Consider the following 230,686-nt stretch of genomic DNA (forward strand, 5'->3'; position numbering starts at 1 on the left):
CCTCGCAATGACGATATTTCAGTACAATGACAGCTCGCACAATGACGGGCTCTTACCATGGCAGTGAAAAAGTCTTCACATACGTAAAGCATTTCATCGCTTCGATCACTCCTTCCTTGATGCCTAAACCCGAATCCTTTACACCGCCGAAAGGAGAGCTTTCTATGCGGTAGCCCGGCACTTCATTGATGTTCACCGTGCCCATGCGCAGCTCTTTCACTGCTTTGACCGCTTTTTGCATATCGTTTGTAACTATGCCGGAAGAAAGCCCGAAAGCAGTGCTGTTGGCCAGTTGTATGGCATCGTCAAGATCACGCACTTTCATCACGGGCGCCAGCGGGCCGAACGATTCCTGCACCACCATTTGCGCATCGCGGGGAACATCCACGATCACGGTGGGCTCCATTTGCGCGCCGTTCCTTTTGCCGCCGGCGAGCACCTTTGCACCCTGCGTCACGGATTTTTTCACAACTTCTTCGAGGTAAATAGCGGCGGGCTCGTCAATTACAGTACCTACGCGGGTTTCAGGCAGCTGAGGGTCACCGGTGATGTATTCTTTGGTTTTTTCTACCAGCCGTTTCACAAATTCATCATGAATGGATTCCTGTACCAGTATGCGTTTTACCGCCGTACAGCGCTGGCCGGAATTACGGTAGGCGCCTTCCGCCGCAAGTGTAACGGCCAGTTCCAGATCTGCGTCTTCCAGCACGATCAGCGGATCGTTGCCACCCAGCTCCAGGATCACTTTTTTATATCCCGCATGCCTGGCGATGTGTTTGCCTACGGCTACGCTGCCGGTGAACGATACGAGCTCTACCCTTGGATCTGCCACCAATACTTCCGCCACTTCTGCCGTGGGGCCCAGCAGCACGCTGAGCATGTAATGCGGCAGTCCTGCTTCATACAGCAACTCAGTCAGCCTGATGGCGGTGAGCGGTGTTTTTTCGGAAGGTTTTAATATCACCGGCGTGCCCGTCGCAATGGCCGGCGCAATCTTATGCGCTACCTGGTTCAAAGGATGGTTGAACGGGGTGATGGCCACGGCAAGGTTCAGCGGTTCGCGGGTTGTGAAGATCTTCCTGGCTTTGCCCTGCGGGGAAATGTCGCAGGAAAAAATCTGCCCGTCATCTTTCAGCGCTTCCAGCGCCGCAAAGTGCAGCACATCCCGCGCGCGGCCCACTTCGTAGCGCGTTTCACGGATGCACAGGCCAGACTCGGAAGTGATCAGGCGGGCAAATTCTTCCTTCCTTTCTTCCAGCAGCTGCCTGGTTTTATCCAGGATGGCGAAACGTTCGTAGCGGCTGAGTTTTACGCCTCCCTTCAGCCCGGCTTCTATGGCCGCTTCGGTATCTTTCCTGCCTGCAAGGGTCACGGTACCGGCTATACGCCCATCATAGGGACTGCGCACTTCCAGCACCTGTGCTGAAACAATGGGCTGGCCGGCAATATAACCGGTGAGGGCGGCCACTTTCCCGGTAACGAATGTGTCTAACATGATGCGGTTAATTATGGGATGTACCGTTCACGGTAAAATCAAAAACGTCAAAATTACGGGGGTCGCCGGCGGCTTTGCTTTTGTAGGCGGCCGTCAGCGGGTGGGAGATCAGCAGCGGCACCATTTCCTCGTAACGGCCGCCGTGTGAGCGGAGACCTGAATCCAAAGCGCTGAGGTCGTGATGCGCGGGCGTTCTGCCCACCACCACATCGCGGGCACTAAGCACCACCAGGTCTGCAATGCGGTCTTCCGGCTGCTCCAGCAAACGCACAGCCATGGCTTTGTTATGCACTTCCGTGATGCCGGGCTGCTGTTGCAGCCAATTGCTGACCGAGGTTTCATCCACACTTTCCGGCAGGTGTACTGCTACGTAGGAGCCCAGCGCGCCGTGATGCTTCACGTAAGGATCCGTTATCGGGCATATCACCCTGAAACCGGTGCCGAACTGCTCAGTGAGCATGGTTTCTATATACAGCACATTCGGGCTGCCGTCTGCCTTTTGTTTTGCGTTCATGCCATGATCTGCCGTAGCGCCGATAACCGCGCCGAGCGCCAGCAGGCGGCCCAGTTCATGGTCTATTGCTTCGTAGAAGGCCAGTGACGGCTCATCTTCGGGGGCGTAAGTATGCTGCATGTAATCTGTCAAGGAAAGATAGAGGAAGTCGCCCAGCCCTTTTTCGATGAGCGCCACGCCCGCCCGCAATACGAACAGGCTTGCGTCTGCACTGTAAATTGCCGGCGTAGGCAAACCCAAAACAGCTTCCGCATTCCCGATGCCGTGCGTCGCTTCCTGCGCCTGGTTGGCCTTTTCCGCGGAAAACGCGATGCCGGTCATTTTATGGCTAAGGATGTCGCGCAGTTTTTCCTTGGCTGTAACTACCGCCACCTTGCGGCCGGCATTGGCCGCGGCGGCTAAAATGGTTTCAGCGCGCAGGTATTCCGCACTGTTCATCATCACTTCCTCTTTCCGGTGGGTATCATAAAAAAAATTCCCGCAAATGCCGTGCATTGCGGGCGTTACACCGGTTACGATAGAGGAATTATTGACATTGGTAAACGATGGCAGCGCGCCTCTTACCATGCCGCGATAGCCCGCCAGCACCATTTTTTTGAGGTTCGGCATCCTGTCATGGGCCATGGTAGCGTCCAGGTATTCGTCAGCGGAGCCGTCCAGGCAGATCACCACCACCGGGCGGGCCGGCGGCGTGTAGGTTTTGCCGTTTACCGTGAAGGATCGGGTAGATATTGACATTGGAGTGTGTTTATAAATGCTAATAAATTGAGTAGTAAAATTAAACATTTTTACACAAGTCCGTTGTTAATTTTTTATGAAAAGGGGTTAAAATCCCGTAGAAATGAATACTGGTCTACTTCTCGCCGTCCTGGAAGAAATAAACCACCAGCAGCAGGGCGTCGTCGCTGCCGATATTGGAGGGTTTGTGGCCGAGGCGGCCGTCGAAGAAGATGGAATCGCCGGTTTCGAGGATATATTTTTCGTTGTTGATGAGGTATTCCACTGTGCCTTTGATGACGTATTTGTATTCATAGGCGTCGGTCTTTACCACCTGGCTGCGTTTGGCCCCGGCTTTCAGCTCCAGCAGCACGATATCTGTGGGCCCGCCTTTGATGTTGCGGGTGAGCACCCTTTTGTAGAGGAAGCCTTTGGCATTTTCTTTTTCAAAGGCCTGGTACTCGTCTTTCTTTTTGATCACGACCCTGGCGGCCTGTTTGTGCTGGTTGATGTCGTTGAAGAATTCATTCATATCCAGGTTCAGCGCGCGGATGATATTCACCAGCACGAGCAGCGAGGGCACGGTGCGGTTGTTCTCTATCTGGGAAATAAGGCCTTTGCTTACATCCGCCCTGTCTGCCAGTTCCTGCACGGTGATCCCCTTAGCCTTGCGCTTTTCCTTGATCTTGTTGCTGATCTGTATGATGATATCTTCTTGCATAGCAGGGTATTTTATGATTACCTGTGAATCCGGGCTTCCGTTGAAATCCCGGCCAAATTAGATATTTTAGCTCATAATCAGGCGAAAAGAATACCCTACTTTTGCAAAAATTCCATCATATGTTCAGCATCGACCAGATCATTACCGTAGGCTTTACTTTGTTTGCAGTGATAGACATCCTGGGGTCCATCCCCATCCTCCTGTCTTTAAAGGAAAAGATCGGGGAGATCAATGCCGTAAAGGCTACGCTGGCATCGGGCGTGCTGATGGTGGTGTTCCTGCTGGTGGGCGAGGCTTTCCTGAAGCTGATGAGCGTAGACCTGCAGAGCTTCGCCGTGGCCGGTTCTATCGTGATATTCATTATCGGGCTGGAGATGATCCTGGGGATAGAGTTCTTCAAAAGCGATAAAGACACCAAAACGGGCAGCCTGGTGCCGATCGCCTTCCCGCTGATAGCCGGGTCCGGCACGCTTACCACGATTATGTCGTTGAAGGCCGATTTCGGGGATTATAACATCCTGGCGGGCATATTGGTGAACCTGATCATCATTTACGTGGTATTGCGGAGCCTGAGCTGGATAGAGCGGATACTGGGAAAAGCGGGCCTGATGGTGGTGCGCAAGTTTTTCGGGGTGATCCTGCTGGCCATTGCGGTGAGGATTTTTAAGAGCAATATCGGTACGTTATAAAATATGATTGTCTGACCCTAACTGCGAATCTCCCGTCATGAAAGGATTTGTTAATGCAATAAATTATATTTGCAAAGACATTTCTCCATTTGGGCAAATGACAAAAAACAGGTATCCAAGCTACGAATAACATGATTACAAGCAGGAAAGACTACCTTTTTTATCTTAAAGAAGATCAGCGGGCTCTTGGCGCTTATACAAAATACCCCATATTCGCCGATAACATCATGATCTTATTGACAGATCCGTGCTGGAAATTCCAAAAACTGATGCGCAAACTGGAATACTGGACCAATTGCAAAAAACACCCGGTGTGGAAGCCTTATATCTGGTACTTGAGAAAAAAATACCAGCGGTTAAGTGTAAACCTCGGATTTAGTATTCCTATCAATGTATTTGAAGAAGGACTTTGTATCGTACATTACGGAAGTATCATCGTTAGCAGGCATGCGAGAATCGGCAAAAACTGTGTCATACATTCCTGCGTAAACATTGGTGGCCATGGAATCGCGGCGACGATCGGCGACAACTGCTACCTTGGTCCGGGCGCAAAAATATTCAACCCGATTACCATTGGAAACAACGTAAAAATTGGTGCAAATTCAGTGGTTAATAAAAGTTTTAATGAAGATAATATTGTCGTTGCAGGCGTTCCTGCCAAAATTGTTAACCGTATTCCTCAGCCTACGGTTTAACTCCGTAACCTGAGCGCATTATAATTTCTTTCAAAAATTCCAAATTTAAGTTAGCTTTGCATTCCTTCGCGGAGCGGCCTCGTAGTACAATGGATAGTATAAGAGTTTCCGAAGCTCCAGATCCTGGTTCGATTCCAGGCGAGGCTACCATACCGGAAAGGCGCTTTCAAAGCTGCTTTTCCGGTTTTTTGCTTCTCTAAGATCCACATTCATGGTGTAATGAATATTCTTTCGCTACCCTTAGGTGGTCCGGAGGATGTCAATGATCTGCAGATATCACCAATAAACCCATACCTGGATGTGTTGGCACAAGTACAACTATAACAAGCCCAATATCAAATATGACGGAACTAGAATTCAGGAACAAATTTTCGGAAATTGTTTTTACATATATTCAAGTTTTCGGCTTTACAATAAAACAGACGAGCAGGGGTAAAGGATCCAGCGGATTCATCATTTTTGAAAAGATGCTCGAGAATGGCACTAAATATGCGCTACAACTTACCTTTACTTCTCATTTTGATGTTGGCCCTTTTTTCAATATAACATATCCGGAGATTGATAACGCGATAAGATCGCTTGATAAAACGTTTGCGAAAAACCAGGGGACCAGTACCCTGAATTGCTATTTCTTTGAGGTGTTAAACCCGGCAAACGCTGATGGTTATCTACACCACAGCGCTGGTTATCCGTATTACAATATAAAAGAACCGCACTCTTCCGAAAATATTATAAAACATGGTTCATCGTTTGCAACCGAACTTATTGTACCCGTTTTAGAAAAAATCCTGCCGATAACAGATAGTTTACAAAAGGCTGATTATATACTGAATGAAAAAAATCCGCTAATTAAACAAAATGAAAGAAATTGACAATACCTGACCACTCAGGGCTCTTCTTTTCTGCTCCTGACATACAGCTGTCACAACCCCATTCCACCTTTACAGCGCCATAAACAAACAATTCAACATGAACAAACTTGACCTGACCAAAAAATACAAGTCGTACTTCACCGCCAAAAGAAAACCTGAACTGGTAGACATCGAACCTGCCCAATTCATATCCATACGCGGCAAAGGCGATCCCTCGGGCCAGCCGTTTGCGGATAAAATTGAAACGCTTTACCCCGTGGCCTATGCTTTAAAATTCATGCACAAAGCAAAGGGCCAGGATTTTGTTGTTTCCAAATTAGAAGGGCTCTGGTGGTTTGACGAAGAAAAATTCAGCGGCAAGACCATAGACACCTCCGTTGAAGTTCCCCGGAGCGAATGGGAATACCGCCTGCTGATCAGGCTGCCGGATTTTGTTTCCAAACAGGAACTTGAAAAAGCCAAAGAAACGGTTATGGCGAAGCGGGAACTGAAACATGCCGGCGACCTTGAATATTTTACAATGCATGAAGGAAAGTCTGTGCAAATGCTGCATGTTGGGCCCTTTTCAACGGAACCTGAATCACTGCGGCACATCCTGGCTTTTACGGAAGCAAACCAATTAAGCAGGAATGGACTTCACCACGAAATTTACCTGTCGGATTTCAGGAAGACCGATCCGCAAAAATTGAAAACCATTTTAAGGGAACCGGTAAAATAAGTGAAACACCTTTACTGCTGTTTCTCCGATTTCCCGGCCGCCGCCCACCGAATCCCCAATTTTATTACATTTATGCCAAATGGGGGATTCCACGATCACTGAAGCAGAATGTTTGGAGCGGCTCCGGAGGGGCGACGCAGACGCTTATATGCAACTGTATGATAAATACGGTACGCACGTCTATGGCTGGGTGCTGCGTTTTGTGAAAGTGCCCGCATACGCCGAAGACATTGTGCAGGATGTATTCCTCAAAATCTGGGAGGTCCGCGAACGGCTCGATCCCGCGCAATCGTTTCCCGCATACCTCTATAAGATCAGCCGCAACAAGACCTTTACTTTCCTCAAAAAGAACGCCTCCGACGAAGCCACCCGGCTCCACATCATGCAGCGCATCGGCGAAATAACGGAGTCGCCCTACCACCAGGCGCTGTGGGCGCAATACCAGCAAATGCTCGCCAACGCCATCACCCAACTACCCTACCAGCGGCAAAGGGTATTTACATTGTGCCGGCAGGAAGGCAAAAGCTACGATGAAGCCGCACGGGAACTGGGCATCTCCCGCAATACGGTGAAAGAGCACATGGTCATGGCCCTCAAAGACATCAAAGCATATTTCTACCGCCACGGCGATCTCTCCCTCGCGATCCTGCTTTTTATGCACCGGTTCTGACACATATAATAAAGAAATTTATTTATCACCCGACCCACCCTCTTTTTCCCGGCGACGGTATATACTAAAAGCAGGTCCCACGTACCGCTTACAAAACTGATACATGCCAGAAGAAAAAGATCATTACCAGCAGCTGCTGCAGCGTTTTCTTGACAATACCTGCACTCCCGGGGAAACCGAGGAGTTGTTCGACTTCCTGCAGCAGGACGCCTCCAACCGCCCGCTGCTCGAAGAAATGAGCGCTTCCTTCAACTCGCCCGCGAAGGATGAGCCGGGACCTTGGCGCGACCGGGTAAGAGAAAAGCTTCTCCTTGCTGCCCGGCCGGTAAAAGTAGTCCCCTTTTATAAAAAATGGTTGCCGAAAGTAGCCGCAGCAGCATTGTTGCTAACCGTCGCCACCATCGGGTGGCAGTATTACCGCAACACGAAAGACATAACACCTCCCGCTACAACCGCCGGCACCCGGCCCGATCCCCTGCCGGGCGGCAGCAAAGCCACGCTCACACTGGCCAATGGCGCTACTGTATTACTTGATAGCGCCGCCAGCGACGCGATCCCCAGCCAGGGCGCTGCGAAGGTCATTAAGATAAACGGGCAATTAAAGTACGAAGCAGACCAGGCCGCAACCACAGCCGTAGTATACAATACCCTCACCACGCCAAGGGGTGGCCAGTACAGGATAGAACTCCCTGACGGCACGCTCGTATGGCTCAACGCAGCATCATCCCTCCGTTTCCCCACTGCCTTCAACGGCACGGAGCGCACTGTGGTGCTCAATGGCGAAGGTTATTTTGAAGTGGCGCACCGGGACAATATGCCGTTTAAAGTACAGCTGGGCAGCGGCGTGGTGGAAGTGCTCGGCACACGCTTCAATGTGATGGCTTACCCGAATGAAACAAGGGTCAGAACCACCCTGCTGCAGGGCGCGGTAAAAGTGACCCACAACAACCATACGGCCCGCCTCGCCCCGGGGCAGCAGGCCAGCTGGGCAGCCGGCGGCAGCAATATCACCGTGGGCCCGGCTGATACGGATGAAGCTATTTCCTGGAAAGACGGTTATTTCCAGTTCAACAGGGCGCCGCTGGCGGATGTAATGCGGCAACTGCAGCGTTGGTATAACGTGGAAGTCCGTTATGAAGGCGGTTCCGGCAAAAGGGAATTCTGGGGCAAGATACCGAGGAATGTGCGGCTGAGCGAGGCGCTTAAAATACTGGAACTCAGCAGTATCCAATATTCCATGAAAGGTGATACAATTATTATTCACCGATAAAAAACAACCAACATCGTCCACTTATGAAATGACAGCAATGGTAATATAACCAAAAACGGAAGTGTCGTTACCACCTCCGTTGTGCCAGGTTATCATTACAATATTCCGTGTATGAAAGATTGATTGACTCACCTAAACAAATCGAATTTATGCAATTATCAGGTCTCTTCAAAAACCTGAGCGAGAAACGTTTTCCTGTTACCAGGCGCTTTCGCCTTTTACCGGGCAGAAAAATCAGGCTCATTATGAAACTGACATACTTTCTTCTGCTGGCATGTTTTTGCCAGGTCCACGCCAGCAGTTACGCGCAGAAGGTCACGCTTCATGAAAAGAACGCATCCCTCGAAAATCTGATCAGGAACATCGAACGGCAATCCGGCTACGTGTTTTTCCTGGACTACGCACTGCTCGACCCTGCTAAAAAGGTCAGCGTCGATATTAAAGAGGGTACGTTGCAGGAAGCGATAGACCTCTGTTTCCGGCCATTTTCGCTGACTTACACTATCGTCGGCAAAACCATCGTTGTAAAGCAAAAAGTGCCGGAGGCGGTCGATCCCGCCATTGAGGTGCGCGGTAAAGTGACCGATGCCGAAGGCAGGGCGCTCCCAGGCGTATCCGTCTCCGTGCAGGGAACAAAGCAGGGCACCATTACGAACGACGTTGGTGATTTCGTAATATCCGTTCAGCCCACGGCCACGCTGCATTTCAGCATGCTCGGCTACAAGCCGGCGGACGTGCCGGTAAACGGGCGAAAGACCTTTACGGTAACCCTTGCATTGCAGAACACAGCGGTGAATGAGCTGATCGTCGTAGGTTATGGCACACAACGCCGCGGCGACGTAACCGGCGCCATCGCTTCGGTAAACACCCAAACGCTGGAAGGCACGCCCATCCGCTCAGTGGACCAGGCATTGCAGGGCAGGGTAGCGGGCGTTACTTTCGTGCAGAACTCAGGCATGCCGGGCGCGGGGTCTTCCATCCGCGTGCGCGGCGGCAACTCCATCAACGGCAGCAACGAACCGTTGTATGTAATAGACGGTGTGCCGGTATTTGCAGACCAGGGAAGCGATGGCACTTCACTCAACCCGCTGAACAGCATCAGCCCTACCGATATCGCTTCCATCGAAATACTGAAAGATGCCTCGGCAACGGCGATCTATGGTTCGCGCGGCGGCAACGGCGTAGTGCTCATCACCACCCACCGCGGGCGCCGGGGCGATTCCCGCATCACTTTTGACTCTTATTACGGCACACAGCAGATCCTCAAAAAATATTCGCTGCTGAACGCGGCGCAGTTCGAGCAACTGGCCAATGAAGCCAGTATCGCTGAAAACGGCCCTGAACTGTATGATCTCAGCAAAACTCCCGCCACTACAGACTGGCAGGACGCGATCTTCAGAACAGCGCCCATACAAAGTTATTCGCTCTCCTTCTCCGGCGGCGATCCCAAGACGCGATTCCTCGTTACCGCCAATTACTTCGACCAGCAGGGCATTGCCCGCGGCTCCGACCTGAAACGGTATTCGCTGCGCGCCAATCTTGACAAGGAGATAAGGGAATACATCAAGCTGGGCAGCAGCCTCACCATCAGCAATGTGCGCACCAACAGGGTGAATAGCGCATCCCTGTTCACAATGGCCACTACCGCACCCAACCTGCCCATCTACCAGCCTGACGGCAGCTATACCGATCTCAACAACCAGGGCGCCCCTTTCGATAACCCGGTCGCAATGATCGAGCACTACAAGAACTTCAATAACATTTATCGCACGCTCGGAAATGTTTACGCCAGCATCGACATCATCAAAGGCCTTACCTTCAAAACCCTCTGGGGCGCTGATGTGGCCTACGCGCGCAATGACATTTATCTTCCGCAGGCCGTGTACACCGGGTCGCAGCTGGGCGGCAATGCCGCAGTGTCTACCAACCAGACCTTTACGTGGCTGAATGAGAATACGCTGACCTACACGATGAACCGCGACGGCCACCAGCTGAACCTCCTCGGCGGTTTTACGCAGCAAAGCTCTTCCTATCAATCGCTCGGCGCCGAAGCCCAGGGTTTCCTGAACGACAACCTTGGCACCAATGCACTGGGCAATGCTGCCGCCGTGCAGCCTTCGTCTTCCAGCATCGCCAGGTGGGCGCTGCTCAGCTTCCTCGGCAGGGCCAACTACAGTTTCAAAAATAAATACCTGGTTACGCTCACCGGCCGGTACGACGGCTCTTCACGCTTCGGGAAAAATAACCGCTTCGGGTTCTTCCCTTCAGTAGCGGTTGGCTGGAAGCTGGACCAGGAACGGTTTATACGGGACCTGCATGTTTTCAGCAACCTGAAATTAAGGGTCAGCCACGGCCTTACCGGCAACCAGGACGGTATCGGCAACTATCCTTCGCTCGACCTGATGGGAAAAGCCAACTATTCCATCGGCGGCGCAAACGTAATAGGGCTGATGCCTTCACAGGTAGGCAATCCCGATCTGCGCTGGGAATCTACCGCGCAAACGGACATCGGCCTCGAGCTCGGATTCTTCGACAACAGGCTGAACTTCATCGCCGATGCGTACTATAAAAAAACGAGCGACCTGCTGCTGTTTGTGAAGATCCCCACCACTTCGGGCTTTTCCACCTCGCTGCAAAACAGGGGACAGGTAGAGAACAAAGGCATAGAGCTCACCATCAACGCCACACCTTTGGATAATGCAGTACGCTGGGAAACCGGTTTTAATATTTCTTTCAACAGGAACAAAGTGCTGGACCTTGCAGGCGCAGACCGCCTCTTCGCGGGCCAGGGCCCTAACAATTCCACCATCGTGCAGGTAGGCCAGCCGCTGGGCTCCTTCTTCGGTTTTGCCAGCGAGGGCATTTTCAACTCAAAAGAAGAAATAGATGCTTCCGCGCAAAAGACTGCCAAACCCGGCGACATCCGGTTCAAAGACATGAACGGCGACAAAAAGATCAACGACGACGACCGCGTGCTGCTGGGCAGCGCCCAGCCGAAGTTCTCCTTCGGGTTCAGCAATACCTTCTCCTACAAAGGGTTTGACCTGATGATATTGCTGCAAGGCGTTTACGGCAACAAGTTGTATAACGTTAATACCAATACACTGGAAAACCTTACAGGCCTGCAAAACCAAAGTACCACTACTCTCAACCGCTGGACGCCTGAGAACACCAACACGATCATTCCCCGCGCCACCACGGTGAAACCAACATCCCGCTCCTGGGACCGGCTGGTGGAAGATGGTTCCTACCTGAGAGGGAAAACGTTGCAGCTGGGATACAACCTTCCACAAGCGGCATTACAGCGCATAAAACTCTCCGCGCTGAAGGTATATGTGAATGTTCAAAACCTGTTCACCATCACGGATTATTCAGGGCTTGACCCGGAAGTAAGCCGCTATGGGTCAGACAATGTGAGCCCCGGCTTCGATTCCGGCGCTTACCCGAACGCACGCACGATTTCTTTTGGTATCAATGCCAGCTTCTAATTAAACACATTCGTCATGAGATCTGCATTTTATTTCATCATCATACTTATTACGCTGGCGGCAGCAGGCTGCGCCAAGCTCGACGGCGTTCCCGAAGGCACTTACACTACGGGGAATTTTTACAAGACCGAGGCGGACGCCATTTCAGCTGTCAACGCCGTGTATTCCGGCATGACCAGTTCTTTTCTCTACAACCAGTTCATGGAAGTGATACAGTCGCAGGGTACAGACGACTGCGAATGGGGATTCGGCCGCAACACCAGCAATACGGATAAGACCGCGCTGGATAAATTCACTTTTGATCCCGGTACCAACCTGTTCTACCAGTTCTGGAGCACCAGCTACCAGGTGATCAACCGCGCCAACGCTGCCGTGGAAAATATCGGCGCAATGACCGCCGTCAAAGACGAAAAAAAGAAACGCCTGCAGGCGGAAGCCCGCTTCGTGCGGGGGCTGATGTATTTTAACCTCGTGCGTCTTTTCGGGGGTGTGCCGCTGCAGCTTAAACCGACTGCTTCGCTCAACGACCTTGCGGTTAAAAGAGCCACGGCGGAAGAAGTATATGCACAGGTAATTGCCGACTTTCAATCCGCCGCGGAAAACCTGCCGCCGGAATACGACGCGGCCAACACCGGAAGGGCCACCAGCGGCGCCGCCATGGCCATGCTCGTAAAAACTTACCTGACGCAGAAGGACTACACAAAGGCGGTGGAAGAAGCAAGAAAAGTGATGGCGCTTGGCCGCTACTCGCTCTGGCCTTCTTACCAGGATGTATTCCTGATCTCCAATGAAAACAAGACCGAATCGATCTTCGAAGTGCAGTTCCTCAGCGGCTCCGGCAACATCCCCAGCAGCTACGCAGGTTTCTACCGTCCTTCGTTCGATAAACGGCCGGGGTTCGGTGGCAATGGCGACAATCCTGTCACCAAGAACCACTACGAAGCCTACCCTGAAGGCGATCTTCGTAAAGATGTGAATGTGATAAAATATCCCTATACCGGTGATCCTAAAGCGCCCACCACGATCAAGAACCCATATTACGTCGCGAAGTTTAAAGACCCTGCGGCGCTGAACGTGAACGATGGCGGCAATAACTACTACATCGTCCGTTATGCGGATGTGCTGCTGATGTTTGCAGAGGCGTTGTATATGTCCAGCCCCGGCAGCACCGAGGCGCTGGAAGCGTTCAACCAGGTAAGAAGGCGCGCGTATGGCCTGCCGCTGCATGCCCCTTCTGCAAGAGATCTTGCGGGAGGGCTCAGCACTGCGGCGTTCCAGGACTCTGTTCTGAAAGAAAGAAGGCTGGAATTCGCTTTCGAAGGGCAGCGCCGTTTTGACCTGCTGCGCACCGGCAAGCTGAAACAGGCCATCAACGCACAGGATCCTTCCATAACCGTCAGGGATTCCGATACCCTCTTCCCCATCCCGTCGCAGGAAATGGATACCAATCCCCTGCTGGAACAGAACCCGGGATACTGATCAGACAACTTTTTCCCGGCTGGCACGAACAGGTGCAAAACCTGTTCGTGCAGCTATACTCATGTTTAAATACTGATAAAAATGAAGACTTCAATTATCCGCAGCCTGGCAGTAATGATCGTTTTGCTGGCTGGCAACCGGCTGTACGCTCAAAAACAATGGGATGTATGTGTGTATGGAGAAACGCCCGCGGGCATCACGGCGGCCATACAGGCAGCGAAAATGAACAAATCGGTACTGCTGATCAGCAATACAGCGCATCTGGGCGGCGTCGCTACTTCGGGCCTCACTGCCACAGACCTGAATAATTTTAGAAGCGCCGGCGGGCTTACGCGCGATTTTTATCAACGCCTGTATGCTTATTACAGCGATAGCAGCGCATGGCGTAGCGAATCGAGGGACGTATTTTTCGAGCGTTCCAAAAAACGCACTTTCTCCGGCAAGAACGATTCCCTGAAAATGCAGTGGGTATACGAATCCCGCGTAGCGGAAGGCATCCTGGAAAAAATGTTGCAGGAAGCGGGCGTGGAAGTGGTGTACAAAGAAAGGCTGCAGCTGAAGAACGGCGTGGAGAAAAAAGACGCGGGCATCGTTGCCGTTCGCATGGAAAATGGCCACCGCTATCATGCAAAAATATTTATAGACGCCACCTATGAAGGAGACCTGATGGCCAAGGCCGGCGTTTCCTACATCGTAGGCAGGGAATCGAACAGCGTATACAACGAATCGCTGAACGGCATCAAGCTCAACGAGATCATCGGTAAAGACGGTGTTTCCATAGATCCTTATGTGAAAAAAGGCGTGCCTTCCTCCGGCGTACTGCCATTCCTGGAGCCGCGCATCCCGGGACCAGACGGGCAGGGCGACCACCGCACGCAATCGTTCTGTTACCGGATGACGCTCACCGACGATCCTGCCAACCGCATTGATATCGTGAAACCGGCAGGCTACCAGCCGCTCTGGTACGAATTCCTGGCGCGGTTCCTGGAATTGAACCCTGGCCACCAGTTGAAAAATATTATTTCCTTCACGCCCATGCCCAATAAAAAGACAGATACCAACCAGGCTGATTTTGTGGGCGCCAACTACGGATGGCCTGAAGGCAATTATGCAGACCGGGCTAAGATCGCGCAAATGCATAAGAACTATGTATTGGGCTTGCTCTGGTTCCTGGGCAACGATCCGCGCGTACCCGATTCCCTGCGCACAGAAATGAAACGCTGGGGCCTGCCGAAGGACGAATTCAAAGACAACGGCAACTTCCCCCACCAGCTGTATGTAAGAGAAGCGCGGAGAATGGTGAGCGATTATGTGATGACAGAAAAGAACTGCAATGGCGAGGAACCCGTACAGGACGCAGTTGCTGTAGCCACCTATCCGCTGGACTGCCACTATGTTTCCCGCGTGGTGGACGAACAGGGACGGGTTCATGCAGAAGGCAGCTATGGCAAACAAAAGAACACTTATTACACCATCAGCTACCGTTCGTTAAGGCCCAAAGCTTCAGAAGCCCACAACCTGCTGGTGCCTGTGTGCCTGTCTGCCTCGCATGTGGCTTACAGTTCTATCCGCATGGAGCCGGTGTTCATGGTACTCGGCCAATCTGCCGGTACTGCCGCGGCGCTCGCGCTGGACCGTAATATCACCGTACAGGAATTGCCTTATGAAGTGCTGCAGCCGGTATTGCTGAAAGACGGGCAGGTACTTTCACTTGACAGGAAATAAGCTACAACAGATGAAAGATATGAAACAGTCAAACAGGAGCGGCGTGCTGGCCGCGGTGATCGTGGCCTCTCTCGGGTATTTTGTGGACATCTACGACCTGCTGCTCTTCAGCATCGTGCGTGTGCCCAGCCTTGAATCCATTGGGCTGCGCGGCCAGGAAGTGACGGACAAAGGCATTCTATTGCTCAATGTGCAGATGATGGGCATGTTGCTGGGCGGCATACTCTGGGGCGTGCTGGGCGACAGGAAAGGAAGGCTCTCCGTGCTTTTCGGGTCCATCTTCCTTTATTCCGCCGCCAACATTGCCAATGGTTTTGCGGACAGCGTATGGACCTATGCGCTGTGGCGTTTTATCGCCGGTCTCGGGCTGGCCGGTGAACTCGGCGCGGGCATTACGCTCGTGGCTGAACTCATGCCGAAAGAAAAAAGAGGCTATGCAACGACCATCGTTGCGGCCGTAGGCATCAGCGGCGCTGTGGCGGCTTATTTCGTCGCGCAGCATTTCAGCTGGAGAACCAGCTTCTTTATCGGCGGCGGCCTGGGCCTTTTGCTGTTGCTGCTGCGCATCGGCGTGGTGGAATCGGGCATGTTCGGCGCGGCGAAGCGGTCGGAGAACAGGGGGAATTTCCTTGCGCTTTTTACCAATGGGAACAGGTTTCTCAAGTACCTGCGCTGCATCCTGATCGGTGTGCCGCTTTGGTTCGTGGTTGGCGTGCTGATCACGCTTTCGCCCGAATTCGGGAAGGTGCTGAACATCCAGGGCGATGTGAATGCCGGCGCGGCGGTGGCTTGGTGTTATGGCGGCCTCGTTGTGGGTGATATTGCCAGCGGCGCGCTCAGCCAGGTGCTGAAAAGCAGGATCAGGGTAGTGTATGTCTACCTGTTCTGCTGCATGGCCGCTGTGAGCATTTATTTCCTGGCCTCCGGCATCAGCCTGCAGCTCTTTTACTGGATATGCGGCCTGCTGGGCTTTTCCGTCGGATACTGGGTGGTGTTCATGACGATCGCTACAGAACAGTTCGGCACCAATATCCGGGCAACGGTTACGACCACTGTGCCCAACTTTGTGCGCGGTGCGGTGGTGCCGCTTACTTTTCTTTTTCAATTCATGCAGCTGCTCTTCAGCGGCTCCCTGGTATATGCCGGCATCAGCGTGGGCGTGATATGCCTGGCGCTTGCCTTCTGGTCGCTTGCGGGCATGCAGGAAACATTTCATAAAGACCTGGATTACCTGGAGGAATGGTGAGGAATGACAGATATACACACCTTTTAAAACCACGTTCCACACATGAAAAAACTGATACTCTTGCTGGCGGTGCTTGCCGTTGCAGGTAGCGCAACCGCACAAGCCGTCAAAACCACGTTAACAGATTCCGCGGGCGTATACACCCTGCGTCGCGGCGGCGCGCCTTATTACATCAAAGGCGCCGCCGCCAATAATTATCATGTGCAGGTGGCAGCCTACGGCGGCAACACCATCCGTACCTACAGCATCAATGATTCCACCGGCCGGTGGCTGGACAGTGCGGATGATCATAACATCACCGTTTGCCTCGGCCTGGGCGTCAAAAAGTTGCAGGAAATGAACTACGCGGATACTGCCGCCGTGCGGCTGCAATTTGAGAACATGCGTAGCCAGGTGCTCGCGTTCAAAGATCACCCCGCGTTGTTGATGTGGGCAATCGGCAATGAAACGGACGCGAACTACAACCCGCTGGACACTGCCTATAACATCGCCTACTGGGATGCGCTGAACGATATCGCGGAGATGATCCATGAAACAGATACCAATCACCTCACCACCTGCGTGCTCGTAAATTCAGACCTGAAGAAGATCCAGCTGCTGAAGGAACGGTTCACCCACCTGGATATACTTTCCATCAACAGCTACGCGCCCAACCTTCCCGGAGTTTTAGGCAACCTGCAAACCGCCGGCTGGACAAAACCTTATATGATCACCGAGTTCGGGCCAAGAGGCACCTGGCAGATGAACCCCGAACCAAAGCGGAAAATGCCCTGGGGAGCTTTGGTTGAACAAACCAGCACCGAAAAGGCCATAGTGTACCGCCAGGCTTACCTCGACTATATCGCGGCCAATGCTGCCAACAACTGTCTCGGCGGCTTTGTGTTCGTATGGGGCTACCAATCTGCCGGCGATGTGGTAACCTGGTATGGCCTGTATAACCGGTTGGGAGAGGCTTTCGGGGCTACCGACGAAATGCAGTATGTATGGACGGGGATGTATCCTTCCAACCGCGCGCCGGTGATCCGCACAAGAGATTCGCTGCTCTTTAACGGTAAACGCGCGGAAGACACCGTGATCGTGGAAGCGAATACCCTCAACACGGGGTGGGTGCGCGCCAGCGATCCTGATAACGATTCATTGCGTTACGAATGGCTGATCATTCCCGAAAACAGCAACATGGCCGGTGGAGAACCTACCGCCAGCCTGCCGGCGCTGCCGGGCCTGGTCGTTTCGCAGGATGCGGACAGCGCGCGTTTTATGACGCCGGCTGCAGCCGGCAATTACCGGTTGTATGTATATGTGCACGATCATCGTGGAAAGGTCGCCAATGCGTGCATCCCGTTCAAAGTAATACCCTCTTCCATAGGAAGACTGATAAGATCAACTTCAACCGGCGGGAGCTGGTCGCTGCCTACTAGCTGGCAGGGGGGCGTAGTGCCCGCGGATGCGGATACGGCGGTGATCATTGCCGGCAGCAGCATTACCATCAATACGCCGGTAAAAGTAACGCGCACAGAAATAGCCGGCACACTGGGTTTCAATGCCACTACTACCCACACCTTCACGACGGGCGACCTGGTAGTGGAGAACACCGGTACATTCAACGCCCGGAACGGCACCATCGGCAGAACAGTTACCGTCAACGGCAGTCTGCAAAACAACGGCGCCGCTGATCTTTCAAAGGCGAATACCATCCTCATCATGGGTCCGGCAGCAGGCAGCACTGTGCTGGGCGGAACAGGAGCCTATGCGAACGGCATTATCCGCAACCTCACGATCAATAACGACTCTGGTGTTGTATTGCAAACGCCGGTCAGCATTCCGCAGGTATTGACACTTGCCGGCGGCGTATTTCATAACGGCAGCAACCTCACGATGGACAATACTAAAGTTGGCGGCAGCGCCAGCTCCGTGAACTGCCAGATCAGGCGTTCACAGCATGCTTCGCTCGCCGGCGATTATACGCTGGGAACTACTGCTGCATTGTACGTCGTTTACAATCATGACGCGAACGCACCGGCTCAGCTCATGACAGAAGGCCACGAGATCCCCGTTTCCAGGTCGATGCACAACATCACCATCAACAACCCCGACGGCGTGATGATCAGCGACAGCCTCACCCTGAAATCAAGCAATGCGGCCATTACGCTTACAGACGGTATTATTTACCTGCCCGCAGGAAAAGCGTTGATCTGCACCAATACTTCGTACAACGGCGCACCCGGCAGCAGCAGCAGTTTCGTAAATGGCGCGGTGGCGCTCACTACAGGCGCAACACCTGTTACCAAAACTTTCCCGGCGGGTTCCGGCGGGCAACACAGGAAAGTGGTATTAACGGGCCTGGCATCCGTTTCCGGCGCAGCAACCGTACAGCTGTCTATTGATACGGCGGCCGGCACGCCGGGCACAGGTATGGGGAGCTTATCCACTGCAAGGCGCTGGCATTGCGCCATACGCAGCGGCAATCTTGCCGGTTTCACGGCTATCAGTATCGGCTACGGGGCAGACGATGGCGCCGCGCAAAACAGGCTCGCATTTTCCACTACTCATGCCGGCACGTACGATGTAATACCCACCGACACCAGCACCGCGGACGCGGTTACAAGTTCAGCAGGCAGCTATGGCGCCGGATGGTATACAACAGGGCTGAACGACAGCAATACGCAGCTGGCTCGTAAACCCGCTGTGGTTATAAGCCGCGAGCGGGAGGCGGCCGCATTCATTTATCCCAACCCGGCTTCGGACGTCATTTACGTGGTATGCCCGCAGGCATTGAAACAAAAAGTACATGCAAGCCTGGTTGATCTGCGTGGAAACGTAGTGTACTACTGGGCATTACCCCAGGGCCAGGTACGGCAAACGCTCCCGCTGCCCGCAACAACCGGCAGTGGCGTGTACCTGCTGGTGCTGGAAGGCGCCGGGTTCCGGCAGTCATTAAAAGTGGTCATATTCTAACTATCCCGGAAACTATGAATAAGCCAAGCGGCGCTTCTTCCTGAAGCGCCGCTTTTTTATGTAACCACGGTAACTGCATTTATGCCAAAGGCCCGGTTTTTGTGCGGGTGGTCATAAACGGATTACCATGGTAGCAACAACATTAAACTTACTGGTAGATAATGTTCCATACATCGTTACGGCTGAACCTTTCGCTTATAATGAAGAGGAGCGTTTCAGGATCACGTATAACGGCGGCCCGGTATATACATTCGCCTGGGATGAGGAACTGCTCAGGTTTGCAGCCCTTGGCGATGAGGCTGCCACTATCCCGGATAGCCTGGAGCAGGCCATTGCACAGCAGCTGAAAGTACCGGAGGATAAAAAACGGTAAAATGGGAAATGCCATGTGGTTCACAATGCTTTCCCCGGCACACCTGCACCCAACAAAAAAGCGCTCTTGCGAACGCTTCTTTGCTTTTTAAGACCATATCACGGTTAACTAATAAAAAGTCATTCACAATGATGCGCCTCTATCCACGCTGCAACGGCATCCGCTGCTGCAAGGGCTTCCGCGGCGTCCGGGGAGCCGTTAAACGATTTGACATTTGCCGGGGTTAATTTAGGCAGTGTAGTCAGCCAGGCATCGATCGCCTGTACATAAGGCCATACTGTAGCCGTTGGGGAAACATTGGTTCCGCTCAGCTTGATGGCAGCCGCCTGGAGGAATACTTTCTTCGCCGTGCCTATGCCGCCTGCATTGGAGCTTTTCCATATGGCAACACCTTCTGCCTGGGTGTAGCTATACCCGCCAATGGTCACATTCCCCGGCCATACCAGGCCCGGTTTTGCAAACCAATAGCCCTGTGAAAAACTGCATCCTTCCACAACCTCATCCGGGCAACCCAGGCCGGGAAAACATTGGGTTCCGCAGCCGGTGGTATTGCCGCTCTTGTAAAATGCTGTAGCGCCCATATCGATGTTCAGGCTTTTATTCAAGACCAGTTTATAATAGCTTTTGGCGGTACCCGACGTGCCAAAATCGAATTTTAATACCGGACCGGTAAGAAGGCTGCATGCGTTCAGCATGGAAGCATCTTCTTCGTAGGTAGGAATAAAAGGGGTCCAGGTCACGCCGTCGCCGCTGTATGCCGCGCCAACGATATCGTCCATGGTAGCGCATTGACCCAACTCAATATCCCAGTGGCTGAGGTTTTGCACCGTGCCATCGGAACCGTTGCCGGGATTGGGGTTGCTGACGCTCCAAACCCATTCATAGTTGGAACCCACCTGGGTAATACTTTCGAGGATGATCACATACGGGGTCGGGCAAACAGTAGTAATTGCATCCGACGGAGGTAACACAACGCTTAGATTTCGGGGAGCCGGCTCATCCTGGCCTTTTTCAACAGATTTTTCGCAGCTGTACATTCCAATTGAAAATGCGACAATCAGACTCCAATGCATCAATTTTTTCATACCATAGGTTTTAATTGTTTACATGAGCGGTCATGCCGTTATAAGCATAACAGCTAAACGTGGGAAAACGGGAAATGATAGAACAGTAGCAGATGAGGTTATTTCTGCCAGGAGATGGTCAAAAAAATGATTGTTGTTGGATTCGTTTCGGTGCCGGTCTTTTATTCGCTCAGATCTTGGATTACCAGGTTCCTAAGTTACTTTTATCCGTGTTCATATTTTGTTATCACATTGTTATGGTGAAAATCAGGCAGATAGCAACCGGCAACGGCTGTTTCTACGAAAATGAAAATACGCACAAAAAAAGCACATGCAATACACATGTGCTTTTTATTACGCGGGAAAGGCGATTTATCCTTTATCCAATATCTTCAACGCCTCATCGTCTTTATACGATTCGATCTGTTTGCGCAACTCTTCCTTCAGCGTTGCTGTGATCTTTTCTGTTCCTTTCGAACCATAGATATTCCTTAGCTGCATCGGGTCTTTCACAAGGTCATACAGCTCCCAGCTGTCTGCCGGGCCATAAAACCTCACCAGTGTATACCGTTCTGTGCGCAACCCGAAGTGCGGGCTCACATGATGCGGTTCGGGGAATTCGTAATAATGATAATAAGCGGCTTTGCGCCAGCCCGATTTGTTGGCCCCGGGCTTCACCAGCGGCATGAAAGACACGCCCTGCATTTCTCCCGGAACCGGCGCCCCGGCTATGTCCAGGATCGTCGGCGCCCAATCCACGTTCGTCATCAGTTCATTCACTTTCGTACCGGGTTTTATCACGCCCGGGTAGCGCACCACAAATGGTGTGCGCAGGGATTCTTCATAAATGAACCGCTTATCGAACCAGCCATGCTCGCCAAGATAAAATCCCTGGTCTGAAGCATATACTACTACAGTGTTTGCAGCCAGCCCGGATTTATCCAGGTAATCCAGCAGGCGGCCGATGTTCCTGTCCAGCGAACGCGCGGTGGAAAGATAATCTTTCAGGTAACGCTGGTATTTCCATTCGGTGAGGGCTTCTCCGCTGAGATTTTTATCATCGAATTCTTTGCTCACTTTGTCGTAGTAGGCTTTGAACTTCGCTTTTTCTTCAGGGGTGAAACGGTTATAGACAAACCGGTTGTAGTCCGCATGCACTTTGAGGTCTTCTTTCAGGCGCATCGTTTTTTCGATGCTCATATCCTGGTTTTGTGCGGCAACACGGTTTTTGTAATCGTCTTTGAAGGATCTGGGAAGGGGGAAATTTACGTTGTCGTATGCGCCCAGGTCCTGGAGGTCAGGCAGCCATTCGCGGTGGGTGGCTTTATGACCAACCACCAGCATAAAGGGTTTGCTGGTATCGCGGTGCTGCAGCCAGTCGATAGACACATCTGTGATCACATTGGTCACATAACCTGGCAGGCGCGCGGTGTCTTTTCCTTTTTCGATGAAATCGGGGTTGTAATAATGGCCCTGGCCGGGAAGGATGCGCCAGTAGTCGAAACCTTCAGGCAGGCTGCCGAGATGCCATTTCCCGATCCAGGCGGTTTGATACCGGTGCTGCTGCAATACGCGCGGAAACAGCAACTGTGTGACATCAAACCGTTTTTCATTGAGCGTATAGCCGTTGCGGTGACTGTATTTACCTGTGAGCAGGGTAGCGCGGCTGGGGCCGCAAATGGAATTGGTGACGAGCGCATTCCGGAAAATAGCCCCTTCGCGCGCAATGCGGTCGATATTCGGCGTTTGCGCCAGCTTGCCGCCATAAGCGCTCACCGCCTGGAAGGCGTGGTCATCGGAGAAGATAAAAATAATGTTCGGCCGCCTGGTCTGCGCCTGGCCAGCAACAGCCAGCAGCAACAGGAAAGCCGGCAGTGTTCTCTTTAGTAGCATCATAAAACGGGTTTTATAAGGTTATCGGGTCAGCTTTTTCAGTTTATTCATCCAGCGTGTTTTCTTTACCAGTAAATAATTCATCATTTTCTGCGCCGGCGTTACGGCAATGCTTTTGCCCATAAACGTACCTTCAAAGAGCGTCTTTGGCTCGTAATGTTTATAATACATTCCCCTTTCCAGTTCCCAGTAGCCGTATTTCAGCAGGTCTTTGGAAGGGATCGGCTGAAGGTCCTGCTGCAGGAGGGCAACTACCTCTTCGTGCGTGGAAGGCGTATAAAAACCTTCCAGCCTGTCGTAGAACGAATTGCCCAAAAGCACCACCGGCTTGCCCCAGAAGGCCGCTTCAACGCCCATGGTAGAACTGAACACCATCACGATATCTGCCGCATCCATCAGCGCATAGGTATCTATCATTTCTTCCGCCCTGATAAGGGTGAGATTGCTGAAACGCCTGCCTATTTCGTCCAGCTCTTTTACCTGCGTATTTTTCTCGCCTTTGAGATTAGGGTGAACCCGGATGTAAAAATGAATGTCCTTCCGGTGCTCAAAGCTCTCCAGCAGCTGCGCGATCCCCTTATTGTCGTCTGCATATATTCTGCCGGAAATGCCGGCTATGCCTTCGTATTCGTCCAGCGAAGAGTTGTACAGCACAATGTTCTTCACGTTCCTGTCAAACCCCGGCGGCAGGCTTCCCAGCTCCTGGTCTGCCGTGAATACGATCCACGACTGCAATATCCTGTTCCTTCTGTCCACGAAAAACTTCTTCCCTGTTTCTTCCCGGTCTGCCGGCGCTTTTTCCCAGCCTTCAACGATCTCCCGCGCAAGACTTTCCAGGTCGTGCGGGGTGCTGTTATCGCAGAGGATGTATTTTTCGATGGTGCCGCCGCGCTCGTGCGTCTGGAAATGAATGCCTCTTTCCTCGCAAAGGCGCATCATCGGCCTGATCTCCAGGTAGCGGCCGTTGAAGACGATCACCAGGTCCGGCTTCAGTTCGTCCAGCATCCTTTTGGCATTTTCATGCACGTACAACGACGTCCATATGCCTTCGCGGATATTTTTTTTGAACTTCTCCATATCCAGCCGGTGGTCGCGGTAGGCGGAAATGAGGGAGGAAGCAACGCCCATACCTATGTCTGAACCTTCGTAGGTAAAGGCTTTCAGTTCGTCTATGGAAGCGAATTTTTCAGGAATGATCTTTTCATCAACCGCAAGGTCTTTGAAGTAAAGTATCTTCTCCGGCGGCAGGCCGAGTATGTTGAATGAATTTTCCTGGCGGCTGCGGCAGTCGCGGCAGATCCACTCCGCACGGGTGAAATTAATGTTGCAGAAATGCAGTTCGCCACGGCATTGCACAAAATATACATCATGGCCTTCTTTCAACAGGTCCGTCGCAATCTCCATTTCTGTTTCGATATGCGGGGTGATGTTGATGCCGTTGAAAAACAAAACTTTCATGCTTCCTTATCTGTTGTTTTAAATTCCCGTGATCGTAAGCGGCGTACCTTTTTTGTAGGCCATCCTGGCCGTCTGGCCAAGCAGTTTTTCGTAATACCGCGGGTGAAGGCCGTCGCCGGGGCGTATCACGCGGATGTTCTCTGCGGTGAATATTTCGCCGGGCTGGATATCTTTTACTACGTAAATAGAACGTTTGAAAAGCAGGCTCTTCTTCTCTGCTTCCTGTACGCCGTACTGGATATGCCCCAGCGACAGGAAGGCGCTGTTCGTATCATCCGCCAGCCTGCGGAATTCTTCAGGTTCCATGGAAAACGCGCTGTCTACACCACCATCCGCCCGCCGCAGGGTGAAATGTTTTTCTATCACGGTGGCGCCCAGCGCGGTGGCGGCTACGGCTACGCCGGTTCCCATGGTATGGTCAGACAAGCCTACCTGGCAGCCGAACAGCTGCTCCATATGCGGGATGGTGAGGATGTTCGTATTCTCGGGCGTAGCGGGATAAGTGCTTGTGCATTTCAGCAGCACGAGGTCTTTGCAGCCATTTTCTCGCAGGATGTTCACCGATTCGCTGATGTCCGCCAGCGAGCTTACGCCGGTAGACATGATCACGGGCTTACCGGTGGCGGCCACTTTTTTCAGCAGCGGCCAGAATGTATTTTCAAAAGACGCGATCTTATAGCAAGGCACGCCCAGAGATTCCAGGAAGTCTACCGCCGTTTCGTCGAAGGGAGAGCTGAATGCCAGGATGCCGCGCTTTTTCGCATGGTCGAAAATGGCCTGGTGCCATTCCCAGGGCGTGTAGGCCATTTTATAGAGGTCGTACAGCTCCTGGTTGTTCCAGAGGGAGTTTTCGTCTTTGATGGTATAAGCCCCTTTGATGGTCATCGTATCCGCAGTGTAGGTTTGCAGCTTGATGGCGTGCGCGCCCGCATCGGCGGCGGCGTCAACAATAGCCAGCGCCCTGTCCAGCGACTGGTTGTGATTGCCGCTCATTTCCGCAATGAGAAAGGGGCGGTGCAGCGGGCCTACGGTATGATTGCCTATCTTGAATTCCATCGGTTTCATGGTTGCGTATTGAATTTTAAAAGATACACATGGCAGGGTTGGCCCTGGATGGTTTCTTCGTGTTTTAGAAAGTTGAGCTGTTCAAACACCTGCCGGGAAGGAGCATTCGTGGTTTTCACCACTGCTTTTATTTCTGTAATGTCCGGGCGGGCTGCGCGAAATGCGGAGATACCGAGCCTCGTCACTGCCGTGCCTAATCCCCTGCCCCGGAAATCCGCATCCACAGAGTATCCTATCGCGGCCTGCGAGCGCATGATATCAATGTCGAACCGGATCTGGCCTACCGGTTTTCCTTCCAGTTCCAGGATATACATGTGCGCATCGGGAGCAATAATTTTCCGGCTGAACCACGCTTCGTGCTCTTCCGCTTTTATCTCCGCCTGGTTCAGCGAATGCTGCCTCACGGCCGGTTCGTTGGCCCATTCGAATATCTTCTCGCTGTCTGCCGCCGTCACCCGGCGGATGCTGAGGCTCCGCTCAAGGTCCAGCTGGCGGAAGATCTTCAGCAGGCGCTGCGGCGATTGCCCGTCAAAAAAACGAACCTGCTGCGCGGCCGATGCAGCCAGCTTTTCAGCATCGTCCACGAAAATATCACGGAGCGGGAAAGCAAGGTTTTCCCGGGTGAAAAAGTTATAAATATCCTGCTGGTTGTCCGCGATCATCTGCAGGTACAGTTCCCCGTGAATAGATAAGTATTCGTAAGATACGGTACTGGGCGGGCAAATGGCCCACCTGCATCTGCGCATCAGCGCGGCCATGGCCTGTTCGTCCAGGTTCTGCAGCAGTTCAATATCCGGTTCGTGCTGGCGGACATATGTTTCCAGCGCTTCACGGTGAAGGTAGGCGCTGCCGGTAACCACGTAACATTTTTTGCGGATGCCTTTCTGCCTGAGCAGTTCCAGCACGGCCATTGTGTCGTTCTTCGGGTCTGCGCCGCCCATAGATACCATGATCGCTTCTTCACGCGCCCCATTTACGTCCTGTTGCAGGAAGGCGGGCCTCAGCAACGCGTAGGCCGTACCAAGGTAAGCGCGGGTAAGTGGCGCCAGCGAATAATCCTGCACGCTGAGGCCGCCGGCATGATTGATCACCGCATCGGCCACGAAATGGTATGCATGGATATCATCGATGCAAACGATCTTATTGCCCCTGGCTTTCAGCTGTTGCTGGTAATACGTGTTGAACGCATAACCGTCCAGCACCAATATCTCATTTCCTTCCAGCTGTTCCGCCCATGCCGCGGCTTCGTTTTCAATGCCGGTGCCGGGAAGCGGTGTAAGTGCAAACCCCGCTTCTTCCACATAGCGGCCCAGCGCGGGCGAAGGGTTCCGGATGAAAAAACGGCATTCAAATTCCTCCCTGAGCATCATCGCCAGGGCACAGCTCCTGATCACATGCCCTAAACCTATCTGCGGGCCGCCATCACAACGGAATAATATCTTCGTTCTTCCCGGCATTATAAATATTTTCTGAAGACGGGTTTGGCTGGTTCGCCCTGCAGGTGCCGCTGGTAGCCGTCTTCCAACGCTTTCGAATACACGCTCAAGGTATGCTCAAACGCGGCGGCGAAATGCGCCACATCTTCTTTGGTATGCGAAAAACAAGGTACGAACACGCCCTGGAACAACACGCCTTCCCGGATCATTTCCTGCATGGCCAGCGTGCGCATGCCGCTGCATATTTCTTTGGCCTTGTTCCTGAAAATGAATACCGGCATCCAGTTGCAGGGGGCAACGGTAATGTGGTCTTCCAGCCCCGCGCGCTGCAATGCGCTATTGCATTGTGCTATCAGTTCGTCACCAATGGCGTGGTTGTGACCTATCACATCGTGCTGTTCAAACACGTCGATGGTGGCGATGGCCGCGCCGATGTTATGCGTTTCGCCGCCGTGCGTGGTGGATACAAGGAATACTTTTTCTTTCCCCGTTTCACGGATGCCGCCCAGCTCCATGATCTCCTTGGTGCCGGTGAGCGCGCAAAAGGAAAAACCGTTGGCAATGCCTTTGCCCCAGGTAGCCATATCCGGCTTCACGTTGTATTTGGTAAGCGAACCGGGGAATGCGGTCTTGTAACCCGTGATCATTTCATCGATGATGTACAGCGCGCCGTGCCGGTGTGCCAGCTCAATGGCTTTGGCGAGATAACCTTCCGGCAGGCCGAAATTCTTTTCCGGTTCGGAAATCACGCAGGCGATCTGCCCGGGATATCGTTCGAATAATTCGCGGAGGGAATCCAGGTCGTCTGACTTATAGGTTACGGACAATGCGGATATTTCTTCCGGGATGCCCTTATTGCAAACTGTTTTCCCGATGAACCAGTCGTCGTAGGAATAGAACGGATGGTCTCCCGGGAATGCGATCAGTTTCCTGCCGGTGTAGGCGCGTGCCAGCTTGGTAGCCGCGGAAGTAACGGTAGAGCCGTTCTTCGCGAACTTGATCATGTCGTGCCCGGGAATATTTTTAAGAAAACGCTCAGCCATTTCCATTTCAATGTAAGCGGGGCGCTGGAAATTGACGCCTTTCTCCAGCTCCAGCTTCACCCTGTCTACTACGGGCTGGTAAGCATGGCCAAGGATCACGGAAGTGAGGCCCATGGAGCAATCCAGGTATTGATTGCCGTCTATGTCCCACACCTGCGAGCCTTTACCATGACTGATGGCCGCGGGAGACAGCACGGGAAACTGGTCGTCTCCCTTCGAATAAGTGTGCGCCCCGCCCGGGATCAGGTCGTGTATCCTGGCCCTGAACTCATCAGACTTCTTGAAATTATTGATCATTATTTAAAGATTTTTGATAGCCTTCATTTCTTTTGATGCCGCTGTTCAATGCCTGTATATCGGGGCTGGTTTGCAGCAGTTCCGCGTAAGCTTCCATGGTAGCGCCTGTACCCAATTTCGCGATCAGCTGCGTGATCACGTCCAGGTCGCGCTGCTCGTCTACCGTCATGCGCAGGCCGCCGAGCTGCACGCCTTCGTTGAAGTTGGCCGCTTTAAAGAGCTTGCCGCCCATGAAACCGGAATGTTTGCGGATAAAGGGCGTCACATGTTCCCTGTCAGACGGAAGTGTGGCTTCTTTCCAGGCTGTTTCCAGCGCTGAGAAACGGAACACTTCTATATCCTGCCCGTCAGGGTAATTTTCTTCCAGCGTATTGCTGCAATAGTCCAGCTCATGCGCCAGCGTGTACTGCAATACTTTGTCGATCAGCCGCGGATCTATCAGCGGGCAGTCTGCCGTGAGGCGGATCACGTAATCCGGGCGGTCGTTTTTCACTGCCTGGTAAAACCGGTCCAGCACATCGCTGGTGCTGCCCTGGAAATATGCCACGCCCAGCTTTTCCATGACGCGGAGCGCCGGTTCTATCCCGGGTTCCAGCGTAGTGGCCACTATCAGCCTGCTGATGGAAGTTGCCGCGGCGATCCGTTGCAGGTGTATTTCCAGCAGGCTCTGACCGTTCACTTCACGGAGTATCTTGCCCGGCAGCCGGGAAGAACCAATTCTTGCCTGTGTTACCGCCACTACCTGCATATCACCAGTTTGCCGGGTTCAATAATGTTATTTCTTCTACGTGTATGTCGTTTACCTGCCCGAATAAATGCCGGTAAGCCGGCGTGGCCGGCCAGATGGCATGCAGGTTCTCCCGCAGCTGCTCAAGAGAATCCACGCCTATCAATACTTTATCGATATAAGGCTGAGCCAGCGCATAATTCAGCGCCAGCTGGTTGAGCGGCGCTTCATGCACTGCGGCCAGGCGCTGCAGCTTTTCGACGTAAGGCGCCAGGGGAGCAAGCTTCCCGGGAAACGACGCAACATCTTTAAAGAAAAGCCCCTGCAGGAAAACGGAACGCACATGTATCTCTTTCCCCGCATCTTTTGCCTTCGCCAGCAAAGCACCGCGCTGGGAGTTGTTGTCCAGCAGGTTGAACGGCAGCTGGACCAGTTCTATGTCTTCATCGCCGGTCACTGCGGCCAGCTCTTCATTGGTGTAGATCGAAATGCCTGTCTTTTCGATGAGCCCTTTTTCTTTCAGATCTTTCAGTTCCTTTACCAGCGCAGCATTGCTTTCATAATCCTTATAGCTGTGAAACATGTAGGAATAAAGCCGCTCCACGCCCAGCAAGGCTGTTTTCTGCCGGGTGAATGTTTCGAGGCCGTCATGCAGGCTGCCGCTGAACTTGGAAATGATGCTGAAACGTTTGTCTGTCTGCCGGTGATACGCGGCAATCACGGCTTCCGCCTCGCCATATGCCCCCGCAGTGTCCAGCATGGAAATGCCGTTGTCTGCGGCAAAATCCAGCATGGCAAACACCTGCTGCATGCCAGGCATACCCTGGCTGTTGTTGATGCCATAAGGTATGCCGAACTGCACGGTGCCCAGTATGATCTTATTTGTAGGCTGCATAAATATCTTTCTTCAACAGGCTCACACTACATTTGTTGTAATAGTCGTCGCTGGAGTCCAGCTCCCTGGTGCTGTGGTCGAACGAGCCTTTGAACACCAGCTGGTACAACTCGGTTTCAGTAAATATCCTGTCATAGTTCTGTTTATAACTGTATGCCTGGAATTGGGTGATATGCTGGTAATTGTTCTTGATGGTCTTCTCTGAGAAAAAATCCACGATGATCAGCAGGCCTTTATCCGCCAGCACCCTGTCTATCTCCGCGATCACTTTCAGCAGCAGCGGGCGGTCTATCACGTAGAACACGAAGCCTACCACCACCAGGTCGAACTGCCCGTCTGCATACATGCCCATCTGGTCTGCCGTGCCGGCAGACAAATGAACGTGCGGGTAAGTGCGGCTGCCGTAATCCACTGCCTGCTGCGATGGGTCGATGCCGAACACATTCGTTTCAGGGTACAGTTTCTTAATACCGTCCAGCCGGTAGCCGGCTGAAGAGCCGATCTCCAGGATATTCTGCGGCCTGATGCGGTAATTCCTGATCGTGCTGATCACGATATCGTCGTCGGCGCGGTAGTTGTCCAGGAAGGATTTATTGCGCTGGAACCATTGATCCGCTTCGTATTCCTGGAATGCTTTCTTCTGGAAATGTTCCGTCTGTTCAGGCATGTTGTAACACGGTTTTAATGACAAAATCCTGTTCTTCCTGCGAAAGCCCGGGATACATGGGCAGGCTGAGGCATTCTTCATAGAATGCTTCGGCCAGCGGATACTGTCCTTTGGCGTAGCCCAGGCCCCGGTAGTAAGGCAGGGTATGCACAGGGATGTAATGCACCTGCGCATAGATATGCTGTTCGCGGAGCTTGTCGTACAGCTGTTTCCGGTTCTTTGTTTTGATCACGTACAGGTGGTAGGCATGGCCTTCGCCATGGTCTGCCACGCTGGTATCCACTTTTGTGCCGGCGAATTTTTCTGAATAATAACGCGCTATTTCGCGGCGGCGCGCCAGGCCTTTGTCTGCCTTCTCAAGCTGGGTAATCCCGAGGGCCGCCTGGAAATCCGTCAGCCGGTAATTGAACCCCAGCTCCTGCATTTCATAATACCAGCCGCCGTGGTTCTCATGCATCTTCTGCGCGTCTTTGGTGATGCCGTGCGTACGCAGCAGCAGCAGGCGCTCGTACAGGGCCGCATCGTTGGTGGTGATCATGCCGCCTTCGCCGCAGGCGATATGCTTTACGGGGTGGAAGGAAAAAATGGCCAGCTCCGCAAACTTCCCGTTGCCGCACAGCTGCTTTTCACCTTTGCTGTCAATAAAATACCCGCCGGGAGCATGACAGGCGTCTTCAATGATCCACAGGCCAAACTCGTCCGCCAGTTGCCTGAATGCTTCAAGGTTCACCGGCAGCCCCGCGTAATCTACAGGAATGATACCGGTGTAAGTGCCTTTGGGTGCGGCTTCCAGCAGCGCCCGCACTTTGGCGGGGTCCAGCGTAGCGGTTGCCGGGTCGATGTCTGCAAACGTCACTTTGCCGCCGCAATAGCGGATGCAGTTAGCGGAAGCGGCAAAAGTGATGGGAGTGGTGATCACGTTCGAATGTTCATCCACGTTCAGCGCCAGCGCCGAAAGATGAAGCGCCGCCGTGCCATTAGAAACAGCTACGGCATAACGGGCGCCGACGTATTGCGCAAATGCTTTTTCGAATTCCGCGATGCGGGGGCCCTGCGTCAGGAAGTCCGACTGGAGCGCATCCACAACTGCGGCAATGTCTTTTGAATCAATTTCCTGTTTACCGTATGGTATGATGCGCATAATATCGTTCATGGTTAAATAGTAAAACTGGTATCCACATGCTCTTTGATCAGGCTCCGGATCTCTTCCACGTTCACCCATTCCGTATTTTCCCCCGAATTGTAGCGGAAGCCCTGCGGAACAGGTGCGGCTTTGAATTTCTCGACAAATTCCTTCAGCTTGAAATCCGTGCTCAATGGTAAAATTACATAGTATTTACCCAGGTCGTAGGTGGAGAAAGAGTCGGAGCTGGTGATCATTTCCTCATGGATCTTTTCACCGGGGCGGATGCCCACGATCTTTTGTTCGCATTCAGGGCCGATGGCTGTTGCCACGTCGGTGATCCTGTAAGAGGGTATCTTAGGCACGAAGATCTCCCCGCCCCAGGCCTGCTCCAGCGCATGCAGCACCATGTCCACCCCTTCTTTGAGGGTGATGTTGAAACGCGTCATGGTCGGATCGGTGATGGGCAGCACGCCTTCTTTGCGTTTTTTCATGAAGAAAGGGATCACGGAACCGTTAGACCCCATCACATTCCCATAACGCACAACGGAAAAACGGATAGGATTGGCGCCCTTGATGTTGTTGGCCGCCACGAACAGCTTGTCTGAGGCCAGCTTGGTAGCGCCGTAGAGGTTGATGGGCGCGGCCGCCTTGTCTGTTGAAAGGGCTACGACCCTTTCCACGCCGGTTTCCATGCAGGCGTTAATGATATTTTCCGCGCCGATGATATTGGTCTTGATACATTCCATGGGGTTGTACTCGGCAATGGGCACGTGTTTCATAGCAGCGGCATGCACGACATAATCGATCCCCTTCAGCGCCTTCACTACCCGCTCATAATCCCGCACATCACCGATAAAGAACCTGATCTGGGGATATTGAGCTTCGGGATAATCCTGCGCCATCTGAAACTGCTTCTGCTCGTCGCGGGAGAAGATGACCAGCCTTTTTACCTTTGGCCACCTTTCAAATACCTCTTGGGTGAATGCTTTGCCAAACGACCCCGTTCCTCCCGTGATGAGGACGCTTTTTCCATTTAAGTCTAACATAGAATGCCTTTGTACTTTTTGTTTTAACCTCGTATTCTGTTCTCCGGCGCAGGAAAGGCTGGCCCTTCCCGGCAGGATGATTCACAAAACTAATGTTTATCACTGGCAAAGAAAACCTAATATTATCGCCTGTGCCAATGAAGGAAGCAGAAACCCGGCGCGATGCCTCCCGGAACACAAACGAAACGGCGGCTGATTGTCATGTTACGCCGCTGAAAATGACAATTGCCGTTGGCTCCCGGGCCTTCCTCCGGTGTTGATCCAAAATATTTTAAATTGCAGCCTATGATCCAATTCACTGCCATCCTTAAGAAATTTGCTGATCAGGGTGAAAAGACCGGCTGGACCTACTTTGAGATCCCCCCGGAGCTCGCTGAAAAGCTGAACCCGGGCGTAAAAAAATCTTACCGGGTGAAAGGTAAGCTGGACGGGTATGCCATTCAACAGGTGGCGCTGGTCCCGATGGGTGAAGGCCATTTTATCATTGCAGTGAATGCCACGATGCGCAAAGGTATCGGCAAGCGGCAGGGCGCATCCGTTAAAGTGCAGCTGGAAATGGACACCGCTGAATGGAAAATGAATGAGGACTTCGTGGCCTGCCTGGAAGACGAGCCCCGCGCAATGAGCTTTTTCAAATCGCTGGCACCAGGCCACCAGCGGTATTTTTCCAACTGGATAGACAGCGCCAAAACAGAAGAGACCCGCGCCAAACGCATTGCCGCCACCCTCAACGCCATGTTGAAAAGCATGAACTACGGCGAAATGATCCGCGCCATGAAAGCTGATAAAAACAAATTCTGACCGCCAGGCATATTAGCCCCTGATCCGCTGCCAGAGCTCTTTCCAGGCTGCGCGGATGAACCCCAGCCGCCGGAGGCTCAGGGTGAGCAATATTTCCTCCCTTATGCTGCTTACGTTGTCGAAGAACCGGAATATCCTGGGTGCGGGGTTGCGGGTGAACATTCCTGAGAACAGCGCCGCGCCCTGCGGGCTTCGTTCACTGAGCATGCGCAGCAGTATGCCGTCATAAAAATGGAAACGCCTCCAGCCGGCGCGCCTGCCAAGGTAAGGGTGGCCGCTGCCCGCCAGCTGATCGGTGAGCCGCCGGGAATGTTGCTGGATGAACCGGAAAGTGTAGCCGGTGGTCGGCTTCGTTTGCCCGCCGGCGGCACCGATAAAAACGATGCGCCCTTCATGCGAAGGAAAGCGGTGATTGGTCATGGGTATGATACCGCCGGTTTCTTCCATTATATTGAACGCCGTGCCGGGGAAATGTTTCGTCATGTGCTCCTTCAGTCCTTTTTCATACGTTTCCTGCGGCCCGGGGCTTTCGGAGCACATTGTGTATTCCACTATTGCTTCGCGGGCAGACAGCGGGAGGGTGTAGATAAATGCGGCGCCCTGGTGCTGCATGGCCCTGAAATCCATCAGGGTGGCGGCATCTGGGTCGAAAACATCTTCATCGGCCTGCACTTTCCAGCTGCGGAAATGCTGCACCAGGTAGTGCCTGCCTTTTTGTTTTTCGGGAGGTGAAATGGAAATGCTGCTGAAAATATAATCCGCCGCAATGGTTTCGTTGCCGGTCTGAACAAAAGCACGGTCTTTATCAGACCATATGTTTTCAATATTCAGCTGCCTGAAGGTGAAATTGGAGCGGCGGCGGATCACGCTCCTGGCGTGGCGGTAAAAGTCCGCTGCCCGGATCATTTTGTAGGTGTAAGGCCGTATGTCCAGCAGGGAAGAGGCGCCGTTCACGCCGTGGAACCATACTTTTTCCCAGCGGCGGTGAACGTTTTTTTCGAAGAGTCCCGGTGCGGTTTCCCAGAAGCACCAGGTGCGGTGCTCTTCTGCTTTTGCATCTTTGTCTATCACCAGCACCTTTTTACCGTGCAGGCGCGCGCAATCCGCCATGTGCACGGCCAGGCTCAGGCCTGCGCAGCCCGCCCCTGCGATGATATAGTGGTAATGCTTCAAAGATGCAAGGCAGATTTAACATCATTTTCCGTTTAGCCGGCCTGTCGGTCATTTTGTATGTTGCTTCCCGAGGTATTCAGCGATTTTTGGAAAAGCCAGGTGAAACCAGTGTGTAAAGGTTTCCGGCTCTTCGCGCAGCAGCGCGCGGATGTGGTCAAGCGGGAGGTAGCGGTGGGCCTGCACTTCAGCCTGGTCGGGCGCAACGGCGCCGTCGTATGTACCTACCAGTACGTGATCGAACTCATATTCCGTGAGCCCGTTATCGAAACGGGTATGGTAGGTAAAGCTGAAGACCTCTTCCAGCGGGCAATCGAAGCCCATTTCTTCTACCAGGCGGCGATGGGAAGCAGCCAGGGTGTCTTCTCCCGGAAGGGGGTGGCTGCAGCAGGTGTTGGTCCAGAGGCCGCCGGAATGATATTTATCCTGCGCGCGCTGCTGGAGCAGCATTTCACCGGCGGAATTTACGACAAACACCGAGAAGGCGCGGTGGAGCAGGCCTTTCTGGTGCGCTTCGAGCTTTTCCATGGTGCCTACAGGTTCATCCTGTTCATTGACGAGTATAACGGGTGGTAGTAACATGTTGCGCTGCTTGGTCTGGCTATAAATTTAAACAGTTTCGGCGATTTTCGGGCGCGGGTAAAAAAATTCCTGGCAGCAGCGTGCCTTCCGGCTGCAGTCATGCAAAAACAGCGCAGTACAGTGGGTTACGCGTGCGGAGGCGCGGGCGAATATTTGCATACGATACCTGGCTCACCGGGGGTTACACGTTGCCGGGAAGGGTAAAGTACTTAAGGGATCTTTGTTTGATGGAGCGTTTTCCGTGAGTACGGATAATTTTAGGTTAATCAGTAAGATCAGTAACGGGCTACCTGGGCTTTCAACATTTTGCGGGCGAAATGGATACGGCTCTTGATGGTTCCTAAGGGTTCTTCCAGGATATCTGCGATCTCGAAATATTTAAATCCGTCCAGGTACAAAATGAACGGTTTTTTGAAGATCACGGGGAGGTTATGAACGGAAGTCTGAATGTCCTTGATCCTCAAACCGCTTTCCGCCTGGTTGCCGATGATGACCTGCTGGGTGTTCAGGAGGAAATCGTTGGTGGAATTATCGAAACAGAGGTGCTGCTTTGATTTCCGGCGGTAATTGTTAATGAAAATGTTCCTCATGATGGTGTAGAGCCAGGCCCGGATATTGGTTCCGGCGAGGTACTTTTCCTGGTTGGAAAGGGCTCTGAACATTGTTTCCTGGTAAAGGTCCTTGGCGGACTCGGCGTCCTTGGTCAACGTAATGGCGAAGGGCTTTAGAAAGTCAGCATTGCTGAGCAATAGGGTGTTAAATTCAGCGGATGACATATTGTTTAATTTTTGTTATACTAATTTAAACAAAATAACACGTTACTCCAAACAATTTCCGCGATTTTTTTTCGTTACCGGCTAAATTGCGATTGAATTAATGATTTCATAATCAGCATTTAGCAAAAGCACAGGGAGTATAATTCACATGTATAACCGATGGTTAACGGGGTTAAATACGTTTAACTATTTATGCATAAAATATTAAACAAATGTGTGGTTACGATTATATAACACGAATAGTCCACGTTTGGAATATATACGTGTGAGCCGGCGCTATGGTTTTTCAATTTTGAAAAAAAGTTGCTCCTTAATATATAATTGATTTTCATAACGCTAACATTTATATGTTATTTTTAATAAATTTGCCGGGCCTTATTGCAAATCCCCTGCAGGAAGCCAGTTGAAGAATATGGCTAAACAAACTGAAAGGGGCCTGCATCGTGTAAAGATTTTTTATTTTTGTGCGAATTTGCTGTGATTCATCCGTATACCTTCGCCACAACGGCAGTTATATGAATGGAAGTTGCTGATTACATAACTCCGAAAACAATATTTTCTAAATCACTTCTAACATCTCACAAAAAAATGACAGCCAACGATCATAAAATTGCCGTGATAGGATTAGGCTACGTAGGATTACCCCTTGCCATTGAATTTTCCAGGAAATATCCTGTGCTTGGTTTTGATATCAATGCAGCACGTGTAAAAGAACTTTCCGCCGGAGAAGACCACACCAACGAAGCAGACATCGAAAGCCTGACCGCCATGCTGGCTGCAGGTAAAACGGACACGACAAAGGGCCTGAAGATATCTTCTCATGAGCCGGACCTTCAAGCCTGCAATATTTACATCGTCACGGTGCCCACCCCTATCGACCAGTTCAAGGCGCCGGACCTGAAGCCATTGCTAAAAGCCTCTGAAATGCTGGGCAGGCACCTGAAGAAAGGGGATATCGTTATTTACGAATCCACTGTATACCCTGGCTGTACGGAAGAAGATTGTGTTCCCGTGCTCGAAAAAACGTCCGGCCTGAAATTTAACGCAGATTTTTATTGCGGTTATTCCCCCGAGAGGATCAACCCGGGAGACAAAGTGAATACCCTCACAAAGATCAAAAAGGTTACCTCCGGTTCCACGCCTGAGATAGCGGATAAGGTAGATGCGCTGTACAGCAGCATTATCACCGCGGGCACCCACAAGGCGCCAAGCATCAAAGTGGCGGAAGCTTCCAAGGCCATCGAGAATGCGCAGCGCGACGTGAATATCAGCTTTGTGAATGAGCTTGCCCTCATATTTGACCGGATTGGCATCGACACTTCCGATGTTATCGAAGCGGCGGGCACCAAATGGAACTTCCTGAAATATAAGCCGGGATTGGTTGGCGGCCATTGCATTGGCGTAGACCCTTATTACCTGGCCCATAAGGCCGAATCGCTGGGATATCACCCGCAGGTGATCCTCTCCGGGCGCAGGGTAAATGATAATATGGGTATGTTCGTGGCCAATAAGGTCGTGAAACTCATGATAAAAAAGGGGCATAAGATCGACGGGGCCCGGGCGCTGATCCTCGGGGTCACGTTCAAGGAAAATTGCCCGGACGTACGTAACTCGAGGGTGGTAGATATTTACAAAGAACTGGTGCAGTTCGGCGTTTCCGTGGACGTGTACGACCCGCATGCCTCTCACGAGATCGTGGAGGAGGAATACGGGATAAAATTATGTGACAAGCTGGGCTCCGGCTACGATGCGATCGTGCTGGCCGTATCCCATAAGGAGTTCCTTGAGCTGGACTTTACCAGGATCACGAATGGAAAGAACGGGGTGATATTTGACACGAAATCATTTTTGGACAGAAACCTGGTAGACAGCAGGCTGTAAACACTCTATCGGGCAGGCGGCGGTTAAAAGCCTTTACCCCGCCTGCCGTTACGGATACAATTTGGCTCATCTCATCTCCTTCTTCAGCCCGCCGGCTTTATACACATTAATTCGTACTTAATGTATAGCAGAACATGGATGAACAGGGATTACCGGGAAACGGTAAAACGGCCCTGTTGATTTTCAATCTGCTAACATTTAAATGTTATTTTTAATAAATTTGCCGATCCTTTTTTGTAAACCCTTTATTGGCAGGGAGTTTGCAGAAAAACGGCAAAATATTCGAGAAGTATTTATCTGGAAACTGCATGAAGAAGCTATTATTGGTTCAAATATTCCTGTTTATAGGAATCTGCGCTTTTGCCCAGGTACCTTCCCCCAACCAGGTACAACAGATGAAAGTCGAAAACCTTTCTGATGAAGAAATACGTCAGTTGGTAGCGGAAATGAAGCAAAATAAAGTTTCGTTTGATCAGATTGACAGCTATGCAAAGCAGAAGAACATCCCTTCTTCCGAGGCAGTAAAACTCAAAGACCGTATACGTTCACTGAATCTTGATAAAGAACTGACAGGTGATAGCAAGGTATTGCCTTCTGAACCTCCTCTGTCAGAAAGAAACATAAACGAGGGAACTGTCATTTCAGCCAGGGATATTCAACCTATGACAGAAGCCGAAAGCAGAAGAGCTAAGATCTTCGGCTCAGAACTTTTCAGGAACAAGAACCTGACTTTTGAACCTAACCTCCGGATGGCCACTCCTCCCAATTATAAACTGGCGCCCGGAGACGAGCTGGTGATTGATGTATATGGATATTCCGAAGTACAGCACAAACCAACGGTTTCTCCGGAAGGGCAAATACGCATTCCTTATCTGGGCCCCGTATATGTAAGCGGCCTTACCATCGAAGAAGCCAGGATCCGGATCACCAAACAGCTTTCCACGATCTACAGTGGTATCAGGTCCGGCAATACATTCGTCCAGGTGTCGCTCGGCAATATCAGGAGCATCCAGATTTTAATGATCGGCGAGGTAGTACGCCCCGGTTCTTATACGCTCCCTTCCCTGGCTTCGGTAGCCAATGCATTATATGTTTCAGGCGGCCCGGATGAAAACGGATCTTTCCGGGATATCCAGGTTATCAGGGCCGGTCAACCCATTGTAACATTTGACCTTTATGATTTCCTGCGGAATGGAGACCTCACCAATAACATTATACTTCAAGACCAGGACATTGTAAAGGTGAACCCCTATAAAACCAGGGTTGAACTGACGGGAGAAGTAAAACGTCCTGCTATCTTTGAGGTGAAGGAAGGGGAAGTTCTCCAGGATGTGATCAATATGGCAGGCGGGTTTACGGATATTTCTTTTAAGGATGTCATCCGGGTATACCGGATCAACAATAAAGAGCGTGAGGTAGTGAATGTTTCTGCCGACCAGGTGGCGGGTTTCAAACCCCGTTCCGGCGACCAGTATTTTGTGGAGGCAATACTGAACCGGTTTACAAATCGTGTAACGATCACCGGCGCAGTATTTCATCCGGGGGTATATGAGCTGGAAAAGAATATGACGGTGGCAGACCTGATAGGGAAAGCTTCGGGCGTTAAAGAAGATGCTTCACAGGGGAGGGCAATTATTTTCCGGCTCAACGATGACCTTACTCCTACCGGGATCAGCTTCAGCCTCCAGGATGCGATGTCGGGCAAGCAAACAGTGAGCCTGCAGCGGGAAGACAGCGTGGTGATCTATTCAAAACTGGACTTGCGGGAGAACTATAAGGTGAAGATCAGCGGCGAGATCAATAATCCCGGTTATTACAATTATGCAGACAGCCTGCAGATCGGTGATGTGATCCTGATGGCGGGAGGCCTGCGGGATGCAGCCTCTCTTAAAAGGGTTGAAGTTGCCCGCCGGGTAAAGGGCAGGGAATATAATGCTACCGACAGTGTGCTTGCCATTGTAGCACAGTATGATCTCACCAATGATCTCAGCACTTTAAACGGCATCACACTGCAGCCGTTTGATGAAATAGTGATCCGCCGGTCTCCCGTATACAACGAACAGGCATCTGTTTCCATAGATGGCGAGGTTGTTTATCCCGGGCCTTACATCATTAACTCCAAAAGGGAGAAAATCTCTGATCTGCTAAGGCGGGCGGGAGGTCTCAAGCCCGAGGCATATCCCGAAGGAGCTGTATTATTGCGTAAAATATTCGTAACCTCTTCTGACAGCTCTTTGCTTGATTCCAAACTCCAGGTGTTTTATAACAAGCTGGCAGACAGCACTTCTATCCGGAAGATGGAAGCCACTCTTGGGATGAAAGAGCAACTGGTAGGCATTAATTTAACCGAGATACTTAAATCCCCCGATTCCAAATACGATCTGTTGCTGGAAGAAGGGGACAGGATCAAAATCCCGAAGAAACTGCAAACCGTACAGTTATTCGGTGAAATATATTTCCCTAAAAAAGTACGGTTTGATAACAAGGTCACTTTCAGAGATTACGTCCGCGGGGCTGGCGGCTTTACCAACAGCGCGCTAAAACGAAGGAGTTACGTGGTATATGCGAACGGAGAAGTGAAAAGCACCAGGAAGATATTATTCTTCAACAGCTACCCCAAGGTAAAACCAGGCGCCGAGATCTATGTGCCTTCCAAAAAAGAAAGCAGGGGATTATCAACCCAGGAAGCGATCGGCATAACTTCCGGGTTTGCATCGCTGGCGCTGATCATTGTAACTATCCTGGACCGGACCAACTAAATACGCTATCGCCGGATATAAACCGCAATATATATCTTCATGGACGCTAAAAAACCAGAAACTACACAGCAAAGTGAAATCTCGTTAAAGGATCTCATCCTGAAAATCCAGGACTGGATAGTATACCTGCGGAAAAAATGGCTGATTATCCTGGTATGCGGGATTATTGGCGCAGGTTCGGGAATAGCCTACTCTATGAGTAAAGAAACGCGCTATGTAGCAGCGCTCACTTTTGTTCTGGAAGACAGCAAACAAAACACATTGGGCGCCTATTCGGGCCTGGCCAGTCAGTTCGGGCTGGACCTGGGCGGCGGCGGGAGTAACGGTATATTCAGCGACGACAATATCATGGAATTCCTGAAATCGCGCCTGATAATTGAAAAAGCTCTTCTTTCCCCTTTTACAAAAGACAACAGGACCCTGAGCCTGGTAGATTACTATTTAGAGATCAACGGTACCAGGAAAGCCTGGGGCGATAATTCCGCCGTCAAAAACCTTCGTTACCCGGTAAACTCCAGGCGTAATACTTTTACTATACAGCAGGATAGCGTGCTAAATCTCGTTTACGAGGAAATAAAAAATAAACGATTAAATATCACAAAATCAGATAAAAAATCCAGTTTCATTATCGTTGAATGTACTACCGAGGATGAAATATTTTCAAAAGTATTTACGGAACGATTGGTAAAGGAAGCCGCTGACTTTTATGTCAGGACTAAGACCATGCGGTCCAAATTAGCCGTTGACAAATTACAGCTCAAAGCAGATTCCCTTGAAACCCTTTTAAACCGCAAAACATATTCGGTAGCCGCTTCGCAAGACATGAACCTGAACCCCGCACGCAGCATGGCAGGTGTAAGTACGGAGCTGGCTTCCAGGGATAAGCTGGTGCTGCAGACCATGTACAGCGAAGTGATAAAAAACCTTGAATTAAGCAGGATGTCTATGGCACAGGAAACTCCCGTCATCCAGGTAGTAGACACTCCTATACTTCCTCTTAAAAAAGAACGGTTTGGTAAATTCAGAGGCCTGATCATTGGTGGTTTTATCGCGGGGTTCTTAGCAGTATTATGGTTCCTTTTAAGGAAGATATACACCGAGATAATGAATTAGGAGTGTTGATCCTGGCTGAAGCTTTTGCTGATCGCGCATTATTGGCAACAGGCGGCAAAATATGAGCATTTATTTCCGCAGATAGTATTTATACACCAGGCCCAACAAGCTTTGCGGAACCAGCCTGAGAATAAATCTGGTAGCCATTACCTTATAATATTGCAATGATGTAATAAACCCGTCCCTTTTGAGTATCCTGAAGAAAAACTGCTCGGCTTTCAGGTACATCATTCCCCTTCTCCTGCTTAACATGTTGTTTCCAATCCTTGCATGAACCAGGATATCCGGGATGTTGTGCATCCTGCAACCGCTCTTTATCATCTGGTACCAAAGATGGTAGTCTTCATATGCTTTCTTCTCCCAATAAGCGCCTGCCTGCAGCACTTTTTCTTTTTTATAGACCACCGTCATATGGTTAAAAGGACAGCGCTGTTTTGCGAACGTCAGTATATCCCCGTGGTTTTCCGGCAGTTTGCGTATACGTTTTGTATCACCGGGCACTTTGTCAAATTCTTCCATCCAGCTGCCGACTATATCTGTCCCGGGATTTTCCGCCAGGTATTCCATCTGCCGGGCAAAACGCCCGGGTAATGCAATATCATCGGAATCCATCCTGGCTATATAATCATATTTGCAGGCTTTTACAGCGGTTGTCATGGCGATGCCCATTCCCATGTTTTGAGGCAGCCTGACTACATTAAACAATCCCGGATAATTGGCCTTGTAATCTTCTATAACCTGGTCCAGCTCAATTGTAAGCGGGCCGTCGGCTATAATGAGAATTTCCGCGGGCATGAGCGTTTGATTAACAACGCTCTTCAAAGATTCATTAAAAAAATCAGGGTTCTCTTTTATATAGACCGGAATCAGAACAGAAAATGCCGGGACTTCCGTAGTATTCATAATATTTGCCAGGTTTTCCGTCAAAAATATAAATTAAATTGATTTAAGCTCCTTTTTCACCCGCTTCCCTTTGATGATAATCAATAACTTAGGATCAACAAAACCGATGATGGCCGCAAGCAGGTACCTGCTCTTGAAGCTCCATAAAAACGCCCTGAGATAAAACTTTGAAAGTTTCCTGTTTAAGTTCAGCAAAAATGTGAATGCGATCAGCGAATTTTTGGCTGCTTCCCGCTCCTTTTTTTTATGAGGAGGCAGGCCTGCAAAATCCCCGGCGTGTTTCTCCTCCAGCTGTTCAAAAGCTCTATAGGCTTTTTTAACATCCTTCGACAATCCTTCTGATTTAGTGATAGCCATACAGTGGCTTAAGGGCTCGTCCAGGTATTTGATGTGTGTACCAGACTTAATAATCCGGATGGCAAGGTCATAATCTTCAAGCGCTACCAGGTTAGTGTCAAAGCCGCCGATTTCCTGATAAAGTGCTTTACGGAAAGTGTAGGAAGGAGTTCCTCCCAGTACGTTCGTAATCAGGATATCATTCAGTGAGATATTCTTCATAGGCCTGGTGTAATACGATACACCTTCGTTCGGATATTCGTAGTGAATAGGATGATAAATAAAGTCGATGTCCGTTTCATTGGCAATTATTCCTGACAATACCTCTATTTTATCATTACGGTAAAAATCATCATCATCCAGGAAAGATATCCAGTTGAAACGGCTTTGCTGCACACCTTTGTTACGTGAGAACCCTACACCCATGTTTACATCATTATTGATGGTCCTGACAGGGTATGTATAAATCGATTCATCCAACACCAGAGGCCGGGAGGGATCATCATTGACAACAATCACTTCGAAATTTTTGGAAGTTTGGTGGTTAAGACTTTCCAATGTTTTTAAAAGAGAATCAACTCTCCTGAATGTGGGTATAATTACAGAAATCATTACTCGCTTGTTGAACTTAAAGTTGTTTGCACGGTTTCGCTGAGAAAAATACTGAGGCCATACGCAAAAAATATTGCCAGAACTATTTGGCGGGAAGCTTTTTCCGGCTTTATTTTCAGGAAAAGTCTCGTATAGATAATCGGTTCTACTATAAAACGCAGCAATCCGATCCTGTTATATGCATAAATATTCGCAATGAACAAAGTTTGTAATAAAAAAACCACGGCTACAAATTGTATCATCCTGTTAAATCTTTCGTCTTCCATTAAATCAGTTCTTTTGAGAAGAAGGTAATAAATGGGAAACTCCAGGTAGGTAGGGTGAACCAGGTACAATAGCCCTCCTGGTTTTGCATAATGTGAAAGCCCGGGAATGAAGTTCAGTAAACCGGATGCTATGATAAAAGCCCCAAGGAAACACCCAAACCATAATATCCAATATATTCTGAATGGCACTAAACGAACCACGAAAAAAAGCGCCATTAGTATACCTGTGTACTGATGTATAAAGAATGTTATGATCAGGTATAGGTATACTTTGCGGTTATTACCATTCATATAATGGTAAAAAGCCAGCAGGAAAAAAGGAATGGCCAACCCCTGCCTGATGGCGTTCCCATATAAATTGATAAAAGATCCGGAAAACAGCACGCCAATAAAGGACAGGTAATAATACCGTTCATCCATTTTACGGTACGCAATGCCGGTTAACAGGATGGAAAGGAAAGCAGTGATGAAGATGAAGGCTGTGTCTGTCATTCCGAGCTTGCTGATCAGCCAGGCGTATCCCCAGAATATAGGCTCAATGCTGACGCCAAAATATTGCTTAATGACCAGCAGGGATTGAAAGATATTAGTGTCTAAAAGGTTATATGCTTCCACATACCCTTTGGTATCATACCCCGCATCCAGCGGACGGGTTCCTACCAACAGGGAAGCAAGCACAACGCTGATAAACGTGATCACTGCATTCAGATGCCTTGAATGCAGATGAACCTTAAATACATTAAGAATATAGCTAATGAAATAAAGGGCGATCATTGCAGCGAAATTAAGTTTTATATTTTCGCTTATACTGGATAAGTTTATCGGGTATGAAATTAGCCAATAAATCCTTTATCCACGCTTTCTTTTCGCTGATCCTGGCCCTCCGGGGACTGATCTGCTGAAGGTTCATCAGCATCCGGTTCTCTTCTTTCTGAAACTTATAGCGGCTCAGGTTGCTGTATCCTTCTCCCTGGATAATGGAAATTACCTCCTTTACCTGGTGGAAGCCACATTTATCAACGAACATCCTGGTGATCATTTCCCTGTCGGCAATGATCTTAAAGTCCAGGTTGAACAAATATTTTTTCAGATGAACGGCTGAAATGAAAACAGACTGGTGGCAGAAAGGCATTGCGTTAAAAATATCCGGTTCCTTTGACACCTCTTTTAAAACCTCGTGTGGGCCATGTTTTATACAGGTATTGCCATAAATCACAGCGGGCTTGTTTGCCCATATAATATCCTTATTGAATATTGAACTGATCACTGCAGGGTTGAAGAACTTATCGCCGGAATTCATAAATATGGCATATTCTCCGGATACTTCCTTTATGCCTTTATTCATGGCGTCGTATATACCCCGGTCTTTCTCGGATACCCAATACCGGATCTTCCCGCTATACCTGCGTATCACATCTACGGTACCGTCGGTTGAACCGCCGTCAATAACAATATATTCGATCCCTGCATAGTCTTGCATAAGGACATTCTGAATGGTGGCTTCAATATTGGATACATCGTTATATACCACCGTGATCACTGAAATAATTCTGTTCATAAGTATTCCAGGAAATTTATTCCTTGTCCAGTTCCTTTTTGGAAGTATTAATATAATCTCTCACTGTCCTGTTGTTCTCATTAACAGGAATATCAAGCAATCCCGTCGTGGAGTACTTTTCCAGATCGGCCATCTTGCTCTTTAAGGCTGATCCTGGCAAAGCCCTGCTCTGGCCCTGGTTCTGGTTTTTCAGGAGATCCATGTCGGTAATATCGAAAGAGAGTTTTATTTGCATCAAATTTAGGTAATACGGTGTTCCCCTGGATGTTTTGCTTAACGCACGGTCTATTTTTTCATGATACGCCCGCATATTATCGGAAGTGAACATATTATGGCCAAAGGCTTTCGGTGCATTGTAGGAGTTAAGGAAAGCTTTATTCCCGTTCGCCGTCAGGTCTTTTACAAGCGATTGTACCTCACCAGAAGCCGGGCCATAAGCATAATCCGAGTATTCCGCTATCAGTTCATTCATATTGGCAGCCGGGTTCCATAATAGCTGGGAGGCAATGTATGCTCTCATATCTCCAAAATCGCCACCCTTCCTGATATTGCCCTGAAGGAATATAGAACGCAGGCCGAGCCGCCGGTAATAGTTCACCGCCTGGGCCATACCTTTAAAATTAGGATAAGGCATTAAGAGGTTTGGAAAGTTCACGATATAATCCCATATGATCACTTTTTTTGTCAGCTTAAGCCAGCTTGTCAGGAACTGCCGCATATCTTTGAAACTCTCGTCGCTGGAAAAGTCGCGCCCCTTATTGCCTTGCGTGATACAATATACGATAATGACATTATCCTCCAGTCTGAATTTATCCGCAGGCGGCGGCTTTAACGAAAAGCCATAGGCAAGTGTGGATATTTCCTTGTCGGGAATGTCCTTTGCCAGCCTGTTAACAAATTCCAGTATAGGGCCTCCATGCGTTTCAAGCCTTTTATCGGTAGCCATGCAAAGATCGCACTGGCAGATATCATTGTTGTCCAGCTGGCTGAAACTCCATATTTTCTTTTCAGGCGAGCGCCGGATCTTTTCCTTCAGGTTCGCCAGTACTATGGCATATACTTCTTTGTTGGAATAGCAGAGCTGGGATGTGATACGCTTATTCTTTACCAAAGCGAAATACTCAGGATTAGATTTAATGTATTTCCGCGCATCTATGAATTCATAGGCGGTATGCACGTAATTGCCCCATTGACTGTTCTTTGATGCCCATATGTGATTCACCTTATTCCAGCGCATGAAGGTATCGTCGAAGGCGCTTTTGTAATACACATCCCGTTCGCTGAATGGCGGGTTATAGGCATATTTTACTGCGGGTATTACTATTTGCCGGGCAGCAGGCACTTTCACACCGGTTGAGTCGAACACCCGTGCCTTCAGGTATCTTTTCAGGAACTCAGTTACGGGATAACTGATATTTGCGGCGGTTTTACTGGCAAGGGAGATTTTACCCGGCTGTACGGATATGGCCACCCCGTCGTTGGAAAGGTTAGCAGCAGCAATAAATTTATCATCACGGAAATCTTTCACTGTACCCAGGACAATACAATTGGCACATGAGCCCGAACCTTGTTTTATAGGCAACTTTACCCCGCCGGCCCGGAAAATGACATCCTGCAATTCGTTGGCGGCCGCTTTATATGAATCCTGCAGAATAACAATAGAAAAAGAACTTTTATTGCCAGATACAAGACGTACCTGGCCTATGGCCGTTGCAACCGATATTATAGCGGCAACCTGCAAGAAGATATACTTAAAATAAAACATAACATATCAAATTAATATACTGTAATGGGGGAGAAGAATATCTATGCCTCTTACGGATAACTAATTTCATGCCTGTTTTCCATACACCACGCCTCCGGGAGGGCGGTTCATATCCTTTCCTTGTTGCCAGTTCCATTAATCAGCTCATTCAACGTTACGCCTTTTTCTTCCAACCTGATCCCACATTTATATCCTGGCGCCATTTCTGCAAAACTGCCGATAAAATTATACCCGATGTGATCCAGATATTGTCCCAAAAGCCCTCCTATTGCAGTATTTTTCAATCCCGGCAGCAGGTGGAACAGAAAAAACGGTTCAATCCCCTTAAAATATAAACTGCGCAGGGAGTTGGAATAAAAAGAAGCTGAATATCCAGGGCGCAGCTCCTCCACCTGGTTTTCTACCGGGCTTCTGAAATCATTGATCAGGGTCACATTCCGGAAAGTATCCGCCATCTTTTTGATCTCTTCCCTGACACCGGTTTCTTCCCGGGGGTGAAATTTGAAATATACAGTCGTAAAGTTGGCAGAAAGGACTGACAATGCCTGCCGCAATATTTCAATATAGTCGCTCAGGCTGATATGCCCCAGCTTGTATAGGTCCTGGTTAATAAATATGATAGCGTTTTCATCGGGCGACGTCAATATCGTTTCACTGGCCTTCAGCTGGTATACGGGAATATTCCTTTTGAACGGGGATTTAATACTCAAGCCGATCGCATCTATATATTTGTCTTCCATGACCGGGAGCGGGGGCATTCCCTTCGCCATGACAAGGTCCAGGGTCTTAAATTGATAAACGGTTCTCAACACGGCCCTATAGAGCCAGTATTTGAATGGCAGCTTTTCCGCCTCCATGTTACCCAGCGCAACAGTAGCCATGCCATCCTCCAGCATAATTACCCTGGAACCGGCATCTTTAAACATTTTGACGATATACTGGTTCAATATTTCGAATTCAGTAAAAAATACCAGTACATCCTTTTTCCCGGGCTTCAGTTCTTCGCTGATAAGGGCCAATGTTTTTTTTATGGTTTTAAATGCCAATAGCGACTTGACACCCTTTATCGGGGATTTGTAGGTAAGAATCTTCGTGAAACTATGCTGGTAGGCTCCTTGCAAATCCAGCGTATGAGGCACTCTTATAAGTACAACTTCCTCCCCGTCTTCCCATCCTTTATATTTCTCAAGGTCAATAATATGATAATTATTATTTACAAGAACATATACCATTACCTGCTTTCTTTTGATTAATAAAACTGGCCCTTCTCCTTGAGCGACAAGAACAGTTCAGTGTCCCTGTATTTGATGATCTTTGCCGGATTACCTCCTATTACAGCGTAATCGGGCACATCTTTAGTAACCACAGCGTTTGCAGCTACTACAACACCTTCGCCGATGGTAACCCCGGGTACGATGGACACGTTTGAACCACACCACACAAAATCTTTTATTACCACAGGTTTTTTGATCACCGTCGTGTCGTATGGAATATGCGTTTCGCTGGTATAGTTATGATTTGACGAAAAAATGGTCAGGCCCCTGCCGGTGTGGAAATACCGGCCGATAGTAACGCCTCCGGAGCAATCTATAAAAGTGTCTGATTTCAGATGACTGGTACTGTGAATGCTAAACCCGGAAAGATCGCCATTGTCGCTGGCAATCTGAATGCCGTTAAATCCCTGCGGGAAATAATTGATCTTACAACCGGTTTTCCGCGAATACCTGATCACTTCGGCATCGGTTAGTATAGACGTAACCTTTTTCACGATCAGATCAATCTTAAAGAATAAAACCGCCTTTAGTATGACGCTGCGTATCATGTTACATTATTTTCATTTAATATTCTGATACCATTAAAATAGGTAATTACCGATAATGTGAAGAAGGACAACAATGTTCCCACGGCCGGCGCATACATCCCTAAGACAGGGATCAGCAACAGGGTAGTGATAATGGAAACGACTGCGCATATCCAGATAATCATTGTCTTCAATTTATTCTGCTTAAAGTAATCAACGACAATCCCCAGGGTCATGTAAATGCCGAAGAACGACTGAGCAAAACAAAGCAGGTAGATGATCGGGAGTGAAGGCTCATAACTGGCTCCCAGGATATATGGCCAGGCATACTTAATAAAAACGGAGCCTATCGTTGAAAGGGAGAGAATGACGATAGCATAGAGCATATTCAGTTTTATGATAAAGCTCCGCCCGGTCCTTTTGCTCAGGTTTCTGTAAACCAGCGGCGACACTACCTTTAGCATCGTCTGGTTAAAGGTGGTGATAACAGAACTGATGCCCGAGGCCGCTGCATATATTCCCACCTCCTTCAGCGAATAAAATTGAAGGAGTATAAACCTGTCTGACTGGTTAATGATCCACCCCGCAACCACAGACATCATCAGGGGCCATCCGTACAATATAAAACCTTTGACCGTACCGGGATTGAATAAGAATTTAAATTCCCTGCCAATATTGCTGAAAACCCAGAAACGCAATATCACAATAATGCTTTCCGACAAGATCATCGCAATAATCCTTCCTTTCCAATCCAGTTTAAATACTGCAATAAAAAGTAAGGATATCAGGAATGCAAGGAATATGCTTAAAAAATTCACGATCCCGAACTGGACGGGTCTTGAATGCTGAATGAGTTCAGTGGAGTGGATGGAAGACATTAGTTGCAGCCATCCATATACAAGGGAAGTGATAATGACAAATCCGTAATCGGGGAGGAGCAGGTAAACGCCTGCACCTATAATCAAATACAAGCCGAGCAGGCAGATAATGAAGCTGATAAATTCGTTCCGGAATGTCTTATACTCGTCTTCTTTAAAATCGACAACATTAATTGCCTGGAGATTATTGGCAGAGAATGATAACAGCGCAGGAACAAAAAACACTATTCCAAGAAAGATCCCAATCATCCCATAGCTCTCCGGGTCCAGGGCTTTTGTCAGGTACGAAATAGTATAAATACTGACTAATGCGCTGAGTATTGTAAAAATGTAATAGCTAATGAAATGCTTTGTTTCGTTTCTTTTGAATATGGATTTTATCTGTTGAAAAATAACGCTACTATTCAATGCTCTGCTTTAATTTATTATTCTGTAATCATTCAATTTCTACCAGCCTTGTCAGGATCCGCTTGCTCCCGTGCGGTGAAACATTATAAAAAAAGTAAGTTTTATTCTCATTCTGGAAAAAGGCGGGGTAGGAATAATCGATACTTGATAACCACTCAATATTATACCCGTTTTTCCAGGTTTTCCCCTTATCAGAGCTGAAAGCTACCGTTAAGGGGAAACGGTTGGTATACCTGTAGGCGAAGTTAAACTTGTTGTTATTCCAGGCAAGCACTAATTTATCCGTGCCTTTTACCTGGCTGATCGTGCTTGGTGATTCAGGACTTTGTAACCCGGTCAGTGTGGGTGTTGTCCATGAATAGCCGAGGTCATAGCTTCTGGAGATGATAATACTTCCTGCGACAGATCTCATCACCATCAGCAGCTCATTCGTTTCACCGATTCTTACCACCCCCGGCTCCATTAGCGGAACTGTAGTGGATATGGTTTTTGACCGCTGCCACGTTGCCCCTTCGTCGTCCGAATAATAGCAAAAACAACCGCTTTTATCACTCCAGTGGTCAACGTCTGTAGTATAACCAACAGGAATAATGATACGGGTTCCGGCTTTTATGACCCGGTCGTTATTCATTGTATTATATCCTTCCATGGTATTGATCTTCCTGGGCTCTCCCCACTGCCTGCCATTATCACCGGAAACTTTGAAATAAACATCACAGCTTGAAGCACTGTTCTTAACTGAAAAAAACAATCCAATGGTTGTATCATTAATCCTCAGCAGGCTTGGAGCAGCTGTTTGGATATTCCCGATATTCTTCTGTATGACCACCTCATCTGTCCATGTCTGGCCATTATCGAAACTTTCTTTCGCTACGATATCCGCAGTGCCCCAATCGGTTAATTTCACATACCTGCTCACCGCCATCAGCAAATGGTCTTTATCCAACACAAGTACCGTAGGAAAACCATATCCGTTAAAATTGTCATTTGCCACAAACGGCGCCCGGTTCACCAACGTCCTGTTTCGGGCTGTGTCTACGAGGCGGATAGTTGTATCAACGGAATATTTCGAATAGGAAAACAGATCTTCCAGTTTTTTCAGCTGCTGCGGGCTATCTTTTTTGCAACTTAACAGAGATAAAAATGTAAAGAAAAAGAAAAAAATTGAAGTAATCGATTTCATAGTTACGTTAAGTTAAGAGTATCCTTATATGAATATGTTCTGTGTGGATTTGTTATGGGTGGTTTAGTGATGGATTTCCACCATTTAATGTATCAATTCTGTCGCAAATCTTCGTGAAAATGAACTGGTGGCCAATGGCGTTGATATGATGATGATCACTCATAATTCCTTCCGCCGGCATTTCACAGGTATCAATCAGCCCGGAAGGTAATAACGTCCGAAGTATATCGTTGTATTTATTTATATTCTCTGCAATGCCGGGCAATTGCTGCTCATATTCATTTCTTGCCGGGATAATACCAACCCAGGCCAATTTTTCGCCTAATGAAAGATAAAAGTTTTTAGCAATACTTTCAAATTCCTGCAGGGGCGTATAGGTCACTCTTCTATATTTCCTCAGGGAATGCGTATGTTTTTTAAATAATGTGCTATATATGCTTTTGGTCAAACGGTTACTGTTGATTAACGCGAGCTCCCATTTTTTCAAGGCCCTGGGAGCGCAATCCACAATACCTGCCTGGATGATTACCAGGTCTGGATTAATAGGCTTCAGATAATTAAAATACTGCTCGCGCATAAGTGAAATAGTCGCACCACCAATTGATAAGGAAATGATAGTTAAATCCTTATACTTTTTCCTTAATTTCTCTATATATGTATCCTCAATATCAACGGCTTCAGGGACCTGCCGGGGCAATCCAAGCGAATCAGTTAATATGACTATTTTCATTTTATGCACCTTGAACTTTTCCAGCTTTCAAAATTTGTGTATAATGCGCGCAATTTACGATATGTTCTGCCAAACTTACCAACCGGGCGCGGTCATTTTGCAGGAAAGCCTGTGTCTGCCGGAATAATCCAGGCTTAAATTGCTTATCCGCTTCATCATCTATCGGCAATTCTTCAATCGCAACGGACCCGATGTTCTGAACCTGCAGCTTTTCCAGCGGACGCAGGTAAAAACGGCGCCTGGCGGTCAGTATTTCAACTCCCCATCTTCCCGGAGCCTTCCAGTTGGCCTGATAGGTAAATAAAGCGCCGCCGGTGGTTACCCCGGCCCCCGCAAAGATGGCTACCGGATGCCAGGAAAGATCCCCGGCGATATAGGATGACATATCCGCCGGTTCCCCCCCCAGATAGAATGCAAGATCTATTACGTGAGTAGAATTGGCAAACAGCCAGTTTTCCTTCACGCCTTCTGCCTTTTGAAGCGGCTCGATAACATGTGCCCATTCTGTGAATTCGAAATTAAAGGAGGTAACCCCGCCATCTTCCGCCGCCATTTCCCTTAGCTGCTGAACAGATGCATAAAACCGGCGGTTATAAGCGATATAAACATTTGAATCGGACGCCGCCAGGGATTGATGCAAGGCGATCACTTCTTCAATATCTTTCCCTCCCGGTTTCTCGACCAGCAGATCTTTACATCCCCAGGCCACGAGTTTCCGGGTAACTTCTCCCAGGCTTTCGGTACCGGTGGCTACGATTGCTTTTTTATAGGAAGCAGGAGACGCTGTTGCAAGGAATCCATCCACACCGCCGGTGAAAGCATGATGCCCTGTCGCCTGCTCATACGCAGTTGCAGACGCCGTTCCCCTGCCTAAAGTATCAAAAGGCACATCCAGCGCTTTTAACACTTTTGCATAATCCCGGGCCATGGGACCGGTTCCTATTAATAACACTTTATCTACGTAATCGGGCATATATCTGAGCTTTCTTTATTAATAAAATTGTATTTGTCCAGAAAAACATTTAGCAATGTCAAATGCAATTGCTTTGAGATAGTAAACGTGACAAGGTCGCAGCTGTTACGGCTTAACAAGTCGTTCACCACAGCCGTACCTGTGACACTCTGGGGCGGAAGGCTCACTTTTGAGGAGGTAACCTCCCAGCCATTTCCAGCCTCCGCGTACTCAAGCTCTCCTTTGCCTTCCTTTACAGTCCAGCTGGATTCCGGCGTATGCACGCTTACGACAACTGGGTGCGACCCTGTTTTAAACGATGTAATGTCCATATGGTGACCCGCTGCACCCAGGCATAAGCTCCCGGTAAATTCCACATATCCCTGCCTTTTGGATGGGATATACTCGTTATCTATCAGCTCACACATTACTGTAAACTCAGTTTCGCCGGTGACGAATGAAAACAGGTCCAGGAAATGGATGCTGTTGCAGCCAAGCCCCCATGCAGAACCTGTTACCACGAACTTGACCGGACCCTTGCCTTTAACACCTGCTGCAATCTGCTTATATACATCAAATGTCCTTCTGGGACAATTTACCCAAACGTTCATAGCTGCATGCCGGTCGAACAATTGCTGTACTTTTTCATAGTCCGCTGCTTTCGTAAACAGGAATTTCTCCAGGATCAGGTGTTTCACCTGGCTATGCGTAAGCAACTTTTCTATTACTACTTTCCTGATTTCAGAATTGGTTGCAATAATCACTATCTCAAGCTGAGCCGGGAATTCTTCCACGGAGGTCAGGTAATGCACCTGATGGCGCGCGCCTTCCGGCACTTCTTCAAACCTGCCTTTAGCTATCTCCAGGGACTGGCTGCTTATATCGGAGATGTAAATGTCCAGTTGGGCATTTACTTTGGCTAGCGCCTGAAGATGCCTGCTGCCTAATTGTCCTGCTCCTATGATGCCTACCTTTTTCATACTGGTTCGTTTCGCAAAGTTGATTAAATGGCAGTCCAGCCGCCGTCCACAATAAGGTTATGGCCGGTGATATATGCCGCGCCGTCGCTGAGCAAAAATCCGGCAGCCGGAGAGATATCATGGGGTGTCCCAAGTCTTTTTAGCGGCACCTTGTGCTCATACTGCTGTATAAATCTTTCGGGTTGATGATTAAAGATCCCTCCGGGGGAAATGCAATTGACACGAACATTATACGGCCCGTAGTATGCCGCAAGGTACCTGGTAAAATTTACCAGGCCGCCCTTAATAGCAGCATACCCGGAGGGATTGACGATAGGTGTGCCCTCATATATTGTAAAATCAGGACCGGCAACACCGTATATAGACGAAATATTGATAAGGCTGCCGCTTTTCTGTTCTTTCATCCTGTTCAGGACGATCTGGCAACATTTCACATATCCTACCAGGTGCCAGTTTATATTCTTTTCAAATGATTCCATTGATTCCTCGCTGAATTCCTTCTTCCCCCAGTCTTCTGTCCGGGGATATGCGTTATTCACCCATCCGTCTATTCGTCCATATTTTTCCAATATCCTGTGCAGGCCTGCTTTTATAGCGTAAACATCTGTAATGTCCATTAAAAGGCTCCCGTTATCCAGGTCATCCTCTCCATTTATATCAATGGAAATAACAGTCGCGCCCTGGTTTCTCAGGTATCCTACGAACTCTTTACCCAGCTGGCCGTTACCTCCGGTAACACCAATTACTTTTTTAGTCAGATCATTCATTATTCAGGCAAATTTTTAGCACCTCAAATGCTTCCCTTATATTGTTCATAGCAGGAAGGTCCCTGTTCTCCATTGCCGACAGGAAATATTTCATTTGGGCAGTGTAAGTGTCATGTATAGAGGCGGAAGAGGAAAAAAGCAGCTCATTACCCGCCATTATTTTCTGACCGATGAGGTCTGCAGTAACCGTCCCGTCATCAAATACTATTTCACAGGTCCTTCTGGCGTCTCTCCTGTAATAGTTCAACGTAATATTTACTGAAAAATCATCATACCCCAGCAGGTAATTGGCGTAGTCTACAACGTCTATCGCCAGCGAAGACCGGTTTCTTAATGTACTTCTTACTTCAGCAGGCATTCCCCATAGCCAGGTTACATAATCCAGCTCGTGGATCAGGTCCAGGTGTACCCCTCCGCCCATAGACCTGTTTGCGCTGTATATTTTCCTGAAATCAGCCCCTGGTCTCCATTCCGGCAAATATGACCCTCCATAAACATTTACTTCATTTACCCGATGTGTACCGGTTGCAAGCATTTCCTTCAGGTAAAGAATACAAGGATGAAATCTCAGGTTACAGGCGACATATGTAAGCGGCGAGTTCCTGCTCAGCTCATCGACCAGCGCCTGCCCGTTCAGCAGGTTATGAAACAGCGGCTTTTCAATGAATAATGGAATACGGCAGGCAGAAAGAGAGCGGAGGGTTTCGTAATGATTAAAGGTAGGATTGGACACAATGGCGAAGTCGAAGCTAACACCTGCGTCCTCCAGGGAAAAGACGTTTGTGATCCCTTCCACATCGCCGTTCCCCTTCCCCGACCGCAATGCATATATTTTAAATCTTGCAGGGGCAATGGCAGTCAAAGCGTCAATATGCTTCTTTGCAATGGAGCCCAAACCAATGATCAGGACATTCATAGCGTAAAATCCAGTTTCCCGTTCTGTATTAAATATTCCATAAACTCAAAATCCACAGGATGATCAAGGTCAAAGCACATGTGCGGCATTACATATACCAGGGAGCGGTCTGTTACGGCCGTATTGTAGCTCATATCAAAGAATTTCTTCTTGTAGATATAAAATGAGGCGTTCATATCGTATACTTTGGGCGCAGACTGCCGGGTCACGAAAGAACCTTTTTTGCTCAATTCAAAATACCCCGCGCTGTTTTCTTCTACCATATTGAAGTAAGGGTTTCTATGGGCGGGGCTTACAGAAAAGATATTCAGGGCTTCTTTGTCTTTCTGCAGCATTTCAAATGCAGCATCCAGGTCCTCACACGTTCTAAACGGCGCTGTAACGTCCAGGTCTATAAGATAATCGAATCCAGTCCCTCTCTTTTTTTCTTCGTATTCCTTCACATCGATGAGAACCGGCATTTTGCCGATGGTATCAGTAGCCAGCGCTTCTGGCCTTTTATACCGGGTTGGCAAACCGAACTCTTCCGCCACGGAAATGATCTCCTGCGAATCGGTAGATAAAGCGATCACGCAGTCTTTGCCTTCGGCAAATTTTTTTGCGGTTCCGATGGTGTAGGCAATAAGCGGTCGGCCGGCCATTTGCCGGATATTTTTACCTGGGATGCCTTTAGATCCGCCTCTTGCACAGATAGTAACTAAAATGCTCATTAGAATTTTATATGCTTTATGTCTTGTTGCGCCCGTTCAAAATCATCATGCTTCCCAATATCCAGCCAATACCCGAGAATAGGATAATGCAGCACTTTCTTCTTATTTGCAATCAGCAGCTCCATGAAATCCGTGGCGTTAAAATAAGATTCGCCGGGAAGAAATTCCAACAGGCTCCGTTTAAAAAGATAGATGCCCCCGTTGGAATAATAGCTGTAGGTCGGCTTTTCATCAAACGACATCACCGCCCCGTTTTCGATCTCCAATACGGCGTAAGGCACCTTCACCTGGTAAGGGATGCTGGCTACCATCAGGTCTGCGCCGGATTCTATAAATGATTTATAAAAATCTGCAAAATCGATGTTCGTAAGCAGATCAGAATTCATCAGCAGGATATTATCTGTACTGAATGAATCTATGAGACTGAGAGAGCCGAATGTTCCAAGCGGTTTGTCTTCTTCCACATACCGGATGTGAATATCTTTTGCTGCGCCGTCGCCGAAATACTCCCTGATCTGGTGGCCGAGGTACCGGATGGATATCGTGATATTACTGATGCCATATTTAGCCAGCCGGTCTATATTATATTCGATGATCGGCTTGTCTCCCACTTTCAGAAGTGGCTTCGGGCATTTTTCTGTCAGCGGCATGAGTCGTTCCCCCCTGCCGCCTGCCATCAGCACACTATCCAACGGAAGCAGGGATGCTTTGATGCGCAGGTTCAAAATGTCTATGATCCGGTAAGATCTGTCAACGATCGGAATGATCTTCAGGTTTCTGGAATTAAATTCTTCCAGCTGGTCGATAGAATAATCATCCCTGAATATATAAACCGGTGCAGGCTGGAGGTAATCCATGATCGGGTTGTCGACCGTAAGGCCTTTTATGAAGCCACGCCTGATATCACCATCAGTCAATGATCCGATCAGTTTGTCGTCATGATCCACTACAAACAAGATCGCGTCGATCGCCAGCTGGTTCAGCTTGTTAAGCGCTTCTTTTACGCTTTCATTCTGAAGGATAAGATGTTTCCGGAATTCCATCAATCTTTGTCAATTAGTTTAATTAATTGGAAGGCTTCAGCATACTTCACACCAACACTTGCTCCCCTGAAATGAGCTAAAGCTTTTATGTTTTCTATGCTGCGCGGAAAAGGATGTTCATCGATCTCTGACGCATACACTTTCATGATCTCCAGTTTATTTTCAATAAACCGGGTGATATCTACAAAATAATTCGGCAGGAACATTTTTTCAGGCAAAGCCGGTGCAAACTCTGTTTCTGAAATACATTCATACATCAGTACCCGTTTGATACCCGGATAGCGGAACGATTTTGTACAGGCTGCCACGGCATCAAATACGATCCTGTGGTCGCTGTGCGCATCCGACCGGTTCATCGTATAAATGTACTCGGGATCCACTTCTTTGAACACTGCCGATATCTTTGGCACCATGTCTATCACTGTGGCAGAATGAAGCTGCATAGTGGGGTAATCAAATCTGAATGTTTTCTCTACGTTGAGCATCTTTGCTACTTTTTCAATCTCTTCATTCCTTGATGCGATCCTTTCTTTGCTAAATCCGTATTCCTCAAACAAACCTGTGATGATCAGCCAGTATATCTTATCGCCTTTCTGCGCATGCTTAAGCAATGTTCCTCCTGCGCCGATCACTTCATCGTCCGGATGCGCGGATACTACAATTATATTCGCCATTTATTGTGTTTTAAAATACTTTATAAGTTATATTCTTATAGATCAGCTTGTCATCAAGCGCTATGGTCTTTAGCACGTCACTGATGCGGGATGCGCTGTCTCCGTTGCCGTATGGGTTTCTGATCGCTTTAACTTCGGCCCTGTATTTTTCATCAAAAACAGATTTTTTGATGGCTGCCGTTATTTCTTCGCGGTCATAACCGGTATAAATAACATTCCCCGCGCTGTACCGGTCCCTTTGCCGGCTGCCGATATTTACCACCGGCAGCCCGATAGAGGGAGCCTCGAGTATTCCCGAGCTGGAATTGCCGATCAGGCAGGAAGCGTATCTCAGTAAATTAATATAATTAACCCGGTCAAGGTTCTTAAACAGGTGAAATACATCAGGATATTTAGTGGCATATGCATTAATATTCTCAATGATCGCAAAGTTCCCGGCATCGGAGTTCGGGTAATTGACGAAGCATTTCAACCCGGAGGCAATGACCGCTTCCAGCGTTTCTTTTATCTGATCTCCCGCGTTTTCCACTTCAGTGATAATGGGGTGCTGGATCAGAACGATATATGGTTCGTCCTGGATGTTAAACTCAATTAATGGCTGAACCGCCTTTTTTTCCATCCGGGGGCAGTGAATAAACTTATCCAGGGCGGGGTTGCCTGTGTTAAAAATACGGTATTCGTCTTCACCCAGCATCTTCAATACCTGCGCATGTTGCTCCAGGAAAGTAAAATGAATATGAGCGAACTTAGTCGCTGCATACCGCACTGAATTGTCGATGTTCCCGTCATTGGCGATGTCTCCTCCTGCCAGGTGCGCCACCGGGATGCTCAGGTAGGCTGCAGTCAGCGAAACCGAAATAGCTTCTTCACGATCTCCTACTACCACTATAATATCCGGTTTTTCACGATTAAATGTATGCGCCAGGGCGGTTACCTGGCTGCCCAGGCCGGCAATCCGGCCCACCTTGTCTTCCGTACTTAAGAGATTATATATCCTATCTGCTATTTTAAATCCGTCCCGCTCAATATTCCTTACGGTCTTACCGAACGTTTCACTAAGGTGCGCGCCGGTGACAACGAGCTGCAGGTCTATTTCGCCGCTGTCTTGCAATTGTTCCAGGACAGGATGCATAATATCATACTCTGATCTGGCGCCGGTGACAAAAAATATTTTCCTTTTTTTCATACGCTAGTTAATAAACATCTGAGTCTCCCAGTTGTATCCACCAGTTCCGGTCAATATCAAGGCCGGGCATTGCAAATGAGCGGATGCCAAAATAAGTGAGCGGCAAGGCATTGTTGAACCCGATCTTTTCAAAGAACAGATGGCGCTCATCTTTAAGGGGCATCCAGATATTGAACTGATTGAATTTTTCCGCAGGGAATTCAGCGGCCAGGTGTTGTAATACGCTTTTGGTAAGCCTTTCATCTTTTGCTACACACCAGTCTATAATATCCAGCTGGGCGCCGCCCGGTACAGAGAATTGTTTCACTACCACAAACCCGTCGGCGCCATCATTTATATCATAAACGATATATTTATTGACCGGATTGAGGAAGTACCTCCATGTAAGGTATTCCTTATCTTTCCGGACCTTTACCGGGCAGTCGGCGAAAATTGCGGCATGCGCCTGTTCGTGCATTTCCGTAAAGGCTGTTATCTTCCGGATGTTGGCGGCTGTCTTTGGCGCAATGCCAGATGTTGTACAGCTTAACATCGGCAGCAAGGCAATATCTTTCCAGTCAAGATTTTTAATAAAACCCCGGTGAGAGTTGACATTGGGGAAGCCCCATACAGCGGCCATGCCTTGTTCTCCCTGCATCTCTTTGTATAAAGCTTCAGACAGCTGCTGGAAAATCCCCAATCCCGCAAATGCAGGATGCGTCATGGTGGTCATGGACAAACCAGTCAGTACCGGTTCATCATTGATATCAAGCATTACGGGCGATACGGCATAATGCCCTACGAGCTGTTCCTCATGCCACATAAGTTTGATACTGGTAATCTTCCTGGGATTATCCAGGAATCTCCATTTCCAATAGGACGGTGCCATGGGTTTTCCAAACGCATGATCAAAAAGCGCTATAATTGCAGCCTCATCGTTGGGTTTGTAATTCTCGATATTCATGTAACCTTATTTTAGAGGATAATGAGATCATCTTCATCAAAATCCTTGACAGCCTGCCTGCCCAGCACCAAATCCCAATCCATCGGGCTTATGCCGGTTCCAGGGCGCTTAACAGTAAGGTTCTGTTCTGAAAAAGATTCGCCTTTATTGATACGCCTGGCAGCCACGATACTCTTACGTGCTACCTGTTTGTTTTTCATTTCTGTTTCGGTAGGTTCCTTAATACCGTTGCCAAGTGCTCTCTCCACGTTCCTGATAGCAGTTACCATGGCCTTCAGCTCAACAGGATCAAGCGAGGCGGCATGGTCGGGTCCTTCCATGGCCTTGTCCAGCGTAAAATGTTTCTCAATCAGCGAAGCTCCCAAAGCTACTGCAGCCACCGGCACCTCTATACCAACCGTATGATCTGAGTATCCCACCGTGATATCAAATTCCCGCTGTAGCTGGAGCATTGCCTTCAGGTTAACATTTTCTATCGGGGAAGGATATTCACTGGTGCAATGCAGTACAATAATGTTTTCCCGGGGCGTACCTTCTTTATACAATACGTTTAGGGCATCGTTTACTTCCTCTATGGTAGACATGCCGGTAGACAGGATCAGCTTTTCGAAGCTTCCTGCCATCTTCCGGAGATAGGGGAGGTTAGTGATCTCACCTGAAGGAATTTTTCCCAATGTCATACCAATCGATTTCAGCAGATCGATGCTGTCAAAATCGAATGGTGTGGACAGGAAGTCGATCCCTTTTTGTTTGCAGTATGCCTGGAGCTGGTAATGGTCATCCGGTGAAAGTTCCAGTTTTTCCAGCATTTTCAGTTGGCCATCATCGTTGCCGGTATCTTTTTTCAGCTGGTAATCTGCCTTACGGGCATGTTTACTGGCGATGTTCTTTGCCTTGAATGTCTGGAACTTAACATAATCCGCCCCGGCTTCGCCTGCGGCATCAATTAATGCTTTTGCAAGTGCTATGCTTCCGTTGTGGTTAACGCCCGCTTCCGCTATTATGATCGTTTTTTGCATCGCCATCAGTCAATTTTTACATATGGTATACCAACATAGGTGCCTGGCACCTTAATATCTTTGTGTATGAGGGTCGCCGACCCCACAACCGTGTTACCGGTTATTTCCACACCCTGGTTAATCACACTCCTGCTGCCGATAAAAACGGCGTCGCCCGTTTTCGCCCGGCCGTTTAAAATAGCCCCGGTGGAAATATGGCAATGGTTACCTACTTTGGCCTCATGCTCAATAACGGCGCCGGTATTAATGATTGCGTTATAACCAATCGCGGCACCGGCATTAACATATGCCCCATGCATTATAATACTTCCTTCCTGCACATCAGCATGCCGCGACAGATAAGCCAGTGGCGAAACAACAGTGGCAATCCGTGCATTCACTGCCTTCAGCTGTTGCCATATATTCATCCGTATGTTTGCCGACCTTATCTGGCCAACCGCAATCAGGAAATAGAACCCCTGAGCCGCTAACTTTGCTATATCGCTATCCTGCCCGATTACGGGGTATTTCAACACATGCTGATGAAGCATTGCGGGCTGATCAATAATCCCTTCGATCGAGAAGACTCCTTCTTTCTCAATTACATCTATGCAGGAAACCGCATGCCCGCCTCCTCCAATCAAAATTAAGGCTTTGCCCATTAACCGTTTTTTCTGTCATTAATGAAGAAAGTATACTAGAACTGCACAATGCCTGCCCCCCAGGAATAGCCAACTCCAAACCCGGCAAGCAGAACTTTCATTCCGGGTTTTATTTTCTGTTGTTCCATGGCATCCTTCAATGCGATTGGAATAGTGGATGATACGGTATTCCCGTAATCTGCCATATGAACAAAGAACTGTTCTTCCGGTATCGCCAGTTTCCGCCTGAGATGATCCAGCATATACTGGTTCGCCTGGTGAAAAATAAACAGGTCGATATCCTGCATACCCAGATTGTTTTTCTCTAACACCTGATCGATCATGGCCGGCACCGAGCGGAGCGTAAAAGCAAATATCTCGGCCCCGTTCATATACAACGCTCCTTCTGCAGGACCGGCGTTGTTGTGTGGAAGATCGGGATAACGCATGCCGCCGCCTTTTACGATCAGGTTTTCCGCGCCATTGCCATCGGTTCCATATACGAAGCTCAAAAGCCGGCCTCCTTTATTCGTATTGTCAATGAATGTTGCGGAAGCAGCATCCCCGAAGATCGTTCTTACACTCCTGTCATCTTTTTGCAGGTGTTTACTGTAGGTCTCCGAAGTGAGCAGCAGGACATTTTCAACCTCTCCGCTTGCAATCAGCCCTTTGGCCAGGCTTAAACCATATACATAACCGGAACAGCCGAGGTTAAAATCCAATGCGCCGGCAGTTACAGGTATACCCAGGGCGTGCTGAACAATGCAGGCGGTAGTAGGCAGAAAGTAATCCGGGCTTTGAGTGCATAACAGAATGAACTTTATTTCTTCCGGACTGATACCGTTTTCCTGAAACAGTTTGTTAGCCGCTTTTATAGCCATTGTAGACGCAAACTCATCTTCTGCTGCTATCTTCCGCTGCCTGATCCCTGTTTTTGAAACGATCTTTTCTGCTGACCAATCGGGGAACATCTCATGAAGGTCTTCATTGGTAAGCACCTCCTCCGGCAGATAATATGATATTGCATTAATTGATGCCATACAGTAATTATTATGCTATTGTTAAACCTCCATCTATCACAAGAGAAGTACCGGTTACCCATTTACTGGCATCAGATAACAGGTATATAGCGCCATATGCCACATCTTCCGGATCACCATACTCTCCCATGGGATACTTCAATTTATCAGCTTTAATATTTTCTTCCGACACGGTCCGCATCATTTCATAATACATCTCCGTTTTGATCATACCTGGTACCAAGGTGTTAAACCTGATGTTTTTGGCTGCATATTCCAGCGCCATTACTTTACAGACGCTGTTAAGGGCCGCCTTCGACCCTGCATATGCCCCAAATCCTTTCACTGCGGTATACGTGCCGTTTACTGATGACAGAAATACTATCGAGGCGCCCGGCTGGATCTTTTTCAGGCTGAAAAGCTCCCTGGTCAAATTGACCGGGGCAATGTAATTGATCTTCGTGATCTCTGTAAGGTCATTTAAATCTAACGCCTTTAACGGGGCTAACTTTAAAAGTCCCGCAGAATGCACTACGCCGTTCAGCGGCGGCAATTCCCCGAGAATTCGGCGTAATGCAGAGGCATCAGTGATGTCTGCCGGGATAACCATATGACCGCTGCCTGCCAGCAGGCTTAACACGGCCTGAAGCCTTTCCGCGTTTCTCGCCAGCAGGATGACTTTTGCGCCCATTAACGAGGCGGAAACAGCTATTTGTTTTCCTATGCCGGAAGAAGCCCCGATAACAAGGATCACTTTGTTTTCTAAACTGAAGGGCGACTTCTCCATAGACGTTACCTGTATTACTTATTTCGGATATTATTATAGAGATCTGCTATCGTGTTGGAATTTAAGATGTCGTCCCCGGAGATCTGCCTTTTCATTTCGTGATCTACCATGGCGATCACCGCCAGGCTGCTCATGGAATCCCATTCACTGAGCTCTCTGAAACGGGTATCGGCAGTCAATGTACCAGGTTCCAGGTCATCCAGCTGTTCTTCAAATTTTTTAACGAATTCTTGTAACTCCATTATTTTTTCAGTTTATTTTTTCTTACACTACTTGGAATATTTACTACCCGCTCCTCCAGCCACAGCGCGTTCGTAAGATCGCCAGTCATACAGTGACTGTACATGGGCAACTTATTCATCAGTCTCCATATCGGGCGCGTCATTACTTTACCGGCATTGCTGGTTTCCAGGAAATCCAGCTGCGCTGCTTTGTCTTTAAAGATCAGCGTGTTCAGCCAGTAATTTGCTTTTGTCCCTTCTTTTTCTTCAAAAAATACTATATCTGATTTTTCGAAGAAAGATTTATAAATATGAGCCAGGTTCCGTTTGTTTTCCAGGAATTCACCCAGTTGCTCCAGTTGAGCACAAGCCAGGGCTGCATTTAAATTTGGCATACGGTAATTAAACGCAACATCGTCATGTACAAATTCCCAGGCGTGAGGCACTTTGGCCGTAGTGGACAAATGTTTTGCCCGTTGAGCGATGGCCTTATTGTTTGTCACGATCGCGCCGCCTCCGCCACAGGTCACGGTCTTATTCCCGTTAAAACTGAATACGCCTATTTCACCCAAAATACCGGTATGACTGTCGCCGATATAACTGCCCAGTGATTCTGCGGCATCTTCCACCACCACAATATTATACTTCCTGCAGAGGTTGACGATGTCCTTTATCTCCAACGGAAAACCGAAAGTGTGCATAGGCAGGCATGCGGCTATTCTTCTGCCTGATATTCTATTAATGCATTCTCCTTTATCGCTGACAATGCAATTCGTTTCAAGGAATTGCTCCAGGGCAAGAGGGGACATCCCCATGGTATTCCTGTCTACATCCACAAAAACCGGTACTCCTCCGGCATGAGAGATTGCATTGGCTGTGGCCACAAAGGTCAGTGGTTGCGTGATAACCTCTTCTCCGTGTTTAACGCCTGCCAATACTAACGCCAGGTGCAACGCGGTGGTTCCGTTCACGGTTGCAATAGCAAACTCCGCGCCGGTTATCTCAGTCATCATCTCTTCAAAACGGTTCACATAAGAACCTACGGAAGAAACAAAAGTGGAATCGATGGTATCTAAAACGTATTTCTTCTCATTCCGGCCAAAATACGGAGCGTGTAATGGAATAAACGCTTCATTTTCACCGAATGTTCCCCTTATGAAATCAACTATCTTCTTAGCCTCCATGGTTCGGTCTTATATATTGTATATGTTAGCCTTATAATTCTTAAGGTTCTCTTCTTTCCTAAACCATTCGATCGTTTCCCTCAATCCGTCTTCGAGGCTATAAAGCTGCCGCCAGTCAGTATATTTACTTATCTTCTCCCTGGAGCCGAATAATCGGAAAACCTCACTTTTTGTCGGCCTGAGGCGGTCGTTTTCCTGGACGATCTTTGCCGTAGGGTCAATGATCTGGATCAGCTGGTTTGCCAGATCGCCGACACTGATCTCACTTTGCGTAGCAATATTACAGTCCTGGCCTGTCAGTTCATCCGCCTTTGCAATGGCAACAAAACCATTTACAGTATCTTTAACGTACAGGAGATCCCTTGTGGGAGTGGTATCTCCCAGGCTTATTTCCTTTTTTCCGTTGAGCAGCTGAGTAATAATAGTCGGAATTACCGCACGAGCAGACTGCCTGGGACCAAACGTATTAAAAGGCCTCACAATCGTTACCGGCAAATTGAAGCTCCGGTAAAAAGATTCGGCAATACAATCCGCGCCGATCTTGGATGCTGAATACGGAGATTGTGGTTGCCGCTCATGTTTTTCATCGATCGGCACATACAATGCCGTACCATACACTTCGGAGGTCGATGTCACCAGCACTTTCTGAATATTCAGATCCCTGGCGGCCTGCAATACATTCAGCGTTCCTTTAATATTCGTATCTATATACGAATCCGGGGAATGATAACTGAAAGGAATTGCAATCAATGCTGCCAGGTGAAATACCACATCCACACCCGTCATAGCGGTTCTTACTCCATTAGGGTCGCGTATATCTCCGGAGAATATTTCTATCGTTGACAATACAGATTCCGGAAAACTGTCCAGCCAGCCCCAGCTATTAAATGAGTTATAATAAACAAAAGCCTTTACATCGCAACCTTCTTCTATCAGCCTCTCCACAAGATGGCTTCCGATAAATCCATCCGCACCCGTAATCAAAACCTTCTTTCCCTTTAATTCCATTTTGTTATATATATTAATTATACTTAAAATTAAACTGCGAAAATAAATACTACGTAATTAGGTATGGCTTACTCCGGTGCAAATATATGAACCTTTATATATTTAGGGAATTTTAGCCATGAGGGCTGAAGGATTGGTTACTCTCTGTATCTGAATATCTTGTGTATATTTGCTTTTCCTTAAGGCACAGTTTTTGCCATTTGTAAACCAAATAAATCCTGAATGAAGCAATTTCCTTGGATAACCGCCATGCTTTTTCTCACAATCCAATCCCAAGCCCAGCAAAAGCTGCCAGTTATTACCCCTTACCACTCGCAGAATATCAGAGAACTTTATCTCGATTCCACCAATCATCATACAGCTCTCAAAACCATACTCCACGAAGATACCAGCGCAATGTACACACAACCGGACAGCAGCCGCCGCAGCTGGTTTCACCGGAAACTTTTTAAAGAACATCTTTTTGAATTCAGGGAACCGGATTTCAATGTTTTCATAGATTTTTTGCCGGATTTCCAGGTTGGAAGAAGCAACCAGGATAAAACCCTCTGGCTGAACACCCGCGGCGCCACTGTGTTTGGCAATATCGGTGACAAATTTTACTTCGAATCGTCTTTTTATGAAAACCAGGGTGTATTTCCGGTTTACCTGGACAGCTTTGTGACACGGAGAAGGGTAATTCCCGGGCAGGGGCAGATCAAATACAATGATGTTATAGGAAAGGCTTACGACTTCTCCTATGTAAATGCCCTTATTTCATACAAACCCAGTAAATATCTAAACTTTACGCTCGGCTACGGCAACAATAGTTCCTATGGAGACGGCTACCGTTCCATGATCCTGTCCGATATCGGCTTTAGCTATCCATATATAAAGATCACTGCCACGCTCGGCCAGTTCCAGTACACTTCCATGTGGGCACAGTTTATGGATATGTCAAACCAATCATTTAACCAGGCATATGAAGACCTCGGGTATAATAAAAAATGGGGGGTATTCCATTTTCTTGACTGGAATGCAACCAAAAAACTGACCATTGGCGTATTCGATGCCGTGATCTGGCCGGATACCGACACTGCCGGCCATAAGAGAGGATTTGACTGGACCTATCTTAACCCGGTAATATTTCTGCGCCCGGCAGAATATTCCGCCGGCTCCTCAGACAATGCCATGATAGGAATGAATATCAAGTATAAATTGTTTCCAAAACTGACAGCCTACGGCCAGTTGGTACTGGATGAATTTAAATTAAAGGAATTTTTTGGCGGTGAAGGATGGTGGGGAAATAAATGGTCCACCCAGCTTGGATTCCGTTCTTTCGACCTATTCCGTGTAAAGAAGCTTGACCTGCAAGGTGAATTGAACGTGTCCCGTCCTTATACATATTCATTCAGGAACGGGCAGGGCAATTACGCCCACTACAATCAGCCCCTTGCCCATCCAATGGGCGCCAACTTCGTGGAAGCCCTTGGCATTGCATCCTGGTCAGTTAAAAGATGGTACCTCCGTGGCCAGTTTTCTTATGCGCAATACGGGTTGGACTATAATAAATATGTAAGCAACGGACAGGACATCTTTAAGTCGTATGTCAACAGAACCGGAGATTATAATATTAAAATGCTCCAGGGATTGAAAACAGATTTTATGTATGGCCAGGGCACTATTGCATATGTATTGAACCCAAAATACAATCTCCGTCTTGAAGCATCTGTTGCAGGGCGACAGGAAAAAAATAGCCAATACACTCATAAAGAACTTATGTTTTCCTTTGGTTTGCGCAGCACCTTCCGGCAATTATATTATGATTATTAATCATAAATACCACTATCCGTCCATGTTTTAGAATGTCAGCAGTATAAAATACAACGAAAGGAAGATACCGGGATTTAAAAAAATCACCGTAATTAGTATCATACCTTTTAACAAGCTGTGACATGAAGATCATTTTGCTAAACGCCCTGTGCATGGCCATTCTGTTTCTCACCTGTCTTTCGGTGGCCTGGGCAATGAAAAAATTTGGTAAATCAAACTAGAAATTAGGGGGAACAACTAATTCACAATCCCGTTCAGCTGAGCGGGATTTTTTTTTACATTTGTCGCAGATCAGCTTCTGACATTCCGAAGATCAAAGAACTGATCCAAATAAGGCAATAACTATAAAAACACAAACGCCCCCCGGATCTCCGGGAGGCGTTTTTATCTTTTTAAACCAGGGGGAACCAAACAAAAGATACTTAACTGATGGATAAAGGCCGTGCAAATGGGGCAAATCACATGGAATGAAATAACCTCCCGGCTCTCAGCACGATTCTCCTGCACAGGAAAGCACACACGCAATATCTCAATTACGTCAGTTTCTTTGTCAATAAATTCAATGATTATTGGATAAGGTTCTCATATTCCCCGGGTAGTTCATAGCTCTTACTGGTGTAACATTTTCCTTTATGAATATACGAAATAAATACTGAAAAAAATCAATTTTAACAAAACAGGTTACCTTCGCACCATGCATTATGTTACAGTGGAAGGGCTTGCCAAATCGTACGGCATCACCCCCCTTTTTGAGAATATCTCCTTTCATATAGAAGAAGGCGACAAGATCGCCCTGGTGGCCCTCAATGGCACCGGCAAATCCACCCTCCTGAAAATACTCTGCGGTAAAGAAACCGCGGACGCCGGTAAGGTCTGGATCCATAAAGACGTTACGGTTGTTATGCTGGAGCAATCCTCCAATTTCAAAGAACACCAGTCCGTGCTCGAAAACATCTTTGACCACGACCACCCCATCCTCAACGCCATCAAGGAATACGAGCACCTGACCGATAATGACGCCGAACCTGACGCCGCCGCCCTCACCGCCGCCATCGCCAAAATGGATGAGCTCAACGCCTGGCACTTCGACAGCAAAGTGAAACAGATCCTCGGCAAACTCAATATCCATCACCTGGACCAGCCCGTGGGCACCCTCTCCGGCGGCCAGCAGAAACGTGTTGCCCTGGCTAAAGTACTGATAGACATTGGTTTTGAGCATAAGCACACCCTCCTGATCATGGACGAACCTACCAACCACCTGGACGTCAGCATGATCGAATGGCTGGAAAATTACCTGGACCAGGAGAACGTGACCCTGCTGCTCGTTACCCACGACCGCTATTTCCTGGACAGCGTGTGCAACGAGATCATGGAGCTGGATAACTCGCAGCTCTACATCTATAAAGGCGATTACGAGAACTACCTCGAAAAAAAGGCTGCCCGGGAAGAGTCTGACCGGTCCAGCACCGAAAAGGCCCGCAACCTCTACCGCAAAGAGCTGGAATGGATGCGCAAGCAGCCCAAGGCCCGCACGACCAAATCCAAATCCCGGCAAGATGCTTTTTATGACGTAAAAGAACGTGCCGCCAAACGCATTGAGCAGCAGCAGCTGGAGCTGAACGTGAAAATGACCCGCCTGGGCGGCAAGATCCTGGAACTCAAAAAAGTATACAAAGCCTACGGAGAGCTCCAGATCCTAAAAGGCTTCGATTATACCTTCAAAAAAGGCGAGCGCGTGGGTGTAGTGGGTAAGAACGGCGTAGGTAAATCCACCTTCCTGAACATGCTCATGGGCACCGAAGCGGCCGATTCCGGGAAGATCAACGTGGGCGATACCGTCGTGTTCGGCAACTATTCCCAGCAGGGCCTGGTCGTGAAAGAAGACATGCGGGTGATCGAATTCGTGAAGAACATCGCAGAGAACTTCCCCCTGGCAGACGGCACTAAAGTGAGCGCCGCCCAGTTCCTGCAGCTTTTCCTGTTCGGCCCCGAAAAACAATACACTTACATTTCCAAACTCAGCGGCGGGGAAAAACGCAGGCTCCACCTGCTGTCTATCCTCTTCCGCAACCCGAACTTCCTTATACTGGACGAACCTACCAACGACCTGGACCTGCCTACCCTCAGCATTCTCGAAGAATTCCTGCAAAACTACCAGGGCTGCATCGTGATCGTGAGCCACGACAGGTATTTCATGGACAAACTGGTAGATCACCTCTTCGTATTCGAGGGGGGCGGCGAAGTGCGCGACTTCCCGGGCAACTACACCCAATACCGCGAATGGGAAAAAGACCAGGAAAAACTAAAGGCCCTGCCCGAGCCTGCCGCCCCGAAGCCCACGGAAACAGCCGCTCCTGCAGCCGCCAAAGGCCGTAAAATGTCTTTCAAGGAGAAAAGGGAAATGGAGCTGCTGGAGAAGGAAATTGAGGCCCTGGAAGACGAAAAAAAGCGGCTCAACGAACAGCTCGCTGCCGGCGCCCTACCGTACGACCAGCTCGAGAAAGCCTCCAGCCGCATCGGCGAGGTCATGGAGCTGCTGGACGAAAAAGGCATGCGCTGGCTGGAACTCAGCGAGCTTTCAGCATAAGCAGCATCTATCCACTACTAAGAACAATAAGAAAAGCTTTTTTAGTAAAGATTTTTTTAAGTATTATTTTTGCCGCGGATTAAAAATCATTCATATATACATGAAAAAAGCATTAATCACAGGGATTACCGGCCAGGACGGCGCCTATCTCAGCGAATTCCTGCTGAAACAGGGATATGAAGTACATGGTATCAAACGCCGCAGTTCCTTATTTAATACGGACAGGATCGACCACCTTTATCAAGACCCCCATGAGCAACATGTAAGGTTTAAACTGCATTACGGTGACCTGTCAGACTCCACAAACCTCATCCGCATTATACAGGAAGTTCAACCCGATGAAATCTATAACCTGGGTGCCATGAGTCATGTGCAGGTGAGTTTCGAAGCCCCCGAATACACCGCAGATGTAGACGGCATCGGCACCCTTCGTATACTGGAAGCTGTCCGCCTGCTGGGCCTCGCTCAAAAAACCAGGATATACCAGGCTTCCACTTCAGAATTATACGGATTGGTACAGGAAGTACCCCAATCAGAAAAAACGCCGTTCTACCCCCGCTCGCCCTACGCTGTAGCCAAAATGTACGCATTCTGGATCACTGTAAATTACCGGGAAGCTTACAATATGTTCGCCAGCAACGGCATCCTTTTCAATCACGAAAGCCCGTTGCGCGGTGAAACTTTTGTGACCCGAAAGATCACACGCGGCGTAGCCAAGATCGCTCTTGGCCTGCAGGATAAGTTATACATGGGCAACCTCGATGCAAAACGCGATTGGGGCCATGCCAAAGATTACGTAAAAGCTATGTGGCTTATACTCCAGCAGGATAAAGCTGAAGACTATGTAATCGCCACTGGCATCACCAATACGGTACGTGAGTTCATCCGCCTCAGCTTTGCCGAAGTAGGAGTAGAGCTGCAGTTTGAAGGCGAAGGCATCAACGAAAAGGCGATTGTCGCCAAAAGCTCCAACCCGGAATTTCCCATTCCCGCAGGCAAGGAAGTAGTGGCGATAGACCCGCGGTATTTCAGACCCACTGAAGTAGACCTCCTCATCGGTGATCCGGCCAAAGCTCAGACGCAGCTTAACTGGAAGCCCGAGTATGATCTTTTCACACTCGTAAAAGAAATGGTAGCGGCAGACGTGGAACTGTTCCGCCGCGAAAAGCTGCTGAAAGATGCAGGATATAAAGTGTTAAATCAGTTTGAATAATTGACATTATGCAGGTACAGGACAGGATATATATCGCCGGGCATCGCGGCATGGTAGGCTCAGCCATTAAAAGAAGACTGGAGAAAGAAGGGTTCACCCACTTCATCACCCGCACCTCATCGGAGCTGGACCTCCGCAACCAGGCTGCCGTGGAAGCTTTTTTCAAAGAAGAAAAACCGGACCACGTATTTCTCGCCGCAGCCAAAGTGGGCGGCATTGTAGCGAATAACACCTACCGCGCAGAGTTCATCTACGACAACCTGATGATCCAGAACAACGTGATCCACCAGGCGTATGTGAACGGCGTGAAAAAGCTGATGTTCCTCGGTTCTTCCTGCATCTATCCCAAACTGGCGCCGCAGCCGCTCAAAGAAGAATACCTTCTCACCGGCCCGCTGGAACCCACCAACGAACCATACGCCATTGCCAAGATAGCCGGCATCAAGCTGTGCGACGCCTACCGCAGCCAATACGGCGCGGACTTTATTTCCGTAATGCCCACCAACCTCTACGGCCCCAACGACAACTACGACCTGCAAACCTCGCACGTGCTGCCCGCCCTGCTGCGGAAGTTCCACGAGGCCAAAATAAACAAGACCCCGGAAGTGACCATCTGGGGCTCCGGCACGCCGCTCCGCGAATTCCTGCATGCAGACGATATGGCGGACGCATGCTTTTTCCTTATGCAGCGCTACAACGAACCCGGCCCGATCAACATCGGTGTAGGGGAAGACATCAGCATTGCAGACCTCGCCCGCCTTATCCAAAAGATCACAGGCTACGAAGGCAAACTTACTTTCGACGCTTCCAAGCCTGACGGCACACCCCGCAAACTGATGGACGTGAGCAAGCTGACCAGCCTGGGCTGGAAGGCGGCCATCCCGCTGGAAGAAGGGATCAGGAAGGTGTACGAAGAAAAATTCCTGTAACAGTCCATTACAGATAAAGCTAACTGCCCGGCGCCCCCATGCGGCCGGGTTTTTCATTCCTCGGAATTTCCCCTTTTGATCCGTTTTTTATAGTAGATTTAAATGATAAACCTTGACCTTACTATATGAACCAAAATCAACGCTTTCTCTCCCTCGATGTGTTCCGCGGGCTCACGGTGGCTTGTATGATCCTGGTGAATACGCCCGGCAGCTGGACCTATGTATACGCGCCCCTGCGGCATGCCAAATGGGACGGCTGTACGCCGACCGATCTTGTATTCCCTTTCTTCCTCTTTGCCGTGGGCAACGCCATGAGCTTTGCCATGAAGAAGTTCAGCACCATGAGCAATGCGCAGGTGCTGGGAAAGATCTTCAAACGCACTGCGCTCATTTTTGTGATCGGCCTGCTGCTGAACCTGTTCCCATTCGTGAAGTACGATAGCGATGGCAACATGGTGATGAAAGGTCTTGATACCCTTCGCATACTGGGTGTACTGCAGCGCATTGCGCTCTGCTATGGCATTGGCGCGCTGCTGATCCATTACCTGAAGCCGAAGGGCGCCTTTATTGCCACCTGCGTGCTGCTGCTGGGTTACTGGGCGGTGCTGTGGTTCTTCGGCGGCAGCGATCCCTACAGTCTTGAAGGGCATATCGGGCTGCAGGTAGATAAGGCCATTCTCGGCGAAAAACATATGTACCACGGCGAAGGCATTGCCTTTGACCCTGAAGGCCTGCTCAGCACTTTGCCTGCCGTCGGCAACGTGGTGTCCGGCTACCTGGTGGGCCGCTTTGTGCAGCAAAACCGCCAGAGCCGCAACATGCTGCTGAGGCTGGTACTGGCCGGTTCGGTCATGGTGGCGGCAGCGCTGCTTTGGAACGAAGTGTTCCCCATCAATAAAAAGATCTGGACCAGCTCTTACGTACTGTACACGGTAGGCATTGCCACCCTGCTCCTGTCAATTTTCATCTGGCTGATCGAGCTGAAAGGCCTGCGCGCAGGCACTTATTTCTTTGAAGTGTTCGGCAAGAACCCGCTGTTCATTTATGTGATGAGCGGGGTGATCGTAAAACTGTATTTCCTTTTCCGCATAGGCGCTGAAAAAGAAAACCTGTACAGCTGGATATATACGCATGTGTTCCAGCCTGTTTTCGGGGACTATCCCGGCTCTTTGCTGTTCGGTCTATTCCATGTGCTGATCCTCTGGCTGCTGGGCTGGTGGATGGACAGGCGGAAGATCTATATACGGGTGTAGATGGTGAAAGATATGCTGAAGGCCATTCTTTATGAATGGCCTTTTTTTGTGATGATCAGTGTCTATTGGAAAGTATGAACAGGGATAAACCGGTTGTCTTATTCAGTTTGTTCATTTTCTTTGAAGGTGTTAACACCGGAATACTCATTCAAAAAAAGCCGGCATTCACATGCCGGCTTTCCTTATAAAAATTAAGATCAATCTTCCGCAGGCCCACCGTCCGCCATCCGCACGATCTTCGGATGGAACGTACCGATCACGTCCACCAGCGTGGTTTGCGCAGCCATCACATCCGCGATGTTCTTGTAAGCGCCGGGCGCTTCGTCGAGGCCGCCGCCGATCAGGTGTACCTGGTGATCAGCCAGTATCTTCGTCAGTTCGTGACGGGTGAAGCTCTGGGTGGCCTTGCTCCGGCTCATCTGCCGCCCTGCGCCGTGTGAAGCGGAATCCAGGGAAGCGGCTTCGCCGCGGCCGCGGACAATATAGCCCGGTGCGGTCATGGAGCCGGGAATAACCCCTAAAACTCCTTTTCCCGCGGGTGTAGCGCCTTTCCGGTGCACGATCAGCTCCTCCCCGTTATGGATCTCTTTCCACGCAAAGTTGTGATGGTTTTCCACCCTTGCCAGCAACGTGGCGCCCACAGCCCTGATCAACCGGCGGTGGATCTGGTGATGGCAGGCGGACGCATAATCGCCCGCAAGGTTCATCGCCGTCCAGTATTCCTGACCTTCTTCCGTATCCAGGTCCAGCCAGGCGAGATGCTGCACTTCCCGCGGCAGCTGGCAGATCTCACGCGCCAGCTTGGTATAGTGCCCCGCGATCTGCGCGCCCAGGCCACGGGAGCCGGAGTGCGACAGCAAACCCAGGTAGGTGCCGGGTTCCAGCCCGAACTCATTGGCCGCATCAGCGATCTCCACCAGGCCCCATTCCACGAAGTGGTTGCCGGAACCGGATGTGCTCAGCTGCGCCGCGGCTTTGGCATGCAGGTGCTTCAGCAGCCCGATTTCGCCAAAGGCCAGGTGTTCCAGCACTTCATCGTCGATCCGCGGCTTCCATTCTGCTCCCGCGCCGAAAACGGTACCGGCTTTCAGCTCCCTTTTGAATACTGAAGCCTGTTTTTCCAGCTGCAGGGGCGGAATATCCAGGATGCTCAAACACATCCTGCAACCAATGTCCACGCCCACGCCGTAAGGGATCACCGCGTTTTTCACCGCCAGCACCCCGCCGATGGGCAGGCCGTAGCCCTGGTGCGCATCCGGCATCAGGGCGCCGGCGGCTGTTACAGGCAGCCTCATGGCATAATCCATTTGCCGGATAGCGCCATCGTCTATGAACTGCCGGCCATATACCTGGTAAGGCATGGCTTGAGGATTGATGGCGATCTCGGTGGATTCTTCCACGATCAGCTTATCCGCGATCTTCGAAAGCTGTTCTTCTTCCCTGAAGGAAACCGGCGCTTCCAGCACCTGCCGGAGCAGGTCCAGTGCGGCTTCCTGTGTATAATGTTTGTAATGTTGTTCCATTACGGTAATGGCGACGCTGATCACCGGCCCCTCAGGGTAACCGATGTTCCGCAAATCTTTCCCCCGTAATTTTAGCTTTGCCATGCTGTTAAGATTAAGATTGCAGTGCAGCCCGGAAACCGATCTGCACTTTTGTTACTTCAAATGTTCTTTCGTGCTGATTGGTGATCTCAGCAATGCTCATCGGCCGGCTGATCACGGTATCGAAGCCCAGGTGAGTGCTCAGCCGCTGTGCCTTTTGCACAGACAGCTCTTTGAACTCATATTGGGCGATCAGCCTGCCTTTGCGCAACAATGCGCTGTCTATTTTAGAGAGGGCACTGTTAAAGGTACAGATAACCTGTACGTTCAAACAGTCTGCCAATAATCCGTCGGACAGGTTGAGCAGGTTGGAAACGGAGGAATTTTCCGTCTGCCCCCTGTCTGCCAGGATATTCTCTGCGTCTTCGATCACGAGTACGCTGTTGGGGTAACTCATCAGCAATTCAATGAATGAAGGGCCGGTTATTTCCTGTGCCACGGTAGGCGGAAGAAAAAGCACGCGCTTCTTCAGCTTGCCTGTGAGGTGGCGCAGGTAGGTGGTCTTGCCCGTACCGGGCTTTCCGTGCAGCAACACCAGGCCCTTATCCTTACTGGTGTTGAGGCGTTTGAGGATGAGCCTGTCAATGTCCCCGAAATCGGATTCATAATACAGGCCCAGGTCCAGCTTCGTCCGTTTGATCTCCATGCTGCGCAGGGCCATGCTTCCGCGTTCCTGCACTACAAGGTTGATCTCATGTGCTTTCCGTTTCTGCCTTTGCCGGAAAACTTTCATGTTCTCCGTCAGCTCTTCCACCAGCGCCAGGTCATTTTCCCCGTGCAGCATCTCCACGAAGTTCTCGCCAAAGACGAGGATCACCGGCGCGTCTTTCAGGATGACGATGATACGGTCGTATTCAAACTTTTTACCGGAACGGTCGTAGTCGCGGTAGGCATAGATATCCTCGATCCATGCGGCGCGGTTCTCTTTCATCCAGCCAAAAGCCTTCCTGAAATCCAGCTGGTAGATGGAGCTTACGCTCGGTATCTTCCGGTAGGTTTGCAGGTAGAGGGCATGTGCGTCTATGTAATAATCGTCGCACAGGTTGGCGTGCGTCACGATCTTTTGTAATTCTTTTTCCATAGTGTGGAATTTTCAGGCGTCCAGTGAACGGATCCATTCAAGAGTGTTCTTTGGCGCCTCGTTCTTTAATTGCATTTGTTGCCGGGTAGGCTGCACAAATCTCCTCCTGCGCCCCTGCAGGCGCCTGAGCGTGTTGCGGGAATCGTTGTATCTGAAATGATTCTCTATCCACGCTTCACGCCTTTCCAGCTCAATGCTTTGCAGCCGGACCTGGGTGATCATGTTCGGCATTACCTTCGGCACAAACCGCCATTTATCGCGGAAGACGTATTTGTAGCACAAGCGCCCGTTTGTTTCAAAACGCTGTTCCAGGTCGAATTCCTTTTGTTCCTTTTCGCTGAACCTGCATTGGTCCCAATGCCAGGTCCAGAGTTCGGGCAGCCGGAGTTCCTTTACCACTTTCACTTTCCGGCCTTTCACCCTTTTGGTGACCATAAATTTCCGGTCGTGATGGTATTCCGTAACATTGATCTTGTCCAGTATCCCCTGGTAGAAAGCGACCTTTGCGCTGGCAGCCACGTCGGCGCGCAACACGAAGGTCCGTTTCCAGCCCCGTTGTAGAGGAGGGTCCAGGGGTACATAACCCATATTATGTTGGAGTGTGGAGATCTGGTGCAGTTCCCGTTCAAGTTTCAGCAGTTGTTTCTCCCGGTCTTCCCGCAGCGCGCGTTTTTTTGCCCGCGGGGACCGTATGCGCAAGGATAGCCAATAGTCCTTTTCCTGCGCCGTTGTCATATAATCCATCATACCTGATGTTGTAGTGAGCGGATAGCACCGCCAGGCGGTGGTTTCTGTCCTGTTGGTATGCGGATGTCAAATTCTTTTTCATTGTTGGCATATTTAAAATAAGAGATAAAAAAAGCTCTCCCGCAGGGCGGGAGAGCCGGGTTGACTCTTTACCTCTTGCGTAATCAAAAATTTATATCGCCACGGCGCTGTCTTCGTATTGTTCCTTCAATTCCCTCATTTGCGCCAGGTGGCGTTCTATGTGCCGGGTAAGGAAGAAGATATATTGGTATATATCCAGTTTCCCCAGGTTATTGACGGTCATCTCGGTCTTTACCAGCCTGCCTTCGCCGTTTTTCAGCAGGCTCAGGTTATACATCCCCTGTGCAAACTGTTGCTTCAGGATGGACCTTACTTCATCCAGGTTCCTTTTGCCGGTTGGCTCCAGGTGCGCAGGGTTCACCCATCCGAATGATTTGCTGCTCACGATCTCTATCTGCCGGAATTTTTCTTCGTAATCGTGCGGCGGCATGATGATAAGTCCGTCCAGCTTACGTTCCAGCGCCCTGCGGGTACTTTTATTAATAGTGAGTAACAAAAAATAATTGGTAAGGCTGATATGCTCCAGTACTTCACGGATGCTCCACTGATCCCTGCCGGGTTTAAAATGAAGCAGTACGTTATCTTCTTTGAACCATTGGTCCAGTTCCCGGAAATTGTTTACCAGGGCTTCTTTTACAAATTGTACTACGTTTCTCATCGCTCTGTGTTTTGGGGCAATCACTTTTACATAAAAGCCATTACCTAGGTTATATAGATGTTCGGTTTGTTTTCATTTTCCTTGTTCTTTTATAAGCCCTTCCGGTTTATACAAAGATGTCAGGTTCATTCTTTTTCCATACCGCATTAAAAAAGCCCGGTCTGCTTTGCGTAGCGGACCGGGCTATATTCCTGATTTTAAACGTTCTTTTCGTTTACATCAAAACATACCTTCTCCGCCGGGACCGTACCTTATAGCACTCCCCTGACGCTTTTGCCATGCATCGCTCTACAGACACTGTAATTATCAAATCTTTATTCATCAGCACCATAAAGAAAGGGCCCCGCTTTGTCTGCGGGACCCTTCTGTTATATCTTTTGGATAACTTTTGTCTTGTTACTGCCAATTATAACCTGCCCGCATGAGCTCAACCGCCTGCTTTTGCATGCGCTTTGAGACCTTCATCTTATATGTACAATTGCGAGACACTGTTACTATTGTTTGTTTACGCAACAAAGGTAAATTTTATTTTTTTTCTTGCATAATTTTTCTCATTAAAAAATTGTTTCCGGCACATTTTTTTTTGATCACGCCTTCTTCAGCAGGATCTTCTGCTGCTGGAATGCTTCAGCCGCATCCACCATTTCCAGCACCTGTGGCCACTTTGCAGCCGGGGCGAAGGCATTTTTATAGACCTTCTTCACGGTCAGGGTCAGCTTGCCTTCGGCTTGTTTGGCGGTCACGATGAAGCTGCCGCATTCATTATCAATGTTCCTTTCCAGCTTGTCTGCCCCTTCCAGCGTGTACCCGGCAGGCACCAGGAATTCCAGGTTGTACTCGAACGAACGGGCGAAAGGCATATAAATATCCGCCTTCCGGTCGCGCTGCGACGGCTTGATGCTCATCTGCGGCCCTATCAGCCGGCCCGCATCGATAATATAATTACTGCCGGCCTTTTTAATATACCCGTTCATGGTAAACGCAGTATTGTAGGATATCTCCGGCTCATTATGCCGCAGGCCCATCTTCAGCACTTTGAACTTCTCCAGGTTCTCGGGCGTATTGTCAAACTGGTCCTTCACTTCTTCCAGGAACGATTCCCGCACGTCTTTCCTGGCCTTGTCGAAGGCATTGCGGTATTCGTCTGCCAGGGAGCGGTTCCTTTTGCTGTCTGCAAACTCTTCCATAAACGATTCTTTGATGCCCAGGGCTTTGCGTTCCGCATCATAATAATCTTCATAGAGCAGCAGCTTTTGCTGGAGAGGCAGCCTGAAATGCCCGCTGGCACTGGATGTGCGGTCTATCTTCAGTTGCTGCATGTCGCCGTCGCTGAAGCTGATCCGCATGTTCTCCACCTGGCGGTTTTGCCCAGGGGTGCTGTAAGGTATTTCCACGTTGCCCTTGATGCTTTCGTCGCGCGGGCCGCCGCTCACCAGCGGGGCCTTCTGGCCTTCAAACTCGCTGGGGATGTAATCGGTATTGGAAAAAATGCCTTCGGCGCTCATATATATGGGCTTTTTACCCACTGTCTTCAGCATCACCCGGAAGTCGTCGGTCTCAAACACCTCGTTCTGGCCCGGGCCGTAGCGGGGAGTAGCCAATACAAAATCCGCGTCGATGTCGTTCTTTACCAGCATGTAATTCACGTACCGCAGGAAGTTGCGCTCGCTGAGGCCGGCCCAGTTGCGGCGCTGGTCCACCACGATCTCATCCTGCGGGTTTACGCGGTAGAGGCCCATGTAGCGGATCAGGTAATAGATATAATGGGTCAGCTCCTCGTCGCTGGCGTTCTTATTTTCTTTTTTGAAACGTTTCACATTGTCCCATACCACGTCCAGGAAGGGCAGCGTGGCTTTGGAGGTCTGGTTGCGCATGAACACCAGTTCGGCCACGGCTTCGTCGCGGGTTTTGAGGGCGTTGGGATTGCTGTAAATAGTGCCTTCCTTGCGGCGGCCCAGCCCTTCTTTCCGGCCACCCACGCGCAGATGCAGGCGCACCATGGGTATCTGCCTGAAGGGGTTCATCCAGAGCTTCACCGGCTGGGGCGGCACGTTCTTCACGAGCAGGTCCAGCTGCAGCATATGGTCCGCGATCTTCTGTTTGAAGTTGGGGGCGCCGTTCATGCTGCGGTATTCGAGGGCGAACACTTCTTCCCAGGCGGATACATGCACGGAGTATTCCAGCACCGGCTCCTCATCTCCCAGCACGAACAGCTCTTCGGTATAAGCATTGGCGTGGTTGATAAACCTTTCTTCCCGCACGAAATACTCTATCATATCGCCCACCTGCAGGTCGGGAATGGCCAGCTTGCGGGTCTTGTGGCTCCGGCGGTTCACTTCTGTCACCACGGCCTCGTCTGAATATATTTCGCGGGTACCGCCGCCTTTTTTGAAGATGCGCGCGCCCATGTAGGTCACCTTGGTCATTTTATCGAAGGGCTCCAGCGGGTACCAGCTGCTCAGGGACTCATATTGTTTGAAGGAGAACTCGGAATACTCTTCCAGCGCGGCCTTATCGTTGATAGCCACCAGCACGCGGATGGAGCGGTGCAGCTCACGGTCCTTATCGGGCGTGGTCAGCTCGGTGTGTTTGGCCAGCACCACGGCGGATTCTTTGGCATACTCCGCTGGCACGGTGCGGTTCTTGAAACCGGCCTGCTTCCAGTTCCATATTTCTTCTTTTACTTCTGAAAGGCGTTTTTTGTATTTCACTTCAGCCTTTGCATCCCAGGCTTCCACTTTCCTGTCTTGCGCCATCATGCCTGTAATCAGCAGCAGCAGGCAGATCAGTATGGCGATATACGTTTTCATAGGTGGTTTATTTTTTGGTAAGGGTTATTTGTTCGAGGTAAGCCTGGCGGAGTTTTTTGATGTCGTTGTTCCAATCAGAAAACTCTTTTTTCTCCAGGTGCGTGTTCTTGATGGTGAGCTCTTTGCGGTAGATCACTTTGTCTGCCTGCTGCTCGTACCCGGCTTTGAAAGCGTATTTGGGGTGATCGATGCTGACGGCGGGAGGCAGGGACTTCACTTTGTAACCTGCCGGTATGGCCAATGTGGTTTCCTGTACCAGCTGGCGTTTGAAACTAAGCCAGAGGTCGTGCTCGCGCAGGGTGGTATCGATGCTGCCATCTTCCATTTCCTTGCGGAAATCCAGCTCTATGTATAATTCGTCGCCGAAGTTGTTTACGGCGTCTTTATGCTGAAGGTCATATTGAATGGTCATGTCTTTGCTCCAGTCGTGCAGGTCGGAGGTCTTAACGGCTGAAATGGCGTAGAGACGGTTTTCTTTGGTGAGGAATTCCTGCAGGGCTTCCTCGAGCTTGTCATTTTTGATCTGGTGCGCCTGCGTGAGGATGTATTCTGTGCATTCGCCGGTATAACGGTGGTCTACTGTGCCTACGAGGTTGCTGCCTTCCACGCGCAATGCTCTCTTTTCCACCTGGCGGTTCTGTTCGAAGGTGCGGGCGGGAACTTTGGAAAGGGTGTACTGGTCGCCGTTCTCGATCAGTACCTGCCTGCCCTGGATGCGTTCTGCGTATTGGTCGAAGCCGATGTAGGTTTCGGTGGCGTCCAGGAAATATTGTTTGCCTTTGAGATTGACGGCGCAGATCATGTGATTGTCTACAGACAATGTGGGCGTGGAATAATCGTATGCGATGTGCCGCGTGCCTATCCAGCATAGGCGTGCGTCGAGACCGAGGGACACGAGCATTTCCTTGGTGAGGTTGGCCATGCCTTTGCAGTCGCCGTATTTCTTTTGCAACACGTCCTGCGCTTTAGCGGGGCGAAAGCCCGCAATGCCGTCTTCAAACGCGATGTAGCGGATGTTTTCCTGTACCCAGGTGTAGACGGCTTTTATTTTTTCGAGGTCGTCGGTTTTGTTTTGGGTGATATTGAGCGCCGTGGCTTTGATGGCGGCGGGATCATTGCCGATCTCTTTCACCAGGCCGCGGTACCAGGCGTAGAGGTCGTTTACACTGCCAAAGTAGGTTACTTTACCGGCGGGCGTTTCAGCGGCATGGCTTACTACGAGCAGGTGCGGGTAAAGATAGCTGGGGCCGGGCGCATAGGGTTCCGATTTGGAAGGCTTAATGCCCTTGACTGTGTACGTATATACATCAGCATTATTCTTTTCGTCGAAGGTCTTGGACGACTTCACGCCTTTGCCTCCAAAGTTCATTTCTTTGATCTCCAACTTCATCCAGCGCGGCACCACGAGGGTCACTTCTTTTTGTTCCTGGAAAAATTCTTCCTGGAAAAAAACGGTGGTGAAATAGCGCGGGTCCAGCACGGTCTTTTCCAGTTCCACTCTGCTCTCGGTGCCTTTCTTTTCCAGCGGGAGCATAAAGCCACAGATGCGCGCATCAGAATAAAAAAAACCTTCAATGGAATGGTAGCCGTGTTCCACCTTCACTTTCATGCGGTCGCCGTTCACGTAGGCCTTCACTTCATCCACGCGGCTGTAGTCGTCGTAAAACTCTACGATGGGAATGGAACCGCGGTATTCGTCGCAGCGGTAAAAAGTAGTGAAGGTTTGTTTCACCCATACAGGGTTCTTTTCATCCCCTTTCACGAACTCGTAGCGTTCCTTCCTTTCACGGATGACTATATTCTTATTTTCTTCGAACGCGGTTGCGGTAAACCCTGCCTGCATATTTCTTCCGTCCGCTGTCTCACCGGTCTGCCCAGGGTTCTTTTCCATATCAGAAGATCCTGTGTTCTTTTGCACATCAGGAAATCCTGTTCGCAAATTTTTCCGTCTCACGATTCCACACGCACCCTCCAAATTCTCCGGAAGGCCAAATGATGCCGCACGCAAATCATTCGCCTTCCCGGAATTCCCCGGATCGCCCCAAAAAAAAGACCCAACGCGCTCTCCCTCAGCCTTTCCCAAAGGCCCGGCGCCCCCGGATGCCAGGGCTGACAGGGATAATCCGCAAAGTATTACGTTGAGACACAGGCAGTTACGACTGTATTGCATAGATGAATAGGTATAAGGAACATAAAGATACAAATATATCTTATATGTTACCTCCTCATGCCCATCTAAAAAATCTTTGCTTTTTTCCCGCTTTAAAATAATCTCAACTGGCTGTTCGGCCTTTGAAACAATTCGGTATTAAACTCGAACTTTTCCTGGTTCATACCCAAACGCTTGACCTGCAACCTGAACTGCTGGCGGATCAGCTCCGCGATGTTCCCTTCACCGCGCATCCTCCTCCCAAAATCACTGTCGTTCACCTTGCCGCCATGCATGCTTTCCACCATATGCCAGACCTTATCTGCCCTGTCCGGGAAATTCTTATATAACCAATCATTGAAAATGATCTTCACCGCATCGTTCAATCTCACCACCGTATACCCCGCGAACTTCGCCCCGTTTTCCGAAGCCTGCTCCAGCAGCCTCGGTATCTCGTGATCGTTCAGCCCGGGTATGATAGGCGCCGTCATCACCCCAACAGGGATGCCCAGCTCCGACAGTTCCCGCACCACTTTCAGCCGCTGCTGCCCTGTGGCCGTGCGCGGTTCCATCTTCTGCCGCAACTCTTCCTGCAAAGTGGTAAGCGATACATACACGCACACCAGGTTATGTTCCGCCATCTTCTGCAGGATGTATTTGTCCCGCAGTACAAGCGAGTTCTTGGTAATGATACCCACCGGCTGGCGGTATTCCCAGGCCACTTCCAGCAACTGCCGCGTCAGCCACATCTTCCTTTCCAGCGGCTGGTAACAATCCGTATTCCCCGAAAGGGAGATCGGTTTGGGCACCCAGTTCTTATTGTTGAGGAATTTTTTGAGCAGCTCCGGCGCATTGTTCTTGGCGACGATCTTCCTTTCAAAATCAAGCCCCGCGCTGAAACCCCAGTATTGATGGCTATTGCGCGCATAACAATAGATACAGCCATGCTCGCAGCCCTGGTAAGGATTCATGGAATACCACATACCCACATCGGGACTGTCCACCTTGTTCACAATATTCTTCGCATGTTCCTCGAAGATCTGTGTAGGGACATCCGCCTGCCACCATTCATCAATGCCCTCGGGATGCTCCTTGGCATACTCTTCGGCCAGGTACTTGTTCTTAGGATTGACCTGTGCGCCGCGACCTTTATAGTAAGGGTTTCCAGACGCGTTGTCGCTAAAAGGGAGCGTCATTTGCACTAATAATTTTAGTAAAAATACTAAATATATTAGTATTGCCAAAATTTTAAATGATCTCCATTTGTTTCATCAGGAAGGTCGCGTTTTTATTGCGGGCCACGCCCGGGCGCATACGGTAGTCGAAGTGGAGGCGGCCGTTGTCAAGACTGCTTTCGAAGCAATAATTGCGGATCTGCTGCGGGTATTCCTGCTCCAGCCCGCCCAGCTCTAGGTCGTGCGTCGCGATCATGCCCAGGCAGCGGTATTGCAGGAAATGCCGGATCAGCTCGCGGGAGCCGGACAGCTTATCTTCAGAGTTCGTGCCTTTCAATATTTCGTCCAGGATGATGAATACCTGCTGGCCGCTCTTCAGCACCTGTATGATATGCTGCAGCCGCAGCAGCTCGGCCTGGAAATAAGAAGTATGCCGTGCAATGGAATCTTTGATGCGCATGGAAGTCATGATCCGCAAAGGACTACAGGTAAAGGATTCCGCGCATACCGGCGCGCCCGCCATAGCCAGCAGCCAGTTCACCCCCACGCTCCGCAGGAAAGTACTTTTGCCGGACATGTTGGAACCGGTAATAATGTGAAACTGCTCTCCATCCCCGATGCTGCAATCATTCACCACGCATTCCCCTTCAGGGATCAGCGGGTGGCCCACTGCTTTCCCGGAAACGCCCGGCCGTTCGCTGATCTCGGGGTAAGTATAGCCCGGATGATTGAAGGCAAACGTAGCCAGGCTGTTCGCCGTTTCCACCCGGGCAATCACTTCCAGCCATTCTTCCACATCCAGCCGGTGCTCCGATTTCCAGCGCTCCAGCCTGAATATGCAATGGATCTCGTACAGCACAATAGAGTTCAGCACCAGCCCCACCAGCAGGTTCAGCCGCTGGTCCAGCATGTTGCTGATGGCTGCCAGCTTGTGCAGCGACTTGTCCGCCTCGGCAGCAGTTTGCTGCCGCGCTTCCAGCCAGGCCGATCCCTTCCAGTCTTCCTGCCTGATCATCCGCAGCAGCACCGCGAACTTTTTCAGCAATTGTTCCTTGTTAGACAGCAGCTGGTGCTGTGCATTCACCTTCTTCACATTCCCCAGCAGGATCATCCAGTTCACGAACATGCAGAGCAGCATGGGTACATAGTTGCCGCTGTAAATATAAAACCCGATGCCGGCGATCACCAGCGCGGGCGCTACATAAGCCGCTATCCGCAAGGTCTTCCGGTGAAGAAATTCCAGCGGGGCCTCTTTCCATAAACGTATTTCTTTTACATCATCCTGGCTTTCCTTTGCCAGCCGGGCATGAGCAGCATACAGCTGCCGGAACTCGATGCTCCCGCTCAGCCTGCGCACCGCATCCTGCATCGCTTTGATCTCTGCGCTGCTTTGCAGCGGCTTTTGCAGCCAGCCCGCCAGGAAATGTTTCCCGGTAAGGGTACCGGTCCTGTTCAGGTATTGAAAAAGCGACGAGCGGCCAAATACATCGAGGTCGCCGGTATAATCGTGCTGGTCGTTGATAAATTCTTCGCCATCTTCAAAATCCGCCACATGATCGGTCACCACCCGCAGCTCCTTTTGATTGAGCGTAAGCAGCGCCTGCAGCAGCGCCTGGTGGTCTTTACTGCGCTGGTACAGCACCAGGCTCCGCACGAAGCCTGCTATCAGCACAAAACAGATCAGCAGCCACGTTGCCTGGAAATCATGCAGGAAATACTGGACACCAAAAAACAGGATGCCCGCAAAAAGAAGAAGCCTGGCCAGGCTGAGCAGTTTCAGCCGGTTGTCCGTTTGTGAAAGCTGCCGGGTAAAATCGTCTATCCTTTGCTGGTAAATGGTTGCCGTTTGCATAGAATAGCAAGATACGCGTAAAAAAGAAATCCTGCAGATGGGAGAAAATAGTAATTTACTGTCTTAACCCAAGTTTTATACCATGAAATGCTATCCCTTTTTCCTTCGCCTGGTAATGCTGTACCTTTTGTTAAGAGTCAGCCCGCTTCATGCTCAATTACACGCTATTCATTCCTTCAACGGCCCCAATGCCGCCGGTACATGGCTTAAGCTCGGAACACTCGGCTTACCGCAGCATGGCCAGACAGTATCTTTTAAATTTTACGGCGGCTCGGGGTACAATGCGCTGAATAGCCAAAACGCCTGTGTGGAACTGTTTATACGCACCAGCAACGGCGGAAGTACCGACCCCGGCGGTTTCGGGTTCTCCGCTTTTGCCACCAGGTATGGTTATATGCAGAACTTCATCACTGCAATAACAATATTACCCAATGCAGCCGGAGTATCCGCTACCGCTTTTGATATCTACCTGGCCGTAGGCGCATATACCGGCAACAGTATTTACGAGGTAACGGGCGGCCCCGGCGCCACTTGGTCGCACGCTATTTCGCTTACCACGCCGGGAGCCGGTTACAATGTGCCATTGGAATTCAGGACCCTGAACGATTCCTACCTGGCCAATTCGCTGTTTGTTTCCATGTCGTCCGGGAATGTCGGCATCGGAACAATCACGCCGGCCACCAAACTGGCTGTGAACGGCGATATTTCATCCAAAAAAGTCAAAGTAACGCAAACCGGCTGGCCGGATTTTGTTTTCGAACCAGGTTATACGTTACCTTCATTACCTTTTGTGGAAGATTATATCAAAACGCACAAACACCTGCCGGATGTTCCGTCTGCGAAGGAGATCATGGAAGAAGGGCTTGATCTCGGGCAAACACAGGCAAAGCTGCTGCAAAAAATAGAAGAACTGACTTTGTACCTGATCGCACAGGACAAACAACTGAAAGCACAGCAGCATATTCTGGAAGAGCAGGCAAAACAACTAAAGCAATTGCAAAAGCAATAGGATAATTGCTCCAAACTAAAAAGCCACGGCGCAATGCGCCGTGGCTTTTTAGCATATATGCATGTCTACATATTCCTGCGATACTGCCCGCCCACTTCGTACAGGGCATGCGTGATCTGCCCGAGGCTGCAATACTTCACGGTTTCCATCAGTTCTTCGAACAAATTACCGTTCTGCACAGCCACGGCCTGCAAGGCTTTCAGCTTCTCCGCGCCATGGTCTGCATGCCGTTCCTGGAATGCCTGCAGGGCGGTGATCTGGAATTCTTTTTCCTCTTTGGTGGAACGGATCACTTCCGCGGGGATAATAGTGGGAGAGCCGTTCTTATTCAGGAAAGTATTCACGCCAATGATCGGGAATTCTCCTGAATGTTTCAGCGATTCGTAGTACAGGCTTTCTTCCTGGATCTTGTTGCGCTGGTACATCCTTTCCATCGCGCCCAGCACGCCGCCGCGTTCCGTGATGCGGTTAAATTCCGCCAGCACGGCCTCTTCCACCAGGTCCGTCAGCTCCTCGATGAAAAAGCTGCCCTGGTTGGGATTTTCATTCTTGGCGGTGCCCAGCTCGCGGTTGATGATCAGCTGGATGGCCATGGCCCTGCGCACGCTTTCTTCTGTGGGCGTGGTAATGGCCTCGTCGTAAGCGTTGGTGTGAAGGGAGTTGCAGTTGTCGTAAATGGCATACAACGCCTGCAGGGTGGTGCGGATGTCGTTGAAGTCGATCTCCTGTGCATGCAGGCTCCTGCCGGACGTCTGGATGTGGTATTTCAGCTTCTGCGAGCGGTCGTTGCCTTTGTATTTATTCCTGATCGCCTTTGCCCATATCCTTCTCGCCACGCGGCCGATCACGGCGTATTCCGGGTCCATGCCGTTGCTGAAGAAGAAAGAAAGATTTGGGGCAAAGTCGTCTATATGCATCCCGCGGCTCAGGTAATATTCCACGTAGGTGAAACCGTTCGCCAGCGTAAACGCCAGCTGGGTGATCGGATTGGCGCCCGCTTCGGCAATGTGGTAGCCGGAAATGCTGACGGAATAAAAGTTGCGCACCTTGCGGTTGATGAAATATTCCTGCACGTCGCCCATCAGTTTCAATGCGAATTCGGTGGAGAAGATGCAGGTGTTCTGCGCCTGGTCTTCCTTCAGGATGTCCGCCTGCACGGTGCCGCGTACGGTGCTCAGCGCATGGGCTTTTATTTTTTCATATACTTCAGGCTCCAGCACGTCGCTGCCGGAAATACCCAGCAGGCGCAGGCCCAGGCCGTTATTGCCATGCGGCAGATCGCCGCTGTAATGCGGCAGCGGATGATCTTTGAATTTCTTTTTGATGATGGCGTTCACTTTTTCTTCCAGCCCGTTCTGCGCGATATATTTCTCACATTCCTGGTCGATGGCGGCATTCATGAAAAACGCAAGCAGGATGGGCGCAGGACCGTTGATGGTCATAGACACGGATGTTTTCGGATCGCAAAGGTCGAAACCGCTGTAGAGTTTCTTCGCATCGTCTACGGTTGCGATGCTCACGCCTGAGTTGCCGATCTTCCCGTAAATGTCCGGGCGGTAAGCAGGATCTTCGCCATAGAGCGTCACACTGTCAAATGCCGTGGAAAGCCGCTTTGCCGGCTGATCTACAGACACGTAGTGAAAACGTTTATTGGTACGTTCCGGCCCGCCTTCTCCCGCGAACATGCGCGTGGGGTCTTCGCCTTCGCGCTTCAGCGGGAACACACCCGCGGCGAAGGGAAATTCTCCCGGCAGGTTTTCCATGAGCTGCCAGCGCAGGATGTCGCCCCAGTCTTTGAACTGCGGCAGGGACACCTTCGGGATGCGGGTATGGGAAAGGCTTTCGGCATACAGCGGCAGCTTGATGATCTTATCTCTTACCTGGAAAGCATAATGGTCTGCTTTGTATTTTTCCAGCAGCGCCGGCCAGCCTTCGATCAGCGCTTTATTTTCCGGCGTAAGCTGTGTTTGCAGGTGCCGGCTGATGTTCTTCAGTTCATCGGCATGTTTGAGGCCGGGCACCTGCAGCACGCCTTCCACCTGGTACCATTGCGTGGCGATGGCGCATTGCTCATTTACCCAGCCGCAGTACTCTTCAATGCTGGTGGCTATTTCAGACAGGTAGCGCACGCGGGCGGGCGGAATGATGAGCGATTTGGTGGAGGTGGCGGTCACCGGCTTGTCCGGTTTATCGTCGCCGAAATGCACGTCGGTTTTTTCAGCGATGCGGTGCATGAGGCGGCCAAACAGCTGGTTCACGCCGGGATCGTTGAACTGTGAAGCGATGGTGCCTACCACGGGCAGGTCTTCATCTTTCGCTTCCCAGAGGGCATTGTTGCGTTTGTATTGTTTGCGCACGTCGTGCAGGGCGTCGAGTGCGCCGGCTTTGTCGAATTTGTTGATGGCGATCAGGTCTGCATAATCGAGCATGTTGATCTTTTCCAGCTGTGAAGCGGCGCCGTATTCGGGCGTCATCACATACAGGGCCACGTCGCAGTAATCCACGATGGCGGTATCGCTCTGGCCGATGCCGGAGGTTTCGAGGATGATAAAATCGAATTTGGCGGCCTTGCAGATATCGATGGCTTCCTGGATGTGCAGGCTGATGGCCTTATCGCTTTCGCGGGTGGCCAGCGAGCGCATGTAGGCGCGCGGGTGGTGGATACTGTTCATGCGGATGCGGTCTCCCAGCAGGGCGCCGCCCGTTTTCTTTTTGGAAGGGTCCACGGAAATAACGGCCACGGTGCGATTGCCGTATTCATGGAGGAAGCGGCGCACCAGCTCGTCTGTCACGCTGCTTTTGCCGGCGCCGCCGGTGCCGGTGATGCCAAGCACAGGGCTCTTGCGGGATGCCATTATCTTCAGGTCTTCCAGCTGCCCGTTCATCGCGAAGTTCTCCGCGTAAGTGATGGCCCTGGCTATTTCCGGCGTATCGTCCTTGGTGAGTTTTTCAGGGCTCAGTTTCCATTCGCCCTGCTTCACGGTCTCAAAATCGCATTGTTTAATTACGTCTTCGATCATGCCGCCGAGGCCGAACTTCCGCCCGTCGTCAGGCGAATAGATGCGCGTGATGCCGTAAGCATGCAGCTCTTCTATTTCTGAAGGGAGAATGGTGCCGCCTCCGCCGCCGAAAATGCGGATGTGGCCGCAGCCCCGCTCTTTCAGCAGGTCGTACATGTATTTGAAAAATTCTATGTGGCCGCCCTGGTAGGAAGTGACGGCTATGCCCTGCGCATCTTCCTGAACGGCGCAGTCCACGATCTCGGCGGCGGAACGGTTGTGCCCGAGGTGGATCACTTCGGCGCCGGTGCTTTGCATAATGCGGCGCATAATGTTGATGGCCGCGTCGTGGCCGTCGAAAAGCGCGGCCGCTGTTACTATACGGACTTTGTGTTGTGGTGTATAAGACATTGGTTAGAGCTGCTTAATGCCATACGCATGCATATGGCGGACAAGCATGCAAGATACGAAAATAGCGCTGCTGGCGGCTGCCGGGAGGATATTTGAATCAATGCAAGCAATGCAATGATTTGTTGGAAATTGTTTAACTGCAACCGGTTCTCAATGGATAATTAAAAAGAAAAATGGGAACGGCCCGGTAGGAACGTTCCCATTACAATAAAAGACAGATTGTAGTCCTAGTTCATAACGTGGAATTTGATAAATGCGGTGTACAAATTATGTGGAGCCATTTGTGGCAAAATGGCAAATATGTATGCGTATACTGGGTTTTCTGTTCCTTAAAATTGTTGAATGTTGCGATTAGATGTCTGGTCTCTGGCTACTAAGAATATACCCGGAAATGCTAGTGTGTATATCTTACGCAATCTTAATTAATATTTTGTTAAAAAACAATTTTTTCCCGCCACTTCCTGAAAATATACTTAAATAAGGAATCCTTTCCTGTATTGGGCACACTGCTCCCAAACCGCCCATGATAAAGCAGTTACAGGCTATCCGGCAAACAACGGCCGGGGTTAAAATCCTATCAAAAACCAAGGCTTTTTTTGTGCTGGAGATTGTATTTGTCCTGGTTGAACTTATACAACCGGGCCGGGCGGTGCCGCACGTCCTGCTCCTCTTCGTTCAGGTCGATGAGGTAATCCATCGCGAAGAATTTTTTCCGGAAGTTCCGCCGGTCCAGCTTCACGTCGAGGATGGCCTCGTAGAGGTTCTGAAGGTCGCGGAGGGAGAATTTTTTGGGCAGCAGGTTGAACCCGACAGGCTGGTCGAGCACCTTGTGCTGCAGGCGCTGGTAGCAGGTGTCCAGGATGTCTTTATGGTCAAAGGCCATATGCCGGATGTCTTTCACGGCATGCCAGTGCAGCTCGTTGTGATGGGTCTTCAGCTCCGCATGCTGGATATTGACGAGGGAGTAATAGGCGATGGTGACCACCCTGCCCGCAGGATGCCGGTTGAGCGCGCCAAAAGCCTGCACCTGTTCCATGAAAACGTCATCCAGCCCGGTGCGCTCCCGCAACACGCGGTAGGCGGCGGTTTCAAGGTCTTCGTCCGGGTGCACGATGTCGCCCAGCAACGACCATTTCCCTTTGTATTCTTTCAGGTCAGATTCGATCAGCAATACCTTCAGTTCGTTTTCATCGAACCCGAAAATGACACAGTCTACGGAAATAGCCGCTTTAAAATAATCTTTGATCTCGGTGAGATGGGTGTTGATGTTTTTGGTGTACATACTTGCATATCGTGGAATGTCAGGAAAAAAGGCTGCTGCTGTCCGCGCTAAAGTCCTGCCCTGTGGAGCGCCTGTCCGTAAATATAAGTTGCTAATACTTTAGTTGCCAAAATTTTCTCTGCGGGCACTTTCATGATATCCTGGCTCAGCACCACGAAATCGGCCACCTTTCCCGGTTCCAGGCTGCCCTTCCGGTCTTCTTCGAACGAGGCCCGGGCCGCCCAGATGGTCATACCCTTCAGCGCATCTTCGCGGCTAAGGGCATTTTCAGGCTGAAATCCGCCCGCCGGGAAGCCGGCCTGGTCCATCCTGGCCACGGCGGCATAGAACGTACGCAGGGGGTCTATATGCTCCACGGGGAAGTCTGTACCCAGGGGCAACCATCCGTTTTCCCGCAGCAGCCGGTTAAAGGCATAGGCGTATTTTACGCGCTGCGGGCCCAGGCGGTCTTTGGCCCAATACATATCTGAAGTGGCATGGGTGGGCTGCACAGAAGGCACGATATTGTTTTCGCCAAACCAGTGGAAATCGATGGAATCGACTACCTGCGCATGTTCTATCCGCCAGCGTTTATCATTTTTTCCTTTCAGCACCTCCGCATAGATCTTCAGGATTGTGCTGTTGGCTGAATCGCCAATGGCATGCGTGCACATCTGGATGTCCGTCTTCGCCAGCTGCGCGGCCTTCCCGGCAAAATACCCCGCGTCTTTCAGCAAAAAGCCTTTCCAGCCCGGCCGGTCTGTGTAATCATGTTTCAGGCAGGCGCCGCGGGAGCCCAGGGCCCCGTCGCCATAGAACTTCACGCTGCGCACCAGCAGGCGGTCTTTTTCATAGATGCCGTTTTGCAGCAGCCAGTTGATATTTTCTTCGTTGTCGCTGAGCATGACATTGAGGCGCAGGTGCAGCTTCTGCTGCGCGAAAAGGGTATCGAACAGGCGCACTTCGGGAAGGTTCAGCCCACAGTCTGTAATGCTGGTAATGCCTGCCGATATACAATTCCGTTCAGCCGCTTCCAGTGAGGCGACGATCGCTTCAAGCGGCTCGGCAGGTATTTTGGAAGACACCAGCTCGTCCGCATTATCGATCAGCATACCGGTAAGCCGGCCGTTCTTTGTCTCCACCGTTCCGCCAATGAGGGTCTGCCCGGCTTTCACGCCCGCCGCATCCAGCGCGGCCTGGTTGGCAATGGAAGCATGACCGTCCACCCGTTCCAGCAATACGGGCGTGTTGGGAAACAGGCTGTCCAGCTTCGATTTATCAGGAAAGGCCTTCACTTCCCAATCATTCTGATCCCAGCCACGGCCCAGGATCCATGCGGAAGGATGTTTGGCGGCAAAGTCCTGCACACGCGCCACCGCTTCATCCCAGCTTTTAGCCCCTACGAGGTCTACCCGGCGGAGCGAATTCGCATAACCGAAGAAGTGCGCATGCGCATCGTTGAAGCCGGGAAAAATAGCCGCGCCTTTTGCATCGATCACCGAATCCGCTTCAAACTTCCCCTGCACCAGCTCATTGCTGCCGATGGCGATCACCTTGCCGTCTTTCACAACCATGGCCGCGGCTACGGTGTTCATGGAATCGGCGGTGTAGATCACGGCATGATGGACCAGGAGGTCTGCTTTTTCTTTACTGGCACAGGCGGATAACAGCGTAACTGAAAGGGCAGCGTAAAGGCATTTTTTCATAGCAGGAAATTTGTACTTAACTAAAGATTAAATTTACGGCAGATTCATACACGATGTATAATAAAGACACTGAAAGATCGCTGGCCGCGCTGGCCAAAACATTACTGTCCGGCAAAACGCCGGGCACGCCTGAAGAAACGGCCGCATCACTGCGGCAGGTGATACGCCACAGCGATTGGCGGTATTACATCCAGGACGACCCCGTGCTCAGCGACCAGGAATACGACCAGCTTTTCTCACAGCTCAAGAAGCTCGAAGAATCGCACCCGGAGCTTGTCACAGCCGATTCTCCCACCCAGCGTGTGGCGCAGGGTCTTACGAAAGTATTCCCCACCGTGCAGCACCTGGTGCCGATGCTCAGCCTGGAGAACTCTTATAATTCAGACGACCTGCTGGACTGGGACCGTAAAGCCCGCGAGCAGACGGGTCTTGCAGAGATCGAATATTGTATAGAACCGAAATTCGACGGCGCCAGCATTTCCCTCATTTACGAAAACGACCTGCTGGCCCGTGGCGCCACCCGCGGCGATGGCGTACAGGGAGACGAGATCACGACCAATATCCGGCAGATACGCTCTATCCCTTTGTCTGCAAAGTTTTCAGACTACGGCATCCAGCAGATAGAACTGCGCGGCGAGGTGCTCATCAACAAAACCACCTTCGCCAAGCTGAATGAGCAGCGCGCCGCTGAAAACCTTCCGCCGCTGGCCAACCCGCGCAATGCGGCCTCAGGCTCGCTCCGCATCGTGGACCCGAAGGAAGTGGCCAAACGCGGGCTGGAAGCGTTCCTTTACAACATGAGCTACCACACCATGAACGACGGCGCCACCGAGCCGCCTGCCATACAATCGCACAGCAACACCCTTGAAATGCTCTGGCAGCTGGGTTTCCGCAGTCCCGCCCGGGAAATGAAAGTCGTGAAAGGCATACAGGCCGTGATAGATCATTGCCTCGATTACGAAACCAAACGCGACGACCTGCCGTATGAAATAGACGGCATGGTGATAAAAGTGAACGATTACGAACTGCAGGACAGGATGGGCATGACCACGCATCACCCGCGCTGGGCCATCGCCTTCAAGTTCAAAGCCCGCCAGGCCACCAGCATCCTGCGCGATGTGGAGTTCCAGGTGGGACGTACCGGCTCCATTACGCCCGTGGCCAAGATAGACCCTGTACCCATTGGCGGCGTGATGGTAGGTTCCGTGAGCCTTTTTAATGAAGATGTGATCAGGGAAAAAGACCTGAAGCTGGGCGACCGTGTGCTGGTGGAGCGCGCCGGCGACGTGATCCCCTATATCGTGAAATCCATTGCAGACCTGCGTAGCGGCGATGAAAGGGATATCGTGTTCCCGAAGAACTGCCCGGTCTGTAAAGACCCGCTGTTCAAGCCCGAAGGCGAAAGCGTGTGGCGCTGTGTGAATATCAACTGTGAAGCACAGGTGGTGGAAAGGATGATCCACTTCGTGAGCAAAGACGCGATGGACATCCGCAGCCTCGGCGAGAGCAACGTGCGCAAGTTCTGGTCGCTCGGCCTGCTGAAAGATGTTCCCGGCATTTACACGCTGGATTTTGAAGCGATAGGCAAGCTGGAAGGTTTCGGGCCAAAGTCCATTTCCAATTTGCAGTCTGCCATAGAAGCCTCGCGCAGCCAGCCTTTGCACCGGCTCATCTTTGGGCTGGGCATCCGTTATGTGGGAGAGACCACCGCGAAAACGCTGGCCAATTCCACCGGGCACCTGCTCAACCTCGCGGATTACACAGAAGAACAATTGCTGGCGCTGGAAGACATCGGGCCGAAAGTAGCGGGTTCTGTACGGCAGTTTTTCCTGAACCAGGACAACATACACATGCTGCAGCGGCTGGAAGAGCTGGGCCTGAACCTCAAAGGCAATACCGGCTCGCGCTCTGCAGAAGGCACTCTCAGCGGGCAAACCTTCCTGTTCACCGGCACACTTCACAAGCTCAAGCGCAGCGATGCGGAAGCGCTCGTAGAGCAGCAGGGCGGCAAGATACTCAGCGGCGTGAGCAGTAAGCTCAACTACCTGATCGTAGGCGAAGATGCGGGCAGCAAGCTCGAAAAAGCGAAAAAGATCAATACCGTCAAGATATTGAGCGAAGATGAATTCATAAACATGGTGCAATAATGAACGATGAGTTTTTCATGCAGCAGGCGCTGAAAGAAGCCCGCAAAGCACAGGAGAAAGGAGAAGTGCCCATCGGGGCGGTAGTGGTGATGAACGGGCAGGTGATAGGCCGCGGCTTCAACCAGGTGGAAATGCTCAATGATTGTACCGCGCATGCTGAAATGATCGCGCTCACTGCGGCGTTCAACTATCTCGGCTCCAAATACCTGATGGAAGCCACTTTGTATGTCACCCTGGAGCCCTGCGTGATGTGCGCCGGGGCTTTGTACTGGAGCAAGATCGGGCGCATCGTATATGCGGCGGCGGATGAAAAGAACGGCTACAGGCGGGTCACCGGCGCTGCGTCTCCCTTTCATCCCAAAACGAAACTGGAAAGCGGCCTGTGTGAAGCGGAAAGTCTGCAGCTCGTGAAAACTTTCTTCCAGGCCAGGAGAAAATAAAAAACCGGCTGTACTATTGCAGCACAGCCGGTTTCATATACCGCGGCCCGTCTTACTTGGCGGGCTGTTGTTTTTTCACATCCATCAGCTGGTTGAGGCTCATGAGCTGTTTCATTGTTTTCTCCATTCCTTCCGAAGAGCCATCCAGGAAAAGCACGTTGCCTTTCGAGTTTTCCGAGAAATGTTTGATGCCTTCCACCCACATGCTGAACAGGATCACGGAGGTATCCAGGTTGGCCTGCTGCATTTCTTTGGCGGCCATCGTCATACCCTTGGCCACTTCTTCACGGAAGAGCGCAACGCCCTGGCCGCGCAGCTGGGCTGCCTGCCTTTCCGCTTCAGCGGCTATTTTGATCGCATTACCTTCTGCTTCCGCAGCTTTGGTTTTGGTGATCAGCAATGCCTGGCCTTCGTTCTCAGCGGCGGCCTTCAGGTTGTTGGAAGCCACCACCTGCGCCATGGAGCGCATGATCGCATCGTCGAAAGTAATATCATTCATCTGGAGGTCCTGCAGGTGAAAACCCCATTGTTCCAGCGTTACGTCTATCTGTTCTTTTACGTGCTCGGTAATGTCCTTGCGGAGGCCCAGCACTTCAGACTGCCTTTTGGTAGCTACAAAGCCCCTGATAGAGCCTTCAATGGTGCGGATGAGGGCCTGCATGAAGCTGCGTTCGTCCATGAACTTAAAGGCTACGTTCTTGATGGTTTCCTCCTGCTGGTTGAGCACGGAATAGAGAAGCATGGCCTTGAAATACACATTCGCCTGGTCTACCGTAATAGCCTGGAATTCCAGCTCCACGGAGCGGTTCTGGATAGAGATGCGTTTGAACACCTTTTCGATGAGAGGGATCTTGAAGTTGAGGCCGGGTAACAGGATGCGGTTGTATTTACCGAAGATGGTTGTAACGCCAATGGTGCCCTGCTGCACAGTTACGAAAGAAGAAAGGACTACAAGAACGAGTAGGCCTAAAATAACATACAAAAAAATGTTATCCATAGTGTCAAGGATTTGAATCATAAATGTAATCAAAATCCTTCACTACAGCTATTAAATTGCTGATAAGCGGGGTTTCCAAACTTACGGATGTAAAGACCGGGATTGTATGGCTTTGGTGGTTAACAAACAATGGATGAACCGTGTGGGTTAAAACACGATACAATGCATGAAAGACTTATACAAAGTGTTATATCTTCTGGCAAGTGCGGAAGTAAATGAATACATCGTCCAGCTCAATCTGTTTCAATTGATAGGCCAATTGGGTTTTCAGGTCCTCCGTCTCTTCTTTGATTTTCCTGTATTGGTCTTTTAATGTCTGATACCTGGCAATTATTTCTTCAGGTGTGGCGGATGGCTCCAACATCAGGATATCATACGCCTTGTCTTCGGTTATCATAGTGATAAGTATTACCTCTAAAAACTATCCAAATGAACTCCGTTCTTAATTCAGGCTACTAAATTAGTGGAGTTTCGAACGCCGGAAAATACCCAAGCTTGGGTATTTTTCTCCCCGGAATCGCAGATCACACAAGCGTTGTAGCGCTTTTACAAATTAAAAATCGGTCATATGTATCCTGATAATCAATATGCGAAAAAATCATAATAAATGCTGGTTATTGTAAACCAATCTGTTTGGCAAGGGCTACCAATTCGGGGGTGTTTCTTACTTTGAGCTTAAGCCTGATGTTCTTCCTGTGGGTCTCAATGGTATACCTGCTGAGGTTCAGTTTCTCTGCGATCTCTTTATTGTTGTGGCCTCTTGCGGCCAGTGTGAATATATCTTTTTCGCGCGCGGTGAGCTTGTTGAGCACATCTTCGTTCCGTCTTCGCAGCACTACGCGCAGCGCTTCGCTGATCTGGTTACCCGTGTCTATAGCGTTGGAAAAGTCCAGGAACACGCAGATCACGTCTACCACGTTCCCCTGCTGGTCGAAGGAAAAAGGCACGCCCAGGCCTACGACCCAGAACCATTCATGGCTGCCGCGCCTGCGTACGCGCATAACACCGCCGAACATACCTTTTTTATCGCGGAAAGACTGTTGTGAGATGGTGAGGATGCTCAGGTCTTCGGGGTGGGTTACCTGCCTGAAAAATTCAACCCCAAGGGTTAAGATCTCTTCCCGGGAATACCCCAGCGTTTCTGTCAAAAGCCTGTTGCACCAGTTGATTGCTTTTTTGGAGTTGTTGGACGTATATAACATTGCGGGAACCTTGTCTATAATGGCCTCCAAATGTTCCAGCCGGCTCCTCAATTGCGTATTCTCCGATATCAGCGCATCATGAGAATCGCGGTTTTCTGTGCCCATGTCCTGCATTATGAATGTTTTAAACAAACAATAGTGAAAACTAACGATGAATACTATACGAATATAAATAAATGTGAAACAAAGATCATAACACCTTTATGTAAATATAAAAGAAAAAGCCATATATCCAAACGCCGTTAACACTGGTTTCCCCCTAATAACAATGCGATGGGCAAAGGGTTCGCGGAACTGCCGGAGAAAGGGTTTGACAATTCCCGCATTAGGCAGTAAATTTGGTGCTCTAATTGAAATACAATTCTTAAACCCATAAAAATTGGATTATGGCTTTCACACTTCCTGCATTGCCGTATGCTTCCGATGCGCTTGAGCCGCACTTCGACAAGCTGACAATGGAAATTCACCACGGCAAGCACCACCAGGCTTATGTAGACAATCTGAACAAGGCTGTTGCCGGTACCGAGAACGAGAATAAATCCCTGGAAGAGCTGGTTGCAAAAGCCGGCACTATCAGCCCCGCAGTGCGCAACAACGGTGGCGGCCACTGGAATCACTCTTTCTTCTGGACCAGCCTGGGCCCCAATGCCGGCGGCGCTCCCTCCGGTAAACTTGCAGATGCCATCAACAGTGCTTTCGGTTCTTTTGATGCATTCAAAGAAAAATTCAACGCTGCCGGCGTTTCCCGCTTCGGTTCAGGCTGGGCCTGGCTGATCGTGAAAGACGGTAAGCTGGAGATCACTTCCACCCCCAACCAGGACAACCCCCTGATGGACGTTGCTGAAGTGAAAGGCACTCCCATCCTGGGTGTGGACGTGTGGGAACACGCCTACTACCTCAAATACCAGAACCGCCGCGCGGAATACCTCGCTGCTTTCTGGAACGTGGTAAACTGGGACGCCGTTAGCAAAAGATTCTAACAGCCTCACTGGCAAAAAATAAAAATGGCCGGCAGCAACAGCTACCGGCCATTTTTTATTACCACATCTTTCCCTTACAGGGATTTGATCTTCATGTTTTTGAACCATATCTCGCTGCCATGATCCTGCACGCAGATATGGCCTTTCTTCGCGGTGCCATAACCTTTGTAATCCTTCCATTTGCCGGTGGCCTTGGCCTTTTCCCACTCAGGCGTCCACATTTGTGTATCCACCACTTTCTCGCCGTTCAGCCAATGCTCAACGTGGCCTTTGTTCACTACAATACGGGTATGGTTCCACTCGCCGATGGGCTTGGCAGCCAGCTTCGACGGCGGGTTCATCGCGTAGTTCGCGCCTGATTTCTGCCAGTCTTCGAGCTTTTCCGGGAAGTTCTCATCGTCTATGAGCTGGTACTCAGGCCCGCTCATATAGGGTGCTTCAAACTCTTCGGTAACGAGGTAAAGGATACCGCTGTTGCCCTGTGGCGCCAGTTTCCAGTCGGTTTCCAGCTCAAAGTTCTCGTACTGGTCGTTGGTGAGCAGGTCGCCGCGCATATCGCTTTTATCGGTGGTGCTGCCGGTGCAGTGTAATGTACCATCTACCACGCCCCAGGTGTTGGAAGGCTTGTTCTTATAAATCCTCCACCCGTCAAGGTTTGAGCCGTTGAACAAAAGTTTCCAGCCAGCTGCCTGCTCTTCGGCAGTCAGCACATTGGCCTGCGGTTCGGTAGTGGTTTTGTTTTCGCTGCCGATGGCCACCGAATCTTTCTTCTCCTCTTTGGGAGCCCCGCCGCCACAGGATGTGAGCGCAAGGGAAGCCGCTGCAAACGCAGGTAATACTAATCTCTTCATAGTTTACTTGTTTACGGTTTTCAGGTTCTTCGGATCCCAGTACATGATCTTGTTCTGGAAATAGCTGTCGTTGCAAAGCAATGCAGGCGCGGCTGCGCGGAAGCCGAACAAGGCGTCTTCACTCACTTTGCCTTTCGTGCGCATGGCGTTGAACAGGTTGTAGAAGTGATCGAAGTGCGCGCCTTTGTAACCCTTGTCAGCCACGTATTCCAGCTTATCGGGCGGCAGCATGTCCGCTCTTTCGTACACGTATTGTTTGCCGGTGTCCTGCGCTTTTTTCGTTTGCAGCAAAGGATCGTCTGTAGCGGCGTAGGCCTTGTTGCGGTAGAGGGTCACTTTATCCCACTCCACGGTCATGGAGCCTTCGCTGCCCACCATGCGCAGGTAGTTGGTGCCGCCGGTACCGTCTACGAAGTTCACACGCAGGGAGAGGTTGAATGCAGGATGAATGTCTGTCTGCGGGTAGTCGAACATGCCGAGCATTACATCAGGCACTTCACGGCCGTCTTTCCAGTAACGCAGGCCGCCCGTGGCCATGATCTTTTCAGGGCCGATGGAACCGGTTACGAGGTGAAGGCTGGAGAAGAGGTGAACGAAGAGGTCGCCGGAAACGCCGGTGCCATAGTCTTTGTAATTCCTCCAGCGGAAGAAACGCAAAGGATCCCAAGCGCGTTTGGTGTTGTTGGCCAGGAATGCGTCCCAGCCTACGGTTGAAGGCGATGCATCGGCGGGGATGGGATATTGCCATGCGCCGAAGGGAGACATGCGCGCCCAGAAACCTTCTGCATAATTGAGCTGGCCGATGGCCCCGTCTTTCAGCAACTGGCGGGCTTTTTCGTTACCGAGGGAGCTTACGCCCTGGCTGCCTACTTCGTATATCACTTTGTTCTTGTTCTGTGCTTCCACTACAGCATGGCCCTCGGTAACGTCGTGCACCATTGGTTTTTCGCAGTACACGCTTTTGCCTGCGTTCATCGCTGCCACGGAAATATCTTTATGCCAGCTGTCCGGCGTGGCAATGATCACCGCGTCTATGTCTTTACGGGCGAGTATTTCCTTGTAATCGCGCGTGGTGAAAATGTCGCTGCCATATTTCTTCTTTGCATCCGCCAGGCGGCCATCGTAAAGATCGCAGGCTGCGATCAGCTTCACACCGGGCACGGTGATGGCTGTATCTGCATCGGCATTGCCCATGCCGCCGGCGCCTATCAGCGCGATCTGGATATTATCGTTTGCGCTGTAATGGTCTTTCTGCCTGGAAAGCTGTTCCAGGCTGCGTTTCCTGTCTGCCGCCGTAATAATGTTCGGCAGCAGCGATGCGCCTACAACTCCTTTTGCAAATTTGGTGATAAAACCGCGGCGGGAGTTGCCATTGGATTGATTACTCATATGCTGTTAGCTTTTTATTTTTTATGATAAACGTGGGTTTCCCGAACCATTAATTTAACGATTAATTTCAGCAAATCCAATCGCCTCGCTTATTTGAGGCGCAATACCGCATTCACCGGCAAATGGTCGGATGCGTATTTTTCCTGGATCACGGTATGCCTCACCGTCTCGAACCTGCCCGGGGTAAAAGCCACGAAATCTATGCAGCGGCGCGGGTTTTCGACGGGAATGGTAAACCCGCAGTCCGTACAGCTGCGGGAGAAATGCTGATCAAGTGTGTTTATTACACTACTGTTTTCCGGCGCATTCAGATCTCCTGCAACGATCACAGGGTATGGTTGTTTGCCCAGGATAGCTATAACTTCCCTGATCTGTACCTGGCGGTTGGTATCGCCGCGCTGCGCGTCCAGGTGGGTGCAGGCCATCAGTACTTTGCGGTTGCCGGGCAGCTGCAACAGCGCAGTGGCCAGCACGCGCGGTTCGCCATTGGTGCCTGCAACGGTCGTGAGCGGGTAACGGTTCGTTTCCAGGATGGGATAACGGCTCAGGATGGCTACGCCATATTCCCCGCCGCCATAGTCGATCCCTTTGGCGAAAAATGACTGCATGCCGCTCAGCCTGGCCAGCTCTTCTGCCTGGTGAAGTCCTTTGCCTGAGCGGTCCGTATGCACGTCCACTTCCTGCAGGGCAACAATATCGGGCTTGGTATCCGCGATCACTTTGGCAATGGCGGGTATGTCTATTTTGTCTTTGGTGGAAGGCGGATTGGCGTGATGGATGTTATAACACAGCACGTTGATATCTGCCTGTTGCGCGCCTGTAACGGCTTTCGGGCCAGAGCATGCGGCCAGCGCCGTCAGGGAGAAGGCGGTAGCATAAAGGATTGCTTTCATACGGTGATGTTGAGTAGAACCGTAAAAAAACGAAAAACAATTTAACCATGCAATGTTTATCGCATAGTTAAATTGTTATTTCAAATATACTAAGGTCGGGATCAGTTGTGCTTACCCAGCAATTGCTGGTACCTGGCGGGGTCGCCGAGCAGCGCCACGGCTTCTTCCACGTCCTTATCCCAGGTCAGGCTTTTTTCGATGCGGCCCAGCTGCGGGTAATAACGGTTCATGATCTCTTCTTCCAGCAGGTGCCTGATCTCGGTCTTGTTCTTCAGCAGGTCCTGCTTTTTGTCGTGCTTCATTTTCTGCTGCAGCGCTTCAAATTCTTTCGCCAGGCCATCGTAATATTTTTCACGGTTGGCGGTGCTGCGGAAGTTTTCCAGCGCTTCTTCGCTGCGGGTCTTGTAGCTGTAATCCTTCCCGTCCAGGAACTTCACGAAATCCTCGAAATCCTCGTCGGTCAGCGTGAATTGTGAAGGTTCTTTCGCGGCGGGATGCGAGTAGTAGTATTGGGTAGCGTAATCGAAGATGTATTGTTTGCGCAGCAGGGTGATGGCCACCTGGCTGAGGATCATGTTGTCTACCTTGGCGTCGGGCTCAATGCCGCCGCCGTCTTTCACCGGCCTGCCGCCTGCGGTCACGAAAGAGCGGCGCAGGGAATCGGGCACATAATCGGCTTCGCCTTCTTCGTTGCGGTGACTGTAATCTATCGCCTGGATGCAGCGGCCGCTGGGCGTGTAATAACGTGCGGTGGTCACTTTCAGCTTGGCGTTGTAGGGCAGCGGGCGGGTGGTTTGCACCAGGCCTTTGCCGTAGGAGCGTTGGCCAACAACAAGACCGCGGTCCAGGTCCTGCACAGCGCCGGCCACGATTTCAGCGGCGGAAGCGGAGGAGCGGCTGGTGAGCACGATCAGCGGGATGTTCATATCCACGGGGCTTTGGCTGGTACGGTATTCCCGGTCCCAGCTTTTCACTTTGCCGCGGGTGCTTACGATCAGTTTGTTCTTTTCAATGAAAATATTGGAAAGGGCCACTGCTTCCTCGAGCAGGCCGCCGGGGTTGCCGCGGAGGTCCAGCACGAGGCCTTTCAGCTGCGGGTTGGATTGCCTGAGCCTGGCGAACGCTTCCTGTACCTGTTCGGCGCTGTTTTCGGTGAACTGCGTCATTTTGATATACCCTACTTCTTTTTTCATGATACCGGCGAAGCTCACGGGTTTCACGTTGATATCTTCACGAACGATCTTGTATGTTTTTTCAGCACTGGTGATGGGATGGCGCAATACGATGGTGAGCGTGGTGCCGGGCGCGCCTTTCAGATAGCGGCTCACTTCGTCCTGCTCCATGTTCCTGGCACTCTTGCCGTCCAGCGACACGATGATATCTCCCGCTTTCACGCCGGCTTTGGCCATAGGGCTGCCTTCGTACACGTCGGTGATGGAGGTCCATTCGCCTTCGGTATAAATGGAAGTGCCTACGCCTCCATACCGGCCGGTGGCCATAAAACGGAGTTCATCCAGTTCTTCTTCAGGCACGAAGTCCGTGTAGGGATCGGTTTCTTCGAGCATGGCTTCTATGCCCCTTTGCATGAGTTTTTCGGGAGGCAGTTCTTCCACGTAGTAAGTGTTCAGCTCGCGGTAGAACGCGGCAAATATGTCCAGGTTCTTGGCGATCAGGAAATATTTGTCGTTGTTGCGGAACGCGGCGAGCATGAGGCAGAGGCCCAGCAGTGAAAACAGTACGATCTTTTTGGAAATCCGCATGTGGCAAGATTAAAATGTGAGGGATGTGGTTCAGGGAACCGGGTCGTATCCATGCCCGCCCCAAGGGTGGCAGCTCAGGATGCGTTTGATGGTAAGCCAGCCGCCTTTGAAGGCGCCGTGTTTTTTAAATGCTTCCAGGCCGTATTGTGAGCAGGTGGGCGTATACCGGCACCGCGATCCCAGCCATGGGCTGATGCACCATTGATAGAACTTGATGAGTATAATGAACGGGATACTGAGTAATTGCATCAATCGCTGCATAATCTTTGGTCTTTCTTGCTTTAGTCTTTCCTGACGGCTTCCCTGGTCAGTTTCTCTAAAATTACCGAAAATTTGCGGCTAAGGATGTCGAAATCAGCTATTTTTTTGTCAGTATAAATGAAAAAAACGGCCAGCTGGGCGCCGCTTTCGCGGAGGGCGTCGTAGAGGGATTGTTTTTGGATACGGTAGGCCTCCCGGCCCAGCCTTTTGATGCGGTTGCGGTCTACCGCATGGGGAAATTTGCGGGACGATACGCTGAACCCTGCCTGGACGGGGTATTTGTCCGTATGCAGGCTGGCGTGCATATAGATCACGCGGTAGGGGAAAACAGAAAACGCTTTTCCGTCCCGAAAAAGCGTTTCAATCATTTTCCTGCTCTTTAACTTCTCTTCCTTGTTAAAAGAATAAGTTTTTATGGCAATATGAGTTTATGCGGATTATTTCAGCTTGCTCTCGTCAGATACGGTCAGCTTTTTCCTGCCCTTAGCCCTACGGGATGCCAATACTTTACGTCCGTTGGCAGTTTCCATTCTCTTTCTGAAACCGTGTACGCTCTTTCTGCGTCTGTTGTGCGGTTGAAAAGTACGTTTCATTTGTTAATTATATTTGATTTCAATTGTCAAATGGGACCTTCGGTCTCACCTGTTAATAATTTTTTGCTTTTGCCTGATGGGACCTCGCAAAAGCTCGGTCTCATTTTATCAGTTTGTTTTTTGTACTTAAAACTTGTTCCCATTCCCGTTTTTGAGAAGGCAGACTGTGATCAGCCCCGTTTCAAACGGAAGGCAAAGGTAGCGTAAATAATTAAAAATGAAAAGAGATGCGCTAAAAAAAGTGCCCTCTCTATAAAAAAAGCCCCGGGATTGCGCCCGGAGCCCTTATAAATCAGTTAATTATGCCTTATTTGGCTGCTGCGGGAGCTGCGGTTGCAGGCACGCCCAGCTTGGTCTTAACAGCCGCCAGGATGTCGTCGCCGGCAGGAGAAACCAGTAAAGAGCCGCTGGAGCTGTCGATCACGTAAGCATACCCTTTTTCTTTGGCTACGTCTTCGATGGCTTTACGGGCTTTGTCGTATACAGGTTTCAGCAGTTCGTTCTGTTTCTGGCCGATCTTTTCACGGGCAGCGGTTTCGAAAGACTGGATGCGCTGTTGTGCGTCCTGGATCTCTTTCACTTTCACCTGCTTCATGGTTTCGCTATCGGTAGCGGAGGATTTGTCGAAATCCTGCATCTTCTTGTTATATTCTGCAACCAGGGCGCCACTTTCCTTTTCCAGGCTGGCCGCGAAGGTTTCGATCTCTCCCTGTGCTTTTTTAGTCTCCGGCATGGCCTCGATCAATGCCTGTGCGTTGATATGCGCGATTTTGGCTTGTGCGCTGGCCTTCACACTGCATAACCCGGAAACCGCGACAATTGCAATAATTACATACTTCTTCATGATGATGTTGTTCTGAGTTTAAAAGAAATTTTAAAATAGTTATAGGTCAAAGTATAGAGGCTATTGTTTTTTTACCCCCAGGGAAGCCAGGATCTCCTCACTTTTATCCAGCTTCGGATCAGAGAAAATAACGGTGATGCCGCCGGACTTATCGAGCACAAAGTCATACATCCTGCTGGCAGCCAGCTTTTGTACGGCATTGTAGATCTTGTCCTGTATAGGTTTCACCAGCTCTTCCCTTTTCTTGAAAAGATCGCCTTCGTAACCGAAACGTTTCTTTTGCAGGTCTTTCGCTTCTTTTTCCCGGGCTATGATCTCGTCTTCACGTTTGCGCTTGAGGTCGTCTGTCAGCATTACCTGTTCTGCCTGGTAAGACTTGTACATCTTGTCCACTTCCTGGAACTTCACGTCTATTTCTTTCTGCCATTGTTCTGCTACGGCGTCGAGTTTCTTCTGTGCATCCTTGTAATCAGGAATGCTTTCCAGGATGTATTTCGTATCGATCACACAGTAACGCTGGGCCAGGGCTCCAAAAACGGTGCCCAACACTAAAGCCGCGGTAATGAATAATTTTTTCATCTGGTAAATATTTTAATCGGTAGATGGAATTTCGCGTTCCATCGGGAATAAGGTTCGCATTGCGATCAGGCTACGCAATATATAATAAATATTTTATTCCGGTTCAAACCCGAGCATGAATGTAAATTTCGCTGCGTCTTTCATGCCGCCGCCCGGTCTGATCCTATCCAATCCTATGCCATAGTCGAAACCAAGCAGGCCGAACATCGGCAGGTAGAACCTGGCGCCCACGCCCACAGAGCGTCTCAGCCTGAAGGGATCATATTCTTTGAAATCCCTGTAACCGTTCGCGGCTTCCAGGAATATCAGGCCGAAAATTGTCGAGCTCGGGTTGAGACTGAAAGGATAACGCAGTTCCACCACATATTTATTGAACATGGTGAACCCGGCATAACCTGCGGGAGGACCGCTGCTTTCAGGATTCAGCTTCGGGTTGGAGGTGTAGTACACCGGGTAGCCGCGCTGTGAAATGATGTCCCTGTCGTATACCGCGAAGTTGCTCAAACCGTCGCCGCCCAGCTCGAACCGGCCGAAAGGCGAGAGTGTAGTGCGGTTGTTGTAGCGGCCGAGGTAACCGAATTTGGCGGCCACTTTCAGTACGAGCGATTTGTGGTCGCTGCCCACGGGGCGGCTCAAAGGCACATACCATTCGGCATTCATGCGGTATTTCTGGTATTCGATGAACTTGAACTGCTCCTGGATGGTCTCGCTCTTGTAGTCCTTGTCAGGATTCAGCACTGAGTACGGCGGCGTGAACTGGCCGTACAGCATGAAGCTGGAACCACTACGGGGGAAGATCTGCTGGTCAACGGAAGAGCGTGCAAGCGTCAGCCTTAAGCTGAGGTTATTGGCCACGCCGTTGTCGAAACCTTCCAGGCCGAAGTAGTTGAAGTCCTTCAGTTTGTAGCGCTGGTAGTTGATGGTGTACATCAGGGAGAAAAAGTCGTCCGGCCATCTCAGCTGTTTACCGAGGGAAACGGAACCGCCCAACACCCTGAAATATGCGCCGGGATTGGGTACCGGCTGGTTATAATATTCTGCGAATGCGTTCGGGTTCTGGTAAGTGCTGTAGAAGCTCACGGAAAACGGGTTCCTTTTCTTGCCGCCGAGCCAGGGTTCGGTGAAAGAGAAGTTGTAGGAGCGGTAAGCCTTACCGTTGGAAGAGATCCTTACGCTGAGCTTCTGGCCGTCGCCGGAAGGCAGCGGGTCCCAGGTTTCCTTGCGGAAGATGTTGCGCAGGGAGAAGTTGTTGAACGTTACGCCGAGGGTACCGGTGAGGCCGATGTAACCGCCCCAGCCTGCGGACAGCTCCAGCTGGTCGTTCGCTCTTTCTTCCACTTTATAGTCGATGTCTACGGTTCCTTCCTGCATGTTGGGCACCGGGTTGATGCCGATGGTCTCAGGGTTGAAGAAGCCGAGCTGCGAGATCTCGCGTTGTGACCTTATCAGGTTCTGGCGGCTGAACCATTCGCCGGGCAAGGTTCTCAGCTCGCGGCGAACGACGTGTTCATTCGTTTTTTCGTTACCTGCAATGCGTATATCCTTGATAGTTGCCTGGGGGCCTTCCTGGATGCGGATCTCGTAGTCGATGGTGTCTCCGCGGATGCCGGTTTCCACGGCCTCTGACTGGAAGAACAGGTAACCGTCGTCCATGTACAGCGAACCGATGTCGCCGCCTTCAGGGCCCGGAGGGTTGCCAAGGCGTTTGTTCAGCAGCTCCAGGTTATAGATGTCGCCTTTCTTGATGCCGAGGCCGCGGTTAAGAATAGTATCGTTGTAAATGGTGTTACCTCTCCAGATGATGTTGCCGAAATAATACTTGCGGCCTTCATCCACTTTCACTTCGATGTTGAGGTTCCCTTTGCTGGAGGCGTACAGGGTATCGTCCACGATCTGCATGTCGCGGAAACCTTTGGAGTTGTAATATGCGATGAGTTTTTCCTTGCCTTCGTCGTACTTCGCTTCGTTGAATTTGGAATTGGCGAAGAAGTTGGGGCGGAAATAAGGATTGAGCTTTTGCAGGGTGCGGGTAGCGGAAAGGTAGCCCATGGATTGCCAGTAATCGTCTGTAGTGGCCATGCTGTCTACCCAGGCGTCCGCCATTTCAGGATACAGCGTCATGCGCGGCGTTTCCTTGGGATCTTTCATTTTTTTCTTCAGCACATTGTCCGGTATCCAGTAGTTGCCTACCATGTGGATGTCGTTCACTTTCACTTTATGCCCCTTGTCTACCCAAAAGATAACGGTAGCGGAGTTGATGGCCGGCGGCGGGTCTTTTTTCACTTCCATGCGAACGGTTACATTGCGGTAACCTTTTTCGGCGAAGTGTTTTTTCACCACGGCCAGGGTATTTTGTTCGAGCGCGTCCGTTACCACGCTTCCCTTGCGGAGGCCGGCTTTGGTCACGAAGTCTTCCGATTCGGTCTTCTTCACGCCTTTGAAGCTGAAGTTGGACATGCGGGGTTTTTCCACCAGTTCGATCTCCAGCCAGATCTTGTTGCCTTCTATTTTAGTGATGTAGATCGCGATGTTGGAGAACAGGCGTTGGCCCCAGAGGTTCTGGATGGCTTTGGCGAAGTGGTCTCCGGGGAGCACTACCTTATCGCCAACGGCCAGGCCGGAAAGAGACAGCAGTAATGATTTATCGAGGAATTCAGTGCCTGTCACGGTAATTTCGGCAATTTCGAATTGCTGCGGGTTGCTCAGGGTGAAGGGAGAGATGTCCGTTGCCGGCCTGCCGGGGGGCGGGGTGGGCAAGGTATCCCTTTGCTGGGCACGCACAGATATACCCGCGCTGCAACATAAAACTACGGCCAGTAGGCTTTTAGGAAACAATTTCTTCATTCTGCTGTATTTGTTCGCTTGTTTTGCCGAATCGACGTTCTCTGGTTTGATAATTTAAGATGGCTTCGTATAGATTCTCTTTGCGGAAATCGGGCCAGCGGGTATTGGTAAAATACAGCTCCGCGTAGGCCAGCTGGTACAATAAGAAATTGCTTATACGGTGTTCGCCGCTGGTCCGGATCATCAGTTCAGGATCCGGCAGTTTGGCGGTACATAGGTATTTCTCCCATATCTCGGGCGTCACTTCATCAGGATTCAGCTTGCCTGCCTGTGCATCTTTCGCAATGCTGCGCACGGCCTGCAATATCTCCCAGCGCGCGCTGTAGCTCAGCGCCATCACCAGGTTCAGACCTTTATTGGCTGCGGTCATTTCCTTCGCTTCCTCCAGCTCTCTGAAACAGTGCGGGGGCAGCATAGCCATATCACCGATCACATGCAGCCGGATATTATTTTTATTGAGGGTGCCCACTTCATTCCTGATAGTGGTCACCAGCAGTTCCATGATGCCGTTCACTTCGTATACCGGCCGGTCCCAGTTCTCAGTAGAAAAGGCGTATAAGGTCAGGTATTCGATGCCCAGTTCGGCACAGCCCTCCACTATATCGCGCACACTTTCCACTCCCTGATGATGCCCATAAAGCCGGTCCTGCCCTCGTTCCTTGGCCCATCGGCCATTCCCATCCATAATGATGGCAATGTGGCGAGGCAGTCGTTGCAGGTCTAATTGATCCTTCAAACTCATGACTATTTCAGGCGTGTTAAAACAGTTTTACTAAAAGTGTGCAAAGATACAAAAATAACTTTATGGCCTTTCCGGCAAAGGTCGCGGGGCTCTTTTAACGTAGTTTTAACGGGAAAGGTTGCTGGGAGCGCATTTTGGCCGGCTCAGAATTTACAGCGGTAGGAGGTGAAAAGGATACCCAGCGTCAGCTCCACGGTGGCAAACTGGTCCTTGTCCCGGCTGTTGCCCCGCTGCCTGCCCGCCTCGCCGATCGGCACGGCGCCGGTGGCATAGGAACGGTCCTGCAATACGGCGGCTACGGTGGCCGAACCGTCTGCTTTGGTAGGGAATGCGGACAAACCTGCGTAAGTGGTGCTCACATCGTCCAGGTAATCGGTCTGGGCAAAGCGGAACAGTACTTCCAGTCCCAGGTTCAGCCGGCTGTTCAGGCTGTATTTCAGCCCGCCGCCGATCAAAAAGGAATAGGAGTACAGGCTGTAAGGCTTGCGGTCGGGGTAAAGGGAAGTGCCCTGCCCCTCGGTATGCATAGGCTGCAGGAAGTATTTATTGCCGTCCAGGAAGGCGTATGGGTTAAAATGGAAGATGGATGCGCCCAGGGTGAGATAAGGGCTGAACCGGTAGTCTTCACTCCCCGGCTCAAAACGGAAGAAGTTAAAATCTCCCTGCACGGCCAGCTCAAAGAGGTCTGTATTAAAGCTCAGGTTGCGCCGTTTTTGGTAACTGTTGTCGCTGTAAATGTCCGAATAGCCCAGCTTCATGTACCTGAACTGGGCCCTCGCGCCCACGTAGTCGTTGAAATATTTGCGGTAATAGATGCCCACGGTAGGTTTCACGGCCCTGAGACCGCCATGGGTGTTGAGGTCCCCGAAATAATGGGCGCCTCCTGCGGTGAACCCCAGTTCGCCTACATAACTCAGCTCCTGCTGGGCCACGGCCCTGTTCAGCAGGGAACCGGCCAGCAAAATGCCGGCAACTCCCAGGATCCTTGATTGAATACGCGTAAGCAGCATAAATATCAGTAAGAACGTAATTTAAAGCATTTTCGTATGAAAAAAAGAGGTAATAGCAGCTTATTTCCCGCGGTTGTTCCGGGTGTCTATGCCCCATAACAGTTTGTTTCTCAGGGTGTGCAGGAAGTTGCTCTCGTTCAGGCGGAGCAGGTGGATGGTGAAATCCTCTTTTTTCACGGCCAGCTGCACGCGGTTGTCTATCACTTCCATCCGGCTGTCCAGCGTGCAGATGAACTGGTCGCTGCGGCCTTCCACCTCAAAGGAGATCACATTATCGTCGGGCACTACGATGGGGCGTACGTTCAGGTTGTGCGGGGCCACGGGGGTGATCACGAAGTTAGCGGCTTCGGGAAACACGATGGGGCCGCCGCAGCTGAGGGAATAGCCGGTGGAACCGGTAGGCGTGGCCACGATCAGCCCATCGGCCCAATAGGTATTGAGGAACTCCCCGTTCAGGTAGGTATGGATCTTTACCATCGCGGAGGTATCTTTTTTGTGAATGGTGAATTCGTTCAGGGCATAGGGCACGTCGCCAAAAAGCGGCGAGCTTGCGTCCAGGTGGAGCAGGGTACGTTTGTCCACCACGTAATTGCGGCTTACGAGGGAGTTGACCACTTCATGTATCTCGTCGCGCCCGATGCTGGCGAGGAAGCCGAGGCGGCCGAAATTCACGCCCATCACAGGGATGTTCTTGTCGCGGACGTAGGCCACGGTATCCAGCAGGGTACCGTCTCCCCCCAGGCTCACCAGGAATTCGATGCGCCCGTCGAGGTCTTCTGCTTTGGAAAAGGTATCGGTTTCAGCGGGAAAGCGGATATGCAGCCTTATTTCCTTGAAAAAAGGCTCGTACACCACCGGGGTGATCTCCTGGCGGCCCAGTTCATCCAGCAACAGTTGTATATCTTCCAGGTCTTCTTGAACAAAGCCGCGGCTGTAAAGGGCTACATGCATTTACATATCCAGTTTAGCGTGTAAAAATAGTCCTTTTTCTCCCAATTGGTTGATGCTGTATTCGAAACGGATGCAGGTATCGTAAAAAGAAACCACATCCAGCCCCAGCCCCGCGGTGTACAGCATGCGGTTGTTCAGGCCGCCGTGCAGGCTTTGCCGGCTGTAGCTGTAGCCCATGTCGCCATAGGCTTTGGCCAGCACGCGGATGGGCAGGTTGCTGAACTTTTTGGGCACGATGGGCAGGTGTACTTTGAAATTAAGCAATTCCCTGCGCAGGGTGCTTTTCACGATAAAAAAGGCGGTACCGTCCACCACATAATATTCCAGCCCGCGGAGGTAATCTTCCCCATATCCCATGGCCCTTACGCCGATATAAGGTTGTTTATCAGGCAGCTTGGCCTGCCCCAGCACGCTGAGGGCGCCCCAGGTTTTGCGGGCCAGCGGCCAGTAGCGGGCGGCTTTCAGGCGCAGCCGCACATAATCGAGGTCGCTGAGGCCGGCCAGGCCTACTTTTGAGAGCTCGCCAACGAAAGAGCGGCCTACCAGCGGGTACTGCCAGCTGTCTGCCTGGATGAATTGCAGGCGGTAGCCGAATTCGAGGTATCTTATATCGGTGCGGCCGCCGCCGAGGTAACCGGGGTTGAGGCGGGCCACGGTATCGTTCACGGATTCGTTGTAATAGCCCAGGTACAGCTGGTGTTTCGTGGAGATGGCCCTGCGGTAGGTGTAGGTGGCGCTGGCGGAAAACTGGCGGCGCAGGAAATCGTCTTCCCGGTAAAACTGCTGCTTGTTGTAGTCGGAAACGTAGTTGATCTCGCGGTTGCGGCTGTAGGAGACCACGAAACCTATCCCATGCTGCAATTTTTTATCGATGTAGGGAAGATTATAGCCCAGGAGGAATTTCTGGGTATACCCCACGGTCACATCACCATACACATCGTCGTTGCGGCCGGTCAGGTTATCCTGGAACACTTTCAGGCCAACGTTCACCCGGTCCAGGCTGTGGTTTTTCTCTACCCACCACTGGTTGAAGTTGCGGTCCGCCAGTTTAAAGATGGGGAAAGCGATCAGGTACCAGCGCTCCCATACTTCAAAAGAGAGGTCTGCCTCGTTGCCGTTCCACGACTTCACATTGGCCACTACATTGAGGAAGAGGGAAGTATTCAGCAATTGTTTCCGGCTGGATTCCAGTGTGGTAGCGAGGTTGCGCAGGCGGATGGTATCTCCCGGCTGAACGCCCAGTTCGCGCAGCACGATGGAGGTGCGGGTGCGTTTGTTGCCGGATACGAGGATGTTGCGCACAACGAGGTAGGCCGTATCCTGCACGGCGCCGATGGCCGGGAGGGTGACGGGCTGCTGCGGTACGCTGTCTTTTATCAGCTTCTGCACGGCTTCTTTCAGCGGCTCGGGCACGGTGTCGCGCGGGGGCGCCTGCCCGCTTGCGGCCTGCATGAAAAGCAGGCACAGCCACAAGCCGGTGATATAATAAACAGTGCGCAAATAAGACATTTTGGAAATTACATGCTGATGTAATTCATGAGCAGGTCGTAGTTCTTCTTGAGCAGGTCTTCTTCCAGCTCTTCACTGAACATGTATTTGATGGTGTAATTGAATCTCTCGAACGTGGCTACCAGCCCCTGCATGTCCTGCCGGTTGGTCTTCAGCAGTACTTCCAGCTTGGCGGTGCCAGGATTATTGATCGTATTAACGCTGAGGAGGGTTACTTCATTGCTTTCCGCGATGCGGGCTATTTCGCTCAGGCTGTAATCTCTCGGTTCCACTTCCAGCACCAGCAGGCCGCCGGGCTCTTTCACACCGTTGTATTGCGCCAGGATGGCCAGCAGGTTGTCTTTGGTGATGAGCCCCAGGTATTCCCCCTCGCGGGTGATCACGGGCAATACAGACAGCTTGAGATCGTAAAAAAGCTTCAGTGCTTCGTAAAAATGCGCCCCTTCCATCACGGCGGGCTTCAGGGGGCTGAGCGGGGCCGATTCCAGCAGCAGGTCAGGGTCTTCCCAGTCCAGTATCTGGTCTTCCTCCACCAGGCTCAGGTACTTGTTGTCCACTACCAATGGCAGCTGCGTCAAATGAAATTCATTCATCAGGCGTAATGCTTTCGCGCCGGTATCCATCGGGTGGAGCACCGGCACAACGGTAGAGATGAGTTCCTGTGCCAACATATTCGTTCGTGTTTCAGTTACAATAATAGCAAAGAATATTCCAATACCGCCAACAGGGAGTATTAAAAATTACATAAACACGGAGCAATGGCGCAGCAGCCGGGATGAGCGGTTAGCCTGCATTGGCTCCCACAGCCTTGTTGTTGAGTCTTTTCAGGAAGTCGTGCATGATCACATTGAACTCGTCGGGCACTTCCATCATGGGCGCATGACCGCATTTGTCGATGAAGTGAAGTTCGGAGTTAGGGATAAGCCGGCGGAACTCTTCGCCAACCATAGGCGGGGTCACGGTATCGTTATTGCCCCAGATGAGCAGGGTGGGCGTTTGAATGGTTTTCAGCTCGTCTCCCAGGTTGTGGCGGATGGCGGATTTGGCGAGGGTGATGATCTTGATCACTTTCAGCCGGTTGCTGGTGATCTCGAACACCTCGTCTACCAGTTCCTTGGTGGCCATGGCCGGGTCGTAGAAGGTAAGCTCGGTCTTTTTACGGATGTATTCATAGTCGCCGCGCTTGGGATAGGTTTCACCCATGCCGTTCTCAAAAAGGCCGGAGCTGCCGGTCAGGATGAGGGATTTGACATTTTCAGGGTGCTTCAGGATGTACACGAGCGCAACATGCCCTCCAAGGGAGTTGCCCATCAGGTGAATGTCTTTATAGCCAAGGGTCTCAACGAATTTGTGCACGTATTTGGCGAGGCCGCCTACGGAGGTTTCCAGGATATTCAGATCAAACAGGGGAAGCATCGGGATCACCACTTTGTTGTACTGCTTGAAATATTCGAGCAGCCCGCTGAAATTACTCAGGGCGCCGAATAAGCCGTGCAGCAAAATCACCGGTTCTCCTTCTCCTTCTTCGATGTACTTAAATTTGCCCTGTGTTTTGATTTCGTAATTCATTACCTATGCTTGAAGTCAATTTTGCGCTAAAATAATTCTTTTTCTTAATTCAAATACTCCCTAAAAACGAGGCTATTTTACAGGAATTTCCCTGGCAGCATGCTCAAAAAATCCTTCCAGCTGGGCAAACATATCCCTGAAGAAGGGAATAACACTGCCGATTCTTTCTATTACCCAGGGTCCCACAGGTTCAATATAAGGATACACGGCGGATTGCAGCTTGGTCTCGGGGCTCAGCCAGTATACCTGGTTGGCCAGCCAGAGTAAAACGCTGTACACTACCGTAAAAACAATTACATACAACAGGATGCCTCCCAGGCGGTTCAGCCAGCCCAGCATGGACCACTGCACTACTTTTTCCAGCGCCGCCGCGCCCAGCCTTACTAATATGACGACGCCGAGGAATATCGCCATAAAGGAGATCACCGGCCACCAGCGGCCCTGCATGCCGTTTTGCTCCAGGTAAGCGGCCAGCACGGCAGACAGCTTCAGGGCAGCGGCCAGGCCTACAATGCTGGCTACCAGGGAAAACACCGCAATGATCAGGCCGCGCGAAAAGCCCCGGTAAACGGCAAATGCCATAAGCACCGCGAAAACAACGTCTATGGCCATTACCGGTTTATTTGGTCAGCAGTTCCTTCACAAGGGCGGAGATCATTTTGCCATCCGCTTTGCCGGCCAGTTGCTTGGTAGCCGCGCCCATCACCTTGCCCATATCAGCGGGGGAAGATGCGCCGGTGGATGCAATAATGCCCTGCAGCGCAGTGCGCAGCTCGGCCTCATCCATTTGTTTGGGCAGGTAACGTTCTATAACGGAAAGCTCTTCTTCTTCTTTTTTGGCAAGATCTTCACGGTTCTGCTGGCGGAAGATGTCCAGCGAATCTTTCCGTTGTTTGGCCAGCTTCTGCAGCAGCTTCAGTTCGTCTGCTTCAGAAAGCTCGCCGGTGCTGCCTTCGGCGGTTTTCGCCACCAGCACGGCCGCCTTGATGGCGCGCAGCGCACGCAGTTCTGCTTCAGCTTTCGCCAGCATGGCGGTTTTGATAGCGCCGTTGATATTTTGTTCCAATGACATATTTCCTGTTATTTAAGTCTTACTGGTTCTGATTCTGTTCCTGGTTCTTCAGTTTCTCCTCGAATTTCTTGTAAAAGTCGGTGGCAAATGCCCGCAGGTCGTTCGCCTGGTCTGCCCAGGGCGTTGCGCGCTGGTAGGTGTCTGCCATGGTCATAAAGGTCTGGTAAAAGAAATCGGCCATTTCATCCACCATCATCTCTTTGGTCCAGAGGTCTATGCGCAGGGCGGTTTTGTCTGCCCCGTCCCAGAAGGCCACCATCATGGCTTTGGCTTTGTTCATCTTGTCCTGCGTGCTGTCGGTAGCGGTCCATTCAATGGTCTCGGGCACTTTGTTCTCGTCCAGCCCTACCTGGATCGTTATGGTAGATTTCTTTAACATACGTCGTTTTGATTAGAAGATGCAAAAATAAGCATTTCAGGCTTAGGCGGTGATGATCCGGCCCAGCTCTCCCGCGGCATCGTCCCAGCTGGGCACGCGGCTGATGTGGTCCAGCAGGCGGCTGCGCAGCAGCTCGTCTTTATAAAGGGCGCTCATTTTTTCTGAAAGGTCTGTCACATCACCCGGCACTGCATTCAGCGCCGCGTCTTTCCCCGCTTCGGTGGAAGCGCCTGCATATATCACCACGGCGGGCACCTGGCAGCGCTGCGCCTGCAGCACGGGTACTGCAAGGCCATCGGCGCCCGCGGTATGCACCAGCGCGTAAGCCCCGCCTATCAGCCTGGCCAGGTCTTCTTCGCCTGCCTGCTGCATCCATATCACGTCTTCGCGGAATTTATACGTTTGCAGGGCCTGCGCAATGTCTTCCCCTTCCGGCGTAAGATCGCCCGCCAGCACCAGCTTTATGCCGGAGCGCAGCCGCTTCTTCAGCATGGAAAAGGCTTTCAGCAGCGGGATAATATTATTGTCAGGATGAATAGCGCCTACGGCGATAAAATACTCCATGCCGCCCGCAAATTCCTGCTTCACCTGTTCGCGCTCTTCCCAGTTGAGCGGAACGAATATTTCTGAAACGCCCGGCGTGAGCAGCACGAATTTACTGTCCAGCCCGCCATAACGGCCGCCGATCTGCTCTTTCATGAATTCGGAGAACACGGCGATGGACCGGAATTGCCGGATATATTCCGAGGTAGACGGCCTGTCTGCCAACGAAGCCTTTCGCGTGAGCAGCAGGTGCGCCTTCACTTCCGGCGGGAAAGGCAGTACATCGTTGATGCACAGCAGCCGGTCAATTTTATATTTTTTCAGCAACCTGTTCCATTGGTAACGGCGCCAGAAATATTGCCCAAGCTTACCACCGGTAAAGGGTTTCAGCACGGCTATCCCGCAATTGGCAGGCAGCGGTGGCACGGGCGTCCAGGGCCTGTCTGTAATAAAAATAAATTCCGCATCCGGGTGCAGGCTGCACAACCGGCTCATCAGTTCAGTAGGCACATTCCCGGTGTCTGCAACACTGTCCTGCAGCAACGGGAGCGCATTTACGGCTATTCGCATGATTCAAATCTGTTCCAACAATGCACAAACCTAAATAAAAAAAGGGTGTTCGGCTTTGAATCACCCTTTTTATATCAAAGAATGCATTTTTCAGGGAGCCTTGTTCAACACCCCGAAGCGGAAGGTCTTGGTATTGGTAGGATCGTTCTTGGAAGTGACGGTGATCACGATGCTGGCCACTTTGAGGCTGGGCAGGTTGATCAGCGTGAGATCAAGCGTATTGCCGGTGGCGGTTACGGGCGCATTCTGCGGGATGGGCTGGTCTGCCGGGTCCAGCGCAGTGACGGTGATGGTCACCCCGTCTTTCGGCAGGGGCGTGGAAGTGATATTGACTTTTACATTGAGCGTTGCGCCGGGTGCGGCGTTATCGTCCCTGTTCAGCTTGATGTCAGGCATTTCCACCACCAGTTCCGCTTCTTTGGGCGGCGGCGGTATGGGGTCTCCGTCACCATCGCCTTTTTTCTTCTTTTTACAGGCAACGGCGGCCACGGTAAAAACGCAGAGGAGAATAACCAGGTATTTCTTGTAGGGCATAGCAGATGTGGTTAAAACTCTTTAAAATTAGAAATAATTCTAATGCTATTCAAATTTTTCCTTTCACGTCCATAGCATCGCGCAGGCCGTTGCCTAACAGGTTGAAAGCCAATACCAGCAGCATGATGGCAAAACCCGGGGCCAAGGCCAGCAGCGGGTTGTGGGTGATGATGAAATTATAATTCTCTTTGATCATAAGCCCCCACGAAGGCTGTGGCGGCTGCACGCCTACGCCCAGGAAGCTGAGGCCGGCTTCCACCACGATGGCCGTAGCGAAATTGCTGGCAGCAACCACCATCACCGGGCCGAGGATATTCGGTAAGATATGTTTCGTAACGGTGCGTACATGCCCGTAACCCAGCGCCCGCGTGGCTTCCACGAATTGCAGCTCGCGCAGGCCCATTACCTGCCCCCGGATGATCCTGGCCACGCTCACCCACATGGTAAGCCCCACGGCAATGAACACCTGCCAGAAACCCTTGCCCAGCGCCAGCGTGATGGCAAACACCAGCAGCAAGGTAGGCACGCTCCAGATAACGTTGATCAGCCACATCACCGCCTCGTCTGTAACCCCGCGGAAATAACCCGCCACGGCGCCGAGGAAAATACCGATGGTGAGGGAAATGAGCACTGCAATGCAGCCCACGCTGAGGCTTACGCGCGTGCCCACCAGCAGCCTGCTCAGGATGTCGCGGCCGAATTTATCCGTGCCCAGCCGGTAATGCCGCAGCACGATATGTTCTTTCTCCACCTGCCGCTGCGCGGCTTTGATATCCGTGACCGCTGAATCTTTCCCGTACAGCACCTGCGACAAAGGCCAGGTTTTTCCCGCCGTGGTCGCTTCGTCTACATACTGCTCCGCATAAATGGAATCGCCTTTGAACTGCCAGCGGGTAACCGGCACCCAGGTGGCGGCAGATTCCTGACCATATACCAGCCTGTGCAGCCAGCTGCGTTGCAGGGGCGGCGTAGCGGAAGGAATGCTGAGCATATGCATGCTGAATCCCGGTTTCTGCCCGCTGATCTCCAGTATCATGCGGTTGGCATACGGCGTATGGTCCGGGCTGAGGAAGTACGCGAAGATGCCCGCCAGCAAAGCCAGCGCTATCACCGCCATGCCGGCCATGGCGCCTTTGTTGCGCTTCAGCCGCTTCCATGCCTGTTGGGAAAATGATGCCATGAAGGCCAAGTTAAAGTAAAGCACGGATTATTCCACTATCACACCTGCACAATTATTTTCATTTATACATTACCGTTATATGTAAGCGCTTACTTTTTATTCATCCCGCAGGGCATCACACGAAATTCAACGGCAGTAATTCCATTACATTCTTTTACGCAGGAAAAAAAGGCTTAAATTTTAATCAGATGAAGGTCAGTTTAAGACAAGTTTATGATCGTTATCCCGTTTAAGTCTAATACACCCTGGGGGTTTAAGACGAAAGCCTATTTGAAATCCAGCAAAGACGCAGTATCCGAAATGTTCAGTTTAAGACAGGTCCGACAGCACCCGTATTGTTCAGCTTAAGACACCGCAGGGGGATGACATCCCGCTTTTACGGCGCAGCATACGCCGCAACCGATCAACGCATGCGCATTCAGTAACCATTATTATAGTTAACATTTAAAAAGACGCATTATGCTTACACTCCAATTGCCGCAGATCTACTGCCCTTTCCCTTCTATGCTCAATCCTTTCGCAAAAGAAGCCGAAAAACACACCGCCGAATGGGTGAACCGTTTTGGCCTGGTAAAATCTGAAAAAGCCTGGGAACGCTTCCGCAGGGCCAAGTTTGCCATGCTTTCCTCCCGTGCGTTCCCGACGGCGGGAAGGTATGAACTTTGTATTGCCGCGGAGTTCAACACCTGGCTGTTTCTGCTGGACGACAAGAACGACGAGTCCATGTTCGGCAAGCTCGATTTTTTGCAGATGGTGCATTCATTCGTGGGGATGATCCTTCAGAACAACCGCGTGGTGGCGCCGGACGAGGGCATGCCGCTGGCGCTCAGCTTTGAAGACCTCTGGAAACGGATGAAACGCGTTAGCAGCGCCGCCTGGCAAAAACGTTTCGTGCAGAGCATGACCGATTACCTGGACGCATGCCTCTGGGAAGTGGAAAACCGCATCCGCCACGAAGCCCCTGGCGTAGCGGACTACATCGAGAAGCGCCCGTATACCGGCGCGTTGTATGCAGACATTGAGCTGATCGAAGTGCTGGAAAACATTTACCTTCCGGACGAAGTGCGGCTGCACGACATGGTGAAGCAGCTTTCCCTTGCCTGCAACAACGTGGTATGCTGGGCAAACGATCTTTTCTCTTTCGACAAGGAACGCCGCCAGGGCGATGTGCACAACCTGGTAGTGGTATTGAAGGAAGAACGCAAACTGAGCCTTGAAGAGGCCGTTGCGGAAGCCGCACGCATGCACGATGCGGAAGTGCGGCGTTTTATTTCGCTGAGTGAATCGCTGCCGTCTTTCGGCTCGGAAGTGAATGAAGAGCTGCAACGTTACGTGACCGTGCTGATGGCATGGATGCGCGCGAACCTGGACTGGAGCTTCGGCGACACCGCGCGTTACCGGATGAACATCACGGAAACGGCCAGCGGCAACTGGCTCATCTCCCGTTTATAACCAGGGAATCGGTTATACAAACATGGAAGGGGCGGCTATTTTACCTGCCGTCCTTTCCATTCGTATGTGCCGAACTTGCCCAGCCATCCGGCCATTACGACGTATATGATATGAAACGGCTGCCCGGGGATGAACCACGGCAGCAGTGAACGCTTCCTGAAAAAACCCGCCACAGGCACTAAGAATATCAGCTCCAGCACGATCTTGTACACCATTATCCAGCCGAGCCATGGCCACATCTGCGGGCTGAAAACCGCCACGATGGCCATCAGCAGCAGCAGCACGTTCCAGATATACACCAGCACCAGCACACGCGTGATGCGTTTATCTTCATACTTATCCGCCTTAGACGACCAGCGGATGCGCTGGTTCATGAAGCCTTTCACTGTTTCCACCGGCAGCGTGCGAACTACGGCGTCGCTGCTTTTGAGGTAACGCACGCCGTCGGGGTAAGCATGGTAGATCTTGTACATGAGCAGCATATCATCGCCGGAGGCGATCATGTCTATGCCCGTGAAGCCGCCCACTTCTTCGAAAGCGGTCTTTTCATACGCAAGGTTCGCCCCGTTGCACATGGTGCCGGTTTGCAGGTAAGCCACCGCGCCGGTGATGCCCTGCATGGTCATGAAATCGAGCGACTGCAGCTTCTGGAAAAAACCTTCTTCGCGGTGATACACTACCGGCGCGGCGATGAGCTGCGGGCGGTAGGTTTCGTAGAACTTCACGATAGATTCCAGCCATTTGGGGCCCATGAGGCAATCCGCATCGGTGGTAACGATGAGGTGGCCTGTAGCTTCGCTGATGGCGAGCTCTATCGCTTTTTTCTTGTAGGAGTTGAGGCGCTGGTGATGGCTGATGCGATCGCTCATGCGAATGACCCGCATATTGGTGGCAGGGAAATACCGCACAACGTCCGCAGTGCCGTCGCTGGAAAAGTCATCCACTACGATCACCTCGAAGAGGTTGGCGGGATAGCTTTGCTGCTGCAGCGCTTCCAGCAGCGGCGGGAGATTTTTTTCCTCATCCCTGGCGGGAATGATAACAGAAACTTTCGTATTGAAGGTATATGCGTGAGCGGCAGGATCAAATATTTTTAATCTGCTCCAGCCGTAGGTGTACGACAGCATTAATATTCCATACAAAAATGCGAGGCCGAGAGTGACGATCAATAAAGCATTCATGCTTACTAGCTAGTGATATTTTTTCTGATAATGAATCCTAATTCTTCTGATAACAGCTGGTGGCCTTTGTCCAGCACCAGCATTTTGCAGGGAAAAGTGCCGTCCGCGAACCGCTCCCCGAATGCCGGGGGGATCACACGGTCGTACCGCCCGAAAATTAACAGCGTGTCTATGTTGTAACGGGCCATCAGGCGCCTGCAGCGTTTCCGCGACGGCATCAGCTTTCGCATAATGGTCCATACATCATAAACCAGCCGGCGTTTCTCCGCTTTGTCCATACTGTAAAACGCAAACTTATAGACACTTTCATTCAGCAGGCCCCAGCGCCGCCATAGTGTGAGCAGCCGGAAGAACAGGGCCGGGTGATGCGTGTTGTACGAAAAGATACGGTTACCCACTTTGGTTTGCGTGGCAAAAAGATGCCACGGGTTGTTTTTTAATCCGTCCGGGGCGGCCATCACCAGGTGCGTGATCCGGGCCGCCATTTCTTCCACCAGGCACAAAGCCAGCCGTCCGCCCATACTATAACCCATAAGGGAGAACGTTTGTTTGCCGAACTTTCCCAATATTTTTTCCACCAGGGCCGCAAGGTCTTCCTTCCCGACCGGCCGGCCCTCGTTCCATATTGTTTTGCCGTGAAAGGGCATATCTAACGCGACGATAGTAAATATATTGCCCAGCGCAGGTTCCATCACACGAAAGTGCGATCCGCTTTCACCGAAGCCGTGAAAACAGATCAGCAGGCTGGCGCCCGTACCGGTCACTATGCCGGAAAATTCGCTGTTAAGATATGTCAGGCTAAAGTCCACTTTGTTTTTCAGTACGAATGGCGAATTTAGAACTTATTGCCCCGGAATCATAATTTGCCAATTGCTATAAACTCGGTAAATTACGAGTAGACTAAAAAATCATGCACGATGGATACCGCGGTTAACAGCAAAGCAGCCCTCAAGGGGGCGGAGTTCCTGGTGAAAGAGACTACACCCGCCGGGATTTTTATACCCGAAGATTTTTCAGAAGAGCAGCTTATGATCAGGGAGATGGCCGAGCAATTTGTGGCCAAAGAAGTAACGCCGGTGATTGATCGCCTGGATAAGCTGGAAGAAGGCCTTATGCCTTCCCTGCTGGACAAAGCCGGGGAACAGGGCCTGCTGGGCGCCGCTTTCCCAGAAGAGCTCGGCGGCCTTGGCAAAGATTTTATCACCGCTACCCTTATCAACGAAGCCCTTGGCGCCGGCCATTCCTTTTCCGTGGCCATGGCCGCGCACACCGGCATCGGCTCGCTTCCCATATTGTATTTCGGCACCGAAGCGCAGAAACAAAAATATATTCCCAAGCTGGCCTCCGGCGAAATGAAAGGCGCTTACGCCCTCACCGAACCCAACTCCGGCTCCGACGCGCTCAGCGCCAAAACCTCCGCCAAGCTCACCGCAGACGGTAAACATTATTTGCTCAACGGCCAGAAGATCTGGATCACCAATTCCGGCTTCGCCGATGTGTTTACCGTATTCGCCAAGATAGACGGGGAGAAGTTCACCGCGTTCATTGTAGACAAAGGCACGCCCGGCTTCACGCTCGGCCCTGAAGAGCATAAGATGGGCATCAAAGGCTCTTCCACCCGCCAGATCTATTTCCTGGACGCGAAAGTGCCCGTGGAAAATGTACTGGGCGAGATCGGCAAAGGCCACCTCATCGCTTTCAACATCCTCAACATCGGCCGCCTGAAACTTTGCGCAGCCGCGCTGGGCGGCGCCAAAGGCAGCATGGATATCACGATCCGGTACGCCAATACCCGCGAACAATTCAAACAACCCATTTCCAATTTCGGCGCCATCAAACATAAGCTCGCCGAAATGGCCATCCGTATGTGGGCATGCGAATCGGCGCTGTACCGCACCGCGCAGCTGATAGACCAGAAGGAACATGAGCTGCTGGCGGAAGGGAAAGCCTTCAACGAAGCCCTGCTGGGCGCCGCCGAAGAATATGCCGTGGAATGCGCCATGTTGAAAGTGAACGGCTCCGAAGTGCTGGACTTCGTAGTGGACGAAGGCGTGCAGATACACGGCGGCAACGGCTTCAGCGACGAATACGTGATCTCCAAAGCATACCGCGACAGCCGCATCAACCGCATCTTTGAAGGCACCAACGAAATAAACCGCCTCCTCACACTGGACATGACGCTGAAGCGCGCCATGAAAGGCAAGATCGATCTCATGACCCCGGCCATGAACGTGATGAAGGAACTGATGAGCATCCCCGATTTCGGCAGCGAGGACGAAGGGGCTTTTGCCAAAGAAAAGAAACAGGTGGTCAATATGAAAAAAGCCATCCTCATGGTGGCAGGCGCTGCCGCGCAGAAGCTCATGATGAAGCTGGAATCCGAGCAGGAAATCCTCATGAACATTGCGGATATGGCCATTGAAACATTCGTGAGCGAAAGCGCGCTGCTGCGCATCATCAAGCTCAGCGAACTGAAGGGCGAAGCCGCCGTGGCGCTGCAGGCAGACATGGTGCGCACTTATCTCACCGATGCTGCGGACAGGGTGAACAAATCCGGGAAAGACGCCATCAACGGGTTTGCCGAAGGAGACGAGCAGCGCATGATGCTGCTGGGCCTGAAACGTTTCACCAAAACGGAACCCTTCAACACCAAAGAAGCGCGCCGCCGCATTGCCGACAAGCTGATCGCAGATAACGGCTATACGTTCTGATCTTTTAACGCTTATAGATACCTTTGCAGGGAACGAGGCATAATCCTTGTTCCCTTATTTTATTTCAGAAGGAAATACCAGAGTCATGATCCAAAGGTTAAGAGGAAGCCTGCTGCTGGCAGCATTGTTTGTATCGCAGGCACATGCGCAGGAAAAAAGTTTTTTACGCCTTACACAGCCGGGCAAACAGAGTAACGCGGTAACGGCTACACGCCAGTACCTTGTAGGCAGCACCTGCAAATCGTGCCAGGTGTTCGTGAACGATGAACCGCAAAAAGTATATCCCACCGGCGCTTTCGCGATAGAAGTGGAACTGGAGGAAGGCAGCAATGAATTCGTGATCAAATCGCTCGGGCCTGAAGGAGACTCTATCGAACGCACCGTGTATTTCACTTACAACATTCCGCAGGCGCCGCAACCCGTTTCTTCCGTGAATATTGCTTACGTGCAGACCTTCCCTGAAGGCAACCTGCTGGTAGCGCCCGGCGACCTCATCCGCTTCCGCGTGAAGGCCATACCCGGCGGCACCGTTACCGTAGGCGGCCAGCTTCGGCTGATGGAGCTGCCAGTCAGCGGCAGCCAGACCATGCCCGGCATATACCAGGGCACCTACACCGTACAATGCAACGATCCGCTGATCACAGGCCGTGGCATGCCCGTGGTACTGGAAAGCGAAGGCACGGAAGTGCGCCGCAACACGCCATACACCTTCACCCTTACCGATCCGCAAACACAACCGATGGTCGGTAAAACCACCGGCGACAATCCTTTCCTGAAATACGGCCTGGGCGACGACCGCCTCGGCGGTGCACGCATGGGCTCGCTCGATACAGCCGTTTACCTGCACATCACCGGCAAAGTAGGGGCAGACTACCGCGTGAAACTTTCCAAGACCCTCAGCGCCTACATTCCGCAGGAACAGGTGGTGATGCAGGCGCCCGGCACATTCCCGCCTTCGTCTCTCACCAACAGCTGGCGCGTTTGGGGCGACGATCAATTCGATTACCTCACCGTATCCCTCACGCAGAAACTGCCTTACCGCACCATACAACAAACAGAGCCGTCCCGCATTGTGCTGGACATTTTCGGCGCCACCGCCAATACCAACTGGATCACCCAGCTGGAAAACAGCCGGGAGATCAAAAACGCTTATTATGAGCAGGTGGAAGACGACATCCTGCGCGTGACCATAGAGCTGAAACATAAGCAGCACTGGGGCCACCAGGTGTATTACAACGGCAGCACGCTCACCGTGAAAGTGAAAAGGCCGCCCACGCAACCAGGCCTCGGCAATCTTACCATCGCTGTAGATGCCGGCCATGGCGGCCGGAACCTCGGCGCGCAGGGCCCTACCGGCGTTTATGAAAAAGAAATGGCCCTCGCCGTAGCCACCTCCCTGCAACAGGCTTTGCAGGCCGAAGGCGCGCGCGTGCTGATGACCCGCGTGAATGATTCTTATGTAGACAACAACTACCGCATAGTTTCTTACCGCGACAAAGACCCTGACCTGCTGGTGAGCATCCACCTCAATTCTTCTTCAGATCCCATCCGTATACAAGGCACCAGCACTTATTACAAACACATCGGGTTCAGGCCGCTGAGCCAGCACATTTACAAACACCTGCTGGAACTGGGCTTGAAGGAATTCGGCAATATAGGCAGTTTCAATTTTGCACTGAACAGTCCTACCGAATACCCGAACGTGCTCGTGGAAACCCTGTTTCTCAGCAATCCTGAAGATGAAATGAAAATCCTGGACGCAGATTTCCGTCACCAGATGGCGGATAAGATCGTGATGGGCATCAAGGATTTTGTGGCGGAAGGATATGCCGGCGCGGCGGAGCAGCAGTAAAAGAAATGGCTCCCGCAGAGGGAGCCATGTGAAGACCGCGATGTAATATTATTCACGGTATTTCCATATCCAGAACGAGACTTTATGGAACGGGAAACCAGCTGTTAAATAAGCTTTCTCCAATCCCAAAGAAGGTTTGTATTTTCTTTATCATGATCAAAATAGAGGAGGCAGCCCAGGCGGTTACGCTGTGCTCTCATTGCTCTTGTCTAATGTCGCATCCGGCCCTGCGGCCCGGGGTTACGTACATAACACAAAAATGAAACATCTGTTTCAGCCCTGCAATACTTAGAACTAAGTATTTTTCCTGTCTAGATACCCTATTCCCTTCGCGCACAATATCCTACCATCTTAGTAGATTAATGACTATCTTTGCCCCGCTGCAACAGCTGTATATTTTGTACCTTTAACGTTATACCTTGATAAATACGTGATTATGGGTCAGTTAGTGAAAGAATTTGACGATTACAGGTCGAAGATGAACGAGGTGATACTGGGCAAGCAGAACCTGGTGCTCAACCGCCTGTTCAACCTGGATACCAACACCTATGCCGAGGGCGCCCTCAGCACCAAAACAAAGGAAATGCTCGGCCTGGTAGCCTCCATGGTATTGCGTTGCGACGACTGCATCAAATACCACCTGGGCAAGTGCCGCGAGCAGGGCATTACCACTGCTGAGATCTACGAGATATTTGCCGTAGCCAATATCGTAGGCGGCACCATCGTGATACCTCATACCCGCAGGGCCGCGGAGTATTGGGAAGAGCTTGTGAATTCGTAACTTTACATTTAAACCGATATATAACAATAATGTCAACTACCACTATCCCTCCGCAGCCCTTAACGGCCAAGGACTTTGCAACGGACCAGGAAGTACGCTGGTGCCCGGGTTGCGGGGATTACTCCATATTAAAACAGGTTCAGACCATCATGCCGGGTTTAGGTATCCCGCGCGAAAATATAGTGATCGTATCCGGTATCGGGTGTTCGTCCCGTTTCCCTTATTACATGAACACTTACGGCATGCACTCGATCCACGGGCGCGCCACGGCGATCGCCTCCGGCCTCAAGGCCACCAGGCCCGAGCTGAGCGTGTGGATCGTTACGGGCGACGGCGACGGGCTGTCTATCGGCGGCAACCATACCATCCACCTGCTGCGCCGTAACTTCGACGTGAACATCATGCTGTTCAACAACCAGATCTACGGTCTTACCAAAGGCCAGTACTCCCCGACCTCCGAGGAGAACAAGATCACGAAAAGCACGCCTTTCGGCAGCATCGACCATCCTTTTAATCCCATGGCCCTGGCCCTGGGTGCGGATGCTACGTTCATCGCCCGGTCTATGGACCGCGACCCGAAGCACCTGCAGGAAATGCTGAAACGCAGCCATGCCCACAAAGGCGCTTCCTTCCTGGAGATATACCAGAACTGTAACATCTTCAACGACGGTGCTTTCGAAGTGTTTACCGAAAAATCCAGCAAGGCAGACGAGACCATTTTCGTGGAACAGGGCCAGCCGCTGGTGTTTGGCGCACAGAAAAACAAAGGCATCCGCCTGGACGGGCTGAAACCTGTAGCGGTAGACCTTACCACCGGGGAATACAGCACTTCAGACCTCTGGATACACGATGAACAGGACTTCGGCAAAGCACAGCTGCTCACCCGCATGTTCGACGATGCGCGCATCGAAGGCCACCTGCCCAGGCCCTTCGGCGTATTCTACCAGATATTCAGGCCTACCTACGACGATATCATGGCAGCACAGCTGCAGGAAGCCACCGCCAAACGCGGCCCCGGCAACCTGGACAAGCTGCTGGCAGGCAACGAAACCTGGACTATCCTGTAGTACGGATAAAATAACTGTTGAAAAAAAGGCTATTTCTGACGAAATAGCCTTTTTTTGGGTTGATGCTATTTTACCCCACATCAAGTCCGGACCAAGTCCACGTCATGCCCAGCATTCTTGCGGGTTCTCTCCACTACAGGTATAGGTTTCCCGGGAACAACCCGGTAATGACAAGTAAGGGTAAAATAAGATCATTTAGGAATTACCGCTGCATTAGAAGATAAGCCGCCGTTGACGGAAAGACCGTCATTGCGAGGAGCCGCGTGGGATTTGTGCAGTGGCGCGACGAAGCAATCTCTTGCGTTGCCTTGAGGTACCCCAATACCAGGAAGGAGATTGCTTCGTCGCCCCCCGCTTTGGCGCTGCTGCTCCTCGCAATGACGGCCTCATAAACAAAAAGAGAAGGCCTGCTGCCTCCTCTTTCCTGCAATTAAATATACGGTTCTGGTTATAAGCCTTTAATGCCCGAACTCCCCGCCACCGAACCATACCTGGTACAGCAGCGCCAGCCCGAAAATGATCATACAAACGCCAGCTATCCTGTTCAGCCAGATCACATTGGTGAGCGTGAGCTTATGCCTGATCTTGTCTGACACGAAAACTTTCAGGATGTCTGCAGCTAGTACGAACAGCAGGCAGATGCTGTACATGATCACGCGGTGTGAAATGGACGTAGGCGCGTTGGCCACGCAAACGCCCAGCCAGAAGATGATCACGCCGGGGTTGAGGGTGTTCATGAGGAAGCCGCCCAGCCAGATCTTCGCATAGTCGCGGGTGCTGAACATTTCGGGCCGCTCGTCTCCTGTTACGATCTTTACCTGTTTGAAGAGCAGGCCATACACGCCCATCACGATCAGCAGGATGCCGCCTACTATACCGATGATGGTGGTATGTTCGCTGAGATTGCTGATGAAAGAAGTGGCGAGGTTGCCGAGAAGCACAAACATGATATCGCTGGCGGATACGCCCATGGCAAAGCTGATGCCGGCCCTGAAACCGTTACTGATGCTATATTTGATGATAGCAAAAATAACCGGGCCAACGGATACAGATAAGAACATTCCCAGCAATAAACCTGCGATGATGGCGGCCGTCATGTATTCAAATCGTGGTTAGGCTTTTACGCCTGCTTTGGTGGTAAGAAATTGTTCCCAATCCTTCAGCTTCTCGCCTTTCAGCACACGGGGAAACTTGTTCATGGCTCCTTCTTTGCCTTTGCAACGCAGGTAATCCAGGAAAACCTGGTTCGGCAGTATTTCGACAAAAATTTCTTTCAGGGCGGAGGTGCGTTCCACGGCATAGTCGTCGTTCACGTCGCTAAGCGTCTGGTCGATGATCTCGCGCACGCGGGCTGCATCCACATTAGGCGCTTCCGTGCCGATGTACCAGCGGTGGGCAAACAGGTTCTCATACCCGAAGCCGGCCACGGTAAACTCGCGGATGGTGATACCCAGCTTCTTCTGCACATTATCGATCGCCTTGTTCATATTATCGATGCTCATGTGTTCGCCTGCCAGGCTCAGGAACTGCTTGGTGCGGCCCACGATGGTGATCTCGTGTTCTTTCACGGAGGTGAATTTCACCACATCGCCGATCAGGTAACGCCAGGCGCCGGCACAGGTGCTCAGCATCACGGCGTATTCCACATCTTCCACCACTTCGTGGATCATGTACGATTTCGGGTTGGGTTTCACCTCGCCGTCCGCATCAAAATTCTCCTCGTTGAAGGGGATGAATTCGTAGAAAATACCCGCATTCAGCACCAGCTTGATGCCTTTTACGCCCGGCCTGGCCTGGAAGCCGAAAGAACCTTCGGAGGCCATATAGGTTTCGATAAAAGTGATGGGCTTGCCCAGCAGTTTCTGGAAACTTTCCCGGTAAGGCTCAAAGCTTACGCCGCCATGGATGTAAATGGCCAGGTTGGGCCATATTTCATGGATATCCTTAACGTTGTGGTATTTGATGATCTCTTCCAGCACGATCTGCACCCAGGCGGGCACGCCGCATACCGTACCTACGTCCCACTGCGGGGCCTTGCGTACGATCAGCTTGATGCGCTGCTCCCAGTTGGGCTTTTTGGAGATGTTGCCGCCGGGTTTGTAGAAGCGGCGGAACCATTTGGGAATATTCTTGGCCTGGATGCCGCTCATATCCCCTTCGTAGTAGTCGCCTTTTTCGAAGAGGGAGGTGGTGCCGCCCAGCATCAGGATGCCTTTGGTGAAGGATTTGGGGGGAACATTGAAGTTCGCCATGGAATACAGCTGCTTCACGCCCACCTTTTTCACGGTCCTGAGCATGTCTCTTGTTACAGGGATATGCTTGCTGGCGGATTCGGAGGTGCCGGAGCTGAGGGCAAAATACTTGATCTTTTCGGGCCAGCTCACGTTGGGCGTGCCTTCCAGGCATTTGTACCACCATTCCTTATGCATTTTATTGTAGTTATGCACAGGCACCTTCTGCCGGAACTGGGCAACCCAGTTGGGGGAGTTCAGGATCTGTTCATACCCGTAATGCTCGCCAAACTGCGTGTGCTTGGCTTTTTCCATCAGCCGCCTCAATACCTGCAACTGGTACTGGCGCGGCGTTCCCAGCTTAAACGTGAACTGCTTCCGAATTCGAAGGGATCTGGATATCAGATTACCTATTATGGCCATTAACTGCGATTCTAGTTATAAAAAGCAAAAATACTTAATTCGTGCGTAAATCCGGGGAAGAGTTGCGCCCACTTCGTACCTTTGCGCCATGTTAAAAACAACGTTACTCAAAGCTACGCAAGCCGGTGCAAAAGTTTTACAGGAATATTTTAACGGTACTTTCACAATTTCCCATAAAAGTACGGTAAACGACCTGGTAACGGAAGCCGACAAAAAAGCGGAAACCGCCATCATACAGGCTATACAGGCCGATTACCCGGACCACCAGATACTCAGCGAGGAGATCGGCGCCATCACTTCCGGCTCTTCCATCAAATGGATCATAGACCCGATAGACGGTACGGTGAACTTCGCCCATGGCATCCCCATCTGCTGCGTAAGCATCGGGGTGGAGCAGGACGGCGAGATGATCCTCGGGGCGGTGTACAATCCCCTGATGAACGAGTTGTTCTTTGCCCAGAAAGGCTTCGGCGCTACGTTGAACGACCGGAGGATCAGCGTTTCCTCCAAAACCAATATGGCGAATGCCTGCCTGGTGACCGGCTTCGCTTACCAGTACGACCAGGCAACGGCAAATCCGCTGGCTGTGCTCCAGCGTTTTATCAAACAGGGCCTGCCGGTGCGCCGCCTCGGCTCCGCCGCCATAGACCTCTGCTGGGTAGCCTGCGGCCGGTTCGACGGGTTCTGGGAAGGCCACCTCAACGCCTGGGATTCCGCCGCCGGGTACCTTATTGTACAGGAAGCGGGCGGCAAAGTGACGGATTTTTCCGGCAATGCCTATTCACCCTACCAGAAACAGATATTGGCCACCAACGGCCATATTCATCATGATCTGCTGAAAGAGATCAACAGTATTTAACCGCACATGGAAGAGAGAACAGAAATAGAGAACCTCGGGGAATTCGGCCTGATCGATTACCTGACCCGCAATATAGAGATCCAGAACGCAGGTACCATCCTGGGCGTAGGAGACGATGCCGCCGTGATAGACCATTTCGGCAAACAAACGGTGATCACCACAGACATGCTCGTGGAAGGCATCCACTTCGACCTGATGTATACCCCGCTCAAGCACCTCGGGTATAAATCGGTGGTGGTGAACCTGTCAGACATCTACGCCATGAATGCCGTGCCCACGCATATCACCATGAGCCTGGCATTTTCCAACCGCTTTTCCCTGGAAGCCCTCAACGAATTCTACGAAGGCGTATATGCCGCCTGCGAACGGTATAAAGTGGACCTCATCGGCGGCGACACTTCGTCCAGCAAAAAAGGTTTCGTGATCAGCGTCACCGCCATCGGTGAGGTAGCGCCGGACCAGTTCGTGAAACGCTCCACCGCCCAAAAAGGCGACCTGCTTTGCGTTTCCGGCGATCTTGGAGCCGCTTACCTCGGCCTCACGCTGCTGGAAAGGGAAAAACAGATCTTCCTGGAAAACCCTCAGGTGCAGCCCGATCTCGAAAACCAAACTTATATCATCGGCCGCCAGCTGAAACCGGAGGCCCGGCAGGACATCATCGCCTTCCTCGCCGAAAAGGAGATCCGCCCCACTTCCATGATGGATGTGAGCGACGGTCTCAGCTCCGAGATATTGCACATCTGCAAACAAAGCAATGTAGGCTGCGTACTGTACGAAGAAAAGATCCCGATCCACGACCAGAGCCGCAGCATGGCCATGCAATTCGGCCTGGACCCCACGGCCTGCGCACTCAGCGGTGGGGAAGATTATGAGCTGCTGTTCACTATGAAACAGGAAGATTACGACAAGATCACGCTGAACGAAGAGATCGCCGTGATCGGTTATATTACTGAAGCAGAGCAGGGCGCGCACATCATTACCAAAGGCGGCAACAAACATAAGATCACCGCGCAGGGATGGAATGCGTTTAAATAGAAGGCCATCATTGTGTAAAAAAGCCGTCATTGCGAGAAGCCGCAGAGCCAAAGCGGGGGCGCGACGAAGCAATCTCTCTCATTGAATTGGCGTACTCCTTGCTATGGAGGGGATTGCTTCGTCGCGGCTCCTGCACAAAGTCCACCCACAGCTCCTCGCAATGACGGGCTTTGCAGGACAACATTACACCAATGCATCCTCCTTCTTTATAACCCGCCTGGGCGCCGGTTTTTTCTTTTTCTTTTTTCCCCACCAAATCAGCCAGCCGGTGATGGGCAATGAAGCAACTATTAATGAGGCAAAGAACATCAGGAGCCGCCCGGGAAGCCCGGCGATGCTGCCTACATGGATGTCGAAATTCATGCGCACGGCTTTTTCCGCCACCGTGGCGTCTTTGTATTTGCCAAGGTAAGGCGTGGCGATCTCCTTCCCTGTATGCTGATCGAAATACAAATAATCTGCATTATAGAACTGGTTCCTGCTGGGATAAGCCCTGGCAGTGATGGCGGCGGAATCGTTCGCAGGCAATGACAGACTATAGCCTTCGGCCTTCGGGTAACGCGCTGTGAAGGCTTCAAATACCCTGTTGATGCTGGTACTGTCTTTCACCGGCGCATGTTTGTCTGACTTTACCGGCACTGCACCCGGCCTTTTCTTTCCGCCGCTGAATACCCAGAACTCTGCCTGCGCCATCCAGGTGAAACTCCATACCAGTCCCGTGAATGCGGCGAACACTACGATCCAGCAGGCGTAAAAGCCGAGCACATTATGCAGGTCGTAGTTCAGCCTTTTCGGCGAAGCATCCAGCTTGATGCGGAAGCTGCTTTTCCGGCGGGCTTTGTTGCGCGGCCACCACAGCACAATGCCGGTTACCAGCACAAAAAAGAAGATCAGCGTACCGTATGCAACCACCGTTTCGCCGATCTCGCGCGGCAGCCACAGGTGCATATGCCCGTTCAGGATAAAATGAAAGAATTCATCGTCGCGGTTGAGCACCTTCTGCACCTGGGCCGTGTAGGGATTCACGTATACGTTGTAGTAGTGGTACGGTTTCTTTTGATAGAACTGCACCACAGCCGCTTTATCCCTTCCTTCAAACAGGATGCGGAACGCCTTTTCGCCACCCCTGGTGGCTTCGCCGGCCGCGCGTATGGCAGTCACCGGAAGGAAAGGCCGGTCCTGCGGCGTTACATGACGGTAAGGCTGCGTGTATTCAGACAGTTCCGGCTCCCAGGCGTAGATGGCCCCCGTAATGGAGATGACGAATACGATGAGCCCGGAAACATATCCCAGCCAAAGATGCAACCAGCCGAAAATCTTTTTAATGCGCATGTTTTAAAATATAAAATGAAAGCACAGCGGACCGTGCTTTCATGGAAGTACAAATGATCGGAGAGCCTATAATTTGATGACGAGGTTCACCGCATAATTGCGTGGCGGCTGCGGCTCGCCCCACGGCCCCCAGTACATGGTATTCGAAATATTATCCAGCTTCACGCCGATGCGGTAACCCGGCCGGTCGTAGAATACGGTGCCGTTCACCAGCGCATAAGACGGGAAGAACAATGTATTGGCGTCATCAAAAACAGTTTCGCTGTTGTAGAACGCACCGGCGCCAATGCCCAGCCCCTGCAGCTTTCCTCTCATCAAGCGGTAACTGATCCAGGTGTTGGCCATATGTTTGCCGCCGGAGCGCGCCGGGCGCTTGCCTACGTTGGCAGCGGCTTTGGTGATCTCGCTTTCGTTGAACCCGTAACCTGCGGTGATATTGAAGCCGGGGAAAGGATTGGCGGTCACTTCGGCCTCAAACCCTTTGCTTTTTTGCGTTCCATCCTGTATCATGAACGCAGGGTCTTCCGGGTTTGAGCGCAGCTTGTCCGTTACGCTGATGTCGTAAGCGCTAAGCGTAACTTCCAGCTTGTTGTGGAGCAGGTCCGCTTTCACACCGCCTTCCCATTGGTTGGCCTGTTCCGGTTTGAAGAGGTTGCCCTGTTTGTCTGTCTGCGCGCTGTAGCTAAAACCGTTCTGGTAATTGGCGAATACAGACAGTTGGTCTTTGATCACCTGGTATACCGCGCCGAACTTTGGAGAGAAGGAAGACTTGCTGTAACGGCCGGTCACATTGCCATTCAGCAGGTTGGTCGTGCCCAGGTTGTCCACCCTGTCCCAGCGTACGCTCAGCATCAGCAGCAGGCGCTCTGTAAAATTGATCACGTCTGATGCATAGACGCCATAACGGTCCAGGTGACTTTTATAGTAGTTGCTGGCGCCCGCGGTGGGTGAGGGAAACAGGGGATAGATCTTTTCCATCATCAGGAAGCGGGTGGGCGCGGATGCGCTCACGGTATCGAGCACGAAGCGGGAAGTATAGGTGGGTTGCGTGATGTCTGCCAGGTAATCCACGCCTACCAGCACACGGTGTTTAACAGAACCGGTGTGGAACTCGCCGTTCAGGTTCTGCTGGAACTGGATGGTATTGTAGTTGTGGCTGTATTTCTGGAGCGTCCGCGTAATGCTGTCTACGCCGCCGGGGCGCCAGGTACCGGTGAACTGGTACTGGTTGCGGGCGTTCACGCCGCCGGTGGAGAATACGGTGGTGGTGTTCCAGTTGTTGCTGATCTTGTAGTTCATCTGCGCGAACACGTTGTAGCCCGGGAAAGTGGACACCAGGTCATTCGTGTAATATGTGCGTTTGAAATACTTGCCCATGGCTTCTTTGTAATCAGTCACGCCGGCGGCGGGATTGAGGTAAGCGATGGAAGGCGTGCCATGATTACGGAACATCTCCAGGTCTACCAGGAAGCTCAGGCGCTCGCTGGCTTTGTAGGAGAAGGCTGCAGACAGGAAATAATTTCTTTTGAAACCCGCTTCCTGGAAGCTTTCCACAGCATGCCTGCCGAAGTTCACGCGCAGCAGGGCTGTTTTTTCATCATTCAGCGGCGCATTCAGGTCTACGGTGATGCGGTTCAGGTTATAGCTGCCTGCAGTCAGGCTGATGTCTGTTTTGAAAATTTCCAGGGGCTTCTTGGTCACACGGTTCACCAGCCCGCCGTAAGATACGGCGCCGGTGCCAAACAGCGTGCCGGAAGGGCCTTTGATCACTTCGATCCTTTCCAGGTTGGAGATGTCTACCGTTACCAGCTGGTTGGCCATCATGCCGTTGCGGATGTAGTTCTGCGTGCGGAAACCGCGGATGATAGTAGAAGTGCGGCCGTTGCTCACCGTTTCGGTAGAGTTCACACCGGCTACGTTCTTGATTGCATCCTTATAATCCAGGATCACCTGCTCCTGCATCAGCTCGGAGCCTACAATGCTGTACACCTGAGGGTTTTCCAGGTTCTTCAGCGGCATGCGCGCCACGTAATCCGTTTCTTTTTTCGCAAATTTATTGCGCCCGCCGGCTACGATCACTTCCTGCAGGGTTTGTTTGGAAGCGCTGAGCTGGAAATCTGCTTCCGCTGTTTGCCCGGCGGTTACGGTCACGGAGCGGCTGATCACATCATGCCCGGCCACAAAGGCCTCTACGGTATAAGTTCCGGGAGCGATATTGCGGAGTGTGTATGTGCCGTTTTCGTGGGTAATGGTCTGTTTGCGGGAATCTTTCAAACGAACGCCCACACCGGGAACCAGTGTGCCGTCTTCCGCGGTCACGCGGCCTTTGATAGTGCCGTTTGCGGGATTTTGAGCGTTGGCCGCTGTATTCAGCAGTACGAGGAACAGGCATGCCATTGCCAATGCAATCACTCTCATGGTCAGTTTTTAAGGTTTAGGAGAATAGCGGGAATGTCACAATGGACGAGCAGGATATTGCTCCGCAAAGGTAGCGGGGCAGGCCGGGGTCAGTGAATCAAATCCGGAATTTGATTTATGCAATCGGGAAAAATGGAATTATGGGAAGAGATGAGTGATAAATTCGGGCCCTTGAAAACTAAAGCAGGATATTGCCTAAAGCGAAGTTAAAAAGAAGATGCGAGACAACCGTCCTGCCCCATCCTGCAAAGGTTTGGAGCGATTAAAATTGTACATTCCGGCTTCGTTTTCTTTATATTTGGACCAGAACAAAAGCAATGCCGCAGTACCACGAAATGAATGAGCAAGCGCTGGTTGCGCTGGTCGCCAATGGCGACGGGCTTGCGTTCAAACATTTATACCGGCTGCTGCTGCCTCACCTTGCGGGTACGGGCATCAAAATACTGCGGTCGAAGGAAGCCGTGTCTGAGGTGATCCAGGAATGTTTGCTGAGAGTGTGGATGAACCGGGAAAAGCTGCGCGATGTACGTCACCCCCGCGCCTGGATCTTCCGCATTTACTCCAATGAATGTTTCCGTTACCTGCGCAAGAACGGGTTGCAGTACCTGCCTATCGAAACATTGCAGGAAAGCGAACTGAGCTGTTCCCACAACAATGCGGAACGTACGTATGCCATGCGTGAAACGCAGCAACTTATCTACAAAGCCGTCACCTCCCTCTCCCCCCGTCAAAGGGAAATTTATACCTTGAGCCGCGAACGCGGGCTCAAGATCCCCGAAATAGCCACACACCTGGGTCTCACGTCCAAATATGTCAAGAAGACGCTGATCGTGGCCCTTCAATCCATCCGCCAGCGCCTGCTGGAAGCCGGGAAATCCCTTACGGCCCTTATCCTCTTCATCTCCATGTTTCACCGCTAAGCGAAAAAAATTTTTATGCCTATAGGGGCCTGATCGTTTTTTCCAGGGTCTATTATAGTATATGGATACATCCCGACTGAAATGGCTGATCGAAAAGTACCACCGGAACACGGCTTCTCCTGAAGAATTAAAGGAGCTTGCAGATCTCGTAGCCGCATCCGGCGGCGATCAGGCGCTGGAAGAATCATTGGCAGAAATAATCGCGCAGCGCCCGGAAGAAGGGACCGACCTGGCTCCTTATGAACACCTGGCCGACCGGGTATTGCTGCAAAGCAAACATATTCATTCCCTGCGCAGGGCCCGTTTGTGGAAGAGTGCCGCGGCAGCATGTATTTTGCTGGCCGTATCCGCAACGGCGCTGACCCTGCTCACAAAAAAGCAGGAAAGCCCGCAGCCGGTGGCAACGGCTCCCGTTCAGAAGGCGCCCGTTATTCAACCGGGCTCGTATGGCGCCGTGCTCACTTTGGCGGACGGTACAGACATTGTGCTGGACAGTGCCGGGGGCAAGGTGGCCAGCCAGAACGGCGCGGATGTGATGGTAACGAACGACCAGGTTGCTTACCGCACTACCGGCGAAACCACAGACGCGCCCGCATACAACACCCTTTCCACGCCCAAAGGCAGGCAGTTCCGCATCCAGTTGCCCGACGGCACCATGGTATGGCTAAATGCCGGCAGCTCCATCCGTTACCCTACTGTTTTCAACGGGAAAGAAAGGGTCGTGAACCTCCGGGGGGAGGCGTATTTTGAAGTAGCGAAAAATGCGGCCATGCCATTCAGCGTGCGGGTAAACGAACAGGCAAGCATCCACGTGACCGGTACGCATTTCAACGTAAACGCCTACAGCAACGAGCCAAACATTGCCACCACGCTGCTTGAAGGAAGCGTGCGGTTTGAAGCGGGAGAAACCGTAACACTGCGGCCTGGGCAGCAATCGCAGCTGAACCTTCAAACGGGCAAACTGTCTGTACACAATGATGTCGAAACAGGTAAGGTGATCGCCTGGAAAAACGGGCTCTTCGATTTCAGCAATGCGGGATTGAAGGAAGTGATGAACCAGCTTGAACGCTGGTACGACATTGATGTGGTGTATGAAAAAAATGTGCGCGATATCCGCTTCTTCGGCAAAATGACCAGGAATATCACTTTAAACGACCTGCTGATGATCCTTGAAAGATCAAAAGTACATTTCCGCATCGAGGGAAGAAAGCTGGTCGTGCTTCCATGATATGATAAATCCAAACCACCACAATATGAAAAAGAAACAACGCTGACGCAACCAAAATTGACAGGCCTAAAAGAAAGCCGGACGTGTGGGGACACTTCCGGCGAATGATCTGTGGCCGAAAAGAAACTTCGAATCACTTTTAACTAACCACCAATCGATCGCAATTTATGCAAAAAACTGCAATTGGAATGGGCGCGGCATTGCCATGCCCCTCCGCGACCGGGCACCGGAATGAACGAGCGAAACCGGCCCGGCATCTGCGCCGCCATTTAACCAAAATCGCTATTATGAAGTTACTGGTAGTATTGCTCACCGCCGCTTTCATGCAGGTACAGGCCATGACCTATGCGCAATACGTGTCTGTTTCCGGCCGCGACCTGCCTATGCTGAAGGTTCTCGAAGCGGTTGAAAAACAGACCGGCTACGTGGTTTTCGGCAACCGGGACATATTGGCCGCCGCCAGGCCGGTTACGCTGAACGCGCGGCGCATGCCGCTGGAAGAGTTCCTCGCTATCGTTCAGAAAGATCAGCAGATAGAATTCATTATCCGCGACAAGACCATCATACTGGTTGAAAAACCAGCGCGCACATTCCCGCTGGAGCGGTACCTCCCAAAACCGCCGCTGTCCGGCATTGTTAGGGGAGGCGCTGACGGGCCGCTGCTGCCCGGCGCATCTATTTCCATAAAGGGCGGCAATGTGACCGCCATGACGGACGCCAACGGTTCCTTTACCATCGACGCCAAACCAGGCGACGTGCTGGTGATCTCCTACATCGGGTACACCACGCGGGAATATACGCTCACCGCGGCAGACGCCGGAAAACCGCTGAACATTGTGCTGGAAACCTCGGAATCGAAGCTGGGAGAGATGGTAGTAGTGGGTTACGGCACAAGAACGAAAGGCGCTATCACCGGCGCTATTTCCACGGTGAAAGGCGAGGTGTTTGAAAGCCGCCCGCTCAACAACTCCTTCGATGCACTGCAGGGCGCCGTGCCCGGCATGACCATCACGAGGGCAAGCGGGCAACCCGGCAACCAGGGATATACACTGCAGGTACGCGGTTATTCATCCATCAACGGCAACCAGCCCCTTGTGCTGATAGACGGCATTCCCGGGGAACTGGGCACGCTCAACCCCAGCGACATCCTGCAGATATCCGTGCTGAAAGACGCCGCCGCGGCCATTTACGGTGCGCGCGCCGCTGACGGGGTGATCATCGTAACAACCAAGCGCGGCGTGAAAGGTCCGCCTATCGTTAATTACACGGCAAACGTGGGCTTGAAAACGCCTGCCTATCTTCGGAAAATACAGAACACGCTGCAGTTCGCGGAATTTATGGACGAAGGCCTGAGAAACGCCGGCATACAGGGATTCCCGCAGGAAGTGTTCGACAAGATAAAGAACAACGCGCCGCCCGACCCGGACAAAGGCTGGAACTACGGCATCACCAGTTACCCGGGCTTTTACGGTTATACCAACTGGAACGATGTGGTATACAAAAAAGCCTTCCAGCAACTGCACAACATCGCGGTATCAGGCGGCGGCGAGAGCAGCAATTACCTCCTGTCTCTCGGTTACAATCACGACGATGGCACCCTGCGTTATGGTAAAAATTTCTCTGACCGCTACAACATCCGGCTGAACTACGATTTCCGCCTATCGAAAAAACTAAGCATTGAAACGCGCAGCAGTTTCGAGAATACGGTCACCAAAGAACCCACAATGCTGGGTAACGCGCTCACGAACGTGACCCGCCAGTTCCCGTACCAGCCCGTATTCAACCCCCAGGGCCAGTTCTACGGCTACCAGGGATACGAGAACCCGGCTCAATCCCTCACAGAAGGCGGTCAGCACAAAACAGGATTCTCCCGTTTCAATACCAACCTCAAGCTGGACTACAACCTGCTGCCCGGCCTGAAACTCACAGGGCAGGCCGCTTTCCGGCTCGATTACCTGAACAGGGAAACGATCACGCGAACGTTTACACGTTACAATTACGCCGGCAACGTGCAGGATATCCGCAACACGCCGAACAATGCGGCCTATCAAAACCAGAAAACATTGTATAAGCTGTACCAGCTTTATGCGGACTATTCCAAACAATTCGGCGAAGACCATCACATCAACGTTACGGCGGGCACATCGCTGGAGCAAACGAACAACGAAGGCCAGACCACGACAGGTTATAATTTTCCCAGCAATGACATCTTCACGCTGAACCTGGCAGACCGCACCAATCCTGCTTTTGCAAATTTCACCGGGCTCCTGCGCGACCAGGCGCTGCATTCCTATTTCGGCCGCATCAGCTATTCGTTCCGCAACAAGCTCATCCTCGATGTTACCGCGCGTGCGGACGGCAGCTCCAAATTCGCGCCATCCCGCCGCTGGAGCGCAGTGTTTCCGTCCGCTGCGCTGGCTTACAATATTTCCGAAGAAAACTTCATCAAACGCCTGGGGATATTCGATCAATTGAAACTGCGCGCTTCCTGGGGCAAGATGGGCAACCAGGACATAAGCGGGCTCGGCCTGTACGACTATATTCCACTCGTCAACATCGGGGGCATATACCCGCTTGGCTCTCCCAATGCAGGCCTTCCCGGCGCCGTTGCCAACCCTGCTTCCGAAGACCGGACCTGGGAAACCATCGAGAACCGCAACGTTGGCATCGATGCACAATTCCTCCGTTCCCGCCTCACGTTCTCGTTCGATTACTTTAACAAGATCAACAACGACATGCTGGTGTCCATCGCCGTGCCCGCCACTTTCGGCGGCACGCCGCCATCCTCTAACCAGGGAAAGCTGAACACCAAAGGTTTTGAAACGACAGTGACATGGAAAGACAGGATCGGCAAGCTGAATTACAGCGTAGCCGTACAGCTCAGCGACAGCCGCAACCGCCTCGTTGAACTGAAGAACAGCGACAGCTACCAGGAAGGCCTGAACTTCGTGCGGCAGGGCTATTCCATCTATTCCTATTTCGGGTACGTGTATGACGGCATTATCAAAACACAGGACCAGCTTCAGAAATACAAACAGGAACTGCAGGGCATTCCATCCAACATCGGCATCGGCGACGTGATGTTCAAAGACGTGGACGGCGACGGCGTGCTCACCGCTTTCGGCGACAAATCCAAAGGCCTGGGCGGCGACATGGTGTACCTGGGAAATCTTCTTCCGCGTTATACTTATTCTTCCAACATCAATCTTTCCTTCAAACAGTTCAACCTCGGGCTGTTCCTGCAAGGCGTAGGCAAACGCAACATCCGGTACGAGGGAGCCATCGCTACGCCAAACACTTTCTTCTGGCCTTCATTGACGTATTACTACGGCAAAACCTGGACGCCAAACCGGCCGGATGCGCCATTCCCGCGCTATCTCCCCGGCTCTGTAGGATACGACGGCATACGCGGCTACAACTACCGCACTTCCTCGCTCACCATGCAAAACGTGTCGTACCTGCGTTTCAAGGTCATCACCCTTGGCTACGACCTTCCTTCCTCCGCGGTGGAGAGGCTGCGGCTCAAATCAGCCCGCGTCTATTTCAGCGGCCAGGACCTGATCACCTTTTCCAAAGGCACGCTGGGCGGCAATTTTGATCCGGAAGACGGTTTCCGCAATGAAGGAACCTATCCCTTCAACAAAGTTTATTCGGTTGGTTTAGATGTTAAATTTTAACGACAATGATCATGCAATCCAAATACAGTTATACAATATTGTTCGCGGCATGGATGCTGGCTTTCGTGGCCGCCACCGGCTGTAATAACAAGCTGGACCTCGTATCGCGGGAGAATGTGACAGACGCGACATTCTGGAAAACAGCCAACGACTTCAAACTCGCTGCCAACGAGCTTTACAAAGGCCTGGACAGGTTCGGGTTTGAGGACACGGAGTCCGATATCGCATTCAACTTTCCGAACAGCACCAGCAACGGCTCTGTGGTAGTATCTGAAACATCCGGCAACTGGTCTGACCCTTACCGTTACATCCGCAACTGCAATAAAATACTGGAGCAGGGCGGATCCCTGCAGGACGCGGGCATCAGGACCTACGTAGCCGAAGCAAGGTTTTTCCGCGCCTGGTATTACTGGAAGTTGGTGCGCCGCTATGGAGGCGTGCCGCTGATCACGAATGTGCTGAAGGTAGACGATGCCGGACTGTTCTCTTCCCGCGTCACGCAGGCGCAGGCGGTAGATTTTATTTTGAAAGACCTTGATGATGCTGTGAAAGACCTGCCGCTGCAGTCCGACCTTTCCAAGCCTGACATCGGGCGCATCACACGGGGGGCCGCATTTGCGCTGAAAGCCAGGGTGGCGCTGTATGAAGGTACCTGGGAAAAATTCCGGGGCCAGGCAACTGCGAACCAATATCTCGAAGCAGCGGCCGCCAGCGCCGATTCGGTGATCACCAGCGGGCGGTATGCATTATACAACGGAAGCGGCGCGCAAAGCTACCGTTATCTTTTCCTCGAACCGGGAGACGATTCCAATGAATCTATCCTGGACCGCCGTTATGCGAGGAACATACTCGGGCATGACATGCCTTACCAATACGACGGCAGCGGGTACAATCCCACCAAAAAGCTGGCAGACATGTATCTCGACAAAAACGGCCTGCCCATTACAAGCCCCGGCACCGTGTTCCAGGGTTATGCTACCATGACCTCCGAATTCCAGGACCGCGACCCGCGCATGACGATGACCATGATCATCCCCGGAACGCTCACCAACCGCGTGTTCTTCCCCGTGAACAAGATCGCGAACTACCCCGATAAACCGCAACGTAACTTCAACACCGGCTACATCCTCAACAAATACATGTCTGAAGACCCGGTAGCCAATAACAGCGGGCAAAACGGGGATGCCAGCATGTTTGACTACGACCGGCACCTGATCCGCTACGCGGAAGTGCTGCTGATCTATGCAGAAGCGGTATTTGAAAGAACAGGCGCCATCTCGGATAATGATCTCAACCGGTCCGTCAACCTGTTAAGAACGCGCGTGAACATGCCGCAGCTGACCAATGCTTTCGTAACGGCCAATGGCCTGGACATGCGCACGGAGGTACGCCGTGAGCGCACGGTGGAGCTGGCGCTGGAAGGTTTCCGTTACGACGACCTGAGAAGATGGAAAACTGCCGAAACAGAACTCGCGCAAGACATCAAAGGCATTAAGATCAAAGGCTCCGCATGGCAAACATATCCGCTGTACAGCGATCCCGCTTACCAGAACCGGACGGACGCGAACGGCTTCCTGATCTCCGAGACCAACCGCGTGTTCAACGCGCAGAAACATTACCTGCAGCCGTTGCCGGCCAGGGAGGTGGCCTTCTATTCATCCAACGGCTACACATTGCCGCAAAACCCCAACTGGTAATATTCAACGGGCGCCGGCATACGGCGCCCGTCATTTTAAAATAAAAAACAAAAAGATCAGGCATGAAATCCGCAGGATACCTTGTTGCTGTTGTATTTGCTATCATCACCCTCCAGGCGCGCGCCCAGCGGCCGCCCAAGATCGTGAACATCGTGAACTTCATCCGCCTGCTGGAGCCGCGGAATGCGGCCATCACACAGGACGTATTGTACCAGACCGTCGTAAAGCAGGTCGATATTATGAAAAAGTACAGGCTTGGCGGGAGTTTCCTGTTGCAGTATGATGCCCTGATGGATCCAAGGTATCAGCAACTGCTGAAAAGCCTGCCAGCCTCTTTCGAGATCGGCGCCTGGTGGGAGATACCGCAGCCGCTGGTGGAAAAGGCCGGGCTGAAATGGCGCGGCCGCTTTCCCTGGGACTGGCATGCGGATATCGGCTTCTCTACCGGCTATACGCAGGAAGAGCGGAAAAAGCTGATCGATGTGTACATGGCGGATTTCAAAAAAATATTCGGGTATTATCCAAAGTCCGTCGCATCATGGTTCATCGATGCCTACAGCCTCGATTACATGCACCGCCGGTACAACATCGTAGCGTCCGCCAATTGCAAAGACCAATATGGCACCGATGGTTATACGCTCTGGGGCGGTTATTGGAACCAGGCTTATTATCCCAGCAGGATCAACTCCTATATGCCCGCGCAGCATGAGGACCAGCAGATACCGGTACCGGTGTTCAGGCTGCTGGGCAGCGACCCCGTGCGGCAATACGATCACGGGTTAGGTTCTTCAAGGCAGGGAGTAGTAACGCTTGAGCCCGTTTATAATTTCGGCGGTGGCGATTCAGCATGGGTGAACTGGTTTTTCAAGACGTTTACCGACGATCCGTCTGTAGGATTCAATTACACGCAGGCGGGCCAGGAAAATTCTTTCACCTGGAACGCCATGCGCAAAGGTTTCGGGATACAAATGCCGCTGATCGCGCGCCTGCGCGATGAAGGTAAAATAAGACTGGAAACGCTGGAAGCTTCCGGCAGGTGGTTCAAAAAAACTTACAAGGTCACTCCTGCCACATCATTCACTGTCAGCCAGGACATCAGCGGCAGCGATCAGCAAACAGCCTGGTTCAACAGCCGCTTCTACCGCATCAACCTGCTGTGGGAAAACGGGACACTGCGCATCCGGGACATTCATCTTTTCAATGAAAAATTCCCATCGTCCTACGAAACGCAACCCGCTACTTCCAACGAGTGTTCTTTCTTCACTTTACCGGTAATAGACGGTTATCTCTGGAGCAAAAAAGGCAATCTTGCAGGCGCGCGCCTTAAAGCCGTGATAGATGGAAAGGAAGTGCCTTTAGAAGGCGGGAAAGCGGCATTCTCCCGGAAAGGAGCGTCCACACTGCATATCAGCTGGCCTCTCCAATCAGTAAAAGGCACATTGGAGATAGACCTGGATGAGAAAAAAGCGGTGATGCAGCTGAGAGGCGCAGATGTAAACTGGTTCTTTGATCTCACCACAGCAGAAGGCAAACAGCTTCCTTTTGTGAAGATCAATGCAAAGCAGATCGATTGCAGTTTTGAAAAAATGGGTTACACATTAATAGCGGGAAAAGGAACTTTTTCAACACCGGGCAATGTGACGGCCTGGCGGCTGAGTCCTGAGCAAAATGTTATGGTGATAAACTTTTAAAATATCCATTATCAGAAAAAGCCCCGGGATAAACTCCGGGGCTTTTTTTTATGATCAGAATTCGACATGCAGCTTTATCACCGGGCTGTTGTGCGTCATACCGGAAGATGGATATGGCGGCGCGGAGATGCCGGCTTTCACTTTAAACTCGCCCCATACGCCGGCGGGCGGGTAGATCACGATGTCTACACTATCCTGTTTCAATACCTCGCGGAGGTCCTGCTGGTGCACTTCTTTTTTAAAGTCGTTTTTGTTCCAGATCGTATATCCTATCTCGGGGAATTTCGAAGCCGGGAATTTCACCGGTACATCGTAACCATTCTTCACCGCAAACCGCACCGTAACAGACCTGTCGTCGTGAATGGTGAATGATTCTTCAGCGGGAATAAACTGTATCAGCGAATATGAATAATACTCTTTTTCGATGCGGTTATAAAAATCGCCCTGGGCCGTCATCAGTGTATCTTCAGCCTTGGCCCCTTCAAAATAATACGCGTCCGGCGCGCTTATCAGCACTTCTTTTCCCCAAAGGTCTTCTTCGGTATGCCAGAAATTATACTGGCTGCGGCGCGAGGGAATGGTGTTGAGGCTATACGATTCATGACCGGTATAGAACATGTATTTTGAAGGCCGCTGGTAACTGTTGAGGAACACCACCGGCCTGCCGCCTGCCTTTTCAGCGATGGCAGCCGTCCATTCCCGGTTGTGATGGATCTCCGGCCGTACGCGCACGCCCGGCATAAAGTCCCACACCATGTACACGCGCGTAACGCATACCAGCAGCAGAGAGATCACCCAGGTATATCGGAAGATCTTCGGGGAATAACCCTGCCTTACAATGCCCTGGTGCGCAAGGATGAACATCGGCGTGAAGATCATCACGGTCCAGTTGGCTTCCACGCGGCCTTTGAAGGTGCTGAACAGGAAGAACACCAAAACGCCAACCAGGCTGAATTTCAGCGCACGCTCGAAAGCATTCACCACCGGTGTGCGGAAAGCGTAATACAGTATCAGCCAGCCCACCAGCGGGCCGAACAGCAACACCTGTCCCAGCACGTAATCCAGCGTGTGACTGTAGTGGTAACGGTTGGAGTTGCGCTCCACCAGGTGGTATTGCAGCGAGGGGAAACCATGTGTGTACTGCCAGTAAAGATGCGGGAAGAATAGCGCCGTCGTAATCAGCACCGCGATCCAGAAGCGGTAAAGCCGCAGCAGGGAAAGGTTGCTGAGCACGGTGAAAAACACCAGCAAGATGCCGTGGTATTTGCTGTAGAACATCAACGCCATGCTGAAACCCAGCAGCAGTGTGTTCTTCCAGCTCTGCGATTCCAGGAAACCACGGTAAATATAAAAATACAGCGCGGCGAAAAAGATCAGCGGCAGGTCGGGCACGGCCAGCATGCCACCCAGCTGCATGGCGCCCATGCCGGCGAGGATGAGGTAGAACACGCGGTTGTCTTTCTGCGGTATCAGCCTGTCCGTAAGAATCAGCGTGCCTACGTTCAGGGCTACCATGCCCAGGCGCACGCCCAGCTCGTTGTGAAACAGTGCATACCCGGCCTTGATCAGCAGCGCGATCATGGGCGGATGGTCGAAATACCCCCAGTCCAGGTGGCGGGAGTATACCCAATAATACGCCTCATCGTCCATCAGCTCAGTAAAACCGGCCTGGAACAGCGCCAGTACAGCCCAGAGAAGCAGTACCCCGTTCTTATATTGATCTTTGGTAAAAAAGCGGATCATAGTCCGCGAAGTTAGGTAAGTTCCCGTTCAATTTACAGGATCATAAACCGGTCTGCATCTTTCATAAAGGGAAAGCGCGCACGCAGTTCGTCCAGGTGCTGGCGGGAAAGGGTGTAGGTGAACACGTCCTCGTCGTGCGCCTTGTGGTAAATGATCTCGCCAATGGGGTCTATCAGGCTGCTGTCGCCGCTGTGATAGATGTCGTTGCCATCGTTGCCCACGCGGTTCACGCCGATCATATAACACTGGTTTTCGATGGCTCTTGCCTGCAGCAGGGCTCTCCAGGGCACGTTGCGGCGTTCGGGCCAGTTGGCTACGTTGATGAGCACGTCGTAGGCGGGTTCGCCGTTTTCCTGTATGGTGTTGCGGCTCCACACGGGGAAGCGCAGATCGTAGCAGATGGTAAGGTTTATTTTCCAGCCTTTCACCTGGGCAATGAGCCGTTTGTCGCCGGCGGAGTAGTGGTTATCTTCATCCGCAAACCCAAAGCGGTGGCGTTTGTTGTAGATGCCATATTGCCCGTTGGGAAGCATCCAGATGAGGCGGTTGAAATATTCGCCGTTCTCCTCGATAATGAGGCTGCCGGTGATGATAACGTTCTTTTGTTTCGCTTTTGCTTTCATCCACTGAACGGCGCTGCCGTCCATGGTTTCGGCGAGGCGTTCGCTTTGCATGCTGAAGCCGGTGCTGAACATTTCAGGCAATACGATCACTTCCGTCCTTTCCTTGATGGAATCGATCTTTTGATCGAACATGGCCAGGTTGGCCGCTTTATCTTCCCAATGCAAATTCGCCTGTATGAGCGAAACGGTTAAATCAGACATATTTTCGAGATTACTGCAAAACGACTCCAAATTTACGGCGCTGCGGCTTAGAAAGTTTTAAATATTTCCTTCATTAATCCTCTTTTTTTGCGATTTGTTCAATCGCATCCTGCGCCAGCCCGTGTTCATAGCCTTTTTGCAGCAGGTATTGCAGGGTTTTATAGCGGCGTTTCAGGTGCTGTTCGCTGCGGAGGGAGGCATATTTCCTTTCGGCCAGGTTGATCAGCGTTTGTTCGTATGCGTCGGGGTCTATCTCCGCGAGCCCTTTTCGGATGCAGTAATCGGAGATCTGTTTTTGTTTGAGGGCCAGGCTGATCTTTTTCTTTCCCCATTGCTGCATCCTGAACTTGCCGCCTGCAAAGGCTTTGGCGTAGCGTTCCTCGTTGATGAAACCTTCTTCCACCAGGTGCGCAATAGCGGCTTCGGCTTCTTCGCCATACAGCTTCAGTTCCCGGCATTTCTCCCGCACTTCCATATGGCAGCGCTCCTGGTAGGCGCAATAGTGGCGGAGTTTCAATATATCGCTGCTGCTCATGGGTTCATCTGTTACAATTTCAAACGGCTCATAGAATGATTCCGGCCTTCGTTGCAAAAAACTCGTCATTGCGAGGAGCAGTAAGGGATTCTGAGCATCGGAAAGGGCGACGAAGCAATCTCCGTCAGGGTATTGGAGTATCTCCATTTAATGAAAGAGATTGCTTCGTCGCCCCTCCCACTTGGCTCTACTGCTTCTCGCAATGACGGGATTATTGTTGCCTTACGATCATCAGCTTGGCGTAGTTGAGCATGATCTTCTTCTCGCCGCCGCCTTTGGGAAACAGCACGGTGGCAATGCGGTTGTTAGGCGCGCCTTCCATGCTGAGTATCTTGCCGAAGCCGAACTTCTGGTGTTCCACGTCCATACCAGGCTCCATTTCCGCCGGATCGTCCGCCGCGAAACCGGGTGTGGGCGTGTGGTTGCTGGCGGTGGCCGGTGCGGGCCTGGGGGCCGTTCTTGCGGGAGTGGGCCCCTGCGAAGGCGCGGCTGTTCTCTTTTTCTCGAACATGTTGCCCCATGAAGCGCCGCCGCCCATAGTGCCGCTGTTGCGAAGGCCGCCGCCTGCATAGCTGCGGTCCAGGAACTGCTCGGGCACTTCCTCCAGGAAGCGGCTCGGCTCGTTCTGCTGCAGCTGCCCGAAACGGTAGCGGCTGTTGGCATACGTGAGGAAAAGGCGGGATTTGGCGCGGGTTACGGCCACGTAGAACAAACGCCTTTCTTCTTCCAGCTCCTCGCGGGAGTTGATGGACATGCCGCTGGGGAAAAGACTTTCTTCCATCCCCACGGTGAACACCACCGGGAATTCCAGCCCTTTCGCTGCGTGGATGGTCATCAGCTTCACCACATCGCTGTTCTCGTCGTTGGTATTGTCTGCATCCGTAAGCAGCGTGATCTGCTGCAGGTATACGCCCAGGGATTTGTTGTCTTCCAGCTCACCGTCTTCGTTGGGGGTTTCGGTGAATTCCTTGATGGAGTTCAGCAATTCCTGGATGTTCTCGTAACGGGCAAGCCCTTCGGTGGTCTTGTCGTTGAAGAGTTCCTTCACGATGTTGGTGCTTTTACCTACCTGCACCGCTATTTCGTAAGCGTTGTGTTTGTCCAGCATGATGCGGAAGCTCTGGATCATGGTCACAAAGCCGTCTATCGCTTCCAGCGTGCCTGCCTTGAAACCGAATTCCTTAGCCCTTTCCAGCACTTCCCAGAATGTGATGTTCTGGTCGTTCGCATAAATGGAAACCTTTTCGATAGTGGTTTTGCCGATGCCGCGAACGGGATAGTTGATGATGCGTTTGATCGCTTCTTCGTCACGGGAGTTCATGATCACGCGCAGGTAAGCGATGAAGTCCTTGATCTCTTTCCTTTGATAGAAAGAAAGGCCGCCGTAGATCCTGTACGGGATAGCCATCCTGCGGAGGCTTTCCTCGAATGCGCGGCTCTGTGCGTTGGTGCGGTAAAGGATGCAGAAGTCGCGGTTGCTGTAGTGGTTGCGCAGCTTCTGCTCCGCGATGGTATCCGCCACCAGCTTGCCTTCCTCGTTATCGGTATTGGTGCGCACCAGCTTGATCTTCTCGCCTTCAACATTGTCTGTCCACAGGTTCTTTTCGATCTGTCCCTTGTTCTTCGCGATCACCTCGTTGGCCACGTTCAGGATGCTTTTGGTGGAACGGTAGTTTTGCTCCAGCTTCACCACTTTCACATCGTCGTAATCCTTTTCAAACTGCAGGATGTTCTGGATGGTGGCGCCGCGGAAGGAATAGATGCTCTGTGCATCGTCGCCCACCACGCAAATGTTCTCATGCACTGCTCCCAGCAGCTTCACGATCTCGTACTGCGCCGGGTTGGTATCCTGGTACTCGTCGATCATGATGTATTTGAACTTATGCTGGTATTTGGCCAGCACGTCCGGGAAACTTTTCAGCAGCACGTACATTTTGAACAGCAGGTCGTCGAAGTCCATCGCGCCGTTCTTGAAACAGCGTTTGGCGTACATGTCGTAGATCTTGCCGGTCAGCGGGCGGCTGGCGCGCTGGTCTTCCTGCTGGATGTAATAATCCTGCATGTAGGCTTCCGGCCCCATCAGGCTGTTTTTGGCAGCGGAAATGCGGTTGTATACGAGGTTGGGCTTGTAATGTTTGTCATCCAGGTTCAGCTCGTTCACGATGGTCTTCACCACACTCTTCGCATCGTCTGAATCGTAAATGGTGAAGTCGCTTGGATAGCCGAGCTTGGGCGCATCGCTGCGCAGCAGGCGGGCAAACACGGAGTGGAAGGTGCCGATGTAAAGATTGCGGGCTTCATTGCCGCCGAGTATCTTTTCCACCCTCTCTTTCATTTCCTTTGCCGCCTTATTGGTAAATGTAAGTGCCAATATATTAAAAGCGTCCACCCCGTTGCGCATGAGGTGGGCTATCCTGGTCGTCAGTACCTTGGTTTTTCCTGAACCCGCGCCCGCAATGATCATTAATGGCCCTTGCAGGGAGGTGACAGCTTCCCGCTGCCGCTCATTCAGATCGTCTAAATAGTTTGCCTTCATCAATGGATTTTTTGCAGGCTGTAAAAGTACGATTTGCGCGGCGGACTGCGAAATTAGGTGGATAACTCAGTGTTTACTCCGGTCAAACACGTGGTCTTCCGTTATCTTCAGCGGGTTTGCCTTGAACCAGTTGATAAAATCGTCCCAGGCGGTCTTATTCCCGGCCCTCCATTCATCAAAGGCTTCGGGGTCGCCCTGGCTGAGCACCCAGTAATTGTAGGCTTCCAGGTGCCCGGCTGTTTTTACCTGCTGCTGGTAGTCAAACAGCGGGTTGATGTATTTCCGGAATTTTTCGTTGCCGGTATAGATCTCCAGGAATTTGCCGCGGATGCGGTGAAGCGATGCCAGGTTGATATTTCTCTCGCCGGCGGCGGCGATCGAGAGTGTAGGCTCATACACGGTGATCCCGTAAGGCAGTTTCAGGCCGTCCTTTTTCAGGTCTTTCATATTCAGGTTGATGGTATGGCTGGCCAGGTCGATCTTAATCGACGTGTCTGAAGGAAAGGTGATGCCGCTTTTGTAAGTGAGGAATAACAGTTTGCTCATCTCTTCGGTGCGTTTGCTGCCCCTTTCGAGGTTAATGAACTGCTCGCCGTAGATCAGCCCCCACAGCTCGTTATTGGAATTGCAGAATAGCTTCCCCAGCCAGTAATAGTTGGAAGAATGCATGGGCGCGGCCAGCACGCCGCTTTCAAAATATTCAATGGCTTTGTCGTAATCTTTTTTCCCCATATACATCACGCCCAGTTCCAGGTAGAGGTTGCCGGCTTTGGGGAATTCGCGGAGGCCTTTTTCGTAGGTATCGATGGCCTTGTCCGGCTTGCCGGTCATATCGTAGCTGTTGCCCAGCAGCTGGTATATGTGGGGGAATGATTTTTTGTGCTTCATCAGTTTCTTCATGATGCTGATCACCGCATCATAATCTTTGGCCAGGTATTTCGCATAGCCTATCTCGTATTCGTAGGTGGGATCGTCAGGGTCCAGCTTTACGGATTCTTCCAGCAGGGCAATGGCCGGCTCGATTTTGCCGTCGTCCATCAGGGCGATGGCTTTGTCTTTTTTTTCCTGCGCAAGCTCGCGGCCGGTAGATTGTGCGGCGGCGGCCATCCCGGCGGCAAGCAGCAGGCATAGGGAAATTGTTTTTCTAAACATGGCTGTTATTTGTAGGAAAGGGATTCGGGAAAAACGGTTTTTCCATAAACAACATATAAAAAAAGGGGAGACTTTCCAGCCTCCCTTTTAAATGATCTTATTTTTCATTCCGGTCCACCTTAGGGCGTTCGTTCCTGTTGGCGATATCCCAGGCGGTGTAAAAGACCAGCTGGGCGCGTTTTGCCAGCAGGCCGTAGCTGATCTTGTGCGGCTCGTCGCCTTCGCCGTGGTAATCGGGGTGCACGCCGTTGAAGTAGAAGATGATCGGAATTTTATGCTGCGCGAACATATAGTGGTCGGAGCGGTAGTAGAACCTGTTCGGGTCGTTGGGATCGTTGTACCGGTAATCCAGCGCCAGCTTGGTTTGCCGGTTGGCGGCTTCGCTGATGGGCCGCAGGTCGGAGCTGAGCTTGTCGTCGCCGATGATGTATACGTAGTTGCTGTCTTTCGCATGGTCCGCATCAATACGGCCGATCATGTCGATATTCAGGTCTGCAACGGTTTCGCTGAGCGGGTAAATGGGATTGTCTGTATAATAACGGGAGCCGAGCAGGCCTTTTTCCTCGCCGGACACGGTCATGAACACGATGCTGCGGCGCGGGCCTTTGCCTGCCTTTTTCGCTTTCATGAAAGCCTCTGCCATGGCTATGACAGACACGGTGCCGGAACCGTCGTCGTCTGCGCCGTTATGCACTTTGCCGTTGATCACGCCAATGTGGTCGTAGTGCGCAGTGATGAAAAGATATTCATTCTTTTTATCCGTTCCGGGAAGAATGCCAAGCACGTTGCTGGACTTGATCTCGTTCTGCCCTTTTTCAAACACCAGCTCAGACACCTGGCCGGTGGCCGCTTCCGGCTTACCGGCTTTGAGGCCCGCTGTCAGGTCGGCCCAGGGCTTGCCCAGTATGGCGGTAGCCACTTCCGGTGAAATAAAATAAGCGTTGGGGATGAACTCCATGGTGGTCATGGTCGGGAAATACAAGCCGGTGCGGCGCAGCCTGTCGCCGGCGCGGCCCATGGCGGGCACCCGGTCAGACACGAGGAATACGGCCCTCGCGCCTTTGTTCGCGGCGGCGCGCAGCTTGTCTTTCAGTGCCGGGGCAGGCGCGCCCTGCGCCCGCGTGATCAGCGGTTTGCCTTCCGCGTTCAGCGGTTCGCCGTCTGCAATAAGCACGATCTTATCGTTCAGGTCAAGGTCTTTATAACTGTCGTATTGTTCATGCGTAATGCCATAACCGGCGAACACTACAGGCGTTTGCCCCATCGACTGGTTCACGGTTTCACGCACGGAGCTGTAAAAGCCGTTGCCGAATTCCCAGGTTTTACCGCCGGCGGTAATGACGCTGCGCGTCAGCGTATCCTGGAAAAGGCTGAAAGGCTGTTCCCATTGCCCGTTGGCGCCGGGCTGCAGGCCCACGCGTTTGAACTGGTCTGCGATGTACCTGGCGGCTTTGTATTGACCGGGGGTCCCGGTTTCGCGGCCTTCCATTTCATCGCTTGCAATAATGTAGAGGTGTTTTTTAAGGTCCGCCGGGGTAATGCCTTTCGCAAATGCAGTGGCCGGTACGGCTTTCACCGGTTTTTTGGCCACCTGTGCGCAGGCTACGGTTCCTACGGCCAGCAGTGACGCCAGAAGCGGGAGTTTTTTCATTGGTTGTGTTTATCTCTAAAATTAAGGTTTACTGTTGTTGTAACCGCTACCACTCATCAAAAGCGGGCTACCTGCTGCGCCGCAGCCGCACGGATCACGCCGGGGCCTGGGTTTCGCGGCTGCAAAGCTATGATCCTGGCGGGTTTCCCGGCATTTATAAAAAAGGCTGTCCTTTGTTGAACAGCCTTCCGGGTCATAATTTCTTCGTTTATGCGCAGGCGATCTTCTTCACCCTGTTTTCGTGGCGGCCGCCTTCGAAAGGGGTTTCCACGAAAATGTCCACCATTTCCTTCGCCGTAGCCTGATCTACAAACCGGGCAGGGATGCAAAGCACATTGGCGTTGTTGTGACTGCGGGCCAGGCGGGCCAGCTCATCGCCCCAGCAAATGGCCGCGCGGATGCCCTGGTGTTTGTTCGCCGTGATGGCCACGCCGTTGGCGCTGCCGCATATCAGGATGCCGAAAGCGTGCGAACCGGCTTCCACGGCGCCCGCCACCGGGTGCGCAAAGTCAGGGTAATCCACGGAATCCAGCGAGTAAGTGCCGAAATCCTTTACCTGTACGCCTTTGCCCTCCAGGTAGGAGATCACTTCTTCTTTATATTCAAAACCTGCGTGGTCTGAACCGATCGCAACGGGTAATTCGAGATTGAATGTCAGTTGTTCCATAACCTGCGTTTTTGTTTGTTCTTGCTTTGCTGTTATCAGCTCCACTCTTCGGCTTCAGCCTTTTCCATCTTTTTGTATGTTCTCGCTGAAATGGCGATGCTCACTTCATACAGCAGGTATAAAGGTACGAAAACCAGCAATTGGTCTAATACGTCGGGCGGCGTGATCACGGCGGCCAGTATGAGTATTACGACAACGGCGTGGCGGCGGTAGGTGCGCATGAACTCCGGCGTAAGCAGGCCGAGCTTGGTAAGGAAATATACCAGGATAGGCATTTCGAACAGCGCGCCCATCCCCAGGATGATCTGGGTCATGAGGGCGAAATAATCGTCGATGAAGAAGTCGTTCTTGATCACCTCAGACACTGTGTAGCTGGCCAGGAAGTTGATCATGAAAGGCGCGATGAGGAAGTAGCTGAAAGCGATGCCCATCAGGAATTGCAGGCTCACCCAAAAGATAACGCCCTTGGAGCCTTTGGCTTCATTTTCCTTGAGCGCGGGGCGCACAAAACGCCAGAACTCCCAGCAGATGTACGGGAACGCGCCGATGATGCCGAGTATGAAAGCCAGCTTGAACTGCAGCGTGATCTGCCCGGCAAGCTTGGTATTCTGGAATTGTATCTTGGGTGGCGTGATGCACATCTTATCTCCAAACCCCAGCGCATGACTGGCCTTGCAAAGCCACTGGTAGGTCGGGAAAGACGCCTGGGTTGGCCCGAAGATTACATTGGTCAATATCCAGTCGGTGAACACAAAGCCGAAAATACTCAGTATCACGATGGCAGCCGCGGAGCGCACCAGGTGCCACCTGAGCTCTTCCAGGTGGTCAAAAAACGACATCTCTGCCTTCTCCTCGTTGCTTGAAAATAACTTCTTTAACATGTATGCTTAATAAAAATCAGGAGCACAAATATAACGTGCGCCAGGTGAATAGTCTAGCTTAAAAACGGGACAAGTTAAGAATTAAAAAAGAAGGAAAAGTAAGAAGAAGGGGAAGCGGGGCTTAAATTATCCTTAAAAAAAAAGAGCCAGCCCGAGAAGAATCAAGAGCCGGCCTTTCATCCATTGTTTGTTAACCCCAAAAAAGTTGAATTCGAGAATGTCTTTATTCGCTTCTGTTAAGTAATAACTCATTCCTTTATGGCAAGCTATCAGATATAAGTTATAACCGCTACAGAGCTTTTAAATTTCTAAAACAAAAATAGAAAGAAATATCGTATTATCAATGTTACAACAAAGTTTTTTACAACCTTTTAACAAAAATCAAATTATTGTGTTACGTATCAGCACCTATGTTAATTCAATTCGTGTTAATTTACTACTACTCCCTTAAAAAACGATTTAGCAAGTATAATCAATAGTAATATTACACAAAAAAATAATTTCTAAATAGCTATTTCTTTAAGATGCTGTTTACCAAGGTGTAAACACCGGGTTGAAATTTTTATTGTTGCGGTAACTTTCTTATCAGAACAATATGTTTCCTTTCGGCTGTTAAATATATAGCAATTTTCGCGCCGGATTCATTAATTCAGGATTTTCATTTTCACCATTTCTATCCGCGTATCCGTCACGTTGAGTATATCAAACTCATAATCGTCGATGATGATCCGCTCTTTCAGCCTCGGGATCGTTTCGTAATGGGAAATAATATAGCCGGATAAAGTTTCGCTCTCGTCTTCCGGGAAATCGAAGCCATAGCGCTCGTTGAGGTAGTCCAGCTCCAGCCTGCCGGAAAAGATATACTCCTTTTCCGCGATCTGCTTCTCCACGAATTCTTCCACATCATGCTCATCCTTGATATCGCCGAAAATTTCTTCCAGCACATCCTCGATCGTCACGATACCGGCAGTGCCGCCAAATTCGTCTACCACCCAGGCAATGCTGCGCCGTTCTTTGTTGAACTTGCTCAGCAGGTCTATCGCGCTCATGGTTTCGGGTACGGCCAGGATGGGGTGGATCACCGAACGGATGTCCGCAGGGTTCTTGAACATGTCAAGCTGGTGCACATATCCGAGAATATTGTCAATATTATTTTCGAAAATGATGACCTTGGAGAGTTTTGTATCAATGAATTTCTTCCTGGCTTCGGAGATACTGCTGTTAATGTCCAGCGCTTCGATCTCTTTCCGGGGAATGAGGCAGCCCCTGATCTTTACGTGCACGAGGCTCAGGGCGTTCTCGAACAGCTCGGTGTTCAGCTCCTGGCCTTCGCCCATGTGCTGCTGGCTCTGGCGGATGAAATATTCCACGTCCACGCGGGCAAAGGAACTTTTGTTTTCCGTGATCCGCACGTTGAACAGGTATTTCAGGATCCATTCGGAAATGGACTCCAGCATGTTGCCAAGGATATACAGCGGCTTGGAAAGCACGGAGATGGGCAGGGCGAAAAAGCCGAGCAGGGCTTCTGGGCGTGAGCGGAAAATACTGCGGGGGATGAAGAAGCCGAAGAACAGGATCAGCAGCGTGGCCGCCAGTATTTCCACCAGCAGGGTCATCACCACGTACTGCACCATTTCATTCTCGGAAAATATCAGCGCCCAGAGAGAATCCAGCCAGCCGGCCACCAGCATGCTGTAAACAACAATGCTGATCGTGAGCCCGATGAGGCTGGTGGCGAGGAAACGCGCGGGATGCTCGTTGAAACCGGAAAGGATCTTCCCGGTGGCGCGTCCCTGCTTTTTCTTCAGTTCAATACTCAGCCTGTTCACATTGGCGAAAGCTGTTTCCATGCCGGCGAAGAAGCCGGCGACAAGGATCACTAATACCAGTAAAACGATCGTAGAAATATCCATCCAGACAAAGATATGAAATTAGCAATATGTCCCTGCGGCTGGTTGACCAACGCCGGTCGTCAGCCTAAAAAGTTTTCCACAAGGGCCTTTACTTCCCGGTATGCTTTTTCCAGGTCTTCATTCACCACGATGTGATCGAATTCACTGGCGAAGGAAAGCTCGTACCGGGCCTTCCCCAGCCTTTCATCCAGCGAAGCCTGCGTTTCGGTGCCCCGCTCGCTCAGGCGCGCGCGGAGCGCTTCCAGCGAAGGGGGTTGTATGAAAATAGTAAGCGCCGCATCGTGGTATTTCTCCCGGATGCTTAACGCTCCTTTTACGTCTATATCGACCATGGGATATTGCCCGTTCGCCCAGATGCGCTCCAGTTCGCTTTTCAGCGTACCGTAGTATTTCCCGGCATACACCATTTCGTATTCGGCAAAGTCGTTCTGCTCAATATGCTGCTGAAATTCATCAGGCGTCATGAAATAATAGTCCCGGCCATGCACCTCGCACTCCCTGGGGGAGCGGGTGGCGGCGGAAATGGAAAAGGCCAGCCCGGGCATTTCGCCCAGGAGCCGCTTCACAATGGTTGTTTTACCGGCCCCTGAAGGCGCGGTGATAATAATGATCTTGTGTGCTGACATGATATGGTTTACACGCGCTTGATGTCTGCTCCCAGGTTCCGCAGGCGCTCATCTATGTATTGGTAGCCACGGTCTATCTGGTCAATGTTATGGATCGTGCTCTTGCCTTCCGCGCTGAGCGCGGCGATCAGCAAGGCTACCCCGGCCCTGATGTCGGGGCTGCTCATGGTGATCCCCCTGAGCTTATGCTGCCTTCCGAGGCCGATCACTGCGGCACGGTGCGGATCACAGAGGATGATCTGCGCGCCCATGTCTATCAGCTTGTCCACGAAAAACAGCCTGCTTTCGAACATTTTCTGGTGGATCAGCACGCTGCCTTTGGCCTGTGTGGCTACTACCAGCACAATGCTCAGCAGGTCGGGCGTGAAGCCTGGCCAGGGATTATCATATATCGTTAAAATGGAGCCGTCGATAAATGTCTGGATCTCGTAGCTGTCCTGCGCGGGGATGTAAATATCATCGCCTTTGATCTCCAGCTGGATGCCCAGCTGGCGGAACTTTTCAGGAATGACGCCCAGGTGCTGGATGCCGGCGTTCTTGATGGTGATCTCGCTCTGCGTCATGGCTGCGAGGCCAATGAAGGAGCCGATCTCGATCATATCCGGCAGCATGGCGTGGCTGCAGCCTTTCAGCCCGGCAACGCCTTCGATGTTGAGCATGTTGGACCCTACGCCGCTGATCTTTGCGCCCATGCTGTTAAGCATTTTGCAAAGCTGCTGCAGGTAAGGCTCACAGGCCGCGTTGTAAATGGTGGTGGTACCCTGAGCCAGTACGGCCGCCATCACGATGTTGGCAGTGCCGGTCACGGAAGGTTCGTCCAGCAGCATATAAGTGCCTTTCAGGCCGGTTTTGGCCTCCAGGCGGAAATAATTATCGTCTGTATCGTAAACAAAGGCCGCTCCCAGCTTTTCAAAGCCGATCACGTGCGTATCCAGCCTGCGGCGGCCTATCTTATCGCCGCCGGGTTTGGGGATGTATGCCTTGCCGAACCGTGCCAGCAGGGGGCCTGCCATCATCACGGAGCCGCGCAGGCGGCCGGATTTCTTTTTGAATTCGGGGCTTTCGAGGTATACGAAATCGATATCGTCTGCCTGGAACTCGCAGGTGGCACGGCTTACGCGGTTCACCTTCACGCCGATGTCCCCCAGCAGCTCAATCAGCAGGTTCACGTCCAAGATGTCCGGGATGTTGCTGATGGTTACTTTTTCAGGTGTTAAAAGTACCGCGCTGATGATCTGTAATGCTTCGTTCTTTGCTCCCTGCGGTATAATTTCTCCTTTCAGACGGTTGCCGCCTCTTACTTCGAAAGCGCTGCTCACTTGTTCCTGTTTTTGTTGTGTTTGTTGTGTTTATTGCTTTTCCCTGAATTCTGCTTGAACTTGTTCTGCTGGTAAGCTTTGCGCTTCTGGCTGCTGCCGCCCTGGCCTGCGCTTCCGCCGCCGGACCTGAACTGCTGCTCGCCGGGCCCGTAGCTGTTAAACGAGGGCTGGTTGGTTTGCACATTGGCGCTGCTGCCGCCCGGGCCGGGCTGGTATTGCAGCCTGCCGCCGGTGATGGCTCCCAGCTCGCCTTTGATAGCATCGTCGTGCACGCTTTCTTTATGCCAGTTGTTATAAGCCAGTTTCATGTAATTGCCGATCACCTGGGTGAACCCTTCCTTCATTTCAGGATTGTTTTCAGCCAGCGCCTTGTCTATCACCATCTCCAGGTTCTTGCCAAAGTGGCGGTTGCGCGGGTATTTTTTCGGGTAAGGCAGGCGGTCTGGCTTGGCGCGCAGTGTTTCGCGGGTGGGGATCGGGTAGGGCGAATCCACATCCAGTTTGAAGTCGGACACCAGGAACAGGTGATCCCACAGTTTATGCCTGAAATCCTCCACGTTGCGCAGGTGCGGCTGGAGGGTGCCCATCAGCTCTATCACGGCCATTACCTGTTGCTGGCGGTGCTGGCGGTCCTTAATGGTAAGGATGTATTCGATCATCCGCTGTACATTTCTTCCATACTCGCGCATGATGAGATGGTTGCGGGCGGTATTATATTCCATTGCTGTAATTTAAAAAAATTCCGTAAAAGTGATTGATTACCAGCCGTTCATTCGCGAAGTAACAAAAAATCCCCGGGTGCGGAACGGCTATGTGTGCAGTCAAGCTCATGCAAACTTAATGAAAAATATTTATGCTGCATCCCGGCAGCCTGCGATTCCTTACTTTTACGGCATGAATCTTTCGCTGTCAGGTAAAACCGCCGTGATATGCGGGGCATCCCAGGGCCTGGGCCTCGCTTCCGCCAAAGAACTGGCCCTGCTGGGCGCCTCCTGCATCCTGCTGGCGCGCAATGAGCAAAACCTCACGGCTGCCGTAGCCTCGCTGGATACTTCCAAAGGGCAGCAGCATAATTACTTCGTCGCGGATTTCAACAAACCGGAAAAAGTGAGGGCCACGATCAGCGCCATCACCAACGAACAGATCGTGCACATCCTCGTCAACAATACCGGCGGCCCGAGCGGCGGCCCTATCCTGGCTGCGGAAGGCGGCGCTTTCATGCAGGCTTTTGAAATGCACGTGGTATGCAACCAGGTGCTGGCGCAGGCCGTGGCGCCCGGCATGAAAGCCAGCGGCTATGGCCGCATCATCCAGGTGATCTCCACCTCCGTTAAAACGCCGCTTAAAAACCTGGGCGTATCCAACACCATCCGTGCCGCAGTGGCCGGCTGGGCCAAGTCGCTGGCCAACGAGCTGGCGCCGTTCGGCATTACGGTAAACAATGTGCTGCCCGGCTCCATGACCACAGACCGGCTGAAGAGCATTTTCAAGACCAATGCAGACATGCGGGGCATTCCCGTAGAGACCGTTGCCGAAGAATGGCGGCTGGAAATTCCCATGCAACGCTTCGGCGACCCGGCGGAGTTCGGCGCAGCCGTCGCTTTCCTCGCTTCGCCGGCAGCCTCCTACATCACCGGCATCAATTTACCGGTAGACGGCGGCAAAACCCCTTCCCTTTAAATTTCACCCGCCACATGAATATCTGGAAGAATATCATCAAAAGTCCAACCTGAGCACATTCCCGCCCGTTATTACCTGTAACGGCCCGCGAGGGCCCATTGTATTACTTTACCCTTTACTCAAACTTTATGACGAACACGAATGTGCAATACGGCGACTACCTGCAATTAGAGAATATACTGAACGCCCAGTTCCCGGAAAGCGATAAACACCAGCTTCCCGCCCACGACGAAATGCTTTTTATCATCATCCACCAGGCGTACGAGCTTTGGTTCAAACAACTGCTGTATGAAGTGGATTCAGTGGCGGATATCATGAACAAGCCCGCGGTGAACGACAATTCGCCGGAGCTGCAAACCGTTGTGCACCGCTTGCAGCGCATGGTTACCATTCTCAAGCTACTGGTGCACCAGATAGATGTGATGGAAACCATGACGCCGATGGACTTCCTCGATTTCCGTGATATGCTCCGCCCTGCGTCAGGGTTCCAGAGCTGGCAGTTCAAAGCGCTGGAAGCCAGGCTGGGCCTGCAATACAAGCACCGCTTCGGGCAGGAGTATTATATCTCCCAGCTCAGGCAGGACAAGATCGACATCATCCGCAAAGCGGAAAACGAAAAAAGCATTCTCACCCTGCTGAACGAATGGCTGGAAAGAATGCCCTTCTTCGACGAACCTGGCAACTGGACGAACTACCGGCCCATGACTGCCACGGTTCCCGGCGCGGAGCACATCTTCTGGCAGGATTACCGGCAGCTGTACAGCGGCGGCCTTGCCGAAGCGGAACAAAACAACCGGGAATATTTCAACACCGTATTTGCCGACGAAAACGCCGGCGGCGAAAGGAACCTTTCACCGAAAGCCTGCCGCGCAGCGCTGTTTATCATGCTGTACCGCGGCTATCCCTTGCTGCAACTGCCTTTCCAGCTGCTCAGCAGTTTGCTGGAAATAGACGAGCAGCTCAGCACCTGGCGGTACCGCCATATGAGCATGGTGCACAGGATGATCGGCTCGCGCATCGGAACGGGAGGCAGTACGGGGAAGGATTACCTGAAAGGCGCGCTGGACAAGCACTTCATATTCGCGGAAATTGCGCGGCTCACCAGCTTCCTGATAGAGCGGCGGAAGCTGCCTGCGCTCAGCCATGAAATGGGGCAGCGGCTCGGTTTTCAATAGCGATATGCGCCGCAGGACAGCCAGGCTTAAAAATGACAAAAAGGGTGGCGGCGGCCGCCATCCTTTTTGTCTTTACTCATAACCGTGGAAACTGTTGCCTACTCTACAACATTGATGGTGCGCGTAAAACTTTCTTCAAGCGAAATGAATGTTTCGGTGCGTTCTATCCCTTTGATCTTCTGCAGTTCGTCGTGCAGCACGCGGCGCAGCGACGAGATGTCTTTACAGATAATTTCGGCGAACATGCTCCAGCCACCGGTGGTGTAGTTCAGCCGAACGATCTCCGGCATTTTCCGCAGCTCTTTCGCTACGGAATCGTACATGGAACTTTTTTCCAGGAAAATGCCGATAAAGGCGATCACATCGTAGCCGATCATTTTTAAATCTACGTGTAATCTCGTACCTTTAACTATACCCAGTTCCTGCAATTTCTTCATGCGAACGTGGATGGTACCCCCGGAAACAAACAGTTTCTTACCAAGGTCTGCATAGGAGATTTCGGCGTTAGACATCATCTCGCTGATGATCTGTAGGTCCAGTTTGTCAATATTCAAATTGTGGCTCATTTTGACAAATTGTTTTTGAATGTTTTAAACTTACTTGCAAATATTTAAAAAATATCGAAATTTCCAAAATTTCCATTAAAATATTTGCAAAAAATACCCTCTCTCTTTAGATTTGCATCATAATCGTTGTAAACAACCATTCCATTCCGGGTGGAAAGCAGCTTAAAAGAGGTTTAATCTGCCTGGAAGAATTCCAACTTTGTGGGGTGATGGAATTGGCAGACATGCCCTCTCGTCTCGGGGGTGAGGATCACGGGATAAACGTAGCGTAATGGGTTGACCACTAATCTTATTTGTGCTATGGCTAACTGCCTCGTGTAGGTTCGAATCCTACTCCTACAGCAAAAGAAGCGTATAAGTTTGAAACTTGTACGCTTTTTTTATGCCCGGCCCCAATTTTATTACTTTTGCCCCCTCATGGGACACAAAAAACTTATCAGATTCGCCGAGATCGAGACATTCCCCAACGTGCTGATCTACCCGAAAGACATGCAGGGGGCCTGGGGTAAACATTTTGACAATACCCACCCGCTCACCCTGGAACTGGCCTGCGGCAAGGGAGATTATACCCTTGGCCTGGCACGGATGTTTCCCGGGGAGAACTTTACAGGGGTAGACCTGAAGGGGAACCGTATCTGGAAAGGCGCAAAGACCGCCCTGGATGAGAATTTAGCCAATGTAGCCTTTCTCCGCACACAGATCGAAGCCCTTACGGATTATTTTGCGCCCGGAGAGGTGAAAGACATCTGGATCACCTTCCCCGACCCGTTCCTGCGGCAGTCCAAAGCCAAAAAACGCCTTACGCACCCGCGTTTCCTGGCCCTCTACCAGCAGATACTGGCGCCGGGAGGCACCATCAACCTGAAAACAGATTCTACCGAGCTGTACGACTTCACCCGCATGGTGATCGCTAAGACCGGCTGCACGAAACTCATGGACATTCCCGACGTGTACGCCCAGGCAGAGATATCGCCGCTGTTGCGCATACAAACCTATTACGAAGGCATGCACCTGGCCGATGGCAGAACCATCCGGTTCCTTAAATTTGTATTGCCCGCGCAACCGATAGACTGGAAAGCGGTAAACCTGGATACGGATGAAGAAGCAGCTGGAAGAGAATATTGATTATTATTACAATGAGCAGGGGTATGTAGTGCTCACGGAAAAATATCATCGTGAGCGGGGTTATTGTTGCGGAAATGGCTGCCTGCATTGTCCTTTTGATTATGAAAACGTCCCCGAAGATAAAAAAAGCCGCCTCCTTGCCGCCCGCAAAGCCCAAAAAGGAGCCTAATTTCCTGGATACGGTGTATGCCATTGTAAGGCGCATCCCCAAAGGGCGCGTAACCAGCTATGGCGCCATCGCAGAGAGGGCCGGCATCCGGCTTTCCGCCAGGATGGTGGGCTGGGCCATGAACGCCGCGGGCTCTGCGGCCAAACCCGTGCCCGCGCACCGCGTGGTGAACAGCAAAGGCCTGCTCACCGGCAAACATCACTTCGCCACGCCCACCCTCATGCAGGAGCTGCTCGAAGCAGAAGGCATCGAAGTGAAGAACGACCAGGTGCAGCATTTCGACAAAGTGTTCTGGAACCCGCCGCTCCCTAAAAAGAAACAGTAGCGCTTTATTTACTTTCAATACCTTTACATCATTACAGGTCCCGTTTACTTTTAAATATGTCAGTACTTAAACTCAAGCTGGACCAGGAGCAACTGGTAGAAGACTTTTTCGAAGATACCTGGCTGGCCGGGATCATTTCCCAGGCCCGTGATTACCAGGTGTGCTGGCAGATCAACAAACAGCTGGGATTCGATCTGAGGGTGAACAATTCCCTGGAGATCAATCTCACCAAGAACCGGCGTTCCTACTTCTTTACAGTATTCGAATACCAGGAGCTGACCAAATCGGCCGCCCATTATTTCTATAACAATCACTGTAAAGCGGAATTCCTGTTACCCGAATTAAAACATGTCGATTATATCTGGCTCATCAAAGGGAATTATTACCAGGCCGCCGATGTAAAATTGCTGACAGAGCAATGCAGGAAGGTGGAAACGGTGCAGCTGGTAACCCTGCTGGATATGAAAGACATCAAAAATAAGATCAACCTGATCTTCTAATGCCTTTTGTTTTAAACACGTTATGATCTAAAAATTCAATCATATGTGGCAGGAAACAGATCAACATCTTTACCGCGCATTTACATTCACAGATTTCCGGGAAGCATTTGCCTTTATGACCAAAGTGGCGCTCACAGCGGAGAAGATGGACCATCACCCCACCTGGAGCAATACATATAACAAAGTGGAGATCTGGCTGAACACACACAGCGCGGGGAATACGGTAACAGACAAGGACCGCACGCTCGCAAAAGCGGTCGATCAATTGTACACATCATCCTAATACCAGCACGTGAAGCGGTTTGTAATTTTCGGCCTGTTGTTTTGTTGCTCCTTCATACCCCTATCCAGAGCGGCCGCACAGGACACACTCTCCATCGATTTTTCCCATCCCGTCAATGGGGTGGACATCCGTTCGCATACCTGGACCAGCCCCGCACCTTCCGGTCAGTTCACCCCGGAAGACGTGATCAGCCTGCCTTTCCGGGCAGACAGCTCTACTTTCCACAGCCGCAAAAAAGCGCTTCGCCGTGTCAATAACGTATGGCTCCGCATCAACCTGCGCAACTCAGGCCCTGTGGATTCGCTGCTGTATCTTTTCACCGGCTGGCACGACGATGTGAGCTTTTACTCCACCAACACCGCCGGAAAACCCGCGCTGCTGATGCATACCGGGCTGATGATAGACCGGGGGGATGTAGAGCGCTGGAATCATTTTGCTTTTCCCCTGCATGTGCGCGCCGGGGAGACCCGTACTTTTTACCTGCACGTCCGCAACAGTTTTTACCGGGAAAATGAATTCCTGCCCGTATTGTACGACCCGATCCATTACGCGGAATTCCGCCATGTGCAAACAGACCAGTACAAAGGCGAAGTGCTCGTGATACAGATGCTCATCGGCATGCTGCTGGTGCTGCTCAGCATTACCGTCATCAACTACGCCCAGCTGCCCGACCGCTCGTCTATGTACTTCGCGGCTTACCTGCTCGGCCTGATCGTGTTCTTTACCCTCCGGCTCGAAACAAAACCTTTCCAGCTCTCGTTCTTCCACTTCTGCCCGATGTTCAAATATTACTGGGACATCCCGGCGCTGCTGTTCTGCTTTTATCTCATGTACATGCTCTTTGGCAACATGTTCCTCAGCCTGCGCGAGCGTTACCCCCTCATGGAAAAGATCTACCGTTACGGCGCCATCATCACCGGCATCCTCATCCTGGCCTGCATCACGCTCATTGCCATGGGCAACTTCCAGGTGCCCGCAGCGATCTACACATGGACCTACTTTTTCACCCTGATCCCTTTCGGCATCTCGTTCATAGCGCTGGCCGGCAGAACACGGCATCACCCGCTGATCCGCTTTTTCCTGTTCGGCTCCATCAGCCTTTACCTGTTTACCATCTGGGCCTTCCTCAACAATACCGAGCCCGTGGCCTTCACGCCGCTGCCAGAGCTGGTAGGGCCTTACAACATACTGGTGCTGGGCGTGCTGCTGCAGGCCCTGTTCTTCGCCGCCGGCCTCAGTTACCGCAACAAGCTCGTGCACCAGGAAAAAACAAAAACGCAGGAAATGCTCATCAAACAGCTCAACAAGAACAAAGAGCTGCAACGCAAGCTGAACGAGCAGCTGGAAGAACTGGTGAAAGAGCAGACCACCGAGATCCTCCGCAAAAAAATGGAACTGGAAGAGCAGCGCAAGCTCCAGCTTGAAATAGAATACAGCAAAAAACTGGCGGAAATAGAACTGAAGGCCATCCGCGCACAGATCAATCCCCACTTCATTTTCAACTGCCTCAACTCCATCCAGCTGTTCGTGATGCAAAGAGATTACGAACATGCCCAGCGGTACCTGTCAGATTTCTCGTACCTCATCCGCAAAACGCTGGATTTCTCGCGCCGCAACTTTATCACCCTGGCCGACGAAATAACTTACTTAAATACTTATCTTGGACTGGAGAAAATGCGTTTTGAGCAAAAAATGAGCTACGAGATCATGACAGACCCCTCCATAGCCACCGCCGAGCTGGAAGTGCCTGCCATGCTGCTGCAGCCATATGTGGAAAATGCCGTGAAACACGGGATGATCAACGAAGACCATTCCTCCGGCCTGCTCCTGATACGGTTCAACATGCTGGCGGGAGATATGCTGGAATGCGTGATAGAAGACAACGGCATCGGCATAGAACGCTCCCGGGCCTTGCGCACACTGCCCGGGCACCATCAGAGCCAGGGTATGGAGATCAGCCTGAACAGGGCCGAGCTGCTGAACAAAATGTACAACACCGGTATCCAGATAGAAATCATCGATAAATCAAAAAAACAGGCCAACGACAGCGGTACCGTTATCCGGGTGCTCATACCCCAGCTTTAGCTGACCTGTGCCAATAACTAAACATGCTATGATCCGCGCAGTAATTATAGACGACGAACGGAACAGCAGGGACATAATTTCACTGATGCTGAACAAGTATTGCCCTGAAATTGAAGCGGTGGCTTCCGCGGCCAATTGCAAAGAAGGGATCGAACAGATCCGTTTGCACAAACCCCAGCTGGTATTCCTTGATCTTGAAATGCCCGACGGCACCGGGTTTGACGTGCTGGCCGGCGCATACGACGCTTCCTTTGAAGCTATTTTTGTGACCGCTTTCGAAAAACGTTTCCTGCACACCATCCGCCTCAGCGAAGTGGAACTGATCCTGAAGCCGATCGACAAAGAAAGCCTGCTGCAGGCCGTGAGCGCCGTGAGCGCGCGCATCACACGCCCGCACCGGCACGAGCGCTACGACGTGCTGCTGCGCAACTTCGGCAAGCCCGCCGGCGAAATGCGCCAGCTGGTGCTGCCCGCCACCGAAGGCGACGAGAACGTGGTAAGCGTGGAAGACATCTGCTACCTGGAAGGCCTCACCGAAAAGACCGTGTTCTACCTCGAAGACGGGAAAGCCCTTCACAGCCCGCGCCCTTTCAGGTATTACACGGAACTCTTCGCCGCCATGCGGTTCTTCCAGGTGAACAACCACCAGATGGTGCAGGTGCCCCACATCCAGAAAATAGACCAGGACGAACACCGCCTCTGGCTGAAAAATAAAACCATGCTTGAAGTAACGGAGCGGCGCAAGAAAGAACTGGCGGCCATCTGGAAGCAGAGCTAAAGCAGCCAGCCCGCCAGCAGGCAGGCAATAACAATGAAGGGAGACGGAAGCCGGGAGAAATACAGCAGCGCCAGCGTACTGAGCATGATCGCCCAGTTGTACCAGGTGCCGTCTATAGACGTGAAGAGGATGAACGTAGCCGCCCACATAATGCCCACCACCACCGCATTGATGCCTTCCAGCGCGCGGTAGATGATCACATGTTTTTTGAGGTTGTTCCAGATCGGGAAGAAGAACAGTACCAGCAGCATGCTCGGTAAAAAGATCGCGATGGGCGCCAGCAGGCAGCCCAGGAACTGGTAACCCGGCCCCAGGTTGCGCATCACCATCCCGCCCACATAGGCAGACACGGAAAAGGTCGGCCCTGGCATAGCCCGCATGATACCCGCGCCCGTCAGCAATTCTTCCGCCGTCATGAACATGGACTTGGAGCGCTGCACATACTGCTCCAGCATCATCGCGATGAGGATGTCGCCGCCGCCGAACACGAGGCTGCCGAAACGGTAGAAGTTCTCGAACAGGTTAAAAGGCCGGCGGGTGATCCAGTTGTTGGTACGCGCCAATTCCGACAGGAAACCGGCCAAAATGAAGAGCAAAGCAAAAAGCCACAGGTTTCCCCACTGGATCTTTTTTTTGGGCTCATTCAGGTCGGGAATGCGTTTATCGCTGAAGTTGGAGGTGATACCACCGAGAATAATAAGCGCGGGGAACAGCCAGGGCGATTTGATGAGCACAGCGGCCAGCAGCGCAACGGTCATAATGGCCATGGTAGCCATGTTGCGGATGCTGATCTGGTAAGCCCGCAGCCCGCCGAATGCCAGGAAGCCCACCGCCATGGGCTGCACGTATTTGAAAATGTCCACATTCAGCGCCCGCTTATCCATAAACTGCAGCAGGAAGCTCAGCGACCCCATCAGCAGGCAGGCCGGCGTGATCCATATCATGAGCGTCACCACCGCCAGCGGGATGCCCCCGCGTTTGTAACCGATCAGCGTAAGCGTTTGCGAAGAGGAGGCGCCCGGCAACAGCTGGCAGAACGCATTGTATTCCATCAGTTCCTTTTCCGTCACATCCCGGCGTTGCTGCACGAAGGTCTTCATCATCATCGCCAGGTGGCCCTGCGGCCCCCCGAAAGCGGTAATGCTGTGCAGGAAAACTGCCTTTAGGAATGAGATATGACGTAAAAACACGGTATAAGATTCGCTGCCCGGGAGGAAAAATAACAAAAAAATCAATCCCGGGCTGCGCGAAGGTACTGATTACCGGGAACATAGGAATCCGGGGCAGGTGTTTGACCAACTATTACCGGCAGGCATAAAACTTGCAAAGGTTATTGTAAGCAGAACAAATGCCTTCGTTTAGGCGTTTAAGAAATACAGCTCAATTGTAGTTTATGAAACGATTTTTGATAGCCTTCCTGCTCATCGTCAATATCGTAACAGCCCGGGCGCAGTCGAACCCTTACAATAGCAACGAGTCCTGGTCCCGGTTCTCCCTCCAGCCGGAAACCCTCAAACCATTCCTTCACAGCGACACCTGCCTGGTGTTCGTTACCAACCGGTATATTCATGCAGACAGCCTTCGTTTCGTGGATGAATTCCTGGATACCACTTCCCTCAAATATTTTTTCCTCGAAAAGCTCGACGGGAAGTGGAACGTATACCAGGAGAACACATTGAAAGAGGCCATGGAACACCTTCCGCAGAAAAAAGACATCGTGGTGTATGCGGAAGGCATGGGCAAGATATTCACATCCAACGTAGAGCGCGCGCAGCTGATGAGCGGCCAGTATAACGTGAATGTAGTGATGTTCGACTATGCCAGCATTAACACGACCTATAAGCCGTCAAAGAATTTCAGGTTCGCCCGCAACAATGCAAGGCTTTCCGCCGGGCAATATCTTTTGCTGCTGCAGGCATTCAGGGATGCAAAACAGCGGCAGGAATACTGGATCTCAGGGGTGAAGCTCACTACTTTTTACCACAGTATGGGAAATATTATCCTCGAACAGATGATGCGGCATCACGACATTGGCAGCATCAACCGTGAACCCTTTGTAGACAACCTGGTGATCAACGCCGCCTGCGTGCCTGCAAAGCATCATGCGGAATGGGTGGAACAGATAAGGTTTGCCAAACAGGTGTATGTGCATTACAACCGCCGCGACCTCCAGCTGAAAGGCGCGCATCTTCTCACCCTGCGCAAACAGCTCGGTGAAAGGACCGGCAAAAAACAGCGTGCAGACAATGCCGTTTACATCAACTTCCACGGCATGGTAGGCTGGCAACACAGTTACTTCATGAATTTCCCGTATAACGAGTTCAAGCTCACACCATCCATGGTGGCTTATTTCTCCCGCCTCTTCAACGGGCAGGGCATTTCATCCAACGAGGCGCTCAGCCTGCTGGCCACGCAAAAACCATCCAGCGTCAGGATGTAGCGTGCGGCTGAGCCTGCGGGGGCCGCTCTTTCTTTTTGCGTTCTTCTTCCGCCTCTTCAATTGCCTTGGCAAGGTCTGCCGATTCGTCGATCTTCACAGGGGGAAGCGTGGGCAGGTTAGGTTCTGCGTTGGCCGCAGTTCCGCCCGTTATAATGCTCATGTCTGCTACGGACAGCTCCGTAAGAAAAGTTGGTAACATGCCCGCAAATTAAAGCCTGCGCTTTATCCGGCCGCCGTTCAGTTTATTCATTTTACCCTTACTCGTTTGCAGCCTGTTCATTCTGCATAAAAAAACCGGGGTGCTGCCCCGGTTCCCTCCTATTTTTTAAGACCAATTTCCCTTAACCTTTCATCCAGGTATTCTCCCGCCGTGATCGGCTCAAACTCGGCAGGGTGCTTCGCATCCACGCATCCTTCCAGGCAGGTAAGATCCATGCTGGACTTGGGATGCAGGAAGAACGGGATGGAATACCTCGAAGTATTCCACATCTCGCGCGGAGGGTTCACCACGCGATGGGTGGTGGATTTCAACCGGTTGTTGGTGAGCCGCTGCAGCATGTCTCCCACGTTCACCACGATCTGTTCAGGCAAAGAAGTAACAGGCACCCATTCGCCTTTTTTGTCCAGTATCTGCAAACCGTCTGCAGATGCGCCTACCAGCAGGGTAATCAGATTGATGTCCTCATGCTGCTCCGCCCGTATGGCCGATTTCGGCTCCTGCGTAATGGGCGGATAGTGAATGGCACGGAGGATGGAATTACCGTTATGGATCTTGTCGTCAAAATAATGCTCGTCCAGCCCGAGGTAAATGGCAATGGCCTGCAGCAGCGATCTGCCGGACCTTTCAAAGGCCCTGTATGCTTCAAAGAAAGTAGGCGTGAACTTCGGAAGTTCTTTTACCTGCACGTTATCCGGGTATTCAGATTTGATGGGGTCGCCGTCTTCCACGCTCTGTCCGAACTGGAAAAATTCTTTCAGGTCAGGTGCGTCAAAGCCCTTTGCATGTTCTTTCCCGAAGGAAGTATAACCACGCTGGCCGGCCAGTTCAGGTATCTCGTATTTCTTTTTTACATCTGAAGGCTGCGCAAAGAACTCCTGCACGTACTTGTACAGGTCTGCGATCAGGTCCGCCGGGATGCCATGATTCCTGACGGCCACAAAGCCCACTTCTTCGTATGCCTTGCCTAACTGTTCAACAAATGCGGCTTTGCGCGCAGGGTCTCCGGAGGTGAAGTCTGCCAGGTCAACAGACGGGATGGAATTAACGGTTGCCATATAGTATTGTTTAGGAATACTAAGGTAAGGGAAATTCACCTTCGTGCATGCGCTTATTCCACCAACATTTTTGCCTCTTCAGCGGTAATATCCACCACTGCGTAACGGGCCACCCGGTTGATCTTCATCTCATCCAGGGCGTCCACCATATTGCGGTAGCTGCCGCCTTCCGCCACTTTGATCATCACCACCAGCGCGTCCGCGCTGCCATAGGCCCTGGCCACGCGTTGCTGTTTGTTGCGTATCACATTGCCGATGCCGGTTTGTACGGAAAAATTGCTGCGGTTCAATTTTACCGGCTGCCCGTCCTGCACCGGCATGCCTTCGTACCATGCCACGCTGTTGTTATTTTCCACGAGCAGGGTCAGCGATTTGCTTTCGGGGATGGGTGTGGATTCGCCGTCTGCCGGCATGATCAGCGGCAATGCTTTGGGTTTGGCCATAGTGGTGGTAAGCATAAAAAAGGTGATGAGCAGGAAGCCAAGATCTACCATGGGCGTCATATCCACGCGGGTGGACAATTTCTTGCTGCGCCTGCCGCCCCTGCTGCGGCCGTTTTCGGGGGAAGTGTTCATCTCAGCCATGTTGCATAAGGATTTAAGGTGAAAGGATTTTTACCGGCGGCGGGTGCGACAACCCGCCACCGGTAATTACACACACTGTATTGGTTTTGCTCAATTACCCATTAGATGCGGGGGACGGAACTTTCCATAAGGATAATGAGGGGTGATAAGCAATCTTCTGCGTTGGTATAAAACGAAAACCGTCCCGGTTAAGCCGGGACGGTTTGTATGATCAGTGTTATCATCTCAGTTTAGAACTCCGCGCTCTTGGGCGTGCGCGGGAACGGGATCACATCGCGGATGTTGGTCATGCCGGTCACGAACAGCACCAGCCGCTCGAAGCCCAGCCCGAAACCCGCGTGCGGCGCGGTGCCGAAGCGGCGGGTATCCAGGTACCAGTACAGTTCTTCCACGGGGATGTGCAGCTCTTCCATTCTTCTCACCAGTTTGTCGTAATTCTCTTCACGCTGGCTGCCGCCTACTATTTCACCGATGCCGGGAAAGAGGATGTCCATGGCGCGGACGGTTTTCCCGTCGTCGTTCTGCTTCATGTAAAAGCTCTTGATGGCGGCGGGATAATCCGTCAGGATCACGGGTTTCTGGAAATGTTTTTCCACCAGGTAACGCTCGTGCTCGCTCTGCAGGTCTGTGCCCCACTCGTCTACAGGGAACTGGAACTTCTTGTTCTTATTGGGTTTGCTGTTCTTCAGGATATCGATCGCTTCGGTGTAGGTGATGCGTACGAATTCGTTGTTCAGCACAAATTCCAGCTTCTCGATCAGGCCCATCGGGCTGCGGTCTGCCTGCGGTTTCTGCTTTTCCTCTTCCTGCAGGCGCGCGGCCAGGAATTCCAGGTCTTCGCGGTTATTTTCCAGCGCGTAGCGGATCACGTATTTGATGAATTCCTCGGCAAGGTCCATGTTATCTTTCAGCTCATAAAACGCCATTTCCGGCTCGATCATCCAGAACTCCGCCAAGTGGCGCGCGGTGTTGGAATTCTCCGCCCTGAAAGTGGGGCCGAAGGTGTAAATGTCGCCGAAGGCCATGGCGCCCAGCTCGCCTTCCAGCTGGCCGGATACGGTGAGGTTGGTGGAGCGGCCGAAGAAGTCTTCTTTATAATCGATCTCTCCTTTTTCGTTGAGCGGCGGGTTCTTCATATCCAGCGTGGTAACGCGGAACATTTCGCCCGCGCCTTCCGCGTCAGACGCGGTAACGATGGGCGTGTGCAGGTATACGAAACCTTTGCTGTTGAAGAACTGGTGCACGGCAAACGCCAGCGAATGGCGGATGCGGAACACGGCTCCGAAAGTATTGGTGCGGAAGCGCAGGTGCGCGATCTCGCGGAGGAATTCAAGGCTTTGTTTCTGCGGCTGGATGGGATATACTTCCGCGTCGCAATCGCCGAGGATCTCCAGGATGGCCGTTTTCAGCTCCACTTTCTGGCCTTTGCCGAGAGAAGGGATGATCTCACCGGTAGCGGCAATGGCTGCCCCGCGGGTGATGCGGCGGAAAGTGGCGGGATCCATGTCTGCTTCATTTACCACTACCTGGAGGTTATTATTGGTAGAGCCGTCGTTCAAAGCTATAAACTGGTTATTGCGGAAGGTGCGCACCCATCCTTTAACCGTTACTTCATAGTTTGTTCTGTCGCTAAGCAAAATCTGCTTGATCTTTACTCTTTGGCTCATGATAAATGATAATTTTTTATTGAGCAGCAAAAATAGATAAACCGCCGCATATTTGGCCGGGAATTTGCGCTGGTGAAGGGGAAGATGGCTGGCAGAAGCGGGTTACAGGCTTGAAAATTTTTTGCTATACATTAAGCGGGGTGCCTCAATATTTTTTTGGATAATAGCAAAACTTGTTTTAATCTTGTATTTACAATCTGTCTGATAAGTTCCTTTTTTGCCATCTTCATCAGCAGTCCTTAACTCAAATCGATCCCTATCAATTTAATGATCAAAGCTTTATTATTGACTTAAAACAATTATTTGTTAATTGGTGATGTTGGTATGCAGTGGTACCCACCTTTCGACACTTTCTAAAATTTGACAAACGCAGATGATGTACGACATCTTACAACTGAACGACATGCTCGTTCCTGAACTGCTTGATATTGCAGAAAAGCTGGACATTCCCAACTCAAAAAAACTGGACAAGCAAGCACTAATTTATAAAATACTCGATAAACAAGCGGTGATAGCTTCGGAGGATCAGCAAGGAAACGGAGACGAAAAGAAAGGACGAAAACGAAAGCCTGTCTCGAAAAAAGAAGAATCCGCACCAGCCCCAGCCGCACCTGAAGAACCTACCTCCACCGAAGAAAAGCCCGCCGCAAAAAGAGGACGCAAACCCGCCGCAGCCGCCGCAAAAGTTTCCAAACCAGAAGAAGAAGTTCAGGCACCTCCGCAACCCAAGCGCAAGATCGATATCGACCTCGATATACCTTCACTTACGTTTGATGATGATGATGATATTGTGCTGCCTGCTTTAACGGAAGAGGAAGAAGAAATTGCACTGCCGGAAGAAGTAGCGGAAGAAGACGAGGATGATTTCGTGACCGTGCCCGAAGAGCCCATCACACAGCCGAAAGCGGCGCAGGGCGGGCACAAATATCCCAAGCAGAAAGAACCCGTGTTCAATATAGAGTTCGACGGTGTGATCGTAAGCGAAGGCGTACTGGAAATGATGCCCGACGGCTATGGTTTCCTCCGCTCTTCCGATTACAACTACCTCAGCTCCCCCGACGATATTTACGTTTCTCCTTCACAGATCAAGCTGTTCGGCCTCAAGACCGGCGATACCGTTCGTGGTTCCGTTCGCCCGCCGAAGGAAGGTGAAAAATATTTCGCGCTGCTGAAAGTGGAAAGCATCAATGGTAAATCTCCCGAAGAAGTGCGCGACCGCGTGCCTTTCGATTACCTGACGCCGCTGTTCCCCTTCGAAAAGCTGACGCTGACCACTACGTCCAATAACTATTCCACCCGCATCATGGATATGTTCACGCCCATCGGTAAAGGCCAGCGCGGTCTTATTGTGGCGCAGCCGAAAGTGGGTAAAACGATGTTGCTGAAAGAAGTGGCCAACGCCATCGCCACCAACCACCCGGAGATCTATCTCATGGTAGTGCTGATCGATGAGCGTCCTGAAGAGGTGACCGATATGGAACGTTCTGTGAAAGCAGAAGTAATTGCCTCTACTTTCGACGAACCGGCTGAGAAACACGTGAAAGTATCTGCCATCGCTTTGCAGAAAGCCAAGCGCCTGGTAGAATGCGGCCACGATGTAGTGATCCTGCTCGATTCCATCACCCGTCTCGCACGTGCGCACAACACCGTGGCGCCCGCATCCGGCAAGGTGTTGAGCGGTGGTGTGGAAGCGAACGCCATGCAGAAGCCCAAACAATTCTTCGGCGCCGCCCGTAAGATCGAAAACGGCGGTTCCCTCACCATCCTGGCCACCGCGCTGATAGACACCGGTTCCAAAATGGACGAGGTGATCTTCGAAGAATTCAAAGGGACCGGCAACATGGAGCTGGCGCTGGACCGCAGGCTGGCCAACCGCCGCATCTTCCCGGCGATCGACGTTACGGCGTCTTCTACCCGCCGCGACGACCTGCTGCTGGAAAAAGAAATGCTGCAACGCATTTACATCCTGCGCAATCACCTGGCAGACATGAATACAGAGGAAACAATGAACTTCATGCTCCAGCACATGCGCGGCACCCGCAACAACGAAGAGTTCCTGATCACGATGAACAGGTAAGCATATTGAGATGTATATGTAGAAAACGAAAAGGCCCCGGCATTCCGGGGCCTTTTTCATTTTTGATGCAGCAATAACATAAAAAGGAAGTCCCGCATTGCTGCAGGACTTCCCTTTTTTCAAGTGCTATCTGTGAGGGTATGCTATGGTAATGTCTTTGAGCTCCTCCTGCACTACCATTGGGCCGTGTGGCGGCCGTGGCGGTGTGGGCGGCTTAGGCGGCCTTGCAGGCGGGGCGGGCGGGTGTGGCGGCCGGGGCACTGCACAACTCGCTGCAAAAATCATGATAGCTGCCGCACTTCTTAAGATCCATGCCTTTTTCATATCTCACTGTTTTATGTTCCTTAATGTCGTTTTTTCTGCTGCCCCGGCGCAAAGGGCTTGGCAGATTTAGTGCCGTAGATCTTCTTGGCCTGGCCCGGCGGTATGCGGTTACCATGGGCGTCGTGATAAACAGTACAGCTGCCAAAGATCAGCGTGCCTGCCAGTGCAAGAAGAAGGTACATTCGGTTGTTTTTCATCATCAGGTTAATTATTTCTTAATATTCATTCCCAAAACCCTGCCAAACTTGTCTAAAAAGAAGAAGGGCATTGTCTTTCAACGACAATGCCCTTACATAAAAAGCTAATATCAGACTAGAACAGGAAAGAAACACCTACCTGGAAAGTCTCGGTAAAGGTGAAATCGAAAGTGCTTTCGGTAGCTTCAACGCCGGAAACTTCATTCTTGGCTTTAATGTTGTTGTAGCTCAGGCCGCCAAATACACCTTCCAGTACAAAGCGTTTGTTCACAAAATAGCTGATGCCGGGAACAACGTTCGCATGAATTGATTTTGTGGACGCTGTCTTAACATCATTATTTTTCTGAGTACCGAAGCCATATCCAACGTTTGCTTCACCAAATAATGCCACTTTTTCGCCCAGCATATGGTAGTTGCGTACGAAAACACCGGGAATAATTACGTTTCCTTTAGACTCTGTGTTAGGTTCTACGGTTTTGTTCTTGGTGTTGTTAAAGGAGGAACCTACGAATACACCTACCATCCACTTGTCGCTCAGCGCGTAACCTGCCTTCGGGCTGATGCCGAAAGAAGTGGAAGTCGTTTTGCCATCTACGCCGTCTGTCTTTGAAGAAGAAGTGCTGATACCAACGTTACCACCTACCAGGAAATCGCCTTTTTTAACCTGGGCGTTAGCAAACTGAGTTCCGAAAAGGCCCAATGCGGCCACAATGATCATCTTTTTCATCTGTCGTACAATTTTTAGGTTTAATATGTCAATAATTGATGAACCGAAATATAAGTTGTTCATGATCTGAACTTTTAAAAAAGGAATGAAACCCCGAGCTCAAATTCCCTGGTAAATGCCAGGCCTAAGCCGTTACTCCTGCTTTTGGTATTAGCCAGAATGTCTTCCCATCTCTGGTGCAAATAACTCAGGCCGCCAAACACTCCTTCCACCATAAGATGTTTACCGGCAAACCAGGTAATGCCTGGCTCAATATCCACCGTAAAGTTTTGGAAGTCAGCTGTTTTCACACCGTTATGCCTGTAGCTGCCTTTTGTATATCCTGCATTCGCCTCGCCAAACAATGCGACCTTGTCTCCCAGCATGTGATAATTACGCGCAAAAACGCCTGACGTAAGGCTCTTTTGCCGGCTTTTAAATACATCCGATTTCCCCTTGCTTATATTGCCGGCAGCGTATATACCAACCACCCATTTGTCGGTCAGTGCATATCCCACTTTCGGCGAAAAGTGATACGATGTTCCGGAAGCTTTTGCTTCCGGCTCTTCAGTTTCGGACCACGAAACACCAACCGACCCACCCACCAATATATTTCCTTTCTTCACCTGAGCACCCGCAAATTGAATCCCGGTAAGGCACACGAAGGCCATCACGATAAATTGTTTCATTTTGTCGTACAATTTTTTGGTTAAAAAAAATCAATAACTGGTGAGCTACTTTATATAGCTACAACATGTTGTAAGTAACAAGGGGAAGTAAATGTTGGCTGATGATGGGAGTTATCGTAAACCCTGGAAGAATATGGTCAGTACCATTCTTTCCCGGTTCATGAATTCTTTGATATTATCTGTTTGCTGAAGTTCGAATCCTGCGGCCTGCCATTTGCACCAGATCACCCACAAACCAAACAACACGTGCGTCAGCAAGTCGGCCGTTTTTTCTGGATCATGTTTCTCCGCGATCTCGCCAAGGGCTTTTCCCTTGCGGATAAACTGCGATAAAAACCGGATCTCCGACTGGTGCACCAGTTCCCCCACCTGCCTGTTAAGGCTGCTGGGCTTGTCCGTCACCCATTCATGAATGCCGAACAGAAAATGGTAGTCCAGTAATATCCTTTCCTTAACTGACAGGTACCGGTCTATCACCTCCTTTACAGAAACCGCCTGCTCAAGGCTGCTGCTGATGTCGGTAAAACACTGCGATACGATCTTTTCCACAACTCCCACATAGATCCTATCTTTGTCAGGGAAATAATAATATAAAGAGCCTTTGGAAATCTCCAGGTCTTTCGCAATTTCTTCCATGGTCGTCTTTGCCAGGCCAAAACGTTTGAAACGCTTCAGCGCAGCCTCCAGTATCACTTCCCTTTTCTGATCCTGTTCAGCCATTTCTGAAATGCAAAATCGCCGTTGACTTTTTGACTTTGCGGGTCAAATGTACGAGTAATTTTGATTCAGCAAAAAGAATTTCTTCCCAAATTGCAAAAAACTACTTTAATCGTTATGCGTAAGACAATTGTAATGCAAACATAAAGAAATATTTAATATTTACAATACGTAACTCGGTAAAGAAATGTTAAAACAACAGCGGCAAGGCATTCAGGGATTTACCGGGATAAAATCTCAAGGTAGATAAGCAAAAAAAATGCCCAACAGCAGTAGGTAACCCAATGAGATCGCCAAACTTTTGTTAATAACCTGTTTCTACGCAATAACAAAGGCCGTCCCGCAAAATGCAGAGACGGCCTTTGTCCGTTTTTTCAAATATAAAATTTACCAACCCAGCAGGTACGCGAAGATCAGCGGCGCAACGATCGTAGCATCTGATTCTATCACGAACTTCGGCGTATGGATATCCAGCTTGCCCCAGGTGATCTTTTCGTTGGGCACAGCGCCGGAATAAGAACCGTAAGAGGTAGTGGAGTCGGAGATCTGGCAGAAATAGCTCCAGAACGGAACGTCCGTCCACTCCAGGTCCTGGTACATCATCGGCACCACGCAAATGGGGAAGTCACCCGCAATACCACCACCGATCTGGAAAAAGCCTACGCCTTTACCACCGGAGTTCTTACGGTACCAGTCGCTCAGTTCCACCATATACTCGATACCGCTCTTCATGGTAGAAGCTTTCAGCTCGCCCTTGATGCAGTAGGAAGCGAAAATGTTGCCCATGGTGCTGTCTTCCCAGCCGGGAACAACAATGGGAATATTCCTTTCCGCGGCAGCGATCATCCAGCTGTTTTTCGGATCGATCTCGTAATGTTCTTTCATAGCGCCGCTCAGCAGCAGTTTGTACATGTATTCATGCGGGAAATAACGCTCGCCTTTGGCTTCTGCGTCTTTCCAGATCTTCACGATATGCTGTTGAATGCGGCGGAAAGCCTCTTCCTCGGGAATGCAGGTATCAGTAACACGGTTAAAGCCGCCTTCCAGCAGTTCCCACTCATCCTGCGGGCTGAGGTCGCGGTAATGGGGCACGCGTTTGTAATGCGTATGCGCCACGAGGTTCATAATATCTTCTTCGAGGTTAGCGCCGGTACAGGAGATAATATCCACCTTGCCGGCACGGATCATTTCTGCGAAGGAAATACCCAGCTCCGCGGTACTCATGGCCCCTGCCAGGGTCACCATCATTTTGCCGCCTTCCAGCAAATGTGTTTCATATCCTTTGGCCGCATCTACCAGTGCCGCCGCGTTGAAGTGACGGTAATGATGCTGGATGAATTGAGAAATCGGTCCTTTGTTCATAATCAGTACAATATTTTGCTTGTGTACAAGCCGCAAAAATACAATAATTCAAGGGTTACCGCATAAAAAAACCGTCCCGTGTGAAACGGGACGGTTATACTGACTAAAACTAAAACTAAAACTCGGTTATGCTTTCTGTAACTTTTTCAGTTTGGTAAGGTTACCACCCGGCTCAGCTTTCAGAATGGTCCAGTGGGTGGCGCTTTCGAGCGTGATCACATAAGTGGTGCTGCCTTCTGCGTCATATTCCACTACGCTGTGGATCTTCTGGTCGGGATATTTCTTCATCATCCGTGTAATTACATTCAGCGGCAGTTCCGTGTCTGTAATATAACGGGAGGTGGCGAGCAGGTTCCCTTCCCTGTCGAAATGCGCGGTTACCTTGGAAGCCTTCATGGTAAATTTAGCGACGTATTTGTCGGCTGTATGATACCAGGAAACATCGGCTGCACCTACGAATTCCTTGTTAAATGATTCCATCACTTTTTTATTGTCGATGGTGGCGCCGTCCAGGGCAAAAGCTGCGCTGCTGGTGATTACGGCTGCAAAGGTCAAAATGGCGATAAGTTTTTTCATGGCGGAAAAATTTTATCCTGATTTTTAAATTGATGACTAAATAAAGAACTTGTTTGCTGTTAACGATGTAAAATTACATTCATGGTGACAGGCGGTCAAGCGGATTGGTATGATTGGTTTACAGACATTAAGCCAATGTTATGGATGTTATCACGTATATATAAATCCTCATCGACACGCCCGCTGAAACCCTTGCCAATACAGGGGTTGCGGGGAAAAGTCAAATGTTGCAGCAAAGCGGGTTAAGAGTTTGTTAAAGTGATGGTACGGTGACAGCCGGTAGATGCAACCACCCTGTTTGCAAAAGCGGACATTCCCTCCCGTTAGCGGACAGCCTTGGCGGATTATAACTATCTTCGGTACACGGAAAACCGCGTTTAACGGCCATCCGCCGCTTATTGACCATCAACGCCGCTCAACAGCCCATGAACTATCTCGCCCACGCATACTTATCTTTTCATGATCCGGCAGTGACCACCGGGCAGATGATCGCAGACTTCGTGAAAGGAAAACAACTCTATACTTATCCTGAAGAGATCCGCCGCGGCATCCGTCTTCACCGCGCCCTGGACGAGTTTACGGACCAGCACCCGGCCACGAAGGCCGCCAAAGATATCTTCCGCCCCAGCTGCGGGCTGTACGGCGGCGTGTTCGTAGACATCGTGTACGACCATTTCCTGGCCAATGACGAAGAACGGTTCAACGCATTGACCCTGGCGGCTTTCGCGGAATCCACCTATACAATCCTCCAGGCCCGTCATGATGAGCTGCCGCCGGTGTTCCGGCAGGTATTCCATTATATGCGGACGCATAACTGGCTGTACGGCTACCGGTTCAAAGACGGCGTGCTGCAGAGTTTCACGGGCATGGTGCGCCGCGCCAAGTACTTTCCCCACCCGGTGAGCGTGCCGTTTGGCGTGTTCGACAGCCACTACGCTGCGTTGCAGGACTGTTACGAGAATTTCTTCCCCGATGCCGTTGCCTTTATGCAGCACGAAGGGCTGAAGCCGGGGTACTGACAAAACCCGCTGACATTCAATAATTACCACCCGCCATTTCACTTTTTCGGGAATTTCAGGAAAACACGTAGGTTTGGGGCCTATTTTAAACGAACCTACATTATGAATACGCTCAGATCATTACTGGTGATTGCCGGTATAACCGTTGCATCATTTGCCACAGCCCAGGAAAAGAAAATGCCGCCGGTAGACCCCAGCCCGATGGACATGGCTTATTATCCCGTAATGTACCCTTATGTATGTAAGGTGAAAGGAGAGCCCGGCACGCTGGTAGCCCGCGCCATCTTCAGCCGGCCGCAGAAAAAAGGCCGCCCCATCTTCGGCAACCTCGTGGAATACGGCAAAGTATGGCGCCTGGGGGCGAACGAAGCCACCGAAGTGGAATTCTACCGCCCCGTTACCATTGGCAACAAGCTGATTCCCAAAGGCAGGTACACGCTTTACGCCATTCCTTCCGAAAACAAATGGACTGTGATCCTCAACAAACAGACGGATATCTGGGGAGCTTATAAATATGAACCTTCCCTGGACGTGGTTCGTACAGACGTGCCCGTTGCCACGCCCGACGAAGAACTTGAAGCCTTCAGCATGGTGTTCGAAAAGGCTGCTTACGGCGCTAACCTGCTGATTGGCTGGGATAAAACCCAGGTGAGCCTGCCCATCCGCTGGTCTGAATCAAAGGCCGTAGCAGACAACGCACCGGCTAAAACGCCTAAGAAGAAATCCTGAGAAGCAATATTAACAGCCACAGGCTGAATAACATAGAAAAGGTCCCGGCTAAGCCGGGACCTTTTTTTATTTGGGAGTGAAAGAAGAACGAATAAAAAAAAGCGGTAAGAATACCGCCTTCAGAAATTTTAACCATATCCTATGAAAAACCTACGGTAAAATTAACCCAATAAGGAATACGGGAAAATGCGTTTCTGGTGAATGCATTAATTTACCTCGTAAGTGCGGGGATATGATCCGTATGGTTGTTTCGACTGCGGCAAATCCGCTGAAAGGCCCGTAGAAAAAGGGATTCAGCCCATCCGGCATACTACGTATGTGTTATAGTATAACTACGTGCGCGGTCATGCTGGCGCTGCTAAATTCCTTACCTTTGGTTTTCTCATAAAATATAGCAAACCATGAAGTTAGGAACCAAGCTCATACATGCAGGCGTAGAACCGGACCCTTCCACCGGCGCGATCATGACGCCCATCTTCCAGACCTCCACTTACGTGCAGGCGGCACCGGGCGATCATAAGGGTTACGAGTACGCACGTACGCAGAACCCCACGCGCGACGCTTTGCAGAAAGCATTGGCAGCCATAGAGAACGGTACGCACGGCATCTGCTTCGGCAGCGGGCTTGCGGCCACCGACGCCGTGCTGAAGCTGCTGGCGCCCGGCGATGAAGTAGTGGCTTCCAGCGACTTATATGGCGGCACCTTCCGCATTTTCACCAAAGTGTTCGCCAAATACGGCATCAACTTCCATTTCACCGACCTCCGCGATGCGGAAGCCGTGCGTACCCACCTCAACGCCCGTACGAAGATGATCTGGATAGAAACACCTACCAATCCCATGCTCAACATCATTGATATAGCGGCCGTTGCGGCCATCGCGAAGGAAAAGAACATCCTGCTGGCGGTGGACAATACTTTCGCATCGCCGTACCTCCAGAACCCGCTGGACCTTGGGGCGCACATCGTGGTGCATTCCGCCACCAAATACCTGGGCGGCCACAGCGACGTGGTGCATGGCGCCGTGATCGTGAAAGACGAAGCCCTTGCACAGCAACTTTATTTCATACAGAACAGCTGCGGCGCGGTGCCGGGCCCGCAGGACTGCTTCCTGGTGCTGCGCGGCCTCAAAACGCTGCACGTGCGCATGCAGCGCCATTGCGAGAACGGCGAAACCGTGGCCCGTTTCCTGCGCCAGCATCCTAAAGTGGATAAAGTCTATTGGTGCGGCTTTGAAGATCACCCAAACCACGCCATCGCCAAAAAGCAGATGCGCGGCTTCGGCGGCATGATCTCCTTCACGCTGAAAGATGATAACATAGCGGCTGCGCTGAAAGTGCTCAGTGGCACGAAACTCTTTTCCCTGGCGGAATCGCTGGGCGGCGTAGAGTCGCTGATCGGGCACCCGGCAAGCATGACGCACGCCTCCATTCCAAGGGAAGACCGCCTGAAAAACGGGCTGACCGATTCGCTGATAAGGCTCAGCGTGGGCATAGAAGATGCGGCGGACCTGACGGAAGACCTGAAAAAAGCCATCGGTTAGATTTTAAAAGCTGGGATAAACTGTTTACTTTTAGCACTATACACCTACGCCTCCCCGCCATAGCCGGGAGGTTTCCATATACCGTAACCATGAAGTCCCAACAATTAAAGGAATTTTTAGACGCCAAGGCAGCTTATTACGACCAGCCGGCATTTGTACCGGGGGATCCCGTCAGCATCCCTCACCGTTATACAAAACTGCAGGACATTGAGATAGCAGGGCTGTTTGCCGCCATCCTGGCATGGGGTAACCGCACCACCATCATCAATAAATGCACGGAACTGATGGCGCTCTTTGATAATGCACCCTACGATTTTGTGCGCAACCACCAGGCGCGGGACAGGATGCGGCTCATGGGCTTCAAGCACCGGACATTCAACGGGCTGGACCTGCTCTACTTCGTAGAGTTCCTCCAGCACTATTATACCACCATCACATCCCTGGAATTCGCCTTCAGCGGATATATGAACAGCGAAGACGAGGATGTGCGCAATGCCCTGACCGGCTTTCATAAGATGTTCTTTTCGCTGGAGCATCCTGAGAGAACGAGGAAACATGTGAGCACGCCAGACCGCAACTCGGCCTGCAAACGGCTGAACATGTACCTCCGCTGGATGGTCCGCGATAACAAAAATGGCGTGGATTTTGGACTGTGGAAGCATATTTCCCCCTCCCAGCTGATATGCCCCGTAGATGTGCATGTGAGCCGGGTGGCCGCCAGGCTGGGATTGATCCCTAAAGCCGAAGCCAACTGGAAAACCGCTGTAGAACTGACGGAACAACTACGCCTCCTGGATCCGAAAGACCCGGTCAAATACGATTTTGCACTGTTCGGCCTGGGGGTGATCGAAAAATATGTTTGATCAACGAGAAAGAAAGACAATGAAGAAAATTACCGGACTGGTGGCTTTATGCTGCTTTGCATTAACGCTCTCCGCGCAGGATTATGTGGAGCTGGATTATACCTTTAAACAAGGTGACGGGTTTGAACTGTCGCAGGAAAGCCGCAGCGAGACCTACATTACGGTAAACGAAGTGATCCAGCGCACCACGCGGGATTATAACAACAAAATGACCATTAAAGTGGCGGAAAGCAACTCAGGGCGGTACCTTCTCACCTGGGCCTATACGGACATCAAATTCAACTTCAACGCCAAGAACCAGAATATTTTCGTGGACGCCAAGGTGCCCAATCCCGCGGAACCCCTGCAGGATGCACTGAAGCTCATGCTGGAACAGCCTTTTACCGTAGAGCTGCAATCCAACGGCCTGATCGTAAAAGTAGAGCAGCTGGACGCCGTGCTGGACAAAGCTTCCGCTGCCTTTTCCAAACTCAAGTCCGACGAGCAGGAAGCCTATAAAAAACTGCTGAAAGACCAGTTTGGCACCGATGCCTTCCGGGGCTGGCTGGAACAACTGCTGGTGGTATACCCCGTTCACGGCATCAAGAACGGCACCCAGTGGGAAGAAAGCGTGCCTATCCGCACGGGGCTCAAGGGCCGGGTAGACCTTTACTGGAACCTCCAGCACTGGGACAGCCAGACGGCCAAGGTAAACGGCACCGGCAACATCAAGACCGATAAAGTGGAAACCTTCACCGTGGAAGAAGGCATACAGGCCACCGCCGCCATCGACGGAAAGCTCACCAGCAACTACCTCATCAACCGCGAAAGCGGCTTCCCAAGCATTTGCGTACAGAATACAGAAATGACCGGGGAGTACGTTTATCTCGCCAACCGCAAGAAACAACTCAAAAAAGACCTGAAAGTGCCCGTAAAGATCGTGACCAACGCATCTTACAAGATCAAGCAGGTGAAATAGGATGGAAGACCGTTATCTACAGGAAACAGGCGCCTGGCTGCAGGAGAATGCCGGCATCAGGTTACCTTCGGTGATCAGGCTGGAAGACCTGGAGCAGGTGCTGGCCGAGAAGCTGGAAATACTGGTGGAACGGGACTTTCAGCAATTCGTGCTGCTGCTCTACCAGGTTGATGTGTCCGAGAAAAAAGTAAAGGAGATCCTTTCCACCCAAAACTACCCGGACGTATACCGGAGCGTTGCCCGCCTGATCATAGAAAGGCAGGCCGAAAAGATCAAAAGCCGGGAGATCTACCGCCAGCCCCCGGAAAGCTTTAATAACGACGAAGAAAAATGGTAATAAAAAAGGCTCCCGCGGGAGCCTTTTTGCTTGTAAGAGGAAATCTCAAATTACTTATCGAACATCAGCGATTTTACTTTTTCCTTGTCCTCCTTCTCCTTATCCAGGTCGAAGAAAGTGCCAAACACCCTGTCCCAGAAAGAAGAACTAACGCCAAAGCCTTTGTCGTCGCTCTTGTAGTGGTGCAGGTGATGGTTGCGCCATAACGGTTTCAGGAACTTGAACGGAGGGTTCCAGGCGTGGATGGCGTAGTGCATGGTGCCGTAGATCAGGTAGCCGAGAATGAAGCCGGGGAAGAACATGAAGGCCATGCTCTGCATTACGGCGTACATAATGGCGAAAATAACGGAAGACAGGAGGAGGCTGGGCACCGGCGGCATGAAGAGCCTTTGCTTGTCCCTCGGGTATTCGTGGTGGTTACCATGCAGCACGTAAATGATCCGGATCCACATCGGGCTTTCAGACACCAGGTGGAACAGGAAACGGTGCATGATGTATTCAAAGAAAGTCCAGAAGAAGAGCGCGCCGGCAAATACCAGGCCGATCCTTCCGAGGCTGTTGCCTAAGGTGTTGTAGCTGTAATACAACATGTAGCCCATGATCGGGATATACATCCCCCAGATGATCAGCGGGTGCGTTTTGGTCAGCATTTCGAGATAGCGGCTTTCAAATAACCTAGCCTGTCCTTTATTCTTGATCTTCTCAAATTTCATGACTCCTTCTTTTTAGATTTAAACCATTTTGTAAACAGCAAACAGGAGTAGGGAAACTAATGGTCACTGCTTGGACAATAACCGGGGTATGGTCACAAATGCGTATTCTTTACCCTGCAAATATCGTATCAATTTACTCAAATGAAAATAAAATTTATCTATACGCCTTGGATCAGTACCAATATGTAAGAGGAGGATAAACCCGTTGAGCCCCGCAGGGCGCTGATTTTCAAAGGTGGAAACGGACTCCAGTATATTTTCGCCGGACCGGTAATTTTTACCCATTCCCGGGTAAGTATAATCTGCCGTGCTGCGGGTACCGGGGCTGAAATTGACCAGCTGAAGCCCCAGGCCGTCCGTCCACTGCACAATGGAATCGTTGTACCATTCGTACGGGGGCAGGAAGTAATGGGCGGCCGGTATCCCGAACCGGTCCATGGCCCTGTAGTTCAGCGCAAGGTCTTCTTCAAACTGCCGCCGGGTAACCAGCAGGCTGTCCCTTTTCTCCCAATCGCAATACAGCAGGTGCCTGCCTGAATGGGCGGCCAGGTAATGCCCGTCCCGCTTCAGCCGGTTGATGATGGGCGCAAAAGCGGGCGTTTCATAGAATGTACCGGTCAGGAAGAAAGACGCCGGCACATGGTATTTCTTCAGCACATCCGCGATGTACATACCGCCATCCGCAAACTCATGGCCGGTGAACACCAGCGCGATCTGCTTTTTTGTGGTATCGCCCCGGGTAATGGCCCGCGGCGCCTCTCCCAGGCCGGCAACGGCTTCTTCAAATATCCCCAGGTCAGGCGCGTGGGGGCGTGCCCGTTGCAATTCGTAATTGTAGATGATATCGCCCACTTCCCTGAAAAAGGGGTAACCTTCTTCTTCGTATTCGTATTTGTTGTCGTTCAGCACGCCGTCTCGGTTCACGTAAATGCTGCCGCTGATCATGAACTCGGTCTTGCTCCTGAAGTCCGCATGATAGGCTACATCGGTCAGGAAGCCGTAGCTCCAGCCGGTTTTGTTGAACACCCGGATGTGGGGCGGAATTTTGCCCCTGCCGGCCTTGAACCGGAAGAATTTCGTGTAGCTGTCAAAAAACTCGGTGGTATCATAACCCGGCTTCCTGCTTTCGTAAGGCAGCGCGCCCATATAGCGGTAGAGGAAGCGGTAATCGTCGTTCGTCAGGCGGAACCGTTTATGCTCCGGCATGGATTCCGGGAACAGCACGGATTGCAGCATTTGCTGGAGGTCCGCCAGGGGTGCGTTGTTGTGGCGGGTGAAGTCCATCGGCGTGTTTACCAATTGCTCGTCTTTATTCATATGCGCCCGCCCTACCAATAGTTCGCGGCTGTAATCATATTGAAGCGTGCTTACGGCCGCGGGCTGACTGTATACCAGCTTACCGTCCTGCATAAAACGGATGGGATTGGTATGCCGGTTCTGCTCTTCGTTCATGGCCACAAAGCGCCTCACAATGCGCATTTCAGGGTATCCCTTGCTCCATAACTTCTCATGGATCGTTTGCTGGCCAATGAATTCGTATAGCCGGTTGTAGGCATCGTTGTCGCTGACGAGAAATATTTTTTTGATGTAATTGGCCACCGAAGGAAGGCCGCTGGCGGAGGAAGTGTCCGTCCATACCCGCGTCTGCCCTGTATACCCGCTGTCCGTCAGCATTGGCGTGTATTTATCGATCCCCAGCCCGTTCAGCTTTTCCAGCGCCAGGAAGGCCAGCGGCATTTTAACGGTAGACGCGGGGTTGAAATATTTTTTGTTGTCTACCTGGTAGTAATAATGTTTGAAAGAAGGCCGGTTCTGCGCATCGCGGTTTATCTGCGTATAGATCAGCTGCACCTGGAAGGAATCAGGATGCTGAAGGATATGCTTCAGCCCAGGTGAAGCATGCTCCAGCAAAAGCTTTTCCAGGAATTTGTCCGTGCGCTGCTGCGCCGCTGCGGTAAGGCAGCCAAACAGGCAAAGGAAAGCGGTATATATCCGGTGCATACCTTAAAGCTATAAAAATCCGATATATTTGGCGGAAGAAAAACACCAGAAACCACCATGAAACTTGTTACTTACATCCGGGAAGATGTGGACCAGCTGGCCCTTCTCGTGAACGGACAGCTTTACAACATGCAGGACCTGCACCCCGATCTTCCTTCTACCATGCACATGTTCCTGCAGATGTGGGAAGATGTGATAGACCTTGCGCTGGCTATCGACGGGCAGCTGAAGTCCGGCAAAAGCCCGCGTACCAACGTTCATGGCGTGCCTTATGAAGACGTGCAGCTGCTGGCCCCGGTGCCTTTCCCCACCAGCTGCCGCGACGGTTATGCATTCCGCCAGCACGTGGCTGCGGCGCGCAGGAACCGCAAGGTGGATATGATCCCGGAATTTGACCAATACCCGATATTTTATTTCACCAACCACAACGCCATCCAGGGCCCGGGCGATGTCATGTGCATGCCGGACCATTTCCAGAACCTGGACTTCGAGCTGGAAGCTGCCATCGTGATCTGCAAACGCGGCCGGAACATTACCGCTGCCGAAGCCGACGAATACATCGGCGGGTATATGATCATGAACGACATGAGCGCCCGCCTGCTGCAGATGGAAGAAATGAAACTCAACCTCGGCCCCGCCAAAGGAAAAGATTTCTCCACCGTGATCGGCCCCATGCTCGTAACGCCGGACGAGCTGGAACCTTACCGCATTCCCGCGAAAGAAGGCCATACCGGCAACAATTACAACCTCAGCATGAAATGCTGGGTGAACGGCAAACAGGTGAGCGAAGGCAATATGGGCGATATGGACTGGACCTTTGCCGAGATCGTTGAGCGCTGCGCTTACGGGGCGGACATCATGCCGGGAGACATCATCGGCAGCGGCACCGTAGGCACCGGCTGCTTCCTGGAGCTGAACGGCACCGGCAGGCTGAACGATCCCAATTACACCGCGCAATGGCTGCAGGAAGGCGACATCGTGGAAATGGAAATTGAAGGGCTTGGCAGGCTGGTGAACAAGATCGTTGCGGAAGATTCAGATTTCTCCATCCTTGCCCAGAAAAAGAACGTATGATGAAAGTGACACCCGGTGAAGTGAAAACCGCGCAGCTGCACGCGTACCTGCTCGGTGCGGTGGCGCCGCGCCCGATCTGTTTTGCGAGCACGGTAGATGCGGAAGGCCATCCCAACCTGAGCCCTTTCAGCTTCTTCAACGTATTCGGCTCCAACCCGCCCACGCTGGTGTTTTCGCCATCACGGCGCGTGCGCGACAATACCATCAAACACACCCTCGAAAATATCTACGCCACCCGCGAAGTGGTGATCAATGTTGTGAGCTACGCCATGGTACAGCAGGCTTCCCTTTCCAGCTGCGAGTTCCCGAAAGGCGTGAGTGAATTTGAGAAGTCCGGATTCACGCCGGTGGCTTCTGAAAAAATAAAACCTTTCCGCGTAAAGGAGAGCCCGGTGCAAATGGAATGCGTAGTAAGGGACATTATCGAAACCGGCCAGGGCGGCGGCGCGGGCAACCTCGTGATATGCGAACCGGTGCTACTCCACATCAATGAAAATATCCTGGATGCAAACGGGCGGATAGACCCGCAGAAGATAGACCTTGTGGCAAGAATGGGCGCAGACTACTACTGCCGCGCCTCCGGCGATGCGGTGTTTGAAGTGGAGAAACCGAACCTGAAAGTGGGCATCGGCGTAGATGCGCTGCCGGCGGGCATCCGCAACAGCCACATCCTTACCGGCAACAACCTCGGCCAGTTGGGCAACGTGAGCGAGCTGCCGGCGATAGACGCCACGTTCAACGATGACCACCTTAAGAACATCATTCAATACTACAGCATCAACCCCGATGAAATGGAGAAAGAGCTGCACAGCTATGCAAGACAGCTGCTGGCGCAGAATAAAGTGAATGAGGCCTGGCAGGTGCTGCTGGCGGGGAGCTGACACGGCAAAAAAAGGCTGCTCCCTGTGGGAAGCAGCCTATAGTCAGTAATAAAATTCAATATTGATCAGCTCTTCCCGCCAAACACTTTCTTCAGCAGCTCCGTCGTTCTCGCGCCCGGGTTCTGGCGGATAGCCAGCTCTTCCTTCGCGATCTGGTCGAACAGGGCTTTGATCGCTTTTTCGGTCACATACCCTTTCAGGTCAGGATTCACTTTGTTGAAAGCGATGGGCAGCTCGTTGTATTTGGTTACAATGGTGCTGTAATATTTCGTGGCAGATGTGCGGTTCAGCGCGCTGTCTATCACCGGGGAAAACGCAGCGGTGAGCGATTCCGTGGTCTTGGACTGGAAATAATCCGTGGCGGAACGCTGGCCGCCCCTCAGCAGGTTGAGCGCATCGGTGATGGTCATTTGTTTGATGGCGTTCACAAAGATGGGCTTGGCAAAACCAACGGCTTCCTCAGCCGCGCGGTTGATCTGCAAAATGGCTTTGTCTACCTCACCGCCCAGGCCAATGCTGCGCAGCGTTTTCTCCGCCTTCAGCGCATCGGGCGGCAGCAGTACTTTATAGAGATCGTTTCCAAAAAATCCGTTCTCCTTGTTGAGCAGCGAAATGCCCGCGCTCACGCCTTTTTCCAGCGCTTCCTTGATGCCCATGCCGGCTTCTCCTTCGGTTACAGAACCGGTGCTGGTTCCGGTGCTGCCGGATTTTAAGATGCCGGAGGCTTTCTTCAGTATCTGCGCCCCGGATGAAATACTAAGGCACAATACGCCCGCTGCCAATAACAATGTTCTTTTAAGCATAGCTTCTAAATTGATATAGGTGTTTATTCGTGAATGGAAAGCAAAGGTACATTCGTCTGGAATGCGATCCTTGATGTATGCCCCCGTTTGAATATGCTGTCGAACAGGCCGTGTTTTTTCGGGATGATCAGCAACAGGTCTGCATACTGTTCTTCTGCAAACCCGGTGATAGCGTCCGCGATATTGGGCCTGTCAATAAAATGATACTGCGGGTTGTAATTGTGCAGCATGTTGTCCAGCTCCTGGTTCTCTTCAGGGTGGATATGTTCTTTCCCTTCTTTCTGGATGTTCACCACGTGCAGTTCAGGCTTGAATTCATCCAGTATCCTGAACAGCGGCTCCTTGCGGGTGGTTTTGGCCACTTTGCGGAGGTCGCAGGCGAACACGATCTTGCGGATGGGCCTGAAACTGGCCCTGGTGGGCACTACGATCACGGGGTATGCGGAAGTTTTCACTACGTCTACCGTGTTGGAGCCGACCAGTATCTCTTCCAGCTGGCTGCCGCCGGTGATGCCCATCACGATGATGTCCGCCAGTTCTTCACGGCATACCTGGTCTATATTCGCGGCCAGGAGGTGATTATCCGCCCGAACGTCGAGCCGGATGCCGCCGGGCACGATGGGCGCCAGCTCTGTCTGCATTCTGCGGAGGCCTTCGAGGCTGGAATCCCGGAGGTCTTCCATATTCACCATAGGCACGGCGGTGGGAAGGTCGGGGATGGGAACGATGAGCTCGTAAGCATGATAAAGGATCACCCTTGTTGCGCCCGTTTGCCCTGCCAGCCCGATGGCATACCGGGCGGCGTTGTATGCTGTTTCAGAAAAATCCGTTGGTACGATGATGGTTTTCATGCCGGGAGGTTTTATGATCCTAAAGTTACGCAATAACCGCACCAATCGTTGTAAGAAAGTCATAAATAAATTACAAAAACAATCCATACGCTGTGTTGCCGCCTGCATGAGCAAATCCGCCCGAAAACCTCTATTTTTGCGTTCCAATATCGGGGAGTGCCCGCATTCCCTTTAAAACCAGTATTTATCACGAAAATGAGCGTAACTACCCAACAACAGCTCTCGGAGCAGGAGATCATCCGCCGGGATAAGCTGAAGGAACTGCAAAGCCTGGGCATAGACCCGTACCCGGCGCCCGAATATCCCGTGAATGCCTATTCAACGGATATCAAGGCCGGCTACTCAGAAGAAACGAAGGACCAGTACCAGGACGTATGCCTGGCAGGCCGCATTATGAGCACCAGAGACATGGGCAAGGCTAACTTTGCCGTATTGCAGGACAGTAAGGGTAGGATACAGCTTTATATAAAACGGGACGACATCTGCCCCGGCGAGGACAAGACCCTTTACGACCAGGTGTGGAAAAAACTGACGGACATCGGCGACTTCATCGGCGTGAAAGGATATGCTTTCATTACCAAAACCGGCGAGACCTCCGTGCACGTTAAAGAACTGACCGTTCTCGCCAAAGCCCTCCGCCCCCTGCCGGTGGTGAAGGAAAAAGAAGGCGAGACCTTCGACGCGGTGACCGATCCTGAATTCAAGTACCGCCAGCGGTATGCGGACCTGGTGATCAACCCGCAGGTAAAAGAAGTGTTCATCAAACGCACCCGCCTGATGCAGACCATGCGGGATTTTTATAACGGCCTGGGATACCTGGAGGTGGAAACGCCCATCCTGCAAGCCATTCCCGGCGGAGCCGCCGCGCGCCCGTTCATCACGCACCACAATGCGCTCGACATGCCGCTGTACCTCCGCATTGCCAACGAGCTGTACCTGAAAAGGCTGATCGTGGGCGGGTTTGAAGGCGTGTATGAGTTTGCAAAAGACTTCCGCAACGAAGGCATGGACCGTACCCACAACCCCGAGTTTACCGTGATGGAAATGTACGCCGCCTACAAGGACTACAACTGGATGATGGACACCACCGAAGCCCTGCTCGAGAAAGTGGCCATCAACGTGAACGGTTCCACCAAAGTGACCGCGGGCGATAAAGAGATCGATTTCAAGGCACCGTATCGCCGCGTGAGCATGTACGATGCCATTAAAGAACATACCGGTTTCGACATTTCCAACATGGACGAAGCCGCACTGCGTGATGTATGTAAACAGCTGAACATCCACGTGGAAGCCAGTTCCGGCAAGGGCAAGCTGATAGACGAGATATTCGGCGAGAAGTGTGAACACCATTACGTGCAGCCCACTTTCATCATCGACTACCCCGTGGAAATGAGCCCCCTTACCAAGAAGCACCGCAGCAAAACCGGTGTGGTAGAGCGTTTTGAGCTGATCGTAAACGGCAAGGAGATCGCAAATGCTTATTCCGAGCTGAACGATCCCATCGACCAGCGGCAGCGGTTTGAAGACCAGGTGGAGTTGATGGCCCGCGGCGACGATGAAGCCATGTACATCGACCAGGACTTCCTGCGGGCGCTGGAGTACGGCATGCCGCCGACGTCAGGCATCGGTATCGGTATAGACCGGCTTACCATGCTGATGACGAACCAGCCGAGCATCCAGGATGTGCTTTTCTTCCCGCAGATGCGGCCTGAAAAGCCGGTGATCGCGGATTAAACAGGCATGATCAATATTCTCAGAGAGGCGTTCCAGGTTTGGGGCGCCTCTTTTTTGTGGAAGTTTTACCGTTTTAGTAGGGCTTTAGTAAGTCTTTGGTAGGGCTTTAGTAGGGATACCGTAAGGGAACCGTAGCAAAACAATTTAGGAAAATTTTTATGTATGTAGGGGCTGCCATATTGACACCGCATTGAACAAAAGTTCTTTTCCCCCGTTGATTCTAGAAAGCTTTCGTTATGAAAATAAAGATCCCCACGTTTGCCGCCGTGGTCGTGTTCGCACTGATCTGGCTTTTGTTTGGCATCAACCACCTGGTGAATGCCGGTACCATGGCGCCTATGGTCTCCACCATGCCTGGCGGCATTTTCTGGATATATTTTACCGGCGCTTGTATGATACTGGCCGGTATTTCCATCATCGCCGGCAAATGGACGCGGCCGGCCTGTTACCTGCTGGCGCTGATGTTGCTGGTGTTCATTGCGGCGATACATGTTCCGGCGATGATCAAAGGAGATATGTTTGCGCCGGCCAGTATCCTGAAAGACCTGGGACTGGCGGCGGGAGCTGTTATCACCGGTAATGTGAGAGGTCATATAAAACAATTGGGGCAGTGAAAGAATTCACCGCCCCCTTTAATTTCGACCATATCCTATGAAAAACCAATCCGAATGTAATACCCTTTTAAATCGCCCGCACGCTGCATTTCACAGAACGCGGCTTTTAGCCTATAACCGGTATATTCCTTCGTGTATCCGGTAAAACCTTTGCCGCTGGTATATTTCATTGCCGAATTTGATATTTGATCTTTATTTTCGTTGCCCTGCGGCTGAAATACCCGCATATCATCAACCTGTTAATTATGAGAAGCATGTACAAATCTTTGCCGGTATGGATTACCGGGCTATCCATGCTGGCTGCCATGCCGGCCTGGGCACAGGAAAAGAAGGAGTTGACCTTCGACCAGATCTTCACCCGTCCCGTATCTATCACAGAACCATTGCCAGTTGTAAGAGGCTGGGCCGACAAGGACCATTACATCGAATTCCGCAACGGGCAGGCATTGTCTGTAGACGTTAAGACCGGCAAAACTTCCCCCTACACGCCGCCGCCGGCCACGGGCGCCACAGTGAACGTAAAGGGGAACGACGTATACGTTCAATACCCTGACGGAACGGAAGTGCGGGTTACCAGCGACGATGCCGTGGAAAAGAACCCTACCCTTTCCCCCGATGAAAAATACGTGGCCTTTACCCGCAACAACAACCTGTTTGCCGTGGAAGTGGCTACCAAAAAGGAGATCCAGTATACCACCGACGGGTCGGACGTGATCTACAACGGCTGGGCTTCCTGGGTGTATTACGAGGAGATCCTCGGCCGCCCGAGCCGCTACCGCGCTTTCTGGTGGAGCCCCGACAGCAAAAAGATCGCTTTCATGCGCTTCGACGATTCCAAAGTGCCCGTGTTTCCTATCTACAGCGAAGCGGGCCAGCACGGCTTCCTGGAAAACACACGCTACCCCAAGGCCGGCGATACCAACCCCGAAGTGAAGCTGGCCGTGGTGCCCGTTACCGGCGGAAAGATCACCTGGGCGGACTTCAATGAAAAAGACGATCAGTATTTCGGCCAGCCCTTCTGGAGCCCCGACGGCAGCGCCCTCTGGGCCCAATGGATGCCGCGCGAGCAGAACAATCTCATCATTTACGCCATAGACCCGCAAACCGGCGCTAAAAAAGCGCTGTACGATGAAAAGCAGAAAACCTGGATAGACTGGTTCGCCGACATCTACTTCCTGCAGGGCAATAAAGGTTTTATCGTGAAAAGCGATATCTCCGGCTGGGATCATCTTTACCTTCACAACATGGACGGCAGCCTGAAGCAGCAGCTTACCAGCGGCAACTGGCGCGTGCGCGAAGTGCTCCTGATCGACGAAAAGAAACAGGCCGTGTATTTCACCGCCCGCAAAGAGGCCACTACCCGCTTCGACCTGTACAAGGCGGACCTGAAAGGCGGCCAGCCCCAGCGCCTCAGCTTCAGCGAATTTTCGCATGACGTGAAGCTGAGCCCCGGCGGCGATTATTTCATCACCACCTACAGCAACCTCAACACGCCTCCCCGGATGGCCCTGCTGAATGAAAAAGGCAAAGTGATCCGCGAGCTGGGTAACGCCCGCGGCGCTAATTTCGACAGCTACAAGCTGGCCCCTACCGAACTCAAAACTTACACCACCCGCGACGGGCTGACGCTGCCCCTCACCATCATCTGGCCGCTGAACATGGAGCCGGGTAAAAAATATCCCGTGCTGGTAAGCATCTATGGCGGGCCGGACGCAGGCACCGTATACGATACCTGGCGCGGGCAGCTGCCGGCGCAATGGTACGCGAAAGAAGGGCTCATCCAGGTGGCGATAGACAACCGGGCGGGCGGCCACCTCGGCAAAGCGGGCATGAACTACATTCACCGCCAGCTGGGTAAATATGAGATAGAAGATTACATGGACGCAGCCAAATGGCTGGGCACACAGCCCGGCGTGGACGCCAGCCGCATGGGCATTACCGGAGGCAGCTTCGGCGGTTATATGACCTGCATGGCCCTTACCTATGGCGCCAGCGTATTCACCCACGGCATCGCCAACTTCTCCGTAACGGACTGGCAGCTGTACGACAGCCACTACACCGAGCGCTTCATGGACCTGCCGAAAGACAACGTGGAAGGTTATAAAGTGACCTCCGTGCTTACCCACGCCAAACAATACAAAGGCCTGCTGCGCATTGTGCACGGAACTATGGACGACAACGTTCACCTGCAGAACACTATCCAGCTGGTAAATCTTTTCGAAGACCAGGGCAAACACTTCGAGCTGATGCTCTACCCCGGCGAGCGGCATGGCTGGGGCGGCGCCAAAGGAGCGCACTCCCGCAACGAAACCTACCGTTTCGTGTATGCCAACCTGTTACTGAAACCGCTGCCCAAATTTTTCCAGGGCACTAACTGATATGCCTGCAGTTACAGGCAACAAAAAAGCCCCGGATTTGATCCGGGGCTTTTTTTATAAGCAGTTTGATGACTTAGGGGTAAAAAAACAGGGCTGCAAGAATACAGCCCCGAAAAATTTTAACCATATCTTTATTGAAAAACCTGTTACAAATTTCCATAATTTAGAAGTATCCCCAATATCCAAACTAGCGAACGCTATATTTTTTCCAGTTAACGTATAGAAAACTGCTTTAAACGATCCGCGCAAGACCTCATTTGCCGCAAAGCCTGTGCTGCACTGCATATCATCAGGCAGAAAATCGTAATATGGAAAATACAGCAGAGGGAACGGTTGTATGCAGGGAGAGGAATTAAAAAAGGCGGTAAGAATACCGCCTTTGTAATAATTTTAACCATATCCTATGAAAAACCTAAGTCAAAGATAAGGCGGGATATTTCCTTCGCAAGTCCATTTCCGTGAACGTAGCGTTTTAGTTCGTGAAGTCTGGAAAAAGGTGTTTTTGCAAACACATTAAGATTAAATTTAAATTAAATTATTTGCCACTATGCAATCCTATGGCCGTTTTTCACGGGGCGGTCTGGCTGCAGCAGCACTATTTCCTTATCGTCGCCTACTACGCCCAGCACCAGGCATTCGGAGAAAAAGTTGGCGATCTGTTTAACGGGGAAGTTCACTACCGCCACCACTTGCCTGCCTGTGAGCTCTTCCGGCCGGTATAAGCGGGTGATCTGGGCAGACGACCGTTTGATGCCCAGTTCCGGGCCAAAGTCTATTTCGAGCTGGTAAGCGGGATTACGGGCCTTTTCAAAGGGGGCTGCCCTCAGGATGGTGCCTACCCTTATCTGCACCTTTTCAAAATCGTTCCAGGTAATTGTTTCCATGCTGATGATTTTAGGAAACGGAAATTAACGCGTTTGGGGAAAAATTTACCGGCAAAAGGGGGAAAGCGGGATGTGGGAGGACGAATTCAACATAAATGGCCGCGGAGAGAAAAAATATAGGGCGGTAAGAATACCGCCCTCAAATATTTTTAACCATATCCTATGAAAAACCGATACAAAGATAGATGCGTGCATCAATCCTGAAAGTGGCTTTTCGTAAAAGGACGGTTTTGTCTCGTAAACGCGTTAAATAAAGTATTGTTAACAACAAATTAACCACTGTTGCTTCACCCTGTTTTAAACTTTAGTGTGTAGGCACCCTGGGCGCGGTTCCCATGATGGTGTCTATCTCATGCATTACTTCTTTTGTGAGTTTCGGGTACACTTCCAGGGCCTTCAGGTTCTCTTTCAACTGCTCTTCTTTTGTAGCTCCCAGGATGGCGCTGCTTACGTTCGGGTTGGCAATACACCAGGCAATACTGAGCGTAGCCAGGCTGGTGCCCAGCTGGTCTGCCACGGTCTGCAGGATGGCTACCCTTGCCAGGTTATCTTCCAGCAGGTTGCGGTTGCGCAGCCATTCGTAGCCTTCCAGGCTCAGGCGCGAACCTTCGGGAACGCCTTTGTTGTATTTGCCGGTGAGTATGCCGGAAGCCAGCGGGCTGAAGATGGTAGTACCCAGGCCTTCGTTCTTATAGATCTGCGCGTATTCCACCTCCACCTTTTCGCGGCGGAACAGGTTGTATTCAGGCTGCTCTACCACGGGGCCGATCAGGTTGTATTGCCGCGCGATCATATGCGCATGCATGATCTCGGCAGCCGTCCATTCGGAAGTGCCCCAGTACAATATTTTCCCCTGCTGGATCAGGTTGGTCATAGTCCATACTACTTCCTCGATGGGCACATTCCTGTCTGGCCGGTGGCAATAGAACAGGTCCAGGTAATCTAACTCCATGCGCTGCAGGGCTTCGTGGCATGCTTCCACGAGGTGCTTGCGGCTCAGGCCGGTTTGGTTAGGTTTGTTATTGGCGCCCCTCCACCCGAAATATGCTTTGCTGGATACAGTATAGGAAGTACGGTCCCAGTTCTTCCTTTTCAACACCCTTCCCATCATCTTCTCTGATTCGCCCAGCGCATATATTTCCGCGTTGTCGAAAAAATTGATGCCGTTGTCGTACGCGAGGCCCATCAGCCGGTCAGACAGCGAGTCGTCTACCTGCCCGTGAAAAGTGACCCAGCTGCCGAAAGACAGCACGCTAAGCTGTAAACCTGATTTCCCTAATCTTCTGTATTCCATGATCATGTATTTAAAAGTGATCCATAAAAATAGTAATACTTTGGCATGGTTGTTGACAATTATAACACAGGAAATTTTAGGTTAAAAAATAGGTTAAAGCAAAAGTAACCCCGGCAATGCGCCGGGGTTCTTTTGTTATGGCAAGTGTTGTTTGTTATTGATTATTGAATGGAGAGGATGCTGTCCTGCGGGGCGAAGGTGCCGTAAGCATTGATGAATTCGCTGCGGGAGAAATCCTGGTTGGCTCTGAAGCCCTGGCCGTAGAGGGTGTCTGTAGGCGTTGAAAGGCGGCAGAAGCGGTCTGTTACAAACTGGTTGATCTTTGAATCCCACCTGAGATCTTTACAATCCAGCCTTTGCGCGGTTTTGAGACTGATAAACACTACACTGTCGCGCAGGTAGATATCATTGGTACCGTTTGGATTTTCGAGTATCTGTCCGAAGTTGGAGGTGAGAATGCTTTCCTTTGTAAGGGAATCGGTGTAAAAGATCACCTGGAGGCCCTTCGGGAAGTCTGTATGCGGCGGGCTGCTGAGGTGCCTTTCCATGTAGGGCGAAGTAAGCACGCCTTTTACATGGGCCGTCTGGCTCATGATGGTTTCGATATCATATGCCTGCTCCACTTCCGCTTTGCTGGCGTCGAACGCGCGCACGGCATTAATGTCGTTCTCGCAGGCGGTGAGCACCAGGGCGGAAGCCAGGTATATGAAAATTCGTTTCAATTGGATGGATTAATCGTATTTGGTTTTGATGAACCAGCGGTCGCTGAGGGTGAAGCCGATGGTAACCCTGTAATAGGTTTCCTTCAGGCGCTCCTGGTTGCCGCGGGAACCCACTTCGAAAGCGGCGTTGATCAGCGTGAACTGGTTCACGGCCGGCATGATCCTCTTAACAGGGAAGCCTGCCCCGATGGAGAAGCCCCAGATGTTCATGTCTCCCGTCCCCAATTTTACGTAATCTTTCCCGAAAAAGCCGCCCATGCGGTAAGCAACTTTGTTCCAGTAACCGGTGAATGATTGTGCGTTGGGCACAAACTGGCCGCCAATGTTGAGCCTCCAGCTGTCCTGCGTGCTGTCTGGCGCATCGTAGTTCCTGAAATTGCTCCATTTGGAAGTATTGTAATCTACCCCGAAGGTGAATTTGTCTGCCTTGGTGATCATGATACCGCCGCCGATGTTTTGCGGGTAGATCACGTTGCCCCTGTCGCCGCTCGTGTATTCGATGGTGTCGCGGGTATCGTATTCGTCGGAGGAAGCGTCGTAGAAGAGGGTTTCTTTCATGGTTTCCCTGCGGGCGGTGAGCTTTTGCTCGAGGCTTCCGCTGAGGCCGAATGAAAGGCTGAGGTCTTTGCCCAGCGGTACAACCTGCTGCAGGCCCACGTTGTAGAAGAAGCTGCCGTAGCTGGTCCTCCTGCTGCTGCGTGAGGGCAGGATGGTGCTTTCTGAAGGGTAGAGCACTTTGGTGCTGTTGGTCACGTTGCCGAAGAGGTACCCGAAGTTTGCGCCCACGCTGAAGTTGCCGAAAGCGATACCGGTACCTACATAGGCCTGGTAGATGCCGCCGTTGCCTTCAAACTGGTTCACGAGGGGCACCTTAAGGGTATCGAAGAAAGTTCTTTCTTCGCTTTCAGCGATGTTATAAGCTACGCGGGTCAAAGGCCGGAGGCCGATGTTGAGGCCCCAGTTTTTCCGCAGGGGCATACCCAGCTGGAGGTAAGCGAGGGTACCGAAACCGGATTGTGAGCTTTCGTTGGCAGTGGCCAGGCGGCGCACGCCACCATTTACGCCCACATCGAAGGTTACCAGCTGCAGCCTTGAATAGCTGGCAGGGTTTACGTAGTTGACTGCCTGGGGACTGGCAAAAGCCTGTGCTACGCCTCCCATTCCAAGATTAACGGCATTTTCCGACCGGGAAAGCTCGCCTAATCCGAAGCGGGAGTAAGGTGTGTTATCCTGCGCGGCGGCATTCCTTGCGGAAAATACAATAACGCCAAGCAGGCAAAAGAAACTAGCTTTTGTCCAATACATTGAGTTCTACGATTGAATTTAAACCTTTATACATTAAATACGGGCTTGCAAATATCTTATTTTTAAGGCGGGAAGCAAAAAATTCCAAATTACCCCCTGTTAAAAGCACGTTAAAGTTCCGGTACCTGGCGGCATACGCGGCGATCATGCCTTCCACTTCCGCCAGGGCGCCCTGTTGCACGCCGCTGAGTATGCTCTGGCGCGTGTTGTAGCCGATAAAGGAATACTGTGTGCTGCCTTTCACCAGCGGCAGCTTGTCTGTGAACTCATGCAGGGCCCTGAAGCGCATGTCTATCCCGGGGCTGATGCCACCGCCCAGGAATACGCCCGTTTTATGCACAAAATTGTAGGTAATGGCGCTGCCTGTGCCGATGATGAGGCTGTGCCTGCCCGGGAACATGGCCCAGGCGCCGGATGCCAGCGCCATCCTGTCTACCCCGAGGGTTTCCGGTTTTTCGTACGCCAGCTTAACAGGCAAAGGAGTGGTATGCTGCAGTTTGATGAAGGGCCCATGGGCTTCCAGCAAAGCTTCGAGGGCCGGCGGATGGTCTACCACGGAAGAGAGGATAGAGGCCGCGGGGGCATGTTGTGCCAGCGCCGCTTCCACTTCACTCACCAGGCCTGATTCGGAAAAAAATAATTCCTGCTGCAACTCCCCGTTCTGCATAATGCCGCATTTCAGGCGGGAATTGCCCAGGTCCATGCAAAAAATTGAACCGGTCATGGCGCCAAGTTAAAAATTATCCACGGATAAATTTTTGAAGTGCCCGTTCAGCTTCACGCGGTCTTTGAGGCGTTCCATTTCATTCATTACGGGTATCACCTTCAGCAGGTGGCGTTTGAGGTATTCCAGGCGCTGTAATTCCTGGAAAAGGTGGAGCATTTCATATTCTTCCTGGAGGGAAAGCCCGGCATGATGCGCCAGGTCGTAAGAGCGCAGCACATCATCGGCCTGCGGGAAACTTTTGCTGACCTGCAATATCTGGTGCAGCTCGCGGACCGCCTCCACCACCTGTTTCTGCAGCTTGGCATTGGTGCGCTCCTGGTTATCAGGATAATTGACGATAGCGCCGGCATAGAGCTTTTCCGGTACTTCGCGGATGATCTCCAGGATGCGGAACACTTTCAGCCCTTTGGTCCGGATGTCCAGCTCGCCGGTATCATACATTTTTTCCACGCGGGAAATTTCCACGAGGGTGCCGTATTCATTCACTTTTTTATCGATCACCGCCGGTATGCCAAAAGGTTTGTTCTCCCGGATGCATTCGCTCACCAGTTGCTTGTACCTGGGTTCGAAGATGTGAAGGTTGAGATGTTCGCCCGGGTACACTACGATGCCTAAAGGAAAAATCGGGATGAAATTCGTCATAGTGCTAAAATACATTATTTGGGAAAAAATTCCCGCGGCTGTTAGCGGGCCGGGAGGGCTAAATTATTTTGTAGTTCCGGTAGTCCCAGAGCCTTACGCCGAAGCGTTTTTCCACCCAGTAGAGCAACTTGCGCTTGATGTTCCTGAACTGTTTACGGCTGATGTCGTGCTCGAACTGCCAGTTCTTCCGGTCGATGCGTTCCTGCATCACCTGGGGATGGTTGCCGGTAAAGCGTTCCAGGGAATCTACTTCTGAATAGTCGAACACCTCGGTGGAAGCAATGCGGGTCATGAGGTGCTGGTTGTTGCCATGGTAGAGGGAGGTGGAGTTGATCCATTTGCGGGCCTGCTCTTCGGGGTTCTTCACCCAGCCGTAGTGATACATGTAAGCGTCTACTGGTTTCACGCGCAACTTGCGGTTATTCAGCCGGAAGCCCTGCGCGTCGCGGTAGGAGCGGATGCCGGGGTTATAGCGGATCACTCTTATTTCATGATTGTACCAGATGCGCGAATCGCCCACGTAGTCGTAGCTGCCGTAAAAATGATGATACCTGAACAGCAGCCCTTCCACCTTTGCGTCGCCGGCATAACGCTCCATGGCGGCACGGATGGCGGGGATGTCGGATTCATGTACCACTTCGTCTGCCTGGATGTAAAAGGCCCAGGTCGTATCATGACTGATGTGCTGCAGCGCTTTATCTGTTTCTATGGCCAGCACGCGGCCACCGGCTTTGATGCTGTCGTCCCACTCGGAATGAAAGATGCGGATCTTGGGGGAGCCGATGGATTGGATCAGTTCAAGCGTACCATCGTTGCAGTTACCTACGCTTACGACCACCTCGTCGCACAGCGGAAGAATGGAACGTATTGCTTCCGTTACGGGATAATCGAATCTGACGGCATTTCGAACAAAGGTAAATCCGGTAACTTTCATGAACTGATAATAAGGTGCTGCAAAGATGTGAAAAATCATCGATACATTTGCCCTATGTCTGCGCCGTTACTAGAACGCCTGCTGAAAGGCGATACCCGGGCCCTGGCACGCTGCATCTCGCTGGTGGAGAATGAAGCGCCGGGTTATGAACGGTTGCTGGAATCGCTGCCTGCGGGCGGCCACACCCGCGTTACCGGTATCACCGGCCCTCCCGGCGCGGGCAAAAGCACCCTCGTGAACGCGCTTATTACTGAATTATTAAACCGTGACCAGCGGATCGCCATCATCGCCGTGGATCCTTCATCGCCCTTCAATTTCGGCGCCCTCCTGGGCGACCGCATCCGCATGAGCGAACATTTTTCAGACCCGCGCGTATTCATCCGCTCTATGGCCAGCCGCGGCGCCCTCGGCGGCCTCAGCCCGAAGATCATGGAAGTGAGCGACCTCATCAGGGCCGCGGGTTTCGACTACCTGTTCATCGAAACCGTAGGCGTAGGCCAGAGTGAAGTAGAGATCGCCGGCATCGCCGATACCACTGTGGTAGTGGTAGTGCCCGAGGCCGGCGATGAAATACAGACCATGAAAGCGGGCCTTATGGAAATCGCGGACATTTTCACGGTGAACAAAGCAGACCGCCCGAAGGCGGATGAATTTGTACGCAACCTGCGGCTGCTGGCACATTCCAGGCGCAGCGGCAATTGGGAAACCCCGGTGGTCAAAACCGCCGCCATCAAACAGGAAGGCATCAGCGAACTGATCGCCGCGCTGGATGCGCACCGCGACCAGGTGCAGGGCAACAGTCACCGCAAAGCATTGCTGCTGGCTGAAAAAGCCTACCAGCTTATCCAGCACAGGCGCATGCGGCAGCTGGATAAACAAGCCCTGTTTACCGATGTGCAGCAGCAGATGAACGATCCCCATTTCAACCTCTACCGCATCGTTCAGCAGTATAGCTGACAAAATCCTTATCTTCGCCCTGTCTAAACAAAAAGCCGCAGGAATGGTTACTGTTACAAGAGTATTCCGTCTGTTCTTCACTTACGCCGTGTTCAATTACGGCGGCTGATCCCGCGCGCAACCCTCGTACATTTTATTGCATCATATTTCTTTTTTAACCTGAACAAATCATTTGTTATGGCTTGGTTATTCCTGGTATTGGGCGGTCTTTTCGAGATCGGGTTTACTATTTCGCTGAAGTATTCGGAGAATTTTTCGAAGCTCTGGCCTTCCCTGAGTTTCGTGGTGTGCATTTCGCTGAGCTTCTTTTTGCTGAATAAAGCGATCAATCATGGGCTGCCGATCGGCACGGCGTATGCGGTGTGGACGGGCATTGGCGCGGCAGGCACGGCCATTGCGGGGATCATTTTCTTCAAAGAACCGGCGGCGGCCTGGCGTATTTTTTTCCTGGTGATGCTCATCGGTTCCATCATCGGGTTGAAATTTGTTTCGGAAGGGCATTAAGAAAACGCGATGCCCGTATACGAAGAGGAGTCCGTCCGCGTTGTGAGGAGAAGTCCGTCATTGCGAGGAGCAGCAAGGAGTACTTTGCTGCAGAAAGCGCGACGAAGCAATCTCCTCCGGATCTTGGAGTACCTCAAGCCAATGAAAGAGATTGCTTCGTCGCCCCTCCCGTTTTGGCTCGGCGGCTTCTCGCAATGACGAGCTTTTTAAGCCTTATATGCGATGATATTTTCCGTTTGCCCCACTTTCGGCATTTCTTCTTTCGTATTCACCGGCCTGGTCACCATGGGCTTGTCTGTTTCCAGCAGGCCCGCGTTCAGCAGCGTATAGCCGTATTTCTTCAGCAGGTCGAAAATGTCGTTGCGCATGCTCACCGGTATTTCGAGGAATATCTCTGCGATGATCACGGGATGGTATTTTTCCAGTATCCTTTCGAGCGTGGTGAGCACAAAATAATCCAGGCCTTCGGTGTCTATCTTGATCAGGGATAATTTCGGCAGCCAATCCTGGTACTCCTGCTCCAGGAAATTGCCGAGGTGCTTGCCTTTGATGGGTTCTTTCAGTTTGTATTTGCCATGGCGGTTATCGTTGAGGTCGGTGATAAGCCCGCCGTTGCTCATGGAGGCTTCGGAGGAGGCGTAGTAAAAATTCATGTCCCTGTCTGCCGCGGCAAACTGCAGCGGTATGATGTTGGCCTTGCCTTTGTTGAGCTTTGCGTTTTCCTGCAATACGCTGAACACGTGCGGGTTTGGATCGAGCGCGAGCACTTTGCCGGAGCCGCCTGCGGCAATGGCCATGGCCACGGTAAGGTCGCCGATGTTCGCCCCGATGTCTATCGCCATAGAGCCTTCAGGAATGTATTTGCGGAAAAAGTCCACTTCATGCTGCGTGATCACTTTGGGTTTCAGCAGCGGGTTCAGCCAGTTGGCGAACTCTATCTTTTCATTGTTAGCCAGCTGGAAAGTATCGATCCTGGTGCCGTATTGCTGAAACACGCGCCGCGCTTTCTTTCGCGCGAATGACGCTTTGAAATAGGATAAGATGGACATATTGAATTTAGTTATATACGCCAATATACTTCCATTTTGCAGAATTCCTATAACCGCCGGAGGAAAACGGCGGACGCTGCGTAAGATAACAATGTTGCCAGCAATACGGGAACGATAGCGGCCGGCTGGAAGGAAATTTCGAGGGCAAATACCATCGCCATCAACGGCAGGCGGGTAATGCTGCCCAGCAATGCCGCCACGCCCACTGCAGCTGCCATCCGCGGGTCCAGCGGCGTATCGCTGAAAATAGATTGCAACCACAATGCAGTGAGCAGCCCGTTGGCCGCGCCAGCCGCCAGCAACGGTGTAACGATGCCACCGGGTATGCGTGCGCCTGCCGCTATTATTATCGTGATCAGTTTATACAATCCAACATTTATCAGCAACATCAGCGTCACTTCATTCATAAGCAGCACCTGCCGTGCAACACCCATGCCCGGCCCGAACAGCACGGCTTTCAGCCACACCATCACCCCAACCAGTATAGCGGCTGCTATGGTGAGATAATTACCGCTCACTGTATTTAATGCCTGCACGGTGCGTACGATCACGGCAGCCATGATGCCCAGCAGCAGACCGAGTAAAGTATATATGCCTGTCGCCACCAAACCAGGCCATTTCAGCGGGCTGTATGCCGGCATGCCGAACCAGGCGTAATGCAGCGCGGCGCCGGTGATGGCGGCCAGCAGCACATACCCTGTTCTTCTCCGGGTGATCACGAAATACACCAGTGCAACGGCTGCCAGCGGCGTGCCGAACCAGGCTGCAATGCCCGCTGCCAGGGCGCTTACCATCATCACGTCTTTTTCTGCTCCGGATAAACTGCGGAATGGCCGCAGCAGCGCAGCTATTTTCAACACGGCGCCTTCCACGCCCAATGGCATGCCGGTGATGCTGTAAACCAGCTGTGCTGCGAGCTTTGCGAGTGGACCTTTTTTCAAAAGCTGCCACACAACGAAGGCGCCTGCAAGCACAATGGGCAACAGCGCAATACCCGGAACAATATTTGTTGCTAATTTCTCCAGCAACAGGAATCCCTGTAAAAGCAAAAGCGCCACAATGCCAATGACCGCCGCCCACAGTATTACATAGCACCACAGCATCCAAACTCGTTTGAGTGGCTGGTGGATATGCGCCGGGAAAGGCAGATGATCTGCTACCGGCAAACCTTCACGATGGGCAAAAAAAGCGGGCAGTTTCAAGAGGATGTTGTTTAGATTTTTATCCGTTAATGTGATAAATATAGCAAATAAAAAATATGCCAACGAGATTGAGTAAAAGGCTTAAGATGAATAGCAGAAAAAACGCTCAAATGCTTGTACTAAAACAATTTTGCAGATGATCACCCGTTTGCAGTAAACACCATGAATGTGCTATGCACACGCGCTAAAAGTTTTGTACATTCGGCCCTTCCCGTGAAGACCTGTATTTAGATAAAAAAAAAGGCATCATACGAAACCATACTAAAACGATACAGTACTACTAAAAATGGCAAAGGAATCCACCTTTAATCCTGAGCATCAGGCCACCCATCCGTCAAGCAAAGTGGTGGCGGCGCTGGAAAGGCTGTCGGAAGCTTTCCGCGTGCTGCTCTGGCAGGAAGCCAAACAATACGGGGTTAGTCCTATACAGGTACAGATACTTACCTACCTTTTACATTATCCGGAAAAACTAAAAACGGTAACCCACCTGGCTGCACATTTCAACATGACCAAAGCGACGGTGAGCGATGCGATCAAATCCATTGCCGCGAAGGGTTTTGTAAAAAGAAAAGACGATGTGGAAGACAGCCGCAGCCATTCGCTGCATCTCACGCGCGAAGGCAAAACGCTGGCACGCAAAGTAGAGCGTTTTGCGGAGCCGATGGAAGCTGCTGTGCAGACCATTCCCCCCGAAAAACAGGCTAACCTGCTGGAACAATTGCTGGGCCTCATCCAGGAGCTGAACCAGCAACTGGTGATCACGCCGCAGCGCATGTGTTTCAACTGCCGGTACTACGACAAAAAAGGGAAGCTGCATTACTGCAACCTGGTAAATGCGTTCCTGAAAGCAGGGGATCTGAGAGTGGATTGCCCGGAGTTCAGCGCTCCGAAAGAAAGTTGATGCTTAGTTCTCCCCGGTAACACGCTGGCTTCTCCACCAACGGTACCCTAAGAACGCGCCGAGCGCGAGCGGGGTGAACGCCAGCATGAGAATGCCATTGTTCAGCCCTTTCGCGGGGCCTTCGCCGAGCTGCTGCGCAGTTTTGGTGCACAGCGAGCACTGTGCCAGCAGATCGCTGCCGGGCAGCAGCGCAACGATCATCAACAGGAAGAATATCTTTTTCACAAACCGAAATTACAAGTTTTCCTTATTACGGCCACTGATCTATGTCAGTTCCGCTCAATAATAGGGCTGGATCATGATGTACACGATCACGCCGGTAACGGCCACGTAGAACCAGAGCGGCCAGGTGACGCGGGCTATTTTGCGGTGGCGGGCATTATCGTCCTGGAAGGCGCGCAGCAGGGTGAACAGCACCAGCGGCACGATCACCACGGCCAGCACGATGTGCGTAAGCAGCAGGAAATAATACATGTACCGGATGCCGCCAATGGCCGCCACCTCCGCAGCATCCACGATGCCGTTATGATCCATGTCGCCGAACTTCGTGCTTTCCGTCAGGAAGTGGTAGGTGACGTAAGAAAGCAGGAAGATCACGGAGAGGCTTACAGCTAAAATGTTGGTCCATTTATGGGCTTTCCGGTGGCCGTTCTTGATAAAATACAGGCTGGCTACCAGCAGCACGGCGGTGGTGGAGTTGAGCACTGCGTGGAAGAACGGCATCAGCTTCACATCAAATCCTACTTCGAAGCCCGGCTTGGGCAGTACGAACAGGATGGCGACAGCCACAGGTATAGCGATGGAAACAATTGCGATAGGGAGGTTCAGGTTCCTGTTCTTCAGATTCATCATTTTCACATTTTTTAGTTGCCGGAAGAAAACAGGCGTTTCAGCAATCCGGGCTTCTTTTTATCTTTTGCGATATGCAATACGGCAATGTCGTTCACCATGCGGCGCACGTCGTTGCTGTCGAGGCCGTTGTAGTACCCGCGGATGTAGCGGTCTTTGTCTATCACCACGAATTTCTCCGTGTGGATAAAGTCGTCCGGCCCGCCGGTTCCTTCCAGCGCATTCACGAAAAATTCGTGGCGGGCGAGATCGTAAATTTCTTTTTTATCGCCGGTGAGCAGCCACCAGTTCTTCGGGTCGATGTTATGTTTGTCTGCGTATTTCTTCAGCGTCTGCACCGTATCCCGCGTGGGGTCTACGGAGAGAGAGATGATCTGGATGAGTGTATCGTTCTTGTTATACGTATCCTGTACGCGTTTCAGGTTTTTGATCAGGTTAGGGCAGATCACGGGGCAGCTGGTGAAGAAGAAGTTTACGACCAGTATCCTGTTTTCCGCGTTTTTAAGGTTCACCTGTTCGCCCAGCTGGTTGGTGAGGGTAAAGTTCTGCACCTGGTGAAATACGGTGTCGTAAGTGGTTTTCCCGTCTTTTACCACGGTATCCACTCTTTCTGCGATGAGGTAAGGCGGTACGTGCACCACGTTCTTACCGTAATGATCCACGATCAGGTACCCTGTTAAAGGCACCAGGATGGCCAATGCTACTCCGAGTAATGCTTTTCTGGAAATGGCGGTAAGTTTTAAAACGTTTATAAAAGCAAAAATGTAAAAGTGATGCTATCGGCGTGGATGGAATCACTTTTACATTCTGCGTTATAGTTATGCTAACCTGTTAATGATGCGCAGGTGCGTGTGCGGGTGCTTCCTTTTTCACCGGCGTGCCGGGGGCAAGGTCTTTCCGCATGTTCTTCCAGCTGTCGCCATCTGCGAGGAATGCGACGATGAACCAAACGAACAGCAGGAGCGGGAACAGGATGGTCATGATCAGGTTCCTTACTTCATGGCCAAGGTGCATAAATTCTGCAACAATGAAAAATGCTTTCACGATGGTAAGGCCGATGAAGATGGAGTTCAGCAGCAGCTTGCCGGGGAAGCCGGTATACAGGTGCAGGAACGCCAGCCCTACTTCCACCATGGTTACAATCAGCAGGATCCAGAACGTTTTCCAGATGGATTTGATGGATGCCTGCCTGTCGTTTGCGTTAGATGTATGCGCCATGTTTTCAGAATACTTTTCTCTTTATAAAAATTCGTTCAATTCAAAATTTAAGCGTGCTTACAGCAGGTAGAAGCAGGTGAATACGAATACCCAAACCAGGTCTACAAAGTGCCAGTAAAGCCCTACTTTCTCCACCATTTCGTAATGCCCGCGGTGCTCGTAGGTTCCTTTGATCACGTTGGCCAGTACAATGATATTCAGCACCACGCCGGAGGTTACGTGCAGGCCGTGGAAACCGGTGATGGTGAAGAAGAAGTCGGTGAAGTTGGTAGACAGCGGTGCGGAACCGTCTGCATTCAGGAAGGGATTGCGGCCCCACCATGCGCCTACTTCGTGCAGGTGCGTCCATTCCCAGGCCTGGCAGCCGAGGAACATGATACCGCCTACGATGGTCAGGCTCAGCCATTTGATCACGGACTTGCGGTCCATGTAATGACCTGCGTTTACGGCCAGTACCATGGTAACGGAGCTCATGATCAGGATGAAGGTCATCAAACTCACGAACACCAGCGGCAGGTTGGCATGCCCCATGAACGGGAATGAGTGGAACACCACGTTCGGGTCGGGCCATGCTTCAGCCATGAAACGCTGGGTGCCGTATGCGATCAGCAATGCGCCGAACGTGAAGGCATCCGAGATCAGGAAATACCACATCATCAACTTCCCGTAGCTCACGCTAAAGGGCGAATGCCCTCCGTTCCACCATTTTTTCTTCGCTGTTACTGCGTTATCCATTGTACTAATTATGAATTTTATTGGTTCTAAACAGTATCTTATCTTTTAACGGGCCAGGCTGAAAAATATCAGCAGATAGATCCAGAGGCCGTCTACAAAATGCCAGTATGTGGATGCCACTTCGATGGGCACCGCGCTGTATGTTCTTATCCGTGTGCGGAAGGCCCTTACGAAAAGCACCATCAGTACTACCACCCCGCCCAGCACGTGCAGCACGTGCGTGCCTACGATCACGTAGATGAAGCTGGCAGACACGGTGCTGTTCAGCGGCAGGCCGTGATTTTTCATATCAGTGAAACCGATCACCTGGCAAACCGCAAAAGCGATGCCGAGCAATGCGGTCACGGAGATGAGCTGTTTGTAAGCGCTCATATTCCTCGCCTTGAACTGGCGCTGGGCCAGGTAAATGGTGAGGCTGCTCAGCAATATCAGCACGGTAGACACATAAAACACCGGCGGCAGCTCGAAGCTCAGCCAGTTGGCCTGTGCCCGCTTCACCACGTATGCGCTTGTGAAACCTATGAACATCATCGTGATGCTGGCCATAGCGATCCACATGGAATACTTGTGCGGATGTATTTTGTTCTTTTGAGCGTTCATTGTCAACATTTCCTCACAGTTTAACTTTATCAAACAACAGCGCCAGTAAAATTACCGCCAGGTAAATATATGATCCGAACATCAGTTTCCTGGCAGAAGGCACATCACATTTCCGGTACAATTCTATGGCCCTGTACAGGTAAAAACCGCCTATCAGGATGGCCACCACCGCTGAAACGGCGCCGGTCATACCCAGCAGGTAAGGCGCTACGCCGGCAGGGATCAGCAGCATGGTATACATGGCCGCCTGCAGCGCGATCATTTTGCCCGGCCCACGGTCTGTAGGCATCAGCTTGAAGCCCGCCCTGGTATAGTCCGTATGCGCTACCCAGGCTATTGCCCAGAAGTGCGGGAACTGCCAGAGGAACTGTATGGCAAACAGCGCCCAGCCTCCTTCAGAAAGGGTTCCTGCGCCGGCCACCCAGCCGATCAGCGGAGGCAAAGCGCCGGGAATGGCGCCCACCAGCACGGCCAGCGAATTCCATTTTTTCCAGGGTGTGTACACGAAACCGTACAGCACCAGGGAAACCAGGCTCACGATAGCGCTCAGCCAGTTGAACCCGAAACCGAGTATCAGGATGCCGGCCAAACCGGTCACTACCGAAACAACGGCGGCTTCCCCAACGGAAAGGCGCCCGGCAGGCAGCGGCCTCGGGGCCGTACGCGCCATCAGCTTATCCGTTTCCTTTTCCAGTATCTGGTTAATGATATTGGCGGAGCCGGAAACCAGGATGCCGCCGGCAAATAATAAAAGAACTTTAACAAGGTCAAATTCCACGCCCGGTACCAGCAGGTAGGCCACCACACAGGAGAAAACCACCATGAATGTGAGGGTGAACTTCATCATCATGAAGTAATCCTTCACCCTGCTAGCAATGGCGTATGATAAAGACAACTTTATGGAATTTTCTTGCAACATTATATTTCTTCACTATGCTGTTCCACAATTCTTCTGCTTGCAGGCTTACCCTGCAGGCGCATTTAGTGCTTGGACTCGTCGGGTGATACCGGCACGGTTTGCGGGATAAAGTCTTTCCCGTCCTTGCTGTAATCGTAAGCCCAGCGGTGAACTTCGGGGATCTCACCGGGCCAGTTACCGTGACCGGGGTTGATCGGCGTTGTCCATTCAAGGGTGGTAGCGGCCCACGGGTTAGGCGTGGTCAGCTTGCGGCCTTTGAAAATGCTATAGAAGAAGTTGAATACAAATAACAATTGTGTTGCGAATACGATGATCACCACGAAGCTGATGAACTGGTTCAGCCCGCCGAACATGTTGAAGGATGCCCAGTTGCTGTAGTCGAAGTAACGGCGGGGCATACCTGCCATACCTTCGTAGTGCATCGGCCAGAAGATCAGGTAAGCGCCTACCAGCGTGATCCAGAAGTGGATGAAGCCGAGCGTCTGGTTCATGTAGCGGCCGTACATTTTCGGGAACCAGTGGTAGATGCCGGCGAACATACCGAAGAATGCGGACACACCCATTACGATGTGGAAGTGCGCAATTACGAAGTATGTATCGTGCAGGTGGATATCGATCGCTGAGTTACCCAGCCAGATACCTGTCAGGCCACCGGAGATGAAAGTGCTCACGAAGCCGATGGAGAACAGGGAAGCGGGCGTGAAGCGGATATTGCCGCGCCAGATGGTGGTGATCCAGTTGAACACCTTGATGGCAGACGGCACCGCGATCAGCAGCGTCAGTAATACGAAGAACGCTCCGAGGAAGGGGTTCAGGCCGGTCACGAACATGTGGTGCGCCCATACGAGGAACGCCAGGATCGTGATGGCGAAGATAGAACCCACCATGGCGAGGTAACCGAAGATCGGCTTGCGGGAACTTACTGCGAGTATCTCAGAAACCATACCCATCGCAGGGAGGATGATGATGTACACCTCGGGGTGGCCCAGGAACCAGAACAAGTGCTGGTAAAGGATCGCGGAGCCGCCTTCGTTAGGCAGTACTTTACCCTGTACGAACAGCTCGCTCAGGTAGAAGCTGGTGCCGCCATGACGGTCGAACAGGAGGAGTACGAAACCGCTCAGCAGTACGGGGAAAGACAGCACGCCGAGCACAGCGGTGAAGAAGAACGCCCAGATGGTGAGCGGCATCTTCGTCATGCTCATGCCTTTCGTACGCATGTTGAGGATGGTGGAAATATAGTTGAGGGAACCGAGCAGTGAAGACACAACGAATATCGCCATGCTCACGAGCCAGAGGTCCATACCAATCTTAGAACCGATAGAAGCGTCGCCCAGTGCGCTCAGGGGAGGATAGCTCGTCCAGCCGCCGGAAGCAGGGCCGGTCTGTACGAACAGGGAGCTCATCATTATCACGCTGGCCAGGAAGAAGAACCAGTAGCTCAGCATGTTCATGAAGGGGGAAGCCATGTCTCTTGCGCCTACCTGCAGAGGAATGAGCAGGTTGGAGAAAGTGCCGCTCAAACCGGCGGTCAGTACAAAGAACACGAGGATGGTACCGTGCATGGTAACCAGCGCGTAATATGCTTCGGCAGTGATCCTGCCGCCTTCAGCCCAGTGGCCCAGGATGCTTTCCAGCCAGGGGAAAGTAGCGTCAGGGTAGCCCAGTTGCAAACGGAACAATACAGAGAAGAATGCACCAATGATGGCCCAGATGATACCGGTAATGAGGAATTGCTTCGCAATCATCTTATGGTCCATGCTGAACACATACTTCGATATGAAGGTTTCATGGTGATGGTCGTGACCGTGACCATCGTGGCCATTACCATGCCCATGCTCCACGTGGCCGTGATGCGCTAAATCCTGATTGTGCAATGTTGCTTCGTTACTCATAATAAGTTCTGTTTATGATCAGCCGTTAAACGGGGCAGGCTCTCCGGCTTTTTCTTAAATTTTTTACACTCTAAAATCTCTGTCGGCCTAGATGGTTAGTGCTTTGCAGCGGTTTCAGCCTGGGCCACTTTTACGCTGGCAGAATCAGCGGGTACAGCGGCGGTTGCAGTGCTGTCTTTCGCAGCAGGCGCCGCACCTGGTGTTGCAGCAGGGTGTGCCTGTGCATACTGCGTGGGCTGGGCTGCCAACCATTTGTCATATTCTTCCTGTGTCTCTACGATAATGTTCGCTTTCATGGAATAGTGGCCGCTGCCGCACATCTGGTCGCAGGAAAGTTCATATACGAAATCCGGGTTGCCGGTACGTTTTTTCATTTCCGCGGTGGTGAATTTCGGCGTGAACCACAGGGTGGTCGGGATGCCGGGCACTGCGTCCATTTTCAGGCGGAAGTGAGGCAAACCTACGTCGTGCACCACGTCGCGGCTGCCGATGATCAGCTTCACGTTCTTGCCTACCACCACGTGCAGGTCGGGAGAGATCACATCGTCCTGGTTCAGGTTATCGGTCCAGTCCTGGCCTACAGGATTGTCTTCGTTGTTTACGTTCCTGAAGTTCTTGCGGCCCAGCTGGCCGTCTTTACCGGGGTAACGAACGATCCAGTTGAACTGTTTGCCGGTCACTTCCACGACCATCGCGTCTTTCGGCGCTTCGGAAGTGATGCGGAGCCAGTGGCGGATACCGAAGGCAACCAGTACGGTGAGCACGATAGCGGGGATCACCGTCCAGATCACTTCGAGTTTATTGTTGTGCGGGAAATAAAAGGCGGTTTTGCCTTCTTTTTCCTGGTATTTAAAAGCGAACCAGAACAACAGTATCTGGGTGATCACGAACACCACCATGGTAATGATGAACGTAACCCGGATCAGCTGGTCGATACCATCGCCCTGTACGGAAGCGGATTCGCCAAGCATCCTGCCTTCCAGCAGATCGTGGCACCACCACACGCCGATCAATCCCAATACCAGGAATACGATCATCAGGAAACCGTTGATACGGTTGGATTGCTCCCGCGATTTCTTTTCACCTTTCAGAATGGACACATATTCGCTTGCCTTCGCGATCTGGAAGATCACGACGAATATGAGAACAACTACAAAAACTGCTAAATATCCTGACATTGCTAATGAATAATAATTAAGTTATCTAATGCTAAACGTTGTTTCTTGCCCTATGCCACGCATCAGGTGTGGTGGATAATGCTTTCTTTCAGGTAAGGATGATTCTTCGGCGTGAGCGGCGCTTTTGCCAGCTGGATGGCCGTCAGGTAAATTACCAGGCCCACAAAACCCAGACCAAGACCCAGTTCATACCAGGGGAAGTACAGGTGTTTCACGGTGCCGGGAGCTACCATCTGGAAGAAGTCCAGCCAGTGGCCGAATATGATCAGTCCTCCCATGAATGCAACGAGTGTATAGTTACGCTTGGAAGCGCGTTTCATCAGGATCAGCAGCGGGCAGATGAAGTTGATCACCAGGTTCAGGAAGAACACCGGGCGGAACTCGCCCCAAACGCGCGGCTGGAAGTAAGTGGTTTCTTCCGGCATGTTGGCGTACCAGATCAGCATGTACTGGCTGAACCAGAGGTAGGTCCAGAAGATGCTGAACGCGAACATGAACTTGCCGAGGTCGTGCAGGTGCTCATCGTTCACCATAGGAAGATATCCTTTGCTTTTCAGGTAAACAACGAACAGTGCGATAAGGCTCAGGCCTGATACCCAGGTGCTGGCGAAGGTGTACCAGCTGTACATGGTGCTGAACCAGTGAGCGTCTATGCTCATCAGCCAGATCCATGGGGTGGTGGAGCCCATGCTCAATGCGTATACAACAGCGAAGAAGCCGCACCAAACGGTGCCTTTCCAGATCAGGCTTTTGCGGCCTTCCGCGTCCAGCTGCATTTTGTCTTCAGCGAGGGACATGTTGCGGAGTTTCACCGTCAGCCAGCTCCACAGCCCTACCGTGATCACGGAAGCGATGGAAACGAAACCGGCGTTGAGGAAAGGCGATTTGAATTCCAGGATGCGGTCACCATGCGGGTGCAGCCAGTGGTAGATGTGGCCTTTGTTCCCGAAGATGAGGAACGCGAGCACAACCAGCACAATGCCTCCCAGCACCGGCACTGCCATGGAGATAGCCTCAGGCACCCTGCGGAAAGCGATCTGCCAGCCGCCGTGCGCCAGGGTGGTCACCGTGATGAAAAAGGTGCTGGCCAGCGCCACCATCAGGAAGAAAGTACTGTTTTGCAGCAATCCTGCCCAGAAGCGGGTTGAACCATGCTCACCCGAGAATGCAAATAACCCGATCAATAAAGTCAGCAAGCCAATACCCAAAAGCACGAAGCTGGTCGTTTTTAATCTTGCTGGTACTACAAATTGGTCCTTCATTACTGTTGTATATTAAAATACGAAGTTCGAAATGCGTTTAAAACAAATTAGTGCGCTGCTGCTACTGCCGGCGCGGGTGTTGCCGCGGTGGCTGCTGAATCAGCGGGAGCGGCAGGTGCAGCTTCGGGGGCTTTGCCGCCGTTCTGCATGCTCTTGATATAACCAACTACTTTCCAGCGCTGCTCAATGTCCAGCTGGCTGGCGTAGCTGCCCATCACGTTGTACCCGTAGGTGATAACGTGGAAGATGCGGCCTTCGGTATAGCCCAGCACTTTGCCTGCGAGGAAAGACGCGGGCGCAGCAGGGTACGGACCGTCGCCGCCTTTGTAAAGGGGCCCGTTGCCGTCCAGCTTCTGGCCGTGGCAAACGCCGCAGTATATATCATAATATTTTTTCCCTTCCTTCAGCGCGGCTGCATCCAACACGAGCGGATTTTTCACCCCGTTAGCCTGCGCAGTATCTTCCGCTTTCAGGTGATAGGGCAGCATTGCGCCTCTCTTCACCGTACCTTCCACGGGTTTCAGGCTCGCCAGGCGGGGATTGTAAAACTCGTATGCACGGGATTCGTACATGTCAGGTACATAGATTTTACCGGGCTTTCTGTGGTGCGCTCCCTTGTTTCCGCAGGAAGCCAGGAAGGCTCCGCCAGCTAAGGCCGCTACAATCAGTATGTTGGAAGTCCTTTTCATCCGTAGTATATTATATCTCGTTGATCGTTCTTTTTTAATTACGCATTTACCGCAGGGGCAGGTTTGGTAAACAGTTTGTCTTCCCTGTCGAAGCGGCCCAGCCACCATCCGGCTTCTACGGTCTGTTCGTTGATCTCTTTCGCTCCCACGCTGTCCAGGAATGCTTTCACTTCCGCGGCCGGCGTTTTTTCGGTCAGCTCTATCGCCATTACAAACAGGTCGTCCGTCTGGCGCGGGTGGAAAATATGCTTCTTCACGAAAGGCGCCATCTGGCAGAGATACATAAAGGTCATCACCATGCCCACCGCAGAAAATAATACGGTCAGCTCGAAAGTGATGGGAATGAACGCAGGCAAGGGGAAATGCGGTTTACCGCCGATGTTCATCGGCCAATCTGTTGTAAATACCCAGCTCATAAAAGACAGCGCGGTAGTGGTACCGGTAATGCCGTATATGAACCCTGCGGTGTGCAGGCTGGTTTCTCTCAGGCCCAGCGCATGGTCCAGCCCATGCACGGGAAAAGGCGTATACACGTCGTGGATCTTGTAACCGGCTGCGCGTACTTTCTTAACCGCCGGGAACAATACCGCCTCGTCATCAAAACTGCCTACAACAAATTTTTTAACAGCCATATGGATTATTATTCTGTAATTCTGTTAATCTAAATTCAATTCTTAGTGGTGCGCCTGGTCGTGCGCGAATTTTTCTGCATCCTGCTCTTCGTATACCACCATTTTCTCCTTGAAGTTCTGCCCGGATGTTTTCAGGATGGATTTGATCTCCGCTACTGCAATAACCGGGAAATATTTGGCGAACAGGAAATAACAGGTGAAGAACAGGCCGAAGGTACCGAGGTAGAAACCAACCTCAGGCCAGGAGGGGCGGTAGTAGCTCCAGCTGGAGGGCAGGTAGTCGCGGTACAGTGAGGTACAGATGATCACGAAACGTTCGAACCACATACCGATGTTCACGATGATAGACATGATGAACGTTACCATGATGTTCCTTCTCATTTTACGGAACCAGAACACCTGCGGGCTGATCACGTTGCAGGTCATCATGATCCAGTAGCTCCAGCCCAGGGGGCCTGCGGCGCGGAACTTGTAGAAGGTGTCGAATTCATATTGAACGCCGGAGTACCATGCCATGAACAGCTCGGTGAGGTAAGCCACACCTACAATGGAACCGGTGAGTACAATTACTTTGTTCATCGCCTCGATGTGGCCGAGGGTGATGTAATCTTCCAGGCCCAGGATCTTACGGGTGATGATCAGCAGGGTTTGCACCATGGCGAAACCGGAGAAGATCGCACCAGCCACGAAGTATGGGGGGAAGATGGTGGTATGCCAGCCGGGAATTACGGAAGTGGCAAAGTCGAAAGATACGATGGTGTGTACGGAAAGTACGAGAGGGGTGGAAAGACCCGCCAGCACCAGCGAGAGCGCTTCATGACGCTGCCAGTGCTTGGTGGAACCGGTCCAGCCGAAGGAGGCAACTCCATAAAGATATTTACGCAGTTTGGTCTTGGCCCTGTCGCGCACGGTAGCGAAGTCGGGCAGAAGGCCGGAGTACCAGAACAGCAGGGAAACGGTAAAGTAAGTAGAGATCGCGAACACGTCCCACAGCAGCGGGGAGTTGAAGTTTACCCACAGCGGGCCGCGGGTGTTGGGGTAAGGCATTACGAAGAAGGCCATCCATACACGGCCCATGTGCCAGATCGGGAACTGGCCCGCGCACATTACCGCGAAGATGGTCATCGCTTCAGCCGCGCGGTTCACCCCTGTACGCCAGCCCTGGCGGAACAGCAGGAGGATGGCGGAGATCAGCGTACCGGCGTGACCGATACCTACCCACCATACGAAGTTGGTGATGTCCCAGCCCCAACCGATCGTTTTGTTCAGGTTCCACACCCCTGTACCCCAGTATACTTCCCAGGTTACGGAGAAAGCGCCAAACAGCAGCAGCAGGACAGAGATAGATAAACCAATGTACCACAGCTTTCCGGGCTTGGCCTCAATAGGGCTAATGATATCTTCCGTTACCTGGTGATAATCCTTAACCCCGTCTATCAAAGGTTCTCTCAGTGTGGATTCGTACTTCAAATGCATAATATTTTGAGCTTTGCTCATCCCGGGTTTAGCCGAGACTACGTTGTTTCAAAACTTAAAACTGATTCTTTACTTGTTCTAATTCTAGTGGTGAGCTTCCTCTTTATTGTGATCTGCGTCGTGCGCTGCGGCTACCGGGGCTGCGTCCTTGTTGCGGATCTTGGCCAGGTAGTTGATGGAAGGCAGCACGTGCGTTTCTTCCAGCACATAATAGAGGCGGTCTGCCTGCTCTTCGTTACGAACCTTGTAAATGCGGCTTTCTTTATCGTTGATGTTACCGAACACGATCGCATCGGTAGCGCAAGCCTGCTGGCAAGCGGTACGGGCTTCGCCGTCTTTCATCGGGCGGCCTGCTTTTTTCGCGGTCAGTTTTGCATCCTGGAGGCGCTGTACGCAGAAAGAACATTTTTCCATTGTACCGCGGCTGCGTACTACCACGTCAGGGTTCAGCACCATGCGGGTGAGTGCATCGTTCATATCGGCAGTGTCCAGCAGGTTGCCTTCAAAGCTGTCTGCACCGTTCCAGTCTCTCCAGTTGAAACGGCGAACTTTATACGGACAGTTGTTTGCGCAATAGCGGGTACCGATACAACGGTTATAAGCCATCTGGTTAATACCTTCGGAAGAGTGGTTGGTAGCTGCTACCGGGCAAACGTTCTCACAGGGAGCGTTGTCGCAGTGCTGGCACAGCATCGGCTGGAACACCACTTCAGGGTTGTTCTCGTCGCCTGAGAAGTAGCGGTCAATGCGCAGCCAGTGCATTTCGTGCGCTTTGATCACCTGCTCTTTACCTACCACTGATACGTTATTTTCAGCTGTACAAGCCACCACACAGGCGCCGCAACCGAAACAGGTGTTCAGGTCGATGCTCATGCCCCATTTGATGCCGGGGTACTGGTGCTCGTGGTACAGCGTACCGTCGTTACGGAAATCTTTACCGTATTGAGCCAGGTGCTCACGGTCGTGGTTCACTTCTTTCGGGTTCTTGATGAACTCCTCCAGCGTGGTTTCTTTGATGATCGGGCGGCCTTCGTAGCTGTTGTGTGTCTGGGTCAGGCCGATCTCGAATGTATCGCCGGTTGCCTCTACTTTGGCTTCAGGTACAAAGTAATCGAAAGTAGTGCCGTTGAAGGATACGAAGGGATAAGCGTTCTTACCTACTTCGCCGGCAGCTTTACCGATGTATTCTTTCTTGCCGCGGCCGTATCCTACTGCAATGGCGATAGTGTTGGGATGGATACCCGGCACGATCAGCAGGGGCAGCTCAACGGTTTTGCCTTTGGCAGTGATCTTCAGCACTTTCTTCTCGGCGTTGATCTCGTAATCATCGCCCAGCTCGGTTTTGAAGGTTTTGGCTACGGTGTTGGATACACAGGCGTAGTTGTCCCATGTGGAGCGCGTGATAGGATCGGGCATTTCCTGCAGCCAGGGGTTGTTCGCTTCCTTACCGTTGCCGATCGCTACTTTTTCGTACAGCGCCAGTTCATAACCGCTTGTTTTGGGAGCGGAAATTTTAGCGGCAGCCGTAGCAACGTCGCCTGTAAAGGTAACGGAACCGCCAATCAGTGCCGGGCCGGTAGCAATTGGCTCAAACACGCCGTCCTGCAGGATTTTGTCCCATGCTTCCTGTGAACCCAGTTTCGCGATCCATTCGCCCTTCAGGTAATCTTCCCAGGCGGTGGTGTTGCCGCTCCAGTTGAGGAGTGAGGACTGGAAAGCGCGGGTTTTGAACAGCGGTGCGATAGTGGGTTGCACGAACGCGAAGTAGCCAGTGCGGCCTTCGGCATCACCCCAGCTTTCGAGGTAGTGATGGTCGGGCACAATGTATTTGCAAAGCTCGGTGGTTTCGTCGTAACGGTCGTTGAAGGAAACGGTCACACCTATTTTCTTAATACCTGCTTTGAATTTCTCTGCATCGAAATAATCGTACGCAGGGTTTACGCCGTAAACGAGGAGCGCGCCTACGCTGCCTGCGTTCATGTCGTTCACCAGCTGTACCATATCCGCGTCTATACCTTGGCGGTAGTAACTGTGCTCTGCCCAGTCGATGGTAGTGCCGTTGGCGCCTGCGAGGTTGTTGATCGCGTTTACGAGGATCTGAACATTCACGTCGTTGCTGCCGGAAACCACGAGGGTCTTGCCGGCGTTTGCCTGGATGGCTTTTGCCGCTTTGGCGATACCTTCTTTCAGGCGTGCGTCAGCAATGGCCGGAGCGGAAACGCCGCCGCCCAGGGCTGCCAGTAAAGCCTGCGCTACTACGCCTGCTTCAGAGGGGCGGTGGGTGAACCTTTCGTCTGCATTCGCGCCGGTGAGGCTCATCATGCTTTCGAAATGGAAATGTTTGCTCATTTCCGGGTTCTTCGCGTTGATCTTACGGGTTGCACCGTATTGGCGGGAATATTCTGAAGGGTTCAGCCAGGTACCGAGGAAGTCGGCGCCAAGGCTTACCACTACTTTTGCATTCTCAAAATGATACGCAGGCAGCGCTCTTTTACCATAAGATGCTTCATTGGCCAGCAGCATGCCGGAATAAGAAACCGCATCATAAGTAACATGGCGGCTTCCGGGATATTTGGCCAGGAATTCGCCGATCAGTTTTTTGGTAGTAGGGCTGAGGATAGTGGAAGAAAGCAGCACAACAGGCTTGCCGGCGATCGCCGCGGCTACCTGTTTGTCCAGCTCCGCATAGGTCAGTTCCTTGATGCGGTCTTCCAGTTTTGTTTTATCAGGACCATTATTGATACCGGGATAGCGGAGACGGGCCACGTCGTACAGCGCCAGTACGGAACCCTGCACACGTGCAGTGGTGGAACCACCGGTGATGGACGACATTTCATTTCCTTCTACTTTGATGGGGCGGCCCTCACGGGTCTTTACCACCAGGGGAACGTATTCACCGTCTACAGTATAGGCAGAAGCATAATAGTTGGGAACGCCGGGCGTAATGTCCTGCGGTTTGTTCACGTAAGGGATAGCCTTTTTTACAGGGATGTCACAGCTGGCTGCAATGGTAGCGGCCGCAGTGGTGAAACCCAGGTATTTCAGGAAATCCCGGCGGGGGGTGGTTGCTCCCAGGAAACTGTCACTCTCTTCAAACGGCAGGTCTTCCCTGAATTCGTTCTTCACTACTTCCTGATGCGCAGCGGTATTGTGCAACTCCTCCAAGCCTTTCCAATACTTTTTTTGCTCCATGTGATTATATCGAGTTACGATTTGAAAAATTTATCTCTTCCTTATTAGATATAGATATTAATAGTGGCATTTCTGACATTCGGTACCACCCACCATTTCAACGGTTACACTGTCAACCTTGCCATTCTTCATGTCGTTGTGTAATTTTTCGAAAATGCTGTAGTAGTTGTTGTCTGCAAACTGCACTTTTGTTGTTCTGTGGCAGTTTACGCACCATCCCATGCTCAGGTCTGCGAACTGCTTCACTTCATCCATGTTCTGGATTTCGCCGTGGCAGGTCTGGCATTGTACTTTGCCCGCATTTACGTGCTGGGAGTGGTTGAAGTATACGTGATCGGGCAGGCTGTGGATCTTTGTCCATTCGATCGGGGTGGCGGGTTTGGTGTAACGCTGCGCGTCTTTATCCCAGCCGATGTGATCGTATAATTTCTGGATCTCAGCAGTACCGTTCACTTTTTTACCTTCCGCGGTGAACAGGTCCGGCCCGGTGTATTCCGTAATGGCCTTGTGACAGTTCATACAAACGTTTTCGGAAGGGATCATGGCATGTTTGCTCTTCTCGGCGGAAGAGTGGCAATACAGGCAGTTGATCTGGTTGATGCCCGCATGCACTTTGTGTGAGTAGAAGATCGGTTGTTCCGGCATGTAATCCTGCTGGCGGCCCAGGCCGATAGCGCCCTGGATGGTGAAGTAACCGCCTACTACGAAGAGGATCACGATGCAGAGCGCGATGTAAGCTTTGTTCTTATAGAAAGGAACCGGCTCCAGTTGTTCGTGGCCTTCTTTTTCAGCAGCCAGTTTGTTCAGGTTGCTGTTGATCTGCATCAGGATGATGGCAACGATGGCGAGGATGAGGGTGATAATGCCGAAAAGGAGGCTGTTGCCGCCTTCTTCTTTACCTTCCTCACCGGCTGTTGCGCCAGCGGCAGCTTTATCGCCGCCTGCAGGTTTCGCGCCTTCCGCACTGATATAAGCCAGGATGTCATCAATATTGGCGTCCGTGAGCGCGGGGAAAGCGGTCATCGGCAGCTTATTATATTGATTAAAGAGATCATTGGCGTACTTGTCGCCGGTTTTCAGAACCGCGGCAGAGTTGCGGATCCAGGAATGGAGCAGTTTCTTATCAGCCCACCGGTCTTCCACACCCGCAAGGGCCGGACCGGTCAATTTTTTGTGCACATTGTGGCAAGAGGCACAATTCTGCTGAAATAGCGCCTTACCAGCAGCAGGATCTGCAGCCCGGGCAACGGAAAAAGAACTAACCAGTCCCGCGCATAGGATAAGAACACTCACAAATTGCTTACGCAAACGAATGGAAACACGACGATACACAGCCTATTTAGTTTAGATTTGACCTAAGGTTTCTTAAAAGTGCCAGCAAAAATAAGACAGAATGTTGACAATTTACCAACAAAGAAAAAAAATTTGTCCTTGTTTCCGAAGCACATTTTATCTATCATCCGCGCGATATTAACCGGCGGAAACGCTTGACCGTAGCTAATTACAACTGCATGTACGAGGGATGCTCCCCGTACCACGTTATAAATTCCTGATAAAAATCATATTTCCTCTATGAAGGGATAGGACGCAGTTCTATGATACTATTTTTGCATTGGGAAAACGGCCCGGCGATGATCAAATTCCTGCCTGGTGAATGAAGGCCCACGCTTTGTGAAAGCTAACAATCCTTAACAAGATAGAATAATAAAGGTTGAGTTCACCTGATTTTAGTCATTCACACAGGATGATAATCATCAACTTGTACACAAATAGGATAGCCCGTTCCCTAAATTTATGAAAAAAGAGCTGATCCATAAAGTCTTATCTGCCTATTTTTGCAGCTCATTCAAACAGACCAGCTTGAAAAACATCGCCATCTTTGCTTCCGGGGCAGGCACCAACGCCCAAAAGATCATCGACCATTTCAAAGGCTCTTCCCTGGCGCGGGTTTCACTGATCGTGTCCAACAAGGCGGAAGCCGGCATCTTTAAAATAGCGGAAAGGGAACAGATACCCGCTGTGCTGATAGACAAAGAACAATTCTTCCGTGGCGATACCTATGTAAAGCTGTTGCAGGAAAATAACATCGACCTGGTCGTGCTGGCCGGTTTCCTTTGGAAAGTGCCTGTCAATATCGTACAGGCGTTCCCCGGCCGCATCATCAACATCCACCCCGCCCTCCTGCCCAAATATGGCGGCAAAGGCATGTATGGCCATTTCGTGCATGAAGCCGTGCTCGCCGCAGGCGATGCCGAAAGCGGCATCACGATCCATTATGTGAATGAGCAATACGACGATGGCGGGGTTATCCTGCAGGAACGCTGCGCCGTTTCACCGGGCGATACGCCCGAAACTCTCGCAAAGAAAGTACAGGCACTGGAACACCGCTGGTTCCCCCTGATTGTGGAACGATTATTGTCATAGTTGTACCGGCTGCTGAAGGTAAAACTGTCCGCCTCAACAGCCTCAACCTACCGCTGTATGAAAAGAACATTACCCTTGCTTTTCCTGTTTGTACTCGCAGGCCTTACCGTTGCCGCCCAGCAAAACCAGGATGCTCCCTTCCAGAAAAGGACCTACCTTAAAGTAAACCCTACCACCATTATTAATGAGCTGGATATTTACCTTGAGCAGGACCTCTCCGAAAAACTGAGCCTCGAACTGGGCATCAGTGGTATCTATACAGATTACCCCGATTACGTTTTCTTCAAACGGGTAGACATCGGGCAGCGCAAACCCGGCATCAGCACCGAACAATTCGTGGAAGGCCGCGGCCTCGGGTTCAGGGCCGGCCTCAAATGGTACCTCATCCGCCGGCAGGCCGCCTTCAATGCACAAGGCACTTATTTTCAACCCGTACTATTTTATAAAAGGGTCTTTTACCCTGACGAAGATGTGAACTTCGAAAACACTGTGTATGTGAACAGCGCTGATAAACATGTATACGGCCTCCAGTTCCTGCTCGGCCGCCAGATCAAACGCGACAAGTATATCCTGGACCCATATCTCGGCATAGGCATCCGCGGGAAACAATACAAATACACGAACCATTCGGTGAACGGCACCTCCATCACCACCGAGCATAATGACCTCTGGAACGTTCTTCCCAGCGTACATTTAGGCATAAAAATAGGCCTGAGCCTTTAATGGCCATTCTACACAAATAGAATAACCGGCTGCTATTCAAACGGATAGCAGGAAATGACCGATAATGACAAAAATGCAGCGTCCATATATAATGGCACTGCATTTTTGTATTGGATACCTGGCTTTAGACTACTGCCGGGTAAACCTGAGCCCGAGAAAACCCCTTATGCCCTGGTTCGGGGCAAAAACGTAGGTTGGGTCGAAAAGGAGATTGTAAGGGTCCGCGGAACCGTCCGCATTGTAACCCGTTTTTTTATCGAAAGGATCATGCGCATGCGCAATGGAATTTTTCGGCGGCAGGAAATTCAGCAGGTTCTTCACCCCTCCATACAATTCCCACTCTTTGCCCAGCTTTTTCGTGAGCTGTATATTCTGGATGCTCCAAACCGGCGATTCTCCCGGCCTCGGGTCTTTCGGTTGCAGCGGCAGCAGCATGCGGCCGTAAATGTTCCCCGTATAATCCACCGTCAGCCCCAGCCGGTTGAAGGCATAAGAGATGGTCCAGGTACCGGTGAAACGTTCTGTGAGCATCTGCCGGGTTTTTACACCGCCCTCTTCCTGGTATACGTCCATCAAGGTGGCGCCCGCGATCACCTTCAGCGGGAAGGCAAACATTACATCCGCGTTCAGGCTGATGCCCTTGGAAATGGAATGGCCCTGGAGGTTATCATATAATATGGTATCCTGCTTCGTGTAATCAGGTATAATGCGGTTGGTGAAATAAGTGTAGAAGGCCGTGGCATCCAGGTTGAGGAAAGCATTGTTGAGCGGGATCTTTTTCGTGTAGTTCAGGTTCACGTTCCAGCTGCGTTCCGGCTTCAGCTCTGATTGCACTACCACAGTGCGGGCGCCGCTCAGGGCCGCATGATCTTCCGTGAAGAGCGACACCACCCTGTAACCCGTGCCTGCATTCAACCGCAGTACGTTGCGGTAGTTGGGCGCCCATTTATAAGCCAGGCGCGGCGTAAAGATATTGCCGTGCAAGGAGTTGTAATCGTAACGCGCGCCCAGCAGCAGGTTGTGACCGGTGGCCAGCTTGACCTCATCCTGCACGAAAACGCCGGGCAGGAAGGTCTTATCCGGTTTGTTGTCTTCCTTCACTGCTGTAGCCACGGTATTGTCGTCATAAAATGTATACCGGAAAGGCACGCCGGCCAGCAGGTTGTGTTTGCCCAACTGTTTATCCCAGGTGAGCTGCGCAAATGCAATGGTTTGCCTGGCGAGGAATACCGTTGTGCCATACACGGAGTTCTGGTCATGGTAATTAAAGGAGGTCTGGAACATGATGTGCTCCTTCACGGGCAGCTGGTACTGGCCCAATACTTCCACGCGGCTGGTGAAGATGCTTTCCCCGTAAACGCTGTCCGTTCCGCGCCAGGATTTGTTCCATTGGGTTTGCCCGCCCCAGCGGTCTTCATAAAAATATCTCGCGGCGATAGACGCTACCCTGTCGTGCTTCCTGGTAAAGTTCCATTTATTGAATATGGATACGCGGTGCTGGAGGGTCACGTCTGTAAAACCGTCGCCGTTATTGTCGATGGGGTCCTGGTAATTGAAATAATTCACGCCCAGCAACGATTGCGCCCTTTCGCCTGCGTTGAAGCGCCAGCCAAGGTCTGCGCTGTATTCCCGCCAGCTGGTGGCCATCACATCCGCCGTGAATTTCGGGGCGGTAGCGGGCGATTTGGTAATGATGTTGATGAGCCCCGCCACTGCCTCGGAACCGTACAGTGTGGAAGCCGGCCCTTTCACGATCTCCACCCTGTCTACCAGGCTGTTGGGTATGCCGGAAAGACCGTACACGGTTGACAGCGCACTCACGATCGGCATACCATCTATCATCACCATCGTATAAGGACCTTCAAGGCCGTTGATGTGAATGTCTCCCGTATTGCACACATTACAATTCAGCTGCGGCCTCACGCCGTTCACGTTCTGCAATGCATCAAAAATGCTGGGGGTAGGATTCTTTTTGAAGAACACCGGGGAATATACTTCCACCGGCACAGGACTCTCCATTTTGGTCACGGGGCGTAAAGTGCCGCTTACCACCACTTCGTTGAGGTTGGAGGAAGTGGGTTGAAGAATTACGTTGAAAGTAGTGATGCCCGCGGGTTTCACGGTCACGGTCTGCACAGAAGTAACATATCCCACGGCGCTCACCTGCAAAGTTCTTTTCCCGGCGGGCACATCTTTCAGGTCGAAGGTCCCGTCTTCAGTTGTTACTACGCCGGTCTTCAGGTCCTTAAACCCAACGGAAGCAAAAGGAACAGGCTGCTGGCCGGCGGTCACCGTTCCTTTCAGCCGGCCCTGGGCTTCAGCATCCAGGACCGGTGCAAGGAATAAACATATAGTCAGGCTTTGTAGAAATCTTGGGATCATTTGTTCATTTTATGAGACAAATTTAAAATCGAAAATGATACGAATCTAAATTTATTTTTAGACTAGCCTAAATTAGAATCCCGGGAACGGGTCTTCAAACACCGCGCCGTCCAGCCAGTCGTTCACTTCCCCATCATCGCAAATGCAGCTGTCCAGCGCCGCCGTTATCCGCTTTACGTCCATATCCTGGCCGATGATCACAATTTCGTTGTACCGGTCTGCAAACACCGGGTGCCACCTGTCGCGGATGATCTTTGCAGTGGCTTTATCGAGATACCGTTCTTCCGCCGGAATGGTGCACCACCATACGCCGGCACGGTCCGCCATCAGCGAGGCCCCGGCCTGGCTCCAGTTCACCGCTACGTCAGATCGGCTGGCCAGCCAGCAAAGGCCTTTCGAACGAAGGATATTGCCAGGCCATTCCTGCTGGATGAACTTCCAGAAACGGGCGGGGTGAAAAGGCGCGCGGCTGCGATATACAAAGGATGAAATGCCGTATTCTTCTGTTTCCGGAGTATGGTCTTTTTCCAGCTCGGCGATCCAGCCGGCGCTTTGGGAGGTTTTGTCGAAGTCGAAACTTTTGGTGTGGAGTATCTCGCCGAGGGGCACCCGGCCATGTTCCGCCTCCACGATACGTGCATCCGCATTCAGCTTGCGGATCATGGCCTTCAGGGTTTTGCGGTCGGGTTCGCTCACAAGGTCGCATTTGTTGAGCACGATCACGCTGGCAAATTCTACCTGGTCGGTGAGCAGGTTCACGATGCTGCGCTGGTCTGCGGTATCACCGGTCAGGCCTTCATCCTGCAAAAGGTTCCGGCTGCTGAAGTGCTGCCTGAAATTAAAAGCGTCTACCACGGTCACTAATGTATCCAGCGTGCTGAATGCGCCCAGGTCGATGCCGAGGTTTTCGTCTTTGTAGGTGAAAGTTTGTGCTACAGGCAAGGGTTCCGATATGCCGCTGGATTCGATCAGCAGGTAATCGAACCGCTGCTCTTCCGCCAGGCGCTGCACTTCGTGCAGCAGGTCTTCGCGGAGGGTGCAGCAGATGCAGCCGTTGCTGAGCTCAACGAGCTTTTCTTCCGTATGATGGAGCGCGCCGGTGTTCCGTACCATTTGCGCGTCTATGTTCACTTCGCTCATGTCGTTAACAATAACGGCTACACGAAGATTTTCGCGGTTGTGCAAAACGTGCTGCAGGAGCGTTGTTTTGCCCGCTCCCAGGAAACCGCTGAGCACGGTTACCGGCAGCCTGGGCGGGAATTTGCGGAACATCCGGGGAGTGAGTTGCAATGTATTGGGCATAGTTGTGCGAATTGAAGTGATGGTAATGATTATTTGCTTGCTGAGACCAATCCAGGAAAGGCCGTGGCTGCAAGAAGCCCGCGATTGAGCGGAGTTTGTCATTGCGAGGAGCAGCGGGAGTATTGTGCAGGAGCCGCGACGAAGCAATCTCCAAATATTGGGGCTATCAATCCAATGAAGGAGATTGCTTCGTCGCCCCTCCCGCTTTGGCCATGCCGCTCCTCGCAATGACGGGCTTTTCAGGCTTCACCGCTATCCCCTCCTTATCCAGCCCCGCCTTTTGTTCCGCCCTGCAGCGTTTGCATCCGCGCAGGTTCAGCATATGCGCAAGAATGATCAGCAGCGCGCCGGTGGTGATGATGATGGGTTCCAGGCCTTCGGGGGCGAGGAAGTGCCCCGCCAGCAGTCCCGCGAAACCCAGCGTGAACCACACCAGCGGCCATATATGACGGTGGTGATGGCGGTAACCTCTTATCAGCGAAGTATAACCCACGGCAAACGAAACCGCCAGCAGCGCGTATTCCAGGCGGTCGTTCTCAAACATTTCCAGGCCCAGTAAGGGCAAAGCCGTGATCAGCAGCGGCAGCAGCGCGCAGTGCACCGCGCAGGCGAGAGACGCGCCGATGCCCAGCGCGTCAAGGTTCCATTTAAAAAGATTCATCCGCATGGTCAGGAATTAATTTTGTGAGGGAACAAATCTAGTATACTTTTGCAACAATGTTGCAAATTAATTTAATTTTAATAAAAATTCTCAGCAGGGAGGGCTATCTTAGCCATCCTTAACTATGCTGAATGCAACATAGTTGCTTTTCAAGAACAG

The 230,686-nt window shown here is 51.4% G+C and carries 204 protein-coding genes, 1 tRNA gene and 1 pseudogene; 65 read left to right on the forward strand and 141 right to left on the reverse strand.

Features of this window, described 5'->3' with window-relative positions; all coding sequences use genetic code 11:
* Positions 1–52: 52 nt before the first annotated feature.
* The 3 genes from phnY to R3I13_RS03875 all read right to left on the reverse strand — a co-directional run bounded on the left by phnY (position 53) and on the right by R3I13_RS03875 (position 3,447).
* A complete protein-coding gene (gene phnY, locus R3I13_RS03865; protein ID WP_346316607.1) occupies positions 53–1,495 on the reverse strand; it encodes a phosphonoacetaldehyde dehydrogenase in 1,443 nt (480 codons plus the stop codon).
* 7 nt (positions 1,496–1,502) lie between these two features.
* Positions 1,503–2,747 (reverse strand): phosphonoacetate hydrolase, encoded by a 1,245-nt coding sequence (gene phnA / locus R3I13_RS03870; RefSeq protein WP_346316608.1) that lies wholly within the window; start codon positions 2,745–2,747, stop codon positions 1,503–1,505.
* 115 nt (positions 2,748–2,862) lie between these two features.
* Positions 2,863–3,447 (reverse strand): XRE family transcriptional regulator, encoded by a 585-nt coding sequence (locus R3I13_RS03875; protein ID WP_346316609.1) that lies wholly within the window; start codon positions 3,445–3,447, stop codon positions 2,863–2,865.
* Positions 3,448–3,566: 119 nt separating this feature from the next.
* Here R3I13_RS03875 and R3I13_RS03880 point away from each other — a divergent pair, with 119 nt between their 5' ends.
* The 13 genes from R3I13_RS03880 to R3I13_RS03940 all read left to right on the forward strand — a co-directional run bounded on the left by R3I13_RS03880 (position 3,567) and on the right by R3I13_RS03940 (position 19,627).
* Positions 3,567–4,136 (forward strand): MarC family protein, encoded by a 570-nt coding sequence (locus R3I13_RS03880; RefSeq protein WP_346316610.1) that lies wholly within the window; start codon positions 3,567–3,569, stop codon positions 4,134–4,136.
* Between the two features lie 131 nt (positions 4,137–4,267).
* Positions 4,268–4,831 (forward strand): DapH/DapD/GlmU-related protein, encoded by a 564-nt coding sequence (locus R3I13_RS03885; RefSeq protein WP_346316611.1) that lies wholly within the window; start codon positions 4,268–4,270, stop codon positions 4,829–4,831.
* Positions 4,832–4,906: 75 nt separating this feature from the next.
* Positions 4,907–4,981 (forward strand) — tRNA-Arg (locus R3I13_RS03890).
* A gap of 191 nt (positions 4,982–5,172) precedes the next feature.
* Positions 5,173–5,703: a hypothetical protein gene (locus tag R3I13_RS03895; RefSeq protein WP_346316612.1), complete on the forward strand. Its 531-nt coding sequence runs from the start codon at positions 5,173–5,175 to the stop codon at positions 5,701–5,703.
* Positions 5,704–5,800: 97 nt separating this feature from the next.
* Positions 5,801–6,421, forward strand: coding sequence for a GyrI-like domain-containing protein (locus R3I13_RS03900; RefSeq protein ID WP_346316613.1), 621 nt, complete (start codon positions 5,801–5,803; stop codon positions 6,419–6,421).
* 79 nt (positions 6,422–6,500) lie between these two features.
* Positions 6,501–7,091, forward strand: a complete 591-nt coding sequence (locus R3I13_RS03905; protein WP_346316614.1) for an RNA polymerase sigma-70 factor — start codon at positions 6,501–6,503, stop codon at positions 7,089–7,091.
* A gap of 103 nt (positions 7,092–7,194) precedes the next feature.
* Positions 7,195–8,361 carry a FecR domain-containing protein gene (locus R3I13_RS03910; protein WP_346316615.1) on the forward strand — a complete coding sequence of 389 codons (1,167 nt, stop codon included), beginning with the start codon at positions 7,195–7,197 and terminating at the stop codon, positions 8,359–8,361.
* 245 nt (positions 8,362–8,606) lie between these two features.
* A complete protein-coding gene (locus R3I13_RS03915; protein WP_346316616.1) occupies positions 8,607–11,849 on the forward strand; it encodes a TonB-dependent receptor in 3,243 nt (1,080 codons plus the stop codon).
* 15 nt (positions 11,850–11,864) lie between these two features.
* Complete coding sequence (locus R3I13_RS03920; protein ID WP_346316617.1) at positions 11,865–13,328, forward strand: RagB/SusD family nutrient uptake outer membrane protein; 1,464 nt, start codon at positions 11,865–11,867, stop codon at positions 13,326–13,328.
* Positions 13,329–13,409: 81 nt separating this feature from the next.
* Positions 13,410–15,053 carry an FAD-dependent oxidoreductase gene (locus R3I13_RS03925; RefSeq protein WP_346316618.1) on the forward strand — a complete coding sequence of 548 codons (1,644 nt, stop codon included), beginning with the start codon at positions 13,410–13,412 and terminating at the stop codon, positions 15,051–15,053.
* Positions 15,054–15,072: 19 nt separating this feature from the next.
* Positions 15,073–16,299 carry an MFS transporter gene (locus tag R3I13_RS03930; protein WP_346316619.1) on the forward strand — a complete coding sequence of 409 codons (1,227 nt, stop codon included), beginning with the start codon at positions 15,073–15,075 and terminating at the stop codon, positions 16,297–16,299.
* A 42-nt stretch (positions 16,300–16,341) separates the two neighbouring features.
* Positions 16,342–19,254: a T9SS type A sorting domain-containing protein gene (locus R3I13_RS03935; protein WP_346316620.1), complete on the forward strand. Its 2,913-nt coding sequence runs from the start codon at positions 16,342–16,344 to the stop codon at positions 19,252–19,254.
* 127 nt (positions 19,255–19,381) lie between these two features.
* Positions 19,382–19,627, forward strand: coding sequence for a hypothetical protein (locus R3I13_RS03940; RefSeq protein ID WP_346316621.1), 246 nt, complete (start codon positions 19,382–19,384; stop codon positions 19,625–19,627).
* A gap of 119 nt (positions 19,628–19,746) precedes the next feature.
* Here R3I13_RS03940 and R3I13_RS03945 read toward each other — a convergent pair whose 3' ends face one another.
* The 11 genes from R3I13_RS03945 to pseB form a co-directional block, all read right to left on the reverse strand.
* Positions 19,747–20,598: a hypothetical protein gene (locus tag R3I13_RS03945; protein ID WP_346316622.1), complete on the reverse strand. Its 852-nt coding sequence runs from the start codon at positions 20,596–20,598 to the stop codon at positions 19,747–19,749.
* A gap of 465 nt (positions 20,599–21,063) precedes the next feature.
* Positions 21,064–22,587: a sulfatase gene (locus tag R3I13_RS03950; protein WP_346316623.1), complete on the reverse strand. Its 1,524-nt coding sequence runs from the start codon at positions 22,585–22,587 to the stop codon at positions 21,064–21,066.
* A gap of 18 nt (positions 22,588–22,605) precedes the next feature.
* The gene (locus R3I13_RS03955) at positions 22,606–24,042 is read right to left on the reverse strand and encodes a hypothetical protein (protein WP_346316624.1); all 1,437 of its coding nucleotides are present in this window, start codon (positions 24,040–24,042) and stop codon (positions 22,606–22,608) included.
* An 18-nt stretch (positions 24,043–24,060) separates the two neighbouring features.
* The gene (gene pseI, locus R3I13_RS03960; RefSeq protein ID WP_346316625.1) at positions 24,061–25,107 is read right to left on the reverse strand and encodes a pseudaminic acid synthase; all 1,047 of its coding nucleotides are present in this window, start codon (positions 25,105–25,107) and stop codon (positions 24,061–24,063) included.
* Positions 25,104–26,564 (reverse strand): UDP-2,4-diacetamido-2,4,6-trideoxy-beta-L-altropyranose hydrolase, encoded by a 1,461-nt coding sequence (pseG, locus tag R3I13_RS03965; protein ID WP_346316626.1) that lies wholly within the window; start codon positions 26,562–26,564, stop codon positions 25,104–25,106. The genes pseI and pseG overlap by 4 nt, the downstream gene beginning before the upstream one ends.
* Positions 26,564–27,883: a glutamate-1-semialdehyde 2,1-aminomutase gene (locus tag R3I13_RS03970; RefSeq protein WP_346316627.1), complete on the reverse strand. Its 1,320-nt coding sequence runs from the start codon at positions 27,881–27,883 to the stop codon at positions 26,564–26,566. Before R3I13_RS03970 ends, pseG begins: the two co-directional genes overlap by 1 nt.
* Positions 27,873–28,631, reverse strand: coding sequence for a glycosyltransferase family protein (locus R3I13_RS03975; protein WP_346316628.1), 759 nt, complete (start codon positions 28,629–28,631; stop codon positions 27,873–27,875). Before R3I13_RS03975 ends, R3I13_RS03970 begins: the two co-directional genes overlap by 11 nt.
* A 1-nt stretch (position 28,632) precedes the next feature.
* Positions 28,633–29,505, reverse strand: a complete 873-nt coding sequence (locus R3I13_RS03980) for an aldo/keto reductase (RefSeq protein WP_346316629.1) — start codon at positions 29,503–29,505, stop codon at positions 28,633–28,635.
* Positions 29,489–30,172, reverse strand: coding sequence for a class I SAM-dependent methyltransferase (locus R3I13_RS03985; RefSeq protein ID WP_346316630.1), 684 nt, complete (start codon positions 30,170–30,172; stop codon positions 29,489–29,491). Before R3I13_RS03985 ends, R3I13_RS03980 begins: the two co-directional genes overlap by 17 nt.
* Positions 30,165–31,325 (reverse strand): UDP-4-amino-4,6-dideoxy-N-acetyl-beta-L-altrosamine transaminase, encoded by a 1,161-nt coding sequence (gene pseC / locus R3I13_RS03990; RefSeq protein ID WP_346316631.1) that lies wholly within the window; start codon positions 31,323–31,325, stop codon positions 30,165–30,167. The genes R3I13_RS03985 and pseC overlap by 8 nt, the downstream gene beginning before the upstream one ends.
* 2 nt (positions 31,326–31,327) lie before the next feature.
* Positions 31,328–32,344, reverse strand: coding sequence for a UDP-N-acetylglucosamine 4,6-dehydratase (inverting) (gene pseB / locus R3I13_RS03995; protein ID WP_346316632.1), 1,017 nt, complete (start codon positions 32,342–32,344; stop codon positions 31,328–31,330).
* A 285-nt stretch (positions 32,345–32,629) separates the two neighbouring features.
* Here pseB and R3I13_RS04000 point away from each other — a divergent pair, with 285 nt between their 5' ends.
* Positions 32,630–33,145, forward strand: coding sequence for a YdeI/OmpD-associated family protein (locus R3I13_RS04000; protein ID WP_346316633.1), 516 nt, complete (start codon positions 32,630–32,632; stop codon positions 33,143–33,145).
* A gap of 12 nt (positions 33,146–33,157) precedes the next feature.
* Here R3I13_RS04000 and R3I13_RS04005 read toward each other — a convergent pair whose 3' ends face one another.
* The 3 genes from R3I13_RS04005 to R3I13_RS04015 all read right to left on the reverse strand — a co-directional run bounded on the left by R3I13_RS04005 (position 33,158) and on the right by R3I13_RS04015 (position 35,673).
* The gene (locus tag R3I13_RS04005; protein ID WP_346316634.1) at positions 33,158–34,318 is read right to left on the reverse strand and encodes a lycopene cyclase family protein; all 1,161 of its coding nucleotides are present in this window, start codon (positions 34,316–34,318) and stop codon (positions 33,158–33,160) included.
* 48 nt (positions 34,319–34,366) lie between these two features.
* Positions 34,367–34,897, reverse strand: a complete 531-nt coding sequence (idi, locus tag R3I13_RS04010) for an isopentenyl-diphosphate Delta-isomerase (protein WP_346316635.1) — start codon at positions 34,895–34,897, stop codon at positions 34,367–34,369.
* A gap of 275 nt (positions 34,898–35,172) precedes the next feature.
* Positions 35,173–35,673 carry an RNA polymerase sigma factor gene (locus R3I13_RS04015; RefSeq protein ID WP_120517189.1) on the reverse strand — a complete coding sequence of 167 codons (501 nt, stop codon included), beginning with the start codon at positions 35,671–35,673 and terminating at the stop codon, positions 35,173–35,175.
* A 588-nt stretch (positions 35,674–36,261) separates the two neighbouring features.
* On the opposite strand from R3I13_RS04015, the gene R3I13_RS04020 reads away from it, so the two are divergent.
* From R3I13_RS04020 to R3I13_RS04030, 3 genes are all read left to right on the forward strand, one after another.
* On the forward strand, positions 36,262–37,554 hold the full coding sequence (locus R3I13_RS04020) for a nucleotide sugar dehydrogenase (RefSeq protein WP_346316636.1): 1,293 nt from the start codon (positions 36,262–36,264) through the stop codon (positions 37,552–37,554).
* 662 nt (positions 37,555–38,216) lie between these two features.
* A complete protein-coding gene (locus R3I13_RS04025; RefSeq protein ID WP_346316637.1) occupies positions 38,217–40,313 on the forward strand; it encodes an SLBB domain-containing protein in 2,097 nt (698 codons plus the stop codon).
* Positions 40,314–40,508: 195 nt separating this feature from the next.
* On the forward strand, positions 40,509–41,426 hold the full coding sequence (locus tag R3I13_RS04030; protein WP_346316638.1) for a hypothetical protein: 918 nt from the start codon (positions 40,509–40,511) through the stop codon (positions 41,424–41,426).
* A gap of 69 nt (positions 41,427–41,495) precedes the next feature.
* Here R3I13_RS04030 and R3I13_RS04035 read toward each other — a convergent pair whose 3' ends face one another.
* The 26 genes and pseudogenes from R3I13_RS04035 to R3I13_RS04160 all read right to left on the reverse strand — a co-directional run bounded on the left by R3I13_RS04035 (position 41,496) and on the right by R3I13_RS04160 (position 65,895).
* Entirely contained in the window at positions 41,496–42,329 is an 834-nt protein-coding gene (locus tag R3I13_RS04035) for a glycosyltransferase (RefSeq protein ID WP_346316639.1), read from the reverse strand.
* A 33-nt stretch (positions 42,330–42,362) separates the two neighbouring features.
* Complete coding sequence (locus tag R3I13_RS04040) at positions 42,363–43,277, reverse strand: glycosyltransferase family A protein (RefSeq protein ID WP_346316640.1); 915 nt, start codon at positions 43,275–43,277, stop codon at positions 42,363–42,365.
* A complete protein-coding gene (locus R3I13_RS04045) occupies positions 43,277–44,317 on the reverse strand; it encodes an EpsG family protein (RefSeq protein WP_346316641.1) in 1,041 nt (346 codons plus the stop codon). The genes R3I13_RS04040 and R3I13_RS04045 overlap by 1 nt, the downstream gene beginning before the upstream one ends.
* 10 nt (positions 44,318–44,327) lie before the next feature.
* On the reverse strand, positions 44,328–45,101 hold the full coding sequence (locus tag R3I13_RS04050; protein ID WP_346316642.1) for a glycosyltransferase family 2 protein: 774 nt from the start codon (positions 45,099–45,101) through the stop codon (positions 44,328–44,330).
* Between the two features lie 16 nt (positions 45,102–45,117).
* On the reverse strand, positions 45,118–46,629 hold the full coding sequence (locus tag R3I13_RS04055; protein WP_346316643.1) for a DUF4838 domain-containing protein: 1,512 nt from the start codon (positions 46,627–46,629) through the stop codon (positions 45,118–45,120).
* A gap of 344 nt (positions 46,630–46,973) precedes the next feature.
* Entirely contained in the window at positions 46,974–48,098 is a 1,125-nt protein-coding gene (locus tag R3I13_RS04060; RefSeq protein WP_346316644.1) for a polysialyltransferase family glycosyltransferase, read from the reverse strand.
* A 17-nt stretch (positions 48,099–48,115) separates the two neighbouring features.
* Positions 48,116–48,322, reverse strand: a pseudogene (locus tag R3I13_RS04065) (hypothetical protein); the annotation flags it as partial.
* 362 nt (positions 48,323–48,684) lie between these two features.
* A complete protein-coding gene (locus R3I13_RS04070) occupies positions 48,685–49,953 on the reverse strand; it encodes an oligosaccharide flippase family protein (RefSeq protein WP_346316645.1) in 1,269 nt (422 codons plus the stop codon).
* A 28-nt stretch (positions 49,954–49,981) separates the two neighbouring features.
* Positions 49,982–51,136, reverse strand: coding sequence for a sialidase family protein (locus R3I13_RS04075; RefSeq protein WP_346316646.1), 1,155 nt, complete (start codon positions 51,134–51,136; stop codon positions 49,982–49,984).
* Positions 51,137–51,188: 52 nt separating this feature from the next.
* A complete protein-coding gene (locus R3I13_RS04080; protein WP_346316647.1) occupies positions 51,189–51,866 on the reverse strand; it encodes an SGNH/GDSL hydrolase family protein in 678 nt (225 codons plus the stop codon).
* 1 nt (position 51,867) lies between these two features.
* Entirely contained in the window at positions 51,868–52,839 is a 972-nt protein-coding gene (locus R3I13_RS04085; RefSeq protein ID WP_346316648.1) for a hypothetical protein, read from the reverse strand.
* On the reverse strand, positions 52,824–53,798 hold the full coding sequence (locus tag R3I13_RS04090; RefSeq protein WP_346316649.1) for a Gfo/Idh/MocA family oxidoreductase: 975 nt from the start codon (positions 53,796–53,798) through the stop codon (positions 52,824–52,826). Before R3I13_RS04090 ends, R3I13_RS04085 begins: the two co-directional genes overlap by 16 nt.
* A 23-nt stretch (positions 53,799–53,821) precedes the next feature.
* A complete protein-coding gene (locus R3I13_RS04095; RefSeq protein WP_346316650.1) occupies positions 53,822–54,565 on the reverse strand; it encodes an SDR family oxidoreductase in 744 nt (247 codons plus the stop codon).
* A complete protein-coding gene (locus tag R3I13_RS04100) occupies positions 54,558–55,481 on the reverse strand; it encodes a Gfo/Idh/MocA family oxidoreductase (protein WP_346316651.1) in 924 nt (307 codons plus the stop codon). The genes R3I13_RS04095 and R3I13_RS04100 overlap by 8 nt, the downstream gene beginning before the upstream one ends.
* Positions 55,478–56,191, reverse strand: a complete 714-nt coding sequence (locus R3I13_RS04105; RefSeq protein WP_346316652.1) for an acylneuraminate cytidylyltransferase family protein — start codon at positions 56,189–56,191, stop codon at positions 55,478–55,480. The genes R3I13_RS04100 and R3I13_RS04105 overlap by 4 nt, the downstream gene beginning before the upstream one ends.
* Positions 56,191–57,234: a nucleotidyltransferase family protein gene (locus R3I13_RS04110; RefSeq protein ID WP_346316653.1), complete on the reverse strand. Its 1,044-nt coding sequence runs from the start codon at positions 57,232–57,234 to the stop codon at positions 56,191–56,193. Before R3I13_RS04110 ends, R3I13_RS04105 begins: the two co-directional genes overlap by 1 nt.
* Positions 57,234–57,908 carry a PIG-L family deacetylase gene (locus tag R3I13_RS04115; protein WP_346316654.1) on the reverse strand — a complete coding sequence of 225 codons (675 nt, stop codon included), beginning with the start codon at positions 57,906–57,908 and terminating at the stop codon, positions 57,234–57,236. The genes R3I13_RS04110 and R3I13_RS04115 overlap by 1 nt, the downstream gene beginning before the upstream one ends.
* Before the next feature lie 10 nt (positions 57,909–57,918).
* Positions 57,919–59,094: a UDP-N-acetylglucosamine 2-epimerase gene (gene neuC / locus R3I13_RS04120; protein WP_346316655.1), complete on the reverse strand. Its 1,176-nt coding sequence runs from the start codon at positions 59,092–59,094 to the stop codon at positions 57,919–57,921.
* A gap of 7 nt (positions 59,095–59,101) precedes the next feature.
* Positions 59,102–60,037 carry a GNAT family N-acetyltransferase gene (locus R3I13_RS04125; RefSeq protein ID WP_346316656.1) on the reverse strand — a complete coding sequence of 312 codons (936 nt, stop codon included), beginning with the start codon at positions 60,035–60,037 and terminating at the stop codon, positions 59,102–59,104.
* A gap of 11 nt (positions 60,038–60,048) precedes the next feature.
* A complete protein-coding gene (gene neuB, locus R3I13_RS04130; protein WP_346316657.1) occupies positions 60,049–61,062 on the reverse strand; it encodes an N-acetylneuraminate synthase in 1,014 nt (337 codons plus the stop codon).
* Positions 61,062–61,697: a NeuD/PglB/VioB family sugar acetyltransferase gene (locus tag R3I13_RS04135; RefSeq protein ID WP_346316658.1), complete on the reverse strand. Its 636-nt coding sequence runs from the start codon at positions 61,695–61,697 to the stop codon at positions 61,062–61,064. The genes neuB and R3I13_RS04135 overlap by 1 nt, the downstream gene beginning before the upstream one ends.
* Before the next feature lie 35 nt (positions 61,698–61,732).
* Positions 61,733–62,716, reverse strand: a complete 984-nt coding sequence (locus R3I13_RS04140) for a ketoacyl-ACP synthase III (protein WP_346316659.1) — start codon at positions 62,714–62,716, stop codon at positions 61,733–61,735.
* A gap of 10 nt (positions 62,717–62,726) precedes the next feature.
* A complete protein-coding gene (locus tag R3I13_RS04145) occupies positions 62,727–63,482 on the reverse strand; it encodes an SDR family oxidoreductase (RefSeq protein WP_346316660.1) in 756 nt (251 codons plus the stop codon).
* Between the two features lie 14 nt (positions 63,483–63,496).
* Positions 63,497–63,724, reverse strand: a complete 228-nt coding sequence (locus tag R3I13_RS04150) for a phosphopantetheine-binding protein (RefSeq protein ID WP_346316661.1) — start codon at positions 63,722–63,724, stop codon at positions 63,497–63,499.
* Positions 63,724–64,887, reverse strand: a complete 1,164-nt coding sequence (locus R3I13_RS04155) for a LegC family aminotransferase (protein WP_346316662.1) — start codon at positions 64,885–64,887, stop codon at positions 63,724–63,726. Before R3I13_RS04155 ends, R3I13_RS04150 begins: the two co-directional genes overlap by 1 nt.
* 9 nt (positions 64,888–64,896) lie before the next feature.
* Complete coding sequence (locus tag R3I13_RS04160; RefSeq protein ID WP_346316663.1) at positions 64,897–65,895, reverse strand: NAD-dependent 4,6-dehydratase LegB; 999 nt, start codon at positions 65,893–65,895, stop codon at positions 64,897–64,899.
* Between the two features lie 222 nt (positions 65,896–66,117).
* Between R3I13_RS04160 and R3I13_RS04165 the strand changes: the two genes are divergently transcribed.
* The 5 genes from R3I13_RS04165 to R3I13_RS04185 all read left to right on the forward strand — a co-directional run bounded on the left by R3I13_RS04165 (position 66,118) and on the right by R3I13_RS04185 (position 73,689).
* Positions 66,118–67,707, forward strand: coding sequence for a hypothetical protein (locus R3I13_RS04165; RefSeq protein ID WP_346316664.1), 1,590 nt, complete (start codon positions 66,118–66,120; stop codon positions 67,705–67,707).
* 694 nt (positions 67,708–68,401) lie between these two features.
* Complete coding sequence (locus R3I13_RS04170) at positions 68,402–70,294, forward strand: ABC-F family ATP-binding cassette domain-containing protein (protein WP_346316665.1); 1,893 nt, start codon at positions 68,402–68,404, stop codon at positions 70,292–70,294.
* Between the two features lie 100 nt (positions 70,295–70,394).
* Positions 70,395–71,507, forward strand: coding sequence for a GDP-mannose 4,6-dehydratase (gmd, locus tag R3I13_RS04175; protein ID WP_346316666.1), 1,113 nt, complete (start codon positions 70,395–70,397; stop codon positions 71,505–71,507).
* Between the two features lie 8 nt (positions 71,508–71,515).
* Positions 71,516–72,436, forward strand: a complete 921-nt coding sequence (locus R3I13_RS04180; protein WP_346316667.1) for a GDP-L-fucose synthase — start codon at positions 71,516–71,518, stop codon at positions 72,434–72,436.
* A gap of 125 nt (positions 72,437–72,561) precedes the next feature.
* Positions 72,562–73,689 carry a heparan-alpha-glucosaminide N-acetyltransferase domain-containing protein gene (locus R3I13_RS04185; protein WP_346316668.1) on the forward strand — a complete coding sequence of 376 codons (1,128 nt, stop codon included), beginning with the start codon at positions 72,562–72,564 and terminating at the stop codon, positions 73,687–73,689.
* Positions 73,690–73,886: 197 nt separating this feature from the next.
* Here the strand turns inward: R3I13_RS04185 and R3I13_RS04190 are convergent, their stop codons facing one another.
* From R3I13_RS04190 to R3I13_RS04225, 8 genes are all read right to left on the reverse strand, one after another.
* Positions 73,887–75,296 carry an RtcB family protein gene (locus R3I13_RS04190; RefSeq protein ID WP_346316669.1) on the reverse strand — a complete coding sequence of 470 codons (1,410 nt, stop codon included), beginning with the start codon at positions 75,294–75,296 and terminating at the stop codon, positions 73,887–73,889.
* Positions 75,297–75,306: 10 nt separating this feature from the next.
* Positions 75,307–76,374 (reverse strand): AAA family ATPase, encoded by a 1,068-nt coding sequence (locus tag R3I13_RS04195; protein WP_346316670.1) that lies wholly within the window; start codon positions 76,372–76,374, stop codon positions 75,307–75,309.
* A gap of 12 nt (positions 76,375–76,386) precedes the next feature.
* Entirely contained in the window at positions 76,387–77,121 is a 735-nt protein-coding gene (locus R3I13_RS04200) for a hypothetical protein (RefSeq protein ID WP_346316671.1), read from the reverse strand.
* Positions 77,122–77,293: 172 nt separating this feature from the next.
* Positions 77,294–77,860: a DinB family protein gene (locus R3I13_RS04205; RefSeq protein ID WP_346316672.1), complete on the reverse strand. Its 567-nt coding sequence runs from the start codon at positions 77,858–77,860 to the stop codon at positions 77,294–77,296.
* A gap of 587 nt (positions 77,861–78,447) precedes the next feature.
* Positions 78,448–80,670 (reverse strand): hypothetical protein, encoded by a 2,223-nt coding sequence (locus tag R3I13_RS04210; RefSeq protein ID WP_346316673.1) that lies wholly within the window; start codon positions 80,668–80,670, stop codon positions 78,448–78,450.
* A gap of 7 nt (positions 80,671–80,677) precedes the next feature.
* Positions 80,678–82,561, reverse strand: a complete 1,884-nt coding sequence (locus tag R3I13_RS04215) for a transglutaminase domain-containing protein (RefSeq protein ID WP_346316674.1) — start codon at positions 82,559–82,561, stop codon at positions 80,678–80,680.
* A 371-nt stretch (positions 82,562–82,932) separates the two neighbouring features.
* A complete protein-coding gene (locus R3I13_RS04220) occupies positions 82,933–84,015 on the reverse strand; it encodes a PA0069 family radical SAM protein (RefSeq protein ID WP_346316675.1) in 1,083 nt (360 codons plus the stop codon).
* Positions 84,016–84,067: 52 nt separating this feature from the next.
* A complete protein-coding gene (locus R3I13_RS04225) occupies positions 84,068–85,846 on the reverse strand; it encodes a hypothetical protein (protein WP_346316676.1) in 1,779 nt (592 codons plus the stop codon).
* Between the two features lie 307 nt (positions 85,847–86,153).
* On the opposite strand from R3I13_RS04225, the gene R3I13_RS04230 reads away from it, so the two are divergent.
* Positions 86,154–86,855, forward strand: a complete 702-nt coding sequence (locus R3I13_RS04230; RefSeq protein WP_346316677.1) for a hypothetical protein — start codon at positions 86,154–86,156, stop codon at positions 86,853–86,855.
* Between the two features lie 65 nt (positions 86,856–86,920).
* Here R3I13_RS04230 and R3I13_RS04235 read toward each other — a convergent pair whose 3' ends face one another.
* From R3I13_RS04235 to R3I13_RS04245, 3 genes are all read right to left on the reverse strand, one after another.
* Complete coding sequence (locus R3I13_RS04235) at positions 86,921–90,265, reverse strand: methylmalonyl-CoA mutase family protein (RefSeq protein WP_346316678.1); 3,345 nt, start codon at positions 90,263–90,265, stop codon at positions 86,921–86,923.
* 577 nt (positions 90,266–90,842) lie between these two features.
* The gene (locus R3I13_RS04240; protein ID WP_346316679.1) at positions 90,843–91,547 is read right to left on the reverse strand and encodes an NUDIX domain-containing protein; all 705 of its coding nucleotides are present in this window, start codon (positions 91,545–91,547) and stop codon (positions 90,843–90,845) included.
* Positions 91,548–91,594: 47 nt separating this feature from the next.
* On the reverse strand, positions 91,595–93,232 hold the full coding sequence (locus tag R3I13_RS04245; protein WP_346316680.1) for an amidohydrolase: 1,638 nt from the start codon (positions 93,230–93,232) through the stop codon (positions 91,595–91,597).
* Between the two features lie 53 nt (positions 93,233–93,285).
* Here R3I13_RS04245 and ligA point away from each other — a divergent pair, with 53 nt between their 5' ends.
* Positions 93,286–95,379, forward strand: coding sequence for an NAD-dependent DNA ligase LigA (gene ligA / locus R3I13_RS04250; protein WP_346316681.1), 2,094 nt, complete (start codon positions 93,286–93,288; stop codon positions 95,377–95,379).
* Positions 95,379–95,819 carry a nucleoside deaminase gene (locus R3I13_RS04255; RefSeq protein ID WP_346316682.1) on the forward strand — a complete coding sequence of 147 codons (441 nt, stop codon included), beginning with the start codon at positions 95,379–95,381 and terminating at the stop codon, positions 95,817–95,819. The genes ligA and R3I13_RS04255 overlap by 1 nt, the downstream gene beginning before the upstream one ends.
* A gap of 52 nt (positions 95,820–95,871) precedes the next feature.
* Here the strand turns inward: R3I13_RS04255 and R3I13_RS04260 are convergent, their stop codons facing one another.
* The 3 genes from R3I13_RS04260 to R3I13_RS04270 form a co-directional block, all read right to left on the reverse strand.
* Positions 95,872–96,816: an SPFH domain-containing protein gene (locus R3I13_RS04260; RefSeq protein ID WP_346316683.1), complete on the reverse strand. Its 945-nt coding sequence runs from the start codon at positions 96,814–96,816 to the stop codon at positions 95,872–95,874.
* A gap of 187 nt (positions 96,817–97,003) precedes the next feature.
* On the reverse strand, positions 97,004–97,213 hold the full coding sequence (locus tag R3I13_RS04265; RefSeq protein WP_346316684.1) for a hypothetical protein: 210 nt from the start codon (positions 97,211–97,213) through the stop codon (positions 97,004–97,006).
* A gap of 217 nt (positions 97,214–97,430) precedes the next feature.
* Entirely contained in the window at positions 97,431–98,123 is a 693-nt protein-coding gene (locus R3I13_RS04270; protein WP_346316685.1) for a LuxR C-terminal-related transcriptional regulator, read from the reverse strand.
* 281 nt (positions 98,124–98,404) lie between these two features.
* On the opposite strand from R3I13_RS04270, the gene R3I13_RS04275 reads away from it, so the two are divergent.
* Positions 98,405–98,998 carry a superoxide dismutase gene (locus tag R3I13_RS04275; RefSeq protein ID WP_346316686.1) on the forward strand — a complete coding sequence of 198 codons (594 nt, stop codon included), beginning with the start codon at positions 98,405–98,407 and terminating at the stop codon, positions 98,996–98,998.
* Between the two features lie 74 nt (positions 98,999–99,072).
* On the opposite strand, the gene R3I13_RS04280 is transcribed toward R3I13_RS04275, so the two are convergent.
* The 22 genes from R3I13_RS04280 to R3I13_RS04385 all read right to left on the reverse strand — a co-directional run bounded on the left by R3I13_RS04280 (position 99,073) and on the right by R3I13_RS04385 (position 119,071).
* Positions 99,073–99,849 (reverse strand): DUF1080 domain-containing protein, encoded by a 777-nt coding sequence (locus R3I13_RS04280; protein ID WP_346316687.1) that lies wholly within the window; start codon positions 99,847–99,849, stop codon positions 99,073–99,075.
* 3 nt (positions 99,850–99,852) lie between these two features.
* Positions 99,853–101,238, reverse strand: coding sequence for a Gfo/Idh/MocA family oxidoreductase (locus R3I13_RS04285; protein WP_346316688.1), 1,386 nt, complete (start codon positions 101,236–101,238; stop codon positions 99,853–99,855).
* A gap of 89 nt (positions 101,239–101,327) precedes the next feature.
* On the reverse strand, positions 101,328–102,131 hold the full coding sequence (locus tag R3I13_RS04290) for an endonuclease/exonuclease/phosphatase family protein (RefSeq protein WP_346316689.1): 804 nt from the start codon (positions 102,129–102,131) through the stop codon (positions 101,328–101,330).
* A 101-nt stretch (positions 102,132–102,232) separates the two neighbouring features.
* The gene (locus R3I13_RS04295) at positions 102,233–103,891 is read right to left on the reverse strand and encodes a S41 family peptidase (RefSeq protein ID WP_346316690.1); all 1,659 of its coding nucleotides are present in this window, start codon (positions 103,889–103,891) and stop codon (positions 102,233–102,235) included.
* A gap of 30 nt (positions 103,892–103,921) precedes the next feature.
* A complete protein-coding gene (yidD, locus tag R3I13_RS04300) occupies positions 103,922–104,152 on the reverse strand; it encodes a membrane protein insertion efficiency factor YidD (RefSeq protein WP_346316691.1) in 231 nt (76 codons plus the stop codon).
* Positions 104,153–104,172: 20 nt separating this feature from the next.
* Positions 104,173–104,574, reverse strand: coding sequence for a ribonuclease P protein component (locus R3I13_RS04305; protein ID WP_346317732.1), 402 nt, complete (start codon positions 104,572–104,574; stop codon positions 104,173–104,175).
* 15 nt (positions 104,575–104,589) lie between these two features.
* Positions 104,590–104,745 (reverse strand): 50S ribosomal protein L34, encoded by a 156-nt coding sequence (rpmH, locus tag R3I13_RS04310; protein ID WP_120517234.1) that lies wholly within the window; start codon positions 104,743–104,745, stop codon positions 104,590–104,592.
* Between the two features lie 307 nt (positions 104,746–105,052).
* On the reverse strand, positions 105,053–105,589 hold the full coding sequence (locus tag R3I13_RS04315) for an OmpH family outer membrane protein (protein WP_346316692.1): 537 nt from the start codon (positions 105,587–105,589) through the stop codon (positions 105,053–105,055).
* A 60-nt stretch (positions 105,590–105,649) separates the two neighbouring features.
* Entirely contained in the window at positions 105,650–106,168 is a 519-nt protein-coding gene (locus R3I13_RS04320) for an OmpH family outer membrane protein (protein WP_346316693.1), read from the reverse strand.
* Positions 106,169–106,261: 93 nt separating this feature from the next.
* Complete coding sequence (locus R3I13_RS04325) at positions 106,262–109,012, reverse strand: POTRA domain-containing protein (protein WP_346316694.1); 2,751 nt, start codon at positions 109,010–109,012, stop codon at positions 106,262–106,264.
* Entirely contained in the window at positions 108,993–109,754 is a 762-nt protein-coding gene (locus tag R3I13_RS04330; RefSeq protein ID WP_346316695.1) for an isoprenyl transferase, read from the reverse strand. The genes R3I13_RS04325 and R3I13_RS04330 overlap by 20 nt, the downstream gene beginning before the upstream one ends.
* Before the next feature lie 143 nt (positions 109,755–109,897).
* On the reverse strand, positions 109,898–110,764 hold the full coding sequence (locus tag R3I13_RS04335) for a DUF6089 family protein (RefSeq protein ID WP_346316696.1): 867 nt from the start codon (positions 110,762–110,764) through the stop codon (positions 109,898–109,900).
* Positions 110,765–110,824: 60 nt separating this feature from the next.
* Positions 110,825–111,715: an NAD kinase gene (locus R3I13_RS04340; RefSeq protein WP_346316697.1), complete on the reverse strand. Its 891-nt coding sequence runs from the start codon at positions 111,713–111,715 to the stop codon at positions 110,825–110,827.
* Positions 111,716–113,215, reverse strand: coding sequence for a POTRA domain-containing protein (locus tag R3I13_RS04345; RefSeq protein WP_346316698.1), 1,500 nt, complete (start codon positions 113,213–113,215; stop codon positions 111,716–111,718).
* A 17-nt stretch (positions 113,216–113,232) separates the two neighbouring features.
* Positions 113,233–113,895, reverse strand: a complete 663-nt coding sequence (locus tag R3I13_RS04350) for a CBS domain-containing protein (RefSeq protein WP_346316699.1) — start codon at positions 113,893–113,895, stop codon at positions 113,233–113,235.
* Positions 113,896–114,007: 112 nt separating this feature from the next.
* Entirely contained in the window at positions 114,008–114,793 is a 786-nt protein-coding gene (locus R3I13_RS04355) for an alpha/beta hydrolase (protein ID WP_346316700.1), read from the reverse strand.
* 72 nt (positions 114,794–114,865) lie between these two features.
* A complete protein-coding gene (locus R3I13_RS04360; RefSeq protein ID WP_346316701.1) occupies positions 114,866–115,405 on the reverse strand; it encodes a CvpA family protein in 540 nt (179 codons plus the stop codon).
* Between the two features lie 7 nt (positions 115,406–115,412).
* A complete protein-coding gene (locus R3I13_RS04365; RefSeq protein WP_346316702.1) occupies positions 115,413–115,865 on the reverse strand; it encodes a GatB/YqeY domain-containing protein in 453 nt (150 codons plus the stop codon).
* A gap of 19 nt (positions 115,866–115,884) precedes the next feature.
* Positions 115,885–116,244: a gliding motility protein GldC gene (gene gldC / locus R3I13_RS04370; protein WP_346316703.1), complete on the reverse strand. Its 360-nt coding sequence runs from the start codon at positions 116,242–116,244 to the stop codon at positions 115,885–115,887.
* A gap of 42 nt (positions 116,245–116,286) precedes the next feature.
* A complete protein-coding gene (locus R3I13_RS04375; protein WP_346316704.1) occupies positions 116,287–117,357 on the reverse strand; it encodes a glycosyltransferase in 1,071 nt (356 codons plus the stop codon).
* Between the two features lie 90 nt (positions 117,358–117,447).
* Positions 117,448–117,891 (reverse strand): hypothetical protein, encoded by a 444-nt coding sequence (locus R3I13_RS04380; RefSeq protein WP_346316705.1) that lies wholly within the window; start codon positions 117,889–117,891, stop codon positions 117,448–117,450.
* 49 nt (positions 117,892–117,940) lie between these two features.
* Positions 117,941–119,071: an ABC transporter permease gene (locus tag R3I13_RS04385; protein ID WP_346316706.1), complete on the reverse strand. Its 1,131-nt coding sequence runs from the start codon at positions 119,069–119,071 to the stop codon at positions 117,941–117,943.
* Positions 119,072–119,530: 459 nt separating this feature from the next.
* Here R3I13_RS04385 and R3I13_RS04390 point away from each other — a divergent pair, with 459 nt between their 5' ends.
* The gene (locus R3I13_RS04390) at positions 119,531–120,523 is read left to right on the forward strand and encodes a hypothetical protein (protein ID WP_346316707.1); all 993 of its coding nucleotides are present in this window, start codon (positions 119,531–119,533) and stop codon (positions 120,521–120,523) included.
* A gap of 35 nt (positions 120,524–120,558) precedes the next feature.
* Here R3I13_RS04390 and R3I13_RS04395 read toward each other — a convergent pair whose 3' ends face one another.
* A complete protein-coding gene (locus R3I13_RS04395; protein ID WP_346316708.1) occupies positions 120,559–121,704 on the reverse strand; it encodes a glycosyltransferase in 1,146 nt (381 codons plus the stop codon).
* Between the two features lie 5 nt (positions 121,705–121,709).
* Positions 121,710–122,513, reverse strand: coding sequence for an alpha/beta hydrolase (locus R3I13_RS04400; protein ID WP_346316709.1), 804 nt, complete (start codon positions 122,511–122,513; stop codon positions 121,710–121,712).
* A gap of 108 nt (positions 122,514–122,621) precedes the next feature.
* Here R3I13_RS04400 and R3I13_RS04405 point away from each other — a divergent pair, with 108 nt between their 5' ends.
* The 4 genes from R3I13_RS04405 to R3I13_RS04420 all read left to right on the forward strand — a co-directional run bounded on the left by R3I13_RS04405 (position 122,622) and on the right by R3I13_RS04420 (position 128,115).
* A complete protein-coding gene (locus tag R3I13_RS04405; RefSeq protein WP_346316710.1) occupies positions 122,622–124,415 on the forward strand; it encodes an acyl-CoA dehydrogenase family protein in 1,794 nt (597 codons plus the stop codon).
* 85 nt (positions 124,416–124,500) lie between these two features.
* Positions 124,501–126,267 carry an N-acetylmuramoyl-L-alanine amidase gene (locus tag R3I13_RS04410; protein WP_346316711.1) on the forward strand — a complete coding sequence of 589 codons (1,767 nt, stop codon included), beginning with the start codon at positions 124,501–124,503 and terminating at the stop codon, positions 126,265–126,267.
* Positions 126,268–126,703: 436 nt separating this feature from the next.
* Positions 126,704–127,048, forward strand: a complete 345-nt coding sequence (locus R3I13_RS04415) for a carboxymuconolactone decarboxylase family protein (RefSeq protein ID WP_346316712.1) — start codon at positions 126,704–126,706, stop codon at positions 127,046–127,048.
* 29 nt (positions 127,049–127,077) lie between these two features.
* Positions 127,078–128,115 (forward strand): 2-oxoacid:ferredoxin oxidoreductase subunit beta, encoded by a 1,038-nt coding sequence (locus R3I13_RS04420; protein WP_346316713.1) that lies wholly within the window; start codon positions 127,078–127,080, stop codon positions 128,113–128,115.
* Between the two features lie 458 nt (positions 128,116–128,573).
* Here the strand turns inward: R3I13_RS04420 and R3I13_RS04425 are convergent, their stop codons facing one another.
* Entirely contained in the window at positions 128,574–129,212 is a 639-nt protein-coding gene (locus tag R3I13_RS04425; RefSeq protein ID WP_346316714.1) for a LysE family transporter, read from the reverse strand.
* Positions 129,213–129,227: 15 nt separating this feature from the next.
* Positions 129,228–130,769, reverse strand: coding sequence for a GH3 auxin-responsive promoter family protein (locus R3I13_RS04430; RefSeq protein ID WP_346316715.1), 1,542 nt, complete (start codon positions 130,767–130,769; stop codon positions 129,228–129,230).
* An 88-nt stretch (positions 130,770–130,857) separates the two neighbouring features.
* Here R3I13_RS04430 and R3I13_RS04435 point away from each other — a divergent pair, with 88 nt between their 5' ends.
* Positions 130,858–131,628 (forward strand): inositol monophosphatase family protein, encoded by a 771-nt coding sequence (locus tag R3I13_RS04435; protein WP_346316716.1) that lies wholly within the window; start codon positions 130,858–130,860, stop codon positions 131,626–131,628.
* 6 nt (positions 131,629–131,634) lie between these two features.
* A complete protein-coding gene (gene thiL, locus R3I13_RS04440; RefSeq protein ID WP_346316717.1) occupies positions 131,635–132,663 on the forward strand; it encodes a thiamine-phosphate kinase in 1,029 nt (342 codons plus the stop codon).
* Positions 132,664–132,846: 183 nt separating this feature from the next.
* Here thiL and R3I13_RS04445 read toward each other — a convergent pair whose 3' ends face one another.
* Both R3I13_RS04445 and R3I13_RS04450 read right to left on the reverse strand, forming a co-directional pair.
* Complete coding sequence (locus R3I13_RS04445) at positions 132,847–133,995, reverse strand: PepSY-associated TM helix domain-containing protein (RefSeq protein ID WP_346316718.1); 1,149 nt, start codon at positions 133,993–133,995, stop codon at positions 132,847–132,849.
* 66 nt (positions 133,996–134,061) lie between these two features.
* Positions 134,062–136,413 carry a TonB-dependent receptor gene (locus R3I13_RS04450; RefSeq protein WP_346316719.1) on the reverse strand — a complete coding sequence of 784 codons (2,352 nt, stop codon included), beginning with the start codon at positions 136,411–136,413 and terminating at the stop codon, positions 134,062–134,064.
* Positions 136,414–136,730: 317 nt separating this feature from the next.
* On the opposite strand from R3I13_RS04450, the gene R3I13_RS04455 reads away from it, so the two are divergent.
* The 5 genes from R3I13_RS04455 to R3I13_RS04475 all read left to right on the forward strand — a co-directional run bounded on the left by R3I13_RS04455 (position 136,731) and on the right by R3I13_RS04475 (position 145,626).
* Positions 136,731–137,333 (forward strand): sigma-70 family RNA polymerase sigma factor, encoded by a 603-nt coding sequence (locus tag R3I13_RS04455; protein WP_346316720.1) that lies wholly within the window; start codon positions 136,731–136,733, stop codon positions 137,331–137,333.
* 61 nt (positions 137,334–137,394) lie between these two features.
* Entirely contained in the window at positions 137,395–138,561 is a 1,167-nt protein-coding gene (locus tag R3I13_RS04460; protein ID WP_346316721.1) for a FecR domain-containing protein, read from the forward strand.
* Positions 138,562–138,848: 287 nt separating this feature from the next.
* Positions 138,849–142,238, forward strand: a complete 3,390-nt coding sequence (locus R3I13_RS04465) for a TonB-dependent receptor (protein ID WP_346316722.1) — start codon at positions 138,849–138,851, stop codon at positions 142,236–142,238.
* 5 nt (positions 142,239–142,243) lie between these two features.
* A complete protein-coding gene (locus tag R3I13_RS04470; protein WP_346316723.1) occupies positions 142,244–143,935 on the forward strand; it encodes a RagB/SusD family nutrient uptake outer membrane protein in 1,692 nt (563 codons plus the stop codon).
* Between the two features lie 62 nt (positions 143,936–143,997).
* Positions 143,998–145,626, forward strand: a complete 1,629-nt coding sequence (locus tag R3I13_RS04475; RefSeq protein ID WP_346316724.1) for a hypothetical protein — start codon at positions 143,998–144,000, stop codon at positions 145,624–145,626.
* Between the two features lie 54 nt (positions 145,627–145,680).
* Here R3I13_RS04475 and R3I13_RS04480 read toward each other — a convergent pair whose 3' ends face one another.
* The 12 genes from R3I13_RS04480 to R3I13_RS04535 form a co-directional block, all read right to left on the reverse strand.
* Entirely contained in the window at positions 145,681–147,369 is a 1,689-nt protein-coding gene (locus R3I13_RS04480) for a glycosyltransferase family 39 protein (RefSeq protein ID WP_346316725.1), read from the reverse strand.
* 32 nt (positions 147,370–147,401) lie between these two features.
* On the reverse strand, positions 147,402–148,193 hold the full coding sequence (locus tag R3I13_RS04485) for an amidohydrolase (protein ID WP_346316726.1): 792 nt from the start codon (positions 148,191–148,193) through the stop codon (positions 147,402–147,404).
* A gap of 73 nt (positions 148,194–148,266) precedes the next feature.
* Complete coding sequence (locus R3I13_RS04490) at positions 148,267–148,728, reverse strand: regulatory protein RecX (RefSeq protein ID WP_346316727.1); 462 nt, start codon at positions 148,726–148,728, stop codon at positions 148,267–148,269.
* A 211-nt stretch (positions 148,729–148,939) separates the two neighbouring features.
* Positions 148,940–151,264 (reverse strand): UvrD-helicase domain-containing protein, encoded by a 2,325-nt coding sequence (locus R3I13_RS04495; RefSeq protein WP_346316728.1) that lies wholly within the window; start codon positions 151,262–151,264, stop codon positions 148,940–148,942.
* 66 nt (positions 151,265–151,330) lie between these two features.
* A complete protein-coding gene (locus tag R3I13_RS04500; RefSeq protein WP_346316729.1) occupies positions 151,331–152,416 on the reverse strand; it encodes a tetratricopeptide repeat protein in 1,086 nt (361 codons plus the stop codon).
* A 97-nt stretch (positions 152,417–152,513) separates the two neighbouring features.
* A complete protein-coding gene (locus R3I13_RS04505; protein WP_346316730.1) occupies positions 152,514–154,067 on the reverse strand; it encodes a M28 family peptidase in 1,554 nt (517 codons plus the stop codon).
* Between the two features lie 208 nt (positions 154,068–154,275).
* The gene (rpiB, locus tag R3I13_RS04510) at positions 154,276–154,734 is read right to left on the reverse strand and encodes a ribose 5-phosphate isomerase B (RefSeq protein ID WP_346316731.1); all 459 of its coding nucleotides are present in this window, start codon (positions 154,732–154,734) and stop codon (positions 154,276–154,278) included.
* A 35-nt stretch (positions 154,735–154,769) separates the two neighbouring features.
* Positions 154,770–155,615: a twin-arginine translocase subunit TatC gene (tatC, locus tag R3I13_RS04515; protein ID WP_346316732.1), complete on the reverse strand. Its 846-nt coding sequence runs from the start codon at positions 155,613–155,615 to the stop codon at positions 154,770–154,772.
* A gap of 644 nt (positions 155,616–156,259) precedes the next feature.
* Complete coding sequence (locus R3I13_RS04520) at positions 156,260–157,528, reverse strand: hemolysin family protein (protein WP_346316733.1); 1,269 nt, start codon at positions 157,526–157,528, stop codon at positions 156,260–156,262.
* Between the two features lie 59 nt (positions 157,529–157,587).
* A complete protein-coding gene (gene gmk / locus R3I13_RS04525) occupies positions 157,588–158,154 on the reverse strand; it encodes a guanylate kinase (RefSeq protein WP_346316734.1) in 567 nt (188 codons plus the stop codon).
* An 8-nt stretch (positions 158,155–158,162) separates the two neighbouring features.
* The gene (murA, locus tag R3I13_RS04530) at positions 158,163–159,473 is read right to left on the reverse strand and encodes a UDP-N-acetylglucosamine 1-carboxyvinyltransferase (protein WP_346316735.1); all 1,311 of its coding nucleotides are present in this window, start codon (positions 159,471–159,473) and stop codon (positions 158,163–158,165) included.
* Positions 159,470–160,195 carry a DUF4290 domain-containing protein gene (locus R3I13_RS04535; RefSeq protein WP_346316736.1) on the reverse strand — a complete coding sequence of 242 codons (726 nt, stop codon included), beginning with the start codon at positions 160,193–160,195 and terminating at the stop codon, positions 159,470–159,472. Before R3I13_RS04535 ends, murA begins: the two co-directional genes overlap by 4 nt.
* Before the next feature lie 172 nt (positions 160,196–160,367).
* On the opposite strand from R3I13_RS04535, the gene R3I13_RS04540 reads away from it, so the two are divergent.
* Together R3I13_RS04540 and R3I13_RS04545 are read left to right on the forward strand one after the other, a co-directional pair.
* Positions 160,368–161,153, forward strand: coding sequence for an SDR family oxidoreductase (locus R3I13_RS04540; RefSeq protein WP_346316737.1), 786 nt, complete (start codon positions 160,368–160,370; stop codon positions 161,151–161,153).
* A gap of 128 nt (positions 161,154–161,281) precedes the next feature.
* Positions 161,282–162,328, forward strand: a complete 1,047-nt coding sequence (locus R3I13_RS04545) for a tryptophan 2,3-dioxygenase family protein (RefSeq protein WP_346316738.1) — start codon at positions 161,282–161,284, stop codon at positions 162,326–162,328.
* Between the two features lie 98 nt (positions 162,329–162,426).
* Here the strand turns inward: R3I13_RS04545 and R3I13_RS04550 are convergent, their stop codons facing one another.
* Positions 162,427–162,894 (reverse strand): Lrp/AsnC ligand binding domain-containing protein, encoded by a 468-nt coding sequence (locus tag R3I13_RS04550; RefSeq protein ID WP_346316739.1) that lies wholly within the window; start codon positions 162,892–162,894, stop codon positions 162,427–162,429.
* 417 nt (positions 162,895–163,311) lie between these two features.
* On the opposite strand from R3I13_RS04550, the gene trmB reads away from it, so the two are divergent.
* From trmB to R3I13_RS04585, 7 genes are read left to right on the forward strand one after another with little or no spacing between them, the layout of a single operon-like run.
* Positions 163,312–164,019, forward strand: a complete 708-nt coding sequence (gene trmB, locus R3I13_RS04555) for a tRNA (guanosine(46)-N7)-methyltransferase TrmB (RefSeq protein WP_346316740.1) — start codon at positions 163,312–163,314, stop codon at positions 164,017–164,019.
* Positions 163,991–164,188 (forward strand): DUF5522 domain-containing protein, encoded by a 198-nt coding sequence (locus R3I13_RS04560; RefSeq protein ID WP_346316741.1) that lies wholly within the window; start codon positions 163,991–163,993, stop codon positions 164,186–164,188. Before trmB ends, R3I13_RS04560 begins: the two co-directional genes overlap by 29 nt.
* The gene (locus R3I13_RS04565; RefSeq protein ID WP_346316742.1) at positions 164,157–164,513 is read left to right on the forward strand and encodes an MGMT family protein; all 357 of its coding nucleotides are present in this window, start codon (positions 164,157–164,159) and stop codon (positions 164,511–164,513) included. The genes R3I13_RS04560 and R3I13_RS04565 overlap by 32 nt, the downstream gene beginning before the upstream one ends.
* Before the next feature lie 56 nt (positions 164,514–164,569).
* Positions 164,570–165,013 carry an IPExxxVDY family protein gene (locus R3I13_RS04570; RefSeq protein ID WP_346316743.1) on the forward strand — a complete coding sequence of 148 codons (444 nt, stop codon included), beginning with the start codon at positions 164,570–164,572 and terminating at the stop codon, positions 165,011–165,013.
* Between the two features lie 43 nt (positions 165,014–165,056).
* Positions 165,057–165,296, forward strand: a complete 240-nt coding sequence (locus R3I13_RS04575) for a 4a-hydroxytetrahydrobiopterin dehydratase (protein WP_346316744.1) — start codon at positions 165,057–165,059, stop codon at positions 165,294–165,296.
* Between the two features lie 9 nt (positions 165,297–165,305).
* On the forward strand, positions 165,306–167,381 hold the full coding sequence (locus R3I13_RS04580; RefSeq protein WP_346316745.1) for a histidine kinase: 2,076 nt from the start codon (positions 165,306–165,308) through the stop codon (positions 167,379–167,381).
* Positions 167,382–167,409: 28 nt separating this feature from the next.
* Positions 167,410–168,159, forward strand: coding sequence for a LytTR family DNA-binding domain-containing protein (locus R3I13_RS04585; RefSeq protein WP_346316746.1), 750 nt, complete (start codon positions 167,410–167,412; stop codon positions 168,157–168,159).
* On the opposite strand, the gene chrA is transcribed toward R3I13_RS04585, so the two are convergent.
* Entirely contained in the window at positions 168,156–169,349 is a 1,194-nt protein-coding gene (gene chrA, locus R3I13_RS04590) for a chromate efflux transporter (RefSeq protein ID WP_346316747.1), read from the reverse strand. The two genes, R3I13_RS04585 and chrA, sit on opposite strands and share 4 nt — an antisense overlap.
* A 203-nt stretch (positions 169,350–169,552) precedes the next feature.
* Here chrA and R3I13_RS04595 point away from each other — a divergent pair, with 203 nt between their 5' ends.
* A complete protein-coding gene (locus R3I13_RS04595; protein WP_346316748.1) occupies positions 169,553–170,599 on the forward strand; it encodes a hypothetical protein in 1,047 nt (348 codons plus the stop codon).
* Here the strand turns inward: R3I13_RS04595 and R3I13_RS04600 are convergent.
* The 4 genes from R3I13_RS04600 to asnS form a co-directional block, all read right to left on the reverse strand.
* Positions 170,589–170,798: a hypothetical protein gene (locus tag R3I13_RS04600; protein WP_346316749.1), complete on the reverse strand. Its 210-nt coding sequence runs from the start codon at positions 170,796–170,798 to the stop codon at positions 170,589–170,591. The two genes, R3I13_RS04595 and R3I13_RS04600, sit on opposite strands and share 11 nt — an antisense overlap.
* A 119-nt stretch (positions 170,799–170,917) precedes the next feature.
* Positions 170,918–171,874 (reverse strand): 2-oxoglutarate and iron-dependent oxygenase domain-containing protein, encoded by a 957-nt coding sequence (locus R3I13_RS04605; RefSeq protein WP_346316750.1) that lies wholly within the window; start codon positions 171,872–171,874, stop codon positions 170,918–170,920.
* 53 nt (positions 171,875–171,927) lie between these two features.
* Positions 171,928–172,458, reverse strand: coding sequence for a biopolymer transporter ExbD (locus R3I13_RS04610; RefSeq protein WP_346316751.1), 531 nt, complete (start codon positions 172,456–172,458; stop codon positions 171,928–171,930).
* A 230-nt stretch (positions 172,459–172,688) separates the two neighbouring features.
* Complete coding sequence (asnS, locus tag R3I13_RS04615; RefSeq protein WP_346316752.1) at positions 172,689–174,125, reverse strand: asparagine--tRNA ligase; 1,437 nt, start codon at positions 174,123–174,125, stop codon at positions 172,689–172,691.
* A 376-nt stretch (positions 174,126–174,501) separates the two neighbouring features.
* Here asnS and rho point away from each other — a divergent pair, with 376 nt between their 5' ends.
* Positions 174,502–176,202 carry a transcription termination factor Rho gene (rho, locus tag R3I13_RS04620; protein WP_346317733.1) on the forward strand — a complete coding sequence of 567 codons (1,701 nt, stop codon included), beginning with the start codon at positions 174,502–174,504 and terminating at the stop codon, positions 176,200–176,202.
* 344 nt (positions 176,203–176,546) lie between these two features.
* On the opposite strand, the gene R3I13_RS04625 is transcribed toward rho, so the two are convergent.
* From R3I13_RS04625 to R3I13_RS04650, 6 genes are all read right to left on the reverse strand, one after another.
* A complete protein-coding gene (locus R3I13_RS04625) occupies positions 176,547–176,708 on the reverse strand; it encodes a hypothetical protein (protein WP_346316753.1) in 162 nt (53 codons plus the stop codon).
* A gap of 130 nt (positions 176,709–176,838) precedes the next feature.
* Positions 176,839–177,450 carry an outer membrane beta-barrel protein gene (locus R3I13_RS04630; RefSeq protein ID WP_346316754.1) on the reverse strand — a complete coding sequence of 204 codons (612 nt, stop codon included), beginning with the start codon at positions 177,448–177,450 and terminating at the stop codon, positions 176,839–176,841.
* Between the two features lie 74 nt (positions 177,451–177,524).
* Positions 177,525–178,118, reverse strand: a complete 594-nt coding sequence (locus tag R3I13_RS04635; protein ID WP_346316755.1) for an outer membrane beta-barrel protein — start codon at positions 178,116–178,118, stop codon at positions 177,525–177,527.
* Between the two features lie 111 nt (positions 178,119–178,229).
* Complete coding sequence (locus R3I13_RS04640; RefSeq protein WP_346316756.1) at positions 178,230–178,838, reverse strand: TetR/AcrR family transcriptional regulator; 609 nt, start codon at positions 178,836–178,838, stop codon at positions 178,230–178,232.
* A 384-nt stretch (positions 178,839–179,222) separates the two neighbouring features.
* Positions 179,223–180,197, reverse strand: coding sequence for a deoxyhypusine synthase family protein (locus R3I13_RS04645; RefSeq protein ID WP_346316757.1), 975 nt, complete (start codon positions 180,195–180,197; stop codon positions 179,223–179,225).
* Positions 180,198–180,323: 126 nt separating this feature from the next.
* The gene (locus R3I13_RS04650; RefSeq protein WP_346316758.1) at positions 180,324–180,773 is read right to left on the reverse strand and encodes a PepSY-like domain-containing protein; all 450 of its coding nucleotides are present in this window, start codon (positions 180,771–180,773) and stop codon (positions 180,324–180,326) included.
* A gap of 398 nt (positions 180,774–181,171) precedes the next feature.
* Between R3I13_RS04650 and R3I13_RS04655 the strand changes: the two genes are divergently transcribed.
* From R3I13_RS04655 to R3I13_RS04680, 6 genes are all read left to right on the forward strand, one after another.
* Complete coding sequence (locus tag R3I13_RS04655) at positions 181,172–181,792, forward strand: ACP phosphodiesterase (protein ID WP_346316759.1); 621 nt, start codon at positions 181,172–181,174, stop codon at positions 181,790–181,792.
* 102 nt (positions 181,793–181,894) lie between these two features.
* Positions 181,895–182,521: a DUF2911 domain-containing protein gene (locus R3I13_RS04660; protein ID WP_346316760.1), complete on the forward strand. Its 627-nt coding sequence runs from the start codon at positions 181,895–181,897 to the stop codon at positions 182,519–182,521.
* Between the two features lie 401 nt (positions 182,522–182,922).
* On the forward strand, positions 182,923–184,062 hold the full coding sequence (locus tag R3I13_RS04665; protein WP_346316761.1) for a cystathionine gamma-synthase: 1,140 nt from the start codon (positions 182,923–182,925) through the stop codon (positions 184,060–184,062).
* Positions 184,063–184,151: 89 nt separating this feature from the next.
* On the forward strand, positions 184,152–184,925 hold the full coding sequence (locus tag R3I13_RS04670) for a TIGR02757 family protein (RefSeq protein ID WP_346316762.1): 774 nt from the start codon (positions 184,152–184,154) through the stop codon (positions 184,923–184,925).
* A gap of 19 nt (positions 184,926–184,944) precedes the next feature.
* Positions 184,945–185,883, forward strand: coding sequence for a DUF6263 family protein (locus R3I13_RS04675; protein ID WP_346316763.1), 939 nt, complete (start codon positions 184,945–184,947; stop codon positions 185,881–185,883).
* A gap of 1 nt (position 185,884) precedes the next feature.
* On the forward strand, positions 185,885–186,220 hold the full coding sequence (locus R3I13_RS04680) for a hypothetical protein (RefSeq protein WP_346316764.1): 336 nt from the start codon (positions 185,885–185,887) through the stop codon (positions 186,218–186,220).
* A gap of 50 nt (positions 186,221–186,270) precedes the next feature.
* Here R3I13_RS04680 and R3I13_RS04685 read toward each other — a convergent pair whose 3' ends face one another.
* Both R3I13_RS04685 and R3I13_RS04690 read right to left on the reverse strand, forming a co-directional pair.
* Complete coding sequence (locus tag R3I13_RS04685; protein WP_346316765.1) at positions 186,271–186,933, reverse strand: sterol desaturase family protein; 663 nt, start codon at positions 186,931–186,933, stop codon at positions 186,271–186,273.
* Positions 186,934–186,996: 63 nt separating this feature from the next.
* Positions 186,997–188,934 (reverse strand): serine hydrolase, encoded by a 1,938-nt coding sequence (locus R3I13_RS04690; protein WP_346316766.1) that lies wholly within the window; start codon positions 188,932–188,934, stop codon positions 186,997–186,999.
* Positions 188,935–188,991: 57 nt separating this feature from the next.
* Between R3I13_RS04690 and R3I13_RS04695 the strand changes: the two genes are divergently transcribed.
* Both R3I13_RS04695 and R3I13_RS04700 read left to right on the forward strand, forming a co-directional pair.
* Positions 188,992–190,008: a fumarylacetoacetate hydrolase family protein gene (locus R3I13_RS04695; protein WP_346316767.1), complete on the forward strand. Its 1,017-nt coding sequence runs from the start codon at positions 188,992–188,994 to the stop codon at positions 190,006–190,008.
* Positions 190,005–190,889: a flavin reductase family protein gene (locus tag R3I13_RS04700; RefSeq protein ID WP_346316768.1), complete on the forward strand. Its 885-nt coding sequence runs from the start codon at positions 190,005–190,007 to the stop codon at positions 190,887–190,889. The genes R3I13_RS04695 and R3I13_RS04700 overlap by 4 nt, the downstream gene beginning before the upstream one ends.
* Before the next feature lie 65 nt (positions 190,890–190,954).
* Here the strand turns inward: R3I13_RS04700 and R3I13_RS04705 are convergent, their stop codons facing one another.
* Together R3I13_RS04705 and R3I13_RS04710 are read right to left on the reverse strand one after the other, a co-directional pair.
* Positions 190,955–191,692 (reverse strand): DUF4197 domain-containing protein, encoded by a 738-nt coding sequence (locus R3I13_RS04705; RefSeq protein WP_346316769.1) that lies wholly within the window; start codon positions 191,690–191,692, stop codon positions 190,955–190,957.
* A 23-nt stretch (positions 191,693–191,715) separates the two neighbouring features.
* Positions 191,716–192,543, reverse strand: a complete 828-nt coding sequence (locus R3I13_RS04710; protein ID WP_346316770.1) for a universal stress protein — start codon at positions 192,541–192,543, stop codon at positions 191,716–191,718.
* Between the two features lie 195 nt (positions 192,544–192,738).
* Between R3I13_RS04710 and lysS the strand changes: the two genes are divergently transcribed.
* The gene (gene lysS, locus R3I13_RS04715; protein WP_346316771.1) at positions 192,739–194,277 is read left to right on the forward strand and encodes a lysine--tRNA ligase; all 1,539 of its coding nucleotides are present in this window, start codon (positions 192,739–192,741) and stop codon (positions 194,275–194,277) included.
* Between the two features lie 236 nt (positions 194,278–194,513).
* Positions 194,514–194,891: a hypothetical protein gene (locus R3I13_RS04720; protein ID WP_346316772.1), complete on the forward strand. Its 378-nt coding sequence runs from the start codon at positions 194,514–194,516 to the stop codon at positions 194,889–194,891.
* A gap of 35 nt (positions 194,892–194,926) precedes the next feature.
* Here the strand turns inward: R3I13_RS04720 and R3I13_RS04725 are convergent, their stop codons facing one another.
* Entirely contained in the window at positions 194,927–195,118 is a 192-nt protein-coding gene (locus R3I13_RS04725) for a hypothetical protein (protein ID WP_346316773.1), read from the reverse strand.
* Positions 195,119–195,145: 27 nt separating this feature from the next.
* Here R3I13_RS04725 and R3I13_RS04730 point away from each other — a divergent pair, with 27 nt between their 5' ends.
* Positions 195,146–197,269, forward strand: a complete 2,124-nt coding sequence (locus R3I13_RS04730) for a S9 family peptidase (protein ID WP_346316774.1) — start codon at positions 195,146–195,148, stop codon at positions 197,267–197,269.
* Between the two features lie 545 nt (positions 197,270–197,814).
* Here the strand turns inward: R3I13_RS04730 and R3I13_RS04735 are convergent.
* The 7 genes from R3I13_RS04735 to R3I13_RS04765 form a co-directional block, all read right to left on the reverse strand.
* On the reverse strand, positions 197,815–198,153 hold the full coding sequence (locus tag R3I13_RS04735; RefSeq protein ID WP_346316775.1) for a tRNA-binding protein: 339 nt from the start codon (positions 198,151–198,153) through the stop codon (positions 197,815–197,817).
* Between the two features lie 304 nt (positions 198,154–198,457).
* Entirely contained in the window at positions 198,458–199,447 is a 990-nt protein-coding gene (locus tag R3I13_RS04740; RefSeq protein ID WP_346316776.1) for an aldo/keto reductase, read from the reverse strand.
* A 161-nt stretch (positions 199,448–199,608) separates the two neighbouring features.
* The gene (gene lptC / locus R3I13_RS04745) at positions 199,609–200,169 is read right to left on the reverse strand and encodes an LPS export ABC transporter periplasmic protein LptC (RefSeq protein WP_346316777.1); all 561 of its coding nucleotides are present in this window, start codon (positions 200,167–200,169) and stop codon (positions 199,609–199,611) included.
* A gap of 9 nt (positions 200,170–200,178) precedes the next feature.
* Positions 200,179–201,474, reverse strand: a complete 1,296-nt coding sequence (locus R3I13_RS04750) for a hypothetical protein (RefSeq protein ID WP_346316778.1) — start codon at positions 201,472–201,474, stop codon at positions 200,179–200,181.
* Positions 201,455–202,198: a type III pantothenate kinase gene (locus tag R3I13_RS04755; protein WP_346316779.1), complete on the reverse strand. Its 744-nt coding sequence runs from the start codon at positions 202,196–202,198 to the stop codon at positions 201,455–201,457. The genes R3I13_RS04750 and R3I13_RS04755 overlap by 20 nt, the downstream gene beginning before the upstream one ends.
* A gap of 9 nt (positions 202,199–202,207) precedes the next feature.
* Entirely contained in the window at positions 202,208–202,843 is a 636-nt protein-coding gene (locus tag R3I13_RS04760; RefSeq protein WP_346316780.1) for an LON peptidase substrate-binding domain-containing protein, read from the reverse strand.
* 58 nt (positions 202,844–202,901) lie between these two features.
* Complete coding sequence (locus R3I13_RS04765; RefSeq protein ID WP_346316781.1) at positions 202,902–203,777, reverse strand: glycosyltransferase family 2 protein; 876 nt, start codon at positions 203,775–203,777, stop codon at positions 202,902–202,904.
* Between the two features lie 54 nt (positions 203,778–203,831).
* Here R3I13_RS04765 and meaB point away from each other — a divergent pair, with 54 nt between their 5' ends.
* Both meaB and R3I13_RS04775 read left to right on the forward strand, forming a co-directional pair.
* Positions 203,832–204,734 carry a methylmalonyl Co-A mutase-associated GTPase MeaB gene (gene meaB / locus R3I13_RS04770; protein WP_346316782.1) on the forward strand — a complete coding sequence of 301 codons (903 nt, stop codon included), beginning with the start codon at positions 203,832–203,834 and terminating at the stop codon, positions 204,732–204,734.
* A 177-nt stretch (positions 204,735–204,911) separates the two neighbouring features.
* Positions 204,912–205,238 (forward strand): multidrug efflux SMR transporter, encoded by a 327-nt coding sequence (locus tag R3I13_RS04775; protein WP_346316783.1) that lies wholly within the window; start codon positions 204,912–204,914, stop codon positions 205,236–205,238.
* 206 nt (positions 205,239–205,444) lie between these two features.
* Here the strand turns inward: R3I13_RS04775 and R3I13_RS04780 are convergent, their stop codons facing one another.
* The gene (locus tag R3I13_RS04780; RefSeq protein ID WP_346316784.1) at positions 205,445–206,287 is read right to left on the reverse strand and encodes an FkbM family methyltransferase; all 843 of its coding nucleotides are present in this window, start codon (positions 206,285–206,287) and stop codon (positions 205,445–205,447) included.
* A gap of 47 nt (positions 206,288–206,334) precedes the next feature.
* Positions 206,335–207,489 carry a chloride channel protein gene (locus R3I13_RS04785; RefSeq protein WP_346316785.1) on the reverse strand — a complete coding sequence of 385 codons (1,155 nt, stop codon included), beginning with the start codon at positions 207,487–207,489 and terminating at the stop codon, positions 206,335–206,337.
* 286 nt (positions 207,490–207,775) lie between these two features.
* Between R3I13_RS04785 and R3I13_RS04790 the strand changes: the two genes are divergently transcribed.
* Positions 207,776–208,390, forward strand: a complete 615-nt coding sequence (locus R3I13_RS04790) for a MarR family winged helix-turn-helix transcriptional regulator (protein WP_346316786.1) — start codon at positions 207,776–207,778, stop codon at positions 208,388–208,390.
* 3 nt (positions 208,391–208,393) lie between these two features.
* Here the strand turns inward: R3I13_RS04790 and R3I13_RS04795 are convergent, their stop codons facing one another.
* The 15 genes from R3I13_RS04795 to R3I13_RS04865 all read right to left on the reverse strand — a co-directional run bounded on the left by R3I13_RS04795 (position 208,394) and on the right by R3I13_RS04865 (position 224,328).
* Positions 208,394–208,615: a hypothetical protein gene (locus tag R3I13_RS04795; protein ID WP_346316787.1), complete on the reverse strand. Its 222-nt coding sequence runs from the start codon at positions 208,613–208,615 to the stop codon at positions 208,394–208,396.
* 54 nt (positions 208,616–208,669) lie between these two features.
* Complete coding sequence (locus R3I13_RS04800) at positions 208,670–209,242, reverse strand: DUF420 domain-containing protein (RefSeq protein ID WP_346316788.1); 573 nt, start codon at positions 209,240–209,242, stop codon at positions 208,670–208,672.
* Between the two features lie 11 nt (positions 209,243–209,253).
* On the reverse strand, positions 209,254–209,937 hold the full coding sequence (locus R3I13_RS04805) for an SCO family protein (protein WP_346316789.1): 684 nt from the start codon (positions 209,935–209,937) through the stop codon (positions 209,254–209,256).
* 133 nt (positions 209,938–210,070) lie between these two features.
* A complete protein-coding gene (locus tag R3I13_RS04810) occupies positions 210,071–210,457 on the reverse strand; it encodes a cytochrome C oxidase subunit IV family protein (RefSeq protein WP_346316790.1) in 387 nt (128 codons plus the stop codon).
* A 57-nt stretch (positions 210,458–210,514) separates the two neighbouring features.
* Positions 210,515–211,192, reverse strand: a complete 678-nt coding sequence (locus R3I13_RS04815) for a cytochrome c oxidase subunit 3 (protein WP_346316791.1) — start codon at positions 211,190–211,192, stop codon at positions 210,515–210,517.
* A gap of 45 nt (positions 211,193–211,237) precedes the next feature.
* Positions 211,238–211,801, reverse strand: a complete 564-nt coding sequence (locus R3I13_RS04820) for a cytochrome c oxidase subunit 3 (protein ID WP_346316792.1) — start codon at positions 211,799–211,801, stop codon at positions 211,238–211,240.
* Between the two features lie 4 nt (positions 211,802–211,805).
* Positions 211,806–212,687, reverse strand: a complete 882-nt coding sequence (cyoE, locus tag R3I13_RS04825; protein ID WP_346316793.1) for a heme o synthase — start codon at positions 212,685–212,687, stop codon at positions 211,806–211,808.
* A gap of 86 nt (positions 212,688–212,773) precedes the next feature.
* The gene (locus R3I13_RS04830; RefSeq protein ID WP_346316794.1) at positions 212,774–214,606 is read right to left on the reverse strand and encodes a cbb3-type cytochrome c oxidase subunit I; all 1,833 of its coding nucleotides are present in this window, start codon (positions 214,604–214,606) and stop codon (positions 212,774–212,776) included.
* A 95-nt stretch (positions 214,607–214,701) separates the two neighbouring features.
* Entirely contained in the window at positions 214,702–215,784 is a 1,083-nt protein-coding gene (locus tag R3I13_RS04835) for a cytochrome c oxidase subunit II (RefSeq protein ID WP_346316795.1), read from the reverse strand.
* 62 nt (positions 215,785–215,846) lie between these two features.
* Positions 215,847–217,046, reverse strand: coding sequence for a quinol:cytochrome C oxidoreductase (locus R3I13_RS04840; protein ID WP_346316796.1), 1,200 nt, complete (start codon positions 217,044–217,046; stop codon positions 215,847–215,849).
* 47 nt (positions 217,047–217,093) lie between these two features.
* Positions 217,094–217,618 carry a c-type cytochrome gene (locus R3I13_RS04845; RefSeq protein ID WP_346316797.1) on the reverse strand — a complete coding sequence of 175 codons (525 nt, stop codon included), beginning with the start codon at positions 217,616–217,618 and terminating at the stop codon, positions 217,094–217,096.
* Positions 217,619–217,773: 155 nt separating this feature from the next.
* Positions 217,774–218,367 (reverse strand): DUF3341 domain-containing protein, encoded by a 594-nt coding sequence (locus R3I13_RS04850; protein WP_346316798.1) that lies wholly within the window; start codon positions 218,365–218,367, stop codon positions 217,774–217,776.
* A 42-nt stretch (positions 218,368–218,409) separates the two neighbouring features.
* Positions 218,410–219,843 carry an NrfD/PsrC family molybdoenzyme membrane anchor subunit gene (nrfD, locus tag R3I13_RS04855; RefSeq protein WP_346316799.1) on the reverse strand — a complete coding sequence of 478 codons (1,434 nt, stop codon included), beginning with the start codon at positions 219,841–219,843 and terminating at the stop codon, positions 218,410–218,412.
* Between the two features lie 84 nt (positions 219,844–219,927).
* Positions 219,928–223,035, reverse strand: coding sequence for a TAT-variant-translocated molybdopterin oxidoreductase (locus R3I13_RS04860; RefSeq protein ID WP_346316800.1), 3,108 nt, complete (start codon positions 223,033–223,035; stop codon positions 219,928–219,930).
* A gap of 57 nt (positions 223,036–223,092) precedes the next feature.
* Complete coding sequence (locus tag R3I13_RS04865; RefSeq protein WP_346316801.1) at positions 223,093–224,328, reverse strand: c-type cytochrome; 1,236 nt, start codon at positions 224,326–224,328, stop codon at positions 223,093–223,095.
* A gap of 567 nt (positions 224,329–224,895) precedes the next feature.
* Here R3I13_RS04865 and purN point away from each other — a divergent pair.
* Positions 224,896–225,459, forward strand: coding sequence for a phosphoribosylglycinamide formyltransferase (gene purN / locus R3I13_RS04870; RefSeq protein ID WP_346316802.1), 564 nt, complete (start codon positions 224,896–224,898; stop codon positions 225,457–225,459).
* A gap of 57 nt (positions 225,460–225,516) precedes the next feature.
* Entirely contained in the window at positions 225,517–226,182 is a 666-nt protein-coding gene (locus R3I13_RS04875; protein WP_346316803.1) for a hypothetical protein, read from the forward strand.
* 129 nt (positions 226,183–226,311) lie between these two features.
* Here the strand turns inward: R3I13_RS04875 and R3I13_RS04880 are convergent, their stop codons facing one another.
* The 3 genes from R3I13_RS04880 to R3I13_RS04890 all read right to left on the reverse strand — a co-directional run bounded on the left by R3I13_RS04880 (position 226,312) and on the right by R3I13_RS04890 (position 230,533).
* A complete protein-coding gene (locus tag R3I13_RS04880) occupies positions 226,312–228,564 on the reverse strand; it encodes a TonB-dependent receptor (RefSeq protein ID WP_346316804.1) in 2,253 nt (750 codons plus the stop codon).
* A gap of 72 nt (positions 228,565–228,636) precedes the next feature.
* Positions 228,637–229,866, reverse strand: a complete 1,230-nt coding sequence (locus R3I13_RS04885) for a GTP-binding protein (protein ID WP_346316805.1) — start codon at positions 229,864–229,866, stop codon at positions 228,637–228,639.
* A gap of 166 nt (positions 229,867–230,032) precedes the next feature.
* A complete protein-coding gene (locus R3I13_RS04890) occupies positions 230,033–230,533 on the reverse strand; it encodes a MerC domain-containing protein (RefSeq protein WP_346316806.1) in 501 nt (166 codons plus the stop codon).
* Positions 230,534–230,686: the final 153 nt, after the last annotated feature.

It is taken from the genome of Chitinophaga sp. YIM B06452, from assembly GCF_039655965.1.
In the GTDB taxonomy this organism is placed as follows: domain Bacteria; phylum Bacteroidota; class Bacteroidia; order Chitinophagales; family Chitinophagaceae; genus Chitinophaga.

Coding starts and splice junctions, on each gene's coding strand:
- phnY (WP_346316607.1), bottom strand. CDS start 1,495: ATGTTAGACACATTCGTTACCGGGAAAGTGGCCGCCCTCACCGGTTAT.
- phnA (WP_346316608.1), bottom strand. CDS start 2,747: ATGTCAATATCTACCCGATCCTTCACGGTAAACGGCAAAACCTACACG.
- R3I13_RS03875 (WP_346316609.1), bottom strand. CDS start 3,447: ATGCAAGAAGATATCATCATACAGATCAGCAACAAGATCAAGGAAAAG.
- R3I13_RS03880 (WP_346316610.1), top strand. CDS start 3,567: ATGTTCAGCATCGACCAGATCATTACCGTAGGCTTTACTTTGTTTGCA.
- R3I13_RS03885 (WP_346316611.1), top strand. CDS start 4,268: ATGATTACAAGCAGGAAAGACTACCTTTTTTATCTTAAAGAAGATCAG.
- R3I13_RS03895 (WP_346316612.1), top strand. CDS start 5,173: ATGACGGAACTAGAATTCAGGAACAAATTTTCGGAAATTGTTTTTACA.
- R3I13_RS03900 (WP_346316613.1), top strand. CDS start 5,801: ATGAACAAACTTGACCTGACCAAAAAATACAAGTCGTACTTCACCGCC.
- R3I13_RS03905 (WP_346316614.1), top strand. CDS start 6,501: ATGGGGGATTCCACGATCACTGAAGCAGAATGTTTGGAGCGGCTCCGG.
- R3I13_RS03910 (WP_346316615.1), top strand. CDS start 7,195: ATGCCAGAAGAAAAAGATCATTACCAGCAGCTGCTGCAGCGTTTTCTT.
- R3I13_RS03915 (WP_346316616.1), top strand. CDS start 8,607: ATGAAACTGACATACTTTCTTCTGCTGGCATGTTTTTGCCAGGTCCAC.
- R3I13_RS03920 (WP_346316617.1), top strand. CDS start 11,865: ATGAGATCTGCATTTTATTTCATCATCATACTTATTACGCTGGCGGCA.
- R3I13_RS03925 (WP_346316618.1), top strand. CDS start 13,410: ATGAAGACTTCAATTATCCGCAGCCTGGCAGTAATGATCGTTTTGCTG.
- R3I13_RS03930 (WP_346316619.1), top strand. CDS start 15,073: ATGAAACAGTCAAACAGGAGCGGCGTGCTGGCCGCGGTGATCGTGGCC.
- R3I13_RS03935 (WP_346316620.1), top strand. CDS start 16,342: ATGAAAAAACTGATACTCTTGCTGGCGGTGCTTGCCGTTGCAGGTAGC.
- R3I13_RS03940 (WP_346316621.1), top strand. CDS start 19,382: ATGGTAGCAACAACATTAAACTTACTGGTAGATAATGTTCCATACATC.
- R3I13_RS03950 (WP_346316623.1), bottom strand. CDS start 22,587: ATGATGCTACTAAAGAGAACACTGCCGGCTTTCCTGTTGCTGCTGGCT.
- R3I13_RS03955 (WP_346316624.1), bottom strand. CDS start 24,042: ATGAAAGTTTTGTTTTTCAACGGCATCAACATCACCCCGCATATCGAA.
- pseI (WP_346316625.1), bottom strand. CDS start 25,107: ATGAAACCGATGGAATTCAAGATAGGCAATCATACCGTAGGCCCGCTG.
- pseG (WP_346316626.1), bottom strand. CDS start 26,564: ATGCCGGGAAGAACGAAGATATTATTCCGTTGTGATGGCGGCCCGCAG.
- R3I13_RS03970 (WP_346316627.1), bottom strand. CDS start 27,883: ATGATCAATAATTTCAAGAAGTCTGATGAGTTCAGGGCCAGGATACAC.
- R3I13_RS03975 (WP_346316628.1), bottom strand. CDS start 28,631: ATGCAGGTAGTGGCGGTAACACAGGCAAGAATTGGTTCTTCCCGGCTG.
- R3I13_RS03980 (WP_346316629.1), bottom strand. CDS start 29,505: ATGCAGCCTACAAATAAGATCATACTGGGCACCGTGCAGTTCGGCATA.
- R3I13_RS03985 (WP_346316630.1), bottom strand. CDS start 30,172: ATGCCTGAACAGACGGAACATTTCCAGAAGAAAGCATTCCAGGAATAC.
- pseC (WP_346316631.1), bottom strand. CDS start 31,325: ATGAACGATATTATGCGCATCATACCATACGGTAAACAGGAAATTGAT.
- pseB (WP_346316632.1), bottom strand. CDS start 32,344: ATGTTAGACTTAAATGGAAAAAGCGTCCTCATCACGGGAGGAACGGGG.
- R3I13_RS04000 (WP_346316633.1), top strand. CDS start 32,630: ATGATCCAATTCACTGCCATCCTTAAGAAATTTGCTGATCAGGGTGAA.
- idi (WP_346316635.1), bottom strand. CDS start 34,897: ATGTTACTACCACCCGTTATACTCGTCAATGAACAGGATGAACCTGTA.
- R3I13_RS04015 (WP_120517189.1), bottom strand. CDS start 35,673: ATGTCATCCGCTGAATTTAACACCCTATTGCTCAGCAATGCTGACTTT.
- R3I13_RS04020 (WP_346316636.1), top strand. CDS start 36,262: ATGACAGCCAACGATCATAAAATTGCCGTGATAGGATTAGGCTACGTA.
- R3I13_RS04025 (WP_346316637.1), top strand. CDS start 38,217: ATGACAGAAGCCGAAAGCAGAAGAGCTAAGATCTTCGGCTCAGAACTT.
- R3I13_RS04030 (WP_346316638.1), top strand. CDS start 40,509: ATGAGTAAAGAAACGCGCTATGTAGCAGCGCTCACTTTTGTTCTGGAA.
- R3I13_RS04035 (WP_346316639.1), bottom strand. CDS start 42,329: ATGAATACTACGGAAGTCCCGGCATTTTCTGTTCTGATTCCGGTCTAT.
- R3I13_RS04040 (WP_346316640.1), bottom strand. CDS start 43,277: ATGATTTCTGTAATTATACCCACATTCAGGAGAGTTGATTCTCTTTTA.
- R3I13_RS04045 (WP_346316641.1), bottom strand. CDS start 44,317: ATGATCGCCCTTTATTTCATTAGCTATATTCTTAATGTATTTAAGGTT.
- R3I13_RS04050 (WP_346316642.1), bottom strand. CDS start 45,101: ATGAACAGAATTATTTCAGTGATCACGGTGGTATATAACGATGTATCC.
- R3I13_RS04060 (WP_346316644.1), bottom strand. CDS start 48,098: ATGGTATATGTTCTTGTAAATAATAATTATCATATTATTGACCTTGAG.
- R3I13_RS04075 (WP_346316646.1), bottom strand. CDS start 51,136: ATGAAATCGATTACTTCAATTTTTTTCTTTTTCTTTACATTTTTATCT.
- R3I13_RS04080 (WP_346316647.1), bottom strand. CDS start 51,866: ATGAAAATAGTCATATTAACTGATTCGCTTGGATTGCCCCGGCAGGTC.
- R3I13_RS04085 (WP_346316648.1), bottom strand. CDS start 52,839: ATGCCCGATTACGTAGATAAAGTGTTATTAATAGGAACCGGTCCCATG.
- R3I13_RS04090 (WP_346316649.1), bottom strand. CDS start 53,798: ATGAAAAAGGTAGGCATCATAGGAGCAGGACAATTAGGCAGCAGGCAT.
- R3I13_RS04095 (WP_346316650.1), bottom strand. CDS start 54,565: ATGAATGATCTGACTAAAAAAGTAATTGGTGTTACCGGAGGTAACGGC.
- R3I13_RS04100 (WP_346316651.1), bottom strand. CDS start 55,481: ATGAATGTCCTGATCATTGGTTTGGGCTCCATTGCAAAGAAGCATATT.
- R3I13_RS04105 (WP_346316652.1), bottom strand. CDS start 56,191: ATGAGCATTTTAGTTACTATCTGTGCAAGAGGCGGATCTAAAGGCATC.
- R3I13_RS04110 (WP_346316653.1), bottom strand. CDS start 57,234: ATGGAATTCCGGAAACATCTTATCCTTCAGAATGAAAGCGTAAAAGAA.
- R3I13_RS04115 (WP_346316654.1), bottom strand. CDS start 57,908: ATGGCGAATATAATTGTAGTATCCGCGCATCCGGACGATGAAGTGATC.
- neuC (WP_346316655.1), bottom strand. CDS start 59,094: ATGAAAAAAAGGAAAATATTTTTTGTCACCGGCGCCAGATCAGAGTAT.
- R3I13_RS04125 (WP_346316656.1), bottom strand. CDS start 60,037: ATGAATATCGAGAATTACAAACCCAACGATGAGGCTGCAATTATAGCG.
- neuB (WP_346316657.1), bottom strand. CDS start 61,062: ATGGCGATGCAAAAAACGATCATAATAGCGGAAGCGGGCGTTAACCAC.
- R3I13_RS04135 (WP_346316658.1), bottom strand. CDS start 61,697: ATGGGCAAAGCCTTAATTTTGATTGGAGGAGGCGGGCATGCGGTTTCC.
- R3I13_RS04140 (WP_346316659.1), bottom strand. CDS start 62,716: ATGGCATCAATTAATGCAATATCATATTATCTGCCGGAGGAGGTGCTT.
- R3I13_RS04145 (WP_346316660.1), bottom strand. CDS start 63,482: ATGGAGAAGTCGCCCTTCAGTTTAGAAAACAAAGTGATCCTTGTTATC.
- R3I13_RS04150 (WP_346316661.1), bottom strand. CDS start 63,724: ATGGAGTTACAAGAATTCGTTAAAAAATTTGAAGAACAGCTGGATGAC.
- R3I13_RS04155 (WP_346316662.1), bottom strand. CDS start 64,887: ATGGAGGCTAAGAAGATAGTTGATTTCATAAGGGGAACATTCGGTGAA.
- R3I13_RS04160 (WP_346316663.1), bottom strand. CDS start 65,895: ATGGAATTAAAGGGAAAGAAGGTTTTGATTACGGGTGCGGATGGATTT.
- R3I13_RS04165 (WP_346316664.1), top strand. CDS start 66,118: ATGAAGCAATTTCCTTGGATAACCGCCATGCTTTTTCTCACAATCCAA.
- R3I13_RS04170 (WP_346316665.1), top strand. CDS start 68,402: ATGCATTATGTTACAGTGGAAGGGCTTGCCAAATCGTACGGCATCACC.
- gmd (WP_346316666.1), top strand. CDS start 70,395: ATGAAAAAAGCATTAATCACAGGGATTACCGGCCAGGACGGCGCCTAT.
- R3I13_RS04180 (WP_346316667.1), top strand. CDS start 71,516: ATGCAGGTACAGGACAGGATATATATCGCCGGGCATCGCGGCATGGTA.
- R3I13_RS04185 (WP_346316668.1), top strand. CDS start 72,562: ATGAACCAAAATCAACGCTTTCTCTCCCTCGATGTGTTCCGCGGGCTC.
- R3I13_RS04190 (WP_346316669.1), bottom strand. CDS start 75,296: ATGGCAAAGCTAAAATTACGGGGGAAAGATTTGCGGAACATCGGTTAC.
- R3I13_RS04195 (WP_346316670.1), bottom strand. CDS start 76,374: ATGGAAAAAGAATTACAAAAGATCGTGACGCACGCCAACCTGTGCGAC.
- R3I13_RS04200 (WP_346316671.1), bottom strand. CDS start 77,121: ATGATGGATTATATGACAACGGCGCAGGAAAAGGACTATTGGCTATCC.
- R3I13_RS04205 (WP_346316672.1), bottom strand. CDS start 77,860: ATGAGAAACGTAGTACAATTTGTAAAAGAAGCCCTGGTAAACAATTTC.
- R3I13_RS04210 (WP_346316673.1), bottom strand. CDS start 80,670: ATGAAAACGTATATCGCCATACTGATCTGCCTGCTGCTGCTGATTACA.
- R3I13_RS04215 (WP_346316674.1), bottom strand. CDS start 82,561: ATGGAAAAGAACCCTGGGCAGACCGGTGAGACAGCGGACGGAAGAAAT.
- R3I13_RS04220 (WP_346316675.1), bottom strand. CDS start 84,015: ATGACGCTCCCTTTTAGCGACAACGCGTCTGGAAACCCTTACTATAAA.
- R3I13_RS04225 (WP_346316676.1), bottom strand. CDS start 85,846: ATGCAAACGGCAACCATTTACCAGCAAAGGATAGACGATTTTACCCGG.
- R3I13_RS04235 (WP_346316678.1), bottom strand. CDS start 90,265: ATGTCTTATACACCACAACACAAAGTCCGTATAGTAACAGCGGCCGCG.
- R3I13_RS04240 (WP_346316679.1), bottom strand. CDS start 91,547: ATGTACACCAAAAACATCAACACCCATCTCACCGAGATCAAAGATTAT.
- R3I13_RS04245 (WP_346316680.1), bottom strand. CDS start 93,232: ATGAAAAAATGCCTTTACGCTGCCCTTTCAGTTACGCTGTTATCCGCC.
- ligA (WP_346316681.1), top strand. CDS start 93,286: ATGTATAATAAAGACACTGAAAGATCGCTGGCCGCGCTGGCCAAAACA.
- R3I13_RS04255 (WP_346316682.1), top strand. CDS start 95,379: ATGAACGATGAGTTTTTCATGCAGCAGGCGCTGAAAGAAGCCCGCAAA.
- R3I13_RS04260 (WP_346316683.1), bottom strand. CDS start 96,816: ATGGATAACATTTTTTTGTATGTTATTTTAGGCCTACTCGTTCTTGTA.
- R3I13_RS04265 (WP_346316684.1), bottom strand. CDS start 97,213: ATGATAACCGAAGACAAGGCGTATGATATCCTGATGTTGGAGCCATCC.
- R3I13_RS04270 (WP_346316685.1), bottom strand. CDS start 98,123: ATGGGCACAGAAAACCGCGATTCTCATGATGCGCTGATATCGGAGAAT.
- R3I13_RS04275 (WP_346316686.1), top strand. CDS start 98,405: ATGGCTTTCACACTTCCTGCATTGCCGTATGCTTCCGATGCGCTTGAG.
- R3I13_RS04280 (WP_346316687.1), bottom strand. CDS start 99,849: ATGAAGAGATTAGTATTACCTGCGTTTGCAGCGGCTTCCCTTGCGCTC.
- R3I13_RS04285 (WP_346316688.1), bottom strand. CDS start 101,238: ATGAGTAATCAATCCAATGGCAACTCCCGCCGCGGTTTTATCACCAAA.
- R3I13_RS04290 (WP_346316689.1), bottom strand. CDS start 102,131: ATGAAAGCAATCCTTTATGCTACCGCCTTCTCCCTGACGGCGCTGGCC.
- R3I13_RS04295 (WP_346316690.1), bottom strand. CDS start 103,891: ATGCGGATTTCCAAAAAGATCGTACTGTTTTCACTGCTGGGCCTCTGC.
- yidD (WP_346316691.1), bottom strand. CDS start 104,152: ATGCAGCGATTGATGCAATTACTCAGTATCCCGTTCATTATACTCATC.
- rpmH (WP_120517234.1), bottom strand. CDS start 104,745: ATGAAACGTACTTTTCAACCGCACAACAGACGCAGAAAGAGCGTACAC.
- R3I13_RS04315 (WP_346316692.1), bottom strand. CDS start 105,589: ATGAAGAAGTATGTAATTATTGCAATTGTCGCGGTTTCCGGGTTATGC.
- R3I13_RS04320 (WP_346316693.1), bottom strand. CDS start 106,168: ATGAAAAAATTATTCATTACCGCGGCTTTAGTGTTGGGCACCGTTTTT.
- R3I13_RS04325 (WP_346316694.1), bottom strand. CDS start 109,012: ATGAAGAAATTGTTTCCTAAAAGCCTACTGGCCGTAGTTTTATGTTGC.
- R3I13_RS04330 (WP_346316695.1), bottom strand. CDS start 109,754: ATGAGTTTGAAGGATCAATTAGACCTGCAACGACTGCCTCGCCACATT.
- R3I13_RS04335 (WP_346316696.1), bottom strand. CDS start 110,764: ATGCTGCTTACGCGTATTCAATCAAGGATCCTGGGAGTTGCCGGCATT.
- R3I13_RS04340 (WP_346316697.1), bottom strand. CDS start 111,715: ATGCATGTAGCCCTTTACAGCCGCGGCTTTGTTCAAGAAGACCTGGAA.
- R3I13_RS04350 (WP_346316699.1), bottom strand. CDS start 113,895: ATGTTGGCACAGGAACTCATCTCTACCGTTGTGCCGGTGCTCCACCCG.
- R3I13_RS04355 (WP_346316700.1), bottom strand. CDS start 114,793: ATGAATTACGAAATCAAAACACAGGGCAAATTTAAGTACATCGAAGAA.
- R3I13_RS04360 (WP_346316701.1), bottom strand. CDS start 115,405: ATGGCCATAGACGTTGTTTTCGCGGTGCTTATGGCATTTGCCGTTTAC.
- R3I13_RS04365 (WP_346316702.1), bottom strand. CDS start 115,865: ATGTCATTGGAACAAAATATCAACGGCGCTATCAAAACCGCCATGCTG.
- gldC (WP_346316703.1), bottom strand. CDS start 116,244: ATGTTAAAGAAATCTACCATAACGATCCAGGTAGGGCTGGACGAGAAC.
- R3I13_RS04375 (WP_346316704.1), bottom strand. CDS start 117,357: ATGCGAATAGCCGTAAATGCGCTCCCGTTGCTGCAGGACAGTGTTGCA.
- R3I13_RS04380 (WP_346316705.1), bottom strand. CDS start 117,891: ATGCCCTACAAGAAATACCTGGTTATTCTCCTCTGCGTTTTTACCGTG.
- R3I13_RS04385 (WP_346316706.1), bottom strand. CDS start 119,071: ATGGCATCATTTTCCCAACAGGCATGGAAGCGGCTGAAGCGCAACAAA.
- R3I13_RS04390 (WP_346316707.1), top strand. CDS start 119,531: ATGCTTACACTCCAATTGCCGCAGATCTACTGCCCTTTCCCTTCTATG.
- R3I13_RS04395 (WP_346316708.1), bottom strand. CDS start 121,704: ATGAATGCTTTATTGATCGTCACTCTCGGCCTCGCATTTTTGTATGGA.
- R3I13_RS04405 (WP_346316710.1), top strand. CDS start 122,622: ATGGATACCGCGGTTAACAGCAAAGCAGCCCTCAAGGGGGCGGAGTTC.
- R3I13_RS04410 (WP_346316711.1), top strand. CDS start 124,501: ATGATCCAAAGGTTAAGAGGAAGCCTGCTGCTGGCAGCATTGTTTGTA.
- R3I13_RS04415 (WP_346316712.1), top strand. CDS start 126,704: ATGGGTCAGTTAGTGAAAGAATTTGACGATTACAGGTCGAAGATGAAC.
- R3I13_RS04420 (WP_346316713.1), top strand. CDS start 127,078: ATGTCAACTACCACTATCCCTCCGCAGCCCTTAACGGCCAAGGACTTT.
- R3I13_RS04425 (WP_346316714.1), bottom strand. CDS start 129,212: ATGACGGCCGCCATCATCGCAGGTTTATTGCTGGGAATGTTCTTATCT.
- R3I13_RS04430 (WP_346316715.1), bottom strand. CDS start 130,769: ATGGCCATAATAGGTAATCTGATATCCAGATCCCTTCGAATTCGGAAG.
- R3I13_RS04435 (WP_346316716.1), top strand. CDS start 130,858: ATGTTAAAAACAACGTTACTCAAAGCTACGCAAGCCGGTGCAAAAGTT.
- thiL (WP_346316717.1), top strand. CDS start 131,635: ATGGAAGAGAGAACAGAAATAGAGAACCTCGGGGAATTCGGCCTGATC.
- R3I13_RS04445 (WP_346316718.1), bottom strand. CDS start 133,995: ATGCGCATTAAAAAGATTTTCGGCTGGTTGCATCTTTGGCTGGGATAT.
- R3I13_RS04450 (WP_346316719.1), bottom strand. CDS start 136,413: ATGAGAGTGATTGCATTGGCAATGGCATGCCTGTTCCTCGTACTGCTG.
- R3I13_RS04455 (WP_346316720.1), top strand. CDS start 136,731: ATGCCGCAGTACCACGAAATGAATGAGCAAGCGCTGGTTGCGCTGGTC.
- R3I13_RS04460 (WP_346316721.1), top strand. CDS start 137,395: ATGGATACATCCCGACTGAAATGGCTGATCGAAAAGTACCACCGGAAC.
- R3I13_RS04465 (WP_346316722.1), top strand. CDS start 138,849: ATGAAGTTACTGGTAGTATTGCTCACCGCCGCTTTCATGCAGGTACAG.
- R3I13_RS04470 (WP_346316723.1), top strand. CDS start 142,244: ATGATCATGCAATCCAAATACAGTTATACAATATTGTTCGCGGCATGG.
- R3I13_RS04475 (WP_346316724.1), top strand. CDS start 143,998: ATGAAATCCGCAGGATACCTTGTTGCTGTTGTATTTGCTATCATCACC.
- R3I13_RS04480 (WP_346316725.1), bottom strand. CDS start 147,369: ATGATCCGCTTTTTTACCAAAGATCAATATAAGAACGGGGTACTGCTT.
- R3I13_RS04485 (WP_346316726.1), bottom strand. CDS start 148,193: ATGTCTGATTTAACCGTTTCGCTCATACAGGCGAATTTGCATTGGGAA.
- R3I13_RS04490 (WP_346316727.1), bottom strand. CDS start 148,728: ATGAGCAGCAGCGATATATTGAAACTCCGCCACTATTGCGCCTACCAG.
- R3I13_RS04495 (WP_346316728.1), bottom strand. CDS start 151,264: ATGAAGGCAAACTATTTAGACGATCTGAATGAGCGGCAGCGGGAAGCT.
- R3I13_RS04500 (WP_346316729.1), bottom strand. CDS start 152,416: ATGTTTAGAAAAACAATTTCCCTATGCCTGCTGCTTGCCGCCGGGATG.
- R3I13_RS04505 (WP_346316730.1), bottom strand. CDS start 154,067: ATGAAAAAACTCCCGCTTCTGGCGTCACTGCTGGCCGTAGGAACCGTA.
- rpiB (WP_346316731.1), bottom strand. CDS start 154,734: ATGGAACAACTGACATTCAATCTCGAATTACCCGTTGCGATCGGTTCA.
- tatC (WP_346316732.1), bottom strand. CDS start 155,615: ATGTTAAAGAAGTTATTTTCAAGCAACGAGGAGAAGGCAGAGATGTCG.
- R3I13_RS04520 (WP_346316733.1), bottom strand. CDS start 157,528: ATGGATATTTCTACGATCGTTTTACTGGTATTAGTGATCCTTGTCGCC.
- gmk (WP_346316734.1), bottom strand. CDS start 158,154: ATGTCAGCACACAAGATCATTATTATCACCGCGCCTTCAGGGGCCGGT.
- R3I13_RS04535 (WP_346316736.1), bottom strand. CDS start 160,195: ATGGAATATAATACCGCCCGCAACCATCTCATCATGCGCGAGTATGGA.
- R3I13_RS04540 (WP_346316737.1), top strand. CDS start 160,368: ATGAATCTTTCGCTGTCAGGTAAAACCGCCGTGATATGCGGGGCATCC.
- R3I13_RS04545 (WP_346316738.1), top strand. CDS start 161,282: ATGACGAACACGAATGTGCAATACGGCGACTACCTGCAATTAGAGAAT.
- R3I13_RS04550 (WP_346316739.1), bottom strand. CDS start 162,894: ATGAGCCACAATTTGAATATTGACAAACTGGACCTACAGATCATCAGC.
- trmB (WP_346316740.1), top strand. CDS start 163,312: ATGGGACACAAAAAACTTATCAGATTCGCCGAGATCGAGACATTCCCC.
- R3I13_RS04560 (WP_346316741.1), top strand. CDS start 163,991: ATGAAGAAGCAGCTGGAAGAGAATATTGATTATTATTACAATGAGCAG.
- R3I13_RS04570 (WP_346316743.1), top strand. CDS start 164,570: ATGTCAGTACTTAAACTCAAGCTGGACCAGGAGCAACTGGTAGAAGAC.
- R3I13_RS04575 (WP_346316744.1), top strand. CDS start 165,057: ATGTGGCAGGAAACAGATCAACATCTTTACCGCGCATTTACATTCACA.
- R3I13_RS04585 (WP_346316746.1), top strand. CDS start 167,410: ATGATCCGCGCAGTAATTATAGACGACGAACGGAACAGCAGGGACATA.
- R3I13_RS04595 (WP_346316748.1), top strand. CDS start 169,553: ATGAAACGATTTTTGATAGCCTTCCTGCTCATCGTCAATATCGTAACA.
- R3I13_RS04600 (WP_346316749.1), bottom strand. CDS start 170,798: ATGTTACCAACTTTTCTTACGGAGCTGTCCGTAGCAGACATGAGCATT.
- R3I13_RS04605 (WP_346316750.1), bottom strand. CDS start 171,874: ATGGCAACCGTTAATTCCATCCCGTCTGTTGACCTGGCAGACTTCACC.
- R3I13_RS04610 (WP_346316751.1), bottom strand. CDS start 172,458: ATGGCTGAGATGAACACTTCCCCCGAAAACGGCCGCAGCAGGGGCGGC.
- asnS (WP_346316752.1), bottom strand. CDS start 174,125: ATGAGCCAAAGAGTAAAGATCAAGCAGATTTTGCTTAGCGACAGAACA.
- rho (WP_346317733.1), top strand. CDS start 174,502: ATGTACGACATCTTACAACTGAACGACATGCTCGTTCCTGAACTGCTT.
- R3I13_RS04625 (WP_346316753.1), bottom strand. CDS start 176,708: ATGTACCTTCTTCTTGCACTGGCAGGCACGCTGATCTTTGGCAGCTGT.
- R3I13_RS04630 (WP_346316754.1), bottom strand. CDS start 177,450: ATGAAAAAGATGATCATTGTGGCCGCATTGGGCCTTTTCGGAACTCAG.
- R3I13_RS04635 (WP_346316755.1), bottom strand. CDS start 178,118: ATGAAACAATTTATCGTGATGGCCTTCGTGTGCCTTACCGGGATTCAA.
- R3I13_RS04640 (WP_346316756.1), bottom strand. CDS start 178,838: ATGGCTGAACAGGATCAGAAAAGGGAAGTGATACTGGAGGCTGCGCTG.
- R3I13_RS04645 (WP_346316757.1), bottom strand. CDS start 180,197: ATGAACAAAGGACCGATTTCTCAATTCATCCAGCATCATTACCGTCAC.
- R3I13_RS04650 (WP_346316758.1), bottom strand. CDS start 180,773: ATGAAAAAACTTATCGCCATTTTGACCTTTGCAGCCGTAATCACCAGC.
- R3I13_RS04660 (WP_346316760.1), top strand. CDS start 181,895: ATGAATACGCTCAGATCATTACTGGTGATTGCCGGTATAACCGTTGCA.
- R3I13_RS04665 (WP_346316761.1), top strand. CDS start 182,923: ATGAAGTTAGGAACCAAGCTCATACATGCAGGCGTAGAACCGGACCCT.
- R3I13_RS04670 (WP_346316762.1), top strand. CDS start 184,152: ATGAAGTCCCAACAATTAAAGGAATTTTTAGACGCCAAGGCAGCTTAT.
- R3I13_RS04675 (WP_346316763.1), top strand. CDS start 184,945: ATGAAGAAAATTACCGGACTGGTGGCTTTATGCTGCTTTGCATTAACG.
- R3I13_RS04680 (WP_346316764.1), top strand. CDS start 185,885: ATGGAAGACCGTTATCTACAGGAAACAGGCGCCTGGCTGCAGGAGAAT.
- R3I13_RS04685 (WP_346316765.1), bottom strand. CDS start 186,933: ATGAAATTTGAGAAGATCAAGAATAAAGGACAGGCTAGGTTATTTGAA.
- R3I13_RS04690 (WP_346316766.1), bottom strand. CDS start 188,934: ATGCACCGGATATATACCGCTTTCCTTTGCCTGTTTGGCTGCCTTACC.
- R3I13_RS04695 (WP_346316767.1), top strand. CDS start 188,992: ATGAAACTTGTTACTTACATCCGGGAAGATGTGGACCAGCTGGCCCTT.
- R3I13_RS04700 (WP_346316768.1), top strand. CDS start 190,005: ATGATGAAAGTGACACCCGGTGAAGTGAAAACCGCGCAGCTGCACGCG.
- R3I13_RS04705 (WP_346316769.1), bottom strand. CDS start 191,692: ATGCTTAAAAGAACATTGTTATTGGCAGCGGGCGTATTGTGCCTTAGT.
- R3I13_RS04710 (WP_346316770.1), bottom strand. CDS start 192,543: ATGAAAACCATCATCGTACCAACGGATTTTTCTGAAACAGCATACAAC.
- lysS (WP_346316771.1), top strand. CDS start 192,739: ATGAGCGTAACTACCCAACAACAGCTCTCGGAGCAGGAGATCATCCGC.
- R3I13_RS04720 (WP_346316772.1), top strand. CDS start 194,514: ATGAAAATAAAGATCCCCACGTTTGCCGCCGTGGTCGTGTTCGCACTG.
- R3I13_RS04725 (WP_346316773.1), bottom strand. CDS start 195,118: ATGCGGGTATTTCAGCCGCAGGGCAACGAAAATAAAGATCAAATATCA.
- R3I13_RS04730 (WP_346316774.1), top strand. CDS start 195,146: ATGTACAAATCTTTGCCGGTATGGATTACCGGGCTATCCATGCTGGCT.
- R3I13_RS04735 (WP_346316775.1), bottom strand. CDS start 198,153: ATGGAAACAATTACCTGGAACGATTTTGAAAAGGTGCAGATAAGGGTA.
- R3I13_RS04740 (WP_346316776.1), bottom strand. CDS start 199,447: ATGGAATACAGAAGATTAGGGAAATCAGGTTTACAGCTTAGCGTGCTG.
- R3I13_RS04750 (WP_346316778.1), bottom strand. CDS start 201,474: ATGTATTGGACAAAAGCTAGTTTCTTTTGCCTGCTTGGCGTTATTGTA.
- R3I13_RS04755 (WP_346316779.1), bottom strand. CDS start 202,198: ATGACCGGTTCAATTTTTTGCATGGACCTGGGCAATTCCCGCCTGAAA.
- R3I13_RS04760 (WP_346316780.1), bottom strand. CDS start 202,843: ATGACGAATTTCATCCCGATTTTTCCTTTAGGCATCGTAGTGTACCCG.
- R3I13_RS04765 (WP_346316781.1), bottom strand. CDS start 203,777: ATGAAAGTTACCGGATTTACCTTTGTTCGAAATGCCGTCAGATTCGAT.
- meaB (WP_346316782.1), top strand. CDS start 203,832: ATGTCTGCGCCGTTACTAGAACGCCTGCTGAAAGGCGATACCCGGGCC.
- R3I13_RS04775 (WP_346316783.1), top strand. CDS start 204,912: ATGGCTTGGTTATTCCTGGTATTGGGCGGTCTTTTCGAGATCGGGTTT.
- R3I13_RS04780 (WP_346316784.1), bottom strand. CDS start 206,287: ATGTCCATCTTATCCTATTTCAAAGCGTCATTCGCGCGAAAGAAAGCG.
- R3I13_RS04790 (WP_346316786.1), top strand. CDS start 207,776: ATGGCAAAGGAATCCACCTTTAATCCTGAGCATCAGGCCACCCATCCG.
- R3I13_RS04800 (WP_346316788.1), bottom strand. CDS start 209,242: ATGATGAATCTGAAGAACAGGAACCTGAACCTCCCTATCGCAATTGTT.
- R3I13_RS04810 (WP_346316790.1), bottom strand. CDS start 210,457: ATGGCGCATACATCTAACGCAAACGACAGGCAGGCATCCATCAAATCC.
- R3I13_RS04815 (WP_346316791.1), bottom strand. CDS start 211,192: ATGGATAACGCAGTAACAGCGAAGAAAAAATGGTGGAACGGAGGGCAT.
- R3I13_RS04820 (WP_346316792.1), bottom strand. CDS start 211,801: ATGTTGACAATGAACGCTCAAAAGAACAAAATACATCCGCACAAGTAT.
- R3I13_RS04830 (WP_346316794.1), bottom strand. CDS start 214,606: ATGAGTAACGAAGCAACATTGCACAATCAGGATTTAGCGCATCACGGC.
- R3I13_RS04835 (WP_346316795.1), bottom strand. CDS start 215,784: ATGTCAGGATATTTAGCAGTTTTTGTAGTTGTTCTCATATTCGTCGTG.
- R3I13_RS04840 (WP_346316796.1), bottom strand. CDS start 217,046: ATGAAGGACCAATTTGTAGTACCAGCAAGATTAAAAACGACCAGCTTC.
- R3I13_RS04845 (WP_346316797.1), bottom strand. CDS start 217,618: ATGTACGAATCCCGTGCATACGAGTTTTACAATCCCCGCCTGGCGAGC.
- R3I13_RS04850 (WP_346316798.1), bottom strand. CDS start 218,367: ATGGCTGTTAAAAAATTTGTTGTAGGCAGTTTTGATGACGAGGCGGTA.
- nrfD (WP_346316799.1), bottom strand. CDS start 219,843: ATGCATTTGAAGTACGAATCCACACTGAGAGAACCTTTGATAGACGGG.
- R3I13_RS04860 (WP_346316800.1), bottom strand. CDS start 223,035: ATGGAGCAAAAAAAGTATTGGAAAGGCTTGGAGGAGTTGCACAATACC.
- R3I13_RS04875 (WP_346316803.1), top strand. CDS start 225,517: ATGAAAAGAACATTACCCTTGCTTTTCCTGTTTGTACTCGCAGGCCTT.
- R3I13_RS04880 (WP_346316804.1), bottom strand. CDS start 228,564: ATGATCCCAAGATTTCTACAAAGCCTGACTATATGTTTATTCCTTGCA.
- R3I13_RS04885 (WP_346316805.1), bottom strand. CDS start 229,866: ATGCCCAATACATTGCAACTCACTCCCCGGATGTTCCGCAAATTCCCG.
- R3I13_RS04890 (WP_346316806.1), bottom strand. CDS start 230,533: ATGCGGATGAATCTTTTTAAATGGAACCTTGACGCGCTGGGCATCGGC.